At 75.2% G+C, this 225,435-nt stretch carries 185 protein-coding genes, 1 tRNA gene and 1 pseudogene (1 of these 187 cut by a window edge); 104 read left to right on the forward strand and 83 right to left on the reverse strand.

Translation table 11 applies throughout. From position 1 onward, the window contains the following. From ACZ3J7_RS13840 to ACZ3J7_RS13860, 5 genes are all read left to right on the forward strand, one after another. Nucleotides 1–1,258: the 3' portion of an erythromycin esterase family protein gene (locus ACZ3J7_RS13840; RefSeq protein WP_465620185.1), read on the forward strand. It extends 152 nt beyond the left edge of the window; the window shows 1,258 of its 1,410 coding nt (coding positions 153–1,410); its start codon lies beyond the left edge, outside the window; it ends in the stop codon at nucleotides 1,256–1,258. A gap of 268 nt (nucleotides 1,259–1,526) precedes the next feature. Further along, complete coding sequence (locus ACZ3J7_RS13845) at nucleotides 1,527–2,147, forward strand: ester cyclase (protein WP_465620188.1); 621 nt, start codon at nucleotides 1,527–1,529, stop codon at nucleotides 2,145–2,147. A gap of 120 nt (nucleotides 2,148–2,267) precedes the next feature. Beyond that, nucleotides 2,268–3,173 carry an oxygenase MpaB family protein gene (locus ACZ3J7_RS13850; RefSeq protein ID WP_465620191.1) on the forward strand — a complete coding sequence of 302 codons (906 nt, stop codon included), beginning with the start codon at nucleotides 2,268–2,270 and terminating at the stop codon, nucleotides 3,171–3,173. 222 nt (nucleotides 3,174–3,395) lie between these two features. Continuing rightward, nucleotides 3,396–4,685: a ricin-type beta-trefoil lectin domain protein gene (locus ACZ3J7_RS13855; RefSeq protein WP_465620194.1), complete on the forward strand. Its 1,290-nt coding sequence runs from the start codon at nucleotides 3,396–3,398 to the stop codon at nucleotides 4,683–4,685. A gap of 286 nt (nucleotides 4,686–4,971) precedes the next feature. Continuing rightward, complete coding sequence (locus tag ACZ3J7_RS13860; protein ID WP_465620196.1) at nucleotides 4,972–6,693, forward strand: glycoside hydrolase family 64 protein; 1,722 nt, start codon at nucleotides 4,972–4,974, stop codon at nucleotides 6,691–6,693. Between the two features lie 180 nt (nucleotides 6,694–6,873). Here the strand turns inward: ACZ3J7_RS13860 and ACZ3J7_RS13865 are convergent, their stop codons facing one another. The 11 genes from ACZ3J7_RS13865 to ACZ3J7_RS13915 form a co-directional block, all read right to left on the reverse strand. After that, nucleotides 6,874–7,377, reverse strand: a complete 504-nt coding sequence (locus ACZ3J7_RS13865; protein ID WP_465620199.1) for an aegerolysin family protein — start codon at nucleotides 7,375–7,377, stop codon at nucleotides 6,874–6,876. A gap of 103 nt (nucleotides 7,378–7,480) precedes the next feature. Continuing rightward, complete coding sequence (locus ACZ3J7_RS13870; protein WP_465620201.1) at nucleotides 7,481–9,010, reverse strand: MFS transporter; 1,530 nt, start codon at nucleotides 9,008–9,010, stop codon at nucleotides 7,481–7,483. A gap of 94 nt (nucleotides 9,011–9,104) precedes the next feature. Continuing rightward, the gene (locus tag ACZ3J7_RS13875) at nucleotides 9,105–10,109 is read right to left on the reverse strand and encodes an XRE family transcriptional regulator (RefSeq protein ID WP_465620203.1); all 1,005 of its coding nucleotides are present in this window, start codon (nucleotides 10,107–10,109) and stop codon (nucleotides 9,105–9,107) included. A gap of 226 nt (nucleotides 10,110–10,335) precedes the next feature. Further along, nucleotides 10,336–11,202, reverse strand: coding sequence for a Rieske (2Fe-2S) protein (locus tag ACZ3J7_RS13880; protein WP_465620205.1), 867 nt, complete (start codon nucleotides 11,200–11,202; stop codon nucleotides 10,336–10,338). Nucleotides 11,203–11,341: 139 nt separating this feature from the next. Beyond that, the gene (locus ACZ3J7_RS13885) at nucleotides 11,342–11,800 is read right to left on the reverse strand and encodes an SRPBCC family protein (protein ID WP_465620207.1); all 459 of its coding nucleotides are present in this window, start codon (nucleotides 11,798–11,800) and stop codon (nucleotides 11,342–11,344) included. Nucleotides 11,801–11,863: 63 nt separating this feature from the next. Next, on the reverse strand, nucleotides 11,864–12,034 hold the full coding sequence (locus ACZ3J7_RS13890) for a hydrophobic protein (RefSeq protein WP_465620209.1): 171 nt from the start codon (nucleotides 12,032–12,034) through the stop codon (nucleotides 11,864–11,866). 88 nt (nucleotides 12,035–12,122) lie between these two features. Beyond that, nucleotides 12,123–14,540 carry a SpoIIE family protein phosphatase gene (locus ACZ3J7_RS13895; protein WP_465620211.1) on the reverse strand — a complete coding sequence of 806 codons (2,418 nt, stop codon included), beginning with the start codon at nucleotides 14,538–14,540 and terminating at the stop codon, nucleotides 12,123–12,125. 4 nt (nucleotides 14,541–14,544) lie between these two features. After that, a complete protein-coding gene (locus ACZ3J7_RS13900; RefSeq protein ID WP_465620539.1) occupies nucleotides 14,545–18,351 on the reverse strand; it encodes a HAMP domain-containing protein in 3,807 nt (1,268 codons plus the stop codon). Between the two features lie 223 nt (nucleotides 18,352–18,574). Beyond that, nucleotides 18,575–19,057, reverse strand: coding sequence for an ATP-binding protein (locus ACZ3J7_RS13905; RefSeq protein ID WP_465620213.1), 483 nt, complete (start codon nucleotides 19,055–19,057; stop codon nucleotides 18,575–18,577). After that, the gene (locus tag ACZ3J7_RS13910; RefSeq protein WP_465620215.1) at nucleotides 19,057–19,512 is read right to left on the reverse strand and encodes an STAS domain-containing protein; all 456 of its coding nucleotides are present in this window, start codon (nucleotides 19,510–19,512) and stop codon (nucleotides 19,057–19,059) included. Before ACZ3J7_RS13910 ends, ACZ3J7_RS13905 begins: the two co-directional genes overlap by 1 nt. 84 nt (nucleotides 19,513–19,596) lie before the next feature. Then, entirely contained in the window at nucleotides 19,597–20,427 is an 831-nt protein-coding gene (locus ACZ3J7_RS13915) for a SigB/SigF/SigG family RNA polymerase sigma factor (protein ID WP_465620541.1), read from the reverse strand. 502 nt (nucleotides 20,428–20,929) lie between these two features. Between ACZ3J7_RS13915 and ACZ3J7_RS13920 the strand changes: the two genes are divergently transcribed. From ACZ3J7_RS13920 to ACZ3J7_RS13960, 9 genes are all read left to right on the forward strand, one after another. After that, nucleotides 20,930–21,253, forward strand: coding sequence for a plasmid stabilization protein (locus ACZ3J7_RS13920; protein ID WP_465620216.1), 324 nt, complete (start codon nucleotides 20,930–20,932; stop codon nucleotides 21,251–21,253). Nucleotides 21,254–21,257: 4 nt separating this feature from the next. Beyond that, the gene (locus tag ACZ3J7_RS13925) at nucleotides 21,258–21,617 is read left to right on the forward strand and encodes a hypothetical protein (protein ID WP_465620219.1); all 360 of its coding nucleotides are present in this window, start codon (nucleotides 21,258–21,260) and stop codon (nucleotides 21,615–21,617) included. A 169-nt stretch (nucleotides 21,618–21,786) separates the two neighbouring features. Then, the gene (locus ACZ3J7_RS13930) at nucleotides 21,787–22,338 is read left to right on the forward strand and encodes a hypothetical protein (RefSeq protein WP_465620223.1); all 552 of its coding nucleotides are present in this window, start codon (nucleotides 21,787–21,789) and stop codon (nucleotides 22,336–22,338) included. A gap of 120 nt (nucleotides 22,339–22,458) precedes the next feature. Beyond that, the gene (locus tag ACZ3J7_RS13935; protein ID WP_465620225.1) at nucleotides 22,459–22,839 is read left to right on the forward strand and encodes a VOC family protein; all 381 of its coding nucleotides are present in this window, start codon (nucleotides 22,459–22,461) and stop codon (nucleotides 22,837–22,839) included. 117 nt (nucleotides 22,840–22,956) lie between these two features. Then, complete coding sequence (locus tag ACZ3J7_RS13940; RefSeq protein ID WP_465620228.1) at nucleotides 22,957–24,750, forward strand: thiamine pyrophosphate-requiring protein; 1,794 nt, start codon at nucleotides 22,957–22,959, stop codon at nucleotides 24,748–24,750. After that, nucleotides 24,747–25,172, forward strand: a complete 426-nt coding sequence (locus tag ACZ3J7_RS13945; RefSeq protein WP_465620230.1) for a hypothetical protein — start codon at nucleotides 24,747–24,749, stop codon at nucleotides 25,170–25,172. Before ACZ3J7_RS13940 ends, ACZ3J7_RS13945 begins: the two co-directional genes overlap by 4 nt. After that, nucleotides 25,169–27,535, forward strand: a complete 2,367-nt coding sequence (locus ACZ3J7_RS13950) for a GMC family oxidoreductase (protein WP_465620233.1) — start codon at nucleotides 25,169–25,171, stop codon at nucleotides 27,533–27,535. The genes ACZ3J7_RS13945 and ACZ3J7_RS13950 overlap by 4 nt, the downstream gene beginning before the upstream one ends. Nucleotides 27,536–27,540: 5 nt before the next feature. Next, the gene (locus tag ACZ3J7_RS13955) at nucleotides 27,541–28,650 is read left to right on the forward strand and encodes an enolase C-terminal domain-like protein (RefSeq protein WP_465620236.1); all 1,110 of its coding nucleotides are present in this window, start codon (nucleotides 27,541–27,543) and stop codon (nucleotides 28,648–28,650) included. 79 nt (nucleotides 28,651–28,729) lie between these two features. Further along, complete coding sequence (locus ACZ3J7_RS13960) at nucleotides 28,730–29,149, forward strand: hypothetical protein (protein WP_465620239.1); 420 nt, start codon at nucleotides 28,730–28,732, stop codon at nucleotides 29,147–29,149. A gap of 66 nt (nucleotides 29,150–29,215) precedes the next feature. Here ACZ3J7_RS13960 and ACZ3J7_RS13965 read toward each other — a convergent pair whose 3' ends face one another. Together ACZ3J7_RS13965 and ACZ3J7_RS13970 are read right to left on the reverse strand one after the other, a co-directional pair. Beyond that, nucleotides 29,216–30,232, reverse strand: coding sequence for an SDR family oxidoreductase (locus ACZ3J7_RS13965; protein WP_465620241.1), 1,017 nt, complete (start codon nucleotides 30,230–30,232; stop codon nucleotides 29,216–29,218). A 43-nt stretch (nucleotides 30,233–30,275) separates the two neighbouring features. Then, nucleotides 30,276–30,842 (reverse strand): DUF6328 family protein, encoded by a 567-nt coding sequence (locus tag ACZ3J7_RS13970; protein ID WP_465620243.1) that lies wholly within the window; start codon nucleotides 30,840–30,842, stop codon nucleotides 30,276–30,278. Between the two features lie 183 nt (nucleotides 30,843–31,025). Here ACZ3J7_RS13970 and ACZ3J7_RS13975 point away from each other — a divergent pair, with 183 nt between their 5' ends. From ACZ3J7_RS13975 to ACZ3J7_RS14030, 12 genes are all read left to right on the forward strand, one after another. Then, entirely contained in the window at nucleotides 31,026–31,712 is a 687-nt protein-coding gene (locus ACZ3J7_RS13975; protein ID WP_465620245.1) for an HAD family hydrolase, read from the forward strand. 122 nt (nucleotides 31,713–31,834) lie between these two features. Continuing rightward, nucleotides 31,835–32,014 carry a hypothetical protein gene (locus ACZ3J7_RS13980; RefSeq protein ID WP_465620249.1) on the forward strand — a complete coding sequence of 60 codons (180 nt, stop codon included), beginning with the start codon at nucleotides 31,835–31,837 and terminating at the stop codon, nucleotides 32,012–32,014. Between the two features lie 5 nt (nucleotides 32,015–32,019). Next, entirely contained in the window at nucleotides 32,020–32,361 is a 342-nt protein-coding gene (locus ACZ3J7_RS13985; protein ID WP_465620251.1) for a hypothetical protein, read from the forward strand. A 129-nt stretch (nucleotides 32,362–32,490) separates the two neighbouring features. Beyond that, the gene (gene ddaH, locus ACZ3J7_RS13990; protein ID WP_465620253.1) at nucleotides 32,491–33,396 is read left to right on the forward strand and encodes a dimethylargininase; all 906 of its coding nucleotides are present in this window, start codon (nucleotides 32,491–32,493) and stop codon (nucleotides 33,394–33,396) included. Continuing rightward, a complete protein-coding gene (locus ACZ3J7_RS13995; RefSeq protein WP_465620255.1) occupies nucleotides 33,386–34,504 on the forward strand; it encodes an iron-containing redox enzyme family protein in 1,119 nt (372 codons plus the stop codon). The genes ddaH and ACZ3J7_RS13995 overlap by 11 nt, the downstream gene beginning before the upstream one ends. Continuing rightward, on the forward strand, nucleotides 34,501–35,052 hold the full coding sequence (locus ACZ3J7_RS14000) for a flavin reductase family protein (RefSeq protein ID WP_465620257.1): 552 nt from the start codon (nucleotides 34,501–34,503) through the stop codon (nucleotides 35,050–35,052). Before ACZ3J7_RS13995 ends, ACZ3J7_RS14000 begins: the two co-directional genes overlap by 4 nt. Then, nucleotides 35,049–36,275, forward strand: coding sequence for a carboxylate-amine ligase (locus tag ACZ3J7_RS14005; RefSeq protein WP_465620259.1), 1,227 nt, complete (start codon nucleotides 35,049–35,051; stop codon nucleotides 36,273–36,275). The genes ACZ3J7_RS14000 and ACZ3J7_RS14005 overlap by 4 nt, the downstream gene beginning before the upstream one ends. Before the next feature lie 64 nt (nucleotides 36,276–36,339). Next, nucleotides 36,340–36,996 carry a HemK2/MTQ2 family protein methyltransferase gene (locus ACZ3J7_RS14010; protein WP_465620261.1) on the forward strand — a complete coding sequence of 219 codons (657 nt, stop codon included), beginning with the start codon at nucleotides 36,340–36,342 and terminating at the stop codon, nucleotides 36,994–36,996. Then, a complete protein-coding gene (locus ACZ3J7_RS14015; protein ID WP_465620263.1) occupies nucleotides 36,983–37,285 on the forward strand; it encodes a CDGSH iron-sulfur domain-containing protein in 303 nt (100 codons plus the stop codon). The genes ACZ3J7_RS14010 and ACZ3J7_RS14015 overlap by 14 nt, the downstream gene beginning before the upstream one ends. 65 nt (nucleotides 37,286–37,350) lie before the next feature. Then, nucleotides 37,351–37,581 carry a DUF6213 family protein gene (locus ACZ3J7_RS14020; RefSeq protein WP_465620265.1) on the forward strand — a complete coding sequence of 77 codons (231 nt, stop codon included), beginning with the start codon at nucleotides 37,351–37,353 and terminating at the stop codon, nucleotides 37,579–37,581. Between the two features lie 115 nt (nucleotides 37,582–37,696). Further along, nucleotides 37,697–37,936, forward strand: a complete 240-nt coding sequence (locus tag ACZ3J7_RS14025) for a hypothetical protein (RefSeq protein ID WP_465620267.1) — start codon at nucleotides 37,697–37,699, stop codon at nucleotides 37,934–37,936. A gap of 76 nt (nucleotides 37,937–38,012) precedes the next feature. Beyond that, nucleotides 38,013–38,585, forward strand: a complete 573-nt coding sequence (locus tag ACZ3J7_RS14030; protein ID WP_465620269.1) for a hemerythrin domain-containing protein — start codon at nucleotides 38,013–38,015, stop codon at nucleotides 38,583–38,585. Between the two features lie 60 nt (nucleotides 38,586–38,645). Here the strand turns inward: ACZ3J7_RS14030 and ACZ3J7_RS14035 are convergent, their stop codons facing one another. After that, nucleotides 38,646–41,090: a SpoIIE family protein phosphatase gene (locus ACZ3J7_RS14035; RefSeq protein ID WP_465620270.1), complete on the reverse strand. Its 2,445-nt coding sequence runs from the start codon at nucleotides 41,088–41,090 to the stop codon at nucleotides 38,646–38,648. Between the two features lie 215 nt (nucleotides 41,091–41,305). Between ACZ3J7_RS14035 and ACZ3J7_RS14040 the strand changes: the two genes are divergently transcribed. Next, nucleotides 41,306–41,860, forward strand: a complete 555-nt coding sequence (locus ACZ3J7_RS14040; protein ID WP_465620543.1) for a type 1 glutamine amidotransferase domain-containing protein — start codon at nucleotides 41,306–41,308, stop codon at nucleotides 41,858–41,860. 34 nt (nucleotides 41,861–41,894) lie between these two features. Here the strand turns inward: ACZ3J7_RS14040 and ACZ3J7_RS14045 are convergent, their stop codons facing one another. From ACZ3J7_RS14045 to ACZ3J7_RS14060, 4 genes are all read right to left on the reverse strand, one after another. Beyond that, the gene (locus tag ACZ3J7_RS14045) at nucleotides 41,895–42,131 is read right to left on the reverse strand and encodes a DUF6296 family protein (protein WP_465620272.1); all 237 of its coding nucleotides are present in this window, start codon (nucleotides 42,129–42,131) and stop codon (nucleotides 41,895–41,897) included. A 125-nt stretch (nucleotides 42,132–42,256) separates the two neighbouring features. Then, nucleotides 42,257–42,913 (reverse strand): HAD-IIIA family hydrolase, encoded by a 657-nt coding sequence (locus ACZ3J7_RS14050; RefSeq protein WP_465620274.1) that lies wholly within the window; start codon nucleotides 42,911–42,913, stop codon nucleotides 42,257–42,259. Between the two features lie 76 nt (nucleotides 42,914–42,989). Beyond that, nucleotides 42,990–43,265 (reverse strand): hypothetical protein, encoded by a 276-nt coding sequence (locus ACZ3J7_RS14055; protein ID WP_465620276.1) that lies wholly within the window; start codon nucleotides 43,263–43,265, stop codon nucleotides 42,990–42,992. Nucleotides 43,266–43,630: 365 nt separating this feature from the next. After that, nucleotides 43,631–44,314, reverse strand: a complete 684-nt coding sequence (locus ACZ3J7_RS14060) for a hypothetical protein (protein ID WP_465620278.1) — start codon at nucleotides 44,312–44,314, stop codon at nucleotides 43,631–43,633. A gap of 155 nt (nucleotides 44,315–44,469) precedes the next feature. Between ACZ3J7_RS14060 and ACZ3J7_RS14065 the strand changes: the two genes are divergently transcribed. Beyond that, the gene (locus ACZ3J7_RS14065) at nucleotides 44,470–46,239 is read left to right on the forward strand and encodes a glycoside hydrolase family 15 protein (protein ID WP_465620280.1); all 1,770 of its coding nucleotides are present in this window, start codon (nucleotides 44,470–44,472) and stop codon (nucleotides 46,237–46,239) included. Between the two features lie 21 nt (nucleotides 46,240–46,260). Here ACZ3J7_RS14065 and ACZ3J7_RS14070 read toward each other — a convergent pair whose 3' ends face one another. Beyond that, on the reverse strand, nucleotides 46,261–46,587 hold the full coding sequence (locus ACZ3J7_RS14070) for a hypothetical protein (protein WP_465620282.1): 327 nt from the start codon (nucleotides 46,585–46,587) through the stop codon (nucleotides 46,261–46,263). A gap of 76 nt (nucleotides 46,588–46,663) precedes the next feature. Beyond that, complete coding sequence (locus tag ACZ3J7_RS14075) at nucleotides 46,664–47,023, reverse strand: MerR family transcriptional regulator (protein ID WP_465620545.1); 360 nt, start codon at nucleotides 47,021–47,023, stop codon at nucleotides 46,664–46,666. Nucleotides 47,024–47,098: 75 nt separating this feature from the next. Between ACZ3J7_RS14075 and ACZ3J7_RS14080 the strand changes: the two genes are divergently transcribed. The 11 genes from ACZ3J7_RS14080 to ACZ3J7_RS14130 all read left to right on the forward strand — a co-directional run bounded on the left by ACZ3J7_RS14080 (nucleotide 47,099) and on the right by ACZ3J7_RS14130 (nucleotide 60,654). Next, nucleotides 47,099–48,325 carry an MFS transporter gene (locus ACZ3J7_RS14080; RefSeq protein WP_465620284.1) on the forward strand — a complete coding sequence of 409 codons (1,227 nt, stop codon included), beginning with the start codon at nucleotides 47,099–47,101 and terminating at the stop codon, nucleotides 48,323–48,325. 29 nt (nucleotides 48,326–48,354) lie between these two features. Beyond that, nucleotides 48,355–49,749, forward strand: a complete 1,395-nt coding sequence (locus ACZ3J7_RS14085; RefSeq protein ID WP_465620286.1) for an NtaA/DmoA family FMN-dependent monooxygenase — start codon at nucleotides 48,355–48,357, stop codon at nucleotides 49,747–49,749. After that, on the forward strand, nucleotides 49,746–50,954 hold the full coding sequence (locus tag ACZ3J7_RS14090; RefSeq protein WP_465620288.1) for an LLM class flavin-dependent oxidoreductase: 1,209 nt from the start codon (nucleotides 49,746–49,748) through the stop codon (nucleotides 50,952–50,954). Before ACZ3J7_RS14085 ends, ACZ3J7_RS14090 begins: the two co-directional genes overlap by 4 nt. Before the next feature lie 554 nt (nucleotides 50,955–51,508). Next, nucleotides 51,509–52,975: an FAD-dependent monooxygenase gene (locus tag ACZ3J7_RS14095; protein ID WP_465620290.1), complete on the forward strand. Its 1,467-nt coding sequence runs from the start codon at nucleotides 51,509–51,511 to the stop codon at nucleotides 52,973–52,975. A gap of 129 nt (nucleotides 52,976–53,104) precedes the next feature. After that, nucleotides 53,105–55,384, forward strand: a complete 2,280-nt coding sequence (locus tag ACZ3J7_RS14100) for an MFS transporter (RefSeq protein ID WP_465620291.1) — start codon at nucleotides 53,105–53,107, stop codon at nucleotides 55,382–55,384. 208 nt (nucleotides 55,385–55,592) lie between these two features. Then, entirely contained in the window at nucleotides 55,593–56,045 is a 453-nt protein-coding gene (locus ACZ3J7_RS14105) for a hypothetical protein (RefSeq protein WP_465620293.1), read from the forward strand. Nucleotides 56,046–56,173: 128 nt separating this feature from the next. Beyond that, nucleotides 56,174–56,977 (forward strand): GNAT family N-acetyltransferase, encoded by an 804-nt coding sequence (locus tag ACZ3J7_RS14110; protein ID WP_465620547.1) that lies wholly within the window; start codon nucleotides 56,174–56,176, stop codon nucleotides 56,975–56,977. A gap of 590 nt (nucleotides 56,978–57,567) precedes the next feature. After that, nucleotides 57,568–57,858 carry a hypothetical protein gene (locus ACZ3J7_RS14115; RefSeq protein WP_465620295.1) on the forward strand — a complete coding sequence of 97 codons (291 nt, stop codon included), beginning with the start codon at nucleotides 57,568–57,570 and terminating at the stop codon, nucleotides 57,856–57,858. A 237-nt stretch (nucleotides 57,859–58,095) separates the two neighbouring features. Continuing rightward, nucleotides 58,096–58,374, forward strand: coding sequence for a hypothetical protein (locus ACZ3J7_RS14120; protein WP_465620297.1), 279 nt, complete (start codon nucleotides 58,096–58,098; stop codon nucleotides 58,372–58,374). Nucleotides 58,375–58,610: 236 nt separating this feature from the next. Continuing rightward, nucleotides 58,611–59,252, forward strand: coding sequence for a carbonic anhydrase (locus ACZ3J7_RS14125; RefSeq protein ID WP_465620298.1), 642 nt, complete (start codon nucleotides 58,611–58,613; stop codon nucleotides 59,250–59,252). Nucleotides 59,253–59,511: 259 nt separating this feature from the next. Then, on the forward strand, nucleotides 59,512–60,654 hold the full coding sequence (locus tag ACZ3J7_RS14130) for an NADH:flavin oxidoreductase (RefSeq protein ID WP_465620300.1): 1,143 nt from the start codon (nucleotides 59,512–59,514) through the stop codon (nucleotides 60,652–60,654). A 70-nt stretch (nucleotides 60,655–60,724) separates the two neighbouring features. Here the strand turns inward: ACZ3J7_RS14130 and ACZ3J7_RS14135 are convergent, their stop codons facing one another. Beyond that, nucleotides 60,725–61,909, reverse strand: coding sequence for an acetyl-CoA C-acetyltransferase (locus tag ACZ3J7_RS14135; protein ID WP_465620302.1), 1,185 nt, complete (start codon nucleotides 61,907–61,909; stop codon nucleotides 60,725–60,727). Between the two features lie 216 nt (nucleotides 61,910–62,125). Between ACZ3J7_RS14135 and ACZ3J7_RS14140 the strand changes: the two genes are divergently transcribed. Then, on the forward strand, nucleotides 62,126–62,728 hold the full coding sequence (locus ACZ3J7_RS14140) for a TetR/AcrR family transcriptional regulator (protein WP_465620304.1): 603 nt from the start codon (nucleotides 62,126–62,128) through the stop codon (nucleotides 62,726–62,728). Between the two features lie 54 nt (nucleotides 62,729–62,782). Here ACZ3J7_RS14140 and ACZ3J7_RS14145 read toward each other — a convergent pair whose 3' ends face one another. Together ACZ3J7_RS14145 and ACZ3J7_RS14150 are read right to left on the reverse strand one after the other, a co-directional pair. Next, nucleotides 62,783–64,249 (reverse strand): extracellular catalytic domain type 1 short-chain-length polyhydroxyalkanoate depolymerase, encoded by a 1,467-nt coding sequence (locus ACZ3J7_RS14145; protein ID WP_465620549.1) that lies wholly within the window; start codon nucleotides 64,247–64,249, stop codon nucleotides 62,783–62,785. Between the two features lie 337 nt (nucleotides 64,250–64,586). Further along, nucleotides 64,587–65,990, reverse strand: coding sequence for an MFS transporter (locus tag ACZ3J7_RS14150; RefSeq protein WP_465620307.1), 1,404 nt, complete (start codon nucleotides 65,988–65,990; stop codon nucleotides 64,587–64,589). A 557-nt stretch (nucleotides 65,991–66,547) separates the two neighbouring features. On the opposite strand from ACZ3J7_RS14150, the gene ACZ3J7_RS14155 reads away from it, so the two are divergent. From ACZ3J7_RS14155 to ACZ3J7_RS14170, 4 genes are all read left to right on the forward strand, one after another. After that, nucleotides 66,548–68,200, forward strand: a complete 1,653-nt coding sequence (locus ACZ3J7_RS14155; protein WP_465620309.1) for a glycoside hydrolase family 27 protein — start codon at nucleotides 66,548–66,550, stop codon at nucleotides 68,198–68,200. A gap of 225 nt (nucleotides 68,201–68,425) precedes the next feature. Further along, nucleotides 68,426–69,589, forward strand: a complete 1,164-nt coding sequence (locus tag ACZ3J7_RS14160; protein ID WP_465620311.1) for an FAD-dependent monooxygenase — start codon at nucleotides 68,426–68,428, stop codon at nucleotides 69,587–69,589. A gap of 331 nt (nucleotides 69,590–69,920) precedes the next feature. Next, the gene (locus ACZ3J7_RS14165; RefSeq protein ID WP_465620313.1) at nucleotides 69,921–71,837 is read left to right on the forward strand and encodes an FAD/NAD(P)-binding protein; all 1,917 of its coding nucleotides are present in this window, start codon (nucleotides 69,921–69,923) and stop codon (nucleotides 71,835–71,837) included. After that, on the forward strand, nucleotides 71,834–73,258 hold the full coding sequence (locus ACZ3J7_RS14170) for a nitrosuccinate lyase (protein ID WP_465620315.1): 1,425 nt from the start codon (nucleotides 71,834–71,836) through the stop codon (nucleotides 73,256–73,258). Before ACZ3J7_RS14165 ends, ACZ3J7_RS14170 begins: the two co-directional genes overlap by 4 nt. A 21-nt stretch (nucleotides 73,259–73,279) precedes the next feature. Here the strand turns inward: ACZ3J7_RS14170 and ACZ3J7_RS14175 are convergent, their stop codons facing one another. The 10 genes from ACZ3J7_RS14175 to ACZ3J7_RS14220 all read right to left on the reverse strand — a co-directional run bounded on the left by ACZ3J7_RS14175 (nucleotide 73,280) and on the right by ACZ3J7_RS14220 (nucleotide 82,589). Next, nucleotides 73,280–73,561, reverse strand: coding sequence for a MerR family transcriptional regulator (locus ACZ3J7_RS14175; protein WP_465620551.1), 282 nt, complete (start codon nucleotides 73,559–73,561; stop codon nucleotides 73,280–73,282). Between the two features lie 664 nt (nucleotides 73,562–74,225). After that, a complete protein-coding gene (locus ACZ3J7_RS14180; protein ID WP_465620317.1) occupies nucleotides 74,226–74,861 on the reverse strand; it encodes a 3-oxoacid CoA-transferase subunit B in 636 nt (211 codons plus the stop codon). Next, nucleotides 74,861–75,616, reverse strand: a complete 756-nt coding sequence (locus ACZ3J7_RS14185) for a CoA transferase subunit A (RefSeq protein WP_465620320.1) — start codon at nucleotides 75,614–75,616, stop codon at nucleotides 74,861–74,863. Before ACZ3J7_RS14185 ends, ACZ3J7_RS14180 begins: the two co-directional genes overlap by 1 nt. 27 nt (nucleotides 75,617–75,643) lie before the next feature. Then, nucleotides 75,644–76,381 (reverse strand): SDR family NAD(P)-dependent oxidoreductase, encoded by a 738-nt coding sequence (locus tag ACZ3J7_RS14190; protein ID WP_465620322.1) that lies wholly within the window; start codon nucleotides 76,379–76,381, stop codon nucleotides 75,644–75,646. Beyond that, nucleotides 76,378–77,343: a fumarylacetoacetate hydrolase family protein gene (locus ACZ3J7_RS14195; RefSeq protein WP_465620323.1), complete on the reverse strand. Its 966-nt coding sequence runs from the start codon at nucleotides 77,341–77,343 to the stop codon at nucleotides 76,378–76,380. Before ACZ3J7_RS14195 ends, ACZ3J7_RS14190 begins: the two co-directional genes overlap by 4 nt. An 88-nt stretch (nucleotides 77,344–77,431) precedes the next feature. Next, nucleotides 77,432–78,367, reverse strand: a complete 936-nt coding sequence (locus ACZ3J7_RS14200) for a VOC family protein (RefSeq protein ID WP_465620325.1) — start codon at nucleotides 78,365–78,367, stop codon at nucleotides 77,432–77,434. 16 nt (nucleotides 78,368–78,383) lie between these two features. Further along, a complete protein-coding gene (locus ACZ3J7_RS14205) occupies nucleotides 78,384–79,376 on the reverse strand; it encodes an amidohydrolase family protein (RefSeq protein ID WP_465620327.1) in 993 nt (330 codons plus the stop codon). Beyond that, entirely contained in the window at nucleotides 79,373–80,506 is a 1,134-nt protein-coding gene (locus tag ACZ3J7_RS14210; RefSeq protein WP_465620329.1) for an FAD-dependent oxidoreductase, read from the reverse strand. The genes ACZ3J7_RS14205 and ACZ3J7_RS14210 overlap by 4 nt, the downstream gene beginning before the upstream one ends. A 131-nt stretch (nucleotides 80,507–80,637) precedes the next feature. Next, the gene (locus tag ACZ3J7_RS14215; RefSeq protein WP_465620331.1) at nucleotides 80,638–81,609 is read right to left on the reverse strand and encodes a cyclase family protein; all 972 of its coding nucleotides are present in this window, start codon (nucleotides 81,607–81,609) and stop codon (nucleotides 80,638–80,640) included. Continuing rightward, the gene (locus ACZ3J7_RS14220) at nucleotides 81,606–82,589 is read right to left on the reverse strand and encodes a fumarylacetoacetate hydrolase family protein (RefSeq protein ID WP_465620333.1); all 984 of its coding nucleotides are present in this window, start codon (nucleotides 82,587–82,589) and stop codon (nucleotides 81,606–81,608) included. Before ACZ3J7_RS14220 ends, ACZ3J7_RS14215 begins: the two co-directional genes overlap by 4 nt. Before the next feature lie 109 nt (nucleotides 82,590–82,698). Here ACZ3J7_RS14220 and ACZ3J7_RS14225 point away from each other — a divergent pair, with 109 nt between their 5' ends. Beyond that, a complete protein-coding gene (locus ACZ3J7_RS14225; protein WP_465620336.1) occupies nucleotides 82,699–83,631 on the forward strand; it encodes a LysR family transcriptional regulator in 933 nt (310 codons plus the stop codon). Between the two features lie 190 nt (nucleotides 83,632–83,821). Next, a complete protein-coding gene (locus ACZ3J7_RS14230; RefSeq protein ID WP_465620337.1) occupies nucleotides 83,822–85,102 on the forward strand; it encodes an MFS transporter in 1,281 nt (426 codons plus the stop codon). Nucleotides 85,103–85,135: 33 nt separating this feature from the next. Here ACZ3J7_RS14230 and ACZ3J7_RS14235 read toward each other — a convergent pair whose 3' ends face one another. The 3 genes from ACZ3J7_RS14235 to ACZ3J7_RS14245 all read right to left on the reverse strand — a co-directional run bounded on the left by ACZ3J7_RS14235 (nucleotide 85,136) and on the right by ACZ3J7_RS14245 (nucleotide 87,439). Further along, nucleotides 85,136–85,516 carry a CBS domain-containing protein gene (locus ACZ3J7_RS14235; RefSeq protein WP_465620339.1) on the reverse strand — a complete coding sequence of 127 codons (381 nt, stop codon included), beginning with the start codon at nucleotides 85,514–85,516 and terminating at the stop codon, nucleotides 85,136–85,138. Between the two features lie 114 nt (nucleotides 85,517–85,630). Then, the gene (locus ACZ3J7_RS14240) at nucleotides 85,631–87,061 is read right to left on the reverse strand and encodes a DEAD/DEAH box helicase (RefSeq protein ID WP_465620341.1); all 1,431 of its coding nucleotides are present in this window, start codon (nucleotides 87,059–87,061) and stop codon (nucleotides 85,631–85,633) included. 279 nt (nucleotides 87,062–87,340) lie between these two features. Further along, nucleotides 87,341–87,439, reverse strand: a complete 99-nt coding sequence (locus tag ACZ3J7_RS14245; RefSeq protein ID WP_465620343.1) for a cold-shock protein — start codon at nucleotides 87,437–87,439, stop codon at nucleotides 87,341–87,343. A gap of 516 nt (nucleotides 87,440–87,955) precedes the next feature. Here ACZ3J7_RS14245 and ACZ3J7_RS14250 point away from each other — a divergent pair. Both ACZ3J7_RS14250 and ACZ3J7_RS14255 read left to right on the forward strand, forming a co-directional pair. Next, nucleotides 87,956–88,906: an SGNH/GDSL hydrolase family protein gene (locus tag ACZ3J7_RS14250; protein WP_465620344.1), complete on the forward strand. Its 951-nt coding sequence runs from the start codon at nucleotides 87,956–87,958 to the stop codon at nucleotides 88,904–88,906. A gap of 174 nt (nucleotides 88,907–89,080) precedes the next feature. Beyond that, nucleotides 89,081–92,338: a discoidin domain-containing protein gene (locus tag ACZ3J7_RS14255; RefSeq protein ID WP_465620346.1), complete on the forward strand. Its 3,258-nt coding sequence runs from the start codon at nucleotides 89,081–89,083 to the stop codon at nucleotides 92,336–92,338. A gap of 105 nt (nucleotides 92,339–92,443) precedes the next feature. On the opposite strand, the gene ACZ3J7_RS14260 is transcribed toward ACZ3J7_RS14255, so the two are convergent. The 5 genes from ACZ3J7_RS14260 to ACZ3J7_RS14280 form a co-directional block, all read right to left on the reverse strand. After that, on the reverse strand, nucleotides 92,444–93,832 hold the full coding sequence (locus ACZ3J7_RS14260; RefSeq protein ID WP_465620348.1) for an FAD-binding oxidoreductase: 1,389 nt from the start codon (nucleotides 93,830–93,832) through the stop codon (nucleotides 92,444–92,446). An 11-nt stretch (nucleotides 93,833–93,843) separates the two neighbouring features. After that, nucleotides 93,844–95,229, reverse strand: a complete 1,386-nt coding sequence (locus ACZ3J7_RS14265) for a hypothetical protein (RefSeq protein WP_465620350.1) — start codon at nucleotides 95,227–95,229, stop codon at nucleotides 93,844–93,846. Between the two features lie 31 nt (nucleotides 95,230–95,260). Further along, a complete protein-coding gene (locus ACZ3J7_RS14270) occupies nucleotides 95,261–95,965 on the reverse strand; it encodes a class I SAM-dependent methyltransferase (RefSeq protein WP_465620352.1) in 705 nt (234 codons plus the stop codon). 56 nt (nucleotides 95,966–96,021) lie between these two features. Next, nucleotides 96,022–96,960: an NAD(P)/FAD-dependent oxidoreductase gene (locus ACZ3J7_RS14275; protein ID WP_465620354.1), complete on the reverse strand. Its 939-nt coding sequence runs from the start codon at nucleotides 96,958–96,960 to the stop codon at nucleotides 96,022–96,024. Nucleotides 96,961–97,155: 195 nt separating this feature from the next. Continuing rightward, nucleotides 97,156–99,534 carry an ATP-binding cassette domain-containing protein gene (locus ACZ3J7_RS14280; RefSeq protein WP_465620356.1) on the reverse strand — a complete coding sequence of 793 codons (2,379 nt, stop codon included), beginning with the start codon at nucleotides 99,532–99,534 and terminating at the stop codon, nucleotides 97,156–97,158. 163 nt (nucleotides 99,535–99,697) lie between these two features. Between ACZ3J7_RS14280 and ACZ3J7_RS14285 the strand changes: the two genes are divergently transcribed. Together ACZ3J7_RS14285 and ACZ3J7_RS14290 are read left to right on the forward strand one after the other, a co-directional pair. Then, a complete protein-coding gene (locus ACZ3J7_RS14285) occupies nucleotides 99,698–100,483 on the forward strand; it encodes a TioE family transcriptional regulator (protein ID WP_465620554.1) in 786 nt (261 codons plus the stop codon). A gap of 94 nt (nucleotides 100,484–100,577) precedes the next feature. Then, on the forward strand, nucleotides 100,578–102,383 hold the full coding sequence (locus ACZ3J7_RS14290; RefSeq protein WP_465620358.1) for a non-ribosomal peptide synthetase: 1,806 nt from the start codon (nucleotides 100,578–100,580) through the stop codon (nucleotides 102,381–102,383). Here the strand turns inward: ACZ3J7_RS14290 and ACZ3J7_RS14295 are convergent. Further along, nucleotides 102,355–103,542 carry a cytochrome P450 gene (locus tag ACZ3J7_RS14295; protein ID WP_465620361.1) on the reverse strand — a complete coding sequence of 396 codons (1,188 nt, stop codon included), beginning with the start codon at nucleotides 103,540–103,542 and terminating at the stop codon, nucleotides 102,355–102,357. The two genes, ACZ3J7_RS14290 and ACZ3J7_RS14295, sit on opposite strands and share 29 nt — an antisense overlap. 165 nt (nucleotides 103,543–103,707) lie before the next feature. On the opposite strand from ACZ3J7_RS14295, the gene ACZ3J7_RS14300 reads away from it, so the two are divergent. The 5 genes from ACZ3J7_RS14300 (at nucleotide 103,708) to ACZ3J7_RS14320 (ending at nucleotide 122,902) form a co-directional block, all read left to right on the forward strand. Then, nucleotides 103,708–104,403 carry a tryptophan 2,3-dioxygenase family protein gene (locus ACZ3J7_RS14300; protein WP_465620364.1) on the forward strand — a complete coding sequence of 232 codons (696 nt, stop codon included), beginning with the start codon at nucleotides 103,708–103,710 and terminating at the stop codon, nucleotides 104,401–104,403. A 389-nt stretch (nucleotides 104,404–104,792) separates the two neighbouring features. Then, complete coding sequence (locus ACZ3J7_RS14305) at nucleotides 104,793–112,520, forward strand: amino acid adenylation domain-containing protein (protein ID WP_465620366.1); 7,728 nt, start codon at nucleotides 104,793–104,795, stop codon at nucleotides 112,518–112,520. Nucleotides 112,521–112,525: 5 nt separating this feature from the next. Then, complete coding sequence (locus ACZ3J7_RS14310) at nucleotides 112,526–121,996, forward strand: amino acid adenylation domain-containing protein (protein ID WP_465620368.1); 9,471 nt, start codon at nucleotides 112,526–112,528, stop codon at nucleotides 121,994–121,996. Next, nucleotides 121,993–122,205: an MbtH family protein gene (locus tag ACZ3J7_RS14315; protein ID WP_465620370.1), complete on the forward strand. Its 213-nt coding sequence runs from the start codon at nucleotides 121,993–121,995 to the stop codon at nucleotides 122,203–122,205. The genes ACZ3J7_RS14310 and ACZ3J7_RS14315 overlap by 4 nt, the downstream gene beginning before the upstream one ends. 217 nt (nucleotides 122,206–122,422) lie before the next feature. After that, a complete protein-coding gene (locus tag ACZ3J7_RS14320) occupies nucleotides 122,423–122,902 on the forward strand; it encodes a helix-turn-helix domain-containing protein (protein ID WP_465620372.1) in 480 nt (159 codons plus the stop codon). 73 nt (nucleotides 122,903–122,975) lie between these two features. Here ACZ3J7_RS14320 and ACZ3J7_RS14325 read toward each other — a convergent pair whose 3' ends face one another. From ACZ3J7_RS14325 to ACZ3J7_RS14340, 4 genes are read right to left on the reverse strand one after another with little or no spacing between them, the layout of a single operon-like run. Continuing rightward, complete coding sequence (locus ACZ3J7_RS14325; RefSeq protein WP_465620374.1) at nucleotides 122,976–123,284, reverse strand: antibiotic biosynthesis monooxygenase family protein; 309 nt, start codon at nucleotides 123,282–123,284, stop codon at nucleotides 122,976–122,978. Then, nucleotides 123,275–124,621 (reverse strand): FAD-dependent oxidoreductase, encoded by a 1,347-nt coding sequence (locus ACZ3J7_RS14330; protein WP_465620376.1) that lies wholly within the window; start codon nucleotides 124,619–124,621, stop codon nucleotides 123,275–123,277. Before ACZ3J7_RS14330 ends, ACZ3J7_RS14325 begins: the two co-directional genes overlap by 10 nt. Next, a complete protein-coding gene (locus ACZ3J7_RS14335; protein WP_465620378.1) occupies nucleotides 124,618–125,682 on the reverse strand; it encodes an isocitrate/isopropylmalate dehydrogenase family protein in 1,065 nt (354 codons plus the stop codon). The genes ACZ3J7_RS14330 and ACZ3J7_RS14335 overlap by 4 nt, the downstream gene beginning before the upstream one ends. Further along, nucleotides 125,679–126,401, reverse strand: a complete 723-nt coding sequence (locus ACZ3J7_RS14340) for a thioesterase II family protein (protein WP_465620380.1) — start codon at nucleotides 126,399–126,401, stop codon at nucleotides 125,679–125,681. The genes ACZ3J7_RS14335 and ACZ3J7_RS14340 overlap by 4 nt, the downstream gene beginning before the upstream one ends. Nucleotides 126,402–126,625: 224 nt before the next feature. Here ACZ3J7_RS14340 and ACZ3J7_RS14345 point away from each other — a divergent pair, with 224 nt between their 5' ends. Further along, nucleotides 126,626–128,224 carry a (2,3-dihydroxybenzoyl)adenylate synthase gene (locus ACZ3J7_RS14345; RefSeq protein ID WP_465620382.1) on the forward strand — a complete coding sequence of 533 codons (1,599 nt, stop codon included), beginning with the start codon at nucleotides 126,626–126,628 and terminating at the stop codon, nucleotides 128,222–128,224. A 36-nt stretch (nucleotides 128,225–128,260) separates the two neighbouring features. Here ACZ3J7_RS14345 and ACZ3J7_RS14350 read toward each other — a convergent pair whose 3' ends face one another. Continuing rightward, nucleotides 128,261–129,601, reverse strand: coding sequence for a GH1 family beta-glucosidase (locus ACZ3J7_RS14350; protein ID WP_465620384.1), 1,341 nt, complete (start codon nucleotides 129,599–129,601; stop codon nucleotides 128,261–128,263). Nucleotides 129,602–129,961: 360 nt separating this feature from the next. Between ACZ3J7_RS14350 and ACZ3J7_RS14355 the strand changes: the two genes are divergently transcribed. Beyond that, a complete protein-coding gene (locus ACZ3J7_RS14355) occupies nucleotides 129,962–130,447 on the forward strand; it encodes a hypothetical protein (RefSeq protein WP_465620385.1) in 486 nt (161 codons plus the stop codon). A 332-nt stretch (nucleotides 130,448–130,779) separates the two neighbouring features. Then, nucleotides 130,780–131,172, forward strand: coding sequence for a hypothetical protein (locus ACZ3J7_RS14360; protein ID WP_465620387.1), 393 nt, complete (start codon nucleotides 130,780–130,782; stop codon nucleotides 131,170–131,172). A 36-nt stretch (nucleotides 131,173–131,208) separates the two neighbouring features. Here ACZ3J7_RS14360 and ACZ3J7_RS14365 read toward each other — a convergent pair whose 3' ends face one another. After that, the gene (locus ACZ3J7_RS14365; RefSeq protein ID WP_465620389.1) at nucleotides 131,209–132,381 is read right to left on the reverse strand and encodes a magnesium and cobalt transport protein CorA; all 1,173 of its coding nucleotides are present in this window, start codon (nucleotides 132,379–132,381) and stop codon (nucleotides 131,209–131,211) included. Between the two features lie 424 nt (nucleotides 132,382–132,805). Between ACZ3J7_RS14365 and ACZ3J7_RS14370 the strand changes: the two genes are divergently transcribed. Next, nucleotides 132,806–133,786: an SDR family oxidoreductase gene (locus ACZ3J7_RS14370; protein ID WP_465620391.1), complete on the forward strand. Its 981-nt coding sequence runs from the start codon at nucleotides 132,806–132,808 to the stop codon at nucleotides 133,784–133,786. Here the strand turns inward: ACZ3J7_RS14370 and ACZ3J7_RS14375 are convergent. Further along, nucleotides 133,777–134,820 (reverse strand): helix-turn-helix transcriptional regulator, encoded by a 1,044-nt coding sequence (locus ACZ3J7_RS14375; RefSeq protein ID WP_465620393.1) that lies wholly within the window; start codon nucleotides 134,818–134,820, stop codon nucleotides 133,777–133,779. The two genes, ACZ3J7_RS14370 and ACZ3J7_RS14375, sit on opposite strands and share 10 nt — an antisense overlap. A gap of 140 nt (nucleotides 134,821–134,960) precedes the next feature. Here ACZ3J7_RS14375 and ACZ3J7_RS14380 point away from each other — a divergent pair, with 140 nt between their 5' ends. Then, nucleotides 134,961–135,989: a HEAT repeat domain-containing protein gene (locus tag ACZ3J7_RS14380; RefSeq protein ID WP_465620395.1), complete on the forward strand. Its 1,029-nt coding sequence runs from the start codon at nucleotides 134,961–134,963 to the stop codon at nucleotides 135,987–135,989. Nucleotides 135,990–136,172: 183 nt separating this feature from the next. Continuing rightward, the gene (locus ACZ3J7_RS14385; protein WP_465620396.1) at nucleotides 136,173–136,895 is read left to right on the forward strand and encodes a beta-glucanase; all 723 of its coding nucleotides are present in this window, start codon (nucleotides 136,173–136,175) and stop codon (nucleotides 136,893–136,895) included. Nucleotides 136,896–136,933: 38 nt separating this feature from the next. Here ACZ3J7_RS14385 and ACZ3J7_RS14390 read toward each other — a convergent pair whose 3' ends face one another. The 8 genes from ACZ3J7_RS14390 to ACZ3J7_RS14425 all read right to left on the reverse strand — a co-directional run bounded on the left by ACZ3J7_RS14390 (nucleotide 136,934) and on the right by ACZ3J7_RS14425 (nucleotide 153,840). After that, the gene (locus tag ACZ3J7_RS14390; RefSeq protein ID WP_465620398.1) at nucleotides 136,934–138,199 is read right to left on the reverse strand and encodes a hypothetical protein; all 1,266 of its coding nucleotides are present in this window, start codon (nucleotides 138,197–138,199) and stop codon (nucleotides 136,934–136,936) included. After that, nucleotides 138,192–139,733, reverse strand: a complete 1,542-nt coding sequence (locus tag ACZ3J7_RS14395; protein WP_465620400.1) for an alkaline phosphatase D family protein — start codon at nucleotides 139,731–139,733, stop codon at nucleotides 138,192–138,194. The genes ACZ3J7_RS14390 and ACZ3J7_RS14395 overlap by 8 nt, the downstream gene beginning before the upstream one ends. Before the next feature lie 96 nt (nucleotides 139,734–139,829). Further along, nucleotides 139,830–140,273 (reverse strand): hypothetical protein, encoded by a 444-nt coding sequence (locus ACZ3J7_RS14400; protein ID WP_465620402.1) that lies wholly within the window; start codon nucleotides 140,271–140,273, stop codon nucleotides 139,830–139,832. A gap of 100 nt (nucleotides 140,274–140,373) precedes the next feature. Next, the gene (locus ACZ3J7_RS14405) at nucleotides 140,374–146,928 is read right to left on the reverse strand and encodes an RHS repeat domain-containing protein (RefSeq protein WP_465620405.1); all 6,555 of its coding nucleotides are present in this window, start codon (nucleotides 146,926–146,928) and stop codon (nucleotides 140,374–140,376) included. A gap of 484 nt (nucleotides 146,929–147,412) precedes the next feature. Next, complete coding sequence (locus ACZ3J7_RS14410; protein WP_465620407.1) at nucleotides 147,413–149,476, reverse strand: alpha-galactosidase; 2,064 nt, start codon at nucleotides 149,474–149,476, stop codon at nucleotides 147,413–147,415. A 220-nt stretch (nucleotides 149,477–149,696) separates the two neighbouring features. Beyond that, nucleotides 149,697–150,245: an NADPH-dependent FMN reductase gene (gene ssuE, locus ACZ3J7_RS14415; protein WP_465620409.1), complete on the reverse strand. Its 549-nt coding sequence runs from the start codon at nucleotides 150,243–150,245 to the stop codon at nucleotides 149,697–149,699. A 135-nt stretch (nucleotides 150,246–150,380) separates the two neighbouring features. Beyond that, entirely contained in the window at nucleotides 150,381–152,522 is a 2,142-nt protein-coding gene (locus ACZ3J7_RS14420; RefSeq protein ID WP_465620410.1) for a tetratricopeptide repeat protein, read from the reverse strand. Beyond that, nucleotides 152,506–153,840 carry a hypothetical protein gene (locus tag ACZ3J7_RS14425; protein ID WP_465620412.1) on the reverse strand — a complete coding sequence of 445 codons (1,335 nt, stop codon included), beginning with the start codon at nucleotides 153,838–153,840 and terminating at the stop codon, nucleotides 152,506–152,508. Before ACZ3J7_RS14425 ends, ACZ3J7_RS14420 begins: the two co-directional genes overlap by 17 nt. 606 nt (nucleotides 153,841–154,446) lie before the next feature. Between ACZ3J7_RS14425 and ACZ3J7_RS14430 the strand changes: the two genes are divergently transcribed. Both ACZ3J7_RS14430 and ACZ3J7_RS14435 read left to right on the forward strand, forming a co-directional pair. Then, nucleotides 154,447–158,499, forward strand: a complete 4,053-nt coding sequence (locus ACZ3J7_RS14430) for a hypothetical protein (RefSeq protein WP_465620414.1) — start codon at nucleotides 154,447–154,449, stop codon at nucleotides 158,497–158,499. Nucleotides 158,500–158,597: 98 nt separating this feature from the next. Next, complete coding sequence (locus ACZ3J7_RS14435) at nucleotides 158,598–158,804, forward strand: DUF6011 domain-containing protein (RefSeq protein WP_465620416.1); 207 nt, start codon at nucleotides 158,598–158,600, stop codon at nucleotides 158,802–158,804. A gap of 28 nt (nucleotides 158,805–158,832) precedes the next feature. Here the strand turns inward: ACZ3J7_RS14435 and ACZ3J7_RS14440 are convergent, their stop codons facing one another. Next, nucleotides 158,833–159,597, reverse strand: a complete 765-nt coding sequence (locus tag ACZ3J7_RS14440; protein WP_465620419.1) for an adenosylcobinamide amidohydrolase — start codon at nucleotides 159,595–159,597, stop codon at nucleotides 158,833–158,835. Nucleotides 159,598–159,668: 71 nt separating this feature from the next. On the opposite strand from ACZ3J7_RS14440, the gene ACZ3J7_RS14445 reads away from it, so the two are divergent. The 3 genes from ACZ3J7_RS14445 to ACZ3J7_RS14455 all read left to right on the forward strand — a co-directional run bounded on the left by ACZ3J7_RS14445 (nucleotide 159,669) and on the right by ACZ3J7_RS14455 (nucleotide 161,394). Next, nucleotides 159,669–160,352: a TetR/AcrR family transcriptional regulator gene (locus ACZ3J7_RS14445; RefSeq protein ID WP_465620421.1), complete on the forward strand. Its 684-nt coding sequence runs from the start codon at nucleotides 159,669–159,671 to the stop codon at nucleotides 160,350–160,352. 89 nt (nucleotides 160,353–160,441) lie between these two features. After that, nucleotides 160,442–160,642 carry a DUF1918 domain-containing protein gene (locus ACZ3J7_RS14450; RefSeq protein ID WP_465620424.1) on the forward strand — a complete coding sequence of 67 codons (201 nt, stop codon included), beginning with the start codon at nucleotides 160,442–160,444 and terminating at the stop codon, nucleotides 160,640–160,642. A 41-nt stretch (nucleotides 160,643–160,683) separates the two neighbouring features. Further along, complete coding sequence (locus tag ACZ3J7_RS14455; RefSeq protein ID WP_465620426.1) at nucleotides 160,684–161,394, forward strand: DedA family protein; 711 nt, start codon at nucleotides 160,684–160,686, stop codon at nucleotides 161,392–161,394. 11 nt (nucleotides 161,395–161,405) lie between these two features. On the opposite strand, the gene ACZ3J7_RS14460 is transcribed toward ACZ3J7_RS14455, so the two are convergent. From ACZ3J7_RS14460 to ACZ3J7_RS14475, 4 genes are all read right to left on the reverse strand, one after another. Continuing rightward, entirely contained in the window at nucleotides 161,406–161,870 is a 465-nt protein-coding gene (locus tag ACZ3J7_RS14460; protein WP_465620428.1) for a MarR family transcriptional regulator, read from the reverse strand. 82 nt (nucleotides 161,871–161,952) lie between these two features. Beyond that, nucleotides 161,953–162,528 carry a hypothetical protein gene (locus ACZ3J7_RS14465; RefSeq protein WP_465620429.1) on the reverse strand — a complete coding sequence of 192 codons (576 nt, stop codon included), beginning with the start codon at nucleotides 162,526–162,528 and terminating at the stop codon, nucleotides 161,953–161,955. 133 nt (nucleotides 162,529–162,661) lie between these two features. Next, nucleotides 162,662–163,411 carry a PIG-L deacetylase family protein gene (locus tag ACZ3J7_RS14470; RefSeq protein WP_465620430.1) on the reverse strand — a complete coding sequence of 250 codons (750 nt, stop codon included), beginning with the start codon at nucleotides 163,409–163,411 and terminating at the stop codon, nucleotides 162,662–162,664. A gap of 74 nt (nucleotides 163,412–163,485) precedes the next feature. Next, entirely contained in the window at nucleotides 163,486–164,142 is a 657-nt protein-coding gene (locus tag ACZ3J7_RS14475; RefSeq protein WP_465620431.1) for an NADPH-dependent F420 reductase, read from the reverse strand. 268 nt (nucleotides 164,143–164,410) lie between these two features. On the opposite strand from ACZ3J7_RS14475, the gene ACZ3J7_RS14480 reads away from it, so the two are divergent. Beyond that, the gene (locus ACZ3J7_RS14480; protein WP_465620432.1) at nucleotides 164,411–167,353 is read left to right on the forward strand and encodes a polysaccharide lyase family 8 super-sandwich domain-containing protein; all 2,943 of its coding nucleotides are present in this window, start codon (nucleotides 164,411–164,413) and stop codon (nucleotides 167,351–167,353) included. 47 nt (nucleotides 167,354–167,400) lie between these two features. Here the strand turns inward: ACZ3J7_RS14480 and ACZ3J7_RS14485 are convergent, their stop codons facing one another. Then, nucleotides 167,401–167,856, reverse strand: coding sequence for a MarR family winged helix-turn-helix transcriptional regulator (locus tag ACZ3J7_RS14485; RefSeq protein ID WP_465620433.1), 456 nt, complete (start codon nucleotides 167,854–167,856; stop codon nucleotides 167,401–167,403). Nucleotides 167,857–167,916: 60 nt separating this feature from the next. Here ACZ3J7_RS14485 and ACZ3J7_RS14490 point away from each other — a divergent pair, with 60 nt between their 5' ends. Both ACZ3J7_RS14490 and ACZ3J7_RS14495 read left to right on the forward strand, forming a co-directional pair. Beyond that, nucleotides 167,917–168,306, forward strand: a complete 390-nt coding sequence (locus ACZ3J7_RS14490; protein ID WP_465620434.1) for a VOC family protein — start codon at nucleotides 167,917–167,919, stop codon at nucleotides 168,304–168,306. A 27-nt stretch (nucleotides 168,307–168,333) separates the two neighbouring features. Next, on the forward strand, nucleotides 168,334–168,975 hold the full coding sequence (locus ACZ3J7_RS14495) for a DUF6629 family protein (protein ID WP_465620435.1): 642 nt from the start codon (nucleotides 168,334–168,336) through the stop codon (nucleotides 168,973–168,975). On the opposite strand, the gene ACZ3J7_RS14500 is transcribed toward ACZ3J7_RS14495, so the two are convergent. After that, nucleotides 168,897–169,796 (reverse strand): winged helix-turn-helix transcriptional regulator, encoded by a 900-nt coding sequence (locus tag ACZ3J7_RS14500; RefSeq protein ID WP_465620436.1) that lies wholly within the window; start codon nucleotides 169,794–169,796, stop codon nucleotides 168,897–168,899. The genes ACZ3J7_RS14495 and ACZ3J7_RS14500 overlap by 79 nt on opposite strands. 96 nt (nucleotides 169,797–169,892) lie before the next feature. Between ACZ3J7_RS14500 and ACZ3J7_RS14505 the strand changes: the two genes are divergently transcribed. The 6 genes from ACZ3J7_RS14505 to ACZ3J7_RS14530 all read left to right on the forward strand — a co-directional run bounded on the left by ACZ3J7_RS14505 (nucleotide 169,893) and on the right by ACZ3J7_RS14530 (nucleotide 174,983). Next, nucleotides 169,893–171,161, forward strand: a complete 1,269-nt coding sequence (locus ACZ3J7_RS14505) for an MFS transporter (RefSeq protein WP_465620437.1) — start codon at nucleotides 169,893–169,895, stop codon at nucleotides 171,159–171,161. A 102-nt stretch (nucleotides 171,162–171,263) separates the two neighbouring features. Continuing rightward, the gene (locus ACZ3J7_RS14510) at nucleotides 171,264–171,473 is read left to right on the forward strand and encodes a hypothetical protein (RefSeq protein WP_452163875.1); all 210 of its coding nucleotides are present in this window, start codon (nucleotides 171,264–171,266) and stop codon (nucleotides 171,471–171,473) included. A gap of 71 nt (nucleotides 171,474–171,544) precedes the next feature. Next, on the forward strand, nucleotides 171,545–172,255 hold the full coding sequence (locus ACZ3J7_RS14515; protein WP_465620438.1) for a hypothetical protein: 711 nt from the start codon (nucleotides 171,545–171,547) through the stop codon (nucleotides 172,253–172,255). Continuing rightward, nucleotides 172,252–173,184: a DUF6895 family protein gene (locus ACZ3J7_RS14520; protein ID WP_465620439.1), complete on the forward strand. Its 933-nt coding sequence runs from the start codon at nucleotides 172,252–172,254 to the stop codon at nucleotides 173,182–173,184. The genes ACZ3J7_RS14515 and ACZ3J7_RS14520 overlap by 4 nt, the downstream gene beginning before the upstream one ends. 13 nt (nucleotides 173,185–173,197) lie before the next feature. Beyond that, nucleotides 173,198–174,250 (forward strand): serine hydrolase domain-containing protein, encoded by a 1,053-nt coding sequence (locus ACZ3J7_RS14525; protein WP_465620440.1) that lies wholly within the window; start codon nucleotides 173,198–173,200, stop codon nucleotides 174,248–174,250. Nucleotides 174,251–174,314: 64 nt separating this feature from the next. Beyond that, the gene (locus ACZ3J7_RS14530) at nucleotides 174,315–174,983 is read left to right on the forward strand and encodes a hypothetical protein (RefSeq protein WP_465620441.1); all 669 of its coding nucleotides are present in this window, start codon (nucleotides 174,315–174,317) and stop codon (nucleotides 174,981–174,983) included. Here ACZ3J7_RS14530 and ACZ3J7_RS14535 read toward each other — a convergent pair. After that, on the reverse strand, nucleotides 174,980–175,822 hold the full coding sequence (locus tag ACZ3J7_RS14535; protein ID WP_465620442.1) for a polysaccharide deacetylase family protein: 843 nt from the start codon (nucleotides 175,820–175,822) through the stop codon (nucleotides 174,980–174,982). The two genes, ACZ3J7_RS14530 and ACZ3J7_RS14535, sit on opposite strands and share 4 nt — an antisense overlap. 86 nt (nucleotides 175,823–175,908) lie before the next feature. Between ACZ3J7_RS14535 and ACZ3J7_RS14540 the strand changes: the two genes are divergently transcribed. The 4 genes from ACZ3J7_RS14540 (at nucleotide 175,909) to ACZ3J7_RS14555 (ending at nucleotide 179,539) form a co-directional block, all read left to right on the forward strand. Further along, nucleotides 175,909–177,012 (forward strand): calcium:cation antiporter, encoded by a 1,104-nt coding sequence (locus ACZ3J7_RS14540; RefSeq protein WP_465620443.1) that lies wholly within the window; start codon nucleotides 175,909–175,911, stop codon nucleotides 177,010–177,012. Between the two features lie 189 nt (nucleotides 177,013–177,201). Then, nucleotides 177,202–177,516, forward strand: coding sequence for a hypothetical protein (locus ACZ3J7_RS14545; protein WP_465620444.1), 315 nt, complete (start codon nucleotides 177,202–177,204; stop codon nucleotides 177,514–177,516). After that, nucleotides 177,513–179,114: an alpha/beta hydrolase gene (locus ACZ3J7_RS14550; protein ID WP_465620445.1), complete on the forward strand. Its 1,602-nt coding sequence runs from the start codon at nucleotides 177,513–177,515 to the stop codon at nucleotides 179,112–179,114. The genes ACZ3J7_RS14545 and ACZ3J7_RS14550 overlap by 4 nt, the downstream gene beginning before the upstream one ends. Next, complete coding sequence (locus tag ACZ3J7_RS14555; protein ID WP_465620446.1) at nucleotides 179,111–179,539, forward strand: hypothetical protein; 429 nt, start codon at nucleotides 179,111–179,113, stop codon at nucleotides 179,537–179,539. The genes ACZ3J7_RS14550 and ACZ3J7_RS14555 overlap by 4 nt, the downstream gene beginning before the upstream one ends. Before the next feature lie 8 nt (nucleotides 179,540–179,547). Here ACZ3J7_RS14555 and glmS read toward each other — a convergent pair whose 3' ends face one another. Then, nucleotides 179,548–181,389: a glutamine--fructose-6-phosphate transaminase (isomerizing) gene (gene glmS, locus ACZ3J7_RS14560; RefSeq protein ID WP_465620447.1), complete on the reverse strand. Its 1,842-nt coding sequence runs from the start codon at nucleotides 181,387–181,389 to the stop codon at nucleotides 179,548–179,550. 53 nt (nucleotides 181,390–181,442) lie between these two features. Further along, nucleotides 181,443–181,748 (reverse strand): hypothetical protein, encoded by a 306-nt coding sequence (locus tag ACZ3J7_RS14565; protein WP_465620449.1) that lies wholly within the window; start codon nucleotides 181,746–181,748, stop codon nucleotides 181,443–181,445. 291 nt (nucleotides 181,749–182,039) lie between these two features. On the opposite strand from ACZ3J7_RS14565, the gene ACZ3J7_RS14570 reads away from it, so the two are divergent. From ACZ3J7_RS14570 to ACZ3J7_RS14600, 7 genes are all read left to right on the forward strand, one after another. Then, a complete protein-coding gene (locus tag ACZ3J7_RS14570) occupies nucleotides 182,040–183,152 on the forward strand; it encodes a hypothetical protein (RefSeq protein ID WP_465620451.1) in 1,113 nt (370 codons plus the stop codon). Between the two features lie 58 nt (nucleotides 183,153–183,210). Next, nucleotides 183,211–184,650, forward strand: a complete 1,440-nt coding sequence (locus tag ACZ3J7_RS14575; protein WP_465620453.1) for a pyridoxal phosphate-dependent decarboxylase family protein — start codon at nucleotides 183,211–183,213, stop codon at nucleotides 184,648–184,650. A 106-nt stretch (nucleotides 184,651–184,756) separates the two neighbouring features. Next, entirely contained in the window at nucleotides 184,757–186,121 is a 1,365-nt protein-coding gene (locus tag ACZ3J7_RS14580; protein ID WP_465620455.1) for a GNAT family N-acetyltransferase, read from the forward strand. 201 nt (nucleotides 186,122–186,322) lie between these two features. Continuing rightward, nucleotides 186,323–187,579, forward strand: coding sequence for a MurT ligase domain-containing protein (locus ACZ3J7_RS14585; protein WP_465620457.1), 1,257 nt, complete (start codon nucleotides 186,323–186,325; stop codon nucleotides 187,577–187,579). A gap of 311 nt (nucleotides 187,580–187,890) precedes the next feature. Beyond that, nucleotides 187,891–188,616, forward strand: a complete 726-nt coding sequence (locus tag ACZ3J7_RS14590) for a type 1 glutamine amidotransferase (protein WP_465620556.1) — start codon at nucleotides 187,891–187,893, stop codon at nucleotides 188,614–188,616. 319 nt (nucleotides 188,617–188,935) lie between these two features. Continuing rightward, entirely contained in the window at nucleotides 188,936–189,961 is a 1,026-nt protein-coding gene (locus ACZ3J7_RS14595) for a 6-phosphofructokinase (protein ID WP_033218933.1), read from the forward strand. Nucleotides 189,962–190,175: 214 nt separating this feature from the next. Further along, entirely contained in the window at nucleotides 190,176–191,174 is a 999-nt protein-coding gene (locus ACZ3J7_RS14600) for a 2-hydroxyacid dehydrogenase (protein WP_465620459.1), read from the forward strand. Between the two features lie 71 nt (nucleotides 191,175–191,245). Here the strand turns inward: ACZ3J7_RS14600 and ACZ3J7_RS14605 are convergent, their stop codons facing one another. Beyond that, a complete protein-coding gene (locus tag ACZ3J7_RS14605) occupies nucleotides 191,246–192,799 on the reverse strand; it encodes an alpha-L-arabinofuranosidase B (RefSeq protein WP_465620461.1) in 1,554 nt (517 codons plus the stop codon). 354 nt (nucleotides 192,800–193,153) lie between these two features. On the opposite strand from ACZ3J7_RS14605, the gene ACZ3J7_RS14610 reads away from it, so the two are divergent. Together ACZ3J7_RS14610 and ACZ3J7_RS14615 are read left to right on the forward strand one after the other, a co-directional pair. Then, a complete protein-coding gene (locus tag ACZ3J7_RS14610) occupies nucleotides 193,154–195,880 on the forward strand; it encodes a beta-L-arabinofuranosidase domain-containing protein (RefSeq protein WP_465620463.1) in 2,727 nt (908 codons plus the stop codon). Between the two features lie 211 nt (nucleotides 195,881–196,091). Beyond that, entirely contained in the window at nucleotides 196,092–197,048 is a 957-nt protein-coding gene (locus ACZ3J7_RS14615) for a cytochrome c oxidase assembly protein (RefSeq protein WP_465620465.1), read from the forward strand. 99 nt (nucleotides 197,049–197,147) lie between these two features. On the opposite strand, the gene ACZ3J7_RS14620 is transcribed toward ACZ3J7_RS14615, so the two are convergent. Further along, complete coding sequence (locus ACZ3J7_RS14620) at nucleotides 197,148–198,530, reverse strand: DUF2254 domain-containing protein (protein WP_465620467.1); 1,383 nt, start codon at nucleotides 198,528–198,530, stop codon at nucleotides 197,148–197,150. Nucleotides 198,531–198,668: 138 nt separating this feature from the next. Between ACZ3J7_RS14620 and ACZ3J7_RS14625 the strand changes: the two genes are divergently transcribed. After that, on the forward strand, nucleotides 198,669–198,965 hold the full coding sequence (locus ACZ3J7_RS14625) for a hypothetical protein (protein ID WP_465620469.1): 297 nt from the start codon (nucleotides 198,669–198,671) through the stop codon (nucleotides 198,963–198,965). A 68-nt stretch (nucleotides 198,966–199,033) separates the two neighbouring features. On the opposite strand, the gene ACZ3J7_RS14630 is transcribed toward ACZ3J7_RS14625, so the two are convergent. Then, the gene (locus ACZ3J7_RS14630; RefSeq protein WP_465620471.1) at nucleotides 199,034–199,525 is read right to left on the reverse strand and encodes a YbaK/EbsC family protein; all 492 of its coding nucleotides are present in this window, start codon (nucleotides 199,523–199,525) and stop codon (nucleotides 199,034–199,036) included. 65 nt (nucleotides 199,526–199,590) lie between these two features. On the opposite strand from ACZ3J7_RS14630, the gene ACZ3J7_RS14635 reads away from it, so the two are divergent. Continuing rightward, nucleotides 199,591–200,283 (forward strand): helix-turn-helix domain-containing protein, encoded by a 693-nt coding sequence (locus ACZ3J7_RS14635; RefSeq protein ID WP_465620473.1) that lies wholly within the window; start codon nucleotides 199,591–199,593, stop codon nucleotides 200,281–200,283. A 30-nt stretch (nucleotides 200,284–200,313) separates the two neighbouring features. Here the strand turns inward: ACZ3J7_RS14635 and ACZ3J7_RS14640 are convergent, their stop codons facing one another. Then, nucleotides 200,314–200,895: a hypothetical protein gene (locus tag ACZ3J7_RS14640; RefSeq protein WP_465620475.1), complete on the reverse strand. Its 582-nt coding sequence runs from the start codon at nucleotides 200,893–200,895 to the stop codon at nucleotides 200,314–200,316. Between the two features lie 182 nt (nucleotides 200,896–201,077). On the opposite strand from ACZ3J7_RS14640, the gene ACZ3J7_RS14645 reads away from it, so the two are divergent. Beyond that, complete coding sequence (locus ACZ3J7_RS14645; RefSeq protein WP_465620477.1) at nucleotides 201,078–201,899, forward strand: alpha/beta fold hydrolase; 822 nt, start codon at nucleotides 201,078–201,080, stop codon at nucleotides 201,897–201,899. Between the two features lie 261 nt (nucleotides 201,900–202,160). On the opposite strand, the gene ACZ3J7_RS14650 is transcribed toward ACZ3J7_RS14645, so the two are convergent. Further along, the gene (locus ACZ3J7_RS14650; protein WP_465620479.1) at nucleotides 202,161–202,796 is read right to left on the reverse strand and encodes a class I SAM-dependent methyltransferase; all 636 of its coding nucleotides are present in this window, start codon (nucleotides 202,794–202,796) and stop codon (nucleotides 202,161–202,163) included. 352 nt (nucleotides 202,797–203,148) lie between these two features. Here ACZ3J7_RS14650 and srmL point away from each other — a divergent pair, with 352 nt between their 5' ends. Next, nucleotides 203,149–204,297 carry a PheS-related mystery ligase SrmL gene (gene srmL, locus ACZ3J7_RS14655; protein ID WP_465620482.1) on the forward strand — a complete coding sequence of 383 codons (1,149 nt, stop codon included), beginning with the start codon at nucleotides 203,149–203,151 and terminating at the stop codon, nucleotides 204,295–204,297. Nucleotides 204,298–204,528: 231 nt separating this feature from the next. On the opposite strand, the gene ACZ3J7_RS14660 is transcribed toward srmL, so the two are convergent. Next, nucleotides 204,529–205,152 (reverse strand): GNAT family N-acetyltransferase, encoded by a 624-nt coding sequence (locus tag ACZ3J7_RS14660; protein ID WP_465620486.1) that lies wholly within the window; start codon nucleotides 205,150–205,152, stop codon nucleotides 204,529–204,531. Between the two features lie 139 nt (nucleotides 205,153–205,291). Beyond that, nucleotides 205,292–206,026: a Clp protease N-terminal domain-containing protein gene (locus tag ACZ3J7_RS14665; RefSeq protein WP_465620489.1), complete on the reverse strand. Its 735-nt coding sequence runs from the start codon at nucleotides 206,024–206,026 to the stop codon at nucleotides 205,292–205,294. A gap of 190 nt (nucleotides 206,027–206,216) precedes the next feature. Between ACZ3J7_RS14665 and sph the strand changes: the two genes are divergently transcribed. Then, complete coding sequence (gene sph / locus ACZ3J7_RS14670; RefSeq protein ID WP_465620493.1) at nucleotides 206,217–207,194, forward strand: sphingomyelin phosphodiesterase; 978 nt, start codon at nucleotides 206,217–206,219, stop codon at nucleotides 207,192–207,194. A gap of 53 nt (nucleotides 207,195–207,247) precedes the next feature. Here sph and ACZ3J7_RS14675 read toward each other — a convergent pair whose 3' ends face one another. Together ACZ3J7_RS14675 and ACZ3J7_RS14680 are read right to left on the reverse strand one after the other, a co-directional pair. Next, a complete protein-coding gene (locus ACZ3J7_RS14675; protein ID WP_465620495.1) occupies nucleotides 207,248–207,661 on the reverse strand; it encodes a VOC family protein in 414 nt (137 codons plus the stop codon). Nucleotides 207,662–207,671: 10 nt separating this feature from the next. Continuing rightward, nucleotides 207,672–208,130, reverse strand: a complete 459-nt coding sequence (locus ACZ3J7_RS14680) for a helix-turn-helix transcriptional regulator (protein WP_465620558.1) — start codon at nucleotides 208,128–208,130, stop codon at nucleotides 207,672–207,674. A gap of 214 nt (nucleotides 208,131–208,344) precedes the next feature. On the opposite strand from ACZ3J7_RS14680, the gene ACZ3J7_RS14685 reads away from it, so the two are divergent. Both ACZ3J7_RS14685 and ACZ3J7_RS14690 read left to right on the forward strand, forming a co-directional pair. Next, nucleotides 208,345–208,415, forward strand: a tRNA-Cys gene (locus ACZ3J7_RS14685). A gap of 66 nt (nucleotides 208,416–208,481) precedes the next feature. Continuing rightward, nucleotides 208,482–209,879, forward strand: a complete 1,398-nt coding sequence (locus ACZ3J7_RS14690) for an NADP-dependent succinic semialdehyde dehydrogenase (protein WP_465620497.1) — start codon at nucleotides 208,482–208,484, stop codon at nucleotides 209,877–209,879. A 151-nt stretch (nucleotides 209,880–210,030) separates the two neighbouring features. Here the strand turns inward: ACZ3J7_RS14690 and ACZ3J7_RS14695 are convergent, their stop codons facing one another. Next, nucleotides 210,031–210,330, reverse strand: coding sequence for a hypothetical protein (locus ACZ3J7_RS14695; protein WP_465620499.1), 300 nt, complete (start codon nucleotides 210,328–210,330; stop codon nucleotides 210,031–210,033). A gap of 107 nt (nucleotides 210,331–210,437) precedes the next feature. Here ACZ3J7_RS14695 and ACZ3J7_RS14700 point away from each other — a divergent pair, with 107 nt between their 5' ends. From ACZ3J7_RS14700 to ACZ3J7_RS14730, 7 genes are all read left to right on the forward strand, one after another. After that, the gene (locus tag ACZ3J7_RS14700; RefSeq protein WP_465620501.1) at nucleotides 210,438–211,094 is read left to right on the forward strand and encodes a cupin domain-containing protein; all 657 of its coding nucleotides are present in this window, start codon (nucleotides 210,438–210,440) and stop codon (nucleotides 211,092–211,094) included. A 109-nt stretch (nucleotides 211,095–211,203) separates the two neighbouring features. Next, nucleotides 211,204–212,367: a TFIIB-type zinc ribbon-containing protein gene (locus tag ACZ3J7_RS14705; RefSeq protein ID WP_465620503.1), complete on the forward strand. Its 1,164-nt coding sequence runs from the start codon at nucleotides 211,204–211,206 to the stop codon at nucleotides 212,365–212,367. Continuing rightward, entirely contained in the window at nucleotides 212,364–213,179 is an 816-nt protein-coding gene (locus tag ACZ3J7_RS14710) for a hypothetical protein (protein ID WP_465620505.1), read from the forward strand. The genes ACZ3J7_RS14705 and ACZ3J7_RS14710 overlap by 4 nt, the downstream gene beginning before the upstream one ends. A gap of 19 nt (nucleotides 213,180–213,198) precedes the next feature. Then, the gene (locus ACZ3J7_RS14715; RefSeq protein WP_465620507.1) at nucleotides 213,199–213,810 is read left to right on the forward strand and encodes a hypothetical protein; all 612 of its coding nucleotides are present in this window, start codon (nucleotides 213,199–213,201) and stop codon (nucleotides 213,808–213,810) included. Beyond that, nucleotides 213,794–215,599: an asparagine synthetase B family protein gene (locus ACZ3J7_RS14720; RefSeq protein ID WP_465620509.1), complete on the forward strand. Its 1,806-nt coding sequence runs from the start codon at nucleotides 213,794–213,796 to the stop codon at nucleotides 215,597–215,599. The genes ACZ3J7_RS14715 and ACZ3J7_RS14720 overlap by 17 nt, the downstream gene beginning before the upstream one ends. A gap of 75 nt (nucleotides 215,600–215,674) precedes the next feature. Continuing rightward, nucleotides 215,675–216,997: an aldehyde dehydrogenase family protein gene (locus tag ACZ3J7_RS14725; RefSeq protein WP_465620511.1), complete on the forward strand. Its 1,323-nt coding sequence runs from the start codon at nucleotides 215,675–215,677 to the stop codon at nucleotides 216,995–216,997. A 59-nt stretch (nucleotides 216,998–217,056) separates the two neighbouring features. After that, nucleotides 217,057–217,851, forward strand: a complete 795-nt coding sequence (locus ACZ3J7_RS14730) for a phosphotransferase (RefSeq protein WP_465620513.1) — start codon at nucleotides 217,057–217,059, stop codon at nucleotides 217,849–217,851. 16 nt (nucleotides 217,852–217,867) lie between these two features. Here ACZ3J7_RS14730 and ACZ3J7_RS14735 read toward each other — a convergent pair whose 3' ends face one another. The 6 genes from ACZ3J7_RS14735 to ACZ3J7_RS14760 form a co-directional block, all read right to left on the reverse strand. Beyond that, on the reverse strand, nucleotides 217,868–218,356 hold the full coding sequence (locus ACZ3J7_RS14735; protein ID WP_465620515.1) for a GNAT family N-acetyltransferase: 489 nt from the start codon (nucleotides 218,354–218,356) through the stop codon (nucleotides 217,868–217,870). Nucleotides 218,357–218,662: 306 nt separating this feature from the next. Then, nucleotides 218,663–219,214, reverse strand: coding sequence for an EF-hand domain-containing protein (locus ACZ3J7_RS14740; protein WP_465620517.1), 552 nt, complete (start codon nucleotides 219,212–219,214; stop codon nucleotides 218,663–218,665). Between the two features lie 69 nt (nucleotides 219,215–219,283). Further along, a complete protein-coding gene (locus ACZ3J7_RS14745) occupies nucleotides 219,284–221,596 on the reverse strand; it encodes a molybdopterin-dependent oxidoreductase (RefSeq protein WP_465620519.1) in 2,313 nt (770 codons plus the stop codon). A gap of 219 nt (nucleotides 221,597–221,815) precedes the next feature. Beyond that, nucleotides 221,816–222,334, reverse strand: a complete 519-nt coding sequence (locus tag ACZ3J7_RS14750; RefSeq protein WP_465620521.1) for a hypothetical protein — start codon at nucleotides 222,332–222,334, stop codon at nucleotides 221,816–221,818. A gap of 125 nt (nucleotides 222,335–222,459) precedes the next feature. After that, complete coding sequence (locus ACZ3J7_RS14755; RefSeq protein WP_465620523.1) at nucleotides 222,460–222,876, reverse strand: CBS domain-containing protein; 417 nt, start codon at nucleotides 222,874–222,876, stop codon at nucleotides 222,460–222,462. Between the two features lie 131 nt (nucleotides 222,877–223,007). Then, the gene (locus ACZ3J7_RS14760) at nucleotides 223,008–223,370 is read right to left on the reverse strand and encodes a DUF1304 domain-containing protein (RefSeq protein ID WP_465620525.1); all 363 of its coding nucleotides are present in this window, start codon (nucleotides 223,368–223,370) and stop codon (nucleotides 223,008–223,010) included. 276 nt (nucleotides 223,371–223,646) lie between these two features. On the opposite strand from ACZ3J7_RS14760, the gene ACZ3J7_RS14765 reads away from it, so the two are divergent. After that, complete coding sequence (locus ACZ3J7_RS14765; RefSeq protein WP_465620528.1) at nucleotides 223,647–225,137, forward strand: PP2C family protein-serine/threonine phosphatase; 1,491 nt, start codon at nucleotides 223,647–223,649, stop codon at nucleotides 225,135–225,137. Nucleotides 225,138–225,235: 98 nt separating this feature from the next. Beyond that, nucleotides 225,236–225,435: pseudogene (locus ACZ3J7_RS14770) on the forward strand (5'-methylthioadenosine phosphorylase); the annotation flags it as partial.

Raw genomic sequence — 225,435 nt, forward strand, 5'->3', positions numbered from 1 at the left:
TGGCGCGGGCGCGGACCTGGCGGCGCGGCGTTCCGCCGTGGTGCGCGCGCTGGAGGACGTCGCCCGGCCGTTGCGGACGACGGAGCCCGGCGGCGGGACCGCCGACCTGCGCGCCCTGGACGCCATGGTCGGCGACGCCGAGGTGGTCGGCCTCGGCGAGGCCACCCACGGCTCGCACGAGTTCTTCGCGATGAAGCACCGGGTGCTGCGCCACCTGGTCGAGGAGAAGGGCTTCACGGCCTTCGCCCTGGAGACGAGTTGGAGCAGCGGCCTGCGGGTCGACGCGTACGTGCAGGGCGGGCCGGGCGACGCGCGGCAGGTCGTGCGGGAGGCGCTGGGCGGCAGCCCGTGGGACCGGGAGGAGTTCGCCGACCTGATCGCCTGGATGCGCTCCCACAACCGGAGCCGCCCGGCGCACCCGGTGCACTTCGTCGGTGACGACCTCGGCCTCCCCCGGCTCGGCGACCCGCTCTTCGCCCAGGTCGTCTCGCACGTCCGGGGCGCCCGCCCGGACCTGCTCCCCCGGCTCGACGCGCTCTACCGGGACCTGCGGCCGTTCGACGACGCCTTCGCCTACCTGCGGGAGCCGCGCGAGCGGCGCCTGGCCGACGCGGCCAAGGCGCGGGAGGCCCTCGACCTGGTCCTCGCGAGCGGGGACGGGACCTCCGACGCCCACGCGTGGGCGGTGCAGCACGCCCGGAACATCGCCGGGACGTTCGCCTTCGCCGCGCTGGACCTCGACGACCCGGCCTCCGTCTCCGCCGCCGAGCAGCTGCGCGACCGGGCGATGGCGGACAACGTCGAGTGGTGGCAGCGGCGCACCGGCGGCAAGGTGCTGCTGTCCGCGCACAACGGGCACGTCGGCTACGCGGCCACCGACCCCTTCCTCTACCCCAAGCCGCAGGGCTCCTGGCTGCGCGACGCCTACGGGCCCGGCTACCTGGCCGTCGGTTTCACCTTCGCCGGCGGCTCGTTCCTCACCAACGACGCCGCGCCGACCGACGCCTGGAAGACCGTCACCGTCCCGCCGGCCACGCCGGACATGAACGAGCACACCCTCGACCGGGTCCGCCACCGGGACTACTACGTCGACCTGCGCGGCGTCCCCCGCGCGGCCCGCGACTGGCTGGACGTCAGCCGCCCCACCTACGACGCCGGCTCGGTCTACCTCAGCGACCCGATGCCGCGGCTCGCGATCGGCCGGGCCTACGACGTCCTCGTGCACCTGAACCAGGTCACCCGGGCCCGCAGGTTCTGACCCGCTCCCCGACCGGGAGGCCGACGCGTCGGGCTTCCCATGAGTGGATTCTATCGATCGGGTAGAGAACAAGCCTTGGACTCATGACCGGGGTCGGCGGGAGGGTCGTGGTGCGGCCCCCGCGGCAGCGGCGGGCCGCCGCCGGCGGTGCACCGCACCGGGACCGGCGTCGCGCCACCAGGAACCACGGGCCGGTCGACCGGACCGGCCGAGCGTCCCGGCGCGCCCCGGGCCGGGTGCGCGACCGGCCGATCCGAGGAGCAACCCCATGCGTTCGCGCGCTCTCGTCCGCACCACCGCCGTCGCCGTCGCGGCGGCCTGCCTGGCCGGCGGCACCGTCGCCGCGGCCCGCGCCCACGACGGCGGCAGCGGCGGTGTCCGCCGACCGGCCACGTCGGCCTGGCCGCAGCGCCTGGTCGACCGTTCGCCCGACCTGGTCCGGCCCGGGTCGCTCACCGTCGACCGCTCGCTCGGCGAGCGGCGCGCGGCCCAGGAGGTGCGCCTGGCGCAGCAGTTGTACACCTTCTGGAACACCGGCCGACGGGAGTACCTGGACGCGGCGATCAGCCCGCGCTTCACGGACAACACCCTGCCCGCCGGCCGCCCGCAGGGCCCGGCCGGCCCGGCCTCCGCCTCGGCGAACTTCCGCGCCGCGGTGCCGGACCTGACCTGCGAGCTCTCCGACCTGCTGGTCACCGGCGACCTGATCACCGCCCGCCTGGTCTTCCGCGGCCACTTCACCGGCACCTTCGGGGACGTCCGGGGCACGGGCGGGCGTGTCGAGTTCAACGCCATCGACATCCAGCACGTCGGCACCGACCGGATCGTCGAGGACTGGCACGTCGAGGACAACGAGACCCTGCTGACCCAGTTGGGCGTCCACGGCTGATCCGTCCCGCCGTGGCGTGGCGGGCGGGGGCGGGGGGAGCGGCGGGCCCGGGCGGGGGCGTCCGCGGCGCTCCGACGAGGTCGGGCCCCGCCGCGCCCGGCTCGGCGTACCGTGGAGGGCGTGGACGCGGAGCACCTCGAGGACCCGTCCGGCCGACCGGGACCGCCCGGTCTGCGGGAGCGGCTCGGTGCGGCCCTGTTCGCGAAGGTGGCCGGTCCGGAGGGCCCGGCGGCCCGGGAGCGCATCCACGGGACGCCGGGGCCGCGGTGGTTCGCCCCGGGGCGGCCGATCCGGACGGTCCACGGCGACGCCTCGATGTTCGTCGGCGGTCTCGCCGCGCTGCTGGTCCAGTCCCTGCACCCGTCGGCCATGGCGGCGGTCGCCGCGCACTCCGGCTACCGCAGCGACCCGTGGGGGCGGCTCCAGCGCACCAGCACCTTCCTCGCCGTCACCACCTTCGGCACCTCGGCCGACGCGCAGGCCGCGGTGGAGCGCGTCCGCGCCGTGCACGCCCGCATCCGCGGCACCACGGCCGCCGGGGTCCCCTACCGGGCCGGCGACCCGCACCTGCTCGCCTGGGTGCACGCGGCGGAGACCGACAGCTTCCTGCGGGCCCACCAGGCCTACGGGGTCGCGCCGCTCGACGCGGCCGGCTGCGACGCCTACGTGGCCGACACCGCCCGGGTGGCCACGGCCCTGGGGGTGGAGGAACCGCCGCGCAGCCGAGCCGAGTTGGACGCCGTCCTGCGTTCCTACCGGCCGGAACTGGCCCGGACGGCCGAGGCCCGGGCCGCCGCCCGCTTCCTGCTGCTCCGCCCGCCCCTCCCGCTGGCCGCCTACCCCGCCTACGGGGCGCTGGCGGCGGCCGCCGCCGGCCTGCCCGCCCCGGAGCACCGCGCCCTGCTGGGCCTGCCGGCCGACCCCCTCACCCGCGCCGCCGTCCGCCCGCTCGGCTCGACCGTGGTGCGGGCGATCCGCTGGGCGATGGCCGGGTCCCGCGACCAGGCCGGGGAGGGTACGGGGTGAGCGGACGCGTCCGCCGGAGGGCGCTGGCCGAGAGAGCGCTCTCACGAGATCGCCGCAACCGGACCACCCTCACCCTTCAAGAGGCGAAGGCGAGTTGCCGCCAAAGGTCGCGAAAATCCGCCGTTCTTTGACATTGCCATGCCGATATCCCGTCCGTACGATTCGGGTCTGCCGGCGGAGGCGCCCCGCCGAAGAGAGCGCTCTCAAGCAAAGGATTCCTCCATGGCTGCTGCCCCACGCACGCGCCGTTGGTCCCTCGGCGGATTCGTGCTCCTCGTCACCACCGCCCTGGTGGCCGCCGCACCGCTCGGCACCACCCCCACCGCCTCCGCCCCGTCCGCCACCACCCGGCTCGCCGCCGCACCGGTGGCCGCCTCGAACTGGGGCGACGACTTCGACGGACCGGCCGGCTCCGCCGTCGACCCCGCCAAGTGGACGCTGGAGACCGGCGGTTCGGGCAACGGCAACCACGAGCTGCAGTACTACACGGCGGGCGCCGCGAACGCCGCGCTGGACGGCCAGGGCCACCTGGTCATCACCGCCAAGCGCAACACCGATCCGGGCCTGGCGTGCTGGTACGGCACCTGCCAGTACACCTCGGCCCGGCTGAACACCTCCCGCACCTTCACCCAGGCGTACGGGCACTTCGAGTCGCGGATCAAGATCCCGCGCGGGCAGGGCATCTGGCCCGCGTTCTGGATGCTCGGCAACGACCTCTCCACCGCGGGCTGGCCGAACAGCGGCGAGATCGACGTGATGGAGAACATCGGCCGCGAACCGGGCACCGTGCACGGCACCATCCACGGCCCCGGCTACTCCGGCGCGGGCGGCATCGGCGCGCCGTACAGCCTGCCCGCCGGACAGGCCTTCGCCGACGCCTTCCACACCTTCGCCGTCGACTGGAGCCCCACCGCCCTCACCTGGTCCGTGGACGGCACCGCCTACCAGACCCGCACCCCCGCCGACCTCGGCGGCAACCGCTGGGTGTTCGACCACCCGTTCTTCGCGATCCTGAACCTCGCGGTCGGCGGCGACTGGCCGGGCAGCCCCGACGGCTCCTCCACCTACCCGCAGACCATGGTCGTCGACTACGTCCACACCACCACCTGGGGCGGCAGCACCGGCGGCACCTACACCGGGCGGATCACCGGCCCCGGCGGCATGTGCGTGGACGTGGCGGGCGGCTCCAGCGCCGACAGCACCCCCATCCAGCTGCACAACTGCACCGGCAACGCCGCCCAGCAGTGGACCGTCGGCACCGACGGCACCGTCCGCGCCCTCGGCAAGTGCCTGGACGTCGCCGCCGCCTCGCACAACGACGGCGCGGTCATCCAGCTCTACACCTGCAACGGCACCAGCGCCCAGCAGTGGACGCACCGCTCCGGCAACGACTTCCTGAACCCCGGCTCCGGCAAGTGCCTCGACTCCCCGAACGGATCCGCGGCCGACGGCACCCGGCTGCAGCTGTGGACCTGCAACGGGACCGCCGCACAGAAGTGGACGCTGGGCTGACGCCACGTCACCGATGCCACATCGCTGATGTCACGTCACTGATGACGCCTCACCGATGACGAGACATGGATGTCGCGTCATCAATGACGGGACATCGATGCCACATCACGCATGACCGATCACCGATGACGCGACACCGGTAGCACGACATCGATGTCGCGACACCGACCACGGGCCGCCCCCACCGGCCCCTCCCCCCGCGCGGCCGGCCGGCCCTCGCACCCACCCCCGGCCGGCCGCGCCCCTGCCGGCTCCGCCCGCCCGCCCGAGAGGACTCCCCCACGCCATGACGCCCCCGCCCCCGCCCACTCCCACCCCCGCCCACTCCCCCGCGCCCGGCTCCCGTTCCCGCGTCTCCCGGCGGACCCTGCTGGCCGCCGCCGCGCTCGCGCTGCCCGCCTCCTACCTGGCCGTCGGCGGGCGGGCCGAGGCGCAGACGCCGGCGACCCTGGCGCTGGACCTGGCGAACACCACCGGCAGCAACACCGTCTACGCGTACGTGGTCGGCCGTGACCCGGCGGCCGGCGGCGGGTGGGCGTTCCTGCGGGCGGACGGGTCGAGCCTGTACCACCCGCCGAACCCGGCCAACGACCAGACGCCGCTGGGGGTGGACTGCGCGATCGCGCTGAACGCCTCCGGGGCCGCGCCGCGGCGGGTGACGCTGCCGCACCTGGACAGCGGACGGATCTACTTCTCGGTCGGGGCCAAGCTCACCTTCCTGATGAACCGCGGCGGCGGGCTGGCGCTGCCCTCGGTGGTGAACCCGACCGACCCGAACATCGACGTCCGGCACGACTTCTGCGAATTCACCTTCAACAACGACCAGTTGTTCGGCAACATCACCTTCGTCGACATGGTCTGCCTGCCGATCGCCTTCCAGCTGGAGGTCTCCGGCGGCGCCACCCAGACGGTGCGCGGCCTGCCCTCCGACGGCCTGGCGCGGGTGGCGTCCGCGCTGCGGGCCCAGTCCGCCGTCGACGGTTCGGACTGGAGCCGGCTGGTGGTCAACCGTTCCGGCGCCGACCTGCGGGTGCTCGCGCCCAACCTGGCGATCCGCGGCAACAGCGCCCTGTTCAGCGGCTACTTCGAGCCCTACGTCGACCAGGTGTGGAGCAAGTACGCGAGCACCGACCTGCGGATCGACACCCAGTACACCTGGGGCGCGTTCACCGGCCGGGTCAGCGGCGGCGTGCTGTCCTTCCCCGGCGCGGGGTCGTTCGCCAAGCCGTCCACCCTGGCGGTCTTCTCCTGCAGCGACGCGCCGTTCACCACCGGCAACGACCTGATGGGCAACCTGAGCGCCCGGCTGGCCGCCGCGTTCAACCGCACCACGCTGCTGGGCAACGCCAACCAGCCGACCGGCGAGAACCCGGCCGCCTTCTACACCCAGCCCCGCACCAACCACTACGCCCGGATCCTGCACTCCACCACGCCCGACGGCCTGGGCTACGCCTTCCCGTACGACGACGTGCACCCGGCGGGCGTCGACTTCGAGGGCAAGGTGCAGTCCGGCAGCCCCACCCGCTGGGTGATCACCGTCGGCGGCCTGGCCGGGGGCGGTGGCGGCACCCCGTCCCCCACCCCGTCCCCCGGCGGTGGTGGCGGCAGCGCGTTCGCCACCGTGCAGGCCGAGTCGTACGCGGCCCAGTCGGGTGCGCAGACCGAGGCCTGCTCGGACGCCGGCGGCGGCACCGACGTCGGCTGGCTGGCCAACGGCGACTGGCTGCGCTACTCGCTGGACTTCGGCTCGACCGGTGCGACCCGGATCGACGCCCGGGTGGCGTCCGGCGCGGCGGCCGGGGTCAGCGGGCTGGTCCAGGTCCGCCTCGGCAGCCCCACCGCCGCACCCGTCGGCAGTTTCGCCGTGGCCAACACCGGCGGCTGGCAGACCTGGCGGACCGTCCCGGCCGACCTGGCGCGGATCACCGGCGTCCAGACCGTGTACCTGACCTTCAGCAGCGGCCAGCCCGCCGACTTCGTCAACCTCAACTGGTTCGTCTTCTCCTGACGGTCGTCCGGTCCTCCGGTCGACCGGACGACCGGTCCGGAGGTGTGCGCGGAGCGCCCCGGTCCCCCTCCGGGGCGCTCCGCGCGGCGGTGGTGCCGAGGCCGTCGGCCGCCGTCGTCCACCGCTCGCGGAGCCCTGCCGCGCTCCCCCCGCCGCGGGGCCCGGGTCACCGGCCCGGGGTCACAGGCCCCAGACGGAGAACTCGGCGACGGCGTTGTTGCCGCTGCCGCCGGACGGCTTCGGGACGTAGAACTTCACGTCCGTGCCGTTGGAGTCGTAGCTGTTGGAGCCCACGTACGGGTTGCTCCAGTGCAGTCGGACGATCCGGCCGTTCAGCACCGGGTTCGCGCAGTTCTCCGAGAAGAACCGGACGACGCCCTCGGTGCCGGTGGCGAAGCCGTTGGACTCCGAGGCCCAGAAGCCCTGGGTCTGGTCCTGGATGCGGACCGGGGGCTGCAGGCTCCAGATGCCGTGCGAGAGCGACCAGCTCTCCCGGGTGAGCGTGCAGCCGGTCCAGTTGTTCAGCTTGACCACGGTGCTGCGGGCCGCGATGGCGGAGGTGGCGGAGGCGGTCGCCGCCCGGCCGCCCTCCTCGGCGGGCGCGGCGGTGGCCGTCCCGGCGAGGGCGAGGGTGAGCGCGGCGGTCGCGGTCAGCGCGCCGGCGATCTTGACGTACGTTCCCATGGTGGTTCCCCCCAGTGGCGGCTGCGGACTTTCCTGCGGCCGTGGAACCACTGTGCGGGGGCGCGATAAACCTCCGATTGACGATCGATCACCGCCCCCGGTCTCAGGACGCGGCGTCGGCCCGTTCGACCTGGCTGAGCGGGGCGGCCAGCGACTCCAGGCTGCGGCGTTCGGCCTTGACGCCGAGGAACGCCTCGACTAGTCCCGCCGCGGTCATCAGGGCCGCGCCGATGCAGAACGCGAGCGTGGCGTCAGCGACCTCGCCGCTGCTGACCAGGCCGTTGAAGAGCAGCGGTCCGGAGATGCCGCCGGCCGCCGTGCCGACCGCGTAGAAGAAGGCGATGCACAGGGCGCGGGTCTCCAGCGGGAAGATCTCGCTGACGGTGAGGTACGCGGCGCTGGCCCCGGCCGAGGCGAAGAACAGGACGGCCGTCCAGCACGCCGTCATCCCGACCGCGCTCAGCGAGCCGTGCTGGAACAGCCAGGCGGTGCCGAACAGCAGGACGCCGGAGCCGATGTAGCTGCCGGCGATCATCGGTTTGCGGCCGACCGAGTCGAAGAAGTGGCCGAGCAGCACCGGGCCGAGGAAGTTGCCGACGGCGATCACCGCGAAGTAGTAGCCGGTGTCGCCCGCCGGGACGTCGAAGAACTGGGTGAGGATCGCCGCGTACCCGAAGGTGACGGAGTTGTAGAGGAAGGACTGCCCGATGAACAGCGACAGGCCGAGGACGGTGCGGCGCGGGTAGGTGGAGACCAGGGTGCGGGCGATGGTGACGAAACCGACGGGGGCGCGCTCGCGGATCCGGATCGGCGGGTCCTCGACGGGCGGCAGCGGCTTGCCGGTCTCGCGTTCGACGATCGCCTCGGCGTCCCGGACGATCGCCTCGGCCTCCTCGCTCTTGCCGCGCGTGATCAGCCAGCGCGGGCTCTCCGGGACGTGCCGGCGCACCAGCAGGATGACCAGGCCGAGGACCACGCCGATGCCGAAGGCCAGCCGCCAGCCGACGTCGGTGGCGAACAGCGAGGTGTTCAGCAGCGCGATGGAGGCGAACGCGCCGAGCGCGGCGCCGATCCAGAAGCTGCCGTTGACGATCAGGTCGACCCGGCCGCGCACCCGGGCCGGGATGAGTTCGTCGATCGCCGAGTTGATGGCCGCGTACTCGCCGCCGATGCCGAAGCCGGTGAGGAACCGGCAGAGGAAGAAGAACCAGGGCGTCCAGGAGAGCGCGGTGATGCCGGTCGCGGCGAGGTAGACGGCCAGGGTGAGCATGAACAGCTTCTTGCGGCCCAGCCGGTCGGTCAGCCAGCCGAAGAACAGCGCGCCGCAGCAGGCGCCCGCGACGTAGAGCGCGGCGGCGAGGGTGGTGACCTGGGCGGTGCTGATCGCGATGCCGCTGCCGGGTTCGGCGAGGCGGGCGGCCAGGTTGCCGACGATGGTGACTTCCAGGCCGTCGAGGATCCAGACGGTGCCCAGTCCGATCAGGATCCGCCAGTGCCAGGGTGACCACGGGAGGCGGTCCAACCTCCCCGGTACGTCGGTCTCGATGGCCTGCGGGGCGGCCTGCGAAGCGGTGTGCGCGGCACCGTCCCCGGGGGTGGACGGGACGGTGCGGCGGCGTTGCGGTGCGGACATCTCGACCTCCGTCATCCGGCTGTCCGCCCGGGTGGTCCGGGCGCGCCGCAGACGCGTCTGCCCCCGGTCGGCGGGTGCACACCCGGCCGGTCCGTCAGGCCGCGGCGAGGCGTTCCAGCAGTTCGGGGACGCCGTCCAGGCGGCGGTGCGGGGCGAGGGCGGGGGCGAGGCCGCGGACGAGGGCGGTGCAGCGCGGGGCGCCGATCCGGGCGGCCAGGTCGAGGGCTTCGGCGGTGGCGGCGAGGGCCCGTTCGGCCTCGCCGGTGCGCAGGTGGGTGCGGGCCTGGTAGGCGAGGAAGACGCTGCGGGTCTTGGCGCGGGCGGGCGGGAGCCGGGCGAGTCCTTCGTCGATCCGGGCCCGGGCGGCGGCGGGGTGGCCGAGGTCGAGCAGGCAGCGGCCGGAGTCGACGGCGAGGTCGGCGGGGCCCATCCAGCGGCACCAGGCGGGGGCCGGGTCGGGCGCGGGGGCGGCGAGCGCGGTCTCGGCGGCGGCCAGGTCACGCCGGCAGGCGGCCGGGTCGCCGAGGGCGGCGTGCGCGCGGGCGCGGCGTAGCAGCAGCAGGGCGCGGGCGGTGGGGTGGCGGGCGTCGGTGAGCGCGTAGTCGAGGCGGGCGGCGGCGGCGCGCGGCCGGCCGAGCCAGGTGGCCTGGTAGGCGGCGTCGGCGAGGACTCCGGCGCAGCGGTCGCGGTCGCCGGCGGCGTGGGCGGACTGCAGGGCGAGTTCCCACAGCCGTCCGGCGTCGGGGTGGTGGCCCTGGTCGAAGCGGTACCAGCCGCAGGTGGTGGCGAGGGACGCGGCCAGCCGGTGCAGTCGGCGTCCGGTGCGGCGGTCGTACCGGCCTTCGTCGATCAGCGTGCGCACGGTGGCGAGTTGGGCGTCCATCAGGCGGTGGGCGGGGCCGCGCCGTTCGGTGGGGAGGGTGGCGAGCGAGTGGCCGCCGTGCTCCAGCCAGCTGACGAACTCCTCATCGACGCGGGTACCGCCGAGCAGGAGCGCCAGCCGTCCGGGCTCGACGGGGCTCTCCTGGCCGGGGACGCCCTGGACGGCGAGCGCGGCCAGTGAGGCCGCGCCGAAGCCCACGAAACTGCGACGGTCCACGGCGGCTCCCGGTGCGTCTCGGTGTCCGCCGGCCGGGGGTGCGGGGTTCGGTCCCCGCACCCGGACGCCGACCGGGATGGCGAGCGTACCGGCCGGGTCGGCGGCCGGGCGGCGGGAACGCCGCTACTGTCCGCTTCCCGACCGCTCGCCGCCCCTTCCCGACCGGACGGGACCGGACCGGTGCGCGGTCCCCCACCGGGAGACGACTGCCGGGTCACTGCCGGGGTCACTGCTCCGGGTGCGGGCGGGCCTCCAGGTGGTCGGCCAGGACGCGGGTGTCGAAGCGCGGTTGGTCGGCGGTGGCCGGGCCGCGGGTCGGGCGGCCGTCGGAGAGCCGGAAGCGGGAGTGGTGCAGGGGGCACTCCAGGCAGCCGTCGACGACCTCGCCCTCCGCGAGGGAGGCCGCCATGTGGGTGCAGCGGTCGGCGAGCACCGTCCAGCCGTCGTCGGCGGTGCGGACCACGACCACGGGGACGTCGCCGAGCCGGCGGCGGACCGGCCGGCCGACGGGGATGTCGGCGGTCGGGCCGAGCGAGTGCCAGTCGGGCGGGGCCAGCCGGGGTTCGGCTTCGGCGTGGGCGGCGCCGGCCGCGTACCGGTAGCCGAGGTGGCCGCCGAGGGCGGCGGCCAGGCCGACGGCGCCGGTGCCGGCCAGGCCGAGCAGTCGGCCGCGGGCGGGGTGGCCGCGGCGGCGGGCGCGCAGTGCGGCGGCGTGCAGCAGGGCGGCGGTGGCGGCGCCGGCGGCGTGCGTCAGCCCGGTGCGGCGGTGGGCGGGCGGGAGGCGGGACCAGTCGACCCAGCCCGCCAGCACGACCGGGGGCAGGGCGGCGAGTCCGGCGGCGGTGAGTCGGCGGACGGCGCGGGGGTCGCCGCCGGTGACGTCTAGCAGGGTCGCGGCGGTCCAGCAGCCGACGGGCAGTTGGGCGAGCGCGGGGTGCAGCGGGTGGCCGAGCTGGCGGCCGTGCAGCACGTCCCGGGCCGGGCCGAGCGGCAGGCGGCGGACGAGGTCGGCGATCCGTTCCGCGACGGGGTCGAGGAACGTCCAGCCGGCGGGGGTGTCCATCCAGTCGGCGGGTGTGCGGCGGGTGTCCATGCTTTCGCGGCTGTCCGCCCCGGCGTCCGGCAAACCCCCGTCCGGCGGCGGGCCGTGGGGGCGGGCGGGTGCGCGGCGGACGCGCCGAGGCGCCGCCCCGCCGGACGGGCGGGGCGGCGCGGATGTGCGGGTGGCGGGGTCAGGAGGGGGTGATCCGGCCGCGCCAGCCGCCGCTCTCCACTCCGCGCTCCTCGATGAAGGTCTTGAACCGGTCGAGGTCGCCGCGGACCCGGCGGTCGATCATGCCCATGGCGTCGGCGGCGTGCTCGGCCATGCCCTGGGGGTCGTAGTCCATCGCGAGGCGGACCTCGCAGCGGGTGTCGTCGAGCCGGGAGAAGCTGACCACGCCCATCTGCTGGACGTCGCCGCCGACGGTGCGCCAGGCGATCTTCTGGTCGGGCAGCTGGTCGACGATCTCGGTGTCGAACTCCCGGGTCACGCCGGCGATCTTGGTGCGCCAGTGGTTGTGGCGCTCGTCGATCTGGACGACCTGCTCGACGCCGTCCATGAAGCGGGGGAAGTCCTCGAACTGCGTCCACTGGTCGTACGCGGTGTGCAGGGGGACGTCCACCTCGATGGTCTCCTGGACCATGCTCATGCGTTCTCCTCCGTCTTCGTTCAGTGGTCTCAGTGGTCTTCGTTCAGCGGCCCGGCCGGGCCGTCACCAGCGGTACCAGCGGGCGCGGCCGCCACCGGTTCCGGCGCCCCGGGCCACGAAGCCGATCAGCCACAGGATCAGCACGGCGAGCGCGATCCACCACAGCACCTTCACGGCGAATCCGGCGCCGAACAGGATGATGATCAGCAGCAATACCAACAACATCGCGAGCACGGCGGTCGCACCTCCTCGGTTCGGCAGCGGGTACGGCGTCCACCGGCCCGTTGCGGTCCTGCCGGGCGTCTGACCGGTTCGTCCCGGGTCAAACGCTTCCGCCCGGAACATCCTCGTCCGGTTCCGTCCGGTCGAGGACCTCGACGGCGATCAGGCAGGTGTCGTCGTCGGTGTCGGCGGTGCTGGTGGCGAGGGCCCGGTCGAGCAGGGCGTCGAGGTCGGCGGCGGGTTCGGCGAGGACCCGGGTGAGGTGGTCGAGGGGCTCCTCGACGGACCGGTCGCGGCGTTCGACCAGACCGTCGGTGTAGAGCAGCAGGACGTCGCCGGGGCGCATCGCGAGGTGGTGCTCCTGGTAGTCGGGGGTGTCGGTGGCGCCGAGCAGGATGCCGTGCGGCATCGGGAGCGGGCGGGCGGTGCCGTCGCGCAGCAGGACGGGCGGGAGGTGGCCGGCCCTGGCCCAGCGCAGGGTGCGGGTGTCGGGGTGGTAGCGGGCGCAGACGGCGGTGGCGGTGGCGGCGCCGGTGAGGTCGGCGGTGGCCTGGTTGAGCCAGTCGAGCAGGCGGCCGGGTCCGGCGCCGGTGTAGGCGAGGCCGCGCAGGGCGTTGCGCAGGGCGACCATGCCGGTGGCGGCCTCGACGCCGTGGCCGGCCATGTCGCCGACGACCAGCAGGGCGGTGCGGTCGGGCAGCAGGGTGGTGTCGTACCAGTCGCCGCCGACCCGGTCCTCCTGGGAGGAGGGGCGGTAGCGGACGGCGGCGCGCAGGCCGGCGCTCTCCAGCGGGGGCGGGGCGGGCGGCAGGATGGCCTGCTGGAGGCGCCGGGCGAGCAGGTGGCGTTCGGCGGCTTCCTGCCTGCTGGAGGCGAGGCTCTCGGTGGTGGCGGCGAGCGCGGTCTCGGTCCAGTGCTGGGCGGAGACGTCCTGGAAGGCGCCGTGGACGACGGCGGTGCGTCCGGTCGGGTCGGGGACGGGTTCGGCGACCAGCCGGACGTAGTGGGTGTAGCTGCTGAGGTGCCGCATCCGGAACACCGCCGAGTCGGAGCGTCCGTTCTCCAGGGCCGAGTTGACCACCCGGCGGACGTCCTGCTCGTCGTCGGGGTGGACGTGCGCGGGCAGCGCGGCGAGCGGGATGGGCGCGCTGTCGGCCGGGAGGCCGAGCAGGTCGGCGGTGCGCGGCGTCCAGTGGATCTCGCCGGTGCGCAGGTCCTCCTCGAACCCGGCGAGGTGGCTGAGGCGCTGGGCGGTGCGCAGCAGCCGGTCGGTGCGGTCGTCGGCGCCGGTGGGCCGCCAGCCGACCAGCAGGCGGCCGGGCGGGTCGGCGAGGCGGGCGGCGGCGAACTCCAGCAGGACGGGGGTCGGGGTCTGCCCGACGAGGAAGGTCAGGGCGAGGCTGTCGGCGTGGTGCGGGCGGCCGGTGGCGTGCACCCGCAGCAGGAGGTCGAGCAGGCCGTCGGCGCAGGCGCGCGGGTAGGCGGCGGTGAGGGTGCGGCCCTCGATCCGGTGCGGGGGGCGGGCGGCGGGGTCGGTGAAGGCGGCGTTGACCCGGACGACGCGGAAGTCGGCGGGCGTTCCGCCGGCGGGTTCGGGGGCGAGCAGCAGGGCGGGGGTGAGCGCGGCGTCGAGGGCGGCGGTGTCCGGGCCGTCGTCGGTCGGGGCGGCGGGGCGGGGGCGGTCGCTCAGGGCGAGGGCGCTGACCTCGGCGGCGGCGCGCAGCCGGCGGCGTTCGGCGGGGGTGGGTTCGGACGGGCGGCGCGGCCAGGCGAGTTCGAGGACGGCCGCGGGGCCGTCGGCGCGATGCAGCGGCACGGCGAGGCGGTAGGGGGCGCGGTCGGCGCCGAGGGTGGCGGTGATCGGGCCGGTCGGGCCGATTTCGGCGCGGCGGGCCAGGGACTGCTGGGCGAGGACGGGCGCGCCGGGCGGGACGTGGCGCCAGGCGGCGCGCTCGGTCTCGGTGAAGCCGGGCGCGGCGGCGGCGTGCAGCACGCCGCCGGGCTGGACGGTCCAGAGCACGGCGGCGGTCGCCCCGAGCATGTCGGCGGCCTGGCCGAGCGCGTCCTCGACGACGGGCGGTGGCCGTCCGGGCGGGGCGGCCGGGGGTGTCGGCGGGGCGGGGCCGGGGCCGGTGGTGGTGCCGGTGGCGGCGCCGGGCAGGGTGGTGAGGATGTCGGCGGCGAGTTCCTGCGGGCCGAGGTGGGCGCGTTCGGCGAGCGCGAGCAGTTGGGCCCCGGCCTCGGCCGGTCCGCAGCCGAGGCGTTCGGCGAGGACGCCGGTGGCCAGCGCGGTGAGCGGGCGGGCGGCGAGCGCGGCGCGCAGCTCCTCGGTCTCGGCCTGGGCGCGGCGCAGGCGCAGCGCCAGCAGGCGGCGGACGTCGGGGTGCGGTTCGGCGGGGTGCGGTTCGGCGGGGTGCGGTTCGGCGGGGTGGGGTTCGACGGGGTGCGGGTGGTTCCCGGGCGGCCGCTCGGGTCGGTTCTCCGGCTGACGGTTCGGCTGGTGGTTCGGCTGCTCCATGACGTCAGCCCTCCACCCAGCGCTGCACGGTGGCGATCAGCTCGGTGGCGTCCACGGGTTTGGTGAGGTGGTCGTCGGCGCCGGCGGCGAGGCTGCGGGCGCGGTCGTCCGGCATGGCCTTGGCGGTGACGGCGACGATCGGGACGGTGGGGTGGTCGGTGCCCGCGCGGATGGCCTCGGTGGCGGCGTAGCCGTCGAGTTCGGGCATCATCAGGTCCATCAGCACGAGGTCGGTCTCGGGGTGGGCGCGCAGCAGGGCGAGGCCGGTGCGGCCGTTGGCGGCGTGCAGGGCGGTGGCGCCCTCGAGTTCGAGTGCGGTGCTGAGGGCGTAGACGTTGCGCGGGTCGTCGTCGATGACCAGGACGGTCCGCCCGGCGAGGCGGCCGGGCGGCGGGGTTCCGGCCCGGGCCGCCGGGGCGGCGGGCGGGGTGTCGGGCGGGGCGGCGGCCTTGGCGATGCGTTCGCGCAGTTCGTCCAGGCCGGTGGTGGTCTCCAGCCGGTCGGCGGCCGGAGGGGTGGTTTCGGCGCCGCCGGTGTGGCCGAGGACGGGGACCGGGGAGCCGCGCTGTTCGAGGGCGGCGAGCAGGGTGCGGGCGCCGTCCCCGGGCAGGCCGAGGTCGAGGACGACCAGGTCGTGCGGGGTCCGGTCGAGGGCGGCGAGGGCGCTGTCGGGGTCGCCCGCGCTGTCGACGGTGGTGGCGGGGTCGCGGCCGGTGACGCCGCTGCGGGCGAGCAGGGTGAGCAGGCCGGGCGGATCGGGCTCGACCACCAGGATGCGGTGTTCGGCGGCGGGCCGTTCCCCGTCCGCGTCCTCCTCCGACGCGTCCGCCGGTGCGCCGTCGGGGTCGGTGCGGGCGGCGGGGAGCAGCAGGGTGAAGCAACTGCCTTCGCCGGGCGAGGATTCGGCGCTGACGGCGCCGCCGAGCAGGCGGGCGAGTTCGCGGCTGATGGACAGGCCGAGGCCGGTGCCGCCGTACTTGCGGCTGGTGGTGCCGTCAGCCTGCTGGAAGGCGCCGAAGATGGATTCCAGGTGGTCGGCGCCGATGCCGATGCCGGAGTCCTGGACGCGGAACGCGACGGCGGCCAGGTCGCGGCGCTCGGTGGGGAGTTCGCCGAGCCGGGCGGGTTCGACGGCGAGCTCGACGAAGCCGCGGTCGGTGAACTTCACCGCGTTGGAGAGCAGGTTGCGCAGGATCTGCCGCAGTCGGGCCTGGTCGGTGTGGAGGTGTTCGGGGGCGCCGGGGGCGGCGGTGATCCGGAAGTCGAGGCCCTTCTCCGCCGCCAGCGGGCGGAAGGTGGTGTCGACGTAGTCGAGCAGTTCGCGCAGCTCGAACGGTTCGACGGTGACGTCGAGCTTGCCGGCCTCGACCTTGGAGAGGTCGAGGATGTCGTTGATCAGTTGCAGCAGGTCCGAGCCGGCCGAGCGGATCACCTCGGCGTACTCGACCTGCTTGCCGGTGAGGTTGCCCTCGGCGTTCTGGGCGAGCAGTTGGGCCAGGATCAGCAGGCTGTTCAGCGGGGTGCGCAGTTCGTGGCTCATGTTCGCCAGGAACTCCGACTTGTACATCGAGGTGCGGGTCAACTGGCGTGCCCGTTCCTCCAGTTCACGACGGGCCTGTTCGATCTGGAGGTTCTTCGCCTCGATGTCGCGGTTCTGGGCGGCCAGCAGTTCGGCCTTCTCGCCGAGTTCGGCGTTGGAGCGCCGCAGCTCCTCCTGGCCGTCGACCAACTGCTCGGAGCGGGCCCGGAGTTCGGAGGTGAGCCGGCGGGACTCGCGGAGCAGTTCGTCGGTGCGGGCGTTGGCCAGCAGGGTGGCCAGGGTGGTGCCGATGTCCTGGGCGAGGCGTTCCAGGAAGTCGCGGTGCAGGTCGGTGAAGTGGTGCAGGGTGGCGACCTCGACCACGCCGAGCAGCCGGTCCTCCATGGTGATCGGCTGGATCAGCAGTTCGCGGGGGGACGCGGAGCCCAGGCCGGAGCCGATCTCGGCGTAGCCGGGCGGGAGTTCGCTGATCGCGATGGGGCGGCGGCTGTGGCCGGCCTGGCCGATCAGCGACTCGCCGAGGCCGAACCGGCGCGGGGTGTCGGCGTAGTGGTGGCCGTAGGCGGCGGCGCGGGTCAGCACCGTGCCGTCCTCGGTGTCCTCGGCGAGGTAGCAGGTGCCGTACTGGGCCTCCAGTAGCGGGCAGAGTTCGTCCATCAGCAGCTCGGCGACGGCGGCGGGTTCGCGGCGGCCCTGGATCAGGGCGGTGAGCCGGGCCAGGTGGGTCTTCAGCCAGTCCTGTTCGCGGTTGGCGCGGGTGGTCTCGCGCAGCGACTCCACCATGACGTTGACGTTGTCCTTGAGGTCGGCGACCTCGCCGGAGGCGTCGACGGTGACCGAGCGGGTCAGGTCGCCGGCGGTGACGGCGCTGGTCACCTCGGCGATCGCGCGGACCTGCCGGGTGAGGTTCCCGGCGAGCTCGTTGACGTTCTCGGTCAGGCGCTTCCAGGTGCCGGAGACGCCCTCCACCTCGGCCTGGCCGCCGAGCCGGCCCTCGGTGCCGACCTCGCGGGCGACCCGGGTGACCTCGGCGGCGAACGAACTCAGCTGCTCCACCATGGTGTTGACGGTGTTCTTCAGCTCCAGGATCTCGCCGCGCGCGTCCACGTCGATCTTCCGGGTCAGGTCGCCCCGGGCCACCGCCGTGGTGACCTGCGCGATGTTGCGGACCTGCGAGGTCAGGTTGTGCGCCATGAAGTTGACGCTGTCGGTGAGGTCCTTCCAGGTGCCCGCGACGTTCGGCACCCGGGCCTGGCCGCCGAGCGTGCCGTCGGTGCCGACCTCGCGGGCGACGCGGGTCACCTCGTCGGCGAACGCCGACAGGGTGTCCACCATGGTGTTCAACGCTCCGGCCAGCGCGGCGACCTCGCCCTCCGACTCGACGGTGACCCGCTGCGACAGGTCGCCGCGCGCGACAGCGGTGGCGACCTGGGCGATCGACCGGACCTGGCCGGTCAGGTTGGAGGCCATCACGTTGACGTTGTCGGTGAGGTCGCGCCACGTCCCGGAGACGCCCCGGACGTCGGCCTGACCGCCCAGGATCCCCTCGGTGCCGACCTCGCGGGCCACCCGGGTGACCTCGCCGGCGAACGAACTCAGCTGCTCCACCATCGTATTGACGGTGCTCTTCAGCTCCAGGATCTCGCCCCGGGCCACCACGTCGGTCTTCCGGGTCAGGTCGCCGCGCGCGACGGCGGTGGCGACCTGGGCGATCGACCGGACCTGCGCGGTCAGGTTGCCCGCCATGAAGTTGACGCTGTCGGTGAGGTCGCGCCACGTCCCGGAGACGCCCCGGACGTCGGCCTGACCGCCCAGGATCCCCTCGGTGCCGACCTCGCGGGCGACCCGGGTGACCTCGGCGGCGAACGAACTCAGCTGCTCCACCATCGTGTTGACGGTGTTCTTCAGCTCCAGGATCTCGCCGCGCGCATCCACGTCGATCTTCCGGGTCAGGTCGCCCCGGGCCACCGCCGTGGTGACCTGCGCGATGTTGCGGACCTGCGAGGTCAGGTTGCCGGCCATCGCGTTCACCGAGTCGGCCAGCTCCCGCCAGGCGCCGTGCGCCTGCGGCACCTCCGCCTGCCCGCCGAGCATGCCCTCGGTGCCGACCTCCCGGGCGACCCGGGTGACCTCGGCGTTCAGCCGGGCCAGCCGCTCGGCCATGTCGTTGTAGACGCCGGAGATCTCGCCCAGCACACCGGGCGCGTCCGGCAGCCGCAGCGTGAGGTCGCCGTCCCGGACGGCGGTCAGGCCCGCCAGCAGGCGGCGCAGCGCGGCACCGTCGGGGGACGCGGTGGCCGGCGCGGCGCCGTCGTCCGCCCGCGCGTGTTCGGGGGCTTCGTCGGCGGGCGGCGGCGGGTGCGGCCGCCCGGGGTCGGGGATGCTGCTGTCCACGTGACCACCACCTCGGCTCCGAGCGTCTCGGGGAACCTCCGGGAGCACGGCGCGGTCCCGACCGGGGCCGCGCCCTGCCTCCACTGTGGCACTTCCGCGTTCAGGGTTCCGCCGGAGGGGCGGTGGCGTCCTCGCCCGGTGGACGGAGCACCTCCAGCCAGACGGTCTTCCCGCCGCCCGGCACCGGCTCGCACCCCCAGGCGAGGGCCAGCCGGTCCACCACCCGCAGCCCGTAGCCGCCGGGCCGGGCGGGCACCCGGGCCGGGCGCATCACCGGCGGCCGGTCGTCGGCGTCCCGGACGGCGACCCGCAGCAGCGGCCCGCTCCTGGTCAGCTCCAGCCGGTAGGGGCCGGCGGCGTGCTGGCAGGCGTTGGTCACCAGTTCGCTGGTCATCAGCAGCACGTCCTCGGCGGCGGCCCGCCGGGCGGCGTCCGGCGCGGGCAGCCAACCCCATTCCCGTAGCGCCGAACGGGTGAATTCCCGGCCCCGGGCGACCGTCCCGGGCGCGGCGGTCAGCGGCAGGCTGCGGCGTTCCGTCCCGGCGGGGGCGGTCCGGTCGGGGCCGGGCGGGTGGGCGTCCATCACGCCGCCCCGGCCGTGTCGGGGCCCGGCCGCTCCCCCGGCGGCGCGGCCGCGGCGAGCGCGTCCTCGACGGTGGCGCGGACGTCCAGCACCTCGTTCGCGCCGGTGATCTCCAGGACCCGGGCGACCATCGGTCCGGGAGCGGCCAGCAACAGCGGGAGGCCGGCCCGCCGGGCGGCGCTGTGGGCGCGCAGCAGCAGGTTGAGACCGGTGGAGTCGCAGAAGTCGAGGCCGCCGCAGTCCACCACGAGCCGGCCGGGCGGGTCGGCGACGGCCTGCTCCAGGGCGTCGCGCAGCGGGCCGACGCTGTCGTGGTCGAGTTCGCCCTCGGGCCGCACGACCAGCGCGCCGGGCGGGCGGTGCAGTGCGACGGTGAGCGGGTCCCCCGGCCCGCCGCCGGGTCCGGTGCCGGGGTCCGGGTCGGCGCCCGGTTCCGCGCGGGGCTGTTCGTCCACGGTTCGAACACCTCCTGCCGAACGGTGTCGGGTCCTTGCACCCTGGGGTGGCCACCGGGTCGCGGCTACCCGGCGGCCCGGAACTCAACCGGCGGCTCCGCACCCCGCCCCGCGGTCCCGTTCGTCCTCCCCCTCGTCGTCCGGCCGGGCGCCCTCGATCCGTTCGCGCAGCCCGGCGAGGGTCGCGGAGAGGATCCGGGAGACGTGCATCTGGGAGACGCCGATCTCGGTGGCGATCTCGCTCTGGGTGAGTCCGCCCCAGAACCGCAGCAGCAGCACGGTGCGTTCCCGCTCGGGCAGCCGGTTGAGGAACGGCTGTGCCATCACCCGGAGTTCGGCGACCTCCAGTTCGGGGTCGCAGCTGCCGAGCCGGTTGATCAGGGCGCTGCCGGCGTCGTCGGAGTCGTCCTCGCGCAGCGAGTCGAGGGAGTCGCAGCGGCAGAGCCGGCCGGCCTCCAGTCCTTCGGCGGCCTCCTCCTCGGTGACGTGCAGTTCGGCGGCGAGCTCGGCCGTGTCGGGCAGCCGCCCGAGGGACTGTTCGAGCCGGTCGGAGGCGTGGGCGGCCGCCAGGTAGCGCTCCTGCACGCTGCGCGGGACGCGCAGCGGCCACGAGGTGTCGCGGAAGAAGCGTTTGATCTCGCCGGAGATGGTGGGGATCGCGTACGTGACGAACTCGACGCCGCGTTCCGGATCGAAGCCGTCGACCGCCTTGATCAGTCCGACGGTGCCGACCTGGATGATGTCGTCCAGTTCCTCGGGGCGGTGCCGGAACCGGGCGGCGACGAACCGCACCAGCGGCATGTTCAGCTCGATCAGGGTGCCCCGGACGTAGCTGTGGGTGGAATCCTCCGGCGGCAGCTCGGCCAGGCGGCGGAACAGCGCGTCGCTGAGCCGGCGCGCCTCGTACTTGCCCATGGCGCGCATCTCGCGCGGGCTCGGCCGGTGGGTGGGGTCCACCACCTCGTCGACGGCGGCCCGCGCGGAGCGTGCGGCCGGATGGGTGGCGGTACGGGTCACGGTACGGGTGGTCACGGGGAGTCATCTCCCGGGTGCGGTGGGACCTGCCCCAGCGCCCCGGGCGGCGGGCGCGCCGGAGGGCGGACGGTCGGACCCCGACCAGGATCGGGGCGGATCGTCCGGCACCGGCGACCGCGCGGCGGCGGGACGGCGACGGGGCGGGCGGAGAACCGTGGAACCCGGCTTCTTCAGGCGACGGCTCCCGACACGCGGCTCGCGTGCCGTGGCGTGGCGGCCCTTCGCGGGCCGGCCGCGCCGGGCGGTGCGCGCTCGGCGTGGCGTTCTCATTCATACCCGCCCCGCCCGCCGCGAACCCGATTCGCCCGATTCACCTGATTCGTCCGCCGCGGGCCGGGTAGGCGTGCCGGGCGACCCGTCCCACGACGAGAGGAGTCCGGTCATGCCCGCCGGTTCGAGCCCCAAGCGTGAGCGCCAGTACGAGCACATCAAGGAGAGCCAGCTGGAGCGCGGCGCGAGCGAGAAGCGCGCCGAGGAGATCGCCGCCCGCACCGTCAACAAGGAACGCGCGCGGCACGGCGAGAGCCGGACGGCGAGCCGCAGCTCCACCCACGACGTCTCCTCCGGACACCGGGGCGGCAAGCGCTCGCACCGGGGCGCCGGGGGGCCGACGTACCAGCAGCTCTACAACGAGGCGCGGCAGCGCGGCATCGACGGCCGCTCGAAGATGACCAAGGCCCAGCTCGCGCACGCGCTCGGGCGGTGACCCGATGACCGGGACGCCCCTGCTGACCGTGCCGACGCCCACCGACCCGGACGTCCGCCCGCCCGACCCGCCGGACGCGCCGCCCCGGCCGACCGACCCGCCCGGCCCGCTCTCCCCCACCCCGCCGCTGCCGGACCCGGACCCGCCGCTCGCCCCGCCGGTCCCGCACGACCCGCAGCCCCCGAACCCCGGCCCGCCCGGCCCCGGCCGCCCCGACCCCGCGCCGGACCCGCAGCCGCCGGGCCCCGGCCCGGACCCGCGGCAGCCGGACCCCGCGCCGGAGCCGCTGGAGCCCCCGGACCGGACCGGGCCGCCCTTCCACCCCGCGCCCCACCCCGACCCGGTCCCGCAGCCGAGCCCGTAGCCGCAGCCGGGCCCGGCCGGCCCGCCCGACCGCCTCGCACGGCCGCTCCGAGCGGACACCGGTTGCCCGTCCCGATCCCGGGGCGGGCAACTCCGCATCTCCGCAAGGTTGTTCGGTCCCACCGGGGGGTAGGGCGCCCTGGAGCGGGTCCGGGAGCGGGGGATGGCGCATGCGCGGGGTGGAGTGGCTGGGCCGGACGTGGCCCTGGCGGGTGGCGGGCGCCTTCGCCGTGCTGTGGCTGGCGGCCGTGGTGGTGGTGACCTGGCTGCTGTTCGGCGGGCAGCTGTTGGCGCTGAGCGGCCTCGCGGGCCCGACCGGCGGCTACGTGACCTCGGCCTGCTACGAGGAGGTGGAGAGCACCGACGTCAGCTGCGAGGGCCGGTACGCCCCGTCGCTCCCGGTCGGTGCGCCGTCCCGCCCGATGACGCTGCGCGGGGCCACCGAGCGGCACCGGGTCGGCACCCGGGTGGAGGTCCGGGAGGTCGGCGGCCGGGCGTACGAACCCTCGCCCGTCACCGCCGGCGAGTACGTCGCCTTCGCCGGATGGACGTCCTCGACCCTGGGCCTGCCCGCCCTCTGGCTGCTCGCCTCCGCTCGCAAGGGGCGGGCCCGGAGCGGTGACGGCTACGTCTTCACCTGGCTGGCGGTGCTGGTCGGCGCGGGCCTGCTGGGCCTGGTCCTGACACCGCTGTTCTGGCTGCTCGCCGTGGTCCGGGGCTGACGGGACGGGCCGGGGCGGCCTCGCCGCGACACGCGGGGGCCGGAAAACCCCTCGCGGCTGGGTGGTGCCGCGGGTACGGTCGACTGCCCGTCACCTCCCCACCGGAAGCAGGTTCCGTCGATGGCCTGTCGGATCAGCGAACTCGTCCTGGGCTGCCGCGAGCCCGAGGCGCTGGCGCGGTTCTGGTGCGAGGTGCTCGACTTCGTGGTGCTCGGCCGCGAGGAGGACGGCAGCGTCGAGCTCGGCCCGCGCGAGGGCTTCGGCGGCGCGCGGCCGACGCTGGTCCTGAGCCCCGAGGCCGAGCCCGTGCCCGGCCTGCCCCGGCTGCACATCGACGTCAGCCCGACCGACCGCGACCAGGCCGCCGAGCTGGAGCGGCTGCTGGCCCTCGGCGCCCGTCCCGCCGAGATCGGACAGACCGGCGAGGAGTCGTGGCACGTTCTCAGCGACCCGGAGGGCAACGTGTTCTGCCTGCTGGAGGCCCGGATCAGGGAGCTCTGACCGCCCCGCCCGGGCGGAAACACCGCGCCGGAGCGGAAGCGGCGCGGTGTTTCCGCCCGGACGGGAGGGTCAGACGCCCGGCGACGGAGTTCGCCGTGCGTGAAGGAGGAACGTCCCGTGTCCAGGACTGTGGCTGACCAGGTGCTCGCCCGCTTGCGGGAGTGGGGCGTGGAGCAGGTGTTCGGGTACCCGGGGGACGGCATCAACGGGCTGCTGGCGGCCTGGGGGCGGGCGGACGACCGGCCGGCGTTCGTGCAGGCCAGGCACGAGGAGATGGCGGCGTTCGAGGCGGTGGGGTTCGCCAAGTTCTCCGGGCGGGTGGGCGTGTGCGTGGCGACGTCCGGGCCGGGGGCGATCCACCTGCTGAACGGGCTGTACGACGCCAAGCTGGACCACGTCCCGGTGGTGGCGATCGTGGGGCAGACCGACCGGAGCGCGATGGGCGGGTCGTACCAGCAGGAGGTGGACCTGCTGAGCCTGTACAAGGACGTGGCGTCGGCGTACTGCCAGATGGTGACCGTCCCGCAGCAGTTGCCGAACGTGCTGGACCGGGCGTTCCGGACGGCCGCGACGTACCGCACCGTGACCGCCGTGATCATCCCGGCGGACGTGCAGGAGCTGCCCGAGCAGGCGCCGGAGCACGCGTTCAAGATGGTGCCGTCCAGCCTGGGGATCCCGCGCTCGCACCCCGTCCCGGACCCGGGGGAGCTGGCGCGGGCCGCCGAGGTGCTGAACGCGGGCGGCAAGGTGGCGATGCTGGTCGGGCAGGGCGCCCGGGGGGCGCGCCGGCAGGTCGAGCAGGTGGCCGAGGTGCTGGGCGCGGGGGTGGCGAAGGCGCTGCTCGGCAAGGACGTGCTGCCGGACACCCTGCCGTACGTGACGGGGTCGATCGGCCTGCTGGGCACCCGGCCCTCGTACGAGCTGATGCGGGACTGCGACACGCTGCTGACCGTCGGGTCGAGCTTCCCGTACAGCCAGTTCCTGCCGGAGTTCGACCAGGCGCGGGCGGTGCAGATCGACGCCGACCCGTTCATGGTGGGGCTGCGCTACCCGTACGAGGTGAACCTGGTCGGGGACGCGGCGGCGACGCTGGACCGGCTGCTGCCGATGCTGCACCGCAAGAAGGACCGGAGCTGGCGCAAGCGGGTGGAGAAGAACACCGCGCGCTGGTGGGACGTGATGGAGGAGCGGGCGAAGGTGCCCGCCGACCCGGTGAACCCGGAGCACCTGGTGCACGCGCTGGACGCGCTGCTGCCCGAGGACGCGATCGTGACGGCCGACTCGGGGTCGGCGGCGAACTGGTACGCCCGGCACCTGCGGATGCGCGGCACGATGCGCGGTTCGCTGTCGGGCACGCTGGCGACCATGGGCCCGGGCGTGCCGTACGCGATCGGCGCGAAGTTCGCGCACCCGGACCGGCCGGTGGTGGCGCTGGTCGGCGACGGCGCGATGCAGATGAACGGGCTGGCCGAGCTGGTCACGATCGCCCGCTACCGGGAGCGCTGGAGCGACCCGCGGCTGGTGGTGTGCGTGCTGAACAACCACGACCTGAACCAGGTGACCTGGGAGATGCGGGCGATGCAGGGCGCGCCGAGCTTCCTGCCCTCGCAGCAGCTGCCGGACGTGCGGTACGCGGACTTCGCCGAGTCGGTGGGCCTGCGCGGGCTGCGGGTCGAGGAGCCGGGCAAGGTGCGGGCGGCCTGGGAGTGGGCGCTGGGCGCGGACCGGCCGTGCGTGCTGGACGTGCGCACCGACCCGGCGGTGCCGCCGATCCCGCCGCACGCCGAGTGGGCGCAGATCAAGGACGCGGCCGAGTCGGTGCTGCGCGGCGACAGCGACCGGGCGGCGGTGGTCAAGCGCGGGCTGCGGGCGAAGCTCGCGGAGTTGCTGCCGCACCGGAGCAGGTCGTGACCGGGCCGCTGGCGGCGGTCCGCGAGGGCCGGTTCCAGCGGTCGCTGGCCCTGGCGACCGGCGCGGGTTCGGTGGTGGCCGCCGCCGAGATCTACCTGGAGCACGACCGGGCCGGGTTCGGGAACCGGATGATGTGGTGGCCGGTGGTGCTGGGCCCGGTCGGCGCGGCGGCGGGCGTCGCGGGCGCGGTGGACGCGCGGGCGGCCCGGACGCTGCTGCCGCTGGCCTCGGCGGCGATCGCCGCGAACGGGCTGCAGGGGTTCTGGCTGCACGTGCGCGGGGTGGCCCGGAAGCCGGGCGGCTGGCGGATGGCCCGGTTCAACCTGGAGACCGGCCCGCCGGTGTTCGCCCCGCTGCTGCTGGGCATGGTCGGCGGGATGGGCCTGGTCGCGGCGGTGCTGCGGCGCGAGGGGCGGGCATGAGCGCGCAGGGACCGGAGTACCGGGGCCGGTTCCCCGGCTACGACGCGCTGGCGCGCCGCCCGCACTGGGACCCGGTGACCGCCGCGCTGGTGACCTCGCGGGTGGCGGGTCCGCGTCCGCCGCTGCGGCTGTTCGCGCCCGCCGAGGAGGCCGCCGCCCGGGCGCTGCTGGAGCGGCTGCTGGACCACCCGCCGGTCGACCTGCTGACGGTGATCGACGCCCGGCTGGCCGAGCGGGAGACCGACGGCTGGCACTACGCCGACCTGCCGCCCGACGACCGGGCCTGGCCGGAGACGGTGCGGGCGCTGGACGAGGACGCCCGGGCGCTGCCGGGCCGCCGCACCTTCGCCGAGCTGCCGGAGCGGCTCCAGGACGGCCTGGTGGAGAAGGTGCGCCGGGCGGAGCGCTGGCACGGCTGGCCGGCGAAGCACGTGTGGAGCCTGTGGACGCGCTACGCGTGCACCGCGTACTACTCCCACCCGGCGGCCTGGAACGAGATCGGCTTCGGCGGCCCGGCGTTCCCGTCGGGGTACGCCCGGCTGGGCGTCGGGCGGCGCGAGCGGTGGGAGGTGGCCGACGCGCACCCGGAGCGGCGGCCGGCCGCCGAGCCGCCCGAGCCGCCGCCGCTGCCCGCCGTCACCGATCCCGGGCGGCACGGCGAGGCGCGGGCCGCGCTGGCCACGCTGCGGCAGACCACCCGGCGGCAGCGGGCGGTGCGGCGGCGCAACGCCTCCGCCTGGCTGCTGCCGCCGGACGGCCTGGGCTTCGACCGGCGGCTGGTGGAGCGGATGCGCCGGCACCGGGACGCGGACGAGGTCGACCTGGTGATCGTCGGCTGCGGCGCGGGCGGCACCGTGCTGGCGCAGCGGATGGCCCGGGCGGGCTGGTCGGTGGTGGTGCTGGAGGCGGGCCCGTTCTGGGACCCGCTGCGGGACTGGGTGAGCGACGAGTACGGCGCGCACCAGCTGTACTGGACCGAGCCGCGGGTGCTGTCCGGCTCCGACCCGGTGCCGATGGGGTCGAACAACTCCGGTCGCGGGGTGGGCGGTTCGATGGTGCACTTCGCGGGGTACGCGCCGCGCTTCCACCCGTCCGACTTCGCCACCCGCAGCCGTGACGGGGTCGGCGCGGACTGGCCGCTGACCTACGACGACCTGCGCGGCCCGTACGAACGGCTGGAGGCGGAGCTGCCGGTCGCCGGGCAGTACTGGCCGTGGGGCGAGCCGCACGCGTACCCGCACGCGCCGCACCCGGTGGGCGGCAACGGGGAGGTGTTCCTGCGCGGGGCGGCGGCGCTCGGGCTGGAGGCCCGGGTCGGGCCGGTGGCGATCAGCAACGGCCGGTTCGGGCGGCGTCCGCACTGCGTGTACCGGGGGTTCTGCCTGCAGGGCTGCAAGGTCAACGCGAAGGCCTCGCCGCTGATCACCCACCTGCCGGACGCGCTGGCGCACGGCGTGGAGGTCCGCGCCGACGCGATGGCCTGCGCGGTCGAGCTCGGCCCGGACGGGCTGGCGCGCGGCGTGCGCTACCTGCGCGGCGGGCGCGAGCACCTGCAGCGGGCCCGGACGGTGGCGGTGGCCGGCTACGCGATCGAGACGCCCCGGCTGCTGCTCAACTCGGCGAGCGGGCGCTTCCCGGACGGCCTGTGCAACGACTTCGACCAGGTCGGCCGGTACGTGATGGTGCAGGGCGCGCCGCAGGTCTCCGGCCGCTTCGAGCAGGAGGTGCGGGCGTACAAGGCGCCGCCGCCGGAGGTGTCGACGGAGGCGTTCTACGAGACCGACCCGGCCAAGCCGTACCGGCGCGGCTTCACGATCCAGACCGTCTCGCCGCTGCCGATCACCTGGGCCGAGCACGTGGTCGCCCAGGGCCACTGGGGCGCGAACCTGCGCCACTACCTGTCGGACTACGTGCACTGGGCGACGCTCGGCGGGCTGGCCGAGCTGCTGCCGCAGGCCGGCAACCGGGTCACGCTGGCCGCGGAGAAGGACCGGCACGGGCTGCCGGTGGCGCACTTCTCCTACTCGCAGTGCGACAACGACCGGCAGCTGATCGCGGCGGCGCGCGGCGCGATGGAGGCGGTCCTGGTGGCGGCCGGCGCCAGTGAGGTGATCGCCATCGACCGGTACGCGCACCTGGTCGGCGGCTGCCGGATGGCGGCCCGGCCCGAGGACGGCGTGGTCGACCGGGACCTGCGCTCCTTCGCGGTGCCGAACCTGCTGATCACGGACGGCAGCGTGCTGCCGACCCAGGGCGCCGCCAATCCGGCGCTGACCATCATGGCCCTGGTCGACCGGGCGGCGGGCGTGCTCGCCGCCGGGGCCCGCCGGGGGCTGCGGACCCCGCACCGACGGACGGAGTGACAGTCATGTGGACCGACCATCCGATCGAATGGCTGACGGCGCGGGTGTACACCGTCCCGACCGACCGCCCCGAGGCCGACGCCACCCTCGCCTGGGACTCCACCACCCTGGTGCTGGTCGAGGTGGGCAGCGGGCCGGCCACCGGCCTGGGCTGGACGTACGGCGTGCCCGCCACCGCCGCGCTGGTCCGCGAACAGCTCGGACCGGTGGTGCTCGGCCGCGACGCGCTCGACACGGCGGGCGCGTACGAGGCGATGCGCCGGGCGCTGCGCAACGCCGGCCGGCCGGGCCTGGGCACGTACGCGCTGTCCGCCGTCGACCTGGCGCTGTGGGACCTGGCGGCGCGGCTGCTGGACGTCCCGCTGGTGGGGCTGCTGGGCGGGCGGCCCCGGCCGGTCGCGGTGTACGGCAGCGGCGGGTTCACCACGTACCCGGACCGGGTGCTGGAGCGGCAGCTGCGCGGCTGGGTCGAGGAGCAGGGCATCCCGCGCGTCAAGATCAAGATCGGCGAGTCGTGGGGCGGCCGCCCCGAGCGCGACCTGGAGCGGATCGCCGTCGCCCGCTCCGCGATCGGCCCGGACGCGGCGCTGTACGTCGACGCCAACGGCGCGTTCACCGCGAAGCGGGCGATCCGGCTGGCGGCGGCGTTCGCCGACGACGGCGTGACCTGGTTCGAGGAGCCGGTCCCCTCCGACGACCCGGCCGCCCTGGCCGCCGTCCGCGCCGCCGTCGCCCCCGACGTCGCGGCCGGCGAGTACGGCGACGACTCGCGCTACTTCGCCCGGCTCGCCCCCGCCGTGGACTGCCTGCAGGCCGACGCCACCCGCTGCGGCGGCCCGACCGGCTTCCTGCGCGCCGCGTCCGTCGCCGAAGCCTGCGGCGTCCAGCTGTCCGCGCACTGCTCGCCGCACGCCCACGCGCACGCGGCCGCCGCCCGGGCCGCCACCGTCCGGCACCTGGAGTGGTTCCACGACCACGTCCGGGTCGAGTCGCTGCTCTTCGACGGCACCCTCGACCCGTCCGGCGGCACCGTCACCCCCGGCGCGGACGGCGCCCCCGGTCACGGCCTGACCCTCGTCGAGGGACGCGCCGCACCGTACCTGGTGGACGCCTGACCCGGCCTGATTCGCCCCGGCCGCGCTGGGCAGACGCCCGCCGACCAGGAGCAACGGAGCAACCGAAAGGACCTGAACCATGCTGCTGCTCGGAATCCTGCTGTTCGCCGCGTCCGGCGCGTTCGCCGGCCTGCTGATCGCCGACAACCTCGGCGGCGGCCCCGAGACCGGCGTCACCGTGCTCGGCCACCAGATCGCCACCATGAGCACCCTCGGCGCCTTCCTGGCCGGCCTGGCCCTCGCCCTGCTCTTCTGCGCCGGCCTCGCCCTGACGGTCGGCGGCCTGCGCTGGCACCGCCGCCACCGGACCCCCGCCACCCGGGACGCCACCGCCGCCCCGGGCCGCACCGAAGACCGCGCCGACCTCTCCGCCACCGACTCCTACGGCACCGAGACCGGCACCGGCACCGACCCCTACGGCACGGGTGGCTCCACCGCCGCCCGTCCCACGACCGCCCAGCCCGCGCGCGGCCGCCCGCGCCACCGCTTCACGCACTGACGGAGGACCCGTACGGCGGCGCCGGAGACCTCGCGTCTCCGGCGCCGCCGTACGCGGGCCCGGACGTCAGCGGCGGCGTCCTCCCCGCCGCCGGGCGAGCGCGCCGGCCGCGAGGAGAACGCCGCCGGTCGCGGCCAGCGGGACGCGGTGGCGGTCCGCCCAGGCCTGGGTGCAGTGCGCGCGGGCCTCGTCGTCGAAGCGGCCGTGCGCGCCGCGGTCGCGGTGCTCGTCGAGCGGGGTCCACAGGTTGTCGGGCTGGTCGGGCGGGCGGGCGGCGTCGGTCTGCTGGGCGTCGTAGCCGGTGCGGGCGAGGTGGCGGTCCAGCAGGCCGGGCACGAGCGCGTTGGCGAACAGGGTGGCGACGGTCGACGTCCCGACCCGGTACTCGCGGCGGCCCGGGTGGTCGGCGGCGTGCACGACGGCGCGGGCGATCGGCTCGGGCTGGTAGACGGGCGCGACCGGACGCCCCGCGCGGGGCAGCCGGGAGCGCACCCAGTCGAACTGCGGGGTGTTGACGGCCGGCAGCTGCACCATCGTGCAGCGCACCGCCGTGCCCTGGTGCAGCAGTTCGCAGCGCAGCGCCTCGTGCCAGCCCTGCAGGGCGTGCTTGGCGCCGCTGTACGCGCTCTGCAGCGGAATGCCCCGGTAGGCGATCGCGGAGCCGACCTGCACCACGCAGCCCCGGTTGCGCGGCAGCATCCGGCGCAGCGCGGCCCGGGTGGCGTACACGTAGCCGAGGTAGGAGACCTCGGTGACGCGGCGGAAGTCGGCGGGGGCGATCTCGGTGAAGGGCGCGAAGACGGAGGCGAGGGCCGCGTTCACCCACACGTCGATCGGTCCGAGGGCGCGCTCGACGCTCTCGGCGGCGCGCTCGACGGCCTCCGGGTCGGCGAGGTCGACGGACACGGCGACCGCCCGGCAGCCGGCCCGGCGGGCCTCCGCCAGGGCGGCGTCCAGGCCGGCCCGGCCGCGGGCCAGCAGGGCGACCCGGTCGCCGCGGGCGGCGAACGCGCGGGCCACGGCGCGGCCGACACCGGCGGAGGCGCCGGTGACGACGACGGTACGGGGTTCGGTGGATGCCATGGCGGGCGTCTGGCCGATCGGGGCGGAACGGAAACCGGGCGCCTCAGCTGCGCCGCTCGCCCTCCTCGCCGCCGCCCCCTTCCCCCTCCCCCTCCCCGCTCCCGCTCCCGTTCCCGTCGCCGTTCCCGTTGCCGTTGTGGCGCAGCAGCAGCCAGGGCAGCAGGAGCCACCACAGCGCGAACCAGGCCATCACGACGGCGACGATCAGCCAGGCGTACGGGCTGCCGTTGGTGGCCAGGTGCAGCAGCAGGAGTAGGGCGGACCCGACGGTGAGGGCGAGCAGGACGACACCGAGGGTGACCACCCGGGCGGTGGCGTCGACGAGTTGGGGCTTGAGACGGCGGCCGGCCAGCAGCCGGTGATAGGCGACGGGCGCGATCAGCGCGCCGGTGGCGAGGGCGCCGAGGACGACGGTGACCACGTACAGGCCGCGTTCGAAGACGCCGAGGGTGGCGAAGCGCGGTGTGAAGACCACGCTCAGCAGGAAGCCGAACAGGATCTGCGCGCCGGTCTGGGCGACCCGGACCTCCTGGAGGAGTTCGATCCAGCGCCGGTCCGCGCGCTCGTTCGGGGTCTCGTGCCGGCCCCGTCGGTCCTCGGCCGTGGGCATGGTGGCGACCCTCTTCCGTCCGTCCCCTCCTCGTCCCTCGTCCCTCGTCCCGGGCGTCTGTCCGCCGGAACGGGACGGAAACGGGGGCGGAAACGGGTGGGTGTGGGACACGGCTGCCGGGGTAGACGGGGGCACGCGCCGGAACGGATCCGGTCGGGGGCACTGGTCGGGAGGAGGGACGGCATGGCAGCGGACGTCGCGGCCGCGCTGTTCGACGTGGACGGCACCCTGGTGGACACCACCTACCTGCACACCCTCGCCTGGTGGCAGGCGCTGGCGCAGTTCGGCCACGAGGTGGACGCCGCCCGGATCCACCGGGCCATCGGCATGGGCGGCGACCAGCTCCTCGACCACCTGCTCGGGGACGACCGGGACCGTTCCGAGGACGACGCCGTCAGCGCCGCCCACCTCGCCCTGTACGCCCAGCACTGGCCCGGCCTGCGGGCCTTCCCGGGGGCCGCGGACCTGCTCCGGGAGTGCGCCGGACGGGGGTGGCGGGTGGTGCTGTCGACGTCCGCCTCCGGCCGTGAGCTCGACGTGCTGCGCCGGGTGCTGGACGCCGACGACGCGGTGTACGCGGTGACCGACTCGGACGCGGTGGACACCTCGAAGCCCGCCCCCGACCTGGTCGAGCTGGCCCTGCGGCAGGCCGACGCCCCGGCCGCCCGGTCGGTGTTCGTCGGCGACAGCGTCTGGGACGCCCTGGCCGCCGGACGGGCCGGAACCCCCTGCCTGGGCGTGGAGACCGGCGGCTTCGCCGAGGCGGAACTCCGCGAGGCGGGCGCCGTCGAGGTGCACCCCTCGGTCGACGCGCTGCTGCACGGCCTGGACGACAGCCTGCTGGCCCGCCCGGGGGCGGGTGCGCGATGAACGCGACGGACGCGACGGACACGACGGCCGACGCGGACCGGACGGACGGCGAGGACCGACCATCCGGCCTGAACCGGCAACCTGGCCTGGAGCGGCGACCCGGCACGGACACGGAGAGTGACATGGACCCGGATACTGCGGGCGACGCGGGTGGGGCGGGTTTCGAACCGCGGGGCGGCTCCCGGTTCCGCCGCCTGGGGTACCGGGCGCGGGCGGCCTCCTGGGCGGCCCTGTGCGCGGTGTGCGTGCGGCTGGGCCCGGGCCGGGCCGCGCTCCCCGGGACGGTTGACGACTGGCGGTGAGGCTGATGGACGGCACGACGCTCTCCCCCAGGGAACGCCACCTGCTGGCGGTCCTGGAGGCCGAACTCCGGGTGGACGTCGAACTCGACCTCCGGCTGCGCACCATGCGCCACCACCAGTTCCGCGCCATCCTCGGCCCGCCCTGCCGGGCCCTGCTCGCCGCGCTGCGCGCCCTGCTGGCCCTGCTCGCGGGGGCGGCGCGGCTGGGGCGGGCCGGAGCGGTGGCGACGGCGGCCGCGGTCACGGGGGTGGTGCTGGCGGTGTCGGCAGGGCTGCCGCCCTCCGGACCGAACGTCCGATCATCATCTGATGACGATCGGACGAACCCGATGTCGCGGATCCGATGATCACCTCATGATGATCGGATCGTCTCCGGTCGGATCATCCCTCCGGCGGCCGTTCCGCACCTCCCCCGCCCGCCTGTTCCCTCCCCCGGGACCCGTTTCGCTCCGGCCCGGCCCGGACAGACGCGCCCCATGAACGCGGCACCGACTCCCCTCCGCCCCGACCCGCGCCCGGCCACCCGCACCGTGCGGCGGGCCCGACGGCGGCGGTACCTGCTGTGCCCGCCCGAGCACTTCGCGGTGACGTACGCGATCAACCCGTGGATGGACCCGGACCGTCCGGTGGACCGGACGGCGGCGCTGCGGCAGTGGCAGGAGCTGGCGGCGGCGCTGCGCGGCCTCGGGCACCGGGTGGACCTGCTGGGGCCCGAACCGGGGCTGCCCGACATGGTGTTCACGGCGAACGGGGCGACGGTGGTGGGCGGCCGGGTCCTGGTCGCGCGCTTCCGGCACCCGCAGCGCGCGGGCGAGTCGGCGGCGCACCGGCGCTGGTTCGCGGCCGCCCGGTTCGACCGCGTCAGCACGGCCGCCGAGGTGAACGAGGGCGAGGGCGACCTGCTGGTGGCCGGGCCGCGGATCCTCGCGGCCAGCGGCTTCCGCACCACCCCCGCCGCCCACCGGGAGGCCGAGCGGGTGCTCGGACTGCCGGTGGTGTCACTGGAGTTGACCGATCCGCGCTACTACCACCTGGACACCGCGCTGGCCGTCCTGGACGACTCCCGGGTGATGTACTACCCGGACGCCTTCGCGCCGTCCGCCCGCCGCCTGCTGCGCCGCCTCTACCCGGACGCGATCCTGGCCCGCCCGGCGGACGCCGCCGCGTTCGGCCTGAACGCGATCAGCGACGGCCGCCACGTGGTGCTGCCGGCCGCCGCCCACGGCCTGGCCGGGCAGCTGCGGGCGGCGGGCTACGTCCCCGTCCCGGTCGCGCTCCCCGAGCTGCTGAAGGCCGGCGGCGGCCCCAAGTGCTGCGTCCTGGAACTGCGTTCCGCCCAGCCGGACGAACCCGCCGACGAAGGGACACCCCGTGCCGCTTGATCCGGACACCGCACCGGCGCCCGCCCCCACGGACCTCGCGCCGGCGGCCGGCCGATCGACGCCGACGGGCTCGCCCCCGCTCCCCGCCGCCCGCGGCCCGCTCTCGGCCGCCGTCCTCGCTCGACTGCGCCACCCCGCGCCGAGGCAGCTGTCCGCCGATCTGTCCGAACTCGCCGACCTGCGACCCGATCCGTGGAGCGAGGACGCCCAACTCACCCTGTACGTCTGCTACGAGCTGCACTACCGGGGCTTCGCGGGCGTCGACGACGACTGGGAGTGGTCACCGCTGCTGCTCGCGCTGCGCGGACGGCTGGAGCGGGCGTTCCTGGCCGCGCTGCGCCGGGAGGTGGGCGAACCCCCGCCGCTCGCAGCGGTGCTGGCCGACCTGCTGGCCGAGCCCCCGGACGGCGACGGGCCCTCGTACCACCTGCTGGCGGCGGGCACCCGGCAGCAGGCCCGCGAGTACCTGGCGCACCGTTCGCTGTACCACCTGAAGGAGGCCGACCCGCAGATGTGGGCGGTGCCCCGGCTGCCGAACCCGGCGAAGGCGGCGCTGGTCGCCGTGCAGTACGACGAGTACGGCGCGGGCCGGCCGGAGCGGGCGCACGCCGAGCTGTTCGCGGCGATGATGGCCGACTTCGACCTCGACCCGGCGTACGGCGGCTACCTGGACGCGGTGCCCGCGCCCGCCCTGGCGGTGGTCAACACCATGTCGCTGTTCGGCCTGCACCGGGCGCTGCGGGGCGCCCTGGTCGGGCAGTTCGCGACCGTGGAGATCACCTCGCCGCCGGGCGCGGCCCGGCTCGCGGCCGCGTTCGAACGGCTCGGCGCCTCCCCGCGCGGGACGCTGTTCTACCGGGAGCACGTCCTCGCCGACGCCGTCCACGAGCAGTTGGTGCGGCACACCGTGATCGAGCCGCTGCTCGCCGGGGCGCCGGACTGCCCCGCGTCGGAGATCGCCTTCGGCGCCCTGGCGTACACCCTGGTCGAGGACCGTCTCGCCGACCACCTGATGACCGCCTGGCGCTCCGACTCCTGTTCCCTGCTCCGCCCCCTGCCGCCCGAATCCGCCCGCGCGCTCCCGCCCCTGGGAGGAACCCGCCGATGAACGCGCCCACCACCGGCTTCGAGGCCTTCCTGCGCCTGCTCGACCAGCCCGCGTACGTCGTCACCGCGGCGGCCGGGGACGGCGCCGGGGCGGACGCCGGGATCCGGGCCGGCTGCCTGGTCGGTTTCGGCTCGCCCTGCTCGCTGCACCCGCCCCGGTTCGCCGTGTGGCTGTCGCACGCCAACCGGACCTACCGAGTGGCCTGCCGGGCAACGGTGTTGGCCGTCCACCTGCTGCCGACCGACGACGCGGGAGCGGCCCTGGCCCGGCTGTTCGGCGGTGACACCGGCGACGAGGTCGACAAGTTCGCCCGGGCCGCGTGGCATCCGGGTCCCGCCGGGGTTCCGGTGCTCACGGACGCGGTGGCCTGGTTCGCCGGGCGGGTGGTCGGCCGGGTCGAGGGCGGGGACCACACCGCGTTCCTGCTCTCCCCGCTGGACGGCCCGCAGGGCGGCGGTGCGGCCCGACTCCCGCCCACCGCACGGCGGGACATCACGGCCCTCACCCTCCGGGACGTGGACGACGTCGACCCGGGGCACCCGGCATGAGCACCCGGCCGAACCCCCCACCGGATACCCGGCCGAACCCCCCACCGGATACCTGGACGGACACCCCGCCGGCTCCCCAGCCGACCCCCCGGCCGAGGAGCCGGCCGAGCGGCCGCGTCCCGCCGCCACCGCTGCTGCGCTTCAGCGTCGAGGAGGAGTTCCTGCTGACCGGCCGGCGCAGCCGGGTCACCGTGCCCGCCGCCGGGGCGGTGGTCGCGGACGCCGCCCGGCTGCTCGGGCCGCGCGCCCAGCACGAGTTCCTGGCCACCCAGGTGGAGGGCTGCACCCGGCCGGTCACCACCGCCGCCGAGCTGCGCGCCGAACTCGGCGACGCCCGGGACGCGTTGCAGGAGGCCGCCGAGCGCGCCGACTGCCGGCTCGTCGCCACCGGCACCCCCGTCCTGCCCAGCCGCCATCCGTTGCCGGTCACTCCGCAGGCCCGCTACCTGCGGCTGGCCGACCGGGTGGACGGCGTCGCCGACCAGGTGGGCGCCGAACTGTGCGGCTGCCACGTCCACCTGGGCGACCTGACGCACCGTCAGGCACTGGCTCTCAGTGCCCGGATCCGCGGCTGGCTGCCGCTGTTCCAGGCGTTCTGCGCCAACTCGCCGTTCTGCGAGGGGACCGACCACGGCCGGGCCTCCGACCGGCACGACCGGTACGGCCGTTGGCCGACCTTCGGACCGGCCCCGGTGCTGGACGAACCGGGCTACCGCAGCACCATGGAGCGGCTCCTCGCGGACGGCGTGATCCTCGACCGTCGGATGCTGTACTGGTACGCCCGCCCCTCCGAGCACCTCCCCACCCTGGAGGTGCGGATCGCCGACAGCAGCGCCGACCTGGACACCGTCCTGCTGCTCGCCGTCCTGCTACGCGCGCTCGCCCACACCCTGCTCGACCCGCGCACCCGGGCCCGGCCCCGGCCGCTGCCCGATCCGGTCCTGCACCTGGCGCACCGCCGCGCGGCGGCCGACGCCCTGGACGCCCGGCTGCCCGACCCCCTCACCGGCGTGCTCCGGCCGGTGCGCCACCTGCTGCCCGAGTTGGTCGAGTTCACCGCCGGAGCACTCCTGCGCACCCACGAGCTCGGGCTCGCCCGCCACCTCACCAGCGGCCTCCTGGCGACCGGTTGCGGCGCCGACCGCCAACGCGCCGCCCTCGCCCGGCACGGCCACCTCACCGCCGTCGTCGACGACCTCGCCGACCGCACCGCCGCCCGCTGAACCACCCGCCGGAACTCTCACCCCCAAAGGTGTCGGGTCGGCATCCCAGGGCATACGCAGGCCCATGCTGCTACTGAGACCACCCGGCGTGTACCCGGCCCAGGGGGACACCGCTCTGCTGCTGGACGTGCTCGGCCGGGAGCCGCTGCGGCCCGGCGCGCGCTGCCTGGACATCGGCACGGGCTGCGGCTCGCTCGCCCTGGCCGCCGCCCGGCGCGGCTGCCGGGTGACCGCCGTGGACCTGTCGCGGCTGTCGCTCGCCACCGCCTGGCTCAACGCCCGCCTGCACCGCCTCCCGCTGCACGTGCGGCACGGCGACCTGCTGCCCGCCCGCCCCCGCCCCGACGGCCGGTACGACCTGGTGCTGAGCAATCCTCCGTACGTGCCCGCCCCGGAGCCCGGCCCGCCGCCGCCCGGCGTCGCCCGGGCTTGGGACGCGGGCCCGGACGGGCGGCTGCTGCTGGACCGGCTGTGCCGACGGGTGCCACCGCTACTGGCACCGGGCGGGGTGCTGCTGCTCGTCCAGTCCTCGCTGGCCCAACCCTGGCTCACGGCGAGGAAGTTGCGGGACGCCGGCCTGCGGACGACGGTGGCCGCACGACGCCTGCAGGCCTTCGGTCCGGTGATGACCGCCCGCGCGCCCTGGTTCGAGCGCACCGGACTGATCGAACCGGGCGTCCGCACCGAGGAGTTGGTGGTGATCCGCGGTGTCCGCCCCTGACCCCGACCGGGCCGCCGACCCCGGCACCGACCGGAATCCCCGGATCCGGCTGACCGAGCGCGGCCCGCTGCTGGTCGACGGCCCGGTGGAACTGCTGCTGCCGGACGGTACGGTGCTGGAATGCGACCGCCCGGTCGTCGCGGTCTGCACCTGCCGCCGCAGCCGCCGCTACCCACTGTGCGACACCAGCCACCGCGCCCGCCGCCCGGCCCCGGCCCCGACGACGTCCGCGTCCGCGTCCGCTCCACCCCCGTTTCCGGCGGACGGCCCCGGGCAGACGCGCGGGTGAATACCGATACCGAGACGTACCGGCGCGAGTGAGCGCAGGAGGACGCGCAGGAGGAGGTGGTCACCGTGGGACGGCTCAGTGTTCCGGTGATCTGCGGACTGTCCGGCGGTCTGGCCATCCCGGCTCTCCAGGTGGTCGAGCTGCTGAGGGCGTTGCCCGAGGAGTGGGAGGACTGGGCCGACCGCGAGGACAGCGGACTCGACCCGGTGACCACGGCCGCGCTCGCCGACCTGGTGCGTCAGCTCGCCGACCAGATCGACCTCGCGTGCATCGAGATCGCCAGCGAGGAGGAGTGATCCCCCCGACCCCCTTGGCCATGCCCGGTTGGCCATGCCCGGTCACGCCGTTCTCCCGCCCAGGACCGGGTCCCCGCAGGCGTAGATGACCACCCCCACCTCACGGAGGGCCCGCATGGCCGACTCCCTCGACCCCCTCGACTCCATCAGCCCCGGATCCCGCGCCGGCCGGAAGCGGGCGCGCAAGCCGGGCCCGCCCGCTCCCTCACAGCTGCGGCTGCCCGAGGGCCGGCCGCCGGACGAGCACCCGGCGCACCCGCCGGAACAGCACCCCGACCGGGCCCACCGGTGGCGCCCGGTGGAGGTCCTGGAGCTTCCGCCGGTCGAACCCGGCGCACCGGAGGAACTGCCCTGACCTGGGGTTTCCTGTTCCCTACGCTGGGCATGCGCGCGCCGGAAGGAAGACGGACCACCGGAGGAGGCGCGCGGACATGGCAGCCGACCGCGAACCGGACCTGCTGGAGCAGCTGACGATCGATCACGAGGTGCTGCGGGTGCGTTTCAGCGAACTGGCGGGGCTCCCGCTGGGCGATCCGCAGCGCTGCCGGCTGGCGGCGGTGACGGCCGACGCCCTGGTGCGGCACCTGAGCGCCGAGGAGGAGCACCTGTACCCGATCGCCCGGCACGGCCGCCCGCCCGGCGACGACGCGGTGGACCACGGCCTGCAGTCGCACGCGGCGCTGCGCGCGCTGGTCCGGGAGCTGCGGGCGGCGACGGCGGGTTCGGCGGAGTTCGACCGGCTGGTGGTCCGGCTGGTCGAGGAGGCCACCGGGCACTTCGGCCGGGAGGAGGCCCGGCTGTTCCCCACCGTCCGCGAGCACACCTCCCCGGCGCGCCTGACGGCGCTGGGCGCCCGGTTGCGGGCCACCGAGGCGACGGCCTCCCCGTTCCCCCACCCGGGCCCGGACGCGCTGCCGCCGCCGGACGGCCTGGTGGACCCGGAACTGCCCTGGGGCGAGCGGATGCACCGGCGCTTCCGGTTCGGCGACAGCAGCGAGCCCTGAGGCCCGGCCCCGCCCCACCCCCTGCCCGCTGCCGCCCACCCGGCCGATGCGACGGGACGCTCAGCCGGTGCGGCGGACCGCCAGCAGGCAGATGTCGTCGAACGGGTTGGGTGCGCCGAGGCGGCGCAGCAGGTGGTCGAGCAGCCCGTCCGGGTCGGGGGCGGCGCGGTAGTCGGCGCAGGCGCGGAGCAGGCGGGCGGTGCCGTCGTCCGCGCCGTCGTCGGTGCCCCGGCGTTCGGTGAGGCCGTCGGTGTAGAGCAGCAGGGTGTCGTCGGGGGCGAGGCGGAGTTCGGCGGTGGGGCGGCGGGCGCGGGGGGTGACGCCGAGGACGAGGCCGGGGGGCGGGTCGAGGGTGCGGGCGGTGCCGGCGTGCAGCAGGACGGGGGGCTGTTGGCCGGCCCGGGCCCAGGCGAGGTGTCCGGTGCGGGGGTCGAGGCGGGCGACGGTGACGGCGGCGATGTGGTCGGCGCGCTGGTGGCAGAGCATCCGGTCGAGTCGGTCGAGGAGTTCCCCGGGCGGGGCGCCGTCATAGGCCATTCCCCTCAGGGCGTAGCGTAGTTGGGACATCGCGGTGGCGGCGGGCAGGCCGTGTCCGGAGACGTCGCCGACGGCGAGCAGCAGGGTGCCGTCGGGCAGGTCGAGCAGTTCGTACCAGTCGCCGCCGACCTTGCGTTCGCGTTCGGCGGGCAGGTAGCGGGCGGCGCTGGCGAGGCCGGGGACGGGGCGGGCGGCGGGGCCGCGCATCAGGGCCTGTTGGAGGGCGCGGACGGCGCGCTGTTCGTCGCCGGTGCGGCGGCGCTGGTCGGCGAGGCGGTCGCGGGTGTCGCTGAGAGCCTGTTCGGCGCGCCGCCAGGGGGTGACGTCCTGGACGACGCCGCTGAGCGCGAGCAGGCGGCCGTCGGCGGCGACGGCGGCTTCGCCGAGGGCGCGCAGGCCGCGGTAGCCGTCGGGGGAGCGGACGGCGAAGTCGACGGTGACGGGGGTGCGCCCGTCCCGCAGCGCCTCGGCGGCGGCCCGGACGGCGGCCCGGTCGGCGGGGGCGATCTCGGCGAACGCGGCGCGCGGGTCGAGGCTGTCGGCGGCCGCGGTGCCGAAGAGCGGCGGGACGCCGTCCGAGCAGGTGATCCGGCGCTCGCCGGGGTGCCACTCCCAGGTGCCGACCCGGGCCAGGCGGGCGGTCTGGGCGAGTTGGGCGGTCCGCCGGTCGCGCTCGGAGTGGTCGCGCCAGGTGAGCAGCAGGCCGTCCTGGAGGGGGGTGGCGTGGACGGTCATGGCGCTGGCCCGGGGGCTGCCCGCGACGGTCTCGACGTACTGTTCGGCCTCGCCCCGGTACGGGGTGCCGGCGGCGGCGGCGGTGCGCAGGCGCTCGAACGTCCCGGAGGCGACCATGCCGGGGTACAGCTCGGTGAGCCGCCGTCCGCGCAGGTCGGCGGCGGAGCGTCCGGCCAGGTCGACGGTGGGCGCGTTGGCGTGCTCCACCCGCAGGTCGGTGACCCGGCCGTCGTCGTCGCGGACGGCGCGCAGCAGCAGCACCGGGTCGAGCAGGCCGTCCAGCACGGCGCGGAACCAGGGAGCGCCGGACGGGTCGGGCACGGTCTCCGGCGCTCCGGGCGGCGGGACGGGCGGGGGCAGGCGCAGCAGCGTGTCGGCGGCGAGGTCGGCGAGCGCGGCCAGGTGCGCCCGCACGGCGGGGGCGGGGCGGTAGCGGTCGGCCCAGCCGATCTTGAGGGCGCCGAGCAGTCGTCCGCCGGTCTGCAACGGGAGGGCGCAGACGGTGGTGCCGGGCACCAGGTCGTCGCCGGTCAGGTCGGGGTAGCGGGCGGCGAACTCGCCCCGGTCGGCGACCCACACCGGCCGGTCGGTGCGGACGGCCTCGGTGAGCGGCACCCGGGTGTGCGGCGGGATCCGCTGCCACTGGCTGAGCTGGTGCGCCGACACGCCGTGCGCGCCGACCAGTCGCAGCGCGCCGTCCGGTTCGCGGACGGCGAGGACGAGGGCCTGCGCGCCGAGCGGTTCGAGGGCGGCGCGGTGCAGGCGCTCGGCGGTCTCGTCGGGGTCGGTGGCGGTGGCGAGCGCGGCGGCGGCCAGGTGGAACCGGGACGCCAGCGCGGCCTCGTCCGCTCCGTTGCCGCCCGCCCGTCCGTCCGGGGCGGGCGAAGCGGGCGGGGGCGCGACGGGCAGCGGCTCGGCGCCGCCCTCGCCCTCGTCCTTCTCGTCCTCCCCCTGCTCCTGCCCCTGCTCCTGGGCCGCGGCTTCGCGGGCGGACGGGGGCGGGGCGGACGAGGCGATCAGGTCGGCGGCGAGCCGTGCCAGCTTGCGGTTCTCGTCCTGCGAGCGGCGCACCAGTTCGTCGAAGGCCCGTTCCGGCGAGCAGCCGAGCCGCTCCACCAGGACGCCCTTGGCCTGCTCGATCACCGCCCGGGTGCGCATCGCGGTGCGCAGCCCCTCCAGCTCGGTGCGCAGCCGGTCGACCGTGGCCTCCAGCGCGGGCCGTTCGCCGTCCACCGTGTCCACCTCCTTCGTCCGCCCCCACCCTATGTCGCCGGTCCGCCCGGTATGCACCGGTTTGCTCCGCCCCGCTCGCGGTGAGACGCGAGAGGACGCACGCACTCGTCCACCCGGGAACGGAGCCCGCCATGAACGACACCACCGACACCACCACCGAGACCGGCACCGACACCAGCACCGGTGCCGCCACCCGGCAGGCCGCGCTGGCCGGCCTGACCGTGGCCTTCCTGGCCGCACCCGAGGGCACCGAGCAGATCGAGCTGACCTCGCCGTGGCAGACCGTCCTCGACCAGGGCGGCACCCCGCGCCTGGTCTCCACCGAGCCGGGTGAGATCCGGGCGTTCCACCACCTCGACCGGGGTGACCCGTTCATGGTGGACGCGCTCGTGTCGGAGGTCTCGGCCGACGACTTCGACGCCCTGGTGCTGCCCGGCGGCGTCGCCAACCCGGATTTCCTGCGCACCGAGGCGAAGGCCGTGGAGTTCGTGGCCGGGTTCTTCCGGCTCGGCAAGCCCGTCGCGGTGATCTGTCACGGCCCGTGGACGCTGGTGGAGGCCGACGTGGTCCGGGACCGCACCCTGACCTCCTGGCCCAGCCTCCGCACCGACCTGCTCAACGCCGGCGCGCACTGGGTCGACCGCGAGGTGGTGGTCTGCACGAACGGCCCCAACACCCTGGTCTCCAGCCGCCGCCCGGACGACCTCCCGGCCTTCGACCGCGCCCTGACCACCGCCTTCGCCGCCTCCGCCGCCTCCTCCGCCTCCTGAGGCGGGCGGGACGGGCCTTCCCGCTCCCGGGTCCTCAGGCTTCGGCGAGCGGGTAGGCGTACCCGTACGGGTGGCCCAGGTCAGAGGGGTACGGCTCCAGGAAGCAGGCCACCGAGCCGTGCACGGTCACCCGCAGGCCGTCCGTGCCCAGGTAGACGACGAGTCCGTCGGAGGTGGTCTCGTCGGAGCGGTACACCACCACCATCGCCTGCGGGGCGTGCGCCCCCGGCCGTCCTGGGACGGCGATCCGGTAACCGTGCGGCCCGTCCATGACGCCACCTCGTCCTGCTCTTCCGCGAATCCGCCGCCCCCGCCGTCCCGCGCCTACCCCCCGGGCCCTCCCCCAACCCCGCGCCGCCGACCTGACGGGCGCCGCGCCGCCGCTCGGGGGCTCCCTCAGCGCAGCGCCCCGCCCGCCGCGAGCAGCCGCACCGCGCCCGTCAGGTCGGCGGCGCGGCGGCGACCGGCGGCGGCGATCTCGCCGGGGCGGGTGGCGGCGGTGGGGACGAGGAGGCCGTGGGCTCCGGCCTCGGCCGCGGCGACCAGGTCGGCGCCGGTGCCGCCGATGACGGCGGTGCGTTCCGGGAGAATCCGCAGGGCCCGGGTCGCGGCGCGGACCAGCCCGGGCGCGGGCCGGCGGCAGCCGCAGCGGTCGGCGGGGCCGTGCGGGCAGACGGCCCACACGTCGAAGGGGCCGAACAGTTCCTCGATCCGGTGGTGGACGGCTTCGATCCGACCCCGGGTGAGGACGCTCCGGGCGACTCCGGGCTGCTCGGTGAGCACGCCCAACCGCACGCCGAGCGCCCGCAGTTCGGCGACCGCCTCGCGGGCGCCGGGGCGGGGGTAGACCCGGCCGGGGTCCCCGTTGTACGCGATGGCCGCGATCAGCGCGGCGTCCCGTTCGAACAGCACCGCCGTCGTGCCGCCGTCACCGGCCGGCCGCCGTCGGCCGTCGGCGCGGACCGTCACCCAGGGCTCGGACGGCAGCGGCCCGCCACCCGTCCACTCGACGGTGGTGGGCAGCGGTTCCAGGTACTCCAGCGGGAACTTCATACCCAGCGGCTGGTCCGGACCCGCCCACTTCAAACCCCGCCCACCGTACGGTGGGGGCCGTTCCCTCCGGTCTGCCTCAGTCGGCGCCGCACGGGGCGCACGGGGCGGCCGTCCCGTCGCCCCGGAGCTGTCGGCGGCCGCACCGCGCGGCGTGTTCGATCCGTCGCCGGTCGAGGCCGCCGAGTTCGCGCAGCTCCTCCGGGGTGGGCTCGCGGCCGGTCAGCCGGAGCGCGGCGTAGATCTGTCCGAGCCACAACTCCCCCGGCGTACAAGTCTTCTCGCGTCGCCGCAGGACCACTCCGGCCGGGCCCTCGGCCCGGCCGGTCGGCTGCGGCGCCCTGGTGGCCGCCACGTCCTCAGTCCTCCCCCAGCACGGCGTACAGCTCCGCGTCCGCCGGAGCCGCCTCCGGCACGGGCGGCGGCGAGGGTTGCGCGGGCCGCGAGGGCCGCGACGGCGACTGCGCCGGGCCCGGCACGCGGGGCTCCGCGCGGTGGGGTGGACGCGCGGGTCGCGGCTGCGGCCGGCCCATGATGCCGACCGGTCCGGCGGGGATCGGAATCGAATGGCGAGGGGTGTCCATGGCGGCGCTTCCTTCCGCTCCCCCCGGTCAGGTCACCGCGCCTGCCCGGGCGCCCCCGCCGGAAACCTTCGCCCTCGAACCGCCCTTCGCCCGGCACGCCCCGGGGGCGTGCCGGGCGGCCGGCTCCGGGTCCCGTTCAGCTCCCGGTGCCGGTGTCGTCCTCCCGCACCCGCACCGCGGCCTCCTCCGCCGAGGCCCCCGCCCGGGAGTCGTCCCCGTCGTCGCCCCCGCCCTCCCAGACCTCCGGCCGTTCGGCCGCGAGCCGCTGGTCCAGCGATTCGCCGCGCGCCTGCTCGTCGCCCGTCACGCCGAACGACTCGGCGGCCACCGGCCGGTCCCCCGGCACGGGCGGGCGCTGCGGGTCGACGGCCCGGTCGGCGGCGGGGGTGCCGTCCGCCAGGTCGGGGAGGCCCTCGTCCTCCGGGTCCGCCGCCGGGTCGGCGGGGCGGGCCCGTTCGGGGTCGAGCGCGGCGGGGGCGTCCTCCACCGCGTCGGGGCGCACCGGGCGGGACGGCGAGTCGGGCGGGCCGGGCGGGTCCAACTCCCGCTTCACGCCGCCGACTTCGCTGCCGCCGCCGCTCTCCTCGTCCGGTTGGACGCCCGGCACCGGCCCTTCGGCGATCTCGGGCTGCTGCTCGTCGCTGCCCGCCACGTTGGCCGTGCCGCCCTTGCCGATCGGCGCGGGTCCGCGCTCGGGTCCGTCCTCGGGTCCGCGCTCCTCGCCGGCCGTCCCCGCCGGGTCCTCCTCCTCCCGCCAGCCGGTGTCCGCGGGGCCGATCGCCCCGCCCATGTCGTGCAGCGGACGTCCCTGCCGTCCCATCGTCGCGTCCTTCCGTTCCGCCGGGCCCCGGTCGGCCCGGCTCGTGCGACCGTGCGTGTGCCCGGCCCGCCGGGGGCGGAAACGGCCGGGCGTTTTCGCCCGGCCGGACCGGAAAGCCGCGTCCGGGAGAGCCGTTCGACTCCCGGAGGCCGCCCGTGTCCGTCGCGTCCCGTCCCTGCTCCCCGCCCGCCCCGCACGTGCTGCGCGACTACGCGCTGCTGGCCGACGGCCGGCGGGGCGCGCTGCTCGGCCCGGACGGGGTGCTGGGCTGGCTGTGCGCGCCGCGCTGGGACAGCGACGCGGTGCTGTCGGCGCTGGTCGGCGGCCCGGGCTGGTTCGGCCTGACGCCGACGGAGGCGTACGTGCCGGGCGGGCGGTACGAGGACGGCACGCTGGTGCACCGCAGCCGCTGGGTGACCCGGGGCGGGGTGGTCGAGTGCCGCGAGGCGCTGGCCCGTCCGGCGGACGCGCACCGCGCGGTGCTGCTGCGCCGGGTGCTGGCGGCGGACGGTCCGGCCGAGCTGGCGGTGGCCCTGCACCTGGCCGCCGGGTTCGGCACCGCCCGCGCCGGCGACCCGGTGCGGGACGAGGCGGGCCGCTGGACGCTGCGCACCGGCTCGCTGCACGCCCGGCTGTCCGGCCTGCCGGACGCCCGGCCGGGGCGCTGCGGCGGGCTGCACGCCGTGCTGCGGGTCGCGGCGGGCACCTCGCACGACCTGGTGCTGGAGCTCGCCGACCGCCCGTTCGACAGCGCCCCGCCGGATCCGGACCGGGCCTGGGCCGCGACCGAGGCGGCCTGGGCGGCGGACGTCCCGTCCCCGGGCGAGCTGGCGGGGCTGCCGGGCCACCGCGACGTCCGGCACGCGTACGCCGTGCTGTCCGGCCTGACCGGCCCGGACGGCGGCACCGTCGCCGCGGCCACCACCAGCCTGCCCGAACGCGCCGAGCAGGGCCGCAACTACGACTACCGGTACGTGTGGATCCGCGACCAGGCGTACGTCGGCCAGGCGGTGGCCGCCCGCGGCCCGCACCCGCTGCTGGCGGGCTCGGCCCGGTTCGTCACCGCCCGGCTGCTCGCCGACGGCCCGCGGCTGGCCCCCGCGTACACCGTCGACGGCGGGCCCGTCCCGGACCCGCGCCGGATCGGGCTCCCGGGCTACCCGGGCGGCTCCGACGTGGCCGGGAACCGGGTGAACCGGCAGTTCCAGCTCGACGTGTTCGGCGAGGCCCTGCTGCTGCTGGCCGCCGCCGCCCGGCACGACCAGCTGGACGCCGACGGGCGGCGCGCCGCCGAGGTCGCCGCCGACGCGATCGCCGCCCGGCACCGCGAACCCGACTGCGGCATCTGGGAGATCCACCCCGACCGCTGGACCCACAGCCGCCTCACCTGCGCCGCCGGCCTGCGCGCCGCCGCCGACGCCCTGCGCCGCCCGGACTGGCTGCCGCTCGCCGAACGGCTCACCGCCACCGCCCTCACCGAGGGCCTCCACCCCAGCGGCCGCTGGCAGCGCTCCCCCACCGACCCGGCGGTCGACGCCGCCCTGCTGCTGCCCGCCCTGCGCGGCGCCGTCCCGCCCCGCGCCCGCCCCAGCCGGGCCACCCTGGCCGCCGTCCTCACCGACCTCGCCGAGGACCACCACTGCTACCGCTTCCGCCACGCCCCCGGCCCCCTGGCCGAAGCCGAGGGCGCCTTCCTGCTCTGCGGCTTCCTGGTCTCCCTCACCCTCCTCCGCCAGGGCGACCTCCCCGAGGCCGTCCGCTGGTACGAGCACAACCGCGCCGCCTACGGGCCGCCCCGCCTCTACGCCGAGGAGTACGACACCGCCCAGCACCAACTGCGCGGCAACCTCCCGCAGGCCTTCGTCCACGCCCTCCTCCTGGAGACCGCCGTCCACCTCGCCCCGGCCCTGCGCGCGGCGGGCTGACGCGGGCGTCACCGGGCGGCGTCACGGGCCGGGCGGCGGGTCCGCGTCGTCCAGTGCGCGCAGGCTGTCCTCCCAGCGGCGGCGGCGCTCCGGGAGGGCCTGCTCCCACCAGGGCGTGCCCCGCTCGCCCAGGCCGACCTTGGCGAGCTGCACCCGGGCCCGGGCGGCCCGCTCCGCGCCTTGGTCGTCGCCGGTCCGGGCGAGCGCGCGGCGGGCCGCCATCAGGTGCCGGGTGAGCCGTTCCCGGGCGTCGTCCGGCAGTTCCGGATCGGTCGCCCGCCAGCGCCGGCCGCCGATCACGACGTAGCGGCCGTCGGGGGTGTGCTCGACCTGCTGCTCCCGCGTCATCCCCCCATGCTCTCCCGGCGGACGGCCGGGCGCCCGCGGGCCCGCCCCGACGGGCGCCTCCGGCGCGCCGGTCCCCCTACCGGTTGGAGACGACCTCCAGGTACTCCGTCATCGCGTCCCGGTTCCGCACCAGGCAGTCGATCCGCTCCGTCATCCGGTCCCGCTCCTCCGTCAGCGTCGCGATCATCTCCGGCGTGGCGTCCGAGAAGTGGATGGTGCGGGGCTTGTCGAGGCAGGGCAGGATCTGTTTGATGATCCTGGTGGGCAGTCCGGCGTCGAGCAGGCCGCGGATCTGCAGGACGCGGTCGGCCAGGCGTTCGTCGTACTCGCGGTAGCCGTTCGCGGCGCGGGTGGAGACGATCAACTGCTGTTCCTCGTAGTAGCGGAGCAGCCGCCGGGAGGTGTTGGTGCGCTCCGACAGCTGCCCGATGCGCAGGTGTCCCACTGTGACCCGCCTCACGTCAAGTCGCGTTGACCCTCACATAAGTGTGAGGGTTTCACGATAACCGCCATGAGTACGCGTTCACCAGTACACGATCCCTCAGGAACCGTCCCCCGGCAGCGGGTTGGCCGCCGCGAGCTGCCGCTGTCGGCGCTGCTGGCACTGGCCACGGCGGTGTTCGTGACCAGTCTGACCGAGACGCTGCCCGCCGGGGTGCTGCCCGCGATGGGCGCCGGGCTGGGGGTGGGCGAGTCGGCGGCGGGGCAGGCGGTGACGGTCTACGCGGTCGGGACGGCGCTGACCGCGATCCCGTTGACCGCCGCCACCGCGGCGTGGCGCCGCAAGCGGCTGCTGCTGACCGCGATGGCCGCCTTCGCCGTCGCGAACACCGTCACCGCGCTGTCCTCGTCCTATCCGCTGACCCTCGCCGCGCGTTTCCTCGCGGGGGTCGCGGCGGGCCTGGCCTGGGCGCTGCTGGCGGGGTACGCGCGCCGGTTGACGCCGGCGCACCTGCAGGGGCGGGCGCTCGCGATCGTGATGACGGGCATCCCGGTGGCGCTCTCGCTGGGGGTGCCGGCGGGGACGTTCCTGGCGGGGGCGACGGACTGGCGGACGTCGTTCCTGGCGATGACCGCGGTCGCGCTCGCCGTGATCGGCTGGATCGCGCTGGCCGTCCCGGACCGGCCGGGGCAGGACGGCCGGCCGGGCGGGCGGCGGGAGCGGGTGCTGGGCGCGCTGGCGGTGCCGGGGGTGGTGCCGGTGCTGTTCGTGACGTCGGTGTTCGTGCTGGCGCACACCGTGCTGTACGCGTACGTGGCGAGCTACCTGGACCACCTGGGCCTGGGCGGTTCGACCGATCTGGTGCTGCTGGTGTTCGGCGCGGCCTCGCTGCTGAGCATCTGGGTGACGGGCGCCCTGATCCACGGCCGGCTGCGCGCGCTGACGGTGGCGGGCGCCGCGCTGGTGGCCGCGGCGGCGGCCGGGCTGGGCCTGCTGTCGGGGGCGCACCCGCTGGTGTACGTCGCGGCGGCGCTGTGGGGCCTGGGCTGGGGCGGGGTGCCGACCCTGCTGCAGACGGCGGGCGGTGACGCCGGCGGCGACCGGGCGGACGCGGTGCAGGCGATGCTGGTGACGCTCTGGAACGTGGCGATGGCCGGCGGCGGCGTCCTGGGCGGGCTGCTGCTGGACACGGCGGGCGCCGGGTCGCTGCCCTGGAGCGTGCTGGCCCTGCTGGTGCCGGTGCTGGCCGTGGTGATCGGCGCCCGGCGGCACGGGTTTCCCGCCCGCGAGTCCTGAACTCCCTTCCAATCCAAGGAGGTTGAACCATGTCCAGCCGTCCCGGACCCCGCCCCCCGAAGCGGGTCCACCTCGCCGCGCAGCTCCCCGCCGTGCAGCACACCACCGTCTGGTCGGACCCGAGGTCCGGCAGCCAGATCGCGTTCGACTCCTTCGAGCGCCTCGCGCGGACCGCCGAGCGCGGCAAGTTCGACTTCTTCTTCCTCTCCGAGGGCCTGCGGCTGCGCGAACACAAGGGCCGCCTGCACGACCTGGACGTGGTGGGCCGCCCCGAGTCGCTGACCGTGCTGAGCGCGCTGTCCGCCGTCACCTCCCGGATCGGCCTGGCCGCGACGGTCAACTCGACCTTCAACGAGCCGTACGAGGTGGCGCGGCGGCTGGCCACCCTGGACCACCTGAGCGGGGGGCGCGCCGCCTGGAACGTGGTGACCAGCTGGGACGCGTTCACCGGCGAGAACTTCCGGCGCGGCGGCTTCCTGGCCGAGGCGGACCGCTACACCCGGGCCGCCGAGTTCCTGCACGCCGCGCGCACCCTCTGGGACAGCTGGCGCCCCGACGACGTCCGCGCCGACGCCGGGGAGGGGACGTTCGTCCGCGCCGGGGCCGGGCGGTTCTCGTTCCGGGGACGGCACTTCGACATCTCCGGCCGGTTCGCCACGCCGCGCCCGCCGCAGGGGCACCCGGTGGTGATCCAGGCGGGCGACTCCCCGCAGGGCCGCGAGTTCGCCGCCGCCGACGCGGACGTGATCTTCAGCCGGCACGGCGACCCGGCCGCCGGCCGGGCCTTCTACCGGGACGTGAAGGGCCGCCTGGCCAAGTACGGCCGCGCACCGGGGGAGTTGAAGATCATCCCGTCGGTCACCTACGCGCTGGGCGACACCCCGGCCGAGGCCGCCGAGCACGCCGACGAGATCGCCCGCGCCCAGGTCGGGCCGCAGACCGCGCTGATGCTGCTGGAGGCGCTCTGGGGGCGCGACCTGTCGGGCTACGACCCGGACGGGCCGCTGCCGGACGTCGAACCGCTGCCGGACGCCGTCGTCACCCGGGGGCACACCCAGTTCCGGGCCGGCCGGGCCGCGACGGTCCGCCGCTGGCGGGAGGTGGCCGAGGCGCGCGGACTGAGCATCCGCGACCTGGCGGTCGAGTTCGCCGGCCGGCCCGACTTCGTCGGCACGCCGCGCCAGGTCGCGGACGCCATCAACGAGTCCGTGCAGAGCGACGCCGCCGACGGGTTCATCTTCGTCCCGCACCTGACCCCGGGCGGGCTGGACGACCTGGTGGACCGGGTGGTGCCGCTGCTCCAGGAGATGGGCGTGCACCGCGCCGACTACACCGGCACCACCCTCCGCGACCACCTCGGCCTGAACGCCCCGCGGGCGCCCCGCGGTTCACACACCCCGTCCCTCCCGGAGGAGACCCCGTGACCCACCTGCACCTGGCGGTCGCCCTGGACGGCGCCGGCTGGCACCCCGCCGCCTGGCGGGAGCCGGACGCCCGACCGGAGGACCTGTTCACCGCCCGCCACTGGGCCGGGCTGGTCCGCGAGGCCGAACGCGGCCTGCTCGACTTCGTCACCTTCGAGGACGCGCTCGGCCCGCAGTCCGCCGCCTTCCACCGGCCCGACGCCCGCACCGACCAGGTCCGCGGCCGCCTGGACGCCGTCCTGCTGGCGGCCGCGCTCGCCCCGCTGACCTCGCACATCGGCCTGGTCCCGACCACCAACGTCACCCACACCGAGCCGTTCCACCTGGCCACCGGCATCGCCTCGCTCGACCACGCGAGCCTGGGCCGGGCCGGCTGGCGCCCGCAGATCACCTCCCGCGCCGCCGACGCCGCGCACTTCGGCCGGCGCACCACCCCGCAGCTGACCGACGCCGACGTCCTCGACCCGGAGCTGATCGCGGCCCGGCTGCGCGGGCTCTTCGACGAGGCCCACGAGGTGGTCGAGGCCGTCCGCCGGCTCTGGGACAGCTGGGAGGACGACGCGGAGATCCGGGACGCCGCGACCGGCCGCTTCATCGACCGCGACCGGCTGCACCACGTCGACTTCGCGGGCGCGCACTTCGCCGTCCGCGGCCCGTCCATCACCCCCCGCCCGCCGCAGGGCCAGCCCCTGGTGACCGTCCTCGCCCACGCCGGCACCCCGTACGAACTCGCCGCGGCCGGCGCCGACCTGGTCTACCTGACCCCGCACTCGCGCGCCGACACCACCGCCCGCCTCGACGCCCTCGCCGCGGCCGGCGCCGCCCACCCCCGGCCGCTGCTCCGGCCGCTGAAGGTCTTCGCCGACCTGGTGGTCTTCCTGGACGACCGCCCGGGGCGGGCCGCCGCCCGCAAGCGCCGCCTGGACGACTGGGACGGCGCCGCGTACGCCTCCGACGCGGAGGTGTTCACCGGCACCCCGGGCGAACTCGCCGACCTGCTGCTGGACTGGCGCGAAGCCGGCCTGGACGGCTACCGCCTGCGCCCCGGCGCCCTCCCGCACGACCTCACCGCGATCACCACCGCCCTCGTCCCCGAACTCCGCCGCCGGGGCGCCTTCCGCACCGCCTACGCCTCGGACACCCTGCGCGGGCTGCTCCACCTCCCCCGCCCGGCCAACCGCTACGCGGCCGCCGACCGCGCCTGAACGGCCCCCGGCGGACGCTCCGCACGCCGGGGGCGTCGACCACCCCCACCCACTGGCGCTCCGACGGGCCCTCGGGCGTCCGATGGGGGGTGCCAGCCCACCTCCATCGGCTCGGCCCCGGCCCGGGCCGGGGGGTGACATTGACCCGGGCCCCGGCCTGGGCGGTGCCCTCCCGATGACGGCGGTCATCGGGAGGGCGCCGAGCGCGCCCGCGACGGTGTCGCCGAAGCCGACGGTCGACACCGGCAGGCGCGGCGGCCGGACGGCGTTCGAGGGTGTGGCGGGTCCTCGGGCCGGGAGCGGCGGGGGCTTCCGCGGTGTTCTCGGGACGGCGGGGGCACGGGCCGCTGCGGTGGTCCGGCCGCGGCGCGGTGCGGTCCCGCCCCCGGCCTGCTCCTTCTCCCGCCACTTCCAAGGTATCGCGCGCGGGGGGCCTTGCCGCAAGGGCCGGTGGGTGCCCCAGAATGTCCGCTCGGAACGGTGAACGGGTGGGTAGTGGAGCATTCGTCCACAAGCTCACGGAAAATCACTTGTCGGGCGTTTTCGGAGGGTTGATGATCGACGTGCTGGTGGTCGGCGGCGGGCCGACCGGGTTGATGCTGGCGTGCGAGTTGCGGCTGCACGGGGTGGAGGTGGTGGTCCTGGAGCGCCTGGCGGCGCCGACCGGGGAGTCCCGGGGGCAGGGGCTGCACGCGCGCAGCGTGGAGGTGATGGACCAGCGCGGGCTGCTGGAGCGGTTCCGGGCGGTGAGTGAGGAGTTCCGGGTCGGCGGGCTGTTCGCGGGCGAGGCGCGGGAGTGGCCGGAGGGGATGGACACGGCGCACCCGTACGGGCTGGCGACGCCGCAGCCGGTGACGGAGCGGCTGCTGTGGGAGCGGGCGGAGGAGCTGGGCGCGGACCTGCGGCGCGGCCGCGAGGTGGTGGACCTGGTCCAGGACGAGGAGGGGGTGGAGGTACGGCTGGCGGACGGGGCGCGGCTGCGGGCGCGCTGGCTGGTGGGGTGCGACGGCGGGCGCAGCACGGTGCGCCGGCTGGCGGGTGTGGCGTTCCCGGGCGAGCCGGCGACGGTGCAGACGCTGCTGGGGCAGTTGGAGGCGACGGAGGCTCCGGAGCGGATCGCCGAGGTGGTGGCGGAGGTCCGGCGGACGCAGCTGCGGTTCGGGCTGCACCACGAGGGCGGCGGGGTGTACCGGGCGATCGTGCCGGCGGAGGGCGTGTCGGAGGACCGGGCGGCGCCGACGCTGGAGGAGTTCCGGGCCCGGCTGCGGGCGGTGGCGGGCACGGACTTCGGGGTGCACTCGCCGCGCTGGCTGTCCCGCTTCGGGGACGCGACGCGCCAGGCGGAGCACTACCGGGCGGGCCGGGTCCTGCTGGCGGGCGACGCGGCGCACGTCCACCCGCCGACCGGCGGCCAGGGCCTGAACCTGGGTGTGCAGGACGCGTTCAACCTGGGCTGGAAGCTGGCCGCCGAGGTGGCGGGCTGGGCCCCGCCGGGGCTGTTGGACTCGTACCACGCGGAGCGGCACCCGGTGGGCGCGGCGGTGATCGCGCACACCCGGGCGCAGATGACGCTGCTGGGCACCGAGCCGGGCCCGGTGGCGCTGCGCGGGGTGTTCGCCCGGCTGATGGACCTCCCGGAGGTCAATCGGTACATCACGGGCGTGATCTCGGGGGTGGACGTCCGGTACGACTTCGGCCCGGGTCCGGCCCTGCTGGGGCGCCGGCTGCGGGACGTCCGGCTGGTCGACGACCCGGCGGCGGGGCGGCTGTACGAGCGGACGCGGGCGGGGCGGGGCGTGCTGCTGGACCGGTCGGGGCTGCTGTCGGCCGGGGCGGCGGGCTGGGCGGATCGGGTGGACGTGCTGGTGGACGGCTGCCCGGAGCTGGCGGCGTCGGCGGTGCTGCTGCGCCCGGACGGGCACGTGGCGTGGGTCGGCGCGGAGCCGGGGGCCCGGGAGGGGCTGCCGGAGGCGTTGGCGCGCTGGTTCGGTGCGGCGGCAGCGGCGGCGCCGGCCGGATGACGCGGCGGTCGCTGTGCGCCCCGGCGCCCTCGCGCCGGAGTTTTGTCCGTTCTGTTCATGTTCGGTCGATTCGACCTGGCAGAGTGGGGTGGTCCTTCCCGCACCCCGCCGAGCAGATCGAGGTTCCCGATGGCCGCGAGCCCCACGGCCTCCCCCGCCCCCGCCCCCTCCCCCGGGCCCGTGCCGGTGAGCGGCCCGTCCGTACTGGGGCGGGTGGGGGCGGGGCGGTCGGTCGGGGTGCTGCTGGCGGCGGCCGCGGTGTTCTACGTGGTGTCGCCGGTGCTGCAGGGCGCGGCGCTGCCGGCGGTGCGGGTCCGGTTCGGGCTGAGCGCCCAGCAGGTGGTGGGGATGAAGGTGGGCGGCGGCGCGCTGATGGTGCTGTCGCTGTTCGCGGCGGGCCGGGCGGGCGACGTGTGGGGGCGGCGCCGGGTGCTGGCCTGGTCGCTGGGGGTGCTGGCGGCGGGGCTGCTGGTCGAGACGGTGGCGTTCTCGGACTGGTCGTACCTGCTGGGGCGGACGGTGGTGATCGTCGGGGTGTCGGCGACCTTCGCGGGCTGCCTGGCCTCGGTGGCGGCGCTGAACGCGCCGGGCCGGATGCCGCAGGCGCTGGGCGGCTGGCTGGCGGTGATGTCGGCGGCGTTCTTCGTCGCGGCGAACCTGATCCCGCGCGCCCCGTCGATGCCGGGCCTGCGGGTGAGCGCGGGCCTGGGCGCGGTGCTGGCGGTGGTGCTGCTGCTGGTGGCGCGGCGGCGGCTGCCGGAGGCGGGTGATCCGCCCGCGGCACTGGACCGGGCGTTCCTGGGCGCGCTGGCGCTGGCGCTGGCCTCGGCGGTGACGGCGCTGCAGGTCGGCCCGGTGTGGGGCTGGGCGGATCCGCGGACGGTGGCGCTGCTGGCGCTTTTGCCGGTCGCGGCGGCGGTGACGGGCCGGCGCTGGCGGCGCCACCGGTTCACGGTGCCGCCGCGGATCACGTCGATGGCGCTGGCCACCGGCGTGGCGGTGGGCTTCACGCAGGTCGCGCTGCTGCTGGCGCTGCCGGTGCTGACGGCCGGGTCGGGCATCGGGGTGCCGCCGACGGCGCTGATGGTCTCGGCGTACGGGGCGGGCGGGGTGGCGGGCTGCCTGCTGGTGCGGGGGCGGCGGATCTCGCCGGTGACGGGCTGCTCGCTGGGGCTGCCGCTGGCGGTGATCGGGTTGGCGCTGTGCCACGTGCTGCCGACCGGCCCGGCCACCGGGATGGCGCTGGGCACGCTGGCGGCGGTGCTGACGGGCCTGGGCGTGATGATGGCGCAGGTGCCGCAGATGGCGTGGTTCCTGTCGGCACTGCCGCGCGGCCGGCTGGGGACGGCGGCGGCCTTCCACCCGGTGTCGGTGCTGCTGGGGACGGCGGCGGCGCAGGCGCTGCCGGCGACCTCGGCGGTGAGCCTGGGGGCGAGCGGGCGGCAGGCGGAGGGCGTGCTGTGGGTGGCGGCGGCGGTGGTCGCGGTGGGGGCACTGATCGCGGGGCTGCCGGTGGTGGTGCTGGGCGTGGTGGCGGCGGCGGGCGGCGAGTGGCTGCTGGTGCGGGCGCTGGCGGGGGCGGAGCTGGCGCAGCGCCCGCTGGCGCAGGGCGCGGCGCTGGCGGCGGGGATGGTGACGGGGCTGGCGGTGTGGGGGCGGCGGCAGCGGAGCGAGCGGCTGGCGGCGAGCCGGGCCAGTGCGGCGGCGCTGCAGGAGGCGGTGCTGCACCCCGTCCCGGAGCGGCTGGGCGGTCTGCGGTTGGCGTCCCGGTACCAGCCGGCCACGGCGGGGACGGGCGTCGGCGGGGACTTCCTGGACGCGGTGCGGACCCCGCACGGGACGCGGGTGCTGATCGGGGACGTCCGGGGCAAGGGCCTGCAGGCGGTGCAGACGGTGACCGACCTGCTGGGCTGCTTCCGCTCGCAGGCGCACGAGACGGCCGACCTGGGCGAGCTGGCCGCCCGGCTGGACCGGCACACGGCGCGCAGCGCGGCGGCGCGCGGCGACGAGGAGTTGTTCGCGACGGCGCTGCTGCTGCAGCACCGGCCGGGCGACGACCACGTGGAGGTGGTGAACTGCGGCCACCTGGCGCCGTTGGCGCTGGGCCCGGCGGGGGTGCGCGAGGCGGCGGCGCCGGCCCTGCTGCCGCTGGGCTTCGGCGCGCTGGGCGGGGACGTCCCGGTGCCCCGGCGGGTGCCGCTGCCCGCCGGGGAGGCGCTGCTGCTGTACACGGACGGGCTGACCGAGGCCCGCAACGCGTCCCGCGAGTTCTACCCGGCGGTGGAGCGGCTGACCGCGTTCGGCCGGCGCGACCCGGCGGCCCTGCTGTCCTTCCTGGAGCGGGACGTGCGCGACTGGAGCCACCACCTGGCCGACGACATCGCCCTGGTCGCGCTCACCCCGGAGTGACGCCCGGGCAACCCGGCGGTGCCCCGCCCGTCCGGCGCCGCCGCCAACTGGCTTCTTCCGCAGGGAACTTGTCCCGGCCCTTCACTCCGTGGAGTGAACTGATCACCAAACGTCAGCGAACCCGGTAAGCGGACCGGCCCGGGCCACTCCCCTCCTTCGAACCCGCCGGGAGGACCGGCCGGGACCGTGACCGAAGGAGCAGCGCCCCATGACCGTCGTACCGCTCGACCCCGCCTCGCCCGCCTCGCACGCCGTCGGCATCGACTTCGACCAGACGCTGGTCGCGCACGACGACGGCTGGCAGGACGGCCGGATCTACGGCAAGCCCGTCCCGGGGGCGATCGAGTCGCTGCACGCGCTGAAGCGGGTCCGCTCGGTGTTCATCATGACCGCCCGCCCCCGCCGCTTCCACCCCGCCGTGGCGGGCTGGCTGCGCGAGCACTCCGGCCTGGAGGCGCTGGTCGACGAGGACCCGGAGCGCGCGTACTGGCAGGGCGACTGCCTGCTGGTCACCAACAAGAAGCTCGGCGCCGCCGTGTACATCGACGACCGCGCCCTGCGCTTCACCGGCGACTGGACGGCCACCCTCTCCCAGGCCCACCGCGCGATCGGCCTCCCGGCGTGCCCGGCGGCCCCGGAGCCCCCGAGGGCGCGCCGCTAGGGCGTGCGTCGAAAATGCCGGTCACCGGTGCGACACCGCCGAAAACGGCGTGCGATCCCGGCCCGGTCGTGCTGGGATCGATCACCATGAATGATCATTTCCTGGATGAAGCCGACCTGGCGGACAGGATGGAGCGGAACCTGGCGGAACACGCCTGTCACCTGCACCGCGGGATGTCCGGCGCGACCGTCACGGCGACGGGTGACGTCCTGGTCGCGGACAGCGGCTTGGACGACGACACGTTCAACATCGTCGCGGCGGCCCGCTTCACCGACGCCGACGCCTCGGCCCGCATCACCGCCACGGTCGGGGCACTGGCCGGTACCGGCCGCGGTTTCTCCTGGTGGGTGGGTCCCGCCTCGACGCCGGCGGACCTCACGTCCCGGCTGACGGCGGCCGGCCTGCCGGAGTCCGAACGGGAGACGGCGATGTGGGCCGGGCTGGACGACACCCCGGCGCCCGCCGACGTCCCGGGGCTGGACATCCGGCCGGTGTCGACGCCCGAGCAGCTCGCCGACTACGCGACGGTCCTCGCCGCGAACTGGGATCCACCGGCCGAAACCGTCCGCGAGTTCTTCGCCCGGGCCGCTCCGCAGGCGCTGGCGGCGACCTGCCCGGCCCGGTACCTGGTGGGCTACGTGGAGAACCGTCCGGTCTGCTCCGCCGAGGTGTTCCACCACGCGGGAGTCGCCGGCATCTACAACATCTCCACCCTGGCGGCCCACCGCCGCCGCGGCTACGGCGGTGCCATCACACTGGCCGCCCTGCGCGCGGCCCGGGAGGGTGGCGGGCGCATCGCCGTCCTGCAGGCGTCGGTCGAAGGAGAACCGGTCTACCGCCGCCTGGGGTTCCGGTCCTGCGGCCGGTTCGTCGAACACGCCGTGACCCCTGGACGGCCGGTACGCCACGAGCCGTCCGCCGACCGGCTCTGAACGGCTCCGGTCACAGCCACTCGCTGACGGCCGCTACGAGGCCGACGGCCTCGTAGCGGCTCGCGCGCCTGTCGCATCCGCACGGGGTGTCCTGTCGACAGGGACGGAAGCCGCGCGAGGATCAGCTGCCGTCGGGGCCGGACGGGCGACCGTCCCACCCGTGCCCATCGGCGACAGCGGTTCCAGCGCTGCTCACCGCCCGCCCGTGGGATCTCCCCGATCCGTGGTCCATGAGGGTTCGCAGCGCAGGATCGGCTTTCGACACCCGTCCCAGGGCCCGGGACGGCGGCCGCCCGCGGGAGGGCCGGACGTGGGGATGCCGTGCCCCGTTTCGTCCGCGTTCTCGACGATGGTCTCTCCGTGAGCGGTTTCCGCCGGTCCGTCGCCATTCGCGCGGCGGGCGATCGAATTCGGCCAGCACGGCGGGGGCGGGCCGTTCGCCCAGTTGGAGGGTGTCCGAACGGTCGTCATCCGGCCATGATTGCCCTCCATTGGTCCAGACCATTGACGCCGCTCGGGCGGCCGCCCCAGGATCACCGGTACCACCACCGGCACCACCGGCACCACCGGCACCTCAGCAAGGAGTCCCCATGAGCATCCGCACCGCCGTCAAGGCCGCCACCACCCTCGCCGTCGCCGGCGGCCTGGCCCTCGGCCTCTCCGGCGCCGCGTTCGCGGCCCCCGACGGCCCGACCAGCCTGACCGGCAAGGGCTGCCCGTCCTCGTACGTCAACTACGCCAACGGCGGCACCTGGACGCAGACCCTGACCAAGAAGTTCGTCGCCCCCAACGGCCTCCAGTACGGGGACTACAAGGTCACCTTCCGCACCTCGGCCGGGACCCTGGTGAACGAGGGCGTCCGCGAGTACCGCTGCTACTGACCTCCCCGGCGGCGCCCGACGACTGACGCCCGTGCCCGGACGGTGGCTCCGACCCACCGTCCGGGCACGGGCGTTCACGCGTCGCGGCGCATACCACCGACCGCCCGCCTACGCCACCAAAAGGTCCATACCATTGACCTGAACAAATCAACTTGGCATGATCTCGTTCGTGCCGGGATCGCCATACCCCTTCCTCCGCCCGGCCGTTCCCCCGACGACCACCCTCCAGGAGTCCGGATGGCCCTCCGCCGCACCGCCCGCGCGGTCACCACCACCGCCCTCGCCGGCACCCTCGCCCTCGCCTTCACCGGCACCGCCTCCGCCGCGACGGCCACCAACCTGAACTGGATGGGCTGCCCCACCAGCTACTCCAACAACTACGGCGACGGCCAGTTCCAGCAGTACCGCACCTCCACCTACTTCGCCGGCAACGGCCTCAAGCACGGCACCTACGACGTCTACTACGTCAACTGGTCCGGCAGCCGCTACCAGGGCGGCGCCGACTACTTCTGCTGACCGGCGACCGCTCCGCTCCGCCCCGGATCCTCCGCCACGGGCGCCGTGCCCGGCCCCCGACGGATGGTATTCGTAGCATCCACCCGATCCGGGGGCGATTATCGCCGCCATAGCACCGTTATTCGGACAATTTCGGTCGGGATCGCCGCTTTGATCATGTTTTGCTCCTGGTCCGGGAAGGTCCAGGAGGTGGCCCGGACGCGACCTGCGGCGGGCCGGGGACGTAGTCTGCGGGCATGACTGACGCCACGCACCTCACTCCCCAGGCCGCCTTCGATTCGCTGCTGGCGGGCAACGGCAGGTTCGTCGCCGGTTCCCCGCAGCACCCGAACCAGGACGCCGCCCGCCGCGCCCAGACCGCCCCGTCCCAGGCGCCGTTCGCGGTGCTGTTCGGCTGCTCCGACTCCCGGCTCGCCGCCGAGATCATCTTCGACCAGGGCCTGGGCGACCTGTTCGTGGTCCGCACCGCCGGGCACGTGCTGGGCACCGAGGTGCTGGGCAGCATCGAGTACGGGGTGAGCGTGCTCGGCACCCCGCTGGTGATCGTGCTCGGCCACGACTCCTGCGGCGCGGTCGGCGCCACCCGGGAGGCGGTCGCGGCCGGCTCCAGCGGCGAGGGCTTCGTCCGCGACGTGATCGAGCGGGTCACCCCCAGCGTCCTGGCCGCCAACGCCGCCGGCTACACCGACAACGCCGACTTCATCGACGAGCACATACGGCACACCGTCAGCCTGCTGGTGGAGCGCTCGCACACCATCGCCTCGGCGGTCGCCTCCGGCACCACCGCCGTCGTCGGCCTCTCCTACCGCCTCGTCGACGGCACCGCCCACCTGGTCACCACCCGGGGCCTCGACCTGACGGCCCCCGCCGCCGCCTGACCCCGCCCCACTCCCCCGAGGCCCCGGCCGCGCCCCGACGGGCGGCCGGGGCCTCGGCGTCGGTCCCGGCCGCCGGACGGCCCCCTTGCGCGGCCCGCGCACGGGCGCCGTCCGCCCGGTCGGCGACCCCGCCGCCACCCGGTGACGCGGATCACAGCGGGGGTGCGGCAGCCGGTGAAATGCCCGGGCGCCCGGGGTCGTTGACGCGGGTGGCCGTCCGGGCACGGACGTTCGCCGCCACCGACCGCGAGGAGCCACCGTGACCGATCTCGCCCCCGCCGCCTCCGACGCCGCCGCCTCCCGGGCCGCCGAGGTGCTGTCCCGCCCCGTCGCGATCAACGGGCTGACCGTGCCCAACCGGGTCGTGATGGCGCCGATGACCCGCAAGCAGTCGCCCGGCGGGGTGCCCGGCGAGGACGTCCGGGCGTACTACGCGCGGCGGGCCGCCGCCGGCGTCGGGCTGATCGTCACCGAGGGCACGTACGTCGGGCACGAGTCGGCTGGCCAGAGCGACGGCGTACCGCGCTTCCACGGCGAGGAACAGCTGGCCGGGTGGGCCCGGGTCGCCGAGGAGGTGCACGCGGCGGGCGGGACGATCGTGCCGCAGCTGTGGCACATCGGCATGGTGCGCCGCGCGGGCGAGCCGCCGTTCCCGGACGCCCCGGCGGTCGGGCCGTCCGGGATCCGGCCGGACGGCACCGAGGGGACCGGCCGGGCGATGACCCGCGCCGACCTGGACGCCGTCATCGGCGCGTTCGCCGAGGCCGCGGCGGCCGCCGAGCGGACCGGCTTCGACGGCGTCGAACTGCACGGCGCGCACGGCTACCTGATCGACCAGTTCCTGTGGGCGGGCACCAACCGCCGCACCGACGAGTACGGCGGCGACCCGGTCGCCCGGACCAGGTTCGCCGCCGAGCTGGTCGCGGCGGTGCGCGCGGCCGTCTCGCCCCGGTTCCCGGTGCTGTTCCGCTTCTCGCAGTGGAAGACCGACAACTACGACGCCCGCCTCGCCGACACCCCGCAGGAGCTGGAGGCGGTCCTGGCCCCGCTCGCCGCCGCCGGCGTCGACGCCTTCCACGCCTCCACCCGCCGCTACTGGACCCCCGAGTTCGCGGGCTCCGACCTCAACCTGGCCGGCTGGACCAGGAAGCTCACCGGCCTGCCCACCGTCACCGTCGGCTCGGTCGGCCTCGACGGCGACTTCCTGCGCGCCTTCGCCGGCGAGGGCGCCCCCGCCCGCAGCCTCGACGACCTCCTCGACCGCCTGGAGCGCGACGAGTTCGACCTGGTCGCCGTCGGCCGCGCCCTGCTCCAGGACCCGCAGTGGGCCGCCAAGGTCCTCTCCGGCCGCCTCGCCGAACTGCGCCCGTACGACGCGGCCTCCCTGCGCACCCTGTACTGAGCCGCGCGCCCCCGCCGGGGCCGGGGCGTCGCGCTCCGGCCCCGGCGGGGGCGGCCCGTACCGCGGGGCGTCAGCGGGGGACGGTGAGCAGCAGCGCGTCGCCCTGTCCGCCGCCGCCGCAGAGGGCGGCGACGCCGGTGCCGCCGCCGCGCCGCTTGAGGGCGTGGGCGAGGTGGAGCACCAGGCGGGCGCCGGACATGCCGATGGGGTGGCCGAGGGCGAGGGCGCCGCCGTCGGTGTTGACCCGGGTGGAGTCGATGCCCAGGTCCTTCATGGACTGCAGGGCGACGGCGGAGAACGCCTCGTTGATCTCGATCAGGTCGAGGTCGGCGACGCCGAGTCCGGCCTTGTCGAGCAGGCGGCGGATCGCCCGGCTGGGCTGGGAGTGCAGGGAGGTGTCGGGTCCGGCGACGCTGGCGTGCGGGCCGATCTCGGCGAGCCAGTCCAGGCCGAGTTCGACGGCCTTGCGCTTGCTGGTCACCACGAGCGCGCAGGCGCCGTCGGAGAGCGGCGAGGAGCTGGCGGCGGTGATGGTGCCGTCGGGGTCGAAGGAGGGGGCGAGGCGGGCGAGTTGCTCGGGGGTGCTGTCGGCCCGGACGCCTTCGTCGGCGGTGACCAGCAGGGGGGCGCCCCGGCGCTGGGGGACGGGGACCGGGGCGATCTCGGCGTCGAGGCGGCCGGCCCGCTGCGCCTCGGCGGCGCGCCGGTGGGACTGCAGGGCGTAGGCGTCCTGTTCGGCGCGGGTGAGGCCGAGGGCGGGGCCGAGCCGGTCGGTGGCGGTGCCCATCGGGAGGTGCCGGAAGGCGTCGGTGAGGCCGTCGTGGGTGGCGCTGTCGAGCAGCTGCGGCGGGGTGCCGCGGTAGCCGCCGCGCAGGCCGGGCAGCAGCAGGGGCGCGTTGGTCATCGACTCCATGCCGCCGGCGACGACGACCTCGTGGGCGCCGGAGCGGACCAGCAGGTCGGCGGTGGCCACGGCGTCGATGCCGGAGAGGCAGACCTTGTTCACGTTGACCGCCGGGACGTCCAGCGGGATGCCCGCTCCGGCGGCGGCCTGCCGGGCCGGGAGCTGGCCGAGGCCGGCCTGCAGGACCTGGCCCATGACCACGTACTCGACCTGGTCCGGGGCGAGTCCGGCCCGGGCGAGGGCCGCCCTGACGGCGTGGGCGCCGAGTTCGACGGCGTCCAGCGAGGCCAGTGCTCCGCCGAGCCGGCCGATGGGGGTGCGGGCTCCGGCGACGATCACCGAGGTTGTCATCTGCGCTACCTGCCTTCCGGCTGCTGCCGCCTCGAAAGAAACCGACGGATGGAATGTATCTTCCCCGCGCGGTCGGCCGTCAATGTGTCGCATCCCACCGCACGAAGGTGGTTGACGGCGCGTCACCGGTGAACTTGCCGACCACCGGCCGGTAACGCGGCGGCGGCCCGCCCGTCGGCTGCGGCACCGGCCCGCGGCCCGCGTAGGATCCCGCGGGTGACACCACCCGGCCGCAGGACCCAGCAGCAGCGTTCCGAGGCGACCACCGCCGACCTCCTGGCCGCCGCCCGGCGGCTGTTCGCCGCCGACGGCTACGCCGCGACCTCCCTCGACACCGTCTGCGAGCGGGCGGGCGTGTCGCGCGGGGCGCTGTACCACCACTTCCGCAACAAGGAGGCGCTGTTCCTCGCGGTGTACGAGCGCGAGCAGCGCGCCCTGGCCGCCGCCATCGCCGAGGAGTTCGGCCGCCACCTGGACCCCTGGGAGGGGCTGATCGCCGGCTGCCGGGTCTTCCTGGTGCGCGCGCACGAACCGGCCGTCCAGCGGATCACCATCGTCGACGCGCCGAGCGCGCTGGGCTGGGACGCGGTCCGGGCGGTGCGCGAGGACTGCCGCCACATGATGCGGATCGGGGTGAGCCGGGCGATCCGCGCGGGCAGCATCGCGGAGCGCCAGGTCGAGGCGCTCGCCTCGCTGCTGCACGGCGCGCTGTGCGAGGGCGCGGTGGCGGTGGCCTGCGCCGAGGACCCGGCGGCCGCCCTGGAGGCCGTCCTGGCCGAGCTCGGCCGGCTGCTCTCCGCGCTGGCCGCCGCCCGCTGACGGGCGCCCCGTCCGGGGCGGGACGGGGCGGGACAGAACGGGACGAGACGGGGGTCAGCAGCCGCCGTCGGCGATCACGTAGTAGCCGGGCGAGGTCTCCTTCAGGGTGTGGGTGGTGAAGAGGTTGTACAGGCCCATGTTCTGGTCGGAGCCGTTGGCGTAGGCGTAGCCGCCGCCGGTGTGGGCCCGGCCCGCGGTGACGTGGGCGTAGTTGCTGCCGCTGAAGCACTGCGGAGTGGAGGGGACCCCGGCGGTGGTCGCGGTGACGGCGGCGGACCGGGCGCCGACCGCGCCGGAGGAGTCGACGGCGGCCACCGCGTAGGAGTACCCGGTGCCGGCGGTCAGCCCCGAGTCGGTGTACGAGGTCCCGGTCGTCGTGCCGACCTCCGCCCCGCCCCGGTACACCCGGTACGAGGACGCGCCGCTGACGGCCGACCAGCCGAGCGTGGCGGTGGTGGCGGTGGTGGCGCCCACCGCGAGGCCGGTCGGGGCCGGGAGCGCGCCGGTGGTGGTGCCGTCGAGGCCCCAGAAGGCGGCGGTGTAGTAGCCGGAGCAGATGGCGTCGAGGTAGTACGAGCCGGTGGAGCCGCACTGGCCGGGGCCGGAGCCGGGGTCGACGGCGAGGCCGTGGCCCATCCCGGAGATCGCGTACAGCTGGACGGCGGGCCTGCCGTCGGCGTCGTCGTAGCTGGTCAGCGTGGTGCCGCCGGGCAGGCTCCGGGTGCTGGAGGCGGTCTGCGGGATGCCCCAGGCGTCGGTCCACTGGTCGCGCAGCTCGGTGCCGTTGACGGGGTGGACGGTGCGGTCGGCGCCGCCCTGCCAGATCGCCACCCGCGGGTAGGGGCCGGTGTAGCCCGGGTACGCGCTGCGGACCTTGTCGCCCCACTGGGCGGCCGAGAGGTTCATGCTGCCGTTCTGGCAGCTGCCGGCGCCGTTCTGGGTGGTGGCGCACTGCGCGGGCAGGCCGGAGTCGACCGAGCCGCCGGCGAAGACGTCCGGGTAGTCGGCCAGCAGGTCGGCGGCCATGCCGCCGCCCGCGGACAGGCCGGTGACGTACACCCGGCCCGGGTCGCTGCCGTACCGCGCGACGGCCTTGTCCACCATCTGCCTGACCGACAGCGCCTCGCCCTTGCCGCGGGTGCTCTGCGCGGAGTCGAACCAGCGGAAGCAGCCGAGCGGGTTGTTGGCCGCGCCGGTCTGCGGGTACACCACCGCGAACCCGTACTGGTCGGCGAACTGCGCCCAGCCGGAGTGCGCGTGGTAGTCGGAGGCGCTCTGCGAGCAGCCGTGCAGGGCGACGACCAGCGGCCGGCCGGCGCCCAGGCCGTCGGGGGCGTACGCGTACATCGCGAGGTTGCCGGGGTTGGTGCCGAAGCCGGTCACCTGGGTGAGGCCCGCGGCGGAGGCGGTGGGGGCGCCGGCCGTCAGCAGGCCGGCCGCGAGGGCGAGGGCGAGGGCGGCGGTGGCCGCCGAGAGCCGGCGGCGGACGCCTGCGGTGCGGGAGTTGCCGGGCAGGGTCATGGGGAGCTCCTGGGTGGGGGTGGGCACGACCTCGGGCTCCGCCGGGCGGGCCGGACGGGTGGGGGCCGTCGGGGCCGGCGCGGCGGGCCGTGACGTGCATCATGCGACCGGACGCGGGGCGCGGTAATGGCTGCGCGACCCATCCTCGGCCCGGCCGCCGTGTGCGGGTGCGCCATGGCTTCCGGCCGGGGGCGCCGGTCCGTCGGGTCCGGTGCCCGGTGCCCGGTGCTCCGGGGTGGCGGCGCGGAGCCGGTCGACGGCCGCGCGCGGGTCCGGGAGCACGGCGGGCGGGGACCCGTCCCGCCGGGTCCCCGCCCGCGACGCCGCGGCGACCGGGTCACACCCCGCTGGAGGTCACCTCACCGGGGATCCGCTCCTCCTGGGACCGCAGCTCCGGGTCGGCGAGGTCCCGGCCCCGGGTCTCGCGGGCGCAGAGCACGGCGACCAGGGTGATGACGGCGGCGAGGGTGACGTACACCGAGATCGGGGTGGAGCTGCCGTGGTCCTTCAGCAGCGCGGTGGCGATCAGCGGCGCGGGCGCGCCGGCCGCGACGGAGGCGAACTGGGCGCCGATGGAGGCGCCGGAGTAGCGCATCCGGGTCGCGAACATCTCGGAGAAGAACGCGGCCTGCGGCGCGTACATGGCGCTGTGGAAGACCAGGCCGACGGTGACCGCCAGCAGGACCAGCGGGAATGACCTGGTGTCCAGCAGCCCGAAGAAGGCCCACGCCCACACGCCGACGCCCGCCGCCCCGACCAGGTAGACCGGTCTGCGCCCGACCCTGTCGGAGAGCGCGCCGAACAGCGGGATCAGCGCGAACTGCACGGCGGAGGCGATCAGTACGGCGTTCAGCGCGGTCTGCTTGTCGAGTCCGAGGTGGCCCACGCAGTACGCCAGCACGAAGGTGGTCAGCACGTAGTACGAGATGTTCTCGGCCATCCGGGCGCCCATCGCGACCAGCACCTCGCGCCAGTGGTGGCGCAGCACGGCCAGCAGCGGGGGCTGCTCGGCCTTCTTCTGCTCGGCCTCGCGCCGGGCGGCCCTGGCCAGCGCCTCCTGGAAAACCGGCGACTCGTCGACGGCCAGGCGGATCCACAGGCCGACCATCACCAGCACCGCGGAGAGCAGGAACGGGACGCGCCAGCCCCAGGCGAGGAACTGTTCGTCGCTCTGGACGAAGGTCATCAGGTCGAGCACGCCGACCGCCAGCAGGTTGCCGGCCGGGGCACCGCCCTGCGGCCAGGACGCCCAGAAGCCCCGGCGCTTCGGGTCGCCGTGCTCGGAGACCAGCAGCACCGCGCCGCCCCACTCGCCGCCCAGGGCGAAGCCCTGCACCAGGCGCAGGAAGGTCAGGATGACCGGCGCCGCGACGCCGATGCTGTCGTAGCCGGGGACGCAGCCGATCAGCGCGGTCGCGCCGCCCATCAGCAGCAGGCTCAGCACCAGCAGCTTCTTGCGGCCGATCCGGTCGCCGAAGTGGCCGAACACCAGGGCGCCGAGCGGGCGGGCGGCGAAGCCGATGGCGTAGGTCAGGAAGGAGAGCAGGGTGCCGGTCAGCGGGTCGGCCTTCGGGAAGAACACGTGCCCGAAGACGAGCGCGGCGGCCGAGCCGTACAGGAAGTAGTCGTACCACTCGATGGTGGTGCCGATCAGCGAGGCCGCCACGACCCGGCGCAGGGCCGCCGGTCGGGGGCCCGGCGGCGTGCCGTTCCCGAGGGGGGTGGGGGTGGGGTCGGCCATGGGTCACCGCTTCCGCGTGGAGTGGAGTGGAGTGGAGTGGGGCGGGGTGGAATGGGGCGGGGTGGAATGGGGCGGGGTGTGGGGGTGGGCAAGGACGTCGCCACACGGTAGGAAGACGCGGTTCACCGGCCTATGTGGGAATCGTCCACAGTTGCGGCGGCGGAGGTGTGGGCCAGCGCCACCGGTACGGCCGGGTGCGCGCTCGTCCCGCCCGGCCGCCCGGCGGGCCCCGCTGCGGCGCGGCCGGGTTCCGATCGAGGGCGGGCGGCGGAAAATTTCACCCGCGTGCCCGCTGCGGCCTGCGGGGACGCGCGTCGGCGCGGGGAGGGTTGACACTGCGCGCCGGCTCCTGGAAGCTCCGATTGGCCGACACCGGGGCACGCATCCGGTGATCTTTTTTACGACTGATTGTTAGCGCTAACACTCAGCCGCCACCCCCCCCCGCCCCGCAGTCGGGGGCGGCGCGTCGGGACGCGTTTGTCATGAACGCGAAAGTGTTGGACGCGTGCCGGTCCGTGCGAGGAAAGCCCCCACCCCTTCCATCAGGAGGCGACCACATGCCCCACCCGAACCCGCGCGGCACCCGGCTGCGGAGGGCGCTCGCCTGCGTCTTCTCGGCGCTGCTCCTGCCCCTGGCGATCCCGCTGCTCTCCCTGGGCGCGGCCGGGCCGGCGGCGGCCCTGGGCAACGGCCTGGCGACCACGCCGCCGATGGGCTTCAACGACTGGAACGCCTACGGCTGCAACGTCTCCGAGTCGCTGATCAAGAGCACCGCGCTGGCCATGCACAACAACGGCATGCAGAGCGCCGGGTACCAGTACGTCAACATCGACGACTGCTGGATGACCCGCTCCCGGGGCTCCGACGGGCGCCTGGTCCCCGATCCGAACAAGTTCCCGAGCGGGATCAAGGGCACCGCCGACTACGTCCACTCGCTGGGGTTGAAGCTGGGCATCTACGAGGACGCCGGGCTGCAGACCTGCGCCGGCTTCCCCGGCAGCCTGGGCCACGAGACCACGGACGCCCAGACCTTCGCCGCCTGGGGCGTGGACTACCTGAAGTACGACAACTGCTACGCCGGGCCGGGCTGCGCGCTGAACTCCTGCCCCAACGGCAGCAAGGCCCCCGCGCAGACCCGCTACACCACGATGCGCGACGCCCTGGCCGCGACGGGGCGGCCCATCCTGTTCAGCCTGTGCAACTGGGGCGAGGACGGCGTGTGGACCTGGGGCGCCGGGGTCGGCAACAGCTGGCGCACCACGGGTGACATCAACGCCGGTTACGGCAGCATGCTGTCGATCTTCCACAGCAACGTGAAGCTGGCGGCCTACGCCGGTCCCGGCCACTGGAACGACCCCGACATGCTGGAGGTGGGCAACGGTCCGCTCACCGACGTCGAGAGCCGCTCGGAGTTCAGCCTGTGGGCGGAGATGGCGGCGCCGCTGATCGCCGGCACCAACATCGCCTCGGCCAGTGCGAACACCCTGTCCACGCTCACCAACGCCCGGGTGATCGCGGTGGACCAGGACCCGCTCGGCAGGCAGGGCACCCTGGTGTCCTCCGTCGGCGGTCTCGACGTGCTGGCCAAACCGCTGGCGAACGGCGACGTCTCGGTGGTCCTGTTCAACGAGACCGGAGCGACCGCGACGATCAGCACCTCCGCCGCCGCGATCGGGAAGACCGGGGCGGCCGCCTACGGCCTCACCGACCTGTGGTCGGGCGCGACGTCGACCACCACCGGCACCATCAGCGCCTCGGTCCCGGCGCACGGCACCACCATGTTCCGCGTCGCGGGCGGCACCGGCGGCGGAACGGACCGGACCGGACCGGTGCGGGCGGTCGGCGCGAACAAGTGCCTGGACGTGCCGAACTCGACCACCACCCCGGGCACCCAGCTGCAGGTCTGGGACTGCAGCGGCCAACCGAACCAGACCTGGACCCGCACCGCGTCCGGCCAACTGACCGTCTCCGTGGGCGGCTCCCAGCTGTGCCTGGACGCGTACGACGGCCAGAGCGCGCCCGGCACCAAGGTCGAGACCTGGCCCTGCAACGGCCAGGCGAACCAGCAGTGGCGGGTGAACGCCGACGGCACCGTCACCGGCGCCCAGTCCGGACTCTGCCTCGACGTCACCGCCAAGTCCACCGCCAACGGCGCCCTGGTCGAGCTGTGGACCTGCAACGGCCAGTCCAACCAGCAGTGGGCCCTCTGAGCGGTCGCGCCGGCCGGCGGCGGAAGCCCGGCTGACGCCCCGTCACCGCGGGCGGCCGGGCCGCCCGGACGTCCACGGCTCCGCTGCCGGGCGTCACGTCACCCGGCGGCCGACGGACCCGGCTGATTCCGCTCGGAAGGCGTTCGCCGTTCGGCACCACCCGGCCCTCCGTTCCGTGAGGATGGAACCGTCGACGACGTCACGGACACGATGAGGAGGCGGCCCATGGCACGGATCGTGGTGGTCGGCGGCGGGATCGCCGGAACGGCGGCCGCACTGGCCCTGCGGAAGGCCGGTCACGAGCCGACCGTCCACGAGGCGCACCCCGAGACCGACGGGGACGTCGGCGCGTTCATGACCCTGGCCAGCAACGGCATGCGCGCCCTGGCCGGGTTCGACGCCGCCCGGGCCGTGGCCCGCGTCGGCTTCGACGTCACCCGGATGAACGTCCTGGACGCGGCCGGGGCCGAACTGGCGTCCGTGCCGCTCGGCGAGCACGACCGGCCGCTCGCCCGCTACCGCTGCCTGCGCCGGGCCGAACTCGCCGCCGTGCTCCGGGCCGAGGTTCGCCGGCGCGGGATCGGCCTGCGGCACGCCGCCCGGCTCACCGGGGTCACGGAGACCGACCGCGCCGTCACCGCGCACTTCGCCGACGGCACCGACGCCACCGGCGACCTGCTGGTCGGCGCCGACGGCCTGCGCTCCACCGTCCGGGCCTGGCTCGACCCGCACGGTCCCGGTCCCGCCTACGCCGGGCAGCGCGTCTTCTACGGCTACAGCGACGCCGCGCCTCGGCCCGCCGCCGCCCCCGGCCTGATCACCATGGTCCGCGGCAGCGCGGCCGCCTTCGGCTACCTCGTCCCGCCCGCCGGCCGGACCCACTGGTTCGCCCGCGTCCCGGGCCCGCCCCTCGACGCGCGGGAGCGCGCCCGCACCACGCCCGCCCAGTGGCGTGCCCGGCTGGAACCGCTGCTGCGTCCCGACCGCACCCCCTGCGCCGACATCGTGGCGGGCACCGGCGACGACCTGATGGTCACCGACGCCCTCCACCTGCCGCCCGGGGGCCGCTGGCGCGGCCGCCGCACGGTACTGATCGGCGACGCCGCGCACGCCGCCTCCCCCGCCACCGGACAGGGCGCCTCGATGGCCCTGGAGGACGCCCTCGTCCTCGCCAAGGCCCTCCGGGACACCCCCGGCCTCGAAGCCGCACTCGCCCGCTACGAACACCACCGCCGCCCCCGGGCCGAGCAGAACACCGCGGCCAGCGCCCGCCTCACCGCCGCCCGCCCGTCCGAGGACACCCGGAACGGCACGGACACCCGGCGCGCCGCGGACGGCGGGGCGGACGGGGCACTGCTGCGCCTGCTCGACTGGGACACTCCGCTCTGAGCCCCGCCCCCAGGGGCACCGTATCGTCCGTGCACGTCAAATGCCCTTTCGGGCACGGAAGTTCGCGATTGCGTTGACTCCGGGACCGCGCGCTGGGCATGATCCCACTGGTTCAGACCCAGCGCGGTCGGCAGCACATTCTCCCCACCCGGACCTTGCGGGATTTCCACAGTAGACGCACGAGGACAGGAGGGAGCCCCGTGGCGGACATCCGCACGGCTCCGACGGTTCCGGTCGCCGGCCCGAACCGGCCGCTTCTCCCCGGAGCACACCGCGACGACCCCGGAGCGGGCCGCGACACGCCCCGCGACCGGGCGCGGGGTCGCCGGGCATGACGGAGACCGGTATGCGAGTGGCCCTGATCGGCGCGGGCCCCCGCGCACTGTCGGTGCTCGAACGGCTCTGCGCCAACGAGCGGGCCGCCCCCTCCCCCCACCCCCTGACCGTGCACCTGATCGACCCGGACCCGCCGGGGGCGGGCGCGGTCTGGCGCACCGACCAGTCGCGGCACCTGCTGATGAACACCGTGGCCTCCCAGGTCAGCGTGTTCACCGACGACAGCGTGCGGATCGACGGACCGGTCGAGCCCGGTCCGAGCCTGTACGAGTGGGCCCGCTCCCCGCACGGGGCCGGCGCCGACGCATGCGCCGAGGCGGCCGGGCTGGGGCCCGACTCGTACCCGACCCGGGCCCTCTACGGCTCCTACCTGCGGGCTATGTTCCAGCGCCTGGTCGAGCGCGCCCCGCGGCACGTCACGGTCCGGGTGCACCGCTCCCGGGCCGTGGCCCTGAGCGGCGAGGAGTCCCAGCGGGTCCGGCTGGCGGACGGCACGACGGTCGACGCGCTGGACGCCGTGGTGCTGGCCACCGGGCACGGGCCGGCCGTCCTCGGCCCGGAGGAGGAGCGGCTGGCCGGCGCCGCGGCGGCACTGGGGCTGGCCTACCTGCCGCCGGGCAACCCGGCCGACGCCGACCTGAGCGCCGTGCGGCCGGGCGAGCGCGTCCTGCTGCGCGGCCTCGGGCTGAACTTCTTCGACCACCTGGCGCTGCTGACCGAGGGCCGGGGCGGTGCCTTCGTCCGCGAGGACGGCCGGGAGGACGGCCGGCTCGTCTACCGCGCCTCCGGCAACGAGCCCCTGCTGTACGCGAGTTCGCGGCGCGGCGTGCCCTACCAGGCCCGGGGCGAGAACCAGAAGGGCCCGTACGGGCGGTACTTCCCCCGGCTGCTCACCGCCGAGCACGTCGACGCCCTGCGCCGCCGCGGCACCCCGCTCGACTTCCGCCGCGACCTGTGGCCGCTGGTCGCCCGCGAGGTGGAGAGCGTGTACTACGGGGCCCTGCTGGACGCCCGCGGCCGCCCGGCCGACCGGGAGCCGTTCACCGAGCTCTACCTGGCCGCCGACCGGCCGGAGCGGCGGGCCGAACTGCTCCACGCCTACGGCATCGACCGGGCCGACCACTGGGACTGGGAGCGGCTGGCCCAGCCGTGCGCGGGAAGGGAGTTCGGCGACCGGGCGGAGTTCCGGTCCTGGCTGCTGGCGCACCTGTCCCGGGACGTGCGGGAGGCCCGGGCCGGCAACCTCCGGGGCCCGCTGAAGGCCGCGCTGGACGTCCTGCGCGACCTGCGCAACGAGATCCGGCTCGCGGTCGACCACGGCGGCCTGGCCGGCGACTCGCACCGCGACGACCTGGAGCGCTGGTACACCCCGCTCAACGCGTTCCTGTCGATCGGACCGCCGGCCGCCCGGATCGAGCAGATGGCCGCGCTGATCGAGGCGGGCGTGCTCGAACTCACCGGCCCGGGCACCACGGTGGGCGTCGACGCCGACCGCCGGGCCTTCGTGGCCCGCTCCGCCCGGGTGCCGGGGCCGCCGGTCCTGGCCACGGTGCTGATCGAGGCCAGGCTGCCCGAACCCGACCTGCGCCGGACCGCCGACCCGCTGCTGCGGCACCTGCTGGACACCGGCGGCATCACCCCCTACCGGACGCCGGGCACCGACGGCCACCAGACCGGCGGCCTGCACGTGACCGCCCGCCCGTACCGGGTGGTCGACGCCGCGGGGCAGGCGCACCCGCGCCGGTTCGCCTACGGCGTGCCCACCGAGGGCGTGCACTGGGTCACGGCCGCCGGCATCCGTCCCGGAGTGGACTCCGTGACCCTGGGCGACTCGGACGCGATCGCCCGCGCGATACTCTCCCTCCGCCCCGCGGAGCGGCGGGAAGCCGACAGGATAGGAGTCAGCGCGTGACACCCGAAACCGTGCCGTCCCGGGCCGAGGTGGCGGCGGAGGCGGACACCGGCCTGCTCTCGCCCGTCCGGGCGGGCACCCCGATCGAGGGCGCGGTCGGCGACCGGGCCTGGCTCCAGGCGATGCTGGACGCCGAGGCGGCACTGGCCCGCACGCAGGCCGGACTCGGCGTGGTGCCGAGGGCGGCGGCCGAGGCCATCACCGCCCTCGCCCGGGTCGAGAACTTCGACGTGCGGGCCCTCGCGCTGGCCTCCCGGGAGACCGCCAACCCCGTGGTCGGCCTGGTCCGGGCGCTGACCGAGCGGGTGGCGGCCGAGGACCCCGGCGCGGCGGAGTACGTCCACTCGGGCTCGACCAGCCAGGACATCCTGGACACCGGGGCGATGCTGGTCGCGGCCCGCGCCCTGCGGATCATCCGGGCGGACCTGGCCCGGGTCGCCGGGGCGCTCGCCGACCTCGCCCGCACCCACCGCTCCACCCCGATGGCGGGACGCACCCTCGCCCTCCAGGCCGTGCCGACCACCTTCGGCCTGAAGGCCGCCGGATGGCGGCAGCTGGTACTGGACGCCGACCACCGGCTGGAGCTGGTCGAGCGGACCGGCCTGCCGGTCTCGCTGGGCGGCGCGGCCGGAACCCTGGCCGGCTACCTGGAGAACGCCCGCGCGGCCGACCCCGCGACCGCCGACGACCCGGCCGGCTACCTGGAGCGCCTGGTCGACGCCTTCGCCGCCGAGACCGGCCTGGCCCGGCCGGTCCTGCCCTGGCACGCGCTGCGGACCCCGGTCGCCGACCTGGCCGCCGCGCTCGCCTTCACGGCCGGGGCGCTCGGGAAGATCGCGGTCGACGTGCAGGTCCTGACCCGGACCGAGATCGGCGAGGTCGGCGAGCGGCCGGTGGCCGGGCGCGGCGCCTCCTCCGCCATGCCGCACAAGCAGAACCCGGTGCACTCCACCCTGATCCGCAGCGCCGCCCTCCAGGTCCCGGTCATCGCCGCCGGCCTGACGCAGTGCCTGGTCACCGAGGACGAGCGCTCCGGGGGCGTCTGGCACGCCGAGTGGCAGCTGCTGCGCGAGGCGCTCCGGCTGACCGGCGGCGCCGCGCACACCGCGGTCGAACTCGCCGACGGCCTGCAGGTGCGGCCCGAACGGATGGCGGCCAACCTCGCGCTGACCGGCAGCCAGATCGTCTCCGAACGCGTCTCCGCCGTCCTCGCCCCCCTGCTCGGCCGGGCGGCCGCCCGCGCCCTGTCCTCCCGAGCCGCCGCGACCGCCGCGGCCACCGGCCGGGAGCTCGCCGACGTCCTCGCCGAACTCCCCGAGCTGAAGGCCGTGTTCACTCCGGAGGCCCTGGCCGCGCTGTGCCGGCCGGAGGACTACCTCGGCGCCGCGGAACCGCTGGTCGACCGGGCCCTGCGGCCCTGACCCGTACGCGACGGGGCCCGGTCAGGCGTCCGCCGCGGGCCCCCCGTCGCGCCGGGAGCGGCGGAGCTCCTCGTTGAGCCGCAGGGCTTCCTCCAGCTGGTCCTCCAGGACGATGATGCGGCAGGCGGCTTCGACGGGGGTGCCCTGGTCGACGAGGTCGCGGGCCCGCATGGCGATGCGCAGCTGGTAGCGGGAGTACCGGCGGTGCCCGCCCTCCGAGCGCAGCGGGGTGATGAGGCGGTGCTCGCCGAGGGCGCGCAGGAAGCCGGGGGTGGTGGCGGTCATCTCGGCGGCGCGGCCCATCGTGTAGGCGGGGTAGTCCTCGTCGTCGAAGCTGTCGGGCGTGCCGGGGCTGGACGTGTTGGTCACTGCACCTCTCTGGTTCTCGGGAGAACGCGTCGAGGGGCCCCGGAGCCGTTCGGCTCCGGGGCCCCGAAGGGTGGAGAACACCATCTACCGGCCTGGGCCGGGTTCCTCGTTGCGCACCGCCCCGGGGGAGGGGACGTGCGTGGATCGCGTGTGCGTGACCGGAAACCACCGTCCTTGCATGGGGTCTGCGGTGTCCGCCCGGGCGAGTGCTCACCGGCCGGGCGATCCCGATGGCGCCTGCTTCCTCCGTTCGTCCTCCGGAATGGCTGTCACTTTCCGTACTGCGGGTACTGCGGGTACTTCAGGTACTGCGGGTCATGCCGGTCCTGCGGGTGGCGGCCCCTGATCACCTCGGGCCGCCCGGCCCGGCGGTCAGCTCCGTCGCCGTCCTGCACCTGCGTGGCTTCGGGGCTCCACCGCCGGACCGTCCTGCGAACTCCGTCCGACAACCCGGCCGGTTCGTGTCTGGCCGGTATCGCCGACTGCTGTCTACGAGAGAAACACTAACCCCGCCCCCGGGCAATGTCTACTCTCGCGGGAACAGATTTTGCGCCCGCGGCCCGACAGGTATCCCCCTCCCCCGCGCGGTGGGGGCCGGTCAGGCCCGGAGCAGGACGGGCGCGCCGGTCGCGGCGAGGACCTGCTCGACCGTGGTGCCGGGGGCGGTCTCGACCAGGGCCAGGCCGCCCGGGGTGACGTCGAGGACGGCGAGGTCGGTGACGATCCGGTGGACGCAGGCCCGGCCGGTGAGCGGCAGGGTGCAGGTGTCGACGATCTTGGGGGTGCCGTCCTTGGCGGTGTGCTCGGTCAGCACGATGACGCGGCGCGCCCCGTGGACCAGGTCCATCGCGCCGCCCATGCCCTTGACCACCGCGCCGGGGACCATCCAGTTGGCGAGGTCGCCGGTCGCGGAGACCTGCATGGCACCGAGGACGGCGGTGTCGATGTGGCCGCCGCGGATCATGCCGAAGGAGAGCGCCGAGTCGAAGAACGCGGCGCCCGGCAGCACGGTGACGGTCTCCTTCCCGGCGTTGATCAGGTCGGGGTCGACGTCCGCCCCAGCCGGGTAGGGGCCGGTGCCGAGGATGCCGTTCTCGGAGTGCAGGACGACGTCCACGCCGGGCGGCAGGTGGTCGGGGATCAGGGTGGGCAGGCCGATGCCGAGGTTGACGTGGCTGCCGGGGGTGAGTTCGCGGGCGGCGCGGGCCGCCATCTGCGGGCGGGTCCAGGGCATCAGGGACGCACCGTCCTCTTCTCGACGGCCTTGTCGGCGGCCTGGGCGGGGGTGAGCGCGACGACGCGCTGCACGAACACGCCGGGCAGGTGGACCCGGTCCGGGTCCAGTTCCCCCGGCTCGACGAGTTCCTCCACCTCGGCGATCGCGATCCGGCCGGCCATCGCGGCCAGCGGGTTGAAGTTGCGGGCGGCGCGGTGGAAGACCAGGTTGCCGTGCCGGTCGCCGCGGGCCGCGCGGACCAGGGCGTAGTCGGTGGTGATGCCGTGCTCCAGGACGAACTCCTTGCCGCCGAAGGCGCGCTGCTCCTTGGGCGGGGAGGCCAGCGCGACCGAGCCGTCCGGCGCGTGGCGCCAGGGCAGGCCGCCGTCGGCGACCTGGGTGCCGACGCCCGCCGGGGTGTAGAACGCGGGGATGCCGCAGCCGCCGGCCCGCAGCCGCTCGGCCAGGGTGCCCTGCGGGACGAGCTCCACCTCCAGTTCGCCGCCGAGGTACTGCCGGGCGAACTCCTTGTTCTCGCCGACGTAGGAGCCGGTGACCCGGGCGATCCGGCCGGCGGACAGCAGCAGGCCCAGGCCCGCGCCGTCGACGCCGCAGTTGTTGGAGACCACCCGCAGGCCGCTCGCGCCCTGCTCGTGCAGGGCGCGGATCAGGGTGGACGGGATGCCGCTGAGGCCGAAGCCGCCGACGGCCAGCGAGGCGCCGTCGGGGACGTCGGCGACCGCCTCGGCCGCGGTGGGACTGACCTTGTCCATGCGCAACTTCCTTGAGCCGGGGGGATTTCAGATGCGGAGCGCGTCGGAGACCGACTTGGCGCCGCCGTGCGCGGTGTGGCCGCCGTCGACGGGGATCTCGGCGCCGCTGATGAAGGAGGCCGCGTCGGAGAGCAGGAAGACCACCAGCCCGGTGACCTCCTCGACGGTGCCGGTGCGCCCCAGCGGGGTCTCGCGCAGGGTGGCCTCGCGGAACGCGGGCGGGGCGGTGGCGGTCATCTCGGTCTCGATGAAGCCGGGGTGGACCGTGTTGACCCGGATCCCGAGCGGGCCGAGTTCGAGGCAGGCGGCCTTGGCCAGGCCGCGCAGCGCCCACTTGCTGGCGGTGTACGCGACCGGGTAGTGCGCGGTGAGCGCCGCCGCCGAGCCGACGTTGACGATCGAGGAGCCGGGCGGCATCAGCGGGGCGAGGTGCTGCATGCCGAGCAGCGGGCCGGTGGCGTTGACGGCGTGGACGCGGGCGAAGTCCTCGGCGGTGACCTCGCCGAGCCGGGCCCGCCAGGTGACGCCCGCGTTGTTGACCAGGCCGTGCACCGCGCCGTGCTCGGCCCGCAGGTCGGCGGCGAGCGCGGCCCAGGCGTCCGGGTCGGTGACGTCGAGGACCCGGCAGCCGTCGGCGGGCCGGGCGTCGGTGGCGACCACGACGGCGCCCTCCGCCGCCAGGGCGCGGGCCTCGGCGGCGCCCTGGCCCCGCGCGGCGCCGGTGACCACCACCACCCGGCCGGCCAGCCGCCCTCCCCCGGTCACGGGCGGGTCCGGGGGCGCGGGCGGGCGGCGGGGACCGGCTGCGGCGCGGCACCCGCAACTACCGTGTTGGCGGTCGAGCCGATGCCTTCGACGGTGAGCACGACGGTGTCGCCGACCTTCAGCGGCGCGGGCCGCTGCGCCCCGTCGCGGCCCCAGAGTTCGGCCAGGCAGCCGCCGTTGCCCATGGTGCCGGAGCCGAGCACGTCGCCGGGGCGGACGACGGTGCCGCGCGAGGCGTAGGCGACCAGGTCCTCGAAGGTCCAGCCCATGTTGGAGAGCAGGTCGGTGCCGACGACCGTGCCGTTGACGCTGGCGGTGAGCGCCAGGTGCAGGAAGCCGTCCTCGTCGCGGTGCGGTTCGAGTTCGTCGGCGGTGACCAGCCAGGGGCCGAGGGTGGTGGCGGTGTCCTTGCCCTTGCAGGGGCCCAGGCCCACTTTCATCTCGGCGGACTGCAGGTCGCGGGCCGACCAGTCGTTGAAGATCGTGTAGCCGATGATGTGCGCGCGGGCCTGTCCGGGGGTGAGGTCGCTGCCCTCCCGGCCGATGACGGCGGCGACCTCCAGTTCGAAGTCGAGGGCCCGCGAGCCGGGCGGGACGGGCACGCCGTCGTGGGCGCCGATCACCGCGTAGGGGTTGCCGAAGTAGAACGTCGGTGCGGCGTACCACTGTTCGGGGACGCCGGCGGTGCCGTCGACGCTCCTGCGGACGCCCTCGACGTGCTCCTCGAAGGCGACGAAGTCGCGGACGGTGGGCGGCTGGATCGGCGGCAGCAGCCGGACCTCGCCGACGGCCGGGCCGGGCGGGCCGGCCAGGGCGGTGCGGCCGGCGGCGTGCAGGGCGTCGGCGCCGGCCCGGATCAGGTCGAGCAGGTCGGTGCCGGCGGGCAGCGGGTACAGGCGGTCGTCGTCGGCGAGCGCGCCGCAGCGGCGGCGGCCCTCGTGCTCGTAGGTGGCGAAGCGCATGGGGGGAGCTCCTCGGGGTCGGGGCCGGGGGCGCGGTGCGGCGTCAGGGCGTGACGGGTGCCGCACCGTGCTCCCGGGGTTCGGCGGGTCAGACCGGCGGGGCGACGAACACGCCGCGGTCGACGTCGTTGAAGGACTCCCTGGCGACGATCTCGCTCATCGGGTTGGCGGTGCCCCACTGGTCGGTGACCTCGGGCTGCGAGAAGTCGTAGACGTGCGGGTGCCAGGTGTCCTCGTCCAGCGACTCCAGTTCGGTGGTGTACTCCACCGTATTGCCGTGCGGGTCGAGGAAGTAGGAGAAGGTGTTGTTGCCCGCGAGGTGCCGGCCGGGGCCCCAGATCTTGCGGACGCCCGCGCGCAGCACCCGGCCGGTGCCGTACATGTACTCGTCCAGGCCGCGCAGTTCGAACGAGACGTGGTGCAGCGAGGTGTGCGGGCCCTTGGCGAGGGCCATCGAGTGGTGCTGGTTGCTGATCCTCATGAAGTGCATGACCTCGCCCATGTGCGGGGAGGACAGCGTGTCGGAGAGCCGGAAGCCGAGGTGCTGCTCGTACCAGAGCCGGGTGCGGTCCAGGTCGGGCGAGTTGAGGACGACGTGGGAGAGCCGGACGGGAATCGACTCCTGGGCCTCGATCCGGCGGTGCTGCCGGGCGGCGACGTCGGCGGAGACCTCGATCGTGCGGCCGTCGCAGTCGAAGAAGCGGAAGCCGTAGCCGCCGCCGGGGGTGTCGACGCCGCCCGGCCGGGTGATCAACTGCACGCCCTGGGCGAGCAGTTGCTCGGCGAGGGTGTCGACGTCGGCGGGGTTCGCGGCACCGTAGGAGACCAGGTCGAGGCGCTTCTCCTCGGCTCGGCGCAGGCGCACCACGTACTGCTCGGGCGAGCCCTCGGCGGCCAGGAAGGAGAGCCCGCTGTCGGAGACGGTCTCGGTCAGGCCCCAGACGCCGGAGTAGAAGTCGAGCTGCTTCTCGAAGTCGGGCACGGCGAGGTCGACGTGCCGCAGGTGGGTGAGCAGGCGGTTCATGGACGGTTCTCCTCGGTCAGAGGCCCAGCAGGGCGGCGGCGTTGGCGCCGCGGACGGCGGCCAGGTCGGCGGGCGGCAGGTCGGCGGCGGCGAGGGCGGCGAGCGGGTCCCCGGTGCCCATGTCGAACGGGAAGTCGGAGCCGAGCAGCACCCGGTCGGCGCCGGCCGCGCGCACCAACTCCCGCAGGACGTACGGGTCGTGGACGAGCGAGTCGAAGTACAGCCGGCGCAGGTAGGAGCTGGGCTCGTGCGCGCAGCCGCGGGCGTCGGGGCGGACCCGCCAGGCGTGGTCGGAGCGGCCGATATGGGTGGGCAGGTAGCCGCCGCCGTGCGCGGCGACGATCTTCAGGCCGGGGTGGCGGTCGAGGACGCCGGAGAAGATCAGGTGGGAGAGGGCGACGGCGTTCTCGGTGGGCTGGCCGACGGTGTTGGACAGGTACCAGCGGTCGAGGCGCTCGTCGAGGGTGCAGCCGAAGGGGTGCAGGAACAGCACCGCGCCGCTCTGCGCGGCCCGGGCCCAGAACGTCTCCAGCGCCGGGTCGGAGAGCTCCACGCCCGGTGCGTGGCTGGAGAGTTCGACGCCGAGCAGCCCTGCGGCGAGCGCGTGGTCGAGTGCTTCGACGGCGAGGTGCGGGTGCTGGAGCGGGATCAGGCCGAGGCCGCGCAGCCGTTCGGGAGCGGTGGCGCAGTGCGCGGCGGTGGTGGCGGCGGCCGCTTCCCAGATCTGGCGCGCCGTCCGTTCGTCGGCCCAGGAGTGGTAGTGGGACGGCGACGGGGAGACGAGCTGCACGTCGACGCCCTGGGCGTCCATGGCGGCGAGCCGGGCGGCCGGGTCGGTGAGCAGCGGGATCCGGGCGGCGACCATCGGGCCGTTGACCGACATGGACTGCGGGCCGTTGCGGCGGGCGTCCAGGGCCTTGGCGCGGGCGAGGCCCACCTGTCCGGCGACGAGGGCCTCGACCTCGGGGAGCAGCAGGTGGGCGTGGACGTCGACGGTCTTGTGGGTCACGGGAGTTCCTTCAGGACGGCGGTGGTGCGGGCCATCAGACCGGGGACGTCGGCGTCGTGGACGCCGTCCATCAGCCACTGGCCCAACTGGCAGGAGTTCTCCACCACCATCCGCACCCTCGGCAGTCGGCGGGCGTGGTAGTCGAGCAGCAGCTGCTCGCTGAACTCCTCGGTTCCGGTGAGGAGTTCGGCCAGCACCAGGGCGTCCTCCAGGGACATCGCGGCGCCCTGGGCGAGGGTGGGCGGGCAGGCGTGCGCGGCGTCGCCGACCAGCACGACGCGGCCCCGGTGCCAGGGGCCCTCGACCAGGTGCCGGTCGAACCAGGTGTAGTTGACCCGCGCCGGGTCGGTGAGGGAGGCCGCTATCCGCTCCCAGTGGCCGCCGTAGCCGGCCGCCAGGCGGCGCATCTCCTGCGCGTAGCTCGCGGGGTCGATGGTGGCGCGGTCCCGCTTGGGCTCGACCAGGTAGGCGTAGACGGTGTCGGGCCCGGTCGGGCAGTACCCGGCGATGTAGGCGGGGCCGCCGTAGGTCAGGTCGGTGCGCTCGACTCCGTCGGGGCGCGGGGCGGGGGTGCGCCAGATCGCCATGCCGGTGGGCTCGGGGCGCTCGGTGATGCCGATCATGGCGCGGGTCGCGGAGGAGATGCCGTCCGCGCCGACCACCAGGTCGTAGCGGCCCGAACTCCCGTCGGAGAACTCGACGTCCACGCCCTCGGCGTCGGCGTGCAGGGCGGTGGCGGTGGTGCCGAGGCGGACGTGCGCGCCGGTGGCCTTCACCGCGTCGATCAGGATGCGCTGCAACCGGGGGCGCTGCATGCCGACGGTGGCGGGCAGGTCCTCGCCGCCGGTGCGCACGTCGCGGGCGACGTGCAGCACGGTGCCGTCGGGGGCGGTGAGGCCGACCTCGTCGAACGCGAAGCCCGACTCCCGGACCCGCGGCCAGACGCCGATCTCGCGCAGGGCCCGAAGTGCGTTGCCCTGCAAGGTGATTCCGGAACCGGAGACGTTCCAGTCGGGCTTGGCCTCGACCAGGTCGACGGCGATCCCGGCCCGGCGCAGCAGCACGGTCAGGCCGTTGCCGGCGGTGCCGCCGCCGATCACCAGAACGGACCGGACGCTGGTTGATGTCATGGGGGTTGCTCCCTGGCGGGTGGGCCGCGCCTCGTCGCGCGGCGGACGGGAGAGAACGGGGGAAGGGGGCCGGTCGGCCGAGGGCTCTCCGGGCGTGTCGACCGACCGGCGGTCCGGGACGGTCGCGCGGACTACTTGACGGCGACCGGGTTGACCGGGGAGCCGACCGCGCCGGTGATCGGCAGCGGGGCGGCGGTCAGCCAGAACTCGTACACGCCGTCGGCGGCGCAGTGTGCGGCGAGGGCGTCCGGGTCCCACATCTCGCCGATCAGCAGGCCGAGATGGGGGATGGCCACCTGGTGCAGCGGCTGGAAGGCGTGGTCGAACTCGTTGGGGCGGACCTCGAAGCCCCAGGTGTCGGTGGCGATCGCGGCGATCTCGCTGCCGTGCAGCCACCCGGCGGTGGTGAAGGACAGGCCGGGCGCCGGGCCGCCCGCGTACTCGCCCCAGCCCTGGCGCCGCGCCCGGCTGAGCTGCCCGGTGCGGACGAGCACGACGTCGCCGCGGCCGACGGCCGAACTCGGGCCCTGGGCGGCGATGGTGGCGCGCAGGTGCTCCTCGGTGACCGCGAAGCCGTCGGGCAGTTCGCCGTCGGTGCCGATCGCGCGGCCGACGTCGAGCAGGACGCCGCGGCCGGCGATCTGGTGGGCCATGTGCTCGATGCCGGTGACCAGGTCGCCCTCGGAGGTGACGGTGGTGGCGGCGTCACGGCCGTTCCACGCCCTGCCGTGGTCGAAGATGTGGCCGAGGCCGTCCCACTGGGTGGAGCACTGCAGCGGCATGGCGATCACGTCGTCGGCGCCGCCGATGCCGTGCGGGAAGCCCTGCAGTCCGGCGGCGGCGTCGGTGCCGGTGTCCAGCATGGTGTGGACGGGGTTGGTGCGCCGGCGCCAGCCCTTCTGCGGGCCGTCCATGTCGAAGCGCTGGGAGAGCGAGAAGCTGACGCCCTGCCGGATCAGTCCGGCGGCGGCCCGGCGCTCGTCCTCGCCGAGGAAGTTGAGGGTGCCGAGGCGGTCGTCGGCGCCCCAGCGGCCCCAGTTGGAGTACGCCTTCGCGGCGGCGGCTATCGCGCCCTCGGGGTCGGCGCGGTCCGGGGCGTTCACGCGGCCTCCCGGACGCAGCGGGTGCGCTGGGCACCGAGGCCGGTGATGGTGCCGTCCATGACGTCGCCGTCGGTGAGGAAGCGCCCCCAGTGCATGCCGTTGCCGGCCGGGCTGCCGGTGAGGACCAGGTCGCCGGGCAGCAGCCGGGTGGTCTGCGAGGCGTAGGAGACCATCCGCGCCACGTCGAAGAGCATGTCGGCGGTGGACTCGTCCTGCATGGTCTCGCCGTTCAGCTCCAGCGTGACCCGCAAGTCGGACGGGTCGCCGACGAACGCGGCGGGCACCAGGTAGGGGCCGAGCGGGGTGAAGCCGGGGGCGTTCTTGCAGCGCAGCCAGTCGGTGCCGATCTCCGGCATGTCGCGGCGGAAGACCAGCTCGCGGGCGGTCAGGTCGTTGGCGATGGTGTACGCCGCGACGTGCCCGAGGGCCTGTTCGGGGGTGACCCGGTACGCGGGGGCGCCGATCACGGCGGCGAGCTCCAGCTCCCAGTCCGGCTTGGTGCACCAGGCGGGCAGCACCACGTCGTCGTAGGGGCCGGTGATCGAGGACGGCAGGCCGATGAACACGTACGGCTGGTCCTCGGCGGCGCGCCGGTCCATCATCGCGCCGATCTCGGCCCGGGCCTGCTCGACGGGGCGGGCGTCCTCGGCGGGGCGGTGCGCGATGGCCAGGTCGATCACGTGCTGCCGGTAGTTGGCGCCGGACTGCAGCAACTGCCGGGGCTCGACCGGGGCGAGGGTGCGCAGGCTCCCGACGGGCCGCCGGGCGCCGTCCGTCCGGGCCGCCAGGTCGTGCAGGACCGGCAGCGCCTCGTCCCAGCGCTCCAGCAGGTCGCGGGTGGTGGTGGGGCTGCCGAGCGCGGGGCGGCCGCGGAGGTCCAGCACCCGGCCGTCGGCCACCAGGCCGGGGAAGGGCGCGCCGTCGCCGTCCGCGAAGGTGCCGAGGGCGAAGGGGCCGCGGAGTTGCGCGTGTGTTGCCACGAGGTTTCCTCTCGATGCGTTGCGACTAATGTGGCCCCGGCACGGCAATCATGGAAATCAATTCTGTTGATGCTGGTCATCCACCGGACGAATGAGTAGGTCGGCCTCCATGAACCTCGCGACCCTCGACCTCAACCTGCTCCCGGCCCTGCGCGCCCTGCTGGAGGAACGCAACGTCACCCGGGCCGGCCGGCGGCTGGGACTGAGCCAGCCCGCCATGAGCGCCGCCCTCGCCCGGCTGCGCAAGCACTTCGACGACGACCTGCTCTCCCGGTCCGGGAACAGCTACACCCCCACCCCGCTCGGCGCCGCGCTGCTCACCATGACCGGCCCCGCCTGCGACCTGCTGGAGCGGGTCTTCACCTGCCAGGCGTCCTTCGAACCGGCCACCGCCGAACGCGAGTTCACCCTGCTGACCTCCGACTACGGGGCCGCCGTCTTCGGCGCCCGGCTCGCCCGCGCCCTGCACGCCGAGGCCCCCGGCGTCCGGCTGCGCTTCGAGCAGGTCGGCCCCACCCTGGTCGACTCGATCACCGACTTCCTCGGCGCCGCCGACGGGCTCCTCCTGCCGCACGGCGTGATCACCGGCTACCCGTCCCTCGACCTGTACACCGACCGCTGGGTCTGCCTGGTCTCGGCCGACCACGAGGAGGTCGCCGACGGCCTGGCCCTGGACGACCTGGCCCGCCTGCCCTGGGCGGTCTACCAGCGCACCCACGACGCCCCCGCCACCCGGCAGCTCGCCCTGCTGGGCATCGAGCCGCGGGTCGAGGTCTCGGTGGGCACCTTCCAGCTGCTGCCCGCCATGGTCGCCGGAACGCGCCGGGTCGCGCTGATCCAGGAACGCCTCGCCGACCTCGTCGGGCCGGGCGGCGGCGTGCGCGTCCTGCCCTGCCCGTTCGAACCCGTCCCGCTCACCGAGGCCCTGTGGTGGCACCCCGTCCACACCCAGGACGCCGCCCACCAGTGGCTGCGCGGGACCGCCGCCCGGGTCGGCGCCGAACTCCAGCAGCGGGCGCGCCGCCATCCGTCCGGCGGATGAGAGGCATCCGCACAAGCGATCGGCCGGGGCATTCCCCCGGGCCGCCCGTCCCGTCCAGGATGGCTGCCACCCCGGCCCGCCGACCCGGCGCCCCGGACCGGCACCGCCCCCGCCGTCCCGGCCGGGCGGGCCGCCGCGCGCGCCCGTCCCCGCCCGGTCGCGGTCCCCCGCCCCCTCGAACGGAGCCGCCATGCCCGCCGCCCGCCCCCTCGACGCCCCCGCGCCGGGCCCGCTCCCCGCCCGCCCCCGGCTGACGGTGACCCTGCTGATGGCGGGCAGCTGCCTGCCGATCCTCGGCGCCGTCCTGATCGCCCCGGTCGTCCCGAAGCTCCAGGACCACTTCGCCACCGTCCCCGGCGCGGACGTCCTCGCCCCCGTGGCGCTGACCGTCCCCGCGCTCTCCCTCGCCGTCATGGCCCCGTTCGCGGGCGCGGTCATCGACCGGCTCGGCCGCCACCGCCTGCTGGTGGCCGCCACCGTGCTCTACGCGATCGTCGGCACCGCTCCGCTCTGGCTGGACTCGCTGCCCGCGATCATCGCCAGCCGGGCCCTGGTCGGCGTCGCCGAATCCGCGATCATGACCTGCTGCACCACCCTGATCGGCGACTACTGGAGCGGCAGGCAGCGCGAGAAGTACCTCGCCCTGCAGGCGATGTGCTCCGCCGTCTCCGCCACCGCCTTCTTCGCCCTCGGCGGCGCCGCCGGCTCGGCCGGCTGGCGCGCCCCGTTCTGGGCGTACGCCGTCGGCCTGCTGCTCGCACCCCTGCTGGCCACCGCGCTACGACCGGCCGACCGGCGCACCGACGCCGCCGCAGCCCCCGCCCCGGCCCCCTTCGTCCCGCTGCTGCGCCGCCTACTGGCACCCTGCGCGCTGACCTTCTTCGGCGCGATCGCCTTCTACACCGTCCCCGTCGAGACCTCCTACCTCCTCGACGACCTGGGCACCACCGCGCCCGCCACCATCGGCCTGTGCACCGCGGTCGCCAGCGCCGCCACCGTCGTCGGCGCGGCCGCCTTCACCCGCCTCACCGACCGCGCCGACCGCCTGCTCCCCTGGACCCTCACGCTCTGCGCGGCCGGCTTCGGCACCATCGCCCTAGCGGGCAGCGTCCCCGTGCTGGTCGTCGGCGCCGTCGTCAACTGCCTGGGCACCGGGATGCTGCTGCCCACCCTGATCACCCGCACCATGGCCCTGCTCCACCACGCCGACCGGGGCCGCGGCACCGGCCTGTGGAACACCGCCTTCTTCCTCGGCGAGTTCGTCTGCCCGCTGCTCCTGCTCGCCGCCGCCCGGCCCGCCGGGGGCCTGGCGGGCGCCGTCGGCGTCCTCGGCGCCGCCACCCTCGCGACCGCCGCCGGCCTGGCCGTCACGCGCGCCCGCCGCGCGGGACTCCCCCGCCCGGCCGAGCCCGCGTCCACCACCGCGCCGCCCCTCGGCGCGACGCCCCGCCCCACCTCCACGGGCTCGTAGCGCGGCGGGGCCGGCGGGGGTTCGACGACGGGCCTAGCGGTCGAGGAGGCCGATGGCGTGGCCCTCGTGGTCGACCACCGGCCACGTCTCCAGGCCGCGGGCGCGCATGGCGGCGAGGGCGTCGGTGACCGGCATGTCGGCGGTGGCGAACGGGGCCCGGTCGAGGGCGATGTCCCGGACGGGGGTGCGTTCGGTGTACCAGGAGCGGGCCTGGAACGGTGCCAGGTGGAGGCGGGTCAGCAGCCCGGCGCAGCGGCCGTCGTCGGTGCGGACCAGGAGGTGGTCCGCACCGGAGCTGTGCAGGATGTCCATCGCGGTGTCCGCGGTGACGTCGTCGCTGATCTGCAGTTCCGGGTGCTTCATGAGGTCGCCGACCGTGGTGGTGGTCGCGGGGCGTTCGAGGCTGATGGTCACGGGCGTGGTCCTTCGGGTCGTCGCCGCCGGTGGTGGCGGCGGTCCGGGCACTGGCGGTGGCGGTGGCGGTGGCGGTGGCGGTGGCGGGTTGAGGACGTCTGCCGGGCGGGCGTGCTACCCGGCGAGGGCGGTGCGCCGGGGCGCGGTGTCACGGGAGCCCGCGACGGCCTGCGCGGTGCGGGCGCGCAGGGCTCGGCGGCGCCGGGTCCGGCTGGTGGAGGTGCCGGAGCGCGGGCGTTCGACGACCGGGTCGGGGATGGTGGTGGGGACGCCGGTGGGGACGCGGGCGCCGGTGATGCGGGCGAGTTCCTCGTCACCGGCGCTGATGCGGGTGGTGACGGGGGTGATGGCGGCGGTGGCCATCATGCGGGCCGTCTCACGGCGCTGTTCGGGCAGCACCAGGGTGACGACGGTGCCGCACTCGCCGGCCCGGGCGGTGCGTCCGCCCCGGTGCAGGTAGTCCTTGTGGTCGATCGGCGGGTCCAGGTTGACGACCAGGTCGAGGCCGTCGACGTGGATGCCGCGGGCGGCGACGTTGGTGGCGATCAGCGCGGTGACCTGGCCGGCACGGAACTGCTCCAGGGTGCGGGTGCGCTGCGGCTGGGACTTGCCGCCGTGCAGGGCCGCGGCCTTCACGCCGTTGGCGAGCAGGTCCCGCACCAGGCGGTCGGCACCGTGCTTGGTGTCGGTGAACATGATCACGCCGCCCTCGCGGGAGGCGATGTGCGCGATCGTGGCGGCCTTGTCGGAGCTCCGCACGTGCAGCACGTGGTGCTCCATCGTGCTGACCGCGCCCGCGGACGGGTCCACCGAGTGCGTGACCGGGTCGTTCAGGAAGCGGCGGACCAGGCGGTCGACGTTGCGGTCCAGGGTGGCGGAGAACAGCATCGTCTGGCAGCCGTCGTCGACCTGGTCGAGGAGTTGGACGACCTGCGGGAGGAAGCCCACGTCGGCCATCTGGTCGGCCTCGTCGAGCACGGTCACGGCCACCTCGTCCAACCGGCAGTCGCCGCGCTGCACCAGGTCCGCCAACCGCCCGGGCGTGGCCACCAGCACCTCGACGCCTCGGCCCAGCACCCGGGCCTGGCCGCCGATCGACACCCCGCCGACCACCGTGGTCAGGCGCAGGTTCACCGCGTGGGCGTACGGGGTGAGGGCCCCGGTCACCTGCTGGGCCAGTTCGCGGGTGGGGACCAGGACCAGCGCCAGCGGCCGGCCGGGTTCGGCCCGCCGGCCGGCGGTGCGGGCCAGCACGGCGAGGCCGAACGCGAGCGTCTTGCCGGAGCCGGTGCGCCCCCGGCCGAGCACGTCGCGGCCGGCCAGCGAGTTCGGCAGCGTCGCGGCCTGGATCGGGAACGGCGAGGTGACGCCCTGCCGGGTCAGCGTCGTCAGCAGCGCCTTCGGCATGTCCAGCGCGTCGAACGACTCGACGGCCGGCAGCGCCGGGGTGGTGCCCACCGGCAACGCGAACTCCCCGTGTACGGAAGCCCCCTGGCGGGTGCGGCGGCCGGAGCCCTGGTACGGGGGACGGCTGGAACGGCTCATGCGGAGACCTTTCTCGGGCGGCGCGTCACGAGGAAGGCTCCACGGCGCCGGGGCGCCGGGCGGAGACCACGAGGAAACGGGCCGGAAGTGCGACGGGCGGGGCGTGGACGGGAGAACCGTGCGGCACGTCGTCCGGGTCGGCGCCCGCCGGAGAGCGGCGGACCCCGGAGGCCCGGACCGGCCGGGGGCGTACGTCCCGGCGCAAGGCCGAGGGGCCCGCACCAAGCGTGTACGCGGTGCGGGCCCCTCGCTGCCGGGCGGGTGCCGTGGCGGGAAGAACTAGAGCGGGCGGATGTTCTCGGCCTCCTGGCCCCTGAGCAGCTCGCGGAGGCCGAAGCCCTTCTCCGCGTCGAACCACTTCACGGTGCCACGAAGCATCAACACATCTCCTTCGAGGGGCTGTCCGGAATCCGCGCCGTGCGGATCCCGAGTGCCGCGATGATGACCCGTCCGAAAGGGAGGCCGGAAAACGAAATGCGCCCACGACACACCAGCAGGCGCACACGAAATTCATGGGAACCACTACTGGAACTACGGACGACCCTAGCAGGCCGGTCCGTTCCACGGCGGATGTTTCACCCCCGCCGCCCCGGAAACCCCGCTTTCCCGCGCACTTCCCGGGCGTCCCCGATTCGGCCGACGCACCGCTCCACCAGGCGGGTTGGCGGCACCAGCACACACCGCGCCCGCCTGGAAACCCGCACCGGAGAACGCGGTGAACGCGGAGACGGAGCGGCCGCTTCGGCCGGGCGGGTGGGCCGATGTGGAGAGCCTGTGCAGGATCGCCCGTATGCGCACTGTCGTCGCCGGGACATCACGCTCCGCCATGAGCGAATACGGAGGGTAACTCCCCTTCTTGTTTCTTCCCGCTGATTCCGGCGAAAGGGCGCAGCCATGTCTTCGACCACGCGCAGGACGACGAACCCCTCCAGGACGCGGCGGCTGGGAGCTGCCGCGCTCGCGCTGAGCAGCTGTCTGGCGCTCGCCGCCCCGGCGGCCACCGCCGTGGCGGCCCCGGCCGCCGATGCGGTGCCGACCGTGTTCTTCGGCGACTCCTACACCGCCAACTTCGGCCTGTCCCCGGTGAACCACATGGACAGCGAGCGGGGGTGGTGCTTCCAGGCCACGGACAACTACCCCGCCGTCGCCGCGCGGACCCTGGCGGGCAAGGGCGTCGACCTCACCGTCCAGGGCGACGTCTCCTGCGGGGGCGCCGTCGCCGCCAACGTCTGGACCAAGCAGCAACTGCCCTTCGGCGCCGGGGAGGTGGACGAGCAGTGGAAGGCCCTCAAGGGTGACACCAAGCTGGCGGTGGGCAGCATGGGCGGCAACACGCTGGGCTTCGCCGAGATCATCAAGCAGTGCTCCGACAAGCTCCGCCAGCCCTCCCTGCTGCCCGGCGAGCCCGTGGACGGGGAGAAGCCGGCCGCCGAGTGCAAGGACTTCTTCGAGACCGGCGACGGCAAGCAGTGGCTGGACTTCAAGCTCCAGGTGGCCGAGGACGACCTGGACCAGATGATCCAGGTCCTGCACGACAAGGCCTGGGACGCCGACATCCCCCAGGACGCGCTGCCCGTCCTGGACCAGGCCCAGCAACGGCTCAACGACGTCATGAGGAAGGTCGCCGAGGAGAACGACGCCACCTTCGCCGACCTCTACGCCCCGACCGGCGCCAACACCGCCTGCGACGGCGCCGACCGCAGCATCGGCGGCCTGCTGGAACCCTCCAACCTCGACCTCATCGGCCAGAAGGTGCCGTGGTGCGCGCACCCCAACGAGAAGGGCCGCGACCTCCAGGCCCAGCACGTGGCCGCCACCATCGAGGACGTCCTGAAGAAGAGCTGACCCGGCCCCACGCCCCGCAGGAACCCGGTCCGCCGCCCCCCGCCTCCCCGTTCGAGCCGCCGCTCGCAGTACGGGAGCCGCCCGCCGATGTGCTCCGTGGTCTGACTATCCTTCAGCGCGCCCCGCTTCGAGGGAATCGCTGCGACTTCGGAAAGAGGAACCGTGCGGAAAATAATGGCGAGGGCGGTCATACCCTCCCTGCTCGGGCTGCTACTGGCCCCGTTGGCACCGGGCCCGGTGGCGAGCGCCGCCGGGGCGCCGTCGGTCTGGGTGGAGAGCGGTTACGACCACGTCTTCTCGTCCTCGGCCGTGCCGTCCCGCCCGTCCCGGGCGATCGACCTGGCCGCGGCGCGCAACGAGACCCAGGCCGCCCAGATCGCCGTCCGTTCCGGTGGCGCGCTGAGCGGGCTGTGGGTGGCGCCCGGCGACCTGGCCGGGCCCGGCGGGGCGACGATCCCGGCCTCGCGGATCACCGTGAACCGGGAGTACAACCACCCGCGGATCGACAAGGTCGTCCAGCAGGCCCCGTACGACGGGCACCAGGAGCCGCCGGACGGCGGGACGAGCTACTACGACTCGCTGGTGGAGAACGAGCCGTACGCGCTCGCCGCGAACACCACGCAGCCGTACTACTACAGCGTCGCCGTGCCGGCCGGCCAGACGCCCGGCGTCTACACCGGCAAGGCGACCGTGCGGACCGCGGACGGCGCGGTGGACGTGCCGGTCTCGGTGACGGTCTACCCGGCGGAGCTGCCGGCGACCAACCGGTCGACGTTCCGGCTCAACAACTGGTTCACCTCGGTCGGTTGGGACTACGACTGGACGGCGGCCTCCATCCCGGGACAGTACGGCGTGCAGCCGTACGAGGAGAACTGGTGGAAGGTGGTCGGCAGCTTCGCCACCGACCTCGCCGAGCACCGCAACAACGTCGTCTACGCGGACTTCCAGGCCCTCGCGATCCGCGACACCAAGCTGGACGCGGGCGGCCGGTACACCTTCCAGTGGGGCGACTTCGACCGGTTCGTGCAGCTGTTCCAGGACGCCGGCGCGCTGCAGTACCTCTACACCCCCACGCTGATCGAGGAGGGCGGCAGCCGACTTGAGGCGCTCGTCCCCGACGGGCGGGGCGGCGTCCGCAAGGACTACCTGCCGGTCGACACCCCACAGGGCCGGGACGCGGCCGCCGTCTACCTGGACAAGGTGTTCGGCGCGCTCAAGGCCCACCTCGACACCAAGTGCCTCGACCCGGGCCCGGTCGCGGCCTGCGCGCAGGGCCGGCGCTGGAGCGACGTCTTCTACATGAGCGCGGTCGACGAGCCCACCGGCGCGTCGCTGCCGGTGCAGAGCGTGACCTCGCCCTGGCTCTACCAGCAGTACCGCGCCAAGTTCCCGCAGGGCCTGACCAACGAGGCCCACGTCGAGCCGGTCGGCCCGATCGACGCCGCGCTCGGCACCGTGACGCAGAAGCTCGACGGCCCCGGCTACGACCGCAACGCGGGCTACTTCCAGAGCCTGCGGCTGGCCGGGAAGGACCTCTGGCTCTACTACTGCAACGACCCCCGGGACCGCCACGTCAACCGCTTCATCAGCTACCCCGTCGCGGACTCGCGCCTGACACCGTGGATGGTGGCCGCCACCGGGGGCAACGGGTTCCTGCACTGGGGTTGGAACATCTGGTCCGACGACAGTGCGGGCCACCCGGCCTACGACACCAGGGACGGCTGGCAGAACGGCGACCGCTACCTGGTCCGCCCGAACACCGGCACCCCCGCGAACCCGAAGTACGAGGTCTACGACAGCGTGCGCAGCGAGGCCCTGCTGGCCGGCGTCCAGGACTACGAGCTGCTGCACCAGCTCGCCGCGAGCAAGCCGGTGCTGGCCCGCACCCTGATCGCCTCGCTGATCACCAGCACCACCGAGTTCTCGACCTCCGGCGTGGAGACCGACCACCGGCACCGGCAGCTCCTGGAGGCGCTCGCCCCCGGCGGCGCCGACGCGGCCCTCCCGTTCGCCGACGACTTCTCCGGCGGCACCGACGCCCAGTGGCGCCACACCAGGGGCAGCTGGTCCGTCAGCGACGGCGGCTACGTCCAGAGCGACCCGCTGAGCAGTTGGGAGACGGTGTCGGCGGTGGCGGGCCGCGCGTACGGGGACGTCTCGGCCTCGGTCGACGTCCGGATCACCGGGGTCAACCCGGCCGGTGGCGACAGCAACTGGGCCGGGCTGACCGTCCACAGCCAGAACCCGGTGGACGTGCAGACCGGCTACCTGGTGGCGCTGCGCAACAACGGGCAGGTGTTCGTCTACCGCAGCGGCACCACGCTGGCCACGGCGACGGTGCCCGGCTACACGCCCGGCCAGAGCGTCACCCTCCGGGTGGTCACCCGCGGCGCCACCCTGAAGGTCATCGCCGGAACCACCCCGCTGATCACCCTGGACGACCCCGGCTACCCGGTCGGCGACATCGGACTCGTCACCGGCGACGCCGCCGCCCGCTTCGACAACGTCCGGCTCGACCCGGGCACCGACGCCGCCCTGGGTGCCACCGTCACCGCGTCGTCCAGCTACGAGGCGGACGGCTGGGGCCTGGCGGCCGCCACCGACGGCCGACGCGGCCTGCCGGACGGCAGCACGGGCTGGAGCAGCATCGCGAACCTGGCCGTGGACCACGGCGAGTGGGTGTCGGTGGACCTCGGCGCGGTCCGGCGGACCGGCCGGATCGACCTCTACCCGCGGGCCGACGGCGCGAACGCCGGCCTGGGCTTCCCGGTCGACTTCACCGTCCAGGTCTCCACCGACAACGCCACCTGGACCACCGTCGCCTCCCGCACCGGCTACCCCAGGCCCGACGCCTCGGCCCAGCCCTTCGCCTTCCCCGCCACGGACGTCCGCTACGTCAAGGTGACCGGCACCAGCCTGCGCACCGACCCGCACGGCAACTACCACATGCAGCTGGCCGAGATCGAGACGGCGGGCGGCGACCTCGCCGTCAACCGCCCGGTCCGGACCTCCAGCACCGTGGAGTCCTCCGGCTGGGGACGGGGCGCCGCGACCGACGGCGTGCTGAACTCCGCGCTCGGCTACTCGATGGGCTGGAGCAGCGCCAAGTCCCCGACCGCCGCGGCCGACGAGTGGATCACCGTCGACCTCCAGGGCGCCGACGTGGTCAGCGGGGTGCAGCTGGTGCCCCGCACCGACGGCGCGAACACCGGCCTGGGCTTCCCGGTCGACTACGCCGTCCAGGTCTCCACCGACGACGCCACCTGGACCACCGTCGCCTCCCGCACCGGCCAGGCCCGCCCGGGCGCCGCCGGCCAGGGCTTCGCCTTCGCCCCGGTCACCGCCCGGTACGTCCGGGTCGCCGCCACCAAGCTGGGCGCCGACCAGTTCGGCGACCACTACCTGCAGCTCGGCGAACTCGCCGTCAGCTGACCCGCTCCCGGCTGACGGCGGGCGCCGCCCCGGCGGCGCGGCCCGTGGCGGTGGCCTTCCCGGTCGTCCGCCGCGGGTCCGCCTCCGGCGTGGCCGCCGGGGCCGTCAAGGGGTGACGCGTGGTCGACCCCCTTCCAGCGGTGGGACGTTGTGAGTGAAGCGGAACAGGTTGTCCGGGTCGTGCCGCGTCTTCACCCGCCGCAGCCGTTCGAAGTCCTCGGCGGCGAACAGCTCGCGCACCTGCTCCTCCGGCTCCGGGGCGCCGTCGTTGTAGATCGAGTTGGGGCTGCGGCCGACCGTCCACGGCTCCAGCTCCGCCCAGAGGCGGCGGTGGACGGGCCGGGCCGCGGTCGACGGGGCGAGCGCGCCGCCGGTCGACACCCGCAGCAGGTAGGCGGCGTCGCGCCCGCCGACCGCGCCCGGGTCGGCGGGGCGGCGGGCGAAGGCGCCGCCGAGGTGGCGAATGTCGATCATGCAGGGCACGGCCGCGCCGGGGCCCGCCACCTCCACGACGGCCCGCAGCGCCTCCGGGGCGAGTTCGCGCAGCAGGACGTTTCCGCCGAAGTAGGCGTGCGGGACGCGCGGGTCCTGGTAGATGGAGGCGGTGTCGGTGTACGGCATCTCGCGGACGGTGTCGACCAGCGCCGGGCCGAGCGCGCGCAGCGGCGCCACCAGCCGCTCCCCCGCCTCGGCGGGGCCGGTGAAGGCGATCCGGACGTGGGCGACGTAGCGTCCGCGCAGCGCCTCGGAGAAGGCCGGGGCCTGCGGGACCGTCAACAGGCCGATGGAGGAGGTGAGTTCGTCCGGCAGCGTCAGCGTCCACGCCCGGTAGGCGCGCAGCAGGTCGAGCGGCCGGTCCGCGGCGAACCAGAGGCCGCCGCCGTAGAGCCGGGCCACCGGCACCAGGGCGGTCTCCACGGCGGTGACGACGCCGAAGTTGCCGCAGCCGCCGCGCAGCGCCCAGAACAGGTCGGGGTCGGAGTCGGCCGTGACCCGGCGGAGCACGCCGTCGGCGGTGACCAGGTCGAAGGACCGGACGTGGTCGCTGGCCCAGCCGGTCTGCCGGCCGAGCAGGCCGACGCCGCCGCCGAGCAGGTAGCCGACCACGCCGACGTGCGGGGCCGAGCCGCTGACCGGGGCGAGGCCGTACGGCGCGGCCCGCTCCACCACCTCGCCCCACACCGCGCCGGCCTCGGCGCGGGCGGTGCCGGCCGCCGGGTCCACGGTGACGCCCTTCATCCGGCGGGTGGTGACGAGGACGCCCTCGCCGTGCAGGGCGGTGACGATGCCGTGCCCGGTGGACTGCACGGCGATCGGCAGCCCGCGTCCGGCGGCGAACCGGACGGCGGCGCGCACGTCCTCGGCGCAGGCGGCGCCGACCACGAGGGCCGGGCGGTGCCGGAACCCGGTCTGGAAGCCGGACCGTTCCTCGTCGTACCCCGGGCTGCCGGGCAGCAGCACCGGGCCGCGCACCCGGGCGGCGAGCGTCACCATCCGTCGCTCTCCTAACGCAGGTACGAGGTGTCCTGGATCCAGCGGAAGCCGCGGCCGACCAAGGGGAAGGTGGCGAGGTCGCGTCGGCTCAGTCGCAGGCGCAGGCGGCAGCCGTCGACGTCGCCCTCCAGGTCGAGCAGGTCGTCGCCGGTCCGCCGGAAGGTGAGCGTCACCTGCCACTTCGGGTCGGCCGCCTTGGTCAGCGCGAGGGTGCCGGCGTCGGTGTCGATCGCCGCCATGCAGGGGTCGAGGGAGTCGTCGGTGTACTGGATGGCAACGGCGTCGGCGGAGTCCACGGCGAGTCGCCGCCACTGCCGGCCGTCCTCCGCGGTGGCGGGGCGCGGCTCGCCGTCGACGGTGGATTCGGTGATGTCCCACAGGCCGTACAGCTCGGGCCTGGGCCGGCCGCCGGCGTGGTTCCTCCAGAACGACCAGTCGTTGCGCAGCTGCGCGCCGAGCAGCCAGAGTCCGGCGCCGACCTGCGCGGCGGTGGCGAGTCGGTTCGCCCGCCGGGAGCGGAACAGGTCGGTGGGGGCGGCGGCGGGGACCGGGGCCTCGGTGAGCAGGGCGCCGGCCAGCCGCGGGGCCTGGGGGGCGAGCAGGAGCACGGCGAGCAGCGCCAGCTGGAAGGAGTGGACCTTGACGGGGACGTCGAAGGTCAGGTTGAGCAGCAGCACCTGGGCCATCTCGGTGGCCGACAGCAGGGCGCCGAGCGTGGCGGTGCGCGGGACGACGAGCAGCAGTCCGCCGGTGATCTCCGCGGCGCCGAGCAGCACCTGGTAGGGCGTGGAGGAGCCGATCTGCGCCCACAGCAGGCCCATCGGGCTGAGGTCGCCGACCGGTTCGACCAGCTTGGACGGCGGCAGCTGCGGGAACTGGAGCGGGACGGCCTTGGCCGCGCCGTAGGAGAACATCTGCCCGGCGAGGCAGAACCGGAGGGCCAGCCGGACCCACCTGTCGAGCGTCGCGTGGTCGGTGCGGTCGCGGTCCAGCGCGGACCAGAGCGGGGTGACGGCGGCGGCGCCCGCGAGCCAGCAGAGCTGCCCGGCCCAGGTGTGCGGGTCGTCGCCGCCGGCGAAGCGGTTGCCGAGCTCCCGGCGCAGCACCCGGGTGGCCATCCAGTTGCGGGCGGGGCGGACCTCCCAGCGGTCGGCCCAGGAGTCGGCGGCCTGCTGCTGCCGTCCCATGCCGCCGCCGCGCAGCGCCAGGTAGATCTGCGGGCTGGTCAGGCAGTACAGGCCGCCGTAGACGACGCCGAACCGGTAGGCGGTGCGGGCGGCGCCCGCCCAGTTCCGCCGGGTCGGCCCGGTGACGGCGGGCGGGAGGGCGCTCACGGCCGCCCGGGCGACCGGCGAGGACGCCACGGTTCGCAGCCACTTGCCCACGCGGAGCTTCATCTTCCCTCGTCTTCCCAGGAGGCCTCGGTGGTCAGTTGCGGCGGAAGCGGCCGAGCCAGGCGTGTCCGTCGTGGAGCTCGGACGTGGTCGGGACGATGCCGCGGATGTGGGCGTCGTCGATCGACTCGACCGTCCAGCCGTCGGCGAACCCGGCCCGCAGGTGCTCGGCGGAGCGCCTGAGGTCGGCCGGCTGCTGGTCCTCGGGCAGCGGCGCCGGGATGCCCTCGACCGCTTCGGCGAGCCGGGCCTGCATCTCCCGGGAGCCGCGGTCGCTGATCGACAGGACGTGCGCCACCGCCCCCGGGCGGCAGACCCGGTGCAGGGCCGCCGCGTAGGCGGCCAGCTGCTCGCCCTCGAAGGTGTGGGCCAGGCCGGAGTCGATGACGGTGTCGAACCGCCCCTCCCAGCCGTCGGGTCGGAGCACGTCGGCGACCTCGAAGACGGCGTCGAGCCCGCGCGCGGCGGCCTTGTCGCGGGCGATGGCGATCGCCGTCGGGGACAGGTCCAGGCCCGTCACCCGGTAGCCCCTGGCCGCCAGGTGGAGGGCGTCCTCGCCGGTGCCGCAGCCCGCGTCGAGCACCGCGCCGGTGATCAGTCCGGCCTGCTCCAGGGCGACGTACGCGGGCTGGGGCGCTCCGATGTCCCACGGCGGGACCTTGCCGAAGGGGCTCTCGCCCCGGTAGACGGCGTCGAAGACCTCGGTCATCACGTCGGGGGCGTCGGCGGGTTCAGTCATGGGTGTCATGGTGGCGTCGTCTCCCGAGCGGGTCCCAGGTCTCTTGCGGACTTCTGTCACAGCCGGGCGGTGCCGAGCAGCGCGGCCGTGTGCAGGGCGTCGGCGGCCGCGGCGCCCGCGGCGCCGGCGGCGGTGACGGACTGCTTCCAGCGGCTGGCCAGGTCCCCGGCCGCGTACAGGCCGGGCGCGCTGGTGCGCTGGAAGGCGTCGACGGTGAGGAAGCCGGCGTCGTCGACCGCCAGCCGCAGCTGCTCGGCGAGCCGTCGCACCAGGGGCTGCTGCCGCTGCTGCGGGGTCCACACCAGGGTGTCCCGCTCCAGCATCCGGCCGTCGGCCAACTCGATGGTGTGCAGCGCCCCTTGACGGTGGTGCAGGCGCCGGACGGTGCCCGCGACGACGTCGCCGCCGTCGGCCCGGGCGGTGGCGCGGGCGGCCTCCAGGCCGGGCATGGACTCCGGGCAGATCGCGAGGGTGTCCTCGCTCCAGGCGCGGAAGCCGACGGCCGAGAGGGCCGCGAGTTCCGGGCCCTCCGTGACGGTGGCCCAGCGCCCGCCGGCGTTCTCCTCGCCGAGGCAGAACGGGCAGTGGATGACGCTGCGGCCCCAGCACTCCGCGAAGCCGTCCACACCCTCCGGGAAGACGTCGACCACGCCGGCCGCCAGCAGGACGGTGCCGGCCTCCAGCGTCCCGCCGCCTTCGAGGGCCACCCGGAAGCCCCCGTCCGAGACGGGCGTCACGCTCTCGGCGTCGGCCTCCACCCGCTCGACGGTCTTGTAGCGCGACAGTTCGCGCCAGGCCCGGGCCCGGAACTCGGCAGGCGTGACACCGTCCAGGCCGACGTGCCCGTGCACGCCCGCCGACGCGGCGTTGCGGGCCGGCCCGGGGCCGTCCACCACCGTCACCGGGTGGCGGTACCGGGCGAGGCCGAGCGCCGCGGTGAGCCCGGCGGGGCCGGCGCCCACGATGACGGTGGTCTGGTCGGGGTGCGAGGTCATCGGTCTGGTCCCTTCCGTCGGGCGGCGTCCGCCGAACTCGCATTCTGGCCGCCGCCACCGGAGGGGAAGGGAGACGTGAAAGAAGAGCGCCAGACTCTCCCCGGACCCGTCCCGGACCCGCGGCGGGGCGGGCGGAGGTGGACGGACGCCCCCGGCCCTCCGGGGAGGGGGACCGGGGGCGCGCCGGCGGGGCGGTCAGCCGGCGACGTACGCGGCGAGGTGCTGGCCCGTCAGGGTGGAGCGGGCGGCGATCAGGTCCTCGGGGGTGCCCTCGAAGACGATCCGGCCGCCGTCGTGGCCGGCGCCGGGGCCGAGGTCGATGATCCAGTCGGCGTGCGCCATCACCGCCTGGTGGTGCTCGACCACGATGACCGTCTTGCCGTCGTCCACCAACCGGTCGAGCAGGCCGAGGAGTTGCTCGACGTCGGCCAGGTGCAGGCCGCTGGTCGGCTCGTCCAGGATGTAGACGCTGCCCGTCCCGGCCATGTGGTCGGCGAGCTTCAGCCGCTGCCGCTCGCCGCCGGAGAGCGTGGTGAGCGGCTGGCCGAGGCTGAGGTAGCCCAGGCCGACCTCGTTGAGCCGGTCGAGGACGGCGTACGCGGCCGGCGTCCGGGCCTGGCCGCGGCGGAAGAACTCGGCGGCCTCCGCCACCGGCATCGCGAACACCTCGCTGATGTCCTTGCCTTCGAGGCGGTACTGCAGCACCGACTTCTGGAAGCGCCGGCCCTCGCACTCCTCGCAGGTGGTGGCGACCCCGGCCATGATCGCCAGGTCGGTGTAGATGACGCCCGCGCCCTTGCAGGCGGGGCAGGCGCCCTCCGAGTTGGGGCTGAACAGCGCCGGCTTGACGTCGTTGACCTTCGCGAAGGTCTTCCGGATCGGCTCCAGCATGTCGGTGTAGGTGGCCGGGTTGCTGCGCCGCGACCCCTTGATCGGCGCCTGGTCCACCGTCACCACGCCGCCCCGGCCGGCCACCGAGCCGTGGATCAGCGAGCTCTTGCCGGAGCCCGCGACACCGGTGACCACGGTCAGCACGCCCAGCGGAATGTCGACGTCGACGTCGCGCAGGTTGTGCGAGTTCGCGCCGCGCACCTTCAGCACCCCGGTGCGCTCGCGCACCCACGGCTTCACCGCGGCCCGGTCGTCCAGGTGGCGCCCGGTGACGGTGCCGCTCGCCCGCAGACCGTCCACCGAGCCCACGAAGACCACCTCGCCGCCCTTGGTGCCGGCGTACGGCCCGAGGTCGACCACGTGGTCGGCGATCAGGATGGTCTCCGGCTTGTGCTCGACGACCAGCACGGTGTTGCCCTTGTCGCGCAGCCGCAGCAGCAGGTCGTTCATCCGCTGGATGTCGTGCGGGTGCAGACCCACCGTCGGCTCGTCGAAGACGTAGGTGACGTCGGTGAGCGCCGAGCCCAGGTGGCGGACCATCTTGACGCGCTGCGCCTCACCGCCGGAGAGCGTGCTGGAGGAGCGGTCCAGCGACAGGTAGCCGAGGCCGATCTGCACGAACGAGTCGAGGGTCTGGCCGAGCACCGTCAGCAGCGTGTTGACCGACGGGTCGGTCAGGCCGCGCAGCCACTCGGCGAGATCGCTGATCTGCATCGCGCAGGCGTCGGCGATGCTGACGCCGTCGATCTTCGCGGACCGGGCGGTCTCGCTGAGCCGGGTGCCGTGGCACTCGGGGCAGGCGGAGAACGCCACCGCGCGCTCCACGAACGCCCGGATGTGCGGCTGGAGCGCCTCCTTGTCCTTGGACAGGAAGGACTTGCGCACCCGCGCGATCAGGCCCTCGTAGGTGGTGTTGACGCCCTTCACCTTGACCTTGGTCGGGTCCCGGTGCAGGAGGTCGTGCCGCTCCTGCTCGGTGTAGTCGCGGATCGCCTTGCGCGGGTCGAAGAAGCCCGACTCGATGAACGACTGCACCACCCAGCCGTCCGGCTTCCAGCCGGGGACGGTGATCGCGCCGCCCGCCAACGACTTGCTGTCGTCGAACAGTTGGGCCGGGTCGATGTCCGAGACCGAGCCGATGCCCTCGCAGCGCAGGCACATGCCGCCGACGACGCTGAAGCCCTTCTCGATCTTCTTGCCGTTCACCACCAGCACGCCCGACGCCTCCGCCGAGGCGACGTTGAACGCGAACGCCTTCTGCGTGCCGATGTACGGCTTGGCGAGCCGGCTGAACAGGATCCGCAGCAGCGTGCCGGCGTCGGTGGCGGTGCCGACGGTGGAGCGCAGGCTGGTGCCCATCGGCTGCTGGTCGACCAGGATCGCGGTGGTCAGCCCGTCGAGCACCTCGACGTCGGGGCGCGCCAGGGTCGGCATGAAGCCCTGGATGAAGGCGCTGTACGTCTCGTTGATCAGCCGCTGCGACTCGGCGGCGATGGTGTCGAACACCAGGGAGCTCTTGCCCGAACCGGAGACCCCGGTGAACACCGTCAGGCGCCGCTTGGGGATCTCCACGTGGACGTTCTTGAGGTTGTTCTCCCGCGCCCCCTGCACCCGGATCATGTCGTGGCTGTCGGCGGCGGTCGAGGCGGGCGGCTGGGTGTGCGGCTCTGCTCCGGCAGTCATGGTGTCCCTCCCGTGTGGCGGGCGCGGCCCGCCTTCGTCGTGCGACGTGGTGCCGAGTTCCGGAACCACCCGGTTCCTGGACATCGAGCGTATACCTGCAAACTCGGTTGAAAGCCGGAGCCGGAATTCCCGGGACTTCGCTGGGCTAAAGTCTCAAACCGTGATGCACCTGCGCCCGTTCGACCTGGCCCGTGAGCACGGCATCTCCACCCAGGCCGTCCGCAACTACGAGCAGAGCGGCTTCCTCCCGCCCGCCGGCCGCACCCCGGCCGGCTACCGCACCTACACGACGACGCACGCGGCGGCGCTGCGGGCCTACCTGGCGCTGGTCCAGGCGTACGGCTACGCGGTGGGCGGGGAGATCATGCGGCTGCTCAACGCGGGCGACCTGGACGGCGCGCTGACCGCCGTGGACCGCGGCCACGCCCAACTGCTGCGCGACCGGTCCACCCTGGAGGCGGTCGAGCAGGCGGTGCGGCACCTCGCCGCCGAAACCGCCGGAGCCGCCGGAGCCAAGGGACTCGCCGGAGCCGTCGGACCCAAGGGACCCGCCGGAGCCGCCGGGCTCAAGGGAGCCGCCGCGCGCCCGGCGGCCGGCCGCGCGCCGCTCAGCATCGGCGAGCTGGCGCGCCGCCTGGGGGTGACGGCGGCGACCCTGCGCAACTGGGAGGCGGTGGGCATCCTCTCCCCCACCCGCGCGCCCGTCACCGGGCACCGCGCCTACGACGCCGCCGACGTGCGGGACGCCGAGCTGGCGCACCTGCTCCGGCGCGGCAGCTACCCGCTGGAGCACATCCGCACCGTGGTCGAGCAGGTCCGCACGGTCGGCGGCACCGACGCGCTGTCCGACGCCCTCGACGACTGGCGGCGCCGGCTCACCGCCCGCGGCGTGTCGATGCTCGACGCGGCGGCCCGGCTCTCCGGGTACGTCGCCCTGCTGTCCGGGTGACAGAGACCGGAAGGATTCGCCGGGCCGCCCGGGCGGCGCGCCGGAGACTGGGTCCGCCGTCGACCGGGGAGCCTGCCGAAGGAGCTGACCGCAGTTGAACACCGTTCCGGCCCTGTTCGAGTCGTCCGTCGCCCGGTGGGGCGAGGAGCCCGCCCTGATCGACCGGGAGCGGACCCTCGACTACACGGAGCTGAACGCCCGGGTCAACCGGCTCGCCCGCGCGCTGATCGCGCACGGCGTGGGCCCGGACCGGCTGGTCGCGGTCGCCGTGCCCAAGTCGAACGACCTGGTCGTGGCCGTCCTGGCGGTGCTCAAGGCCGGTGGCGCCTACCTCCCGCTCGACCCCGGCTACCCGGCCGAGCGCCTGTCGTTCATGCTCGCCGACGCCCGGCCGGTGCTGCTGCTGCGCTCCGCCTCGGTGCCGCCGTTCGCCGCGGGGCCGGCCGAACTCGTGGTGGACGACCCGGAGTTCCGCGCCGCGTACGAGGCCCTGCCCGGGCACGACATCGCGCAGGACGAGCGCCGCGCCGAGCTGCGCCCCGACCACCTGATGTACGTCATCTACACCTCCGGCTCGACCGGCACGCCCAAGGGCGTCGCCGTGCCGCACGACGGGGTGCGCGACCTGGCCGCCACCCAGGCGGCCGTCCTGGGCGCCGGCCCCGGGGACCGGGTGCTGCAGTGGGCGTCGATCAGTTTCGACGCCGCGTTCTGGGACGTCACCCTGGCCCTGCTGTCCGGCGCGGCCCTGGTGATGGCGCCCGCCGAGGACCTGCTGCCCGGCCAGCCGCTGTGGAACACCCTGCTGAAGCACGGCGTCACGCACGCGGTGCTGCCGCCGGTGGCGCTCAGCGAGACCGACGCCGAGGACGTCCTGCTCGGCGGGACGGTGATGTCGACGGGCGACAGCTGCACCCCCACCCTGGTGCGCAAGTGGGCCCGGGACCGGCGGATGTTCAACGGGTACGGCCCCACCGAGGTGACCGTCGGCGCGACCGTCGGCGGGCCGGTCCGCGAGGGCGGGGACGTCGGGATCGGCGTGCCGTGGACCGGGAACCGGGTGCGGGTGCTCGACGAGCGCCTGCGGCCGGTGCCGGTCGGCGCCGAGGGCGAGCTGTACATCGCGGGCAGCGGCCTGGCCCGCGGCTACCTGGACCGGTTCCCGGCCACCGCGGTGAAGTTCGTCGCCGACCCGTTCGGGCCGCCCGGCGGCCGGATGTACCGCACCGGCGACCGGGGGCGTCAGGGAGCGGACGGCGAGCTGTACTTCGCGGGCCGCGCGGACGGCCAGGTGAAGCTGCGCGGCTTCCGCGTCGAACTCGGCGAGATCGAGGCCCGGCTCGCCGCCCACCCGGCGGTGGACGTCGCCGTCGCCGTGGTGCGCGGCGAACTCGCCGACGCCCACGTGGTCGGCTACGTCACCGCCACCGCCCCGGTGGCGCCCGCCGAGCTGCGCGCCCACCTCGCCGAGTCGCTGCCCGCCCACATGGTGCCCGCCCGGATCACCGTGCTGGACCGGTTCCCGACCCTCGCCAACGGCAAGATCGACCGGGCGGCCCTGCCGCTGCCCGGGGCGCGGACGGACGGCGGGCCCGGGGCAGACGAGGCGGACGAGGCGGAGCCCGGGGCGGACGGGGCGGACGGCTGCGCGGCCGTGGTCCGCGCGATCGTCCGGGAGGTCCTCGACGTCCCGGACGCCGGACTCGCCGACAACTTCTTCGAACTCGGCGGGCACTCCGTGCAGGCGACCCGGCTGGCCGTGCGGATCCGCGAGCGGTTCCAGGTCGCGCTGCCGATCCGCACCGTGCTGGAGACGGCGACCATCGGCGAACTCGCCGCGGCCGTCGAGGGCCGGCTGGCGGACGGGACGGTCAGCGCAGTGCGACGGGCAGGCTGCTGAAACCGTTCAGGAAGGTGGAGTAGATCGGCGCGGGCTCGCCGCACAGCTCGATCTCGGACACCGACCCGATCAGCGCGCTCAGCAGCGCGTGCAGCTCCGCCCGGCCGAGGAACGCGCCGACGCAGAAGTGCGGGCCGTGGCCGAAGGAGAGGTGCTTGTTGGGCGTGCGGGCCGGGTCGAAGCGCTCCGGCCGGTCGAACACCTCCTCGTCGTCGTTGGCGGAGGTGTTCCACATCGTCACGATGTCGCCCGCCCGCACCCGCCGGCCGCCGATCACGGTGTCCCGGGTCGCGGTGCGGGCGAAGTGCCGGGCGGGCGTGGCCCAGCGCAGCACCTCCTCGACGGCCGTGTCGACGCCGATCGACCCGTCGCGCAGCGCCCGCCACTGCTCGGGGTGCTCGGCGAACGCCTTCACCGCGCAGATCGCGGACACCCGGGAGGACTCGTCGCCGCCGAGCACCAGGCTGTAGCAGTTCAGCGCGACGGCCTCCAGGGTCAGCGGGGCGCCGTCGACCTCCGCCGTCGCGATCATGCTGACCACGTCGTCGCCGGGGGCGCCGCGGCGGTGCCGGGCGAGGTCCATGAAGTAGCCGATGATCTCGTTGCGGGCCTCCAGCGAGTCCAGCCGGTCGGAGTCGGCGTCCTCGGAGGACAGCGCCAGCTTGTTCCAGCCCAGCAGGCTCTCGCGGTCCGCCGCCGGGATGGACAGCAGGTCGCAGATGGTCTGCATCGGCACGTGCTCGGCGACCTCCGCCGCGAAGTCGAACTCGCCCCGGCCGGCGACGTCGCCGATCAGGCGCGCGGTCCGCTCCCGCACCTTCCGCTGGACCGGGCCCAGGACCTGCGGGGAGAAAGCCCGCAGCATCAGGCTGCGCAGCTCGCGGTGGCGCGGCCGGTCGGTGACCGCGAGCATCTGGCCGCCCGCCGAGTCGCCGCCGCTCAGCAGCACGTCCAGCACCGTCCCGCGACCGGAGCTCAGCGCACGCGCGTCGGAGTAGCACGCCAGCACGTCCGCGTGCCGGGAGACGACCCAGAAACCGGGGTTCCCCGGGTGCCGGTACACGGGCCGGGTGGCCCGCACCTCGCGCCAGAACGCGCGCCCGTCGTGCCGTACGAAGGTGGTCGGGTCGGTCAGGTCCAGTTCGGTCGTGGTGGTCATGCCGGAATCGTGGCAACGGCGCCGTCGGTGCCGGGGATTTATTGCCCAGGTCTTTCTCCCCGGCGGGCGGCGAAAAGTTCCGTGACATGCTCGGGAATGCACGTCGCCGCACGTGGTGACAGGGGCGGCGGCGGTCGGCCGATCACCTTTCCCGAGGAGGGCGCAATGAGTCCTTTGACGTATGCGGACTATCTCCGGATGGAGACCCTGCTCTCCCTCCAGGAACCGCGCACCCCGCCGGTCTCCAGCCGCTCGGTCGTGCTGGCGGAGCAGTTCTTCATCATCACCCACCAGGCCAGTGAACTCTGGCTCAAGCAGCTGGGGTCCGACCTGGACGCCGCCGCGGAGGCCCTGATGCCGCCCTGCGACGGGCGCGACCTGGAAATCGGGCTGGAATTCCTGCTGCGGGCCGGCGAGGTGCTGGGGGTGCTGCAGCAGCAATTGCTGGTCCTGGAGAGGCTGCCGCTGCGGTATTTCGCGGAGTTCCGGCCCTACCTGGACACGGCGAGCGGCGCCCAGTCCACGCAGTTCCGGCGGCTGACGGCGCTGCTGGGCGGCGACCACCACCAGGGCAGCCTGTACGAGGCGTTCGCGGCGGCGGCCGACTACCACGGGCGCACGGTGCCCGAGGTGTGCCGGCTCGGCGTGGAGTGCGGCGTGCTGCACCGGCTCGCGGAAGCCCTGGTGGACATCGGGAACGCGTACTGGCACTGGAAGGTCGCGCACCTGGCGCTGGTGTCGAAGATGGTCGGCGAGCAGGGCGGCACCGGCGGATCGAGCGGCGCGGACTTCCTCGCCCGCCGGCTCACCCGGCCGTTCCCGGAGCTCCGTCGGCTGCGCGGGAACGTCCACCGGCCGTAGGGGCGGGCGGCGGCTCCCGGAGCGGGAACTGTGGTTCGCTGACCGAAAATCTGTCTGAAAACTCATGCCATCGGAATATGACAGAGGTGCCGCGGGACGACCGGATCGTGCCACCGGCGCCGGTCGGACCGCCCCGCCGGCAGGTCTCCGGCGAGCGCTGTGACCTGAGTATTTCGGGAGTGTTACCCCGTGTTGCGGCCCCGGTGCGGTGCGTCGCCGACCGCGAGGGGGTGGCGAAAACGCCGCGAATCGGCGCCCTGGCAGGCGGAACGGTCTCTAGCCAACATCTGTCACCCCGCTTGATTGCCTACATGGCCGCGACAAGTATCGGCAGGGATGCGGCGAAAGGCCGTGTTGATGGGAAGACCGTCATTGTGGGGGGCTTCGGGATGGGTTGTACCGACGTCACATCCGCGCAGGAAGCCATGTGGCTCGCGCAGGAATTCGCTCCGGACGCACCGAACAACGTGGCCACGCTGTGGGACGTCGACGGCGACCTGGACACCGGCCTGCTCGCCACCGCCCTCAGGACCGCCGTCGCGGAGGCCGACGCCCTGCGGGTGGCCTTCCTGCGTGACGACGACGGGCTGCGGTCCATCACCCGGGACCTCTCGGCGTGGGAGCCGTTCCGGGCTGACGTCGGCGACAGCGCCGACCCCGCCGACGCGGCCCGCGCCGTCGTCGCCGAGCTGGTGCGCCGCCCCTTCGACCCGGCGCGGGAGCCGCTGCTGCGGATCGGCACGATCCGGCTCGCCCCCCGCCGCCACCTGCTCGTGCTGGTCCTCCACCACGTCCTGACCGACGCGTTCGGCGTCCTCACCCTGCTGTCCGGGCGGATCGCCGAGATCCACCGCGCGCTGGCCGCCGGCGCCCCGGTGCCGGCGGCCCGGCTGAACCCGCCGCGGGCCGCGGCGGCGAAGGACGCCGCCTACCGGGCGTCGGCCCGGTTCGCCGGCGCCGAACGGTTCTGGCGCGACTACCTGGCCGGCGACCTGCCCGCCGCCGCGCTGCCCACCGGCGTCCGCCCGGCCGCCGGCGCGCCCGCCGCCGAGGCCGGGTACTGGGACGGCCTCACCGCGCCGCAGCGCATGGCCACCCGCACGGTGACCGTCCCCGCCGCCGAACGCGCCGCCTGGGACCGGACGTCCGCCGCGACCGGGACCTCGGTGCCCGACCTGATCACCTCCGCCGCGACCGCGTTCCTGCGGCACATGTGCGGCCAGTCCGAGCCGCTGCTGACCATCACCGTCAACCACCGCGTCGGCGCGCTGCGGCACTCCCTCGGGCTGCTCTCCAACCGGGTGCCGCTGCGCGTCCGGATCGACCCCGACGCGGACTTCGTGCAGCTCGCCGAGTCGCTGGCCGAGGACCGCCGCCGGGTGCTGCGGCACTCCCGGCACGACATCTCCCTGATCAGGCGGGCCGGCGGCCGCACCGCCGACACCCGCAGCCCGTTCGGCGCCGTCGTCAACGTGCTGCCCGCCGTGCGGGCGCTCGACCTGGCGGGCGCCACCGGCCGCTTCGCCGGCGGCACCTTCGGCGTGATCGACGAGGTGATGGTGTGCGTCTACACCGACGGCACCCCCGACAGCGACCTCTACGTCCGCTTCGACGCGCCGCGCGCGGACTACGAGGAGGAGGACCTCGCCGGGCTCGCCGCCCGCTTCACCACCTTCCTGCGGACGGCCATGGCCGACCCGCGCGCCCCCGTCGGCGCGGTCTCCGCCCTCGACGCGGACGAGCGCCGCACGCTGCTCGCGCGGTCCGCCGGGGACGCCGTGGACGCGCCGCCCGCCACCCTGACCGAACTGCTCGACCGGCAGGCCCTCGCCACCCCCGACGCCGTCGCGGTGACCTTCGAGGACACCGCGCTGACCTACCGCGAACTGGCCGAGCGCTCCGGCCGGCTGGCCCGCCTGCTGGCCGGGCACGGCGCCGGTCCGGAACGCCTGGTCGCCGTGGCGGTGCCGCGCTCGCTGGAGCTGGTCGTCGCCCTGGTCGCCGTGCTGCGGGCGGGCGCGGCGTACGTCCCCGTCGACCCGGACTACCCCGCCGCCCGGACCGCCTTCATGCTCGCCGACGCCGCGCCGGCCCTGCTGCTGACCGTCGGGGGCGCCGCCGACCGGCTGCCACCGACCGACCTCCCGCGGCTGCTGGTCGACGAACTCCCGCTCGGCGAAGGGCCCGTGCTGCTCGCGCCGCACCGGCCCGAGCACCCCGCGTACATGATCTACACCTCGGGCTCGACCGGACGCCCCAAGGGCACGGTCATCACCCACGACGCGATCGTCAACCGGCTGCGCTGGATGCAGGACCACCTCCGGCTCGACGGCTCCGACCGGGTCCTGCAGAAGACCTCCGCCTCCTTCGACGTGTCCGTCTGGGAGTTCTTCTGGCCGCTGATCACCGGCGCCACCCTGGTGGTCGCCCGGCCCGACGGGCACCGCGACCCGGACTACCTGGCGGAGCTGATCGAGCGGGCCGGCGTCACCACCGCGCACTTCGTCCCGTCGATGCTGGCCGAGTTCGCCACCGAGGAGCGGGCCGCCGCCGCCCGCACCGCGCTGCGCCGCGTCGTGTGCAGCGGCGAGGCGCTCCCCGCGGAGCTGGCCGCCCGGTTCCACCGCCTCTTCGGCGTGCCGCTGCACAACCTGTACGGGCCGACCGAGGCCGCCGTCGACGTCACCGCCTGGCAGTACCGGCCCGGCGCGCGGACCGTCCCGATCGGCACGCCCATCTGGAACACGCGGACGTACGTCCTGGACGAGCGGCTGCGACCGGTGCCGCCCGGCGTCCTCGGCGACCTGTACATCGCGGGCACCGGACTCGCCCGCGGCTACCACGGCCGCCCCGCGCTGACCGCGGAGCGCTTCGTGGCCTGCCCGTTCGGGGAGCCCGGGCGGCGCATGTACCGCACCGGCGACCTGGCCCGCTGGAACGCCGAGGGCGAACTGGAGTTCGCCGGGCGCGCCGACCAGCAGGTGAAGATCCGCGGCTTCCGGGTCGAACCCCAGGAGATCGAGGACACCCTGACCGAGCACCCCGGGGTGCTCCGGGCGGCCGTCCTCGCCCGGCCCGGCCGGGGTGCCGACGCGGCCGCGCAGCTGGTCGCCTACGTCGTCCCGGACGCCTCCGGCGCGTGGGACCTGCACGCCGGCCTGGACATCGCCGAACTGCGCGGCTTCGCCGCGACCCGGCTGCCCGCCCACCTGGTGCCCGCCGTCTTCGTCGCGCTGGACCGGCTGCCGCTGTCCGCCAACGGCAAGCTCGACCGGGCCGCGCTGCCGGAGCCGGAGCTCACCGGCCGCGCCCACCGGCCGCCCCGGACCGCCGAGGAGCGCCTGCTGGCGGCCGCGTTCGCCGAGGTGCTCGGCGTGCGGCGGATCGGCCTCGACGACGACTTCTTCGCCCTGGGCGGCGACAGCATCCGGGCGATCCAGGTGGTGGCCCGGGCCCGGGCCGGCGGCCTGGTGCTCGCCCCGCGCACCGTGTTCGAGTGCCGCACCGTCGCCGCGCTCGCCCGGGCCGCCGCCCGCGACACCGCCCCGGCGGCCGTCGAGGAGCTGGCGGGCGGGGGCGTCGGCCTGCTGCCGCTGCCGCCGATGGCCCGGGTGTACGCGGAGCGGGGCCCCGGCCTGGACCGCCTCGCCCAGTGGCTGGTGCTGGAACTGCCCGCAGGGATCGACCTCCCCGGCCTCACCGCCACCCTGGGCGCCGTCCTGGACCGGCACGACGTGCTGCGCTCCCGGCTGACCGACGACGGCCTGCTGGTGCTGCCGGCCGGCAGCGTCGACGCCGCCCCACTCCTCGACCGCGTCGTCGACCACCCCGGCGACCGGGACGGCGGGGCCTGGCAGGACCTGCTGCGCGCCGAGGCCGCCGACGCCACCGGGCTGATCGACGCCCGGGCCGGGCGGATGCTCCGGCCGGTCTGGTTCCGCGCCGCCGGGGACGCGCCCGGGCGGCTGCTGGTCGCCGCCCACCACCTGGTCGTCGACGGACTGTCCTGGCGGGTGCTGCTCTCCGACCTGGCCGACGCCTGGCGCCAGGTCCGGGAGGGCCGCACGCCCGAACTGCCGCCGGTCGGGACCTCGCTGCGCCGCTGGCTGCGCGCCCTGGGCGACGAGGCGGCCCGCCCCGAGCGGGCCGCGGAGGTGACGCTCTGGCAGGAGCTGCTGGCCTCCCCCGTCGCCCCGGTCGGTTCCCGGCCGCTCGACCCCGCGCGGGACCTCGCCTCCGGCACCGACACCGTCCGGGTCGAGCTCCCCGCCGACCTGACCGACGCGGTGCTGACGGCCGTCCCCGCGGCCTACCGCGGCGGCGCCGACGACGTCCTGCTCACCGCACTCGTCCTCGCGCTGGCCCACCAGCGGCGCGGCGTCACGGACGGCGCGACCGTGGTCCGGCTGGAGGGGCACGGCCGGCAGGAGGAACTGGTGCCGGGCGCGGACCTGTCCCGCACGGCCGGCTGGTTCACCACCGTCACCCCCGTCCGCCTCGACCTCGCCGGAGTGGACGTCGACGCCGCCCTCGCCGGCGGCCCGGCCGCGGGCGAGGCCCTGAAACGGGTCAAGGAGCAGCGGCGCGCCCTGCCCGACCAGGGGATCGGCTACACCCTGCTGCGCTACCTCAACGAGGACACCGCGGCGCGGCTGCGGCCGCGCCCGGCGGAGGACATCGGCTTCAACTTCCTCGGCCGGTTCTCCTTCGACGGCCGGGGCGAGGGCTGGACGCCCGCGCCCGAGTGGCCCGAGCTGGTCGCCGCGCCCGCCCCGGACATGCCGGCGCCCAGCGCGCTCGAACTGAACGCCCTGGTGACGGGCGTCGGCGAGGACGCCCGGCTGACCGCCCTGTTCACCTTCGCCACCGGCGTGCTGACGGCCGGTCAGGTCCGCGCGCTGGCCGACAGCTGGTGCGCGGCGCTGCGCGGCCTGCGCGGCCTGGTCGCGGCGGGCGGGCGCGGACTGACGCCCGGCGACGTGCCGCTGGTCACCGTCTCGCAGGACGAACTGGACGGCTGGCAGCGGCAGTTCGGGCGGATCGGCGACGTGTGGCCGCTCACCCCGCTGCAGCACGGCCTGCTGTACCACACGATGCTGGCGCGCAGCGCGTCCGAGGACTACCAGACCCAGTTCGTGTTCCGGATCGAAGGCCCCCTCGACCCGCCCCGGCTGCGGGCCGCGGGCCAGGCGCTGCTCGACCGGCACCCGAACCTGCGGGTCGCGTTCGCCGCGGGCGCGAGCGGCGAGCCCCGGCAGGTCGTGGTCGAGGGCGTCGTGCTGCCCTGGCGGCACCTGGACCTCACCGGCGAGGCCGACCGGGCCGCCCGGCTGGAGGAGTTGCTGGTCGAGGAGCGGGACACCCGCTTCGCCACCGACCGGCCGCCGCTGCTGCGGCTGACCCTGGTCACCCTCGGGCCCGACCACAGCGAACTGGTGCTCACCGCCCACCACGTGCTGCTCGACGGCTGGTCGGTGCCGCTGATCGAACGCGAGCTGCTGGAGCTGTACGCGGCCGACGGCCCGCTGCCGGCGCGCCCGCACGGCTACCGGGACTTCCTCGCCTGGCTGTCGGAGCAGGACGCGGCGCGGTCCGCCGGCGCCTGGGCCGAGGAGCTGGCCGGGGTCGCGGAGCCGACCCTGCTGGCCGCCGCGGTGCCCGGGGCGCCCGGCACCGGCGGCGGCCAGCTGGACGTGGCGCTCGACGGCGAGGACGCCACCCGGCTGGCGCGCCGCGCCGCGGAGTGGGGCGTCACCCCGAACACGCTGGTGCAGGGCGCGTGGGCGATGGTGCTGGCGCAGCTCACCGGCCGCGAGGACGTGCTGTTCGGCGCCACCGTGTCGGGCCGGCCCGCGACGCTGGACGGCGCGGACGGCGTGGTCGGCCTGTTCATCAACACGCTGCCGGTGCGGGTGCGGTGCGGCGTCGGCGAGGCCGTCCCGGAGGTGCTCGGCCGGCTGCAGGACGCCCAGGCGCGGCTGTTGGACCACCACCACCTGGGGCTCGCCGACATCCAGCGGACGACCGGGCTCGGCGCGCTGTTCGACACGCTGGTGGTGTTCGAGTCCTTCCCGGTGGACCGCTCGCGGCGCCCGTCCGCGGGCCCGGTGGTGACGGGCATCCGCCCGTACGCCCCGCCGCACTACCCGCTGACGGTGATCGCGGCGGCCGACCCGCTGCTGCGGATCTCCTTCCAGTACCGGCGCGAGGTGTTCGAGCGGAGCGCCGTGGCGGCGCTCGCCGACCGGCTGGCGCGGGTGCTGCGGCAGTTCGCGGCGGGCGGGCGGCCCACCGTCGCCGCGCTCGACGTGCTGTCCGACGCGGAGCGCGAGCAGGTGCTGCACGGCTGGAACGACACGGCCGTCCCGCCGCCCGGGCGGACCGTCCCCGAGCTGCTGGCCGCGGGCCTGGCGGCGACGCCGGACGCGGTCGGCGTCGAGTTCCGCGGCCACCGGTTGACGTACCGGGAGCTGGACGAGCGCTCGGGCCGGCTGGCGCACTGGCTGGCCGGGCAGGGCGTCGGCCCGGAGTCGCGGGTGGTGGTGCTGCTGCCGCGCTCGACCGATCTGCTGGTGGCCCTGCTGGCGGTGTGGAGGGCCGGCGGCGCGTACGTGCCGGTGGACCCGGAGTACCCGGCGGCCCGGGTGCGGGCGGTGGTCGAGGACAGCGCTCCGGTGCTGGTCCTGGACGCGGAGCGGCTGGCGGGGGTGGACCTGTCCGACGCGTCGCCGCACCCCGCCGCCGGGCCGGGCGCGGTGGTGGGCGCCGAGCACGCCGCGTACGTCATCTACACCTCGGGCTCGACCGGCACGCCCAAGGGCGTGGTGATCCGGCACGGCGCGCTGGCGGTCCTGCTGACCGGCCTGCGGGAGCGGTTCGCCCTGACCCGGGAGGACCGGCTGCTGGCCTGCGCCACCGTCGCGTTCGACATCGCCGCGCTGGAGCTCTTCCTGCCGCTGCTCGCCGGCGGCCGGGTGGTGCTGGCCGGCAAGGACGACCTGGTGCGGCCCGCCGCCCTGCCCGACCTGGTCGAACAGGGCGGGATCACCGTCATGCAGGCCACCCCCGCGCTCTGGCAGAGCCTGGTCACCCACGCGCCGGGCTGCCTGACCGGACTGCGGGTGATCTCCACCGGCGAGGCCCTGCCGCTGGCCCTCGCCGAGGCGCTGTGCAAACACGCCGCGGAGGTCACCAACCTCTACGGCCCGACCGAGACCACCGTCTACGCCACCGCCGCCCGGCCGGTCCCCGGCCGCTCCGGCATGCCGCCCGCCGTCGGCCGCCCGGTCGCCGGCACCCGGATCCTGCTGCTCGACCACGCGCTGCGCCCGGTGCCGCCCGGCGCGACCGGCGACCTGTGGATCGCCGGCGAGGGCCTGGCCCGCGGCTACCACGACCGGCCCGGCCTGACCGCGGAACGCTTCACGGCCTGCCCGTACGGGCCGCCGGGCAGCCGGATGTACCGCAGCGGCGACCTCGCCCGCTGGAGCGCCGACGGCGAGGTCGAGTACCTCGGCCGCTCCGACCACCAGGTCAAGCTGCGCGGCTTCCGGATCGAGCCCGGCGAGATCGAGCACGTGCTGACCCGCCACCCGGCGGTCCACCGGGCCGCCGTGATCGCCCGCGAGGACGTGCCCGGCGACCTGCGGCTGGTGGCCTACGTGGTCCCCGCCGACGGCGCCGAGCCGCCCACCGCGGAGCTGCTGCGCGAGACGGTCAGGGACCGGCTGCCGGCCTACATGGTCCCGGCCGCGTTCGTGACACTCACGGAGCTCCCCCTGACCCCCAACGGCAAACTCGACCGCGCCGCGCTGCGTCCCCCGGACCGCGGCGGCGACGAGTACCGGGAACCCCGTTCGCCCCGCGAGCGGACGCTGTGCGCGCTGTTCGCCGAAGTGCTGGACGTCGAGCGGATCGGTCTCGACGACGACTTCTTCGCCCTGGGCGGGCACTCGCTGAGGGCCACCCGCCTGGTGGCCCGGGTGCGCGCCGAGCTGGGCGTGGACGTCCCGATGCACCTGCTGTTCACCGCCCCCACCGTCGCCGAGCTGACCGACCGCTGGCACGAGACGGCGGCCTCCACCCGAAAGCCCCTGCGGAGAATGACCGAAAGGTAGGACACGTGCTCCCCTTGTCGTACGCGCAGCGGCGGATGTGGTTCATCAACCGCTTCGAAGGCCCCTCCGCCACCTACAACATCCCGCTGCTGCTGCGCTGTCGCGGCCCTCTCGACCTGGCCGCGCTGCGGGCGGCGTTCCACGACGTGATGGTCCGCCACGAGGTCCTGCGGACGGTCTTCGGCGAGACCGACGGCCAGCCCTACCAGCGGGTCCTCGACCCGGCCGGGATCCAACTGCCCTGGAAGGACTGGGGCCGGGTCGCCGCCGACCGGGTGCCCGGCGTGATCGCGTCGGTGACCGGCAGCTGGTTCGACCTGTCGACGGACGTGCCGCTGCGCGGCTGCGTCCTGCAGACCGGCGACGAGGAGCACCTCGTCGTCCTGGTGATCCACCACATCGCCGGCGACGGCGGCTCGCTGGACCCGCTGGCCCGCGACGTCTCGACGGCGTACCGGGCCCGGGTCACCGGCACCGCGCCGGACTGGGCCGAACTGCCCGTGCAGTACTCCGACTACGCGCTGTGGCAGCAGGAGATGCTCGGCGACGAGACGGACCCGGACAGCGTCGTGTCGGTGCAGAGCGCCTACTGGCACGCGGAGTTGGAGGGCGTCGCCAAGCCCCTCCCGCTGCCGCTGGACCGGCCCCGCCCCGCGGTGGCGAGCTTCCGCGGCGGATCCGTCCCGGTCGGCCTGCCCGCCGAGCTGCGCGCCCGGGTGGAGGGCCTGACGCACACCACCGGCGCCACCACCGCGATGGTGCTGCAGGCCGCCCTGGTGGTGCTGCTGCACCGGCTGAGCGGCGCCGAGGACGTGACGGTCGGCTCGCCGATCGCCGGCCGCACCGAGGAGGCCCTCGGCGACCTGGTCGGGTTCTTCGTCAACACCTGGACGCTGCGGGTCGGCCTGACCCCCGACCGGTCCTTCGACTGGGTGCTGGAGCAGGTCCGGAAGAAGGCGCTCGCCGCCTACGACCACCAGGACGTGCCGTTCGAGCGGCTGGTGGAGCTGCTGCGGCCGGAGCGCTCGACCGCGCACCACCCGCTGTTCCAGACCGTGCTGGCCTGGCAGAACAACACCCCGCCGCGGCTGGACCTGCCGGGTCTCACCGTGACGATGGAGCCGCTACCCACGAACAGCGCCAAGTTCGACCTGTTCTTCAACCTGGCGCCGGACGACGCCGCCGGCACGGTCGTCGGCGAGATCGAGTACGCCACCGACCTGTTCGACCGCGCCACGGTGGAGGACATCGCGGCCCGCTTCGCGGCCGTCGTCGAGGAGGTCGTCACCGACCCGACGACCACCGTCGGCGGTGCGGACGAGGCCGCGTCCGGCACCGTCATGGACGCCGCCGAGCGCCGCCGGATCCTGGTCGAGTGGAACGACACCGCCCGCCGGGTCGACTGCCCCGGCCCGGTCCACCTGCTGTTCGAGCGGCAGGCCGCGCTGCGCCCCGGGGCCACGGCGCTGCGCTGGGCCGGCGGCACCATGAGCTACGGCGAGCTGAACCGGTGGGCGAACCGCATCGCCTGGGACCTGAAGGACCGCGGCGTCGGCCCGGAGACCGTGGTGGGCGTCGGCGTCCCGCGCGGCCCGGTCATGGTCGCCGCCGTCCTGGGCGTGCTCAAGGCGGGCGGCGCCTACCTGCCGCTGGAACTCGCGCTGCCCGCCGACCGGGTGGCCGGCATGCTCGCCGACGCCGGCTGCTCGCTGGTGGTGACCGTCCCCGACACCGAGCGCTGGACGCTGCCGGACGGCGTCGCCCTGGTCGAACTCCCCGACGCCTCCGCGCCCGGCCCCGACCACGACCCGGAACCGGTGGCCGGCCCCGACAGCACGGCGTACGTCATCTTCACCTCCGGCAGCACCGGGAAGCCCAAGGGCGTCGCCGTCACCCACCGGCCGGTGCACAACCTGCTCGACTGGTGCTACCGGACCTTCGCGTTCGGCCCCGACGACGTCGTGCTGTGCGTCACCTCGCTCGGCTTCGACCTGTCCGTCTTCGACATCTTCGGGCTGCTCGGCTGCGGCGGCGGCGTGTACGTCGCCGACGCCGTCCAGCAGCGCGACCCGCAGCTGCTGCTGGACCTGCTGCTCACCGAGCCGATCACCTACTGGGACTCGGTGCCGACCACCCTCAACCAGGTCGCCTCGCTGCTCGGCGAGGACCGCGAATTCCCGGGCGCCGACCGGCTGCGGCTGGTGTTCCTGTCCGGCGACTACACGCCGCTGTCGCTGCCGGACGAGGTCCGCCGGGTGTTCACCGGCGCGGAGGTCGTCAGCCTGGGCGGCGCCACCGAGGCCACGGTGTGGTCCAACTACTACCGGGTCCGGGACATCGACCCGGCGTGGCGCAGCATCCCGTACGGCAAGCCCATCGACAACGCCCGCTACTACGTCCTCGACGAGGACATGGAGCCGTGCCCGGTGGGGGTGGAGGGCGACCTGTACATCGGCGGCGACTGCCTGTGCGTCGGCTACGTCAACCGGCCCGAGCTGAACGCCGAGCGCTTCGTCCGCGACCCGTTCGGCACCCGGGACGGCGACCGGCTGTACCGCACCGGCGACCGCGCCACGTACTTCCCCGACGGCAACCTGTGCTTCCTCGGCCGCGCCGACAACCAGGTCAAGCTGCGCGGCTTCCGGGTCGAGCCCGGCGAGATCGAGCACACCCTGGTCCAGCACGCGGCCGTCCGGCAGGCCATCGTCACCGCCCGCGAGGACCGCCCCGGCGACCTGCGGCTGGTCGCCTACGTCGTCCCCGACACCGCCGTCCTGCAGCCCGCCGACACCACCGCCGACACCGACACCGACACCGCCGCCGTCGACGCCGCCTCGGCCGAGCAGGTCGGCGAGTGGCAGGAGGTCTACGACCAGGCGTACACGCAGGACGGCGGGCACGGCTTCGGCGAGGACTTCACCGGCTGGAACAGCTCCTACACCGGCGAGCCGATCCCGCTCGACGAGATGCGGGCCTGGCGCGACGCCGCCGTGGAGCGCGTCCTGTGCTGGTCGCCCGAGCGCGTCCTCGAACTCGGCGTCGGCACCGGCCTGCTGCTCGCGCACCTGGCCGGCCGGGTGCGCGAGTACTGGGCCACCGACTTCTCCCGGGCCGTGATCGACCGGCTCGGCGAGCAGGTCGCCGGGGCCGGCCTGGCCGACCGGGTCCGGCTGCGCCGGCAGCCCGCCGACGACCTCACCGGGCTGCCCGGCGGCTTCGACACCGTGCTGCTCAACTCCGTCGCCCAGTACTTCCCGGACGCCGACTACCTCGCCCGGGTGCTCGACGGCGCCTGGTCGCTGCTCGCGCCGGGCGGCCGGATCGTCCTCGGCGACATCCGGCGGCTGTCCTCGCTGCGCACCCTGCAGACCGGCGTGCGACGGGCCCGGCACCCCGACGCGGCGCCGGCCGTGCTGCGCACCACGGTCGACCAGGCCGTGCTGCTGGAGAAGGAGCTGGTGCTCGACCCCGAGTGGTTCCTGCGCTGGGCGGAGCGGGCCGGGGCGGCCGGCGTGGACGTCCGCGTCAAGGACGGCTCCCCGCACAACGAGCTGACCCGGCACCGCTACGAGGTGGTGCTGCACAAGCCGGGCGGCGCGGCCCCGCTGCCGCTCGGCGGCGTCCCGGCCCTGGCCTGGGAGGGCGGCCTCGACCGGCTGGCCGAGCGGATCCGCGCGCACGGTGCCGCGGCCGTGCGGGTCACCGGCGTCCCGAACGCCCGCCTCACCGAGGAGGCCGCCGCGGCCCGCGCCCTGGGCCTGGAGGACTCCCCCGCCCCCGAGCTGCCGCCGCTCGACCCCGCCGGGCTGCGCACCTGGGCGGCCGGCCACGGCTGGGACGCGGTGCCGACCTGGTCGGCCGACGCCGTCGACCTGCTCGACGTGCTCGTGCTGTGCGACGGCCCGGCGGCCGGCACCGCCCTCACCGGCGGCTACCTGCCCGCCACCGACGGACGCGCCACCGCGAACGCCCCGGCCCTGGCCGCCGCCGTCACGGCGCTGCTGCCGGAGCTGCGCGCCCACCTGCGGGAGGCGCTGCCCGAGTACATGGTCCCGTCCGCGATCGTGCCGATCGCCGCCGTGCCGCTGACCGACAACGGCAAGCCCGACCGGCGCGCCCTGCCGGTGCCGGACTACACCTCCGGCGGCGGCCGGGCCCCCGGCACGCCGGAGGAGGAGTCGCTGTGCGCGCTGTTCGCGGCGGTCCTCGGACTCGACCGGGTCGGCGTGGACGACAACTTCTTCACCGTCGGCGGCCACTCGCTGCTCGCCACCCGCCTGGTCAGCCGGATCCGCGCCGAGCACGGCGTGGAGATCCCGATCCGGGTGGTCTTCCAGTCGCCGACCGTCGCCGAACTGGCCGCCCACCTGACCGCCCTGAACCTGGTCCGCCCGCCGCTGCGCCCGCAGGAGCGGCCCGAACGGCTGCCGCTGTCCTACGCCCAGCAGCGCCTGTGGTTCATCGACCGCTTCGAGGGCCCGTCCGCGACCTACAACGTGGCGCTGGCGCTGCGGATGCGCGGCGAGCTCGACCCGGCCGCGCTGCGCCGCGCCGTCCACGACGTCGTGGTCCGGCACGAGTCGCTGCGCACCGTGTTCGGCGAGGCCGGCGGGCAGCCCTACCAGCGGGTCCTGGAACCGGCCGTGGTCGAGGTGCCGTGGGAGGAACTCCAGGTCACCGAGGCCGAGTTGCCCGAGGTGCTGCGCGAGGCCGCCTGCCGGCCGTTCCGGCTGGACGCGGAGATCCCGTTCCGCTCCTGGCTGCTGCGCACCGGCGAGCGGGAGGCGGTGTTCCTGATCGGCGCGCACCACATCGCCGCCGACGGCTGGTCCGCCCTGCCGCTCGCCCAGGACCTCACGGCCGCCTACCGGGCCCGCCGCGAGGGCCGGGCACCCGATTGGGAGCCGCTGCCGGTGCAGTACGCCGACTACACGCTCTGGCAGCGGGAGCTGCTGGGCGACAGCGACGCGCCGGGCAGCCTGTACCGGCGGCAGTTGGACTACTGGACGACCGAGCTGGCCGACCTGCCGGAGACCGTCTCCCCGCCCGCCGACCGGCCGAGGCCCGCCGTGGCCTCGTACGCCGGCGACACGGTGCCGCTCGCGTTCGACGCCGAACTGACCGAGGGCGTGCGCCGGTTGGCGCGGGAGACCGGCAGCACGGTGTCGATGGTGCTGCAGGCGGCGCTGGCCGCGCTGCTCACCCGGCTCGGCGCGGGCACGGACGTGCCGATCGGTTCGCCCATCGCCGGGCGCACCGACGAGGCGCTGGGTCAGCTGGTCGGTTTCTTCGTCAACACCTGGGTGCTGCGCGCGGACACCTCCGGCGACCCGTCGTTCGCGGAGCTGCTCGGCCGGGTCAGGGAGAGCAGCCTGGCCGCCTACGACCACCAGGACATTCCGTTCGAGCACCTGGTGGAGGTGCTGAACCCGGTCCGCTCGCCCGCCCACCACCCGCTGTTCCAGGTGTGCCTGGCGCTGCAGAACAACACCCGGCCGGAGTTCCGGCTGGCCGGCCTGACCGTCACCGAGGAGCCGTTCGCGCTGGGCACCGCCCGGTTCGACCTGTTCATCAGCGTCACCGAGCACGACGGGCAGGACGCGCCGGCCCGCATCGACGGCTTCGCCGAGTACGCCACCGAGCTCTTCGACGAGGGCACGGTGCGGACGCTGCTCGACCGCTGGCTGCACGTCCTGCGCCAGGTGGTCGCCGCGCCCGAGCTGCCCGTCGGGTCGGTCGCGGTGCTGGCCGAGGACGAGCGGGCGGCGCTGCACGGCTGGGGCGGCGCGGGCCGGGGCGGGGACTTCGCGGCCGGCACCCTGCCCGAGCGGTTCGCCGCCGCGGTCGCCGCCGCCCCGGACGCCGTCGCGCTGCTCTCCGCGGACGGCACGCGGAGCTGGACGTACGCGGAGCTGGACCGCTGGTCCAACCGCCTGGCGCACCACTTCGCCGCCCTCGGCGCCGGGCCGGACGGCCGGGTCGCGCTGGTCCTGGAGCGTTCGCCGCTGCTGGTCGCCGCCGTCCTCGGCGTCCTCAAGGCGGGCGCCGCCTACGTGCCGGTCGATCCGACCCACCCGGCCGAACGGATCGAGTTCCAGCTGGCGGACCTCGCCCCGGCGGTCGTCGCCGACGAGGGCCTCGCCGGGCTGGACCTGGACGCGCTGCCCGACACACCGCCCGGGCCCACCGGCGTCGGTGAGCACTCCGTCGCCTACGTGATGTACACCTCCGGTTCCACCGGCCGTCCCAAGGGCGTGGAGGCGACCCACCGCAACGTCGTCGACCTCGCGCTGGACGGCTGCTTCGCCACCGGGGCGCACCGCCGGGTCCTGCTGCACTCGCCGCACACCTTCGACGCGTCGACGTACGAGATGTGGGTGCCGCTGCTCGGCGGCGGCACGGTCGTGGTGGCCCGGGCCGGCCGGCCGGACACCGCGGGGCTCGCCCAGGTGATCGCCGAGCGGGAGGTGACGGCGCTGTGGCTGACCGCCGGACTGTTCGCGGTGATGGCCGAGCAGCACGCCGACTGCTTCCGGTCCGTGCGGGAGGTCTGGGCCGGCGGTGACGTGCTGTCACCGGCCGCCGTGCGGGCCGTCCTCGACGCCTGCCCGGGGGTGGGCGTGGTCAACGGCTACGGCCCGACCGAGACCACCACCTTCGCCACCCGCCACCGGGTGGACTCCGCCGCCGGGTGCACCGACCCGCTGCCGATCGGCTCCCCGATGGACGGCAGCCGCCTGCTCGTCCTGGACGAGCGGCTGCGGCCGGTGCCGCCCGGCGTGGTCGGCGAGCTGTACGTGGCCGGCGACGGCGTGGCGCGCGGGTACGCCGGCCGTCCGGGCCTGACCGCCGCCCGCTTCGTCCCCGACCCGTCCGGTGTGCCCGGCGCGCGCGCCTACCGCACCGGCGACCTGGTCCGCTGGGACGCCGCCGGCCGGCTGCAGTACGTCAGCCGCAGCGACGACCAGGTCAAGCTGCGCGGCTTCCGGGTGGAACCGGGCGAGCTGGAGGCGGTGCTGCGCGAGCAGGACGGCGTGGCGAACGCCGTGGTCGCCGTCCGGGAGGACCGGCTCGGCGACCGCCGGCTGGTCGCCTACGTGGTGCCCGACGGCGCGACCGACGGCGGCCACGACGCCGCCGAGCAGGTCGGCGAGTGGCGGGAGATCTACGACACCATGTACGGCGGGACGGAGGTCGCCACCGACGCGGTCGGCGAGGACTTCACCGGCTGGAACAGCTCCTACACCGGCCAGCCGATCCCGCTGGAGGAGATGCGCTCCTGGCGCGAGGCCGTGCTGCAGCGGGTGCGGTCGCTGCGGCCGCGCCGGGTGCTGGAGATCGGCGTCGGCTCCGGCCTGCTGCTCGGCCCGCTCGCCCCGGACGCCGAGGAGTACTGGGGCACCGACTTCTCGGCGCCCGTCATCGAGCGCCTGCGGGCGCAGGTCGCCGCCGACCCGCGGCTGTCGGCCGCGTCGGTGACGCTGCGCTGCCAGGGCGCCGACGACGCCGAGGGCCTGCCCGCCGGGCACTTCGACACGGTGGTCGTCAACTCGGTCGTCCAGTACTTCCCGGACGCGGACTACCTCACCCGGGTCCTCGACCTGGCGATGGAGCGGCTGGCGCCCGGCGGGCGCGTCGTGCTCGGCGACGTCCGCAACCACCGCACGCTGCGGGCGTTCGCCGCCGAGGTGCACCGCTGCCGGCGGCCCGAGGACGGCCCGGCGGCCGTGCAGGCGGCCGTGGAGCGGGCGGTGCTCGGCGAGAAGGAACTCGTCGTCGACCCCGGCTTCTTCACCCGCTGGGCGGAGTCCCGTCCGGACGCGGTGGCCGTCGACATCCGCCTCAAGGAGGGGACGTTCCACAACGAGCTGACCCGCCACCGGTACGAGGTGGTGCTGCACCGGGCGCCGGCCGAACCGCTGCCGCTCGGCGACCTGCCGGAGGTGGTGTGGGGCGCGGAGGTCCGCGAACTCGCGGACCTGGAGGCCGCGTTGGCTCTGCACGGCGGCCGGCTGCGGCTGACCCGGGTCCCCAACGCGCGCCTCGCCGGCGCGGCCGCCGAGTGGGGCGCCCGGCCCGAGCTGGCCGGCACCCTCGACCCGGCCGTCCTGGAGGCCTGGGGCGCGGAGCGCGGGCTCGCCGTGTACTGCACCTGGTCGGCCCGGGCGGGCGACTGCTTCGAGGCGGCCGTCCTGCCGGACGTCGACGCGGTCTGCTGCGACGGCCTCTACCGTCCCGCGGGGGCGCCGTCGGCCCGGCTGGCGAACGTGCCGGCGGTGTCCCGCCGCGCGTCCCGGCTGCCGTCGGTGCTGCGCGAGCGCCTCGCCGGGCGGCTGCCGGAGTTCATGATGCCGGCGGACATCGTCGTCCTGGACCGGCTGCCGCTCACCGAGAACGGCAAGGTCGACCGGGTCGCGCTCCCCGACCCGAACCCGACCGGCGGCGAGCACCGCGCCCCGCGCACCCCGCGCGAGGAGGAACTCGCCGCGCTGTTCGCCGAGGTGCTCGGCCTGGACCGGGTCGGCATCGACGACGACTTCTTCGCCGTCGGCGGCCACTCGCTGCGGCTGACCCGCCTGGTGTGGCGGATCCACGAGAAGCTCGGCGTGGACGTGCCGATCCGCACCGTGTTCCAGTACCCGACGGTCGCCGAACTCGCCGAGCAGCTGTCCGCGGACACCGACTCCGCGTTCGAGGACCCGTTCGCCGTGCTGCTGCCGATCCGCCCCGAGGGCGACCGGCCGCCGCTGTGGTTCCTGCCGCCGGGCGGCGGACTGAGCTGGCCGTACCTCGGCTTCGCCCGCCACCTGGAGGCCGGCCGGCCGCTGTACGGCATCCAGGCCCGCGGCTTCGACGGGACCACCCCGCCGGCCGGCTCCATCGAGGAGATGATCGACGACTACCTCGGCCGGCTGCTGGAACTCCAGCCGACCGGGCCCTACCACCTGCTGGGCTGGTCCTTCGGCGGCACCCTGGCGCACGCCATGGCCGCCGAGCTCCAGCGGCGCGGGCACGAGGTGGCGCTGCTGGCGCTGCTGGACGCCGCGCCGTCCGGCCACTTCGCCGAACTGGAGGCCCTGGACGAGGCCGTGGTGCGCCGCTTCCTCGCCAACTACATGGGGCACCTGGCGGGCATGGAGGAGTACCCGGCGCTGGTCGCCACCGCCTCCTCGATCTTCGTGAAGCAGATGGACCAGATGCGCCGCTTCACCTCGCCGAGGTTCCGCGGCGACCTGGTGTTCTTCAACGCGCTCCTCGACCCGGAGACCCACGACAAGCGGGAACTCGAGGAGGAGTTGGACGTGCTGTGGCAGCCGCACGTCGACGGGCGGGTGCACCGCGTCGACATCGCCTGCGCGCACGACCAGATGTACTGGCCGCGCAACGCCGCCGAAATCAGCCGCACCGTCAACCGGATCCTGCGGGGCGGCTCCGTGACCCGACCGACCGAAGAGGACCAGGGAGGACGCAAGTGAGCACGAACCCGTTCGACGACGAGGACGGCCGTTTCCACGTGCTGGTCAACGACGAGGACCAGCACTCGCTGTGGCCGGAGTTCGCCGAGGTGCCCGCCGGCTGGCGCAGCGTCTTCGGCCCGGCCGGAAGGGCGGAGAGCCTCGACTACGTGGAGGCCCACTGGACCGACATGCGGCCGCGCAGCCTCCGCGAGGCGATGAACGGGTAGACCGCCCCGTGCCGCACCGCACCCGGGCGCCGTCCGACCGCGACGGCGCCCGGGGGCCGCGGGCCGTGGCCCGGAGACGCGACCGCCACGGCCCGTCCTGCGGCGCGGCCCTGCGCCCGCGCGCCCGACCCCAGGTGCCGCGGGCAGACGACGACAGCAATCATCCGCGTGTGTTCACGGGAAGGCGTGTCTGGTGGGGGGTCCGAGAAGTGATGTCATGTTCGTCCGCTGGCCGGCCCAGGCCGATCTGCGGAACCGATGTAGGAGCAACGGCGTACCGCGGCTGCTGGTGGTCGAGGCGGGAGCCCGTCCGCCGGTCTGCAACGACCCGTTCGAGGACTGGGTGCGCGCCCCGATCACCCGGGACGACCTCGACGCCCGGGTGCGAGCGCTGCAGAACCGGCTGCACAGCCGCCGGATACCGACCCTCGACTCCGCCGGGACGCTCAGCTTCGGCCCGCACTCGATCACCGTCTCGAGTGTCCAGTCCGAGCTGATGGAGGTGTTCATCGACCACTTCGGCGAGGTGGTGTACCGGCACGAACTCACCCAGCGGTTGGCGGACCACGTCCAGCGGCCGACCAGGAACTCGCTCGACCTGCACATCATGCGGCTCAGGCGCCGGCTGTCCACGACGGACCTGGTCATCCGCACGGCCTGGGGGCGCGGGTACGTGCTGGAGACCGACTGCCAGTAGGCGCGCCCGCCACCGGTCCGGTCCCGCCGGTCCGGCCCCGCCGTGCCGGCGGCGGGGCCGGGAGGCCGTGGCGCTACCCCCGTTCGCCGCCGCTGGTGCGGACGACCTCGGCGACCGTCAACTCGTAGCTGGAGTACCACTCCTCGCGGCCCCGCCGCTGCGCCACGCGGTGCTCGGGGTCGCTGCGCCAGCGCTCCAGCGTCTCGCCGTCCCGCCACATCAGGACGGTGAGGCGCTCGCCGTCGGCCGCGACGTACTCCTTGGCCTCCACCGGGTCGGACCCGGTGATCTCGCGGAGCCGCTCCCGCATCCGCTCCTCGGTGGCCCGGTACTCCTCGCCGGCCTGCTCGGACAGGCGCGACTTGAACAGGATCACGAACATTCGCCGTCCTCCAGGGGTGCGGTGTCGGGGGTGCGGGCGCGCAGCAGCCCGTCGGGTGCCGAGGCCAGGTCCTCGCCGTGCCGGGTCAGCATGGTCTCCACCAGCCGGTCCAGGCGGCGGTCGTCGCGCAGCACGGCGGCGTAGCCGTCCTCGGTGAAGGCGCAGCGCTCGTACAGCGGCACGAACCGGTCGGGGAACAGGGCCGTCAGCCGGGCCTTGAGGCGTTCCGCGGCGGTCTCCGCGCGCGGGGGTTCGGCCATCGTGAAGTAGTGCCGGTAGGAGAGCGTGGAGATGGCGTCGGCGTCCTCGGTCCGCGACTTCTCGTACGCGGCGAGGCCGGTCGTCCAGTCGCCGGCGGCGTCCAGGCACTCGGCCAGGACCCGGGCGTCCTCGAAGCCGCAGTTCATCCCCTGCCCCATGAACGGGGCCATCGCGTGGCAGGCGTCGCCGAGCAGCGCGAAGGTGCCCCGCCAGACCCACCGGTCGCAGTGGACGACGGTGAGGGTGGAGACGGTCTTGGCGGCGAGCTGCTCGGCGGCGTCGGGGACGAGGCCGGTCAGCTCGGGGAAGAGCTCGGCGAACACCGCGTACCGGTCCTCGCCCCCGCCGGCCGCGGCGTAGGACGGGGCGGGGCCGTCGAGCCGCATGAACAGCGAGCCGGAGAGCTTCCCGGAGGGCAGGGGGTGGGCGGCGAACATCGCCCCGCCGGTGGGCCAGAAGTGCGTGACGGTCGGGTCGAGCCGGCCGGCCGGCACCTCGATCTCCTGGTAGGCCAGGTCGAGCCGGCGCACCTCGCTGCGGGCGCCGCGGGCCTCCAGGGCGGCCCGGGCGGCGGAGTGCGCGCCGTCGCAGCCGAGGATCCGGCGGCACCGCAGCCGGTGCGTGCCGTCGGGGCCGTCCAGCAGCACCGCGGGTTCGTCCGGGTCGACGGACCGCACGCGCTGGCCGAAGCGGACCAGCACACCGGGGGTGGCCTCGGCGGCGTCGAGCAGGATCCGGTGCAGCGCCCGGCGCTCCACCGCCCAGATCGGCTGCCCGTCCCGGCCGTACGGGGTGGTGCGGGTGCGGCCGTCGGGCAGGTGGGCGCGGCGGCCGTGCAGGGGGACGCAGATCCGGCGGACGGCGTCCGCGACGCCCAGTTCGGTCAGCGCCCGCCAGCCGCGGTTCGACAGCATCACGACGAGCGACCGGCCGACGTGGCCGTCCTCGCGCCGGGGGTCGGCGCGCCGCTCCAGCAGGGTGACCGGTCCGTGGCGGCGGGCGAGGTAGAGCGCGGCGACCGTGCCGACCGGGCCGGCCCCCACGATGACGGTGCCCTCGGTGTCGTGCTCGTTCATGGCCTCCCCGCCCCGGGTCCGTCGTCCTGTCGTGTCCGCAGTTCGTCGAGCACCGCGGCGCCCACCTCTCGCGTGCCGAGCGTTCCGCCGAGGTCCGGGGTGACCCGGCCGTCGGCCACGGCGGCGGCGACCGCCGCGCGGACGGCGTCCGCCCGGGCGGGCCGGCCCAGGTGCTCGGCCAGCAGCGCCACCGAGAGGATCGCGCCGAGCGGGTTGGCGACGCCGGTGCCGGCGATGTCCGGAGCGCTGCCGTGCACCGGCTCGAACAGGCCGAACCCGGTGGCCGGGTTGAGGTTCCCGGACGCGGCCACGCCGAGGCCGCCGGCGAGCGCGGCCGTGAGGTCGCTGAGGATGTCGCCGTAGGAGTTGTTGGTGACGATCACGTCGAAGGCGGTCGGGTCGGTGGCCAGCCGCAGCGCGGCGGTGTCCACGTACAGGTGCGAGGTCTCCACCCCGGGGTGCCGGGCGACGGCCTCGCTCCAGCAGCGCTGCCACAGGCCGCCGCCGTTGCGGACGGCGTTGGCCTTGTCGACCAGGCACACCGACCGGCGGGCCGTCGAGAACGCGAACTCCAGCACCCGGGAGACGCCCTGACGGGTGCTCAGGTCCACGTCGAGGGCGATCTCGTGCGGGGTGCCGGCGCGGGCGCCGCCGCCGATGCCGCTGTACAGGCCCTCGGTGTTCTCCCGGACGATCACGCAGTCGATGGCCCGGCGGGCCGGGTCGCGGAGCGGGCTGAGCCGGTCGTGCAGCAGGGCGGCGGGCCGGTAGCTGACGTACAGGTCGAGTTCCAGGCGCAGCGTGGTCAGCACGCCGCGCACGTACCCGGTGTCGGCGAGCCGGGGGTCGCCGACGGCGCCGAGCAGCGCCGCCCCGCTGGAGCGGATCCGGTCCAGGTCGGCGGCGGTCAGGGCCGTTCCGGTGCGCAGGTACGTCTCGGCGTTGACGTGGTCCAGGACGTCGGTGCGGACGCCGAGGTCGAGGGCGTCGAGGACGTCCAGCGCCGGCCCGATCACCTCCGGGCCGATGCCGTCGCCGGGGATCACCGCGACGGTGGTCACGGCAGCCTCGCGTCCAGGCCCTGGCGCAGCACGTCCGCGACGAGTTCCTCGACGTCCGTCGCCAGGTGGAAGTGCCCGCCGGGCCGGTCCAGTCGGGAGAAGGCGCCGGTGGTGACGTTCGCCCACTCCGACAGCCGGGTCTCGTCGACCAGCGGGTCGCCCTCGCCGTGGTAGCAGCGCACCGGGCAGGACAGCGGGCGGACGTCCGGGCGGGGCCGGTAGGTGGCGTGGGCCCGCAGGTCGGAGCGGATGACGGGCAGCAGCAGGTCGCGCAGTTCGACGTTGGCGGTGATCGCGGGCTCGATGCCGCCGAGCGCGCACAGCACCGCCCAGAACTCGTCGTCGGGCGCCCGGTGGAGCTCGCCGTCGCGGATCAGTCCGGGCGGCAGGGCGGCGGACACGCACAGCGCCAGGGGCTGCTGGCCGGCGTCGCGCAGCAGCAGCGCCGTCTCGTAGGCGACCACCGCGCCCAGGCTGTGCCCGAACAGCACCCTGCGCTGCGGCGTCCCGCGCAGCAGTTCCGCCGCGACCCGGTCGGCCAGCTCGGCGACCCGGTCGACCGGCGGTTCCCGGAAGCGGTCTCCGCGGCCCGGGTACTGGACGCCGAGCAGCGACACGCCGGCGGGCAGCGCGGCGCCCCACCCGCCGAAGGAGATCGCCGAACCGCCCGAGTGCGGGAAGCACACCAGCCGAACGTCCGCGCCGTCACCGGCGGTCATCGACCGCACCCAGCCGCGTTCTGGTACCCGGCCCATCCTCTGCCCTTCCGGTCGGTGGTCGTTCCGTGCCTCCCCATGCTTTCGACTCCCCGGGAATTCGCGGGGCTGCCGACAGATGTCGGCAAGAGATCGGGGCGTGCCGGGCCGCGGAGCCGACGATTCCGACACGAGGGGACTCGACAGGCGGCCCGGGGCGGACCCCGGGCCCGGAAGGGAACGCGACCATGCTCGACGGCTCTGTGCCCTGGCCCGAACACATCGCGGCGGAGCTGCGCCGGACCGGAGTCTGGTCCGGGGTGTCCCTGGGCGACCTGCTGCACGAGTCCTGCGCGCGCAACGCCGACCGGGTGGCCGTGGTCTGCGGCGACCGGCGGATGACGTACGCGGAGCTCTCCCGGCGGGCGGACCGCCTGGCGCGCGGCCTGATCGGGCTGGGCGTCCGGCCGCTGGACCGGGTCGTGGTGCACCTGCCCAACGTCCCGGAGTTCGTCGTCACGTTCTTCGCCCTGCTGCGGGCCGGCGCCATCCCCGTGCTCGCCCTGCCCGGGCACCGCAGGGCCGAGATCGAGCACCTGTGCGCGCACTCCGGCGCGGTGGCCTACGTGGTGAAGGACGAGTTCGGCGGCTTCGACTACCGGACCATCGCCCGGGAGATCCCGCCCGGCCCGCGGGTGATCGTCACCGGCGACGCGCAGGAGTTCACCTCGCTGGAGTCGCTGGAGTCGCTGGAGTCGCCGGACGCCCCGGACGTCCCGCTGCCCGCGGTGGACCCCGCCGAGCCCGCGCTGTTCCTGCTCTCCGGCGGCACCACCGGGCTGCCGAAGCTGATCCCCCGCACCCACGACGACTACGCGTACGTCATGCGGGCCTGCGCCGAGGCCATGCGGGTCGGCCCCGAGGTGGTGTACCTGGCCGTCAACCCGGTCGCCCACCAGGCGGCGCTGGCCTGCCCGGGCGTCATCGGCAGCCTCCTGCTCGGGGGGAAGGCCGTGCTCACCTCCAGCGTGCGACCCGACGAGGTCTTCGAACTGATCCGCCGGGAGTCCGTCACCGTCACCACGGTCGTCCCCTCGGTGCTCCGCCTGTGGACCGACTCCCGGCACCCGCACGGCGACCTGTCCCGCCTGCTGATCCAGGTCGGCAGCGCCCCGCTCGACCCGGCCCTCGCCGCCCGCGTCCCCCGGGAGCTGGGCTGCCGGCTCCAACGCTGGTACGGCATCAGCGAGGGCCTGTGCACCCACACCCGGCTCGACGACCCCGAGGAGGCCGCCACCCACACGGACGGCCGCCCGATGTCGCCCGACGACGAAGTCCGCATCGTCGACGAGTCCGGCGAGCCCGTGCCCGACGGCGAGACCGGCGAGATGCAGGCCCGCGGCCCGTACACCATCCGCGGCTACTACCGGGCCCCCGAGGAGAACGCCCGCTCCTTCACCCCCGACGGCTTCTTCCGCACCGGCGACCTCGCCGTGCGCCGCCCCGACGGCAACATCATGATCGTCGGGAGGATCAAGGACGTCATCAACCGGGCCGGCGAGAAGGTCTCCGCGGAGGAGGTGGAACGGCACTTGCGCACCCACCCCGCCGTCGAGGACGCCGCCGTGATCGGCGTCGCCGACACCGTGCTCGGCGAGCGGACGTACGCCTTCGTCGTCCTCGACGAGACGGCCGCCCGCCCGTCCGCCGTCAAGGAGTTCCTGCGCGAGCGCGGCCTCGCCGCCTACAAGGTCCCCGACCGGCTCGTCCCGCTGCCGCAGCTCCCCCGCACCCCCATGGGCAAGGTCGACAAGAAGGCCCTGCGCGCGCGGGTGGCGCCCCGGTGACCTCCGGCGCGGCCGCCCTCGCTCGCAGGACGGCCGCTACGAGGCGACCGGTCCAGTCCGCTGGGCCGCGATCAGGTCGCGGTACCAGGCGAACGACGCCTTCGGGGTCCGCCGCTGCGTCTCGAAGTCGACGTGCACCAGGCCGAAGCGCTGGCTGTAGCCCTCTCCCCATTCGAAGTTGTCGAGCAGCGACCACGTGTAGTAGCCCCGGACGTCGACGCCGGCGGTGGTGGCGCGGGCGAGGGCGTCGAGATGGGTGGCGAGGTAGGTGATGCGGTCGGTGTCGTCGAGGGCGGCGTCGGTGGAGCAGCCGTTCTCGGTGATGGTGAGCGGGGGGAGGGCCGCGCCGTAGCGGTCGCGCAGGCCGAGGAGGAGTTCGGCCAGGCCCTCGGGGACGACGGGCCAGCCGAAGTGGGTGCGCGGGACGCCGTCGATGGGCGCTTCGGCGAAGGGCAGGCCCGGGTCGCGGGGGGCGGCGATCGAGGTCGGGTTGTAGTAGTTGACGCCCAGTCCGGTCAGGCCGGGGCCGGCGATCAGCGCGAGGTCACCGTCCCGTACGGCGCCGTGCAGGTCCGGTCCGACGCCGTACGCGGAGAGGTCGGGGTAGCGGCCCAGCAGCAGGGGGTCGGTGAACAGCCGGTTGTGCAGCGCGTCGTACGCCTCGGCGGCGGCCCGGTCCTCGGGGGCGTCGCTCGCGGGCCGCACGGGGGTGAGGTTGTTGGCGATCAGGACCCCGTGGCCGCGGGTGCGCAGTTCGGCGGCGGCCAGGCCGTGGGCGAGCAGCTGGTGGTGGGCGGCGGGGAGGGCGTCGAGCACCAGGGCCCGGCCCGGGGCGTGCACGCCGAGGGCGTAGCCGTACACCATGTGCACGAACGGCTCGTTGAGGGTGATCCAGGCGGGCACTCGATCACCCAGCCGGTCGGCCGTGACGCTCGCGTACTCGGCGAAGCGGTGGGCGGTGTCGCGGTTCAGCCAGCCGCCGGTGTCCTCCAGGGCCTGCGGGAGGTCCCAGTGGAAGAGGGTGGGCAGCGGGGTGATGCCGGCGTCGAGGAGGCCGTCGACCAGGCGGTCGTAGAAGTCCAGCCCGGCGGTGTTCACCGGCCCGCGCCCGGTCGGCTGGACGCGCGGCCAGGCGATCGAGAACCGGTACCCGTCCACGCCCAGGTCCCGCATCAACTCCACGTCCTGCGGCCACCGGTGGTAGTGGTCGCAGGCGGTGCGTCCGGTGTCGCCGTTCTTCACCGCGCCCGGGCGCTCGCAGAACACGTCCCAGACGGAGCGCCCCCGCCCGTCCTCGTCCACCGCCCCCTCGATCTGGTAGGCGGCGGTGGACACGCCCCAGCGGAAGCCGGGGGGCAGGTCGTGGCGGTCCGGCATGGCGGCCTCCTGGCGTGGACGGGCGAGCGGGCGAGCGGGCGAGCGGCGAGCGGCGAGCGGCGAGCGGCGAGCGGCGAGCGGACAGAAAACGCGAGAAGTGCTCATGTTAGGGAGTGGGCGGGAGGAGATCCAGAGCCCGGCGCCGGAAACCCGCCGCGACGGCGTCCGCGCAGGTCGAGGACCGAACGTCCCGCCCCGCCGCGCGACGGCGCGAGGAGGCCGCCGAACAGCCCGGGGAGCCGGGGCCGTTCGGCCCTTCCGGACGTCCGGGGCCGGTGGGGACAGTGACCCGGGTCAGCGATGTGTCCGGCTCCGACGGCGGGGCCGATCGGGTGGGCGCGGGCGCCCGGGGAGGGCCGCATGAGGGAATCCGTGGAATCCGACGAGGTCATGCTGACCATCCGGCTCACCACCGCGGAGCGGACGCTGCTGCGGCGGCTGGCGCACGGGCACCGGGGCGACGTCTCCGAGGTGGTCGCGGACGCCCTGCTGGACGTGCTGCCCACGCTGCTCGCCTCGCTCGCGCCGCCCCGCGAGGACGCGCGGGACGGGCACGGCGGGCACGACGGGCACGGACCCGTCCCGCTGCCGGGCCGGTTCGCCCCGTGCGCGGTGACGGTCTGGCTGCCGCCGGAGCTCGCCGAACTGCTGCCCGCCCTCGCCGCCCGCCTGGCCACCGCACCGCCCGCACCGTCCGCGCCGCCCACCCCGTCCGCCGCGCTGGGCACCGCGCTGCGGCTGTGGCTGCGGCAGGACCCGGCCCGCCTGGCCGCCGGCCTGCACGCGCTGCACTGCGGCGCCGCGCACGCGCACCCGGGCCCGCACGTCCACGGCATCGCCGCCTGATCCCGCCCGCCGACGCCCGCCGACATCCACCCGTCCACGTCCGTCGGCCCGTCAGACCTCGTCCGAGCAGGGCCGTTCGGCGCGGGGCGGTGGCGGGAGCGGGACCCTCGGGCCGTCGGCGGCGGGACCATCGGCCCTGGGACGACGGGCCGGCGGCGGACGACCATGGAGCGCCGCCGCTCGGCGTGGGTCGTACCGCTCCCCCCGGACGCCTCCCCCGTCGGGCGGCGCGTCGGCCCGGCCGGCTACCGCCCGGCCCGCACCCTCCCCGCCGCCCCTGAGGGAAAAACCCTGGTGAGCGCCCCCGACCGCCCCGCCAGAGTCCCGTGTCCGTGGAAGAACAGCCGATCACCGTGCACCGCGTCCGCTCCGGCGCGCGCGAGTACCGCGTCGTCCGGTCGGCCCCGGGCCCGGGGCGGCTCGCACTGCGGGACGAGCACCACTGGCTGACCCTGTACGCCGACCGTCCGGGCCTGGCCCGGCTGCTCGCGCTCTGGTCGCTGGCCGCCCGCTCCCCGCACACCCTGCTGCACCTGCCGCTGCGCGGCCGGCCGGTGCCCACCGGACCGTCCACCACCCCGATGCACGAGGGCTCGCACCCCGCGCTGGACCTCGTCCTCTCCCACCACTCCCTGGGCTTCCGCCCCAGCGCCTGGAAGGACGTCCGCGCCCGCCTCACCCCGGGCCTGCTGCACGTGCGGTACTGCCCGGAGTGGGCGTACTGACCGTTCGGCCCCGGGTCCGGGTCCGAACGGTGGCGGTCACAGCCAGTTGCGGCGCTTGAAGATCAGGTAGAGGCTGACGCAGACCACGCCCATCAGGCCGATCGCGAAGGGGTAGCCGAAGGCCCAGTGGAGTTCCGGCATCTCTTCGAAGTTCATGCCGTAGACGGTGCCGATGAGGGTGGGGGCGAAGAGGATGGCGGCCCAGGAGGAGATCTTCTTGATCTCGTCGTTCTGGGCGTGGCCGGCTTCGGCGAGTTGCTTCATCTCCTCGTTCTGGCGCTGGGAGACCAGGGTGGCGTTGACGGTGAGGATGTTCTGGAGCATCTGGCGGAAGCCGTCGACGCGTTCGGCGGCGTAGGTGGCGTGGTCGGCGACGTCGCGGAGGTAGCGCTGGAGCTCCTCGTCGGTGCCGTACTTCTGGAAGCCGCCTTCGAGGGCGCGGAGGATCTCCAGCAGGGGGCCGGTGGCGCGCTGGAACTCGATGACCTCGCGGGAGAGTTCGTAGATGCGCCGGGAGACCTGGGGGTCGCCGCCGAAGACCTCGGTCTCGATCTCGTCGATGTCGTGCTGGAGGCCGGCGATGACGGGGGCGTAGCCGTCGACGACGGCGTCGAGGACGGCGTAGAGGACGGCTTCGGGGCCGAGGGCGAGGAGTTCGGGGTCGGCTTCGAGGCGGCTGCGGACCATCGAGATGTCGGGCGACTGGGAGTGCCGGACGGTGAGGACGAAGTCGGGCCCGACGAAGAGGTGGATCTCGCCGAAGTCGACCTCCTCGACGTCGTCGAGGTAGCGGGCGGCGCGCAGCACGACGAAGAGGGTGTCGCCGTAGCGTTCGAGCTTGGGGCGCTGGTGGGCGACGATGGCGTCTTCGAGGGCGAGTTCGTGGAGGTCGAACTTCTCTGCGGCTTCGACGAGTTGGGCCTCGGCGGGGCGGTAGAGACCGATCCAGGCCATGGTGCCGGGCTTGCCGGGGAGGTCGCGGTAGATCTCGGCGAGGCTGGCGGGGGTCTCTATCCGGTGGCCGTCGTGGTAGACGGCGGCGTCGACGACGGAGCGTTCCAGCGAGACGGGTTCGTGGACGTCGACGTGCTGTTCGGAGCGCGGGTCCATGGAGTGCTCGGGGGCGGCGGTGCGGTCGGCGGGCCGCTGGGTGGTGCGGTTGAAGGGTCGCTTGCTCGCGCGCACGGCGCGCACACGCCAGTCGGACACGGCGGTACCTCCACGGGTCTGGTGCCGCGAGGCCCGGTCGGACGGGGCGGCGGGCCCCGGTGGACGCCGTGCGCGGGGCCGCGGTGCGGGCCGAACGCGGGGTTCAGCGGGCGGTGCGGTGCGGGCGCGGGTCGCGGGGGCCGGGAACGGGGGTGGACATCCCGGAGCGGGGCCGACTTCGGCCCGGACTACTGCACTCCACCGTTCTCACCTCCTGTACGTCCCGGGCGCCCGGGGGCCGCCCTGACCGCTGCCAGTCTAACGGTCCGCCCGGGGGCCCCCGGCCGGGCCACGGGGGACGGGGAGCAGCTGGAGGAACGGGGGACGGCCGGGGGTCCGGCTCGCGGGTACCGGTGACGTGGCCGGATGGTGAAGAAATGAATGGTGACGTGTTCTGTCACCTTTGGCGTCGATCCTTGAAGGCATGGAGAACACGAACGATGCCGGAACCCGTGACGACCGCCCCACCACCCTCCCGCTGGCGGGCCGGATCGCCCTGGTCGCGGGGGCGACCCGGGGCGCGGGCCGGGCGCTGGCGGTGGAGCTGGGCCGGGCGGGAGCGACGGTCTACGTGACCGGGCGGACCACCCGCGAGCGGGTGAGCGAGGTGGGCCGGGCGGGCGAGACGATCGAGGAGACCGGGGAGCTGGTGACGGCGGCCGGCGGGACGGGCGTCGCGGTGCCCACCGACCACCTGGACGAGGCGCAGGTGCGGGCCCTGTTCGGACGGATCGAGGAGGCGCACGGCCGGCTCGACGTCCTGGTCAACGACCTGTGGGGCGGGGAGCACCTGACCGCCGGGTCGATCTTCGGGAAGAAGAGCTGGGAGACGCCGCTCGCCGACGGGCTGCGGGTGCTGGAGCTGGGCGTCCGCTCGCACGTCGTCACGGCGGCGCTCGGACTGCCGCTGCTGGTGCGCTCGGACGCGCCGCTGCTGGTGGAGGTCACCGACGGCACGGCGGCGTACAACCGCCGCTACCGGGAGAACCTCTACTACGACCTGGCGAAGAACGCACCGATCCGGATGGCCTTCGGGCTGGGAACGGAGCTGGCCGAGTACGGCGGCGCGGCGGTGTGCGTGACGCCGGGGTTCCTGCGCTCCGAGCAGATGCTCACCCACTTCGGCGCGACCGAGGAGACCTGGCGGGACGTCATCGCCGTCGAGCCGGCCTTCGCGATCGCCGAGTCGCCGCGCTACCTGGCGCGCGGGGTCGCCGCGCTGGCCGCCGACCCGCGGCGGGCCGAGCGGTGGAACGGGAAGTCGACCTCCAGCGCCGAACTCGCCCGGGTCTACGGCGTCACGGACGCGGACGGCAGCCGGCCGGACGCGTGGGCGTACTTCGACGCACTGGAGCAGCGGGGCGGACAGGGGGGCGCCGAGGTCTCGGCGGCGGACTACCGCTGAACCCCGTCCGGGTCCTCGTCCGCGCCCCCACCCGGCTCCTCCGGGTAGAGCGCGGCGAGGTCCCGGGCGTGCCGGGCGAAGCGGGCGCGGAGCGCGGGCGGGGCCAGCACCTCGGCGTCGGCGCCGAGTCGGGCGATTTCGGCGAACGCGATCTCCTCGGTCTCCACGGCCAGTTCGAGGGTGACCCGGCCGTCGGGACCGGGGGGCGGGGCGGCGGCCAGCGCCGTCTCGGCGGCCGTCCGGTCGGTGACCTCCGGCAGGCGGCGCGCGCCCTCGGGGGTGAGCCGCACCGTGACGGCGGTGCGCAGCAGCGAGCGGGCGAACCGGGCGCTGTGCTCCTGCCAGTACGTCGCCAGTTCGAAGGCGGCGTCCCGGGTGAACGGCTCGCCCGGCGGGGTGCGCAGCACGGCGATCCGGTCGGCGCGGTAGGTGCGGAAGGCGGCGGCCCCGGTGGCGGCGGCGTCCGGGAGGCGGCCCACCAGGTACCAGACGCCCGCCTTCAGGACCAGCCCGTACGGTTCCACCCGCCGGACGGCACCGGGCTCGCGGCCGGGCCGGGCGTAGCCGAGTTCGACCGCCCGGTCCGCCCAGAGGGCGCGGGCCAGTTCGGGCAGCAGCTCGGGGGTGGACGGTTCGCGGAACCAGGCGGGGGCGTCCAGGTGGAAGCGCCGGGTCGAGGACTCGGCGGCGGCCCGCAGCGAGGGCAGCAGGGTGGCGGAGAGCTTCAGCCGGGCGGTGTCGGCGGCGTCGGAGAGTCCCAGGTCGCGCAGCGCGGTGGGCAGGCCGGAGAGGAAGAGGGTCTCGGCCTCGGTGGGGTGCAGCGTGGTGAGGCGGGTGCGGTGGCCGGGGGCGAGCCGGTAGCCGCCGGCCCGGCCGCGTTCCGACCGGACCGGGATCCCGGCCTCCTGCAGCGCCTGGACGTCGCGGATGACGGTCCGTTCGGAGACCTCCAGTTCCCGGGCCAGCTCGGTGGCGGTGAGGCCGGTGCCGGACTGGAGCAGCAGGGCCATGCGGATCAGACGGGCGGCGCGCATGCGCACCAGCATCGTCCATCCGCGCCCCGTCCGTCCGCCCACCCCGGCCGGCTACCCCGGCCGCCCCATCCGTTCCCCCCGACCGTCCGTCCCGGACAACCCGGTGGCCCGGGCCGCCCCCGGTCGGCCAGACTCGGCGCATGATCGACAGCGACGCGGGGACCGGCCGGGGCACGACGGACGAGTGGGACGTGGCGGCGGCCCGGACCGCCCCGGTCGACGACGCGCTGCGGGCCGCCGGGGCGCTGGCGGGCTCCGCCGATCCGGCCGAACGGGCGGCGGGCCACCTGCGGTTGGGGCGGCGCGCCCAGGTCGGCGTGGACGAGGTGCGGGAGTGGGTCGCGGACGCCGTGCTGGCCCTGGCGGCGGACGAACGGGACGCCTCGGTGCTGCCCGCGCTGGTGTGGGCGTTGGAGTCGACGCAGGACGGGCGGGCGCTGCCGGTGCTGCTGGAGCTGGCCGGGCACCCGGAGTGGGAGGTGCGGGAGGCGGTCGCCCGGGGGCTGCCGCTCCTGGGCGGGGAGGCGGCGGGCCCGCGGCGGGTGCGCGCCCTGCTGGCGCTGTCCCGGGACGAGGACCCGGACGTGCGCGACGCGGCGGTGTTCTCGCTCGGCACGCTGGAGGAGTCGCCCGACCCGGCGGTGCGGGACGCGCTGCGCGAGCGGCTGGACGACGAGGACCCGGACGTCGCGGCGGAGGCGGTCCGCGGCCTGGCCCGGCGCCGGGACGCCGCCGTGGCGCCCCGCCTGCTCGACCTGCTGCGGGCGGAGGCGGCGGAGGAGGACGGCCCGCACCCGCTGACGCTGTCCGCCGCCGCCGTCCTGGGCCGGCCCGAACTGCTGCCCGCGCTCGCCGGGTTGGCGGCGGCCGACCCCGGGGACGGGCGGGTCGCCGAGGCCCTGGCCGCCTGCGACCCGGAGCGGGCCGCGCGGCTCGACGCGCTGGCCTGGGCCCTGCTGGAGGCCGTGTCCGCCCGTCGACCGGACCTGGACGCCTCGCTCTCCCGGACGCGCTTCTCCACCGAACTCACCCTGGACGTCGGCCCCCGCCCCGGCCAGGACGGCGGCTACTTCGTCCGGGCCCTGCTCCACCGCGCGGGCGACGACCCGTCCGCCGCGGCCGCCCTGGTCGACGCCGACCACCCGCCCGCCGCCCGCCGCCCGCGCTGAAGCCGGTCGTGCCGAATCCGCCCGCGCTGAATCCGGCCGCGCCGGATCCGTCCGCACGCTCACCCGCCGGTCGCACGCCCGCGTCGCGCCTCCGCGCGCCGGGCGGCCGGAGGGTGGCGGACGGGTTTCGCCGGGAATGCCCCGGGTTGCCCCGACCGTCACCGTGCCCAGGAGCGTGCGACCGTGACCACTCCCCCTCCTCCGCAGCCCTCCGCCTCCGCCCCCGCCCCCGTCGTGTTCGACGCGCCGTTCGCGGACCGTTCGCAGTGGGCGGCCGGCGTCTCGTCCGCGTACCCGTCGAACGGGCGGAACCCGGGGGACGACAAGTTGGACCACCTGGTGCCCGGTTACGGGCCGGACGGGGACAGGTTCACCGCGCTGCGGGAGAGTTCGCGCAGTTGGCGGACGCCGCTGGTGACGACGGAGGGCACCGCGGGCGGGTTCGAGCTGCGGCCGGGCGACCGGCTGGAGGCGAGCTGCCAGGTGCTGGCGGACCAGGGGGTCTGGCCGGCGATCTGGACCTGGGGGCGGGACGTCGCACCGGGGCGGCCACAGCCGGGGCACGGCGAGGTGGACGTGCTGGAGTACCACGACGACCATCCGCGGCTGCTGGAGCTGAGCAACCACGTCCGCCCGGGCGATCCGGCCTACCTGGACGGGCTGGTGACGCCGGGCCGGTGGTTCACGGTGGCGTGCGCGTTCGGCGCGGAGTCGGTGCGCTGGGAGCTGGACGGCCGCGAGGTGTACGCGGACGGGCGGGGGGTCGGCCCGGAGTGGCGGGCCTGGATCATCGTGAACCTGTCGGTGTCGGCCGGCCGCCACTACCACCGCCGTCCGCGCGCCAACTCCCGTCGTCTGTCCTGGCGTTGCCGCGACCTGAAGGTCCGCCGCCCCGGCGGGGCCTGAGCCCGGCCGGGGCGGCGGGGGGAGCATCCGGTGGGTGCCTACCAGTCGGAGTTGCTCGCGCCCAGCCCGAGCAGCACCTGGTCGAAGCCGTTGCCGTCGTTGTCGTCGGTGTACGCCAGTGCGAGCGTGCCGAACGGTGAGGCGGCGACCGCGAGTTGCTCCTGCCGTCCGGTGGTGGTCTGGCTGACGGACTGGGCGGGCAGCCGGCCGGTGAAGGTGCCGTCGGGGTTGAGGCCGCGGGCCCGGACGGCCGGGTCGGCGCCGGTGGTGCTCCAGCCGACGACGGCGTGGCGCTGGTCGTCGACGCCGAGGGTGGGGCCGCCCGCGCCGGTGCCGGTGGAAATCTCGACCTCGGCGGAGCCGGGGGTGCCGGCGGCGGTGAAGGAGCGGGCCCAGACGCCGCGGGTGCCGGTGTGGTCGGACTCCCAGGCGACGGCGAAGTCGCCGTTGAAGTCGGCGGCCACGGCGGCGTGTTGCTGCTGCCCCCCGCCGGAGGCGTTGGCGCTGCGGCGGCTGAGGGTGACGGCGCCGTCGGCCTTGGCGAGCCGGACCAGGCCGATCTGGTCGTAGCCGTTGCCGTCGGTGTCCTCGTCCCAGACCACGACGGCGTCGCCGGAGGCGGAGGTGGCGACGTCGGGGTTGTGGTGGGCGCCGCCGGCCGCGTTGACCGTCACCTCGTACGCCTTGGTGGCGGTGCCGGTGAACCCGGCGGCCCTCACGGTGGCGGCGGCGGTGCCCTGGACGTCCTCCCAGACCACGGTGAACGCGACGGCGGTGGTGCTGCCGGGCGCGCCGTCGGGGTCGACGGCGACGCGCGGGTGGAGCTGCTGGCCGTCGGTGTTCGCGTTGGCCCGGCCGGAGCCGAGGACGGTGCCGGTCGGGGAGAGCACCCGGTAGGCGATGTTGTAGTAGCCGTTGCCGTCCGGGTCCTCGGCCCACACCACGACGGCGTTGCCCCGGTCGTCGAGGCCGACGTCGGGTTGCAGGTGCCGCCAGGCCGTGCCGGCCGTGCCGCCCGCCGAGAGCTTGGTCTCGTGGACCGGGGTGCCGTCGTGGAAGGTCCGGATCCAGACGTCGGTGTGCGCGTCGTCGGCGGGGTCGGTGGTGTCGCGGTCGTCCTCCCAGACCACGGCGGTGTCGCCCAGGCGGTTGGCGGCGATCGCCGGGGCGTCCTGGTCGCCGGTGGCGGTGCTGTTCGCGGCCGTCCAGGTGGTGGGTCCGGCCGCGGCGGCGGGGGCGGCCAGGGCGAGCAGCGCGGCGAGGCCGGTGGCGGCGGCGCCGAGCACGGCGGTGAGTCTACGCATCGGCCAACCCCGGCTGTCCGTCGTGGATGAGGAAGGTGCGGGCGGTGGTGGCCGCCGCGCCGTGCTCGGTGACGGTCGCCACCGAGCGGAAGTCGGCGGTGATCCGCGACGGCGTGATCCGGGTGCGGACGTAGCCGCGCCGGTCGGAGTAGAACCGCAGGTGCGGGTTGAGCGCGCCGTTGGGGACGGTGGTGGTGGCGCTGCCGTTGCCGCCGCTGGTGATGGAGGTGCAGACCAGTTCGGTGCCGATGGTGGCCGAGGCCGGGTCGGCGTAGTCGGCCTTCAGGTCGTTGCCCCAGGAGGCGTGCACGTCGCCGGTGAGGACGACCGGATTGCGCACGGCCCGGTCGACGATGCCCTGCTGGATCCGGGCCCGGCTGGCCCGGTAGCCGTCCCAGGCGTCCATGTTCGTCGCACCGGCCGCGTTGACGTTGCGGGCGAAGAACACCTGCTGGCCGATCAGGTCCCAGGTGCCCAGGCGCTGGCCGAGCCCGTCGAGCAGCCAGGACTCCTGGGCGGCGCCGGTGATCGAGCGGGTGGCCAGGTCGGCGTCGGCGCAGACCTTGGTGCCGTCGCCGCAGGCCTGGTCGTCGCGGAACTGGCGGGTGTCGAGCATGTGGAAGGTGGCGAGGGTGCCCCAGCGGACCCGGCGGTAGAGCTGGATGCTGTTGCCGGCGGGGGTGGCGGCGGCGCGCAGCGGCATGTTCTCGAAGTACGCCTGGTACGCGGCGGTGCGGCGGGCCGTCCACTGGGCGGCGGTCAGCACGGGGCTGCTGTCGGCGCGGACCATGTTCGCGTAGTTGTTCTCCACCTCGTGGTCGTCCGGGACGACCAGCCAGGGCGCGACCGCGTGCGCGGCCTGCAGGTCCGGGTCGGTGCGGTAGAGCGCGTAGCGGCGGCGGTAGTCGGCCAGCGAGACGATCTCGCCGCCGAGGTGCTGGCGCACGCCGCTGGTGCCGGTGCCGCCCTCGTAGATGTAGTCGCCCAGGTGCAGGATCAGGTCGGGGCGGTCGTCGGCCATCCGCCGGTAGGCGGTGTAGTAGCCGCTCTCGTAGTGGGCGCAGGAGGCGAAGGCCATCGTGAAGTCGCGCCCGAGCGTGGTCGGGGCGGGCGCGGTGCGGGTGCGGCCGACCGGGGAGATGAACCCCTGGGCCCGGAACCGGTAGTAGTACTCGGCGTCGGGGGCGAGTCCGCCGGCCAGCACGTGCACCGAGTGGGCCTGGGCGTAGCGGGCGGTGACCGTGCCGGAGCCGACCAGGGTGGTGAAGTTCTCGCTGGTCGACACCTGCCAGTCGACGGCGACGTCGGCGTTCGGCATGCCGCCCTGGCCGTCGGCGTTGGTCGGGCTGGGGGCCAGCCGGGTCCACAGCACCACGCTGCTGTCGTCCGGCTCGCCGGAGGCGACGCCGAGCGTGAACGGGAAGGGGGTGGCGGCGGCGGCCGACGTCTGCGCTGCCGCGCCGAGTTGGAGCGCGGCGGCGCCCGCGGTGGTGAGCCCGCCTAGGAGGAAGATGCGGCGACTGAGGTTGCTCATGACGGGCCATCGTCACGGACCGAGGTAAACTCCCGCCCCCTGCACGGGCGTCCGCCAAGTGACGTGGGAGCGGCGCGAGTTGACCTGCCGCCAGGTCTACTCCGAGCGCTGGAACCTGCTGTGCGGCGCCGGGCCGACGATCGGGACGAGTGCTTCCGGCGCGTCGCCCGCCTTCTTGATGACGAACGCCACCTCGCAGTCACGACCCGACCGGTAGAAGCCCGGCAGTACGACGCTGACGCCGGGGCCGACGTCCGACAGGTCCTCGTAGCGCCACGTCCCGCCGGGGGTGACGTCCCGGATCGCCGTCGGGTCCCCTCCCTCGCCGTTGCACGTCCGGTCGAGCAGCCGCGCCTTCCCCAACCGCCCCTCGGGGAGGAGTTCGAAACTCTCCTCCCCCGCCACCCAGGTGCCCTTCGCGTCGGGGTACTCCGGCCGGACGGCCTCGACCCTGACGCACCCGGCCACCGCTCCGGCCACGACCGCCAGCAGCACCGGCAGCACGCCGAACGGCTTGATGCCGAAAATTCCGCGTTTCATTTCCCGTCCCCATGAATCAATGGCTGCGGGGGCGGGGGGAGCCACGTCCGCGGCTCCCCCCGTCCCCGCTAGCCGCCGCGCGTCGAGCGCGCCGGTGATCCTACTTCATGCTTTTTATGTACTCCGCCAGCTCGTCCTTGTTGGCGTAGAGCTTGCTGTTCAGGTAGTCGTTCGCGCTGTTGATGATGAACGCCCGGGCGGCGTCCTTTCCGCCGTGCTCCTTTCCGTACTTGATGGCCTCGATGCCGATCGCCCGGCCCTTCTCGTTGTTCACCAGGTCGGAGAGGTGGTCGGCGAAGGCGCTCGGGTTCTCCTCCTGCGTCGGTCCGAAGGCCTCGTGCGCGGTACCGAACAGGTTGGCCCAGCGGGCGCCCTCCTCCGGATCGTCCCAGCCGATGTCCATGGTGAGTTCGGCCTGCCAGAGGGTGTGCCGGTACGCGTTGGTCTCCGCGTCCTCGTCCCGGCCGGGGAACTTCTTCCCCTGCTCCGACTCGGCCCACTCCTTGGAGAACGCCAGCTCGTGCGTGCAGTGGTAGGCCGACACCGGGTCCGTGCAGCTGCGCCGGGTCCCCTCGTCGACGTTCTTCTGGATGTCCTTGCGGAAGAGCCCGAAGAAGCTGATGTAGATGTTGACCTTCGGCGGGTGCGGCTTCTTCCCCTGGCGGACCAGCAGGGCGTCACTGCCGTACTCGTAGTACTCGTGCTCCTCGTACACCTTCTGCAGGTCCATCGCGTGGGCGTAGAGCGCCGCGATGCGCATCTTCGCCAGCTGGATCGCGTCGGGCAGCGAGCCGACCCAGTTGCCCGGAGGCAGGCCAGGCGAGCTGACCGACGGTTCCGCGCCCGCCCCCGCACCCGGGCCCACGCTGCCACTGGAGTCGTTGTGGTCGAGCTGCCGCGACCGGCCGTCCGGGTCGCTGCCGCCGACGGGGTTGCTGCCGGCGTAGTTGTAGCCGCCGAGTTGCTGGGCGTCCGCCGGGTCGAACAGCGGGTCGACGCTGATGAACCGCCCGCTGACGGGGTCGTACTGGCGGACACCGAGCGTGGTGAGGCCGGTGGCGGTGTCGGTCTGCGCGTTGAGGAAGCCGCGGTTGTCGAACCAGGTCACCGCCGTGCCGCGCGGGGCGCCGTAGGGGGTGAACTGGCGCCAGACCGGGTTCTGGCAGGTGTTGTCGAGTGCGAGGCCGGAGGTGCCGTGCGGGTCGGCGATCTCGAACTTGTAGGTGGTGCCGAGGCCGGTGCGCACGACGGTGCCGCCGCCCGGGAGCGGAATGTAGCGGGTGCCGGTGACCGTGCTTCCGGTCAGGGTGATCTGCTGCCCCATCAGGTAGAGCGTGGTGGAACCGGGGTTCTTCTGCAGCAGGACCTGGCCGTCGGCGTTGTAGACGTACTTCGTCTCCCCCGTCGAACCGGCGACCTTCTTCAGGCGTCCGGCGTCGTCCCAGGTGAGGGTCTGCGCGCCGGTGGCGGGGGTGGTGCGCTGGACGGTGTTGCCCGCGGTGTCGTAACTGAAGGAGGAGCCGTTGCTGCTGGAGGTCAGGGTGTGGGCCTGGCCCGCACCGTTGCCGTTGTAGGTGTAGGTGGTGGTGGTGTCGGTGTTCGGCACGCCGGTGGCGTGCTCGGTCTGGCTGGTGCGGTTGCCCAGCGCGTCGAACTGCCAGTCGGTCCAGTAGGCGCCGCCGGTGATCGCGTCGCCGACCTGGGAGTGGCTGAGCGTCGTGGGCTTGGCGGCGCAGGAGTCGGTGGCGGTCCAGGCCTGGGTGAGGCGGTCGAGCTGGTCGTAGGTGAAGCACTGGGTCTCGCTGGTGGTGCCGAGACGGGTGGAGACCTGGCGGGTGGTGTTGCCGGCGAGGTCGTAGTCGTAGTGCTGCTTGTCGACGTCGCTCGCGCCACTGGTGGTGGAGCGGGAGACCAGTTGGTCGGTCAGCTTGCCGGTGTGGGGGTCGTAGGTGTTGGTGATGTACCCCAGGCCGCCGGTGTCGCCGAGGGTGGCCTGTTCGACCCGGCCGTAGGCGTCGTAGCTGGTGTCCTGGGCGTAGCCGAGGCCGCCGCTGACGCCCGCGCCGTTGGGCAGGTCGAAGGCGGTGGCGTAGGTGCGGTTGACCTTCTCCAGCGGCAGGCCGGCACCCGCGGGCCAGGTGTCGCTGAGCGGCAGGCCCTTGATGGCCGAGTAGGTGTGCGAGAAGGTGTACGACTTGCCGAGGTCGGTGCCCTCGGTGGCGGACGGGATGGTGATCGTCTCGCCGAGCGACTTGCCCATCACGTCGAAGCCGGTCGCCTGGGTCACGTACGGCTGGCCGCCGTCGTACGAGGTGATCGTCGTGGCCTGGCCGATCGGGTAGGTGACGCCGGCGACGTTGTTGTCGTTGTCGTACACCCAGGAACCGAGCTGGTTGGCGGCGCTCTTGGCAGCGAGCGTGGCCGCGTAGGTGGCGGTCCTGCGGTTCAGCGCGTCGTAGGTGGTGCTGGTGCTCTTGCCGCGCGAGTCGGTCACCTGGACCACGTTGCCGACCGCGTCGTACTGGACGGCGACGGCGCCGGCGTCGGGGTCGTTCTTGGTGACGGCCTGGCCGAGCAGGTTGTAGGTGGTGGTCCAGGTGGAGCCGGCGGCGGTGACGGTGTTCTGCTTGCCGTGCCCGTCGTAGCCGTAGGTGATGGCCTGGGTGGTGCCGCCGCTGACGGTGAAGTCGCCGGTGAAGGTGTTCGCCGGGACGGTCACGGTCGGTCGGGCGGTGTAGTCGTCCAGCTCGACGGTGCGGCCCAGCGGATCGGTCACCGTGGTCTTCACCGTGCCGCCGACCGGCGGGATCACGGTGGTGCGGTCACCGCCGTAGACCGTGGTGGTGACCTCCTTCGGCTGGGAGTACTGGTACGAGGTGGCGACCACCGTCCGGCCCAGGCCGTCGAACGTGGCCAGGGTCTGGTTCGGGATCTTCGAGTCCTGCACCGAGGCCACCGACAGCGCGGGCGCGTTGTCCGGATCCCAGTACGTGCTGTTGCTCTTCCACACCCAGCCCCGTGAGTCGTAGAACGACTCCTCGATCAGACGGCCGCCCTTGGGGGTCGGCGCCTGGCTCTGCCGCACCCGGCCCAGCGAGTCGTAGACGGTGTACGAGGTGACGTAGCCGAGCGAGTCGTTCAGCATCTGCGTGGTCGTGCCCGACACACCGGTCTGCGACACGGTGTAGGTGTAGACCTGGTCGGCCGGGGAACCCGTCGTCCGCGAGTTCTTCCACAGGGCCGTCGGCCGGCCCAACGCGTCGTACCGTTCGGTGACCTTCGCCCCGTTGGCGTTCACCGCCGTCAGGGTCAGGGCCCGTGCGGGCGACACCGTGGTGGTCAACGTCTGGTTCTTGGCGTTGGTGACGGACCGGCCGGTGGTCAGACCCACCGCGTTCACGGTGTAGCCGCCAGTGGTGGTGTTGCCGTTGGCGTCGTAGCTGACCAGCGGACGCCCGTAGGTGTCGTAGGTCTGCCGCTTGACGGTCTGCCAGCTGAACGCCCCGCCCGTGTAGTCCTTCGCCTGCTGCGACATCGTGACGTTGCCGGTGCTCGGAGCGGTGGTCTGCGGGAAGGCGGTGCTGTAGGTGGCGTCGTCGTAGAAGGTGCGGGTCGCGGAGACGACCTGCGCCGGGCGGTTCACCGAGGACGGCGCGCCCAACGTGTTGACCGAACCCGGCACCGACGGCTTCGAGCCCGCCGTGTAGCCCGAGCACGCCACCGAGTCCGTCTCCTGCGAGGCCACCAGACCCACCAGGTTCTTGGCCGTGTTGGCGGGCGCGTAGGTGGTGGTGGCGCAGGTGTCGTAGGCCGCGTCCACCGGCACGGTGTGCGTGTACGTGGCCTTGAGCAGGCCGAAGTTCACATCACCCACGGTCGCGTTGTAGCTGCTGTCGACCTGCACGTAACGCCACCCGGAGCCCACGGCCTGCCGGGTGAACGCCTCCACCGCCTGGACCGTGTTGGCGGTCAGCGCGGGCAGGCCGGTGCGCGAGCGGGTCGCGGTGGCCGGGGAGACCCAGTAGGAGGTGATGGTGGAGTTCTCGACGTTGCCGCCGTCGCCCTTGTACGCGGTGGTCTCCAGCGGGCTGCCGGCGAGCTGGTCGGAGTCGGTGTGGACGCCGCCCTGCGAGTCGGTGACGCTGGCGCTGCGGGTGGTGGTGGCGGTCAGGTAGTCGCCGTCCATGCCCCGGTAGTAGGCGGTGGTGTTCTTGGTCTTCGGATTGTTGGTCCCGTCACCGGTGCGGACGGTCACCGTGGCGTAGCCGCGGAACTGGCCCCAGGTGCGGTCCTTGGCCTTGACGACCTCGTTGTCGTCGTAGTGCCAGGCGGCGCCGCCGCCGTACTCGTAGCTCGTGTTCTTCTGCAGGGCGCCGCCGGTGGCGTCGGCCTCCAGGACCTGGGTGACGGCGTACTTCTGGAACCAGTCGGTGATCGGCGCCGTGTAGAACTTCGGCGTCCAGCGCACCGGGTAGCACGAGTTGGTGTTGGCCGAGGCGTTGGCGGAGGCGACGTAGGCCGGGGTGCAGGGGTTGGGCAGGCCGTAGCTGATGCCGGTGACCGCGCCCATCTCGGTGGTGATCGAGGTCAGGCGGTAGCGGAACATGCCGGGGTAGTTGGCGGTGTCGACGCGGTTCTGCATCGTGGTGCCCGCGAACTTCACCGGCGGCAGGGCCAGGCTGCCCGACCCGCCGGCCGAGGTGTCGTTGCCGGTGCGGGTGATGGTCGACAGCCACAGGGTCGGCGAGGTGCCGTCACCGGTGGGCGGCTCGGTCTGCGCCAGGTCGTAGGTGTCGACCGGCTTGTACTGCGAACTCGCCGTGTCCCATTGCCTGGTGGCGATCTGCTTGAGCCGCACGGTGGAGAACATCGACGGCGACTTCGGGGTGCAGGTGGCGCCCTGGTTGCAGATCAGGTCGAACGGCACGTCCGGGTACTGGGCCGCGTTGTTGGCCGCCGAGATGGGGTCGCAGGTGGCGGCCACGCAGCGCGAACCGGTGGTGAAGACCACCTGGTCCGGGACGGTGCCGTAGGCGCCGCCGTCCTTGAAGCCGTAGTCGATCCTGGCCAGGTACGAGTCACGCACGTACTTCGTGTTCGACGCCCCGTTGTTCTGCCCGTAGTAGTTCGTGTCCTGCGTGTAGTAGTAGGACATCGCGTTGCCGCGGACGTCGGTCACGTAGTCCAGGTGCCACTTGTACGCCATCGTGCACACCGACGCGTCGAAGCCCGAGGCGTTGTAGCACGGGTTGCCGGAGTGGGAGGAGTACACCGGCATGGAGTCCACCGAGTTGGTGACGGCCTTGCCCGCACTCCAGCCCGGCAGCTGGTTGCGCCCGAAGGAGTACACCGTGCCGGCCCGGTCGGTGACCGTCCAGTAGTCGGTGTTGTACGTCCCCGTCCCGTTGTTCGAACCGGTGACGTGCGCGACCTTCGAACCGTCGTCGTCCGCCGGGGTGAAGGTCCCCTTCCCGGAGTCCCAGACCAGGGACGTCGACGAACCGTTCAGCGACAGCGTCAGGACCTGGCCTGCATAGCACTGGTCCCCGGTGGCCTTCGGCGAGGCCGAGCCCTCCGGCTCCTCCGAGCAGGAGGTGAAGGTCTGCTCGATGTAGGAGTCTGGCGTCGACCAGCCGTCACCGACCCAGGACGCCTGCGCCTGCGTGCTCGCCGTCTTCCCGTCCACCACCGCCGAGCTGTAGTCCAGCGCCACCTTGGGCAGCAGGGCCGTCGAGGCGCTCGGGACGGTCAGCGGGTAGGAGTAGGTGAACGCTCCCGCGGAGCCCCCTCCGTTCCAACTTCCGCTGGGGCTCAGCGCGCTGGCGGCATACGAACCGGCGCCGGTACCGGCGTCGCCGGATGCCGCCGCGACGGCCAGCACCATCGGCGCGGAGGCCGAGGCCGCCTGGGTGACCGAGGCGTCGCCCGACCACACCGCCGAGACGACCTTCGACTCCGACGCGCCCTCGGCGCTCGCCTTCACCGCACCGGCGACACCCAGGTCGACCTCGGCCGAGACGGACTTGCCCCCCGCGTCACGGTCCGTGGCCAGCGGAGTCTGCACCCGGCAGGACGCCACCTCCGGCGTGGTCAGCGCACACGCCGGCAACGACACCAACCGCAGCCGGGAAGCGTAGTTGCCGCCCAGCGCCTCCGCGAACGACGAGTAGTCGACACCCACCCGCGCCTTCCCGCGCGCGTCACCGCCGTCCACCGTGAACACCACACCGGAGAGCCCAAGTTGGGCGCTCCTCGCCTGGTCCAGCACCTTCACGTCCACCGCCGGAGCGGCAGCGGAGGAGGCCCCCTGCACCCACACCGGCGTCCCCGCCGCCTGGGACTTCGCACCCGCCGTGGCCGACGCCGCCCGGCCCGAGGCCGCCTTCGGCCACGCCGTCGCCTTCGGCACGAAGGAACGCTGCGCGTCCCCCGACACCTCGATCCTCTTCACCCCGAGGGACTTCACCCCCTTCACCGCCACCGCACCCGGCGCCTTGGGCTTCGACGACCCGACCGGCGCCGCGAACGCCGGCACCACCGCCAGCGAGGTGATCACCGCAGTGGCGCACAGCACCCCCAACGCTCTGAGCCGCAACGGGACCGAGGCGGCCGTCGACCGCTCCTTCACCGTTCCTATTCGATGGGAAATGGGCATGCTAAAGGGACCCCCCTCCACTTGCTGTCGCATCATGGACAGCGAAAGCACTGGTCAAGATTTGCCACAGAGGACTATGTCAGTGTGCGCTCCGGTCGGCTAGTTCCATTTGGCGGTTCGTGTCGAGCGGCACGCCGGTCGCCGAATCCACGATCGGCCGAAAAGCGACTAACCCTTACCGGATGACAAGCCGTCAAATGCCATGCCAGTACTGTGAACTTCCCAGTTCGGCCACTACCCGAACGAAATGGGGCACCAAAACAGGCATAATGCACAAATTCGCCCCCGTATTCGGGAAACGGCCCGCTCGCCGCCGCGCCGCAACGGCTTTTCCCGCCCGGGCGACATGACGGCGGGCACCGGGCTCGTCTGCCTTTACCGTCACCGCAGAACCGGAGCCGGGCGGACCACCCGAACGCCGGGCCCCGCCCGGGCGCGCGGCGACGGCGTTGCCCAGGCGGGGCCCGGTGTCCCCCGGACGGACTCAGCCCACGTTCCAGGCCTGGATCGCCCCCGGCGAGGCCGGGTCGGTGCGCACCTCGGCGCCGGGCGCGTCGGCGGCGGCGGTCAGGCGCAGGCCGGTGGCGGCGTTGGTGACGGTCAGCAGGCGGGTGGTGGGATCCTGGGTGAGGCGCCACTCCTGCCAGGGGTTGCCGGGGCTGTGGGGCAGCAGGTAGGCGGGGTCGCCGGGGTTGTTGCCGGCGGCGAGCACGCTGCCTTCCAGGGCGGTGCCGGTGCAGGCGGAGACGATCCGGACGGTGCCGTCGGGGTTGCCGGTGAAGCGCCACTGCTCGGACGGTTCGCCGGGGAGGACGCCGCCGAGCACGGCCCGGCTGGTGATCGGTGCGGTGCAGCCGTCCCCGGCCCGCAGGACGCCGCCGGTGCCCGCACCGGCCAGTGGGTGGGTGCGGCCGTCGTCGACGAAGCCGAGCGGTCCGTCGGCCGGGGTTCCGGCGGTGATCCGGTAGAGCCGGGAGGCGTGCGGGGCGAGGGTGGCGGAGAGCCGGTCGCCGAGCGCGGCGCGCTCGCCGCTCCACACCTCGGTGGCGGTCCGCGCGCCGGTGAGCCCGAGCGCGGCGGACGTCGCGCCGACGGTGCGGGAGTCGACCGGGTCCTGGTTGACCAGCAGGACGGCGGTGGAGCCGTCGGCGAGGGCGCGCCGGAGCACCAGCGGGGCGGTGGCGGAGGCGGGCGGGGTGCCGACCAGGGTGGCGGGGGTGCCGGCCGGGTCCTGGTCGATGGCGATCATGCCGGGGTTCCTGAGCGCGGCGAGCGCGCTGTCGGTGATGCCGGTGGACCAGCTGACGCCCTGCCCACTGCGCTGCGCCTGCCGGCTGGTGCGCAGGTCGGCGCCGGAGATCAGCGGGGCGGCGGTCATCGCGAGGATGCCGAGCTCGGTGCGGTTCTCGTCGTCGGTGAAGGGCCGGTGGCACTCGCAGGTGTCGGTGGTCCCCCACAGGCCGTACGGGTCCTGCCAGCCGGCGAAGCTCATGTCGAGGTCGTGCCAGCCGCCGGGCCGGACGTTGCCGCGGTAGTCGAGCGCGGTCTTCAACTGCCCCTGGTACAGGACCCCGTCGAGGTCGCTGCTGCGGTCGCCGCCGATCCGGCACAGGTGGGCGACCCGGCCGCACCACACGCCGGTGGGCGCGTAGCCGGGGGCCTGGTACTTCGGCGTGCCGGCGGCCAGCACGGCCGGGTCGGTGCGGGCGGGGTCGTCCGGGTCGAGCAGGTGGGGCACTCCGGTGTGCACGGGCTGCGCGGAGACCGACAGCGTGACCTTGCCCCGGCCCTGGGCGGCGGACGCGGCGTCCAGGGCGCGCTGGAAGGTCCGGACCCGGGCGTAGACGGAGCGGGTGAGCTCCTTGCCGACGCCCTGGGTGCCGTAGTCGTGGCCGTCGGGGCCGGTGACGGCGGGGCCGTAGGGGCAGTCGTCGTACTTGACGAAGTCGACGCCCCAGGAGACGAAGTCGGCGGCGTCGGTGCTCTCGTGGCCGAGGCTGCCGGGGTGCATCTGGCAGGTGAGGTAGGTGTCGGTGGCGTAGAGGCCGAACTTCATGCCCTTGCTGTGGGCGTAGTGCGCGAGGTACTCGATGCCGTTGACGGTCCTCCCGTTCCACTCGCGGGACGGGAAGGTGTCGGGCCGCGGGATCAGGTGGCCGCTGGTGGGGTCGTTGCCGGTGCCGTCGGTCCCGCTGACGGGGTTCCCGGCATCGTCGTAGAGCTGCATCGCGCCGCCGGGGCCGCGCACGATGTCGGCGCTCTGGTCGCTGCGGTGCCACAGCGACCAGCCGTCGTCGACGGTGACGGTGTCGTAGCCGGCGGCGACCAGGCCGTTGGCGGACATGAAGTCGACGGTCTCGACGACCTCCTGCTGGTTGATGTCCGGCCCGAAGGTGTTCCAGGAGTTCCAGCCCATCGGCGGGGTGGCGGCGAGGCCGTTGTCGAGCGCGGCGGCGGGGGTCGGGGCGGCGAGGCCGGCGGCGGTCAGCGCGGGGGCGGCCAGGGCGAGCGCGGCGAACGCGCGGACCAGGCGGCGTGGGGAGCCCATCCGGTGCTTCTCCTCGGAGGTGTGACGCGGCGGGTCCGCTGGGGGGAGCCGCGCGGTCGGGTGGGGGACGGCCGGGCGGGTGCAGGTCCGCCCGACCGCAGGCGAGTGTAATGTCACATGCGACACCGCAGAAGCCCGCTCTCCCACCGCCACCGAAGTGCTATCCCCGGCACGCCCCCGCCGACCGGACCGCCGACCGGACCGCCGACCGGGCCGCCGGTCAGGCCGCCGCGAGTCGCGCGCCGCCGGGCAGGGCGGCGGCGAAGCGGGCCACCGAGGCGGTCAGGGCGGCGGCGCTCTCCCCGGTCAGGGCGACCGCGCCGTCCGGGGCGGCGCCCAGCTCGTGGTCCAGCACGTACCGGCCGGGCGCGACCTGGGCGCCGAGCGCGGTGAGCACCGGGCGCAGCGCGTAGTCCAGGGCCAGGACGTGCGCCGCCGAGCCGCCGGTGGCCAGCGGCAGGACCGGGGTGCCGTCGAGCGCGTGCCGGGGCAGCAGGTCGAGGAAGACCTTCAGCAGGCCGGAGTAGGCGGCCTGGTAGATCGGGGTGGCGACCACCAGCGCGTCCGCGGCGGCGAGTCGCCGCAGGGCGCCGGCGATCGCCGGGTCGGCGGCGTGGGCGGCCAGCAGGGGTCCGGCGGGCAGGTCGCGCAGGGCCAGGGTGTGCACGAGGTGGCCCCGGGCGCGCAGGTCGGCGGCGGCCAGTTCGGCCAGCCGGGCGGTCCGCGAGGCGGGTGAGGGGCTGCCCGAGAGGGCGAGGACGGTGGCCATGGCTGCCTTCCGGTACGGCCGGGTGCGTGCGGGACGGGAGCGGGACAGGAACAGGACGGGACGGGAACAGGACGGGGCCGGGACGGGAACGAAGAGGCCGGCCGGCGGGGGTTCCCGCCGGCCGGCCCTCCGGGGTCAGCTCGCGCCGTGCGCCGCGCACTCGGCCCGGCGCTCGCGGAGCCTGGACAGTTCGGCCGAGGTCTCCTCGTCCGCCGCCCCGGGCAGCAGCAGGTCGACGGCGGCGGCGTAGTCCGCGGCGGCGGCCGTCCAGTCGCCGCGCTCCTCGTGGGCCAGGGCCCGGTTGGCGCGGACGACCGGGTCGTCCTCCAGCCGCAGTGAGCGGTCGAAGCAGCGCACCGACTCCGCGGCGTCGTCCCGTTCGAAGGCGAGGACGCCGAGCGCGGCCCAGGCGGCGGGCAGGTCGGGGTCGGCGGCGAGCGCGGCCTCCAGGTCGGCCCGGGCGTCGGCGGGGCGGTCGTCGTCCTGGGCGAGCAGGCCGCGCAGGGCGAGCAGGTGCGGCTGTCCGGCTTCGCGGGCCAGGCCGGAGGCGACGTCGGCGGCGGCGCCCTCCGCGTCGCCGAGCGAGTAGCGCAGCCCGGCCCGGTTGACGTACGCGTCCAGGAACTCGGGGTCGAGTTCCAGCACCCGGTCGAAGTCGGCCAGCGCGGCGTCCAGGTCGCCGAGTTCGAGCAGCAGGTCGGCCCGGTTGTAGACCGCCTCGGGGTAGGGCGGGGAGGTCCGGATGGCGTGCTCGTAGTCGGCCAGCGCCTCCTCGTCGCGGCCCAGCTTGCGCAGCAGGACGGCGCGTTCGAAGTAGTACTCGCTGTGGTGCGGGTCCTGCGCGATCACCCGGTCGTACGCGGCGGCGCCGGCCTCCGGTCCGACCAGGCGGGACAGCAGCTGGGCCCGGTTGTACTCCAGGACGGAGCGGTGCTGGCCCTGGTCCTCGGTGTCGAGGGCGCCGTCCATCCGTTCGATGCCGGTCTCGACCAGTTCGAGGGCGCGGGCCGGGTCGCCCAGGTGCATCTCGATCAGGGCGAGGCCGTTCTCGTTGAAGGTCCGGTTGTAGGCGCGCCGGGCGTCGGTGTCGGCGAGGCGGGAGAGCGCGACGGCGGTGTTGACCCAGCCCTTGGCCTTGCGGTGGTCGCGCCGCTCGGGCTCCAGGTAGCGGGTGTACACCATGGCGCGGCCGTAGGCGGCGGACATGTGGACGGCGGGCAGCGCGGTGCTCGCGCAGGCGTCGTCGTAGAGGGCGAGGGCCTCGTCGGCGCGGCCGCCCATCACGCTGTAGGCGATGGTCATCCGGGCGGTGACCAGCCAGCACTCCTCGGGGCGGGTCTCCCAGTCGAGCACGGCGTGGGCGAGCGGGCCGAGTTCGACCAGGGCGTCGTAGAAGCCCTCCAGCAGGCACTCCTGCAGGGCGTCCTGGAGGGCGGCGGCGCCCGCGCCGGCCGGGTCGGTGCCCAGCGCGCGGTGGTGGGCGAGCGGTCCGCGCAGCAGCGCGACCTCGCCGGCCTCGACGGCGGCGGCCAGTCGGTCGGCGCGGTCCTCGTGCAGCCGGGCCCGGTCGGCGGGGTCGAGTGCGGCGTAGCAGGCGGCGGCCGTCGGGTCGTCGGTGCTGCGGTCGGCGGCGACCCAGGCGGCGGCCAGCGCGCGGCGCGCGGCCGGGTCGGCGGGCGGCGGCCCGGCGGGCGTGGCGGCCGCCTCGCGCGGGGTGGTGTGCGCGGCGAGGGCGTCGGCCAGCGGCTGCGGGACGTCCCGGCCGGCGGTGCAGACCACGATCCGCAGCCGTCGCGGGTCGGCCCGGCGCAGCAGCAGGGCGAGCCAGTCGGCGTCGGTCCGGTCGGCGTGCTCGGCGTGCCGCACCACCAGGGTGGCGGGGGCGTCCAGCACGGCGGTGAGGAAGTCGATCAGGCCGTGCGCGATCCGGGTGGTGCGGATGTACGGGTAGTAGCGGGTGCGCTTCTGCGGGGCGGTCAGCGAGGTCAGGGTCTCCCGGCGGCACGGCAGGACCGTGCGCAGCTCGGGGGCGGCGGACAGGATCTCGATGTCGTGCCGGACGGCCGGCTCCGGGTCGGCGGCCAGCACCCCGGGCACCAGCTGCCGCATCAGCGCGCCGGCGGCGGTGAACGGCCCGCGCAGGCGCCGGTGCGCGTCCAGCTCGGCGAGCAGCGGCGGCACGCCCGGCCCGGCCAGCGCCTCGGCGACCAGCGCGCGGGCGGCGCTCTCGTCGGGCGCGATCAGCCAGTGGTGCGGGCGGTCAGACGGGCCGGACATGGACTCCCCCTTGGTGTGACTCGTGCGGTTCTCGCGTCTCGGGTGACTCGGTCGTGCTGGTGCTGGTGCTGGTGCTCGCGGTCACGGTCGTGCTCGCACTCGCACTCGCACTCGTGCTCGCGCTCGCGCTCGTGGTGCCCCTGCCGGTCCGCCGTCGGCGCCAGGCCCGCCAGGCGCCGTACGCCACCGCGAGCAGCTGCACCCCGACCATCGCCAGGGCGAACGCCGCGTCCGCGAGCCGGGTGAACGGCACCGAGCCGTCCCGGACGGTGGCGAGCGCGGAGGTGGTGAAACGCCAGCCGACCGGCAGGACGACGGTCGCCAGCATCACCGTCATCGCGGCGTAGCCGAGCAGGTAGGCCGGGGCGTACCAGCGGACGGCGGCGGCGTCCCTGGGGTGCCAGCGGGTCTCGTCGGTGAGCAGGTCGGTGCGGCCGCGCAGCCGGTTGAGGCGGTTGGCGACGTGGGCGCGGGCGGTGCCGTGCGGGTCGCTGCCGCCGAGCACGACGACGGCGAGGTGGTACAGGTCGGTGCGCAGGAAGAAGTAGAACTGGGCGAGCAGGCGCGGGATCGCGGTGAACGCCAGTGCCAGGCAGACCCGTCCGGCGAGGTTCGGCGTGCCGTCGGGGCCGCAGGTCGCCCAGGCGGCCAGGGTCAGCGCGGCCATGCCGAGGACGTCCACCAGCATGCCGGCCAGCACCGGGAGCAGGCGGCTGCGGCGGGGCAGCACCACCAGGCCGTCGAGCGAGGTCTCGAAGGTGACGAAGTACAGGCGGCGGCTGATCCGCAGGGTGGTGCGCAGGCCGAGTCGGCGGCCGGCCAGCACGTGCCCGTACTCGTGCAGCAGCATGAACAGCGGCTGGCTGACGAACACCACCAGCTGGACCAGCAGCGCGTACGGGCTGAAGAACAGGTTGCCGGGGGTCGGCAGCAGCGCGGGCCGGTCGGCGCAGGCGAGGGCGGCGGCGGTGAGCAGCGCGGCGTAGGCGAGCCAGGCGGGCCGGGAGAAGAGGGCCCGGCCGAGCCGCTGCAGCGGCACCGGGCGGGCGGTGGTCTCCGCGTCCTCGTCCTCGCGCAGGAAGTCGAGTGCGCGCAGGGTATCGAGGAAGTCGTCGAGGTCGACCTCCTCGCCGAACTCGGCGCGGTACCAGTCGGCGGCCCGTCGCGGGTCGGTGCCGGTCTCCAGGCGGCGCAGCAGGGCGGCGCCGTCGGGCGGGAAGGCTCCGTAGGAGTCGATGTCGGTGCGGCCGACCACCACCTCGTCCTCCTGGTCGAGGTAGGTCAGCCGGTGGAAACGGAGCGGTGCGTCGTTGGCCATCGGTGCTGTCCCTGTCCTTCGGCGGGTCCGGCCCCGTCCGGCGGGCCGGGGGCGGTGAGTCCCCCGGGCCCGCCGGACGGTCGCTGGCGTCAGATGCAGCAGCAGTTGCCGTAGCCGTAGTTGGTGCAGAGCGCGGTCAGGCGCACGGCGCCGGGCTTGCGGACGACGATCTTCTTGCCGGTGACGATCTTCTTCACGGCGGGTTCCCCCCTCTGGTTCGGTGCGCTGCGCCGGTCGGCGCTCCGCATGTATCCAGAGTGCGACGGGGGTGTGTACGCGGGATAAACGCCGCATTGCTCCGCAGCTCGCACGCCCTTCTCCGTGAACGACCCTCGCCGTCCGGCCGCCTGACGCCCGCTCGACGGGGTGGACGGGCGCCGTCACCACGCCCCGGCCGGCTCCGGACGACGGTCGCACCGACCCCTTGACCGAACCTTTACTCGATTCGCGGGCGTCAAATCCGGCAAAGCGGAGCCAATCCCACGGGACGTCAGATCTGCTTCCCCAGACGCTGCGCATGCGCTCGACCGACGTGGCAAGCTACCCCCGTTCCATCGCCAAGTGGCCGCTGAGCTGGCCTTTTTCGACGAATAGGGATTGTTCACCATGTCTAGACCCATACCGGTCTCTCCGCCCGGACGACTGCTGGCCGGCGCGGTGGCCGTCACCCTGGCGGCCGCGACACTCACTGCCTTCACCGCCACCGCGCAAGCGGAACCCGCCGCACCGGCCAAGCCGGTCAGTGGCAAGGCCGAGCCGCTGACGTCCGACCAGGCGTCCGCGCAGGCCCGCAAGACCGGCAAGGCGGTGAAGGCGGACGCGGCGACCACCGCGACCGACGAGCTGACCGCCAACCCGGACGGCACGCTCACCCTGACCCAGAACATCACCCCGGTCCGCCGCTACCAGGACGGCGCCTGGAAGAACCTCGACGCCACCCTGGTCAAGCACAAGGACGGCAGCATCGGCCCGGCGCTGGCCGCCACCGACCTGGCCTTCTCCGGCGGCGGCACCGGCCCGCTCGCCACCATGAAGTCCGGCCCCGCCTCCCTCGCCCTGGAGCTCCCGGCCGGCCTCGCCGCCAAACTTCCCGCGCCCACCCTGGATGGCGCCACCGCGACGTACGCGCTGCAGGACGGCCTCGACCTGAAGGTCACCGCCGACACCCTCGGCGGGTTCTCCGAGGTCTTCGTCGTCAAGAACGCCAAGGCCGCCGCCAACCCCGCCCTGAAGAAGCTCGCCTTCAAGACCACCGCCAAGGGCGTCGACCTCACCACCGACCAGGCCGGCAACATCACCGCCAGGAACAAGAGCGGCAAGACCCTCTTCTCCGCCCCCGCCCCCGGCAACGGCGTCTGGGACTCCACCACCGACCCCACCGCCGCGACCGTCCCCGACGCCCGCACCGGCCTGGCCCTGGACGCCAGGTCCGGCTCCCCCGCCAAGTCCTCGCACCTCGACCCCGGCGCCCACGCCCGCACCGGGAAGCTCAAGAGCGAGTACCGCGACGGCGCCATCACCCTGACCCCGGACGAGGCACTGCTCTCCGGCAAGGACACCGTCTGGCCGCTCTACATCGACCCGAACTACGGTTCGGCCGGCAGCACGCTCTACGACTGGACGTACGTCAACTCGTACTACTCCGGCACCAGTTACTGGCACACCAGTGACAGCGCCGGCCTGCGCGTGGGCGACCAGGGCTGGGAGTCCCCGTACTACGTGGGCCGCGCGTTCGCCCGGCTGTCGATGCCGAGCAACGTCTACGGCGCCGAGGTCAAGAGCTCGACGTTCTACGCGACCGAGACCTACGCGCCCTCGTGCAGCGGCCGTGACGTCGAGCTGTGGTGGACCGGGGCCATCAACTCCGGCACCACCTGGAGCAACCAGCCGGGCTGGAACAGCAAGCTCGACACCAAGAACGAGGCCCACGGCTACAGCAGCAGCTGCCCGGCCGCCGGCGTCGGCTTCAACACCAAGGCGATCATGCAGTCCGCGGCGAACGACCACTGGGGCGACATCACGCTCGGCCTGCGGGCCTCCAACGAGGGCGACAACTACGGGTGGAAGAAGTTCCAGCCGTCCAGCATGAGCCTCTCCACCACGTTCAACCACGCGCCGGACGCCCCGACCTCGCTCAGCACCTCGCCGGGCACCGCGTGCGCCGCCAACCCGCCGACCGTGGTCGGCAACGGCGACGTCGTGCTGAACGCCTCGGTGAGCGACCCGGAGGGCGGCAGCCTCGGCGTCGGCTTCACCGTCAGCAACGACACCGCGTCCCACGTGGTGGTCTACACCGGCACCAACTCGATCTACGCGACCTCGGGCACCACCGCGTCCTACGTCATCCCGCGGGCCACCCTGGTCCAGGAGGCCAACGGCGCGCTCGCCACCTTCTCCTGGAACGTCTTCACCAGTGACGGCGAGAAGAACAGCTCCTACAGCAACCTGTGCCGGTTCACCTTCGACCCCACCGTCCCCGGGGCCCCCGGCATCACCCAGACCGCGAGCAGCTACACCGTCGGCACGGCCGCGAACTTCACCTTCACCGCCAACCCGAGCGGGCCGGCCCCGTCCAGCTACCTGTACCAGCTCAACGGCGCCGCGCCCGTCACGGTCGCCGCGACCAACGGCACCGCCACGGCCGCCGTCAAGCCGACCCGCCGGGTGAACACGCTGACCGTGACCTCGGTGTCGGCGGGCGGCAACATCGGCAACACCGCCAACGTCGTCCTCAACGCCGCCGCGCCGGCGACCGCGGCCGAGAACGACCTCACCGGCGACGGCCTGCCCGACCTCGCCCTGGTCGGCGGCCAGGCCGGTCTCCCGGCCGGCCTCTGGCTGTCCGGCGCGACCACCAACAGCACGGTCAACGCCGCCTCGGACAACATCGGCGTCCGCGGCACCGGCGCCAACGCGCCCGGCTCGACGGCCGACTGGAACGGCACCCAGGTCGTCACCGGCCACTTCAACAGCGGCGCCGGCTTCAACGACGTCCTGTCCTACAACCCGACCACCGGCGCCGGCAGCATCCTGTACGGCAACGGCGACGGCTCCGCCCTCTCCCCCGTCTCCGGCTCCCAGGTCAACGTCAGCACCCAGATCTTCACCACCGGCGGCAACGGCGGCAAGGCCACCCAGGTCGCCAACGCGGGCGCGCTCTACCAGAACGCCCTCCAGCTGCCCGGCACCCGGCCCGGCCTGCTCCTGCTGCTCAACGGCCAGCTCACCCTGTCCGCCTCGGTCGGCGTCCCCGGCGCCTTCGACGCGGCCGACGGCAGCACCCCGCTGAGCGCCACCAACCCCACCGGCACCGGCACCTGGGCCGGCTGGACCATCCACACCGCCCTGGTCGGCAACCTGCCGGCGCTGTACGCCCGCAACACCACCACCGGCGAACTCTGGTACTACAGCCCCACCGTGCTGACCAACCTCGCCGCCACCGCCCTGGTCGGCACGGCCGGCACCCCGAACACGCCGGTCAGGGTCGCCGCCAGCGGCTGGACCGGGACCGCGTTCCCCGCCCTGCAGGCCGCCGACATCAACCGGGACGGCACCGTCGACCTGTGGGCCCTGAAGCCCGGCGCCCTGGCCACCCCGTACCTGTCCAACGGCACCGCGCTGACCGCCCAGACCGGCCAGAACCTGATCACCCCGACCCACAACTGGCCGCTGAACGACAGCGCCGCCAACGGCACCACGGCCACCACCGCCGCGGACACCACCGGCAACCTGCCGCTGACCGGCCAGTCCGGCGCCACCTGGAGCACCTCCGACCTGTTCAGCCCGGACGTGCGCTTCAACGGCACCGGCAGCGCGGTGATGAGCAGCGCCGCCGCCCTGGACCTCAGCCAGAACTTCACCGTCTCGCTGTGGGCGAAGGTCGACAACTGGGGCACCATCGCGGTCTCCCAGAACGGCACCCAGAACTCCGGGTTCATGATCTACCCGGACGCCAACACCGGCATCTGGCAGTTCTGCCTGTCCAGGGTCGACAACGGCGGCTGGAACTACGACTGCGCGCACGGCGGCGACGGCTACTCCCCGGGCGTCGCGAAGCCGGGCGTCTGGACGCACCTGACCGCCACCTACAACCGCCCCACCAACCAGATGGTGCTGTACATCAACGGCCTGCCGGTGGGCAACGCCGCCCACACCCCGGTCACCGGCTTCAACGGCAGCTTCCGGGTCGGTGACTTCGGCTCCGAGACCAACCACTTCAGCAACTTCAAGGGCGCGCTGTCCGGCATCCAGGTCTGGCAGGGCACCGCGCTGAACCCGTCCCAGGCCGCACTGCTGTCCGGCACCCCGGGCTACGTGCTGTTCCCGTCCGACGACACCGCCTACCCGGGCGGCAGCACCTGGACGGCCCCGCGGACCACCATGACGTTCGGCGGCGGCCAGCTGAAGCTCCAGCAGGCCGGGCAGAGCAACGTCTGGTCGGTCGGCACCGCCGGCTACCCGGACGCGGTCCTCACCCTCCAGCGGGACGGCAACCTGGTGATCTACCCGACCGCCGCCCGGACCCCGGGCACCGCCCTGTGGGGCTCGAACACCTGGGGCAACCCGGACGACTGCCTGCTGCTGCAGCCGGACGGCAACCTGGTGATCTACCGCTACGACGGCATCCCGATCTGGAACTCGGGCACCTTCTCGGGCTGACCCGGCCCGGCCCGGCGGGCGCGGGGGCGGCCCCCGCGCCCGCGCCCGCCGGGGCACCCGCTGTCGCGGCCGGCACCCCGCGATGGTCAACTTGGACGGTGAGCGACCAGACCGGCAGCACCGAACCCCCGATCCCCGGGACCGCCGTGGAGCGCCGTCCGGCGCCCGTGGTCCGCTGCCGCCGCTGCCACCGCCCGCTGCACAACCCCGAGTCCCGCTGGGAGGAGCTCGGCCGCCACTGCGCCGACGCCCCCGCCCCGACCCGGGTCTACGTCATCGACCAGGACCACCTGCCGGGCACCTGAGCCCCGCTCAGGCCCCCCGCGCCCCCGCTCACACCGGCGAGGTCCGCGCCGAACTCCCCCGCCCCGCCAGCACGTCGTCGAGCGCGCAGCCGGGCAGCGCCGCCGGGTGGGTCGGCGGCCCGTCCCACCCGGCGCGGCGTTCGCGGTCGGCGCGGGCTCCGGCGAGTACGGCGCGGTGGACGGCCCGGGCGAGCCGGGCGCCCCAGGGCGAGCGGGGGCCGCCGAACGGCTCGGCGGCCTCGCCGGGGCGGGCGGCCCGGACGGCGACGCAGAGCGCGTCCGAGGGCGTGCCGGAGCAGTCGTACCCGGCCTCCAGCAGGGCCTGGACCTTCGCCTCGGTGGCGGTGGTCAGCAGGTTCACCAGCCCGGCGTCGGAGACCGGGACGGGCAGCACGGCCAGCACGTTGATGGTGCCGGGCGCGTAGGGGACGGGGAGGTCGGGCGCGGCGGCCCAGGTCGGGACGCCGATGCCGGTGGTGGCCAGGGCGGTGACGCCGCCGTCCTCGGCCCAGGTGCAGGCGTCGACCTCGGCGGCCGTCATCAGGCCCATACCGGGTCCGGTCAGGCCCTGCGCGGCGGCGAGTCCCGCCAGGTGCTCGGCCGGGTCCGTCCGCCCGTAGCCGGCCCGGACCTGCGCGTTGATCACCCAGTGCCGTTCGCCGAGCCCGCCGCCGAGGACGCCCGACCCGGCCATCCGCCAGCCCGGCCCGGCCCGCCACACCAGCAGGTGCCGGCAGGCCCCGTCCTCGATCCGCCCGGCCCGTTCGACCCTCACCGTCCACTGCTCGTTCATGATCCGACACCCAACCACACCGGACCGGTCGGAATTCGCCCCGCCCCGACCGGATGCGGCAGAGTGGCGCCATGACCCCGCAGCGCGCCGCGTCCGCCGCCCCCGCCTCCCGCGCCCCGGCCGCCCCGGCCACCGGGGCCCGCCGCCGGCCGGTGCAGCAGCGCAGCCAGGAGCGGTACGAGCGGCTGCTGGACGCCTGCGCGGGGCTGCTGGACGAGGTCGGCGCGGCGGGGCTGACCACCAAGGAGGTGGCGCTGCGCGCGGAGGTGCCGATCGGCACCCTGTACCAGTTCTTCGCCGGCAAGGAGGGCCTGCTGGCCGCCCTCGCCGAACGCAACCTGGTCCGCTTCCTGGACGGCCTGGCCCACCGGGTCGCGACGGCCGCCGGCCCGGCCGGCGTGGCCGCGTTCACCGAGCACGCGGTGGACGAGTTCGTCGCGATGAAGCGCACCGTCCCCGGCTTCGGGCACCTGGACTTCGGACTGGTCGACACCGTCCCCGCCGAGGTCGACGACCGGCACCTGCTGGACGCCGAGCTCGACAACAACGCGGCCGTCGCCGCCCGGCTGGGCGCGATCGGCGGCGGACTGTTCGCCGCGCCGGGGTACGCGCTGGCCCTGCGGGTGGCGATGGAGTGCGCGGACGCGGTGCTCAAGCTCGCCTTCCGGGCCGACCCGGCGGGCGACCCGGTGCTGATCGCCGAGTGCAAGCGGCTGCTGCACAGCTACCTCGCCGCGGCTCCGCCCCCCGCCTGATCCCCCGCCTTTGCGCCGTCCGGGCGTCCGCCGCACAGTGGAGGGGGAACTCGCACACACCTCCGCCCCTGCACCCGCGGGAGGGTCCGATGCACGCCACGGTGGGAGACCACGTCCACATGCACAGCAGGTCGGTCGGCATGACCGACCGTCGGGGTGAGATCGTCGAGGTGCGCGGCACCGACGGCGAACCGCCCTACCTGGTCCGTTTCGAGGACGGCCACGCCGGCCTCGTCTACCCCGGCCCCGACTGCGTCGTCGAGCACCGCCCCGGCGAGGAGCAGCGCTGACCCCGGGCCCCGCCGGGCCCGGCTAGGAGGAGTGCCCGACCTTGTCGCCGCCGCTGCCCGGCCCGCTGGCCCACCTCGCCCCGCTGCTCGACGACTACGGCTACCTCGCGGTCGGCGTGCTGGTCTTCCTCGACAGCTGCCTGCTCCCGGTGCCGGGCCAGACCATCCTGGTGCTGGCCGCGGTGTACGCGGGCGCCGGGCAGCTGTCCCTGCCGGTGCTGCTGCTGGTCGCCGTCCTGGCGGCGGTCGCGGGCAACACCCTGGCGTACGTGCTGGGCCGCACCGGCGGCACCGCCGCCGTCCACCGCTGGGGCCGGTACGTGCGCCTCACGCCGGAGCGGATGGCGCGCGCCGAGTCCTTCTTCCGCCGCCGGGGCGCGCTGGTCGTCGCCGGCGGCCGGTTCGTCGACGGCCTGCGCCAGACCAACGGCCTGATCGCGGGCACCAGCGGCATGCCGTGGCGCCGTTTCCTGCCCGCCAACGCGGTGGGCGCGGCCCTGTGGGCGGGCGTCTGGGCGGCGGTCGGCTACTTCGCCGGCAGCAACATCGACGCCCTCTACCGCCAGGCCGTCCGCTACCAGGTGCTGCTCTTCGCGGCCCTCGCCGTCGTGCTGGCCCTGTTCGCCGTCCGCACCTGGCTCCGCCGCCGCCGCAGGCGGGCCCCGGCCGTCCGCGTCCCGCGCCAGCCCACCGGGGCCGACCACGACAGCCGGGACTCCGGCCAGGACGCCGACGGACGGGACCGGCCCTGAGCCCCCGCCGGTCAGCCGGGCAGGTTCCCGTCACCGCCCAGGTTGGCGACGATGCGGCGCAGGACCTCGACCGTGGTCACGAAGTCGTCCGGGTCGACGCCTTCGTGCGCCTTCCGGTGCACCTCCAGGTTGCGTTCCCGGGCGCGGAGCCGTCCGGCCTCCCCGGCTTCGGTCAGGGTCATCGCCCCGGCCTCCTCCAGCAGCCAGCCGCGCCGGACGAGGTCGTCGAAGACGCCGTCGAAGTCGATCCCGAGGTCGTCCCACCGCGCCAGCCGCTCGACCAGCCCGGCCCTGCTCCACCGGCCCGGCGCCCCCGCCACGTGGTTGAGCGTCCACCAGTGCGGCTGGGTGAGGCCCTCCACCGCCAACCGCTCCCGCAGCGCCCCGACCACCAGCCGGGCCGCCGTGCCGGTCCACGCCCCGATGGGTTGCGCGGCCAGCTCCTCGTACGAGTACTCCTTGAGCGCGGTGCCCATGTCGCCCCTCCTCCGGTCCGACGGAACGCGACCACCGTAGGACGTCAAGTCCGCTTGAGGTCAAGGCGCTTCCGCCGTCCGCTCAGCCGCGGACCCGGCCGACGGTGAGGTAGAGGTCGGTGCCCTCGCGGCGGCTCCGGGTGGCGCCGCCGGAGACCGCGACCCCGGCGTCCGGGGCGACGCCCTCGGCCCGGACCGCGACGCCCTCCTCCGCGCAGCCCAGGGTGAGGTACGCGAAGGCGGGTGCGGCCGTCCCGGCGGCCTGCGTGTAGCGGCCGACCAGCGTGTCCCCCGGAAACTCCCGCGACCCGGACGGCACCACGGCGGTGCCGTCCGGCCGGGGCGCGCCGTACCACGAGGGGGCGGCGCCCGGCGCGGGGCCGGGACCGGGGCCGGGACCGGGCAGGGTGATCACCTGGCAGCCGTCGCCGCGCAGGGCGAGGAGCAGCCGGGTGCCGGCGACCTCGGCGCCGCCCAGTACGCGGGCCCGACCGGTCGCGGGCGGGGCGTCGATCAGGGCCCGCAGCTCCGGCCCGACCTCGACCTCCCGCAGTCTCCGCAGCTCCCACTCCCCGGTGGGGAGCGGCCGGGCGCCCAGGTCCGGGGGCAGCGGGATCTCCGGGGTGCAGGCCGCCGCGGCCAGCACGACGGCCGCCACCGCGGCCCACCTCGTCCGCCGACGCATCCGTGGCATCCCCTCCCGGCCCGGAACCCGGAGGGCCCGTGTGCTCCACCGTACCCGGAGCGGCGCCCGACCACCCCGGGGAGCAAGGTGGTTGGGCGCCGGACGGTCAGCGGAAGGAGACCGCCTCGAAGGCCGCCGCGTACCGGGTGCCGAGGCGGGCGCCGGCCTCGCGGGCGGCCGACTCCAGGAAGCCGGCGGCGTCGGCCATGTCGCCGCCGAGGCCGTCGAGGTAGGCGCGGTGGGCTTCCAGCGAGGCGACGCCGGCGGCGAAGGTGTCGGTGGTGTCGACGGCGTGCCGGCCGTCGGGGGAGGCGGCGGCCCAGAGCTGGCGGACGCCGTTCCAGGGCTGGTGGCCCTCGGCGGTGAGCTCGCGGAAGACCCAGCGGTTGCCGGCGTCGCGGACGGCGTCGAGGGCGGCCCGGCCGACGGCGACGTGGTCGGCCTGGTTGGGGAGGACGCCGCCGTAGGTGTCGCGGTAGTTGGCGGTGATGACGATGTCGGGGCGGTGCCGGCGGATCGCCCGGGCGAGGTCGCGGCGGAGCGGCAGCCCGTACTCGACGACGCCGTCGGGGTAGCCGAGGAACTCGACGGTGTCGACGCCGACGATCCGGGCGGACTCGACCTGTTCGCGTTCGCGGACGGGTCGGCACTGCTCGGGGTCCATGCCGTCGATGCCGGCCTCGCCGCTGGTGACCATCAGGTAGGCGATCCGCTTGCCCTGGCCGGTCCAGCGGGCGACGGCGGCGGCGGCGCCGTACTCCATGTCGTCGGGGTGCGGGACGATGGCGAGCGCGGTGTCCCAGTCCTCGTCGAGCGGTTGGTACGGGAGCGGGGCCTGCGCGGTCGGGTCGCTCATGCGGTGCTGCCTTTCGGTCGGTCCCCGCCCGGACGCCGGGCGGGTCGGCGCGCGGCGGGCCGGTGCGCGGCGGGTCAGCGCGCGGCGCGGATCGCGTAGTTGAAGTCGGCGTGGCCGTAGTGGCGCATCAGGCGCAGCCAGAACGGCATCAGCATCTCCAGGGCGCGGGCGCCGTCGATGCCGCCGAGGTCGAGGACGGCGTCGGCGGGCCAGCCGAACTCGCCGAGCAGCGCGGTGACCCGGGCCTTGGCGTCGGCGTCGTCGCCGGCGATGAACAGCTGGTGCTCGCCGGGGACGCGTCCGGGGTCGACCATGACCTCGTTGTTGACGGTGTTGAGCGCCTTGACGACCCTGGTGCCGGGCAGGGCGCGCTGCAGGCGCTCGCCGACGCTGTCGTCGTTGACGGGGTCGAGGGTGACCTGGCCGTCCGTGCCGAAGACCAGCGGGTTGGAGACGTCCAGCAGGACCTTGCCGGCCAGGTTGTCGGCTCCGGCGAGTTCGACGGCGGCGAGGGCGACGGTGCCGCTGGTGGCGTTGATGACGAGTTCGCCGAAGGCGGCGGCCTCGGCGAAGGTGCCGGGGTGGGCGAGCGGGCCGGTGCGCTCGGCCCAGTCCTCGGCGGCGGCGTTGCCCTTGCTGCGCGAGCCGAGGGTGACCTCGTGGCCGAGGGCGACCAGCTTGGCGCCCAGGGTCTGCCCGACCGCTCCGGTGCCGATGATTCCGATCCGCATCCTCGTTGCTCCGTCCCCGTGTCAGATCGTGGTGGACCGCCGGGTGGGCCCGGCGGTCGAACGCACCCTACAAGAGGGGGCCGTGACGGGTGATCGACTTCGGGATGCCGGGTTCTCCTCCCGCCGGGCCCGGCGCGGGATCCGGCGCGGGACCCGGTCGCGGGGTCCCTTCCACGGTAGCCCGGTTCGGGCGCGGCCGCCGCCGAGCGGTGGGCCGGGTGCGCGGGCCGTCCGGGGGGCACCTACCATCCCCACTGTCCACCCGCCCGTGTCCGCCGTCCCCGGAGTCGCCGTGCCGCTGCCCGCCCTGTCCCGCCGCCGTCTGCTGCAGGCGTCCACCGCGGGCGTGCTGGTGCTGGCGTCGGGCGGGGGCGCGCCGGGGCCGCGCCGGGCGGCGGGGGCGGAGCCGGCCGACCCGTTCGAGGCGCTGCGGCTGCGCTGGCGGACGATGCTGACGGGGCGCGGTTTCGATCCGGCCCGGGAGCCGTTCGCGGGCGCGCTGCGGGCGGTGGGCGGGCGGGCGGCGGCGCAGTGGCGGGCGATGGCGCCGACGGCGGGTTCGCTCTGGCCGGACCAGCCGCTGGGGTCGGTGTCGGCGCACGTGACGGGCGGTTTCTCCCGGCTGTACGCGATGGCGCTGGCGTGGGCGCAGCCGGGCACGGGGCTGTCGGGTGACCCGGCGCTGGGCGCGGCGGTGCTGGCGGGGGTGGACCACCTGCTGGCGTCGGCGTACACGGACGCGGCGGATCCGTACGACAACTGGTGGGACTGGCAGATCGGCGCGCCGCAGGCGCTGCTGGACACGGCGGTGCTGGTGTTCCCGCTGCTGGGGGCGGAGCGGGTGGCGCGGCTGTGCGCGGCGGTGGACCGTTCCTGCCCGGAGTCGCTGGTGGCGGAGTACGCGGGGACGAGCACCGGCGCGAACCGGGTGGACCTGTGCCGGGTGCTGGCGCTGCGCGGGGTGGTGGGGCGGGACGGGTCGAAGCTGGCGGCGGCGACGGCGGCGCTGTCGCCGGTGTTCCCGCTGGTGCTGACGGGCGACGGGCTGTACGCGGACGGGTCGTTCGTGCAGCACACCTGGGTGCCGTACACGGGCACCTACGGGGAGGTGCTGCTGGGCGGGCTGACCCGGCTGTTCGCGCTGCTGGCGCGCTCGCCGTGGGAGGTGGCGGACCCGCTGCGGGCGGGGGTGTTCGACGCGGTGGAGTCGGGGTACGCGCCGTTCCTGTACAACGGGCTGGTGATGGACGCGGTGAGCGGCCGGGCGGTGAGCCGGGGCCGACGGACCACCGACCCGCTGGACCGGCAGCAGGACGACCACGCGCGCGGGCACGTGATCGTCGGGCACGTGCTGCGGCTGGCGGAGTCGGGCGCGGCGGGTCCGGAGCGTTCGGCGGCGTGGCGGGCGATGGCGAAGGGCTGGATCGTCCGGGACGCGTACCTGCCGTACCTGGCGGACCCGGCGGTGGCGGTGCCGGAGCTGGCCCGGGCGGTGGCGCTGCTGGCGGACGGCTCGGTGCCGGCGGCGCCGGAGCGGGCGGGGGCGCGGGTGTTCGCGATGGACCGGGCGGTGGTGCGGCGGGCGGGCTGGGCGGCGTCGGTGTCGATGTGCTCGGCGCGCACCTCGTTCTACGAGCACGGCGACGGCGAGAACCCGCGCGGCTGGCACACCAACAGCGGGTTGCTGTCCTGGTGGGCGGGCGGCGCGGACGGGCAGTACTCGGACGCGTTCTGGCCGACGGTGGACCCGTACCGGCTGCCGGGCACCACGGTGTCGACCAGGCGGCTGGCGGACGGCGAGGGCGGGGCGTGGGGCGGGGCGCGGCCGGACAACGACTGGGCGGGCGGCGCGTGCGACGGGGCGTACGCGGCGGTGGGGCAGCAGGTGCGGGGGCTGTCCTCGTCGCTGTCGGGCGTCAAGTCCTGGTTCCTGCTGGACGATTCGGTGTTCTGCCTGGGCGCGGGGCTGAGCTGCGCGGACGGCGTTCCGGTGGAGACGGTGGTGGACAACCGGGCGCTGGGCGAGTCGGGCGTCCAGGACCTGGTGGTGGACGGCGAGGTGCAGCCGTCGGCTCCGGGCTGGGCGCGGCGCTTCCCGGCGGCGCGCTGGGCCGCGCTGGCGGGTTCGGGCGGCTGGGTGTTCCCGGAGGGGACCCGGCTGGACGCCCGGCGGGAGGACCGGTCGGGGCGCTGGCGGGACATCAACGACGACGGGACGGACCAGGTGCTGACCCGCCGTTACCTGACGCTCTGGGTCGACCACGGCACGGACCCGTCCGGTGCCGGGTACGCGTACCTGCTGCTGCCGGGCGCGGACGCGGCGGCCACCGCCCGCCGGGCGGCCCGGCCGACGGCCGTGGTGCTGGCCAACTCGGCGGCGGTGCAGGCGGTTTCGGACTCGGTCTCGGGCCTGGTGGCGGCGAACTTCCACGCGGCGGGCAGGGTCGGCGGGATCACCGTCTCGGCGCCCTGCTCGGTGCTGGTGCGGCCGGTCGGCGCGGAGCTGTCGGTGTCGGTGGCGGATCCGGGGCGGACGGCGGCGACGGTGGAGGTGACGGTGGAGCGCTCGGGTTTCCGGGCGGCGTCGCCGGTGCCGGGGGTGACCGTGCTGGGTGCGGGCGGGGCGGTGCGGCTGCTGGTCGAGCTGGGCGGCACCCAGGGCGCGACCCGGACGGTGCGGCTGCGCCCGTTCGGCCCGGCGGCCTCGGCGGACGCCCGGCTGCTGCCCCCGGCCCGGGCGGTGTTCGTGCGCGACGGCGCCTCGGCGGACCGGGCGTTCGGCGCGGCCCGGACGCTGGAGGTGAAGCACGCGACGGAGGCCGACTCGGGGTACTCGCGGCGGGTGCTGCTGGCCTTCGACACCTCGGCGGTGGCGGCGCCGGTGCGGCGCGCGGTGCTCTGGGTGCACGGCGCGGTGCGGGACGAGGACGGCACCGAGGCGGTGCTGCGGGCCTACGCGACCGCGCCCGGCGACTGGCGGGAGTCCACCGCGACCTGGAACCGCTCCCCCGCCCCGGCGGCCCCGCTGGGCACCGGCCGGATCTCCACCGCCGTCGACTGGGTGGCGCTGGACGTGACGGCGGCCTTCGCCCGCGACCCGGCGCTGACCTTCGCGGTCGGCCAGCCGGTCGACCGCGAGGGCCTGGCGGTGACCCTGGACGGGCGCGCCGACCCGCGCTTCGCGCCCGTCCTGCAGCTGGTCACCGGCTGACGGCGGCTCAGTCCTCCCGCGGCGGTGGCGGCGGGGCCGGAGGTGGTTCAGCCCTGCTGCTCCGCCGCCCCGGCGTGCAGGCGGAGCAGCAGGACGTGCAGGGTGGTGCGTTCGGCGGGGTCGAGGGGGGCGAGCAGCTCGTCCTGGACGGCGCGGGCCCCGGCCTGGAGCCCGGCGAGGCGGGTGCGGCCGGCGGGGGTGAGGGTGAGGGTGAGGCGGCGCCGGTCGGCGGGGTCGCGGACGCGGTCGATCCAGCCGGCGGCGGCGAGCAGGTCGGCGGCCTTGGCGAGGTCGCTGGGGTCGAGGCGCAGCCGGTCGGCGAGTTCGCGCTGGGTGTGCGGGCCGAAGTCGGCGAGCGCGGCGAGGGCGGCGTGGTGGTAGAGGCGCAGGCCGTCGGCGGCGAGGCGTTCGGCGACGCGACCCCGGGCGTCCTTGCCGGTGCGGGAGAGCAGGTAGGCGGTCAGTTCGAGGAGGGAGGGCGGGGTCAGGGCGGGGTCGGCCATGCGGACAATCATAGGTCCACCCCTATAGTGGGTGTCTACCCACTGTTTCGGAGGTGTTCCGTGGACGCGCTCCACCCCCGCCTGCTGGTCGCCGACTTCGCGGCCTGCTTCGCCTTCTACGACGCCGTCCTACCGCCGCTGCTCGGCGCCCGCCTGGTCCGGGGCTCGGCCGACGGGCCGTACGCGCACTGGGACGTCGGCGACCAGGCCGTGCTGGTCCTGTTCGACCGCGCCGCGATGGCCGGCGCCCTCGGCGAGCGGATCCCCTCCCCCGCGGGCGACATGACGGTCTGCCGGGTCGCGGACGTGGCGGCCGCGCACGAGCTGGCCGTCCGCGCCGGGGGCGTCTCCGTGCTGCCGCCCGCCGACCGGCCGGAGTGGGGCGCCGGGCTGCGCACCGCCCACCTGCGCGACCCGGAGGGCCGGCTGATCGAGTTCCAGTCGTACTGACGGGCCGTCGGCTCGTACGCTGGCCGGATGTGCTGGAGCGCGGAGGCCGACCTCGTCGCCGGCGGCGCCGTGGCGGCGGTCGGCGTCGGCGCGGTGCTGCGCGCCGGGCCCTCGCGGCGGCTGCCGCTGGCGGCGCTGCCGCTGCTGCTGGGCCTGCACCAGCTGGTGGAGGCGGGCGTGTGGGCGGGCTGGGCCTGGGCCCGGACGGTGTGGGCGGTGATCGCGCTGCCGCTGCTGCCGCTGTACGTCCCGGCAGCGGTGTGGTGCGCGACCCGCCGCCGCTCGGCCGCCGCCCTCACCCTGCTGGGCGCGGCGGTGGCGGTGCCGCTGGCGCTCGCGCTGGCCCGGCGGCCGGTGGCGGCGCACCCGCACGGCCACACCCTCGGCTACGCGCTGGGGGTGCCGGCCGCCGGCCCGCTGCTGGCCGGCTACCTGGTGGCGGTGCTGGGTGCGCTGCTGTGCTCGGGCGACCGGCTGCTGCGGCTGCTGGGCCGGGTCACCGGGCTGGGCGCGCTGGCCTGCGGGCTGCTGTGGCGGGTGGCGTTCGTGTCGACCTGGTGCGCGCTGGCCGCGCTGGCCTCCGTCCTGCTCTACCGCTGGGCCGACGTCAGCGCGTCGAGCAGCGCCAGGGCTTCGGCCACCGAGCCGCCCGGGTCCGGGACGGGGTAGAGCACGCCGCGGACGGTCCGGGCGGCGTCGACGACCAGGGTGAGCCGCTTGAGCCGCTCGGCGCCGCCGGCCCGGAAGGTGGGCAGCCGCAGCGCGCCGGTCAGCCGCAGCGCGGCGTCCGAGAGCAGCGGGAACGGGATGTTCCGGTGCTCGGCGAACGCGGCCTGCTGGTCGGGGCGCTGGGTGGAGACGCCGTGCACGGTGGCGCCGCGCGCGGTGAACGCGTCCAGCCGGTCGCGGTAGGTGCAGGACTCCAGCGTGCAGCCGACGGTGCCGGGGATGTCGTCCCAGCCGGGCGGGTAGCCCTGGGTGCCGGGGGCGTACGCGCCGGGGAAGCAGTACAGCACCGTCCAGGGGGTGGCGCCGACCGGGTCGGCGAGCGGCGGGCGGGGGCCGGACGAGGCGGCGGGCAGGGCGAGTTCGGGGACGCGGGTGCCGACCAGGGCGTGCACCCGGCGGGCCTCGGCGGAGTCGGGGTCGGCGGTGGCGGTGAGGCTGCCGTCGCCGAGCAGGTGGCGGCCGCCCCAGTCCTGGAGGGCGACCAGCACCGGCAGCAGGCCCCAGCCCTTCTCGGTCAGGTGGTAGGCGTAGCGCGGCGGGTGGGCGTGGTAGAGCCGCTTCTCGACCACGCCGTCCTCGACCAGGGCGCGCAGCCGGGCGGTGAGCACCTTGCGGCTGATGCCGAGCGACTCGTGCAGGGCGTCGAACTGGTGGGTGCCGCCCGCGAGGTCGCGCACCAGCAGCAGGGTCCACCAGTCGCCGACCACGGACAGCGCCTGGGCGATGGAGCAGTCGGTGTCGCCGACGTCGGTGTAGCGCATGGGACCACCTTGCCACTGCCGTCCCCGCACCGCCTATAGTGAGTTCCCCAAGGGAACTCACTACCTGCCACCGCCCGCCACCAGGGGGAACGCCACATGAGCACCACCAGCACCGACCGCCCCCTACGGGCCCCGGCCGCCGCGCCCGCCGCCGCGTTCTGGCGCTACTGGACCGCCTCCACCGCCAGCGGCCTCGGCGACTGCGTCACCCAGATCGCGCTGCCGCTGACCGCCGTCACCGTGCTGCACGCGAGCGGCCTCCAGGTCGGCCTGGTCACCGCCGCCGGGTACGTGGCCTGGCTGGTGATCGGCCTGCCGGCCGGCGTCCTGGTGCAGCGGCTGCCGCTGCGCGGCACCCAGATCGCGATGGACCTGGTGCGCGCCGCCGCGATCGCCTCCGTCCCGCTGGCCGCCGCGTTCGGCGTGCTCGGCCTGCCGCACCTGGTCGCGGCGGCCCTGGTGCTCAGTTTCGCGAGCGTGGTCTTCGACGTCGGCAACGCGACCTTCCTGCCCGGCGTCGTGCCGCCCGAGCAGCTCACCGCCCGCAACAGCCTGACCTCCGCCACCCACTCGGTGAACCAGCTCGCCGGGCCCTCGCTCGGCGGCCTGCTGGTCCAGCTGCTGGGCGCCGCCACCGCGCTGGTCGTCGACGCGGTCAGCTTCCTGTGCTCCGCCGCGCTGCTGCGCACCCTGCCCAGGCCGGCCGCCGAGCGCCCGGCGCCCGCCGCCGACCGGCCGTCCTTCGGCGCGCAGATCCGCGAGGGCTGGCGGTACTGCACCCGGCACCCGGTGGTCGGACCGTGCCTGGCCGAGGCGACCTGCATCAACTTCGTCTGCGGCGCGCTGATGGCCGTGGTCCCGCTGTTCCTGGTCCGCACCGCGCACGCCCCGGCCGGCCTGGTCGGCCTGCTGATGGCCACCGAGGGCGTCGGCAGCCTGCTCGGCGCCGCCCTCACCCCCCGGCTGGCCGCCCGCTCCGGCACCGCGCGCACCCTGCTGCACGGCTCGCTGCTCGGCGTGCTGGCCGCCCCGCTGATGGCCCTCGCCCCCGGCGGCCCCGGCCTGCTGCTGTTCGCGCTCGGCAACGCGGGTTTCGGCGCCTCCGTGGTGGTGCTCAGCATCCTGACCCGCACCTACCGCCAGTCCACCACCCCCGCCGCGCTGCTGCCCCGGGTGATGGCCACCGTCCGCTTCGTCTCCTGGGGCGCCATCCCGGTCGGCGCGCTGGCGGCCGGCGCCGCCGCCTCGCTCTGGGGCCCGCGCACCGCGCTCGCCCTGGCCTGCGCGCTGACCGTGCTCTCCCCCGTCCTGCTGCTCTCCTCCGGGCTGCGCGGCGCCCGCGACCTGACCGACGTCGCTTCCTGAGATCCGCCCCCAGCGGGTGCACGGATCCCTTCGTGCCCGTACCGTCGATAGAGGGGGCGTCGCCCGAACGAGCGATGAAATCCAGACGAGGAGGCACACCTGATGCTTACTCAGTTCCGGACCGAAACGGCGCCGCGGTCACGCACCGCGACGTCGACCGAAGCCGCCGCCTTGGCGAGCCTGATGGTGGAGGACGAGGCCGCCGTGTCCGACGCGCCCACGTACTCGCCCGAGGCCGTGGGAGCCGGGCTGCTGGTGCTGGGGCTCCTGCTGTCGCCGAAGCCCCCGAAGGAAGCCAAGCCGACCCGGTGACCGGGAAGGCCTGACGACCGGGCCGGTCCGTCCGCGGACCGGCCCGGACCCGCACCAGGAGGAGCCTGGCCATGCCGTTCGCCGAGACCCCGCTGCGCGACGAGTACGCCGCCGCCGTCGAACACCTGGCGCGCCGCACCCTGGACGCCCTCCAGGACGGCACCGCACCGCCCCCCGGGGCCGCCGGAGCCGGACGGTCCCTGCTGGCCGCGGCCCGCGTCCTCGGCCCCGACCTCTTCGCGCCCCGGCTGCTGGCCGCCGCCGCCCCCGACCCGCCCACCGCCGCGCTGCTCGCCGAGGCCCGTCGCGTCCTCCCGGCCCCGGCCGCCCCGACCGCCGGCGCGGCCCTGGTGATCGCCTGGCAGGACTGGGCCGCCGGCCGCCTGCTCGGGGAGGCCCCACCGCCGCCGCCCGACCCGCCCGGCCCGGCCGAACTCGGCTGGCAGGCCTGGTCGGTGCGGATGTCCCAGCTCGCCGGGCTCGCCCTGCCCACCCTGGACGGGCCGGTGCACGACGGCGCCCGCGCCCACCCGCTGGCCCTCGCCCGCGGCACCGTCCGCTGCCTGCTCCGCCACGACCTGGCCACCGCCGCCGGGCTCGCCCGCTGGCTCGCCTGGACCGACGCCCAGGGCCTGCCGCCCCGCCTGGAGCTCGCCCCCGTCCTGGACCGGATCCGCCTGGCCGGCGACGGCAGCGCCCGCACCGCCCTCCACCTCGCCGTCGCCCACCGCCTGCCCGCGGGCCCCGGCAGCGGCCCCGGCACCGGGAGGCGGGCCGGATGACCGACACCCACGTCCTGGCCACCGCGCAGCGCCTCGGCTCCCGCGCCCTGTCCTGGCTGCACGCCGCCCACCGCGACGGCCTCGGCCGGATCCCCGACAACACCCTGATCGACTTCGCCGACGCCGACAACGCCTACAAACCGCTCGGCGAGGTCGCCCTCGCCGCCTCCCTGGTCCTGCGCGACGGCGTCAGCGGCCCCGCCGACACCCGGGCCGCCCGCGACCTGCTCGACGGCTGCTGGGCGCAGCTGCGCGAGGGCGACCTGCTGTACGAGCGCCAGCTGCACCACTTCACCATGACCGACCCGCTGGAGACCTACGGCCACTTCGCCCGGGCCGGCTACCGGCACCCGGCGCTGGAGGAACTGCTCGACTCGCTCGGCCGACTGCGGGCCGCGCACGCCGAGGAGATCCGCGCCAACCGGCGCCTGGGCGTCGCCAACGCCCGCCGGGTGATCGGGCTCGACCACCGGCCCGACTGGGAGGCGCTCGCCCTCGGCACCTGGCTCGGCGCCCGCCCCGAGCCCTGGGCGGTGAACTGGATGACCGGCTACGACATCACCCACACCGTCTTCCACCTCACCGACTGGGGCGCCCGCCCGGACGGCCTGCCCGAGCCGATGCGCGACTACGTCCGGGACTGGCTGCCGGTCTGGCTCGACACCTGGGCCGAGGTCGGCCAGTGGGACCTGGTCGCGGAACTGCTGGTGGTCGACGCCTGCTTCGGCGAACCGACCACCGGCCGGCAGGGCTGGGACGTGCTGGCCGCCGCCCAGCACGAGGACGGGCTGCTCCCGCGCGACAGCGACCCGGTCGACCGGGAGGACCGCGAGCGGGCCTTCCTCGACCACCAGCACACCGCCGTCGTCGCGGTGGTGGCCGGCGACGTCACGCTCGCCCGGGCCCTGCGGGCGACGGCGGCCGCGTGACCGGGGCCGCGGCGTGAGCGGTACGGAGGCCGCGCTCGCGGCGGCGGTCCGGGCGGCCGGGGCGTCGTCCGCGACCGCCGTCACGGTGGCCGTGCTGGCCGGCGGCCGCGAGCGGGTCCACTGCTTCGGGCGCACCGCACGGGGGCGGGCGGCCGCCCCCTGCACCCCGGACACCGTCTTCGAACTCGGCTCCGTCAGCAAGACGTTCACCGCGCTGCTGCTCGCCGCGATGGCCGCCCGGGGCGAACTCGCCCTGTCCGACCCGCTGGCCGGCCTGCTGCCCGCCGACTGGCCGACGCCGACCGCCCGTCGCGCCGGCGCCGGGCCGATCCGGCTGCTGCACCTGGCCACCCACACCTCCGGTCTCCCCCGCCTCCCGCCCGGCCTGCTCGCCACCGCCCTCCCGGCCTGGAACAGCAACCCGTACGCGGCCTTCGGCGAGGAGCGGCTGCGCGCCGCCCTGGCCGCGACCACCCTGCGCGGCACGCCCGGCGGCCACTACCGCTACTCCAACTACGGCGTCGGCCTGCTCGGCCGGGCGCTGGCCGAGCGCGCCGCCCTGCCCTACGGCGACCTGCTCGCCGACCGGGTCCTCGCCCCCCTGGGCCTGCGCTCCACCACCTGCGCCCTGGACCCGCCCCACCGGGCGACCGGCCACCGGCGCGGCCGCCCGTTGCCGCCCTGGCTGATCCCCGCCCTCCCGGCGGCCGGCGCGGTCCGCTCCAGCGGCGCCGACCTGCTGCGCTACCTCCGGGCCCACCTCGACCCGCCCCCCGCCGCCCTCGCCGCCGCCCTGCGCGACGTCCGGCACCCCCGGCTGCGCCTGCCCGGCTCCGAGGACCTGCTCTGCCTGGTCTGGAACCGCCGCCGCTCGGGCGACCGGGACCTCTACTTCCACTCCGGCGGCACCCGGGGCTGCACCGCCTTCGTCGGCTTCTCCCCCCACGGCTCCCCCGGCGGCCCGGTCGCGGTCGCCACCCTCACCAACGCCGGACCCACCCTGAACGGGCGCTTCGTCCAGGCGAGTTACGACCTGCTGCGGGCCGCCCTCCCGGACCGCCGGTGACCCCGGTGCTGTACGTTTCCCCCCACACCGCCCCGGCCCCGGGGCGCGCTCCGGGGGGAACCGCATGCGACGGGGGATCCGCGCCGCCCTCGGGACGGCCGCGCTGCTGGCCGTCCTGACCGACTGCTCGCCGGGGAGCGCCACGTCCGCTCCCCCGGCCCCCGCCCCGCCCTCCGCCACGGCGCCCGCCACCGCCGCGACGCCTTCCGCCACCACCGCGGACCTGGACGGGGCGGTCGAGCGCGCCCGCACCGCGCTGATGACGGCGACGGCCGGGGAGGCCGGGGCCCCCGACCCGCGGGCGCTGATGCTGGTCCAGGCCTGGCCGGGCGGCGCCGCCTACGTCTGGGAGACCCCGGACCGGCGGCGGTGCTTCGCCGAGGTCCACCAGGTCACGGTCCAGGTGCGGGGCTGCGCCGACCATCCGCTGGACCCGCCGCTCGCCTCCCCCGCGGGCGTCACGATGCTCGACACCTTCTTCACCGACGGCTGGGTCCGCCTGATCGGCGCCGACCACCAGGAGGTGACCGCGGCGGCCTGCGGCGACACCCCCCTGACGGTCCGCCGGGTCGGCACCCTCGCGGACGGCGCCCGGACTCTGTACGCGCTCTGGTTCCCGACCTACACCAGGGGTGACGTCACCCTGACGACGCGCGACCGGACCGGCGCCACCGCCCGGGCCACCCTCCCGCTCGGCGACATCGGCAGCCGCGGCTGCGCCCCCACCGGTTAGTCCGACAGCCGCACGAAGCGCCGCCCGGCGTCCACCAGCGCGGGCAGCGCCCGGGCGTAGCCCTCGGCGGTCCCGGCGTCCGGGTGGTTGAAGTGGCTGATCACGATCGATCCGGGGGCCGCGGCGGCCAGGGCCGCCGCGACCTGCCCGGGGGCGAAGGTCGCCCCGCCGTCCGCGTTGACCGCGAACCCGGCGACCCGCTCGCCCAGTTCCGCCACCAGGCCGAGCGCGACCTCGTCGTAGTGCGCCGTCCCGGACCGGAACCAGCCCGGGGGCCTGCCCAGCAGCGCGGTCAGCCCCGCCCGGTTGCCCGCCACCTCGTCGTACGCGGCGCCCGGGTCCGCCGTCCCGGTGATGCCGTACGCCGAACGGCCGGTCACCGAGAGCGGGCGGTGCGCGGTGCCGTGGTTGCCGATCTCGAACAGCGGGTCGGCGGCCAGGTCGGCGGACGGGCCCGGGTTGGCGTCCACCCAGCGGGCGTTCAGGAACAGCGTGGCGGGCACCCGCAGCCGGCGCAGGGTGGCGACCAGCGCGGCGTCGTAGCCGTCCCCGCCCGGGCCGCCGCAGGCGTCGAAGGTCAGCGCCAGCGCCCCGTCCGGGACGTTCGCCACCACGCCCGGCAGGTCGGTGCCCCACTGCCGCGGCGCCCGCCCGGCGTGGCGCGCCAGCACCTGCTCCCGGGTCGGCGGCGCGGGCGGCCGGGCCGCCGACGGGCTGTCGGCCGGTGCGGCCGACACCGTCGGCGGTGCCGGCCGCACCGGCCGGGCGGGGGCCGCGCAGCCCGCCGCGCCCGCCGCGAGTCCGAGGGCCGCCGCCACCACCGTCCGCCGTCCGACCATTCCCGCCGCTCCTCGCCGTCCGTGGTGACCGCCGCCACGAGTGTCACTTCCGGGCGCGGCCGGTGCCATCTGGGAAGCTCGGCCGTATGGCTTCCTCCCCTCGACCGCACTACCTGCAGTGGACGACCGTCGCCCCGGTGCTGGCGTTCCTGCTGCTCCTGGCGACCTGGCACCGCGACCTGCCGTGGCCGGTGGTGGCACTGGTGGCCTGCTTCCTGGCGGTGTCGGTGGTGGCGGCCGTGCACCACGCGGAACTGATCGCGCACCGGGTCGGCGAACCGTACGGCTCGCTGGTGCTGGCGGTGGCCGTCACCATCATCGAGGTCGCCCTGATCGTCACGCTGATGGCGGACGGCGGCGACAAGAGCGCCGGGCTGGCCCGGGACACCGTGTTCGCCGCCGTCATGATCACCTGCAACGGGATCCTCGGGCTGTCCATCCTGGTCGGCGCGTTGAAGTACCGGGTCGCCGTCTTCAACGCGGAGGGCACCGGCGCGGCGTTCGGCGCGATCGCCACCCTGGCCACCCTCAGCCTGGTGCTGCCGACCTTCACCACCTCCCAGCCCGGCCCGCAGTTCTCCACCACCCAGCTGGTCTTCGCCGCGACCGCCTCGATCGTCATCTACGGCCTGTTCGTCTCGACCCTGACGGTCCGCCACCGGGACTACTTCCTGCCGGTCACCCCGGCGGGCGAGGTCGTCGACCCGATGGACGAGCACTCCGAGCCGCCGACCATGCGGGAGACGCTGGTCAGCGTCGCCCTGCTGTCGGTGGCCCTGGTCTCCGTCGTCGGCCTGGCCAAGGGGGTCTCCCCCACCATCGAGCGCGGCGTCGCCGCCGCCGACCTGCCCAACGCGGTGGTGGGCGTGGTGATCGCGCTGCTGGTGCTGCTGCCCGAGTCGATCGCCGCCGTCCGGGCCGCCGTCCGCAACCGGGTCCAGATCAGCCTCAACCTGGCCCTCGGCTCCGCCCTCGCCTCCATCGGCCTGACCATCCCCGCCGTCGCCATCGCCTCGACCTGGCTCTCCGGCCCCCTCGAACTCGGCCTCGGCGCGACGCACATGATCCTGCTCGCCCTCACCGTCGCCGTCGGCACCCTCACCGTCATCCCCAAACGCGCCACCCCCCTCCAGGGCGGCGTCCACCTCGCCATCCTCGGCGCCTACCTCGTCCTCGCGGTCAGCCCCTGACCCGTGCTCCCCGTCCGCCGGGGGCGGCGGCGAAATCCGCCCGGAAGCGTGACACCGCGCGCCGCCCGCGCCTCCCGTCACACCGCCCCGGACGCCTTCTCCCGCACGGCCCGTTCCCCGTCCGGGTGACCCCGCCGGGTCCGGCCGGGCGGGCCCGCCCCACCCGGGGCCGCACTAGTGTCACCGTCCGTGTCAACGGTCACCGATCCAGCGGGTCCGCAGCTCAGCGTCGACCCGAACGAGTTGCGCGCCTCGGCCGCCGCCGCGCGGTCCCTCGCCGAGGAGTTCCGTCCGCCGTCCGCCGCGGCTCCGGCCGCCGCCCGGGGTGCGGGCGGCGAGCTGGCGGGGTGGTCGCTGGGGTCCGCGCTGCAGGTGCTCGCGGAGGGGTGGGAGCCGGTGCTGCGCGCCCTCGCGGCGGAGCCGGCCGTGAACGCGGACGCGCTGGAGGCCTCCGCCCGGGGGCACGAGTGGAACGACGGCCGACTGGCCGGGGGGTGGCGGTGAGCGGCGACTTCGCGCTGCTGCGGCGCTTCGACCCGGAGGGGCTGCGCGGGGCGGCCAGGGCCTGGCGGCGGCTCTCGGCGGCGGCCGAGGAGGCCTGCGACGGGCACCGGCTGCGGGTGCACGGGCCGCTGCGCGGGCACTGGCGGGGGCGGGACGCGGAGTACGCGTTCACCGCGCTCGCGGGCACCGAGCGGAAGCTGGAGGCGGTCCGGGTCGAGGCCGGGTCCGTCGCGCTGGTGCTGGAGACCGCCGCCGAGCGGATGGAGCAGGCCGCCACCAACCTGGTGAACGCGCTGCGCCGGGCCGAGGAGTGGGGCCTGCCGGTCTCGGACGGGGGCGCGGTCGGCCCGCCCGCGCTGCCGGACGCCGACCGGCACGACCCGGACGCCCCGGCCGAGCGGCAGCGCGGGTCCGTGCTGCGCGGACAGCTCCAGCAGCGGGTGGACGCCGCGCTGGCCGCCGCCCGGGAGGCCGCCGACCAGGGCTCCCGCGCGCTCGGCCTGCTCGGCGCGGACGTGCTGTCCCGGACGACCGGCGCGGTCGGCGCGCTCGGCGAGTCGGCCGGGGACGTCCGGGCGGTGGCGGGGGTGCTCGGCCTGACCGGCCCGTACGTCCCGGAGAACACCGACCCGGCGGCGTCCGCCGCCTGGTGGGAGGCGCTCTCCCCGGAGGACCGCCGGAACCTGCTGGTCCTCGCCCCGGAGCGGATCGGCCGGCTCGACGGCCTGCCCGCCGCCGTCCGCGACCGGGCCAACCGGCTGGTCCTCGACCAGCGCCTGGACGCCCTGGAGGCGGGCGACGCCCGGGGCTCGGGCCTGACGTACGAGGAGTGGAACCGGGAGCAGCACGACCTGCGCGCGCTCAAGGAGCGGCTGGACGCCCGGGGCGGCCCGGACGGGCTGTTCCTGCTGGCGCTCGACCCGCGCGGCGACGGCCGGGCGGTGGTGTCGGCGGGCGATCCGGACGACGCCGACCACACCGCCGTCCTGGTGCCGGGCACCGCGACCACGCTGGCCTCGGTGCCGGGGCAGGTCGAGCGGGCCGACCGGCTGCGGGACGCGGCGGCGGCGCAGGCCGGTCCGGGGCAGCGGGTGGCGGTGGTGTCCTGGCTGGGCTACGACGCCCCGGAGGCCGACGCCAGCGTGCTGACCACCGCCCGGGCCGAGGACGGCGCGGCGGACCTGCGGCGCTTCACGGCGGGCGTCCGCACCGCGCGGGGCGGGCGGCCCGGCCACCTGACGGTGATCGGGCACAGCTACGGGACGACCGCGGTCGGCGCGGCGGCGGCCGGCGGGCCGGGGCTGGGGGCGGACGACATCGTCGCGGTCGCCAGTCCGGGCATGACCGCCGCCCGGGCCGCCGACCTGCACATCGACCCGGCGCACGTGTGGGCGGGCACCGCGGCCGACGACCGGGTCCGGCTGGCGACCGGCACCACGCTGGGCACCGACCCGACCCGGGCCGACTTCGGCGGGCGGACCTTCGGCGTCGACACCTCCGGCCACAGCGGCTACTGGGACCCGGGCAGCGAGAGCCTGGCCAACCAGGGCCGGATCATCGCCGGCCGCACCCCGGCCACCGCGGCCGACGCCCCGTGAGCCCGGACGAGCCGCTGCCGGTGATGGCGCGGGCCGCCGCCGAGTCCTGGGCCCGGCAGCTCGCCGCGTACCTGGCCGACCGGGCGTCCGTGCCGCTCGCCGCGGAGCGCACCACCGCGTTCTTCACGCCGGGCGAGGGCCTGCGCGGCGAACGCCCGGCCGACGGCCGCTACGCGCTGGCCCTGCACGCCGAGAGCCCCGTCCCCCCGGCCCGCCACCCGGGCGCCGTCCGCGCCCTGCGCGCCGCCCTCGAACGGGACGGCTTCGCCGTCACCGCCTACCGCGAGACCGTCCGGGGCGCCCCCGACGCCCTGCTCTACGCCCGCCACCCCGAGGGCCGCTACTTCCTCGACGTCGGCACCGGCGGCGGTCCGGACCGCCTCACCTTCACGGTCCGCACCCCCTGCCTGCTGCCTCCGCCGTAGGGCCGCGACTACTCCACCGTGACGCTCTTGGCGAGGTTGCGCGGCTTGTCGACGTCCCGTCCGAGGGCCACCGCCGCGTGGTAGGCGAGGAGTTGGAGCGGGATGTTGAGCAGCAGCGGGTCGAGTTCGGGCTCGCTCTTGGGGACGACCAGGCAGTGGTCGGCGAGCCGGGCCTCGATCGGGCGGTGGGCGACGGCCAGCACGCGGCCCTCGCGGGCCTTGATCTCGCCGAGGGCGGTGAGGTTCTTGTCGAGCAGTTCGTCGTCGGGGACGAGCGCGACGGTCGGCAGCTCGGGGGAGATCAGGGCGAGCGGTCCGTGCTTGAGCTCGCTCGCGGGGTACGCCTCGGCGTGGACGTACGAGATCTCCTTGAGCTTCTGCGCGCCCTCGCGGGCGACGGGGTAGCCGCGGACCCGGCCGATGTACATCATGCCCTGGCTGTGGGCGTACTCGGCGGCGAGCGCCTCGATCTCCTTCTCCTGCTCCAGCGCGGCCCGGATCTGGTCGGGCAGGGCCTTGAGCGCGGCGACGATGCGGCGGCCGTCGGCAGGCGAGAGGTCGTGGATCCGGCCGAAGTGCAGGGCGAGCAGCGCGAAGGCGACGACGGTGGAGGTGAAGGCCTTGGTGGAGGCGACCGAGATCTCGGGCCCGGCGTGCAGGTAGATGCCGCCGTCGCACTCGCGGGCGATCGCCGAGCCGACGGTGTTGACGACGCCGAGGACGCGGCCGCCCTTGCGCTTGACCTCCTGGACGGCGGCCAGCGTGTCGTAGGTCTCGCCGGACTGGCTGACGGCGACGTACAGGGTGTCGGCCTCGATGACGGGGTTGCGGTAGCGGAACTCGGAGGCGGGCTCGGAGTGGGCGGGGATGCGGGCCAGCTCCTCGATCAGCTGGGCGCCCATCTCGCCGGCGTAGTAGGCGGACCCGCAACCGAGGATCTTCACCCGGCGGATCTCGCGCAGCTCGCGGGCGTCCAGGTTGAGGCCGCCGAGGTGGGCGGTGGCGAAGCGCTCGTCGAGGCGTCCGGAGAGGGTGCGCTCGACGGCGCCGGGCTGCTCGTGGATCTCCTTGAGCAGGTAGTGCGCGTAGCCGCCGGTGTCGTAGGAGCCGACCTCCCAGTCGACGGTGGAGGGCTGCCGGGTGACGGTGCGGGCGTCCTCGGTGAAGGTGCGGAAGCCGTCGGCGCGGACGGTGGCGAGCTCGCCGTCCTCCAGGTGGACGACCTGGCGGGTGTAGCGGACCAGCGCGGAGACGTCGGAGGCGGCGAACATCTCCTTCTCGCCGATGCCGAGCACGATCGGGCTGCCGTTGCGGGCGACCACGATCCGGTCGGTCTGCTCGGCGTCCAGCACGGCGATGCCGTAGGTGCCGACGACCAGCTTGAGCGCGGCGCGCACCGCGTCCTCGAGTTCGCCGCCGTCGGCGCGGTGCGCGGCGATCAGGTGGGCGAGCACCTCGGTGTCGGTCTCGGAGCGGAAGACGGCGCCGTCGGCGGCGAGCTTGGCGCGCAGTTCGTCGGCGTTCTCGATGATGCCGTTGTGGACGACGGCGATCCGGCCCTCGTTGTCGGTGTGCGGGTGGGCGTTGGCGTCGGAGGGGACGCCGTGGGTGGCCCAGCGGGTGTGGCCGATGCCGACGGTGCCCTTGAAGCGGGCGGGCAGCGCGGCGGCGAGGTCGGCGACCCGGCCCTTGACCTTGCAGACCCTGAGCTTGCCGGGGGCGCCCTTGGCGGCGGGCGCGAGCACCGCGACGCCCGCCGAGTCGTACCCGCGGTACTCCAGCCGCTGCAGGCCCTCCAGCAGGAAGGGGGAGGCGTCCTTGGGGCCGATGTAGGCCACGATTCCGCACATGACGTGGGCTCCTGTCGTTGGTCGTCCGAGGGTGGTCGGGCGGGGCCGTCCGGTCAGCCGTAGACCATCCGCCGCAGCTGCCGGGCGGACAGCCGCGGGGCGGCCACCCGGCGGGCGGCCAGCTCCCCGCCGAGGCGGGCGAAGATCAGGTCGTTGGTCAGGCCCCTGGCCTGCAGCTCGCCGTGGCGGCGGCGGACGTACTCCTCGGTGGTCTCCGCGAAGTACGCCAGCACCTCCGCCAGGACCCGCGCCGCCTCCGGTGGGGCCAGGGCGGTGGTCCTGGCGAGGTGGGCGAGCAGGTCCTCATGAGGGTGCGGTGAGGCAGGCACGGATCGGGAGCCTAGGCGTGGAGTGTCCATTTGCCAAAGATCCTGCCCGATTTCGGGCAGGCCCACCAGTTTCGGCGGCCGTCCGGCCGTCCGTTGCGACCTTTCGGGTGGCCGCGGCGTCCTCCTGGACGGCGGTCGAACGGCGGGGTGCGGGCGCACCTATGATGTGGGGCCGTCGTTGGAGGACGGTGGGTGGGCGGTGTTCGGGTGATCGTGCCGGGCTCGTGACCCCGTCGGCGGTGTCCCTGTCCGGGTTTCCGGCGGTCACCCCGCAGGATGGGCCGCGTACTGTCCGTGTCGATCACAGGGGGAACGTCCGTCATGCAACCGCGCCTGTTCGCCGTCGTCACCGCCGTCCTGCTGGCCGTGCTCGGCCTCGGGTCGGTCCTGGTGACCGACTGGACGCCGAAGTCCGCCCGGGCGGCCGCCGCGCCGTCCGGGGCCGCCCAGCGTCCCGGCGCCGTGCCCGCGACCGCCGCCGCGTCCCCCTCGCCCACCGGCGACCCGGCGGTGTGGACCCGTTCGACGCTGCGCAACAAGCTGATGGCCGAGATGGACGCCACCGACCCCGGGGTCGCGCTCGCCGACCTCGACGGGATCTCCAAGGCCAAGCCGTACACCGTGCGGTTCTGCCACCCGATCGCGCACGAGCTCGGGCACGCCGCGGTGCAGCGCTACCACCAGGACTTCCAGAAGGTGATCTCCTTCCCGCACGAGACCTGCGCGGCGGGCTACCTGCACGGCGCGGTCGAGGAGATGCTGGCCAACTCCAAGGACCCGCAGCACGACATCCTCACCCTGTGCGCGCCGTCCAACACCGGCCCGTGCATCCACGGCGTCGGCCACGGCATCATGTTCGTCACCAAGCAGGACATCCCGGCGGCCCGCGCGCTGTGCGACAAGTTCCCCAGCCAGAGCCGGCGGATCACCTGCTCCGAGGGCGTGTTCATGCAGCTGTTCGCGCCCGACGAGGAGGACGAGAAGGCCAAGGCCAACCTCCCGGCGGACAAGCTGGCCGCCGAGCCGCTCTACCCGTGCCCGGAGCAGCCCGCCCTCTACCAGTCGGCCTGCTTCTTCTACGCGCCGACCTTCTTCCTCTCCTCGCACGACTACGCCAACCACCCCGAGGCCTTCTCCCAGGCCCTCCAGTGGTGCCTGAACGCGCAGGCCAGCGGCGGTGCCAACGACTGCTCGCGCGGCGTCGGCTCGCGCACCATGAAGTACAACCTGGACCGCGAGGACTGGGCCGCCCAGCAGTGCGCCACCGCCAAGGACGGCTGGCAGCGCAAGGCCTGCGCGCAGGGCCTGGTCAGCTACTACACGGTCAACTACACCGACGCGGGCGCGGCCGGCCGGCTCTGCGCCAAGATCACCGACAAGGAGATCCAGGGCTACTGCCGCTCGGCCGGCGGCCTCTCCAGCACCCTGGACTGACCCTTTCCGCAGGTGGGCGCCGCCGGGCGGCGCCCACCTTGCGCATACCATGCCCGGTGTGAACGACGACTTCCGCGGGGCCGCACGGGCGGCCGCAGACCTGGTGGCCGACTACCTCGACGCGCTGCCCGACCGCCCGGTGTGGCAGCCGATGGACCCGGCCGAGCGGGCCGCGCTGCTCGACCTCCCGCTGCCCGAGGACGGCGCCGCCCTGGACGAGCTGCTGGAGACCGTCGCGCGGCGGATCATGCCGCACCCGATGGGCAACGGGAACCCGCGCTTCTTCGGCTGGGTGAACTCCGCCCCGCAGCCCGCCGGGGTGCTCGCCACCCTGGCCGCGAGCGCGATGAACCCCAGCTCGGCCGGCGGCGACCACGCCGACGTCCACCTGGAGCGGGCCGTGGTCCGCTGGATCGCCGAACTGGTCGGCTTCCCGCACCCGCCCGGCGGCGGCCTCCTCACCTCCGGCACCTCGATGGCCACCATCGTCTGCCTGGCCGCCGCCCGCGGCCGGGCCGCCCGCCGGGCCGGCTGGGACGTCCGCGCGGACGGCCTGTCCGGGACGCCCCCGCTGGTCGGCTACGTCACCGGCGAGGCGCACAGCTGCGTGCGCAAGGCCGCCGAACTGCTCGGCCTCGGCTCCCGGCACCTGCGCACCGTCCCCTCCGACGCCGACGGCCACCTCGTCGTGGAGGCGCTGGCGGCCGCGGTCGCCGAGGACCGGGCGGCCGGCCGGCTGCCGTTCCTGGTGGTCGCCTCGGCCGGCACCGTCGGCACCGGCGCCGTCGACCCGTTCGAACCGATCGCCGACCTGGCCGAACGCGAGGGCCTGTGGTTCCACGTCGACGGCGCGTACGGCGCGTTCGGCGTCCTGGACGAGGACATCGCGCACCGCTACGCGGGCATGGACCGGGCCGACTCGCTCGCCCTCGACCCGCACAAGTGGCTGGGCGTGCCGGTCGACTGCGGCTGCGCCCTGGTCCGCGACGCCGAGGAGCTGCGCGGCACCTTCAGCCTCGTCCCGTCCTACCTGCGCGACGACGCGGCCGGCGACCTCGGCTGGTTCTCCGAGTACGGCACCGAGCAGACCCGCCCGTTCCGCTCGCTGAAGGTCTGGGCGTCCATCGCGCACCGCGGCCGCTCCGGCGTCGCCCGGGACGTCGCGCACTGCACCGCGCAGGCCCGGCGGCTCGGCGAGTGGATCGAGCAGGACCCCGAACTGGAGCTCCTCGCCCCGGTCGAGACCTCCATCGTCGCCTTCCGCCACCGCCCCGCCGGACTCGACGAGGCCGGCCTGCAGCGGCTCAACTCGCTGCTCCCGGCGGCCGTCCAGCGGCGCGGGGAGGTCTTCGTCACCGGCGCCGTGTACCGGGGCCGCGAGATGCTCCGGGCCTGCCTGCTGAACGCCGCCACCACCGAGGCCGACCTGCGGCTGCTGCTCGACGAGGTCAAGTCGGCCGGCGCGGAACTCCTGGACCGGTGCCGTACGTCCAACTGATCGCGGGCACGGATCAGCGCCGATCCGAGGGGGACCCGCGCAGACATTAACCGTCAGGTCACGGGGGATTCGTGATCGTGAAACAGCGGAGCGCCACCATGCAGGCATGGACACCATGGCGTACACCCAGGACAGAGTCGGCGACGAGCAGCGGGGACGGCGCGGCCGGGGGCACCGCTGGCGCAGGGAGACGGTGGAACTCGCGGCGGTCTTCGCCGCCGTCGCGGCCGCCGACCTGGTCGCCAACGTCGTCGTGCACGGCCACGACGGACCGGTGCTGCTGGTCGCCTCGGCGGCGGCCATGCTCGCCACCGCGCTGTTCCGCGGCTGGCTCGCCCACCGGCACCCGCACGGTCCGCCCGGCCCCGCCGCGCCGCCGGGCGGGGACGCGATGACCCCCGCCGAGGAGTCGACCGTCCTGTGGCGGCTGCGCACCAGCGTCTCGGACGCCCCGGGCAGCCTGGCCCGGGTGTGCACGGCGCTGGCCGGGCTGCGGGTCAACATCGTCTCCATGCAGGCGCACCCGCTGCCGGACCACACCGTCGACGAGTTCATCGTCCGCGCCCCCGAGGCGCTCCCCCGCACCGAGCTGGTCGCGGCCGTCGCGGCCGGCGGCGGCTGGGACATCTGGACCGACCGGGCCGACGCCCACGAACTCGTCGACGTCCCCCGCCAGGTCCTCGCCCTGGCCACTCGCACGGCGCTGGACGCCGCCGAACTCCCGGTCGCCCTGCGCCAGTTGTTCGGACGGGCCACCATCCGGCAGTACCCGGGCCGCGGCGACGGCACCCCGGCCGGGGTGGACGGGCACCTGATGCGGCTGCCCCTCCCCGGCGGCGACCTGCTCGAACTCTCCCGGCCGCACCTCCCGTTCACGCCCACCGAGTTCGCCCGGGCCCGCGCCCTGGTCGAGCTGGACAGCGTCCTCGGCCCGCGCGTCCCCGACGTCGCGGCCCGGATCGGCCACCCGGACGGCGCCGAGCTCACCGTCCGCCGCGCCACCCCCGAGGACAAGCCCGCCGCGCTGGCCATGCACGCCCGCTGCTCCGCGGAGTCGCTGCGCCGCCGCTACCACGGCCCGGTCAAGGACGCCGACCGCTACCTCGACCACCTGCTCGACCCCCGGCACGGCCAGACCCTCGCCGTCGAGACCGCGGAGGGCCGCCTGGTCGCGCTGGCCCACCTGATGTGGGACGACGAGGGCGCCGAGATCGCCCTGCTGGTCGAGGACGCCTGGCAGCGCCGCGGCCTGGGCGTCGACCTGGTCCGCCGGATGGCCGCGCTGGCCCTGGAGGCCGGCGTCCGCACCGTCTACGCCGTCACCACCTCCGCCAACACCGGCCTGATCTCCACCATGCGCCGGCTCTCCGCCCCCCTCGACTACCAGGTCGAGGACGGCACCCTGGTCATCACCGCCCACCTGGCCGAAGCCGCCGAGAAGCTCCCCACCCCCTGGCCGACCACCCGCTGAGGAGGGGCACCGCCGACGTCCCGGCGCCCGCCGCCCCCGGCGGGCGCCTCGTCGTTCCTCCCGTCGGCGCAAGGGCTCGCACGGCAGCTTGTCGCCCCTGCTCAAGTGTGCGGGCGGGAGTCGGTAGGCTGAGCCCGTCCCCGCCGCCCGTGGGTCGTCGAACGGCCCGGGCGGTGCCGCAGCAAGGAGGAACCCCTGAGCATGCCAGGCACCGATTCGGAAGCCCCGCGCGACGCCTCGCTGCCCGCCCGCGCGAAGATCGCCGTGACGGCGGGCAAGATGGCCGCCGCGCTGTCCCAGAAGGCGGGCCGTGGCAGTGGCTCGGTGATCGGCGGCAAGGTCGCGCTCAAGCTCGACCCGGACCTGCTGGCGACCCTCACCGAGCACCTGGACGTGGTCCTGGTCAGCGCCACCAACGGCAAGACCACCACCACCCGGCTGATCGCGGAGGCGCTGCGGGCGGCCGGCCCGGTGGTCTCCAACGCGCTGGGCGCGAACATGCCGGCCGGCATCACCGGTGCGCTGGCCGGCGGCACCGGCGCCCGCTTCGGCGTGATCGAGGTGGACGAGAAGTACCTCCCGATGGTCGCCCGGGACACCCGGCCGAAGGCCATAGCGCTGCTGAACCTCTCCCGCGACCAGCTGGACCGCGCGGCGGAGACCCGGATGATGGCCGAGAAGTGGCGCGAGGGCCTCAAGGACACCGAGGCGGTGATCATCGCCAACGCGGACGACCCGCTGGTGACCTGGGCCGCCTCGTCCTGCAAGAAGGTGGTCTGGGTGGCCGCCGGGCAGGCCTGGAAGGAGGACGCCTGGTCGTGCCCGTCCTGCGGCGGCGTGATGCAGCGCCCCGGTGACGACTGGTTCTGCGGCGAGTGCGGCTTCCGCCGGCCGAACCCGCACTGGGCGCTCCAGGGCACCCACGTGATCGACCCGCACCGCGGCGCCTGGCCGATCCAGCTCCAGCTGCCGGGCCGCGCCAACCTGGCGAACGCCGCCAGCTCGGCCGCCGTCGCCGCGGTCTTCGGGGTGGCCCCGCAGGTCGCGCTGCAGCGGATGCAGTCGGTCGCGGCGGTCGCCGGCCGCTACGACGTGGTGCAGTACCGCGGCCGGGACGTCCGGCTGCTGCTGGCGAAGAACCCGGCCGGCTGGCTGGAGACCTTCTCGCTGATCGACGGCCCGCCCGCGCCGGTCGTCCTGTCGGTGAACGCGATGGACGCCGACGGCACCGACACCTCCTGGCTGTGGGACGTCGACTACGAGCGCCTGGCCGGGCACCCGATCTTCGTGATGGGCCAGCGCAAGCTCGACCTGGCGGTCCGCCTGGAGGTCGCCAACCTGCAGTTCCAGGTGGTCGACTCGCTCGCCCAGGCGGTCGACGCCGCCCCCGGCGGCCGGATCGAGGCCATCGCCAACTACACCGCCTTCCAGCAGCTGCGCAAGGCCGTGGTGGCCTGATGAGCGACCAGTACTACGGGCAGCAGCCGCAGTTCGACGGCCGGGGCCACCAGGAGCAGGGCGGCTACGGCCAGCAGCCCCCCTACGAGCAGCAGTACGACCAGTACGGGCAGCCGCAGCACCAGCAGCCGCAGCCGCAGCAGTACGGCCAGTACGAGCAGCAGCCGCCGCAGCACCAGCAGCAGCCGCCGCGGTACGAGCAGCAGCCGGCGTACGGCGACCCGCAGCAGCACCAGCAGCACCAGCAGCAGTACGGCGGGGACGCGCCGCAGCGGCCCGCGCCCCAGCAGCAGTTCGGGAGGTCTTCGAGGATGAGCGAGAGCAGCCTGCGGGTGGTCTGGGTGTACCCGGACCTGCTGTCGACGTACGGTGACCGCGGCAACGCGCTGGTGGTGGAGCGGCGGGCGCAGCAGCGCGGCCTCGGGGTGCAGCGGATCGACGTGCGCTCCGACCAGTCGGTGCCGACCAGCGGGGACATCTACCTGATCGGCGGCGGCGAGGACCGTCCGCAGCGGCTGGCGGCGGAGCGGCTGCGCAACGACGGCGGGCTGGTCCGGGCGGCCGAGAACGGCGCGATCATCTTCTCGGTCTGCGCGGGCTTCCAGATCCTGGGCCACGAGTTCGTCAACGACCTGGGCGAGCGCGAGGCGGGCCTGGGGCTGCTGGACGTGTGGACCGTCCGGGGCGAGGGCGCGCGCTGCGTCGGCGACGTGCTGGCGGACGTCGACCCGCAGCTCAACCTGCCGCAGCTGACCGGTTTCGAGAACCACCAGGGCGTCACCCACCTCGGCGAGGGCGTCACCCCGTTCGCGACCGTGCAGGTCGGCCGGGGCAACGGCACCGGCGACGGCACCGAGGGCGCCTGGCGCGACACGGTGTTCGGCACCTACCTGCACGGCCCGGTGATGGCCCGCAACCCCGCCGTCGCCGACCTGCTGATCAAGCTGGCGCTGGACGTGAACGCGCTGCCGCCGGCCGACACCACCTGGTACGACGCGCTGCGCACGGAGCGGATCGCGGCGGCGCGCCCCGCGTAGCGGGCCGGGCCGCCGGCCGCCTCGGCGCGTGTTCACCCGCGCGTAAGCCGAGGTCACGACGGTGGACGGCTGACCGCCATGTGGTCAGCCGTCCCGTCGCGGGACAACTTCATAGGAGAATAGGAGAGCCCGGGCGCAACACCCTCCTCGGCGGTCGGGTCGCAGTTACGTGTGGTGCGTCGAGGAAGCCGCCCCCGCGTCGGTTTCGGCCCGGCCGGACGCAGGAACCGTATGCTGTGCAGCAGGTCAGTTTCGGGCGTTATGCCCGATTCCCACCCACCAGTCCGGCCGTCCGATCTGCTCGGGAGTTGGCAAAGCAATGCGTATTGGTGTCCTGACCAGCGGCGGTGACTGCCCCGGCCTGAACGCCGTCATCCGTTCCGTGGTCCACCGGGGGGTGGTCGACCACGGCGACGAGATCATCGGCTTCGAGGACGGTTGGCGCGGTCTCCTGGAGGGCGTGCACCGTCCGCTGACGCTCGACTCGGTGGGCGGCATCCTCGCCCAGGGCGGCACGATCCTGGGCTCCTCGCGGGTCCAGCCCAGCCACCTGCGCGACGGTGTGGAGCGCGCCAAGCAGTACTGTGCGGACCTGGGCATCGACGCGGTGATCCCGATCGGCGGCGAGGGCACCCTGAAGGCCGCGAAGCTGATGAGCGACGCGGGCCTGCCGGTGGTCGGCGTGCCGAAGACCATCGACAACGACATCGCCTGCACCGACGTCACCTTCGGCTTCGACACCGCCGTCTCGGTGGCCACCGAGGCGCTGGACCGGCTGAAGACCACGGCCGAGTCGCACCAGCGGGTGATGGTGGTCGAGGTGATGGGCCGGCACACCGGCTGGATCGCGCTGAACGCGGGCATGGCGGCCGGCGCGCACGCCATCGTCGTGCCGGAGCGCCCGTTCCACATCGACAAGCTGACCGAGGTCGTGCGCGAGCGCTTCGACCGGCAGAAGAAGTTCGCGATCGTGGTCTGCGCCGAGGGCGCGAAGCCCGAGCCCGGCACCATGCCGTGGGAGGAGGGCACCAAGGACATGTACGGCCACGAGCGGTTCACCGGCATCGCCACCCAGCTCTCCCGCGAGCTGGAGCACCGCCTCGGCAAGGAGGCCCGCCCGGTCATCCTCGGCCACACCCAGCGCGGCGGCACCCCGACCGCGTACGACCGCGTCCTGGCCACCCGCTTCGGCTGGCACGCGGTGGAGGCCGCCCACAAGGGCGCCTTCGGCCACATCACGGCGCTGCAGGGCACCGAGATCAAGCTGGTCCCGCTGGGCGAGGCCGTGGCCGAGCTGAAGACCGTTCCGGCGGAGCGCTACCGGGAGGCCGAGACCGTCATCTGACGGTCGGTCAACCGAGCAGGACGATCCGATCATCATAAGATGATGGGCCGATGAATCACCCGTTGATCATCGGACTGTCATCCTGTGATGATCGGATCTCCGCTTTTCCGCGCCCCCCGCACCTCCCGCGCCCCGCGCACCCCGCACCACCCGGGCCGCTCACGCCCCCGCGCCGCTCGCGCTTTTCGCGCGCCCCCGGCGATAGCCTCACCGCATGGAGATCCTCGCCTACGGCGTCCTGTCCGACGAACGCCCACTGCTCCAGGCCGCCCTGGACCGGCACCGGCTGCGCATGCTGGACGTCTTCCTCACCGCCGACACCGCCCCGCTGGCCGCCGGGTCCCCGGTCGTCTCCAGCAGCGTCAACGACACCCTGGACGCCGAGGTGCTGTCGCTGCTCGCGGCCGGCGGCACCAAGCTGGTCGCCCAGCGCTCCACCGGCTTCAACAACATCGACCTGAGCGCCGCCGCCGAACTCGGCCTGACCATCGCCCGGGTCTCCTACTACAGCCCCTACGCGGTCGCCGAACACGCCTGGACGCTCGCCCTGGCCGTCAACCGCCGGCTCACCCGGGCCGCCAGCCGCTCCCGCGAGTTCGACTTCCGGCTCGACGGCCTGATGGCCCGCGACATCCACGGCATGACGGTCGGCGTGATCGGCACCGGCAAGATCGGCGAGTGCTTCGCCCGGATCGCGGCGGGCTTCGGCACCGAGCTGCTCGGCTGGGACATCGCCGAGAACCCCGCCTGCCGGGAGCTCGGCATGACCTACGCCGAACTGCCCGAACTCCTCTCCCGCGCCGACCTGGTGAGCCTGCACGTGCCCCTGCTGCCGGCCACCCACCACCTGATCGACGCCGCCGCGCTGGCCCGGATGAAGGACGACGCGATCCTGGTCAACTCCAGCCGGGGCGGGCTCGTCGACAGCGCCGCCCTGGTGGAGACCCTGCGCGCCGGGCGCCTCTCCGGCGTCGGCCTCGACGTCTACGAGGAGGAGACCGGCGTCTTCTTCACCGACCAGTCCATCCAGGGCATCACCGACGACACCCTGGCCCGCCTGGTCTCCTTCCCGCAGGTCCTGGTCACCAGCCACCAGGCCTACTACACCCGCACCGCCGTCGGCCAGATCATCGACGCCACCGCCCGCAACATCGACGACTTCGCCGCCGGCCGGAGCAGCGAGAACGTCCTGGTGCCCGAGTCCACGGGCTGACGCCGCGACCGCCGCCCCGGTGGCCGGGGCGGCGGTGCGGGCGGCCCGGCCACCGGGGTCGGGCGGGCCGCTCAGCCCCAGGGCTGGGCGGTCAGCCAGCTGGTGTCGGCGGCCCAACTGGTGGTGTTGTCCCAGGTGTTGGTGCCGCCGTTGGAGGCGATGTAGGCGGTGTACTCGAAGTGCCGCAGGTACTTCGAGGGGAAGTTGGCGGACCGGAAGGACGTGCCCGTCCCGCTGTTGCCCGCGGTCGGGCAGAAGGTGGCGTCCTGGGCGAACGGGGCGCCGCCGTCGTCCGCGCTCAGCCGCAGCCGGTAGTCGTAGTGCCGCAGGAACCGGCCCGGCCGGTCGGCCGACTCGAAGGTGAGGCAGTTGCCGTCGGCGAGCCCGGCCCGGACGATCCAGGTGGCGTCGGCCTTGAGGGCGGCCGGGCTGGTCGAGGAGACGGCCGAGATGCCGACGCCGTCGTCCCCGTCGTGGTGGGTGAGGTAGTCGCCGGTGCAGCAGGCGGTGGTGGCCTTCAGCGAGACCCGCGAGCCGGGGGTGAGCGTGCCGGTGGAGGTGGCGGCGCTGCTGTAGCCCGCGGCGGCGATGTTGGCCTGGACGGCGTTCTCGGTGGCGTCGCTCGGGTAGCCGGAGGTCATCACGCCCTCGTAGAAGGTGCCCGCGGAGGCCTTGCTGTTGTCGCCGCCGATGCCGAGGATGATCGCGCCCTCCTTGTGCATCGGGTGGTAGCCGGAGGCGTTGGGCCGCGCCCCGCTGTAGTAGGTGGACAGGCCGCCGGACTGCGCGTTGCCGCCGCGGATGGCCCACAGGTTGGGGGCGCCCTTGACGACCGCGGTCAGGAAGCGGTGGCCGACGGACGGGTCGCCCGCGTTGTAGCCGCGGTTGACGCCGGAGAACAGGCCGTTCTCCAGGTCCGCCATGATCCACGGGCCGGTGCCGCTCCCGGAGCCCCAGTAGGTGCTGTCGCCGAAGTAGATCGCCTCCATGTGGCCGTTGCCGGTGTCGAGGTTGTTGGTCTCGGCGTTGCCGTAGTCGAAGCAGCAGCCGCCGTTGTAGTGGGTGCCGTCGAGGACGGCGTACATGCCCTCGGGCTGGTCGCCGGTGGCGATCCCGTGGGTGTTGTTGTTGCGGTAGCCGGTGCCGGGCGCGACGTACACGCCGTACGCCTTGTGGCCGCCGACGGTGACGGGGGCCTCGACGGCGTTGGCCAGGTTGTCGGGCCCGGGGGCCGCGCCCCCGCCGGGGGCCCGGGTGAGGTGGTTGCCCCGGCCGGACTGGTCGTACAGGACGCTGATCAGACAGCTGGTGCCGGCGCAGAAGGCGTCCTGCGCGGCGGCGTTGGCGTACCCGCCGGCACTGAGCACGCCGATGTCCCGGGTGGCGCCGTCCGAGGCGCGTTGGACCTGGTAGAGCGCGCCGCCGTACGCGCCGTACAGGGCCCTGGTGGTGGAGTGCGCGGCGACGCACGGCGTGCCGCCGGCCGCGTAGAGGTCGCACGGGCCCTGGGTGGCGGCCTGCGAGGGCGCGGTCGAGCCGACGAGGAGGCCGGCGGTCAGCGCGGCCGTCGCGCCGATGGCCAGGAGGGTCCGCCGGGCATGGCGGAGCAGGGGGCGGAGTGCCACGGGAAGCTCCTTCGCGGGTGGGGAGGAGTCATTGTGAGCGCTAACAATTCGGCCTGCGCGGAGGCACGGCGAAGCCCCGAGGAAGGGGTTGAGCGGCTCACCTCAAGTGGCACTCACTATCCCGAGCCGGTGACGGGACGTCAATACACCGCGAACGGGACACTTCCGCGCGGTCGGATCCCTGGACAGCCCCGGCGCGGCGCGGCTATAAACGTGGCACCCGTCGCCGGCAGGGGGTGACGGGCTCTTCCGCCCGTTCGCGGCGCCGTGCTCCGGCCATTTTTGTTAGCGCTAACACCAGAGTCGGCGCGCGGACGCGGCCCTCCCCCACCCACGGAAGGACCGGATCCCGCCATGTCTCCTCCTCCCCCGCCCCCTCCTCCCCCGCACCTGAACCGCCGCGGCCTGCTCAAGGCCACCGGCGCGCTCGCCCTCGTCCCCGCCGTCGGCCTGACCGCGGCGGCCGGCCCCGCGGCGGCGGCCGCGGTCGGCTCCTCGACCCGGCCGTTCGACCTCGGGCAGGTCCGGCTCACCGCCGGCCGGCTGCGCGAGAACCAGGACCGCACCCTGGCGTACCTGCGTTCCGTCGACGTCGACCGGCTGCTGTACAACTTCCGCGCGAACCACCGGAGGTCCACCAACGCCGCTGCGGCGAACGGCGGTTGGGACGCCCCGGGGTTCCCGTTCCGCACCCACGTGCAGGGGCACTTCCTGTCCGCGTGGGCCCAGGCGTACGCGGGGCTGGGTGACACCGTCTGCCGCGACAAGGCCGCGGCCGTGGTGGCCGGGCTGGCCGACTGCCAGGCCAACAACGCCGCCGCGGGGTTCTCCGCCGGGTACCTCTCGGGCTTCCCCGAGAGCGACTTCGCCCAGTTGGAGGCCGGCACCCTCAAGAACGGCAACGTGCCCTACTACTGCGTCCACAAGACCATGGCCGGGCTGCTCGACGTGTGGCGGCTGACCGGCAACACCCAGGCCCGGGGCGTCCTGCTGGCCATGGCCGACTGGGTCGACCGGCGCACCGGCGCGCTGTCGCAGAGCCGGATGCAGGCGCTGCTGGGCACCGAGTTCGGCGGCATGAACGAGGTGCTGGCCGACCTGCACCTGGAGACCGGGGACGCCCGCTGGCTGGCGGTCGCCCAACGCTTCGACCACGCCGCCGTGTTCGACCCGCTGGCGGCCGGCCAGGACCAGCTGAACGGATTGCACGCCAACACCCAGGTGCCCAAGTGGATCGGCGCCGTCCGCACCTACCTGGCGACCGGCACGGCCCGCTACCACGACATCGCCGCCCGGGCCTGGACCTTCTGCACCGGCGCGCACAGCTACGCCATCGGCGGGAACAGCCAGGCCGAGCACTTCCGTCCGCCGCACGCGATCGCCTCCTGGCTGACCGACGACACCTGCGAGCTGTGCAACTCGTACAACATGCTCAAACTCACCCGCGAGCTGTGGCAGTTGGACCCCGGGCGGGCCACGTACTTCGACTTCTACGAGCGCGCCCTGCTCAACCACGTCGTCGGCGCGCAGAACCCGGCCGACCCGCACGGGCACGTCACCTACTTCACCCCGCTGAAGCCGGGCGGCCGGCGCGGCGTCGGCCCGGCCTGGGGCGGCGGGACGTGGAGCACCGACTACGACTCCTTCTGGTGCTGCCAGGGCACCGGCCTGGAGTCGAACACCAAGCTGGCGGACTCCGTCTACTTCCGCGACGGCACCACCCTGATCGTGAACCTGTTCGTGCCCACCGTCCTCAGCTGGGCCGAGCGCGGCCTCACGGTCACCCAGACCACCTCGTTCCCCGCCGAGGACACCACCACGATCAAGGTGACCGGCGGCACCGGCGACACCTGGTCGATGCGGATCCGGATCCCGTCCTGGACGTCCGGGGCGACCCTGAGCGTCAACGGCACCGTGCAGGACACCGCCGCCGCGCCCGGGAGCTACGCCGTCCTCACCCGGGCCTGGGCCTCCGGCGACACGGTGACCGTCCGGCTGCCCATGCGCGTCGCGCTCGCGCCCGCCGACGACGCCCCGGACGTCGCCGCGGTGACCTACGGCCCGGTCGTGCTGTGCGGGAACTACGGCAGCACCGCCCTCGCCGCGCTCCCGGTGCTGGACCCGGCCTCGATCAGCCGGACCGGCACCACCGGCCTCGCCTTCCGCGCGAGCGCCGACGGCGCGCCCGTCACCCTGGGGCCGTTCCACGACGCGCAGGGCTTCAACTACACCGTGTACTGGAAGACCGGGAGCGGCGGGTTCCGCCTGCTCAACGCGGGCAGCGGACTGGTGCTCGGCGTGCGGGACATGTCCACCGCGGACGGCGGGCAGGCCCTGCAGTGGGCCGACAGCGGCACCGCCGACCACGACTGGGGGCTGCTCGTCGACGGCTCCGCGCTGCGCCTGCGCAACGCCAACAGCGGCAAGGTCCTGGGCGTGCGGGACATGTCCGCGGCCGACGGCGCCGCCGTGCTCCAGTGGGCGGACAACGGCACCGCCGACCACCGGTGGACCGTCGTCGAGGCGCCCGGCGGCGGGCACGGCCTGCGCAACGCCAACAGCGGCAAGCTGCTCGGCACCGCCGGCGGCTCCACCGCCCAGGGCGCCCTCGCCGTGCAGGTCCCGGACACCGCCGCGCCGACCAGCCGGTGGTGGTTCGTCCCGACCGGCGCCCGGCGGATCCGGAACGCGGCCACCGGGCTGGTGCTCGGCGTCCTCAACATGTCGGGGGCGGACGGCGCCCAGGTGATCCAGTGGGGCGACAACGGCACCGCGGACCACCTGTGGACCTCGGTGGTCGACTCCGGCGGCTACCTGCGGCTGCGGAACTCCGGCAGTGGGAAGGTCCTCGCCGTGGCGGGCGGCGCCACCGCCAACGGCTCCCGGATCGTCCAGTGGGCCGACGACGGGGCCGCGGACCACCGGTGGCGCCTGCGGTACGGCGGCGGTGACGCTTTCCGCATCCAGTCCGCCGTCAGCGGCCGCGTCCTCGGCGTCTCCGGGGCGTCCACCGCCCAGGGGGCCCAGGTCGTGCTGGGGGACGACGACGGCGCTCCCGACCACCTCTGGCGCTTCCTCTGACCGGCCTCCCGCGGGGGCACCCGGCCCTCGCGGGACCTTGCCGTCGCGGGGGCGCTCACCGGGGCGGGGTAAGCGCCGCTTAGGCTGGGGCCCGAACGAAACCGGACCAAACCGGACCGGGCCACACCGGGCCGCCCGGCGCCGCCGCTCGGGCGGCGCCGGGCGGCATGGACGAAAGCGGGGCCGCCCGATGGGCGACGGCATGACGGGGATGCACCACCACGGAGGCGGACCACTCCCCCCCTTCTCCTTCTCCCGCGCCCTGGAGTGGTCGCCGGACTGGCCCTACCTGGTGTTCTGCGCGCTCGCCCTCGGCCTGTACCTGGCGGGGGCGGTCCGGCTGTGGCGGCGCGGCGACAAGTGGCCGGTCGGCCGGGTGCTCGCCTGGACGGCCGGCGTCGGCACGGTGCTGCTGGTCACCAACACCGGTCTGAACGACTACGGCATGGTGCTGTTCAGCGCGCACATGATGCAGCACATGGTGCTCTCCATGCTGTCGCCGATCCTGCTGCTGCTGGGCGCCCCGATCACCCTCGCGCTGCGCTCCCTGCGCCCGGCCCGCAAGGGCAGCGGGAAGGGGCCGCGCGAGCTGCTGGTGGCCCTGCTGCACTCCACCTACGTGCGGATCGTCTCGCACCCGGCGTTCACCATCCCGGCGTTCATCGCCAGCCTGTACGTGCTGTACTTCACGCCGCTGTTCGACTTCCTGATGCAGTACCGGATCGGGCACCTGGCGATGATGCTGCACTTCCTCGCCGTCGGCATGCTGTTCTTCTGGCCGATCATGGGCGTCGACCCCGGCCCGAACCGGCCCGGCTTCGTGATGCGGATCATCGAGCTGTTCATGGGCATGCCGTTCCACGCGTTCTTCGGCGTCGCGGTGATGATGGCCTCCGGGCAGCTGGTCTCCACCTTCAGTGCCGAGATGGCGCCGCTGGGCACCAACCTGCACGACGACCAGCAGTTGGCCGGCGGCATCACCTGGGCGTTCGGCGAGATCCCGACGGCGATCGTGCTGATCGCGCTGACCCTGCAGTGGGCCAAGTCCGAGGAGCGGCAGGCCCGCCGCCGCGACCGGGCCGCGGACCGGGACGGCGACGCCGAGCTGGTGGCGTACAACCAGTACCTGGCCTCGCTCGACCGGGCCGCCAACCGCACGGCGGGCTGAGCCCCGTCCTGCCTGCACGTGCACGCCGAACCGCCCGGGACGACCCACCGTTCCGGGCGGTTCGGCGTTCCGAGCGGTGCGGGGGTAGCGAGCGGTGCGTCAGCCGATGCCCTGGCGGTCGGGGGCGAGGGCGAAGGCGCGGTTGTCCTCGTCGCGGACGGACTCGGCGACGGCGCGGGTGAGCAGGTGGCGCTGGAGCAGCAGCGGGGGACGGCGCGGTTCGGGGGTGATCCGGAGCAGGTCGTCGAGGGCGGCGATCAGGCGGCGGGTGACCTGGGGCTGGCCGGCGCCGCAGATCCGGATCTCGGTGAACGCCAGGTCGACGGTGGCCTCCCAGCCCGGCACCGGCTGGACCAGCCGGACGGCGCCGTCCTTGTCGCGGTGGCGCAGCTCGCCGAGCGGGACGGGGGCGAGGACGGCGAGCAGCTGGTGGATCCGGTCGACGGCCTGGACGGCGGTGGTGGGATCGTTGACGGCGGGCGACAGGGCGCGGATGGCGATGTCGACGAGCTGGCGGAAGCCGAACCCGAGGTCCTGGTGCATGGTGCGGTCGACGCCGACGTTCAGCGCGGTGGTGATCCGGCGCGGCCGGGGCGGGGTGCCGCCGGCCACCACCACGGTGGGGGTGCCGGGGGCGATGAAGTCGCCGATCCGGGGCACCAGGTAGAGCACCGTGTCGTGCCGCCGGGCGACCCGGAGCAGCCAGCGGATGTTGACGTCCCGCAGCACGCCGCCGCGTCCCTCGTGCAGCAGGGTCGGCCCGCTGACCGGCGCGCCGGGCGTCGGGCCGGTCTCGGGGGCCAGCCAGCGGTAGTCCTGCAGCACCTGCAGCGTCTCCCGGGTGACCCGGTCGATGACGTGCGGTACCCGCAGCAGGCGCATCGTCGCCTGCACGTACAGCACGAACAGGGCCAGGCTGAGCATCACCATCGCGAGCGCGACGACGGTGGAGACGATCGGCACGGACACCGCGCGGGACGGGTCGGTGGTGTCGTCGTAGCCGAGCTGGACGAGCAGGGTGTAGACGAAGGTGGCCAGGCAGGTCGCGAAGGTCGCCTTGATCAGGCGGCTGCGGACGTACAGGCGCAGCACCCGGGGGCTGAACTGGCTGGCGCCCATCTGCAGCGAGACCAGGGAGATCGAGAAGACCACGCCGATGAACGTCAGCATCGCCGAACTGACCGTGGAGACCACGCTCTTGGCGGCCGAGCTGAACGAGAGCAGGGTGTCGGCGGTCTGCGCGGCGGACGCCTCGGCGAAGATCTCCCGGTCCAGCAGGTCGGTCAGGCCGGCCAGCAGCACCGCGCCGACGCAGGTCAGTAGCGGGGCGAACCAGAACGCCTCGCGCAGGTGCTCGCGCAGCGGCGAGAGGGCACGGTAGCGCGGGCGCCGACGGGGGCGCGGACGGTCGGCGGACCAACCGTTGCCGCCCTGCCCGTCGCCGCCCCCGCCGACCTGTCCGCCGCCCCGCTCGCTGCTCATCGGGCCAGGCTAGCCGCGGGGGGCGGCCGGGCCGGGGAGGGACGCGGTGCGCGTCGGGAGGGGTGCGGTGATCCGCCGACGGGTAGGTCGCACGGCAACCGGACGGTGTCCGAACCGTCCCGGGTGAGAGGAGCGGGCATGGACGCCGAGCTGCAGAAGGTCGTCACCGGGCTGGAGGAGAGCCGGACGAGGCTCCGGGAGGGCGCGCTGACGCCGCTGCGGGCCCGCCGCGAGACCGTCCCGGCGGCGGACGAGCACCGGCTGCTGGGGGCGCTCGCCGAGCTGGTGGAGTCGATGCAGGAGCTCACCGAGATCGCGGGCGACCGCCGCCACACCCCCGGCACGGGGCTCGCCATGACGCGGGTGACCGATCGGCTCGGCACCGCCGCCGGGATGCTGCGCGAGGCCGAGCGGCGGGCCGGGGAGAACGCCTGACCGTTCCCGTCCCCGTCCCCGTCGGCCGGGGCGGCCGCCGGGGCGGGCCCCGGCGGTGGCCGGTCGGGTCAGGGGCCGACCGGGAGGAGGGTGCCGCCGGTGAGGCGGAGCAGTTCCTCGGCGGTGGTGGGGAACACCGCGTGCGGGGTGCCGGCGGCGGCCCAGAGGCGGGGGTAGTCGGTGAGGGCCTGGTCGACGACGGTGGGCAGCGGGCGGGGGTGGCCGACCGGGGCGACGCCGCCGATCGCCTGGCCGGTGGCCTCGCGGACCTGCTCGGGGGTGGCGCGGCGCAGCGGGCCGCGCCCCCAGCGGGCGGCGAGGGCGGTGGTGTCGACGCGGTGGCGGCCGCTGGTGAGGACGAGGACGGGCTCGCCGTCGGAGACGAAGACCAGGCTGTTGGCGATCGCGCCGACCTCGCAGCCGAGCGCGGCGGCCGCCTCGGCGGCGGTGCGGGCGGAGTCGGCCAGGACCCGGACGGTGCCGGTGGCCCCGGCGGCGGCGAGGGCGTCCGCGACCCGGGCGGTGCGGACGGGGAGGGCGGTGGTGGTGGTCGGTTCCACGGGGGCTCCTCTGGAGGGTCTTCGTTCCGCACATGGAACGTTCCGTGTGTGGAACGATAGACCGCATGCGAGCAACGGATCAAGCGGATTCACCGGCCACCGCTCCGACGGGCACCTCGTCGACGGGGCCCGCCCCGGCGGCGAGCGCCGAACTCTCGGCCCGGGTCGGCCTGCGAGTGCGGGAGCTGCGCACGGCCCGAGGCCTCTCGCTCTCCGAGCTGGCCCGCCGCTCGGGCCTCGGCAAGGCCACCCTGTCGGGCCTGGAGGCGGGCACCCGCAACCCGACCCTGGAGACGCTGTACGCGCTCACCACCGCGCTCGGCCTGCCGCTGAGCGCCGCGCTCCAGGCCCCCGAGCAGGCCGCCCGGGAGGCCGCGACCGGACGGGCGCTGGAGGAGCAGCGGGCGGCGGCACGGGCCGGCGGCCCCGGGCCGACCGGGCCGACCGGGCTGACCGGACTGACCGGGCAGGTGCTGGACGCGGTGCTGCTGGAGCGGTTCGAGGATGCGGCGGCGGTGTCGGAGACCTACCGGATCCGGATCCGGCCGGGCGGGGCGCGGCGTTCGGCCGCGCACCCGCCGGGGACGGTGGAGCACCTGGTCGTGCTGTCGGGCACCGCGCTGGTCGGCACCGCGACGGACCCGGTCACGGTCGGTCCGGGCGGCCACCACGCCTGGGCGGCGGACGTGCCGCACCACTACGAGGCGGTGGGTCAGGACGTCGAGGCGGTGCTGGTGGTGCGCCACCCGCACGGATGAGGGCGGTGCGCGGACGGCGGGGGTGAGCCGTCAGCCGATCGGCACCTGCGGCCGGACCGCCTGGGCGTAGACGGTGTCGGTGGCCCGGTCGAACCGGACGGACGCGCTCTCGGCGTGCGCCGTCCCGACGTGGCCGGGGGCGGTCTCCCAGGCCGCGCCGGCCGGGGCGAAGGCGGCCAGCGCGTGCGGGGCGCGGCCGTCGGCGACGGGGCGGTCGTGGTCCCGGACGGGCAGCGGCCCGGCCGGTTCGGTCCCACGGCCGAGCAGCAGTCCGGCGACCGCCCCGGCGGGCAGCCGCAGCAGCGCGTACACCGAGGCGTCGCCGGCCCGCAGCGGCGGGTGGGCGGGGCCGGGGCCCTCCAGGACCCAGTGCGCCTGCTCGATCGGCCCGAAGCGGTCGAACAGTCGGGCCATCGGGTCGGTCTCGGTGCGCACGCCGCTGGAGACGTAGCTCGAACCGGTCTCCTCCAACTGCCGCTCGTTGTCGACCCGTTCGCCCACGCTGCTGTCGCTCGGCAGCGCCACCGCGAGGGCGGCGCCGAGCACGCGCGGGCCGACGGCGACGCCGACCGCTCCCGCCAGGCCGATTCCCAGCAGCGTCCGTCGTCTCATCGCGCCTCCCGCGTGCGGTGGTTCGGACCTCTCCCCCCAGGACCGCCGGGTCGCCCGGTCGGTTCCGCCCGGCCGCGGGAGGATCCGGACCGGGCGGACCCGCCGCCGGGGCCGGGGTGTTGGTCATGGCGGGGGCGGCGTGCGATCCTCGGCGGTCGACACGACGGAAGGCGGGGGTCGGGATGGCGGGTTGGGCGGCGCGGACGGTGGTCGGCGCGGGGGTGGAGCTGCACTGCCGGGACTGGGCGGGGGACCCGGCGGGGCGGCCGGTGCTGCTGCTGCACGGGCTGGCGGGGCACGCGGGCGAATGGGACGCGCTGGCGGGGGCGCTGGCGCCCGGGCGCCGGGTGGTGGCGGTCGACCAGCGCGGGCACGGGCGCTCCACCCGCCGTCCGGCGAGCGTGGACCGGGCCGCGTACGTCGCCGACGTGCTCGCCGTCGCGGACGGGCTCGGGCTGGAGCGGCCGCTGCTGGTCGGGCAGTCGCTCGGCGGGCACACCGCGCTGCTGGCCGCCGCCGCGCACCCGGACCGCTTCGGTGCACTGGTGCTGGTGGAGGCCGCCGCCGGACGGAACCCGGACGGCCCCGAGCAGGTCGGCGGGATGCTGCGCGGCTGGCCGCTGCCGTTCCCGGACCGGGCGGCGGCGGTCGGCTTCTTCGGCGGCGGCCCGGTCGGCGAGGCCTGGGCGGACGGGCTGGAGCGGCGGCCGGACGGCTGGTGGCCGCGCTTCGACGTGGAGTCGATGGTCGCCTCGCTGGCCCCGTTGACCGCCCGCGACCACTGGGACGACTGGGCGGCACTGACCTGCCCGACCCTGCTGGTGCTCGGCCAGAACGGCATCATCCCGCCGGCCGAGGTCGGCCGGATGCTGGCGCTGCGCCCCGAGGTCCGCGCGGTCAGCCTGCCGGGCACCGGCCACGACCTGCACCTGGAGCGGCCGGCCGAACTGCACCGCCTGATCGCCGAGTTGCTGGACGACGTGGCGCCCGGAACCTCCCCCTGAGTCCACCCTCCTCCGGCCGGGCCACCGGCACAGGACCGCGATCTCACCGGGCGGAACCGCAGACCCGCTCCCGTGGCCGCTCCCGACACCGGGCCGGAACGGGAGGAGCGGAGCACGGACCCCACGGACCCGCCCGGCGCCCTGCGCCGCGCCCCGTGGATCGGCGGCGCGCAGTGGGCCGGCCAGAGCACCGTCGCGGAACTGGCGGCCCGGGACCGGCCGGTGGCCGAGGACGCGGTGCGGGCGGGCCGGAGGCGCCGGTTAGGAGAGCAGCAGGCTTGCCTGCGGGAAGCGTTCGCCGGGCAGCGGGGCGCGCAGGGTGCGGGCGTTCTCGGTGAAACCGGACCGGCGGAGGAGTGCGGCGAGGGTGTCGACCGGCCAGCGGTGGGCGGTGGCCACCTTGTGGTCGAAGGGGACCGGGCGGTCGGTGTCGCCGAGCGCGGGGTCGGCGGCGAAGAAGCCGGTCAGCAGCAACCCGTCCGGGGCCAGCACGCGACGCAACTCGGCGAGTACGGCCGGGAGTTCGGTTGGTGGCAGGTGGATCAGCGAGTAGCGGGCGAGGATCGCGCCGAGGCTGCCGTCGGCGAGCGGGAGCGCCGCCAGCGTGCCGCGCAGGAAGGGCAGGCGCGGCCGGTCGCGGCGGGCCTGGGCGAGCATCCCGGCCGAGAGGTCCAGCCCGAACGCGCGGGCGCCGAGCCCGGCGAGCAGCTCGGTCGCCTCCCCCGGTCCGCAGCCGAGGTCGCCGACCGGCAGCCCGCGCACCGCCACCGCGGGCGCCGCGACCAGCCGCCGGATCGCGGCCGACTCCTGTTCCTTGCCCGCGAGTTCGCCCCGGAAGAGGCCGGCGTACAGCTCCGCCACCGCGTCGTACGCCGCCCCGACCCCACCGTCCGTCATCGCCGTCCCCGTCCCCGTCCCCGTTCGCGTCTCCGCCGTGCTGAGGGTCCCAGCCAACCACAGGGGTCGCCGGGCTGGACTCGGACGGCTGTCGGGGCGGGCCGGGGCGAAAACCTGTTGCGGGTGGGGCGGGCGGGGTGTCTAGACTCCGGGCATGGCCGTCGTAGCGATCCCTCGCCGATTTACCGGCCCCCCGGCTCCCGATGGGTGCCGCAGGGGGCGGGTTCCGTCGCGCCGGTAGGGAGTTCGCGTCCGGCGGAGCGGGTCGGCCCCGGTGGCGGGTCGTGCCCAGGGGCCGGGGGGTGTGGTGTTCCCCCTCGTTCGTCCCTTCCGCTCTGGCCCGGAGGCCGCCATGTCCCGCTCCCCCGTCCGTCACCTGTCCGCCGAGCAGCTCGCCCGTGACCTCGCCGTCCGCGACCTGACCGACCCGGCGGCCGGTCCGCACGCCCTGCAACTGCTCGTCGAGCGCGCCGCGACGGCGCTGGCCGAACACTGGTCCTGCCCGGTGCGGGTGCACCGGGGCGAGCGCACGGTGACCGTCGCCGACAACTACGACCACCTCAACTACCGTACGGACGACGTCACTCGGGACGCCCGCTACACCCGGTACGTCGACGACCGGCGGATGCTGCGCAGCCACTCCAGCGCGCTGGTGCCGGGCGCGCTGCGGGCGCTGGCGGCCGAGGGGGCGGGTGCGCCGGAGAGCGTGCTGCTGGTCTGCCCCGGCGTGGTGTACCGGCGCGACAGCATCGACCGGCTGCACAGCGGCACCCCGCACCAACTGGACCTGTGGTACCTGACCCGCCGCCCGTCCCCGGCCGGTCCGGAGGACCTGACCGGGATGATCGCGGCGCTCGCGGACGCGCTGCTGCCGGGCGCGGCGTACCGCACCGAGGAGCGCGTCCACCCGTACACGCTGGCGGGGCGGCAGGTGGACGTCGCGGCGGGCGGGGACGGCGCGTGGGTGGAGGTCGCCGAGTGCGGGCTCGCGCACCCCGAGGTGCTGGCCGGGGCCGGGCTGGGGCCCGGGTGGAGCGGGCTGGCGCTCGGCATGGGGCTGGACCGGGTGCTGATGCTGCTCAAGGGCGTCCCGGACATCCGGCTGCTGCGCTCCGCCGTGCCCGCGGTCGCCGCCCAGCTGACCGACCTCACCCCGTACCGGCCGGTCTCGGCACTGCCCGCGGTCCGGCGTGACCTGTCGGTGGCGGTGGACGGCGCCGACCTCGCCGAGGACCTCGGCGACCGCGTCCGGGACGCCCTGGGGGCGGACGCCGAGTGCGTGGAGAGCGTCGAGATCCTCACCGCCACCCCCTGCCGCGACCTCCCGCCGCAGGCCCTGGCCCGCCTCGGCGCCCGCCCCGACCAGCAGAACCTGCTGGTCAAGGTGGTCCTGCGCCCGCTGGGGAGCACCCTCACCGACGCGGAGGCCAACGCGCTGCGCGACCGCGTCTACGCGGCCCTGCACCAGGGCACGGCGCACCAGTGGGCCGCCACCCCCTGAGCGCGGGGCGGGGGCGGCGCGCGGGAGCACTGTCGCATCAGACGGGCGCGGGGTGGGAATCCAGCCATTGACCGGCGGACCACCCCGCGCCGGCCGAACCCACCGAGGAGGGGCACCGTGGCACCGCAGAAGGCTCCGTCCGGCAAGCCGACCGGGATGGGCGGGGCGCCCCCGCCCCCGCCCGGCCCGGCCAACCCCCCTCCCCCGCACGGGAAGTGACCCGGCCCCCGTTCAGCGCCCGTAGCGGGCGACGCGCTCCCGTAGGGCGGCCTTCACCTGCGGCCACTCGTCGTCGGTGATCGAGAAGATCGCCGCGTCCCGCAGGGCGCCGTCCTCGCCGGGGGCCCAGGAGCGCGACCAGTTGCGCAGGACGCCCTCGAAGCGGGCGCCGACCGAGGCGATCGCGGCGCGGGAACGCGCGTTGCGGGCGTCGGTCTTGAGGTCGACCCGGCGGACGTTCCACTGCTCGAAGGCGTGCCGGAACAGCAGCAGCTTCGACTCGGCGTTGATGCCGGTGCCCTGCGCGGAGGCCGCGAGCCAGGTGAAGCCGACCTCGACGGCGTACAGCACGTCGGTGTCGGGCAGGGTGCGCGGCTCCCAGAAGGAGGTCGCGCCGACGGCCCGGCCGGTGGCCAGCGAGATCTGCGCGTACGGGGCGAGCCGGCCGGTGGCGACGCGTCCGTGCTGGGTGGCGATGTAGTCGGCGACCTCGTCGGCGCGCGGCACCCAGGTGAACCCGTAGCTGTCGCGGCTCTCCTCCGCCGCCCGCGCCAGCTCGGCCGCGTGCCGCTGCTCCAGCGGCTCCAGCCGTACCCGGGTGCCCTCCAGCACGGGGCCCTCCAGCCGGTACACCATGTCCGCTCCGTCCGCTCGGGATCCGTTCGGGATCTTCGTCGGCAGCAGCGAACCGGCCGGACTGACGCGGCGTCAACGGGTTTTCACCCCGTGGACGCCGGGGTGCGACCGGGAGCGGCGGGGTGCGGGGGGTGAACCGTCAGGCTTCGGGGGCGAGTTGGGCGAGGGTGGCGAGGAACTCGGTCTCGGCGGCGGTCTTGTCGAGGCCGAGGGAGGTGAGGATGCCGTCGCCGGCCTCGTGCTCGATCAGGGCGAGCAGGAGGTGCTCGGTGCCGACGTAGTTGTGGCCGAGGCGGAGGGCCTCGCGCATGGTGAGCTCCAGGGCCTTCTTGGCGCCGGCGTCGTAGGAGACGAGGTCGGGGGCGTCCTCGACGGCGGGCGGGAGGGCGGCGAGGGCGGCCTCCCGGACGGTGTCGAGCGGGACGCCGCTGGTGACGAGGTAGGCGGCGGCGAGGCCCTCGGGTTCGGCGAGCAGGCCGAGCACCAGGTGCTCGGTGCGGACCTCGTCGTTGTGCGCGTCCTTGGCGGCCTGGTGGGCGGCCATCACCACGTTGCGGGCGCGCGGGGTGAAGCGGTTGAAGCCCTGGGCGGTGTCGATCTCGGTGACCTCGCCCGGGTCCTTGGGGACGAAGCGCTTCTGGGCGGCCTGGCGGGTGACGCCCATGCTGCGGCCGATGTCGGTCCAGGACGCGCCGGAGCGGCGGGCCTGGTCGACGAAGTGGCCGATCAGGTGGTCGGCGACGTCGCCGAGGTGGTCGGCGACCAGCACCGCGTTGGTCAGCTGGTCGAGTGCTTCGGGGTACGACTTCTTGATGCCCTCGATCAGGTCGTCGAGCCGGACGGAGGGCTTCTTCGATCCACTGGTGTCAGCCATGAGGCAACCTTAGGTTGACAGTCGGAGGGGTGTCAACCTCGCGTTGACACCCCTCCGGGCGGCCGGTTCCTACCCGCCGGTAGGTGGTGTTTCGGCCGAGTTCACCCACCCGCCGCCCGCTGTCTTGTCCGCGTCACACGGGCCCGAGTTGACTGCACAACACCGACCGCCCCTCACCCTCGGAGCCTCCGTGTCCGCTCGCCGTGCCGCCCGCGCCGCCGCCGTGCTCGCCGCCGCCGCAACCCTGTTGACGTCCACTCAGAGCCTCGCGCACGCCGAGACCGCGCCGGCCGCCGTCGCCCCGCTGGACGTGCTCAGCTACAACACCTTCCTGATGAGCACCTCGCTGTACCCGAACTGGGGCCAGGCGCAGCGCGCCCAGGCCATCGCGGGCGCGGACTTCTTCCAGGGCCACGACGTGGTGGTCCTGCAGGAGGCGTTCGACAACGCGGCCTCGGACGCGCTGGCGGCGAAGGCGTCCGCCGCGTACCCGTACCGCACGCCGGTGGTGGGCCGCTCGACCTCCGGGTGGGACGCGACGTCCGGCAGCTACAGCGGCTCGACGCCGGAGGACGGCGGGGTGCTGCTGCTGAGCAGGTGGCCGATCCTGCGCAAGGAGCAGTACGTGTTCAAGGACGCCTGCGGGGCGGACTGGTGGTCGAACAAGGGGTTCGTCTACGCGCAGATCAATGTGAACGGGCAGCTCACCCACGTGGTCGGCACGCACCTGCAGTCCACCGACCCGGGCTGCGCGAGCGGGCAGGCCGCCGACGTCCGGGCGAAGCAGCTGCAGGCGGTGCGGGCGTTCCTGGACGCCAAGCGGATCCCGGCGGGCGAGCCGATCGTGCTGGCGGGCGACCTGAACGTGGACTCGCACGGCGGCGAGTACCCAGCACTGCTGGCCAACGGCAACCTGGCTCCGGCGACGGCGCGCACCGGCTGGGCGAACTCCTTCGACACCGTCGACAACTCGATCGCGGCCTACCGGTACCCGGGCGAGCCGAAGGAGGACCTGGACTACGTGCTGTACCGGGCCGACCACGCCCGCCCGCAGCAGTACACCAACACGGTGCACCGGTTCCACAGCGCGCCCTGGACGGTGAGCAGTTGGGGCACCTCGTACACGTACACCGACCTGTCGGACCACTACCCGCTGCTGGCGGGCTGAGCGGACCGACCCCGACCCCGGTGCCGGCACCGGGGTCGGGGTCGGGGTCGGGGCTACTGGCGGGGCTGGGCGAAGCGGACCATGTTGCCGGCCGGGTCGCGGAAGGCGCAGTCGCGGACGCCGTAGGGCTGGTCCATCGGCTCCTGGAGCACGTCGGCCCCGGTGGCGCGGACCTTCTCGAAGGTGGCGTCACAGTCGGGGGTGCGGAAGTTGACGGCGCGCAGCAGGCCCTTGGCGAGCAGTTCGGCGGCGGCCTGACGGTCGGCGTCGGTGGCGCCGGGGTCGGCGACCGGGGGTTCGAGCACGACCTCGACGTCCGGCTGGGCGGCCGAGCCGAGGGTGACCCAGCGCATCCCCTCGAAGCCGACGTCGTTGCGCACCTCCAGGCCGAGCGCGTCCCGGTAGAAGCCGAGCGCGGCGTCGTGGTCGTCGACGGCGATGAAGCACTGCGAGAGCTTGATGTCCATGCCTCCGACGCTACTGATCCGCGGTGCCGGGCGCTTCTCCGTTCCTGATCTCCTGCCCGGAGGCCTGCTCGGGCGCCTGCCCGGGCGCCTGCCCGGGCGCCTGTCGCGGCCGGCCGGTGTCGGTGCCGCGGATCGGCCGGGTCAGGTACATCGCGACGCAGGCGGTGATGTGTTCGGCGGCGCTGTGGTCGCGGGCCCGGTAGGCGCTGGGGCTCTCGCCGACGAGTTCGGTGAACCGGGTGCTGAACGAGCCCAGCGAGGTACAGCCGACGGCCATGCAGACGTCGGTGACGGACAGGTCGCCCCGGCGCAGCAGGGTCTTGGCGCGTTCGATCCGGCGGGTCATCAGGTAGCTGTACGGGGTTTCGCCGTACGCGGTGCGGAAGCTGCGCTGGAAGTGGCCGACGGACATCAGGGCGACCTTGGCGAGGGCGGCGACGTCCAGCGGTTCGGCGTAGTCGCGGTCCATGGTGTCGCGGGCCCGGCGGAGGCGCTTGAGGTCGTCGATCTGCACGGTGCCCAGGGTAGTCCTGTGGTCGGACAATCATCAGAGGATGATTCGATCATCCTCCTCCCGTTCGTCACATTTCTTCCTCCGCGCGGCATTTGGGTGAGTTCGGGGCGGGTCGGAGGCCCGCTCGTGCGCGCTCCGCTGCTAGCTTTTGAGTCACGCGAGGGAGCCTGGTGGAGTGGCCGAGAGGCGAGGCAGCGGCTTGCAGGGCCGCGTACATAGGTTCGATTCCTGTCTCCACCTCCTCGCTCCCCTCGATGTCCGCCCCCGCCCGGTTGGCCGGGCGGCAGTCGAGGAGGGAGTGGCCAGATGGCCATCGCCACCGTCAATCCGGCCGACGGCCGTACCGTCGAGGTCTTCGATCCGCTGGACGAGGCCGCCTTGGAGCGCCGGCTGGCCCGCGCGCAGTCGGCGTTCGAGTCCTGGCGGCTGACCACCTTCGCGCACCGCGCCGAGCTGATGCACCGGGCCGCGGAGCTGCTGGAGCAGGCGAACGAGCAGGTCGCCCGGACCATGACGCTGGAGATGGGCAAGCCGCTGGCGCAGGCCCGGGCCGAGGCGGCGAAGTGCGCGAAGACGATGCGCTGGTACGCGGACCGGGCCGAGGAGCTGCTGGCCGACGAGCACCCGGCGGCGGCGGACGTCACGGACTCGGGCGGGGTGTCGGCGTACGTGCGGTACCGGCCGCTGGGGCCGGTGCTGGCGGTGATGCCGTGGAACTTCCCGTTCTGGCAGGTGGTGCGGTTCGCCGCGCCCGCCCTGATGGCGGGCAACGTGGGCCTGCTCAAGCACGCCTCGAACGTGCCGCGCACCGCGCTCGCGCTGGAGGAGCTGTTCGCCCGCGCCGGTTTCCCGCAGGGGTGCTTCCAGACCCTGCTGATCGGCTCGGCCTCGGTGGAGGCGGTGATCCGGGACGAGCGGATCGCGGCGGTGACGCTGACCGGCAGCGAGGGCGCGGGCCGGTCGGTGGCGGCGGTCGCCGGTGACGAGGTGAAGAAGACGGTGCTGGAGCTGGGCGGCAGCGACCCGTTCCTGGTGCTGCCCTCGGCGGACGTCGCGGCGGCGGCCGAGAAGGCGGTGACGGCCCGGGTGCAGAACAACGGGCAGTCCTGCATCGCCGCGAAGCGCTTCATCGTGCACACGGACGTGTACGAGGAGTTCCTGGCCGCGTTCACCGCGCGGATGCGGGCGCTGACGGTCGGCGACCCGGCGGCGGAGGACACCGAGGTCGGCCCGCTGGCCACCGAGCAGGGCCGCACCGACCTGGAGGTGCTGGTCGCGGACGCGATCGGGCACGGCGCGTCGGTGGCCTGCGGCGGGGGCCGGCCGGACGACCCGGCGCTGGCGGACGGCTGGTACTACCTGCCGACCGTGCTGACCGGGGTGACCCCCCGGATGCGGATCCACCACGAGGAGGCGTTCGGCCCGGTCGCCACCGTCTACCGGGTCGCCGACCTGGACGAGGCCGTCGCCGTCGCCAACGACTCGCCGTTCGGCCTGAGTTCCAACGTCTGGACCACGGACGACGCGGACCGCGAGCGGTGCGTGCGCGACCTGCGGGCGGGCGGGGTCTTCTTCAACGGGATGACCGCCTCGCACCCGGCGTTCCCCTTCGGCGGGACCAAGCGCTCCGGTTACGGGCGGGAGCTGTCCGGTCACGGCATCCGCGAGTTCTGCAACATCACCACGGTGTGGTCCGGCAGCTGAACCGCTCCGTTCCGCGCACGGAACGCCACGGGACGGCGCTGGACGCCACGGGGCGGCGCTGAACGCCGCTGGACGCCACGGAACGCCGGGGCCGGTCGGGAGAACGCTTCCCGGCCGGCCCCGGCGCCTTACCGGCACGGGGGTGGGCCGGTCAGGCGTGGCGCGGATGGGCGTGGCGCGGGTGGGCGCGCTCGTGGCGGCCGACGAACTGGGCCGCGAACGCGATGACGGTGACGGCCCACACCACCGAGCAGACGACCAGCAGCCAGGCCAGGTCGGTCTGCGCGGCGACCAGGGCGAGGCCCAGCGACAGCGCGAGCAGGAAGACCAGCGAGGAGTTGTGCTTGGCGGTCAGCCAGGCGGCGAATCGACGGAACGCACCGGTTCTCGGCGCTCCGGCAGGCGTTCCGGCGGGCGTCGCGGCAGTCGCCCCGGTAGCGGTCGCGGACATCGCTCTCACCTCCGCAGAGTTCGGCGTCGGTTCGAGTATCCCGCTGGTCAGCGCCCCCGGCAGCCCGGGGTAGCATCACGGCGGGCACCGACTACGGGGGGACGTTGATGGCGGTACGCGGCGGGCTGCGCGCCCTGGAGCGGCTGGCCTCCGGGCTGCCGGACGGCGCCGAGCTGTACCGGCTGCGCCCGGACGGGCGGGTGCAGCGCGCGGACCGGGCCGGTGCGCGGGAGCTCGGCCCGCAGGACCCGGAGAGCGGGCTGCTGCGCTTCATCGACGACCGGCAGTGGGCGCACTACTTCATCGGGGACGCCGCGACCTCCCCCGAGCGCCCGTCGAACGCCACGTACAAGCTGGGCCTGGTCGCCCCGCACAGCGCGTTCACCCCGCACGCGCACGGCGGCGAGCACCTGGTGCTGGCGCTCGGCCCGGCCTCCTGCGGCCTGTACGACACCCGGCGGCGGCGGGTGGTGGAGGTGCGGCTGGCGCCGGGCACGCTGATCCGGATACCCGAGCTGATGCCGCACTCGTTCGGCAACCGGAGCGGCGACCGGCTGGCGATCCTGGCCGCGAACACCGGCTACGGCATCGACCACGAGGACTACGCGATCACCGCCGAGGCCGCCGACCGGCGCGGGGAGGGCGAACTGGCCGCCGCGCTGCGGGAGGTGACGGCCGCCCAGCGGCCGGGTACGGTCACCCTCCGGGAGCGGCTGGCGCAGCGGCTGCGCCGGGCCGCCGCCGCGCTGGAGGAGGGCCGGTGAGGGCACCGGCCGGCCGGCCGCAACCCGCCGCCCCTCAGCGGCGTCCCTCGGGGTGTCCGGTGACGGACGCCCCCGCCGTGGGCCGCACGCCGACCTGGGAGGACGCCCGATGATCTGTCCGCACTGCCGCACCAACCTCCGGCAGCGGGAACGCACCAACCACACCTGCTCACGCTGCCGGAAGGTGTTCGCACTCGACCCGAAGGTCGAGCCGGGACGCCTGCACGACACCAAGTTCCGCGAGCTGGTGGCGAAGTCCGCGCCGGGCGGGCTGCGGATCACCGTGGAGCAGCTGCACTGGGCCAACGCCCGCCGCCTGCACGCCTTCCCGACCGGCCGGGAGCGGAGCGGCAGCGTGACCACCGGGACCGTGCTGGCGGTGGTCACCATCGTCCTCGCCTCGCTGGCCGTCGGCATCGGCGGCCTCGCCTACCTGTTCCTCGGCGTGCCCGCGCTGCTGACCGGCGTCCAGTCCTCCCGGCAGTTCCGGGGCGTGAGCCGCCCCCGGCCGGTGCAGCCGTTCCGGCACTGGCTGACCCTGGACACCTTCGAGCAGCGGGTGGTCGGCCGCTGGCGGCAGGTGTACGGGTCGCTGCCGAACGGGCTGGTGGACGCCTCGTCCCCCGCCGCCTTCCCCCGACCGGCCCGCCCCCGGGCCGTGGTGCTGTGCGAACTGCCGTCCGTGGCGCTGTTCCTGTCCTTCAACGAGTTCGCCGCCCGGCAGCAGGTGCTGGTGGTGCGGACGGCCGCCGAGGTGCCGCCCGGACTGCCCGTGGTGGTGGTGCGCGACCTCTCGCTGGCCGAGCTGGCCCGGACGGCGGAGCTGCGCGCGCGGTTCGCGGGCCGCCGGGTGGTGGACTGCGGGCTGCTGCCCCGCCACGTCCAGGCGCCCGCGCGGATCGTCCGGCTGCGCCCGTACGACGCGCGGCCGCAGCAGGCACCCGCCGCGCTGGCCGACTCCCCCGGGTGGCGGCGCCTGCCCGCGCAGGAACGGGAGTGGCTGCTCGACGGCTGGTCCTCGCCGCTGATCTCGCTGCCGCCGGTGAAGCTGACGTCCCTGCTCAACAAGGCCGTCGACCGGGCCCTCGCCGCCCCGCCCGCGCCCCCCGCACCGCCCGCACCCGTGCCGGAGAGCGCCGCCGAGACCCGGCGGCGGGCCGAGCGGATCGGCTTCCTGACCTGGCCGCAGGCCGTCCCCGCACCCCGGTCCGGCTCGGCCGGACCCGCGCCCGCGCCCGCGCCCGCGCCGAAGCCGAAGGGCGGCGGCCGATGATCCCGGTACCGGACCGGCTGCTGGACCGCGCGCTGCGCCGGGCCGCCGAAACCTGCGGCCGGCCGGGTCAACTCGCCTTCACCGGAAGGCAGTTGTACTACGAGACGGGCCGAACGCTGTTCCCGCTGCACCGCGGACCGCACCGGCTGCGGTACACCACCCGGCCGCCGCTGTCCGCCGAACGGTTCGCGGCCGCGCTCGCCCGGTACCCCGAACTCGACGTGCTGCCCGACGAGTTGCCTACGCCCCCGCACCGCCCGGGGCCGGAAGGCGACCTGTACGACTACGCCTTCCCCCGGCTGCTGGTCTGCCAGGACCCGGCGATCGCCGGCATGCTGCGCGCCAACCGGCTGCACCTGGAGGGGGCCTGCCCGATCCTCACCCCGGAGCGGCTGCCGCTGGACGGGCGGCTGCTGGCCGCGATGGCGCGGGCCGAGGGCGCGGTGGTGCACGTCCTGCACGACGCCTCGCCCGCCGGCCTCGCGCTCTTCCTGCGGGTGCGCGAGCATGCCGGGCCCCGGCTGCGGGTGCGCACCGCGGGGCTACTGCCCCGGCACGCCGCCGCCCTGCACCTGGCCGCGCCCGGCGGGCGGCCCCGCTGCCGCGCCGAGGAGTTGCCGACCGAGCTGCCCGCCGCCGAACGGGCCTGGCTGGCGGGCGGCCGGGTCGCCGAGCTGGCCGCCGTCCGGCCGGCCCGGCTGCTGCGGACCGTCCTGCGCACCGTCCGCGGCGGCGGCTTCGCCCCGCCCGCCCGTCCGGCCGCGCCCACCCGGGCCCGCGACACCGGTTTCCTGACCTGGCCGACGCCCTGACCCCCCGAGGACGAGGACGATGACCCAGCCACCCGAAATCACCTACAGCGACGAGCTGTTGGCCGACGGAACAGTGCACCGCCGGTACTCCGACGGCCGCAGCGAATGGCGCAGCCGAGGCGGCGACGGCCGGATCCACTGGCGGGACGACCGGGGCGACGCGGGCACCGACGAGCGGCTGGGGCGCGACCTGGTCAAGCGCGTCCACGCGGACGGCCGGATCGGCTACGGCCGCGACATCGGTTACGGCCGCACGGTCTGGGGCCGGGGCCAGTACGTGCTGGTCAACCGCAGCTCGTTCCCCGGCCGGGTCGGCGTGGTGCTCGGCGCGCTCGGCCTGGGCGCGGGCATCGCGGCCGCCCACTACGCACCCGAGTTCCTCTCGGACGACGACGAGGAGGAGCTGCGCCGCCAGGAGGCCGAGCGGGCCCGGTCCGGCGGCGACGGCGGCAGCGGGGGCGACGGCGGTGATGGCGGGTTCGACAGCGGGTTCGACGACGGCGGGGAGCACCGGCCCGACGGCGGCTCCGGCCCGGACGGCTTCGACTCGGACGGTTTCGGGACCGCCGGGGACGGCGCGGACGGCGTCGGCCCGGTGGACGACGGCTGGGACGGTGACGACTTTGGCTGAGCCGCGCCAGGAGACGACGCGCCGGGTCGCACCGGCCGCCCCGCACCGGTCGGCCCGCTACGCGGTCAGCTCGCTGCCCGGCACCGGCCGCCCCGAACCCGGCCTGGTGGCGGGCCCGTTCGAGGCCGCCGGGCGGCGGACGTCGGCGGCGCTGCTGACCGGCGCGCCCGGTTTCGCGGACGGCCCGTTCACGGTGGACGGGCGCACCGCGGTCGGCGAGGTGACGCTGCACGACCGGGCGCGGCTGCTGGCCGCGCTGGCGGCCGCCGGCCGTCCGGCCGAACCGTCCTGCCCGGACGGAGAGTTGCTGCTGCGCTGCTGGCTGGCGCTGGGCACGGCCGGGCTGCGGACCGTGGACGGGATGTTCACCCTGGCGGTGCTGGACGGCCCGGACCTGGTGCTGCTGCGCGACCACGCGGGCGCCCGGACCGCGTTCCACTGCCGGACGGCGGACGGCGGCTGGGCGGCGTCCAGCTCGCTCCGGGCGCTGCGCGAACGCCCGGACGTGGAAACCGGGTTGGACATGTCGGCGGTGCGTTCCTTCCTGACCTACGCCTACCTGCCGGGCGAGGAGACGCTGCTGCGCGGCGTGTCCGAGCTGCTGCCGGGCCGGGTCACCCGGCTGCGGCCGGACGGGCGGGTGGACGTCGAGGTGTTCTGGGAGCCGCGGGCCGGTGCGGCGGAAGAGGAATTGACCGAGCGTCACTACGCCGAGGGCCTGCGGGAGTTGCTGGAGCGGGCGGTGCGGATCCGGCTGCCGGAGGACAAGCAGGACGTGGCCGTGCTGCTCTCCGGCGGGGTGGACAGTTCGCTGGTGACGGCGCTGGCGGCCCGGCTGCACGGGCGGGCGGTGCGCACGTACTCGATCAGCTTCGGTGCCGAACTGCCCAACGAACTGGGCTACTCGGGCCTGGTCGCGGCGCACTGCGGGACGGCGCACCGGGTGCTGACCGTGCCCGGGGAGCAGGTCGCGGCGCGGCTGGCGGACACCGTGGCGCTGCTGGACAGTCCGGTGGGCGATCCGCTGACGGTGCCGAACCTGATGCTGGCGGAGGCGGTGGCGGGCGACGGGATCGCGGTGTCGCTGAACGGCGAGGGCGGCGATCCGGTGTTCGGCGGGCCGAAGAACCTGCCGATGCTGGTGTTCGAGCTGATGCGGGAGGACGGTTCGGCGCGGGCCCGGGCGGACGCCTACCTGCACACGTACCGCAAGTGCTGGGAGGACCTGCCGGTGCTGCTCACCGGCGAGGCGCTGGCCGCGCTGGCGTCGGCCCCGCACCCGCGCCGGCACGTGGAGCCGTACCTGTCGGACGCCCGGATGCCGTCCCTGCTCGACCAGTTGCTGCACTGCAACCTGCGGACCAAGGGCGCGCACCACATCCTCACCAAGGTGGAGCGGCTGACCGCCGCGCAGGGCGTGCAGGGACGCTCGCCGCTGTTCGACCGGGAGGTGGTGGAGCACGCGTTCGCCACCCCGCCCGCGCTCAAGCTGCGCGGCACCGAGGAGAAGTGGATCCTCAAGGAGGCGGTGCGCGACCTGCTGCCGGACACCGTCACCTACCGGCCCAAGAGCGGCATGCGGGTGCCGGTGCAGCAGTGGCTGCGCGGGCCGCTGAGCGAGCTGGCGGCGGACCTGCTGCTCGGCCCGACCGCCCGGGCCCGGGGCCTGTTCCGGGCGGACACGGTGGAGACCTGGATGCGCGGCGGCGGGCTGCTGCTGCCCCGCCAGGGCGGCAAGCTGTGGCTGCTGCTCACCCTCGAACTGTGGCTGCGCGCCTACGACCTGTGAACAGGCGTGACCGGCGCGACCGGACCGACCGACCCGACCGGCACGACCGGTGCGACCAGTGACGGAGAACTGCTGATGGACCTGATCGACCCCCGCACCGGCGCCGTGCGCGGCACCCGGCTCCCGGCCCGGGAGGGCGAGGTGGCGGCCGCGGTGGCCTCGGCCCGTTCCGCCCGGGCGGGCTGGGCGGCGCTCACGCCGCGCGAGCGGCAGCGGCGGCTGGACGCGCTGGCGGAGCTGGTCGAGCGGCACGCGGACGACTACGTGGCGGCCGAGTGCGCGGGGACGGGCAAGCCGGCGGCGGAGGCGGCCGGCGAAGTCGCCGAGGTGGCCGACCTGTTCCGGTTCTACGGGGGCGCGGCGCGGGCCGCGACCGCACCGGCCGCCGGTGACTACCTGGCCGGGCACCAGAGTTGGGTACGCTGGGAGCCGGTCGGGGTGGTGGCGGCCGTGGTGCCGTGGAACTACCCGCTGCTGATGGCCGGTTGGCGTTGCGCGCCCGCGCTGGCGGCGGGCAATCCGGTGCTGCTCAAGCCCGCCGAGACCACCCCCGACACCGCCCTGCTGCTCGCCGCGCACGCCGAACAGGCCCTCGGCCCGGGCGTGTTGACGGCGCTGCCGGGAGACCGGGAGACCGGCCGGCTGCTGGTCGGCGCGGGCTGCGACCTGATCGCCTTCACCGGCAGCCCGGCGGGTGGCGCGGACGTCGCCGCCCGGGCCGGGCTGACCCCGGTCAGTCTCGAACTGGGCGGCAACAGCCCGGTGCTGGTGCTGCCGGACGCGCCCGCCGACACCTGGGAGCAGCTCGCCGCCGCGTGCACCTACAACGCCGGGCAGAGCTGCGCGGCCCCGGCCCGGGTGATCGTGCTGGACGAGGCGTACGAGGCGGCGGTGGCCGCGCTGGCCTCGGCGATGGCCGGTCGGCAGGCCGGGCGGGACTTCGGTCCGCTCAACAACCCGGACCAGGCGGCCCGTTACGACCGGATCGTGGCCGCGTCCGGCGCGAAGGCGGTGCACACCGCGCCCGGGCGGAGCGACGGCCTGTGGCGGCCGGCCACCGTGCTGGCCGAACTCCCGGACGGCGACCCGGCGGTGGTGGAGGAGGTGTTCGGCCCGCTGCTGACCGTCCAGCGCGCCGCGACCCTGGACGCGGCCGTCGCGCTGGCCGAGTCCGTCCCGCAGGCGCTGGCCGCCTCGGTCTGGACTCGCGACCTGTCGACCGGCCTGGCGCTGACCGACCGGCTCTCGGCCGGCGAGGTATGGCTGAACTGCCACCTCGCGCAGTCCGCCGAACTCCCGCACAGCGGCCGCCGGTCCTCCGGCGCGGGTACCGACCTGTCGGTGCTGGCCCTGCGCGAGTACCAGCGGCCCAAGACGGTGACGGCCCGGCTGCTCTGACCCGTCCCCACGCCCCTTCCACGCGCCCGACCGCACGCTGACCGCACGCCGGCCCGCCCGTGGCAGGGGCGTGGCAGGATCGCGGGCTGGCGAACGCGGGCGCCGTGGTGCGGCGCGGCGGCGTGGTGGAGCGGCCCGCGCCGCCGCACGCCGGGGCACTGCACGGGTTCCTGACGGGGCTGCGGGCGGGCGGGTTCGCGGGGGCGCCGGTCCCGGTGGGGGCGGTCGAAGGCGGCCGGGAGCGGCTGGAGTTCCTGCCGGGGGACGTCGCGGTGCCGCCGTACCCGGCGTGGGCGCTGGGCGGGGACGCGCTGGTGTCGGTGGCCCGGCTGCTGCGGCGCTGGCACGCGGCGAGCGCGCGGACGCCGTTCGACCCGGCGGCCGACTGGCCGGCGGAGTTCGCCGACCCGGAGGGCGGGCCGCTGCTGTGCCACAACGACGTGTGCGCGGAGAACGTGGTGTTCCGGGCGGGCGGGGCGGTCGCGCTGATCGACTTCGACTTCGCCGCCCCGGGCCGCCCGCTCTGGGACGTCGCGTTGACGGCCCGCTACTGGGTGCCGGTGCTGGACCCGGCGGCGGCCGCCGAGACCGCCCGCGCCCACCTCGACGTGCCGCACCGGCTGGCCCTGTTCGCCGATGCGTACGGCCTCTCTCCTGCCGACCGCCTCGCCCTGCCGGGCGTCCTGGAGCAGGCCACCGCCGTCTGCCGCGCCTTCGTCGCCCGCCGGGTCGCCGCCGGCCACCCCGGGTTCACCGCCTCCTTCGACGGGTACGGCGGCTGGGCCCGCTGGGACCGGCTGCAGTCCTGGCTGGCGGGGCAACGGCCCGCGCTGGAGCGGCGGTTGAAGGGCTGACGGCCTCCGGCCGCGGTCAGGCCAGGGTCCTGCGCAGCAGGGTGCACACCGTCTCGTACCGGCGGAGGGTGCCGTCCTCGTCCTCGACGTCCCAGCCGTCGGGGGCCTGGCCGTAGGCGCGGTAGCCGAGGCGTTCGTAGAGAGCGCGGGCGCGCGGGTTGGTGTCCTCGACGGCCAGGTGGGCGCGGGTCAGGCCGCGGGCGGTGATCCGCTGTTCGGCGGCGCGGATCAGCAGGGTGCCGATGCCGCAGGACCGCAGGGCGGGGTGGACGCCGAGCTGCCAGAGCGTGCCGGCGCCGGGGGTGGTGGTGTAGTCGACGCCGCCGACCGCGACGGGGAGGCCGACCGGCGTGCACACCGCCAGGTAGTCGACCTCGCCCGCCTCGGCGCGGCGGAGCTGGTGGGCGAGTTCGCGCACGTGCTTGGGCGAGCCGGCCCAGCCGCAGGAGGGCAGGTCGGCGTCGGTGAGGTCGCGCGCCGTCAGGCGCAGCGTGATGTCCGCCATCGCCGGTTCCTCCCGCTCGTCGGATCGTCGGGCTTCGCCGGGGCGTTCCGCCACGGCCATTGCAGCAGGCGGACTCCCCTGCCGTCGAAGGGATTTCAGGCGGCGCCGAGCCGGGCCGGGGTGGCGGCGACCAGGTCCGCCCGGGCGGGGACGGGCGGAGGCGGTGCGGAGCGGAGGCGGGACGGCGCGGGCGGCGGGGGGCGTTCACCCGCGGGCGCCTGGCGTACGGCGTACGCCGCCGACGGTGTCCGGTCGACGGCACAAACCGGGGCGGGCCCCCGGTTCGCCTCGCGCAAAAGCCGGCCGTCAGGCGTCGATCCGGCCGAACAGGTGGTTGGCGGGGGCGGCGGGGTCGTCGCCGTAGAAGAACTCCAGGATCGCCCGGTGGAACTCGTCGCGGTCGAGGCCGCCGGAGCCGTCCAGGTCGAGACCGGCGAAGACCCGGGCGCAGTCGTCGCCGGGGACGGCGGCGACCGCGTCGAACATCAGCCGGAACTCCGACAGGTCGATCCGGCCGTTCCCGTCGAGGTCGACCAGGTCGAAGAAGCAGTCGGCGACCGGCCCGACCTGCTGGGCGTACTGGCCGGGGTCAGCCAGTGCGCGCCGGAAGCCCTCGGTCATCTCGCGGGCGTCGACCTGCCCGTCGCCGTCCTGGTCCATCGGGGCGATGACGTCCGTCCAGAAGCCGTCCATCCGTCCGGTGAGCAGGCGGGCGCCCTCGGAGTCGGGGGCGAGGCCGCGGGCGGCGATGTAGCGCTCGCTCATCGACCGGACGTCCCGCTGGGTGATGAACCCGTCGCCGTCGACGTCGGCGCTCTTGAACCACTGGCCGTACTTGCGGAGTTGGAGTGCGCTCATGGCTGCGCACCGTACCCGTCCGACTACCGGGCGGCAATCGAACGGGCCGGTGGCGCCCAGGGGCCCGGATCAGCGTTCGAGTTCCGGTGGGGCAAAGGCGCGCAGATCGGGCAGGGGTTCGCCATGGGGTTCGACGTCGACCAGCGCGCTGAGCGCGCTCGGCCCCTGGGAGAGGCGCGAGCACGGCCGGTCCGCGGTGAGGACGTTCGGGTTGCCGTGGCGGTCCAGCGTGCCGCTCAGGCCCGGCCGGACCGGGTCCCACCAGGCGCCGGTGGGGAGTTGGACGACGCCCGGCATGACGGCGTCCGACAGGACCGCGCCCGCCAGGCAGCCGCCCCGGTCGTTGAAGACCCGGACGACGGTGCCGTCCGCGATGCCGCGCGCCTCGGCGTCCAGCGGGTTGAGGGTGACCGGTTCGCGGCCGTGGATCTTCGAGGCGAGGCTGTGGCCGCCGTTGTCGTACTGGCTGTGCAGGCGCGAGGCGGGCTGGTTCGAGACCAGGTGCAGCGGGAAGCGGCGGGCCCGCTCGCCGCCGAGCCACTCGGTCGGCTCGTACCAGGTGGGGTGTCCGGCGCAGTCGTCGTAGCCGAAGGAGTCGATCTCCGCCGAGAAGACCTCGATCCGTCCGGACGGCGTCGACAGCGGGAAGGCCCGCGGGTCGGCCCGGAGCGCCGCGAAGTCGCCGGGGAACGGCCCGTTCAGCGGCGGCAGTTCGGCGCTCCCGTGCCGCCAGAACTCGTCGAAGTCCGGCAGCGTGGCGGCGTCGCCGAGCCCGGCCCCGGTCCGCTCGTACAGGTGCCGGAGCCACTCGGACTCGGAGCGGGACTCGGTGAACTCCCGCTCGTAGCCGAGCCGGGCGGCCAGCGCGGCGAAGATCCGGTGGTCGGTGCGGGACTCGCCCGCCGGTTCGCGGACCTTCGGCATCGCGGTGAGGTGGGGGTCGGAGAAGCCGGCCGTGAAGTCGTCGCGCTCCAGGCCGGTGGCGACCGGGAGGACGATGTCGGCGAACTTGGCGCTGGTGTTCCACCAGGCCTCGTGCACCACCACCGTGTCGGGCGCCTGCCAGGCCCGGGCCAGCCGGTGCAGGTCCTGGTGGTGGTGGAACGGGTTGCCGCCGCACCAGTAGACCAGGCGCAGTTCGGGCAGGGTGAGGCGCCGGCCGTCGTAGTCGATGGTCCGGCCCGGGTGCAGCAGGGTGTCGGCGATCCGCGCGACCGGGATGAAGTCCGCCACGGGGTTGGGCACCGCGGGCACCGACGCCACCGGGGGGCGGCCCGGGGCGACGCCGGTCGCGTCCATCGTCGCGTAGCCCGCGCCCCAGCCGCCGCCGGGGCGGCCCATCGAGCCCGCCATGGCGGCCAGCACGACGGACATCCAGATCGGCTGTTCGCCGTGGTCCGCCCGCTGCACCGCGTAGTTGACCATGACGAGCGAGCGCCGCTCGGTGAGGCGGCGGGCCAGGCCGGTGAGCGCGTCGCGGTCGAGGCCGGTGATCCGCGCGGCCCAGGCGGCGTCCTTGGGGACGCCGTCGGCCTCGCCGAGCAGGTAGCCGGCGAAGCGGTCGAAGCCGGTGCAGCAGCGGCGCAGGAAGTCCTCGTCGTGCCAGCCGTTGACCAGCATGGTGTGCGCGATGCCGAGCATCGCGGCGGTGTCGGTGTTCGGGACGACGGGCAGCCACTCGGCGTCGAGGAAGTCGGCGGTGTCGCTGCGGATCGGGCTGACGTTCACGAACCGCACCCCGGCCTCGCGGCAGCGGCGCTGTAGCTCCCCCGTCCGGTGCCGGGCCAGGCCGCCCGGGTTGATCTGGCTGTTCTTGAGGGCCAGCCCGCCGAACGCCACCACGAACTCGCCGTGCTCGGCGATCTCGTCCCACATCGGCATCCGGGACTGGTAGCTCCACGGGTGCCCGCCGATCACGTGCGGCAGGACCACCTCCAGCGCCGCCGTGCTGTACGTGTTGCGCGAGTCGGTGTACCCGCCGCCCAGGGCCAGGAACCGCTGCAACTGCCCCTGCGCGCTGTGGAAGGCGCCCGCGCTCGCCCAGCCGTAGGACCCGCCGAACACCGCGGCGTCCCCGTACCGCGACCGCACCCGGCGCAGTTCGTCGGCCACCAGCCCGAGCGCCTCGTCCCACTCCACCTCGACGAAGGCGTCCGCGCCCCGGGCCCGGTCGCCGACCCGCGGCAGGCCGTCCAGCCAGCCCCTGCGCACCGCGGGACGGAGCACCCGGGCGCCGTCGTCGGCGGCCCTCACCATGCCGGGGCCGATCGGCGACGGCGCGGGGTCGCCCGGCCTCGGCTCGATCCGCACCAGCCGGCCGGAGTCGACCACCGCGACGAAACTGCCCCAGTGCGTCGCCACCGGCAACCGTCGTTCCACCATGCACCGACTCCGCCCCCGGGCCCGCGGCCCGACCCCGCACGTCGCCCGCCACCGCCGCGCTCCGCCGGACCACGCCGCGGAGCGCGCGGGGGCGGCTGCCGGGGAGGAGTCTCCCCGCGCCGCCGGGCCCGCATGCGGCGCGCCGCCCGGGACCCCGGCCGTCCCCCACCTCAGTCGGCGGGCCCGGACCTCAGTCGGCGGGCCCGCCCCGCCCCGCGCTCAGCGCCGGGGTGCCAGCACCCCGGCGGCGCGCAGGCGGAGTTCCTCCAGCAGGGCGGCCTGCCGGTCGGCCCGGTCGGCGAGTTCGGCGAGCCGGGCCGGGTCGACGCGGGAGTCGTCGCCGAAGCGGTCGGCCAGGACGGCCCAGAGCTGCCGCTTGCCCACCACGCCGAGCCGCAGGGCCTCCAGCTCGACCAGGTCGGTCAGCGGGGAGCGGCGCAGCAGGGTGCCGTTCGTCTTGAGCAGGCCCGCGAGTTCGCCCGCGCGCCCCAGCCAGGCGTACGGGCGGCGTTCGGGGACGCCGAGTTCCCGCATCAGGCGGCGCAGGGACGCCGTGTCGCAGGCGACGTCGGCGGCGAACTGCCGGAGCAGGCGCCCGGCGTCGGGGTCGGCGTCGGCCCGGGCGATGCGGGCGGTCCGGGCGACCCGGCGGGCCCGCCGGGTGCCGGCTTCGGCGCCGGCGAGGTGGTCGTTCAGGTAGAGGGTGAGCATCCGGTGGCCGGTGGGTGGTGCGGTCATGGGCGGATCCGTCTCTCGTGCGGCCGGGGTCCGCGCGGTGCGGGCGCGGCGTCCGGGCCGGGCGGCGGGTCCGGCCGCGCGCGGGTCGGTCGTCCGCGCGCGGCCGGGGTGGCGGTCGGGGGCGGTCAGGCGGCGGAGATGGCCTCCAGCACGTCGCCGACCTTCGCGTCGGGCAGGGCGCGGGCGACGTCGGCGAGGGCGACGATGCCGACCAGGCGGTGCCCGTCGATGACGGGCAGGCGGCGCACCTGGTGGGAGCCCATGGTGCGCAGGATCTCGTTCGCCTCGTCGTCGGCGCCGATGGTGACGGCCTCGCCCTGGGCGAGTTCGCCGGCCTTCACCTGCCCGGGGTCCCTGCCCTCCCCGAGCACCTTGACCACGATGTCGCGGTCGGTCAGGACGCCCTTGAGCCGGTCGTCGGCGCCGCAGATCGGCAGCGCGCCCACGCCGAGCCGGGTCATCTTCCGCGCGGCGTCCAGGACGGACTCCTGCTCGCCGACGCACTGGGCGCCCTCGGTCATGATCTCGCGTGCGGTCGTCATCTCGCTCCTCCTGCTCGTGGCGGGACCTCGGGGGGCCTCCCCCCGGGGGCGCCTGCCCAGGTGTCCGCCGATCACGCCTCCCCGCCGGGGCCGCGCAGGTCCCGGTGGGGGCGGTCCGCCCGGGCGGGGGCTCAGTGGGCGGCCAGCACGAGGGCGAGCGCGGCCAGGGCCGGGACGGTCTGGACGAAGACGATCTTCCGGCTGGCCGTGGCGGCCCCGTACGCGCCGGCCACGGCCACGCACAGCAGGAAGAACACCTTCGCCTGGAAGCCCACCGGGTCGGCGGCGACCGCGCCCCACACCAGTCCGGCGGCGAGGAACCCGTTGTACAGGCCCTGGTTGGCGGCGAGCGCCTTCGTCGCGGCGGCGAACTCGGCGGTGGTGCCGAAAGCGGCCCGGGCCTTCGGGCCGGTCCACAGGAACATCTCCAGGACCAGGATGTACGCGTGCAGGGCCGCGATGAGCAGGACCGCGACGGTGGCGATGATCGACATGGGGCCAGGCTCGCACAGCCGGGCCCCGGCCCGCACCGGACGGCGGCCGGCCGGTGGGCGCGGCGCGGGCCGTCGGGTCTTCACCCCTTGCCCCCGGGACCTTCACCATCCCTGGGGCGGAGGGCGCCATGGGAGGTGTCAACGGCCCCCGGCGCGTGACATGCTCGCCGTATGGCGGACCAGCGGAGACGGGCGACACCACGGCCGGGCGGCGGCCCCCCGACCGGGGGCGGCCCCCCGACCGGGGGCGGAGCGGCTTCGGCCGCGGTCCGGGACGTGCTGGCCGCCCTGCCGGGTTCGGTGGTCTTCCTCCTGCCGGAGCACGGGCCGCACGGGGAGGTCGCCGACCTGCGGGTGGCGGCGGTCTCGCCCGGGGCGGGCGACATCGGCGGGCGCGGCGCCGCGGAGTTGCCGGGCCGGAGCGTGCGGGCCACGTACCCGGGCGTCGAGGAGAGCGAGTTGTGGCGCGGCTACCTGGCGGCGCTGGAGACCGGGGAGCCCTACGAGGGGGAGCTGGAGTACCGGGAGCGCGCCGCCGGGATCCCGCACCTCTCCCGCTACCGGGTGCGCGCGGCACGCTGCGAGGGCGGTCTGATCGTCTCCTGGGAGCGCCTGGACTCCGGCGAGCGCGAGCGGCGGCGGCTGGCGCTGATGCAGAGCCTGGGGCGGATGGGCTGGGTGGACCGCGACCTGGTCCGCACGGAGCTCACCTGGTCCGACGAGGTCTACTCGATCTTCGAGCGGGACCGCGCCCTGGGCCCGATGACCTTGGAGGAGCTCTCCTCCCACGCCGAGGCCGAGGACCGCCTCGCGGTGGAGAGCGCGGTGCAGCTCCTGCTGAAGAGCGGCGAGCCGCTGGACCGGTCCTTCCGCCTGCGCCTGCCCGGGCAGCAGGTCCGCCACGTGCGGGCGGTCTTCGAGGCCGAGGCGGACGTCGAGGGCCGGCCGGTGCGGTTGCACGGCCTCTTCCAGGACCTCACCGCCGCCAAGGAGACCGAGCGGCTGCTGCTGGAGCAGCAGGAGGCGGCGCTCGCCCACCAGGGCCAGCTGGCCGCCGAACGCGCCCTGGCCACCCGCCTCCAGGAGACCCTGCTCCCGTTGCCCCAGCGGAACGTGGAGTTGTCCGGACTGACCGTGGACGTCGTCTACCGGCCGCTGCAGGAGGGGCTCGGCCTCGGCGGCGACTGGTACAGCGCCGTCGAACTGTCCGACGGCAACGTGCTGCTGGTCGTCGGCGACGTCGCCGGGCACGGCCTGGACGCGGTCGCCACCATGGCCCTGCTGCGCTTCACCGCCAAGGGCATGGCCATCACCGGCACCCCGCTGCCCGCCATCCTCACCAACCTGAACACCCTGCTGCTGCACACCCCGGAGCGCGACGGCGACACCGCCACGATGATCATGGCCGTCTACGAGCCCGCCGCCTCCCGCCTCACCTGGGTGCGGGCCGGCCACCCGCCGCCGCTGCTGGTGCGCGACGGCCGGGCCCGCTTCCTGCCCTCCCCGCACGGCATCCTGCTCGGTGCGAGCACGACGCCCCGCTACGAGGCGTCCACCGTCGAGCTGCGGCCCGGCGACCACCTGCTGCTCTACACCGACGGCCTGGTCGAGCAGCCCGGCGAGCCGATCGACGCGGGCCTGGCCCGGCTGGCCGACGCCGCCGTGGCGCACGCCGACGGCCCCCACGTCCTGGACGACGTCGTCCGGGCCCTGGTGACCCCGGGCACCCGGCGCGACGACATCTGCGTCCTGCACGTCAGCCGCTGACGGGGCCGGCCCCGGCGTGGTGGGCGCGCTCCGCGACGTCAGGGAGTCGTAAGGCGGCCGCCCGCGCGTCCCGGGCGCGGTTTCCCTAGGGTCGGGCCATGACCCCTGCTCCTGGCCGCGCACACCAGCCCCGCATCGACGGCATCCCGAGCGCCGAACTCGGCGTCATCGGTGGTTCCGGCCTGTACGCCCTGCTCGAGGACGTCACCGAGGTGCGCGTGGAGACCCCCTACGGGCCGCCCTCCGACGCCCTGTCGGTCGGCGAGGTGGCCGGCCGACGGGTCGCCTTCCTGCCCCG

This window comes from Kitasatospora sp. NPDC015121 (genome assembly GCF_055562955.1).

Coding starts and splice junctions, on each gene's coding strand:
- ACZ3J7_RS14260 (WP_465620348.1), bottom strand. CDS start 93,832: ATGGTGACGCTCGCCGCCCGGGTGCGCGGCCCGGTGCTGCTGCCCGGC.
- ACZ3J7_RS14540 (WP_465620443.1), top strand. CDS start 175,909: ATGGCTTCCTCCCCTCGACCGCACTACCTGCAGTGGACGACCGTCGCC.
- ACZ3J7_RS14085 (WP_465620286.1), top strand. CDS start 48,355: ATGTCCAGCCGTCCCGGACCCCGCCCCCCGAAGCGGGTCCACCTCGCC.
- ACZ3J7_RS14745 (WP_465620519.1), bottom strand. CDS start 221,596: ATGGTGGAACGACGGTTGCCGGTGGCGACGCACTGGGGCAGTTTCGTC.
- ACZ3J7_RS14530 (WP_465620441.1), top strand. CDS start 174,315: ATGCGACGGGGGATCCGCGCCGCCCTCGGGACGGCCGCGCTGCTGGCC.
- ACZ3J7_RS13865 (WP_465620199.1), bottom strand. CDS start 7,377: ATGGGAACGTACGTCAAGATCGCCGGCGCGCTGACCGCGACCGCCGCG.
- ACZ3J7_RS14250 (WP_465620344.1), top strand. CDS start 87,956: ATGTCTTCGACCACGCGCAGGACGACGAACCCCTCCAGGACGCGGCGG.
- ACZ3J7_RS14240 (WP_465620341.1), bottom strand. CDS start 87,061: ATGAGCCGTTCCAGCCGTCCCCCGTACCAGGGCTCCGGCCGCCGCACC.
- ACZ3J7_RS14660 (WP_465620486.1), bottom strand. CDS start 205,152: ATGGTGTACCGGCTGGAGGGCCCCGTGCTGGAGGGCACCCGGGTACGG.
- ACZ3J7_RS14580 (WP_465620455.1), top strand. CDS start 184,757: ATGGACACCATGGCGTACACCCAGGACAGAGTCGGCGACGAGCAGCGG.
- ACZ3J7_RS14735 (WP_465620515.1), bottom strand. CDS start 218,356: ATGGCGGACATCACGCTGCGCCTGACGGCGCGCGACCTCACCGACGCC.
- ACZ3J7_RS14200 (WP_465620325.1), bottom strand. CDS start 78,367: ATGAACCGCCTGCTCACCCACCTGCGGCACGTCGACCTCGCCGTGCCC.
- ACZ3J7_RS13895 (WP_465620211.1), bottom strand. CDS start 14,540: ATGGAGCAGCCGAACCACCAGCCGAACCGTCAGCCGGAGAACCGACCC.
- ACZ3J7_RS14060 (WP_465620278.1), bottom strand. CDS start 44,314: ATGGGACGGCAGGGACGTCCGCTGCACGACATGGGCGGGGCGATCGGC.
- ACZ3J7_RS14185 (WP_465620320.1), bottom strand. CDS start 75,616: ATGGACAAGGTCAGTCCCACCGCGGCCGAGGCGGTCGCCGACGTCCCC.
- ACZ3J7_RS14080 (WP_465620284.1), top strand. CDS start 47,099: ATGAGTACGCGTTCACCAGTACACGATCCCTCAGGAACCGTCCCCCGG.
- ACZ3J7_RS14430 (WP_465620414.1), top strand. CDS start 154,447: ATGTCTAGACCCATACCGGTCTCTCCGCCCGGACGACTGCTGGCCGGC.
- ACZ3J7_RS13860 (WP_465620196.1), top strand. CDS start 4,972: ATGACGCCCCCGCCCCCGCCCACTCCCACCCCCGCCCACTCCCCCGCG.
- ACZ3J7_RS14010 (WP_465620261.1), top strand. CDS start 36,340: ATGCTGCTACTGAGACCACCCGGCGTGTACCCGGCCCAGGGGGACACC.
- ACZ3J7_RS14710 (WP_465620505.1), top strand. CDS start 212,364: ATGATCCCGGTACCGGACCGGCTGCTGGACCGCGCGCTGCGCCGGGCC.
- ACZ3J7_RS14475 (WP_465620431.1), bottom strand. CDS start 164,142: ATGCGGATCGGAATCATCGGCACCGGAGCGGTCGGGCAGACCCTGGGC.
- ACZ3J7_RS13905 (WP_465620213.1), bottom strand. CDS start 19,057: ATGGACGCCCACCCGCCCGGCCCCGACCGGACCGCCCCCGCCGGGACG.
- ACZ3J7_RS14180 (WP_465620317.1), bottom strand. CDS start 74,861: ATGCCCTGGACCCGCCCGCAGATGGCGGCCCGCGCCGCCCGCGAACTC.
- ACZ3J7_RS14245 (WP_465620343.1), bottom strand. CDS start 87,439: ATGCTTCGTGGCACCGTGAAGTGGTTCGACGCGGAGAAGGGCTTCGGC.
- ACZ3J7_RS14050 (WP_465620274.1), bottom strand. CDS start 42,913: ATGAAGTTCCCGCTGGAGTACCTGGAACCGCTGCCCACCACCGTCGAG.
- ACZ3J7_RS14000 (WP_465620257.1), top strand. CDS start 34,501: ATGAACGCGCCCACCACCGGCTTCGAGGCCTTCCTGCGCCTGCTCGAC.
- ACZ3J7_RS14665 (WP_465620489.1), bottom strand. CDS start 206,026: ATGGCTGACACCAGTGGATCGAAGAAGCCCTCCGTCCGGCTCGACGAC.
- ACZ3J7_RS14350 (WP_465620384.1), bottom strand. CDS start 129,601: ATGCCGGACCGCCACGACCTGCCCCCCGGCTTCCGCTGGGGCGTGTCC.
- ACZ3J7_RS14275 (WP_465620354.1), bottom strand. CDS start 96,960: ATGACCTCGCACCCCGACCAGACCACCGTCATCGTGGGCGCCGGCCCC.
- ACZ3J7_RS14295 (WP_465620361.1), bottom strand. CDS start 103,542: ATGACCACCACGACCGAACTGGACCTGACCGACCCGACCACCTTCGTA.
- ACZ3J7_RS14165 (WP_465620313.1), top strand. CDS start 69,921: ATGACGGAGACCGGTATGCGAGTGGCCCTGATCGGCGCGGGCCCCCGC.
- ACZ3J7_RS14485 (WP_465620433.1), bottom strand. CDS start 167,856: ATGGCCGACCCCGCCCTGACCCCGCCCTCCCTCCTCGAACTGACCGCC.
- ACZ3J7_RS14650 (WP_465620479.1), bottom strand. CDS start 202,796: ATGACGGACGGTGGGGTCGGGGCGGCGTACGACGCGGTGGCGGAGCTG.
- ssuE (WP_465620409.1), bottom strand. CDS start 150,245: ATGGCCACCGTCCTCGCCCTCTCGGGCAGCCCCTCACCCGCCTCGCGG.
- ACZ3J7_RS14300 (WP_465620364.1), top strand. CDS start 103,708: ATGAGTCCTTTGACGTATGCGGACTATCTCCGGATGGAGACCCTGCTC.
- ACZ3J7_RS13855 (WP_465620194.1), top strand. CDS start 3,396: ATGGCTGCTGCCCCACGCACGCGCCGTTGGTCCCTCGGCGGATTCGTG.
- ACZ3J7_RS14420 (WP_465620410.1), bottom strand. CDS start 152,522: ATGTCCGGCCCGTCTGACCGCCCGCACCACTGGCTGATCGCGCCCGAC.
- ACZ3J7_RS13935 (WP_465620225.1), top strand. CDS start 22,459: ATGGCCTGTCGGATCAGCGAACTCGTCCTGGGCTGCCGCGAGCCCGAG.
- ACZ3J7_RS14510 (WP_452163875.1), top strand. CDS start 171,264: ATGCTTACTCAGTTCCGGACCGAAACGGCGCCGCGGTCACGCACCGCG.
- ddaH (WP_465620253.1), top strand. CDS start 32,491: ATGAACGCGGCACCGACTCCCCTCCGCCCCGACCCGCGCCCGGCCACC.
- ACZ3J7_RS14345 (WP_465620382.1), top strand. CDS start 126,626: ATGCTCGACGGCTCTGTGCCCTGGCCCGAACACATCGCGGCGGAGCTG.
- ACZ3J7_RS14285 (WP_465620554.1), top strand. CDS start 99,698: ATGCACCTGCGCCCGTTCGACCTGGCCCGTGAGCACGGCATCTCCACC.
- ACZ3J7_RS14445 (WP_465620421.1), top strand. CDS start 159,669: ATGACCCCGCAGCGCGCCGCGTCCGCCGCCCCCGCCTCCCGCGCCCCG.
- ACZ3J7_RS13960 (WP_465620239.1), top strand. CDS start 28,730: ATGCTGCTGCTCGGAATCCTGCTGTTCGCCGCGTCCGGCGCGTTCGCC.
- ACZ3J7_RS14175 (WP_465620551.1), bottom strand. CDS start 73,561: ATGGGCCGCGCCGCCGAGATGACCGCCACCACCCCCGGCTTCCTGCGC.
- ACZ3J7_RS14225 (WP_465620336.1), top strand. CDS start 82,699: ATGAACCTCGCGACCCTCGACCTCAACCTGCTCCCGGCCCTGCGCGCC.
- ACZ3J7_RS14370 (WP_465620391.1), top strand. CDS start 132,806: ATGGAGAACACGAACGATGCCGGAACCCGTGACGACCGCCCCACCACC.
- ACZ3J7_RS14325 (WP_465620374.1), bottom strand. CDS start 123,284: ATGTTCGTGATCCTGTTCAAGTCGCGCCTGTCCGAGCAGGCCGGCGAG.
- ACZ3J7_RS14520 (WP_465620439.1), top strand. CDS start 172,252: ATGACCGACACCCACGTCCTGGCCACCGCGCAGCGCCTCGGCTCCCGC.
- ACZ3J7_RS14515 (WP_465620438.1), top strand. CDS start 171,545: ATGCCGTTCGCCGAGACCCCGCTGCGCGACGAGTACGCCGCCGCCGTC.
- ACZ3J7_RS14640 (WP_465620475.1), bottom strand. CDS start 200,895: ATGAGACGACGGACGCTGCTGGGAATCGGCCTGGCGGGAGCGGTCGGC.
- ACZ3J7_RS14460 (WP_465620428.1), bottom strand. CDS start 161,870: ATGGGCACCGCGCTCAAGGAGTACTCGTACGAGGAGCTGGCCGCGCAA.
- ACZ3J7_RS14390 (WP_465620398.1), bottom strand. CDS start 138,199: ATGCGTAGACTCACCGCCGTGCTCGGCGCCGCCGCCACCGGCCTCGCC.
- ACZ3J7_RS13970 (WP_465620243.1), bottom strand. CDS start 30,842: ATGCCCACGGCCGAGGACCGACGGGGCCGGCACGAGACCCCGAACGAG.
- ACZ3J7_RS14070 (WP_465620282.1), bottom strand. CDS start 46,587: ATGACGCGGGAGCAGCAGGTCGAGCACACCCCCGACGGCCGCTACGTC.
- ACZ3J7_RS14145 (WP_465620549.1), bottom strand. CDS start 64,249: ATGACCCTGCCCGGCAACTCCCGCACCGCAGGCGTCCGCCGCCGGCTC.
- ACZ3J7_RS14690 (WP_465620497.1), top strand. CDS start 208,482: ATGGCCATCGCCACCGTCAATCCGGCCGACGGCCGTACCGTCGAGGTC.
- ACZ3J7_RS14505 (WP_465620437.1), top strand. CDS start 169,893: ATGAGCACCACCAGCACCGACCGCCCCCTACGGGCCCCGGCCGCCGCG.
- ACZ3J7_RS14400 (WP_465620402.1), bottom strand. CDS start 140,273: ATGAAACGCGGAATTTTCGGCATCAAGCCGTTCGGCGTGCTGCCGGTG.
- ACZ3J7_RS14160 (WP_465620311.1), top strand. CDS start 68,426: ATGGCACGGATCGTGGTGGTCGGCGGCGGGATCGCCGGAACGGCGGCC.
- ACZ3J7_RS14095 (WP_465620290.1), top strand. CDS start 51,509: ATGATCGACGTGCTGGTGGTCGGCGGCGGGCCGACCGGGTTGATGCTG.
- ACZ3J7_RS14210 (WP_465620329.1), bottom strand. CDS start 80,506: ATGACATCAACCAGCGTCCGGTCCGTTCTGGTGATCGGCGGCGGCACC.
- ACZ3J7_RS14425 (WP_465620412.1), bottom strand. CDS start 153,840: ATGGCCAACGACGCACCGCTCCGTTTCCACCGGCTGACCTACCTCGAC.
- ACZ3J7_RS14625 (WP_465620469.1), top strand. CDS start 198,669: ATGGACGCCGAGCTGCAGAAGGTCGTCACCGGGCTGGAGGAGAGCCGG.
- ACZ3J7_RS13965 (WP_465620241.1), bottom strand. CDS start 30,232: ATGGCATCCACCGAACCCCGTACCGTCGTCGTCACCGGCGCCTCCGCC.
- ACZ3J7_RS14330 (WP_465620376.1), bottom strand. CDS start 124,621: ATGAACGAGCACGACACCGAGGGCACCGTCATCGTGGGGGCCGGCCCG.
- ACZ3J7_RS13955 (WP_465620236.1), top strand. CDS start 27,541: ATGTGGACCGACCATCCGATCGAATGGCTGACGGCGCGGGTGTACACC.
- ACZ3J7_RS14265 (WP_465620350.1), bottom strand. CDS start 95,229: ATGAAGCTCCGCGTGGGCAAGTGGCTGCGAACCGTGGCGTCCTCGCCG.
- ACZ3J7_RS14595 (WP_033218933.1), top strand. CDS start 188,936: ATGCGTATTGGTGTCCTGACCAGCGGCGGTGACTGCCCCGGCCTGAAC.
- ACZ3J7_RS14155 (WP_465620309.1), top strand. CDS start 66,548: ATGCCCCACCCGAACCCGCGCGGCACCCGGCTGCGGAGGGCGCTCGCC.
- ACZ3J7_RS13930 (WP_465620223.1), top strand. CDS start 21,787: ATGCGCGGGGTGGAGTGGCTGGGCCGGACGTGGCCCTGGCGGGTGGCG.
- ACZ3J7_RS14675 (WP_465620495.1), bottom strand. CDS start 207,661: ATGGACATCAAGCTCTCGCAGTGCTTCATCGCCGTCGACGACCACGAC.
- ACZ3J7_RS14125 (WP_465620298.1), top strand. CDS start 58,611: ATGACTGACGCCACGCACCTCACTCCCCAGGCCGCCTTCGATTCGCTG.
- ACZ3J7_RS14105 (WP_465620293.1), top strand. CDS start 55,593: ATGACCGTCGTACCGCTCGACCCCGCCTCGCCCGCCTCGCACGCCGTC.
- ACZ3J7_RS14740 (WP_465620517.1), bottom strand. CDS start 219,214: ATGAGCGCACTCCAACTCCGCAAGTACGGCCAGTGGTTCAAGAGCGCC.
- ACZ3J7_RS14760 (WP_465620525.1), bottom strand. CDS start 223,370: ATGTCGATCATCGCCACCGTCGCGGTCCTGCTCATCGCGGCCCTGCAC.
- ACZ3J7_RS14615 (WP_465620465.1), top strand. CDS start 196,092: ATGCACCACCACGGAGGCGGACCACTCCCCCCCTTCTCCTTCTCCCGC.
- ACZ3J7_RS13950 (WP_465620233.1), top strand. CDS start 25,169: ATGAGCGCGCAGGGACCGGAGTACCGGGGCCGGTTCCCCGGCTACGAC.
- ACZ3J7_RS14715 (WP_465620507.1), top strand. CDS start 213,199: ATGACCCAGCCACCCGAAATCACCTACAGCGACGAGCTGTTGGCCGAC.
- ACZ3J7_RS14230 (WP_465620337.1), top strand. CDS start 83,822: ATGCCCGCCGCCCGCCCCCTCGACGCCCCCGCGCCGGGCCCGCTCCCC.
- ACZ3J7_RS13980 (WP_465620249.1), top strand. CDS start 31,835: ATGGACCCGGATACTGCGGGCGACGCGGGTGGGGCGGGTTTCGAACCG.
- ACZ3J7_RS14470 (WP_465620430.1), bottom strand. CDS start 163,411: ATGAGCGACCCGACCGCGCAGGCCCCGCTCCCGTACCAACCGCTCGAC.
- ACZ3J7_RS14380 (WP_465620395.1), top strand. CDS start 134,961: ATGATCGACAGCGACGCGGGGACCGGCCGGGGCACGACGGACGAGTGG.
- ACZ3J7_RS14755 (WP_465620523.1), bottom strand. CDS start 222,876: ATGACGACCGCACGCGAGATCATGACCGAGGGCGCCCAGTGCGTCGGC.
- ACZ3J7_RS14610 (WP_465620463.1), top strand. CDS start 193,154: ATGTCTCCTCCTCCCCCGCCCCCTCCTCCCCCGCACCTGAACCGCCGC.
- ACZ3J7_RS14195 (WP_465620323.1), bottom strand. CDS start 77,343: ATGCGCTTCGCCACCTACGAGCACGAGGGCCGCCGCCGCTGCGGCGCG.
- ACZ3J7_RS14405 (WP_465620405.1), bottom strand. CDS start 146,928: ATGCCCATTTCCCATCGAATAGGAACGGTGAAGGAGCGGTCGACGGCC.
- ACZ3J7_RS14110 (WP_465620547.1), top strand. CDS start 56,174: ATGGAGCGGAACCTGGCGGAACACGCCTGTCACCTGCACCGCGGGATG.
- ACZ3J7_RS13880 (WP_465620205.1), bottom strand. CDS start 11,202: ATGGACACCCGCCGCACACCCGCCGACTGGATGGACACCCCCGCCGGC.
- ACZ3J7_RS14600 (WP_465620459.1), top strand. CDS start 190,176: ATGGAGATCCTCGCCTACGGCGTCCTGTCCGACGAACGCCCACTGCTC.
- ACZ3J7_RS14645 (WP_465620477.1), top strand. CDS start 201,078: ATGGCGGGTTGGGCGGCGCGGACGGTGGTCGGCGCGGGGGTGGAGCTG.
- ACZ3J7_RS14100 (WP_465620291.1), top strand. CDS start 53,105: ATGGCCGCGAGCCCCACGGCCTCCCCCGCCCCCGCCCCCTCCCCCGGG.
- ACZ3J7_RS13870 (WP_465620201.1), bottom strand. CDS start 9,010: ATGTCCGCACCGCAACGCCGCCGCACCGTCCCGTCCACCCCCGGGGAC.
- ACZ3J7_RS14395 (WP_465620400.1), bottom strand. CDS start 139,733: ATGAGCAACCTCAGTCGCCGCATCTTCCTCCTAGGCGGGCTCACCACC.
- ACZ3J7_RS14005 (WP_465620259.1), top strand. CDS start 35,049: ATGAGCACCCGGCCGAACCCCCCACCGGATACCCGGCCGAACCCCCCA.
- ACZ3J7_RS14500 (WP_465620436.1), bottom strand. CDS start 169,796: ATGCGCTACACCGACGTCGGCGACACCGACTGCTCCATCGCCCAGGCG.
- ACZ3J7_RS14495 (WP_465620435.1), top strand. CDS start 168,334: ATGTGCTGGAGCGCGGAGGCCGACCTCGTCGCCGGCGGCGCCGTGGCG.
- ACZ3J7_RS14570 (WP_465620451.1), top strand. CDS start 182,040: ATGCAACCGCGCCTGTTCGCCGTCGTCACCGCCGTCCTGCTGGCCGTG.
- ACZ3J7_RS14025 (WP_465620267.1), top strand. CDS start 37,697: ATGGCCGACTCCCTCGACCCCCTCGACTCCATCAGCCCCGGATCCCGC.
- ACZ3J7_RS14150 (WP_465620307.1), bottom strand. CDS start 65,990: ATGGCCGACCCCACCCCCACCCCCCTCGGGAACGGCACGCCGCCGGGC.
- ACZ3J7_RS14255 (WP_465620346.1), top strand. CDS start 89,081: ATGGCGAGGGCGGTCATACCCTCCCTGCTCGGGCTGCTACTGGCCCCG.
- ACZ3J7_RS14590 (WP_465620556.1), top strand. CDS start 187,891: ATGAGCGAGAGCAGCCTGCGGGTGGTCTGGGTGTACCCGGACCTGCTG.
- ACZ3J7_RS14585 (WP_465620457.1), top strand. CDS start 186,323: ATGCCAGGCACCGATTCGGAAGCCCCGCGCGACGCCTCGCTGCCCGCC.
- ACZ3J7_RS14375 (WP_465620393.1), bottom strand. CDS start 134,820: ATGCGCGCCGCCCGTCTGATCCGCATGGCCCTGCTGCTCCAGTCCGGC.
- ACZ3J7_RS14305 (WP_465620366.1), top strand. CDS start 104,793: ATGGGTTGTACCGACGTCACATCCGCGCAGGAAGCCATGTGGCTCGCG.
- ACZ3J7_RS14440 (WP_465620419.1), bottom strand. CDS start 159,597: ATGAACGAGCAGTGGACGGTGAGGGTCGAACGGGCCGGGCGGATCGAG.
- ACZ3J7_RS14045 (WP_465620272.1), bottom strand. CDS start 42,131: ATGGACGGGCCGCACGGTTACCGGATCGCCGTCCCAGGACGGCCGGGG.
- srmL (WP_465620482.1), top strand. CDS start 203,149: ATGTCCCGCTCCCCCGTCCGTCACCTGTCCGCCGAGCAGCTCGCCCGT.
- ACZ3J7_RS14115 (WP_465620295.1), top strand. CDS start 57,568: ATGAGCATCCGCACCGCCGTCAAGGCCGCCACCACCCTCGCCGTCGCC.
- ACZ3J7_RS14705 (WP_465620503.1), top strand. CDS start 211,204: ATGATCTGTCCGCACTGCCGCACCAACCTCCGGCAGCGGGAACGCACC.
- ACZ3J7_RS13845 (WP_465620188.1), top strand. CDS start 1,527: ATGCGTTCGCGCGCTCTCGTCCGCACCACCGCCGTCGCCGTCGCGGCG.
- ACZ3J7_RS14270 (WP_465620352.1), bottom strand. CDS start 95,965: ATGACTGAACCCGCCGACGCCCCCGACGTGATGACCGAGGTCTTCGAC.
- ACZ3J7_RS13915 (WP_465620541.1), bottom strand. CDS start 20,427: ATGGGCAAGTACGAGGCGCGCCGGCTCAGCGACGCGCTGTTCCGCCGC.
- ACZ3J7_RS13975 (WP_465620245.1), top strand. CDS start 31,026: ATGGCAGCGGACGTCGCGGCCGCGCTGTTCGACGTGGACGGCACCCTG.
- ACZ3J7_RS14565 (WP_465620449.1), bottom strand. CDS start 181,748: ATGGACACTCCACGCCTAGGCTCCCGATCCGTGCCTGCCTCACCGCAC.
- ACZ3J7_RS14135 (WP_465620302.1), bottom strand. CDS start 61,909: ATGACAACCTCGGTGATCGTCGCCGGAGCCCGCACCCCCATCGGCCGG.
- ACZ3J7_RS14355 (WP_465620385.1), top strand. CDS start 129,962: ATGAGGGAATCCGTGGAATCCGACGAGGTCATGCTGACCATCCGGCTC.
- ACZ3J7_RS13885 (WP_465620207.1), bottom strand. CDS start 11,800: ATGAGCATGGTCCAGGAGACCATCGAGGTGGACGTCCCCCTGCACACC.
- ACZ3J7_RS14120 (WP_465620297.1), top strand. CDS start 58,096: ATGGCCCTCCGCCGCACCGCCCGCGCGGTCACCACCACCGCCCTCGCC.
- ACZ3J7_RS14635 (WP_465620473.1), top strand. CDS start 199,591: ATGCGAGCAACGGATCAAGCGGATTCACCGGCCACCGCTCCGACGGGC.
- ACZ3J7_RS14320 (WP_465620372.1), top strand. CDS start 122,423: ATGTTCGTCCGCTGGCCGGCCCAGGCCGATCTGCGGAACCGATGTAGG.
- ACZ3J7_RS14620 (WP_465620467.1), bottom strand. CDS start 198,530: ATGAGCAGCGAGCGGGGCGGCGGACAGGTCGGCGGGGGCGGCGACGGG.
- ACZ3J7_RS14340 (WP_465620380.1), bottom strand. CDS start 126,401: ATGACCGCCGGTGACGGCGCGGACGTTCGGCTGGTGTGCTTCCCGCAC.
- ACZ3J7_RS14695 (WP_465620499.1), bottom strand. CDS start 210,330: ATGTCCGCGACCGCTACCGGGGCGACTGCCGCGACGCCCGCCGGAACG.
- ACZ3J7_RS14750 (WP_465620521.1), bottom strand. CDS start 222,334: ATGACCGCACCACCCACCGGCCACCGGATGCTCACCCTCTACCTGAAC.
- ACZ3J7_RS14680 (WP_465620558.1), bottom strand. CDS start 208,130: ATGGACCGCGACTACGCCGAACCGCTGGACGTCGCCGCCCTCGCCAAG.
- ACZ3J7_RS14725 (WP_465620511.1), top strand. CDS start 215,675: ATGGACCTGATCGACCCCCGCACCGGCGCCGTGCGCGGCACCCGGCTC.
- ACZ3J7_RS13925 (WP_465620219.1), top strand. CDS start 21,258: ATGACCGGGACGCCCCTGCTGACCGTGCCGACGCCCACCGACCCGGAC.
- ACZ3J7_RS14450 (WP_465620424.1), top strand. CDS start 160,442: ATGCACGCCACGGTGGGAGACCACGTCCACATGCACAGCAGGTCGGTC.
- ACZ3J7_RS14280 (WP_465620356.1), bottom strand. CDS start 99,534: ATGACTGCCGGAGCAGAGCCGCACACCCAGCCGCCCGCCTCGACCGCC.
- ACZ3J7_RS14030 (WP_465620269.1), top strand. CDS start 38,013: ATGGCAGCCGACCGCGAACCGGACCTGCTGGAGCAGCTGACGATCGAT.
- ACZ3J7_RS14410 (WP_465620407.1), bottom strand. CDS start 149,476: ATGGGCTCCCCACGCCGCCTGGTCCGCGCGTTCGCCGCGCTCGCCCTG.
- ACZ3J7_RS14535 (WP_465620442.1), bottom strand. CDS start 175,822: ATGGTCGGACGGCGGACGGTGGTGGCGGCGGCCCTCGGACTCGCGGCG.
- glmS (WP_465620447.1), bottom strand. CDS start 181,389: ATGTGCGGAATCGTGGCCTACATCGGCCCCAAGGACGCCTCCCCCTTC.
- ACZ3J7_RS13920 (WP_465620216.1), top strand. CDS start 20,930: ATGCCCGCCGGTTCGAGCCCCAAGCGTGAGCGCCAGTACGAGCACATC.
- ACZ3J7_RS14700 (WP_465620501.1), top strand. CDS start 210,438: ATGGCGGTACGCGGCGGGCTGCGCGCCCTGGAGCGGCTGGCCTCCGGG.
- ACZ3J7_RS13985 (WP_465620251.1), top strand. CDS start 32,020: ATGGACGGCACGACGCTCTCCCCCAGGGAACGCCACCTGCTGGCGGTC.